Raw genomic sequence first — 230,686 nt, 5'->3', positions numbered from 1 at the left:
AGTCTCGAAGGTATTGCAGGTTCTATCGTTACACAAAAAGCGATTTCCAAGATTACAGAAGGCTTACATGGTGTAACAGGTATTACTCCGTACATTCCTAAGACTACACCTAAGGCCAATCGTTACAGATTGAGAAGCCGTATTAAACCGACTAATTTTGAAAAGGTTGTATACTTTAGTACTTGTGCGAACCGCGCCTTCAAACCTAATCAAGGTTACGACGATGAACGCAGCTTGCAACAAGTAGTGGAAAGCCTTTGCAACAAGGCCCATATCGATATTATCTACCCTCAACATATCGAAAACCTCTGCTGTGGCTTGAGTTTTGAAAACTATGATGACGTTCATGAGCGCGCTGTTAAGGACTTACACGATGCATTGATGCAAGCATCTCAAAACGGTAAATATCCAATCGTGATCGATCATAGTGCATGTTTCAACCATGCTTTCAAACACATGCCAGACTTAGAAATCAACGATATTTCTGAATTCTTGTGTAAATACGTTGTGCCTCATCTCGATATTGAAAAATGTGATGAACGGGTCATCGTACACAAACAATGTAAGATTAAATCCTTGAATAAATCTCAATATATTGAAGATTTGGCTCGTCTATGTACAGACCATGTATTCAACATTAAATCCTTTGCATGCGATGGCTTTGCAGGTCAAAAAGGGTTCTTTACACCAGAACTTAACAAATGTGCTACCAAAGACCTTGCTGCTGAAATCGCTGAATACGGTGCAACACTAGGCGTAAGCTCCAGCTCTACCTGTGAAATCGGTCTTGGTGAAAACGGTGGCATCCCATTCGTTGGCGTTGCATTTTTATTAGATCGTTGTTCTAAGGCTAAGAAATAAGTCTTATATATCTATTGCTATTTACGTTAACGTTGCTAGTAGTTTATGTTAAAGTAACTGGTAGTTTATATTAATGCTGCTTTAATATTGCTCGCAAATTATGTTAAAACTAGTAATAGTTTTTTAGGGGTTTTATGAGATTTATTGCTAATTCTTTATTTTTCTAAGAAATGTGGTATACTAAACGTAGGTAGTAGAGTGTATGAAATTACCTGCAATATAACCAAAAAAAGGACGAGTGGCAGCTCGTCCTTTTTCTTGCTTATTTTTTGTTTTTATTGTTAAGCCAGTAGCTGTAGGTAGTTACAACTAAGGCAACAATAATAGGGGCAAGCAAGGTGCCCCAGAGTGCATAAAACAGCTCCTGCAATATACCACCTCCTTTCGGGAGGTATTTTATATTATATCATCATGCTAAGGAGTCTTGTATATAATTAATGATCGGAGAATTCTTAATGAAGAAATTTGTGCTTTTCTTTCTTTTAATAATAGCTCTTACGGGATGTGGATTGAATCAAAATACGAATAGTAATAAAACAGAATCAAATGCAACTAGTTCTGCTACTGCAACTGGTTCCTCTACATCTGCTGCGGGAAACAGCCAAGCGACTACCAAACAAGATGACCATCTAATTACAGCAAAGCAAGCCTTATCTGCTGGTGAGTATACGAAAGCCATAGAGGAAGCCACTGCATCTATTAAACAAGATGCTAACAACGGAGATGCCTATTCTGTACGCGGCTTTGCAACAGCATTAAATGGTGATGCGGCTAAAGGGTTGACAGATACTAAAAAGGCTTATGATTTAGACCCTAATAATGTGGCTAATTACTATAACATGGCCATGGTCTATAAATTGCAAGGTCAGTTAAACGATTCTAAACAATGGTTTGAAAAGGTATTGGAAAAGGACCCTAGTAACACTTGGTCTGTGTATGGTATTGCTACCATTTATGCAGACCAAGGGGATGATACTAAGGCCCTTGATTGGCTAGAAAAGGCTATAAAAATTGATCCTTCTGTAAAAGCTGTTGCAGCCGAACAAGACCATTTTGAACGCTTTCACAATAATAGGCGATTTAAAACATTGGTAGGATTATAGACATGGATGTGAAACAGATGATTCGCCTTATTATAAAGGTGATAGGATTTATATATTGGCTTATTTTTCTATACCTTGGCGGTCTAATGGTTGTAGACTGGTCAGGGTTTATGACTCGGTACAATATTGAAACACCAATTTTCCTTAGCTATATAGTGGTGGTAGGGTGTATTGTTATGCCTTATTTGGTGTTTTATTGGAAAAAACTGAATCCTAATGTTAAACCGCCCTATTTGGTGCGATGTCTTAGTGCCTATATGGACCGTCTAGAGGACCAACATAGTATATGGTTTGATGTACTATATGTACTCAAGCTACTGCTCTATTTTGTAATAATCTTGTGGATGATCTGTATACTATTACTAACCTTAGCATCTATTGCATGGACAATAGTTCTAATTTTACTGAGCAATTGATGATGTAAATTACATTGTTTTCTCTACTAATGCTTCTTGTAAAAGTTGAGAAAAATTAATTCCTTTAGCCAATGCTCTGTCGTTAAGCCATGCAGGAATCGTTAGGGTTTTCTTTACGGACTTACTATTTTTAGCTAAATCAATATCTGTTTGAACTAATGTAGGATATGTTGTATCGGTACATGGTAAGCTGCGAATAGATGTGGGGGTAGGTAGAGTTTGTCCATCTTCTAAAGCGCCTAATATATAGAGTTCCATAGCCTCTTGTGCATTGGTTATTAATTCTGTTAGTGTTGAGCCGGTGCTACTAGTGTATTCTAGGTCTGGAAATTCAGCCCAGAAACCATCGGCATCATCATGGATTATAGCAGGGTATATAAATTTCATAGGTCCTCCTTATTTTAGTCCCGTACGTTTTAAGATGGCATTTAATAAACCGATAGGTACATCTTTCCCATGTACGGCAATAACTTCAACTTGATTATCCTTTTTTAAACGATGATGACTACCTCGTTGCCGTACATCCTTCCAGCCATTTTGCAGTAATAATTTAAGTAAATCCTTATCCTTCATATTCTCTCCTTTTATAATAACACGTGTATACGTACAAAACAATTATTAGGAGTTATACATTCTTATTTATAGTCTAACAGTATATAAAGGAAAATAGGGGTGACCATTGGTCACCCCTGATTCTATTAGTCACTTGACAAAATTGATACATGACCTTTATATATTAATCCTATTCATAAAAATCATATTAGTATATAATTAATATATATAAATTAGGTTGAGTATTGATGAAAGGAGAGGATTCATCATGAAACCATTTGGTAAAAGGGTAGCAATGGCTGTGTTGTGTGCGGCGACATTGACATCCCCATTTTTTTTGAGCGGTTGTAGTATGTCAGAGCTATGGCAGGGAACTGAACAGAGCCGCAAGGAAATTGCGCAGCGGTCTGAGCAGGATCAGGTGCAGTTATTTAATCAATATGTGAAAGCTGTAAGCCGATACAATCGCATGGCTGTCATGTTTGATTATGCGAATACGCCAACTCTTAATGAGTTAAAAGCGGGGCAGCATTTAACTGTATTTAGTGCACCGAACTTTAAGCAGTTACAAAAAGAATTAGAAGAGGCTAAGCAAGCAGGTATTCCGTATGATGAAATGAAGGAGCCTTTAGATAAGCTGCTTTCAAAATTGAACGAAATTACACCGGTAGCGGAAGAGCTCGATGCATATTATAAATCTAAAGGGTATACCACAGACAACTATGCTAAGGAGCAACAATTAGGCCCTAAATATGTTCAATTATATGAACAATTTGTTCCTATTTATGCTGACTTTGATAATGTTATGCATAAAATTAATACAGACCGCTTGCAACAACGGTTGCAACAATTGCGTGATGCAGGCAAGAAAAATGCCGCTGCAGCACAAGAGGTTCATTTGCGACTTACTGCGGTCCTAGAAAAGATCGATAGTGAAAAACAACTAGATGTAAATGCTATCAATCAAGAGTTGCAATCTATTGGTGATGTATCAAATGGTATTACTAGTCCTAAGTATGATTCTGTTAAGACCTCTGTAAACTCTACGATTGGTGCAATCCGTACCTATATGGGTTCGAAACAAGATAATGACTATAATCGTATGATTGAGGCCTATAACCATTACATTTCTAATCTGAATACGACCAATATGAATGAGTTAGATTAAAATAAGTTAGATTAATACGTCTATATAAAAGAAAGCTGTATCAAATGAGAGTATCATTTGATACAGCTTTTTAGTTGATATATAGGATATACCTTACTTTTTTAGGCTAATGCGTGTTGTAATTTGGCTCGATAAGGAGAATAATACTAAGGCTATCCAGATACAACCGAAGGCGATCATCTGTGGTGTGCCAAAGCTTTCACCAAAGTAGAAGATGGCTAGCAATAAGGCAATGGTAGGGGATACATATTGCAAGAAGCCTAGTAGGTTAAGCGGCAATAGCTGTGCACCATAGGAGAATAGAACCAATGGGACAGATGTAGTTAGACCGCAGGCTATGAGCAACATGGTTGTATACCAGTTTGTGCCGAAATAGGACCACACGGTATTATCGACCATGGTCGTATATAGTAAGGCTAGCGGTGTTAATAGCCAGGCCTCAAAGGCGATGCTCGTAAAGGGAGAGATGAGTAGTTTCTTTTTTACGGCTCCATAGAGGCCGAAGGAAATGGCGAGAATCATCGACACTAATGGCAAGGATCCCACTTGATAGGTGAGTAAGGCGATGCCGATGGTAGCGATGAGGACACTCAGCTTTTTCGGTATGGATAGAACCTCTTTAAATAGGATGACACCTAATACTACATTGAAGAGTGGGTTGATGTAATAGCCAAGGCTCGTATTCATAACTTGATTATTGGCGATGGCCCAAATGTAGGTGAACCAGTTTACACTGATGATGACTGCCGCAATTAACAGTAGGAATAGTTGTGAACGTTGTTCTTTTAGTAATTGAAAGTCCTTTTTGAATTGTTTAAAGTGTAAGCCAAATACAACGATAGCCATGCAAACACCTGACCAGATAATGCGCTGTGCCAGTATATTATACGGTGAAACATGGTTTAATAATGCCCAATATAGAGGGAGTAAGCCCCAAATTATATAACAACTAAGGGCTGTGATTAACCCTTTTTTACTTGTATGGTCCATAATGCCTCCTCGTGATAGTACTTATTATATCACTAATACTCAAGTCATGCGTTTTAGTTATTGCATATGATTTTCAGTTATAACTTTGATTTTGGCACTTATGATTAAATGTTATGTTCATTGACTTTGTGCATATTGTTACACTATATTGGACTTAGAACAACGAATATAGAGAATAGGTGTCGTAAGACTTAATAGAGAAATCGGTATAAGCCGATGCGGTCCCGCCACTGTAAGGATGAGTCTGCTTTCATACATGTCACTGGAGTAATCTGGGAAGGCGAAAGCGAGGTGATGATCCCGAGCCAGGAGAACTGCCTATTTGATAATCACCGTTATGTACCTACGAGCGATAGGAAGGGGATTGGGGTATGCTGGCTACAGTATTTTTTAGTGTACCTTTCAATAAGAAACCTTACGTGTCACTTTAGGTGGCACGTTTTTTATTGCCCTTAGAGTGGATGTTGAGTATATGCGTCAAGTTTTATAGACATTAAACCGATGGACACATTTTGAGGTTGATGTGGTCCAATAAGATAAAGCTCGAGTGATTCATATATCTAACAATTCGCAGGTACGGTGCGCTGTTTCTCGGTATGGTTTCGAGTTGAAAAGGAGGCACATATATGTCTGACAAAAAGACTTCAAAGGATGCTGAACGTGATTTATTAGCACCTGTATCCTTTGATGAGTTTAAGAAACCTACGTATGAACAATGGCAGGCCGAGGTTGAAAAAGCGTTAAAAGGTGGCGACTTCCATAAGAAGATGTTCACTAAAACCTATGAGGGAATTACGTTACAACCAATTTATACGCCTGCATTGCATGGAGAAAAAATTCCAAAGGGTGTATACCCTGGGGCAGGTGAGTTCCTACGTGGCACAAAGGCAAGTGGTTATATTAAAGACTCTTGGGGAGTATCCCAATATGTAGACGAATCCTTTCCTAAGGATGCTAACCATGCAAGTTTATACGAAATTGTAAAAGGTGGCACCATTCACAATATTCGCCTTGATGAAGCAACACGCCATGATCAAGATGTGCAAGTAGGCGCAGCTGTTGGTATCGGCGGTACATCTCTGTCTACTATGGATGATTGTAGCCAATTGATTGAGCGCTTTAATTTAAAGGAAAATCCTTTATATATTGAAACAGGTGCTTCTGCAGCTATCTTGCTCGGTATGTTAGCCGCTACGGTGAAAGGATCTAAAAAACAAACCTCTGACTTGAAAGGTCTCGTTGGTGCAGACCCTATTGGTGTTTGGGCTAAAGATGGTACATTGCATATGTCTTTAGATACAGCCTTTGATGAAATGGCACATACTGTTGTATGGGCTAAAGAGCAAGCTCCAGAGCTTAAAACTGTACTCGTATCTGGTGATGTATACGCTAATGGTGGCGCGAACGATGTGCAAGAGGTTGCGTATGCATTGGCGACAGCGGTTTGCTACGTACGTCAATTGGCACAACGTAACATCGATATTCACACTATTGCTAACAGCATGATGTTTACATTCTCCTTGGGTGCAAACTTCTTCATGGAAATTGCTAAATTACGTGCATTACGTGTGCTTTGGGCGCGCATCATGGAAGCGTTCGGTGCCGAAGAAGCTGACCGTGCTGTTCATGTACACGGCAGAACATCGGCTTTCACAAAAACTGTATACGACCCATATGTAAACTTGTTGCGCAATACAACACAAGCATTCTCTGGCGTTGTAGGCGGTTTGAATAGCCTTGAAGTGTCCCCATTCGACCAACCAATTCGCAAAGCTGACGATTTCTCTCGCCGTATTGCCCGTAATATTCAAGTGATGTTACAAACTGAGTTCGAGTTACGTCAACCAGTGGACCCTGTAGGTGGTTCTTGGTATGTGGAAACATTGGCAGCTGAATTATGCGAAAAAATTTGGGCCGAGTTCCAAACTATTGAGTCTAAAGGTGGTATCATAGCAGCCTTGAAAGAAGGCTATCCACAAGCTCAAGTTAAAGCAGTTCTTGATGAACGCTTCAAAAACCTTGCATTCCGCAAAGATGTGGCTGTAGGTAACAACATGTATGCGAATATGACTGAAGAATTGCTTGATCCAAAACCAGAAAATCAAGAAACATTGCGTCAAAAACGGGTTGCTCAAATCGAAGAGTACTTGGCGAGTGCGGAGCCAGATGCTGTTGTGAAAGCACAGGCTACCCTAGAAGCAGGTACGACAGAGCCAGGCGCTTTGATTGGCCTTATTGAACTCGGTGCATTACAAAAATTAACAATACGTCAAATCCGCAAGGCTTTAGATGCTGGCGATATTGCATCCGAAACGATTGAATCCATTGCAGCCCATCGCTGGACTGAACAGTTTGAAGCACTTCGCATGCGCACTGAGAATTATAAACAACGTACGAAAGATAATGTGAAGGTATTCTTGGCCAATATGGGGCCAATCCCTCAACATAAACCTCGTGCGGACTTCTCCACAGGCTTCTTCGAAGTAGGTGCTTTTGAAGTTATCAAAAATGATGGTCATGAAACAACGGCTGATGCTGCGAAAGCTGCTCGTGAAAGTGGTGCTGATGTAGTTGTTATCTGTTCTACAGATGATACCTATCCAGAATTGGTACCACCACTTGCTAAGGAATTGAAAGAAACTATGCCGCATGTAACGGTTATTTTAGCAGGGGCACCTCCTAAGGACTTAGAACCTGTATACCGTGAAGCTGGCGTGGACGACTTCATTTCTGTTCGTGCAAATTGTTACGAAATCTTGAATACGTTACAAGATAAGAAAGGGATGTGAGCTCATGTTTAAAAATCCAGACTTCTCCTCTCTTGGCTTGGGATCTCAGACAGCAACATCTCGCGATGCATGGCTTGCTGAACTTCAAAAAGAAACAGGAAAAAGCTTTGAAGATTTATATAATACAACAATGGAGCAAATCCAACTAAAGCCTCTCTATACAGAGATGGATTATGAAGGAATGACACACCTTGACTATATGGCTGGTGTACCTCCATTCTTGCGTGGACCTTATTCCACAATGTATGTTACTCGTCCTTGGACAGTACGTCAGTACGCTGGTTTCTCCACAGCGGAAGAATCCAATGCGTTCTATCGTCGTAACTTGGCAGCGGGCCAAAAAGGTTTGTCTATCGCCTTTGACCTTGCTACTCACCGCGGTTATGACTCCGATCATCCTCGTGTAGTAGGTGACGTTGGTAAAGCGGGCGTTGCGGTAGACTCCATCCTCGACATGGAAATTCTATTCTCTGGTATCCCTCTTGATCAAATGTCCGTATCCATGACAATGAACGGCGCCGTATTGCCAGTAATGGCGTTCTACATCTTGGCTGGTGAAGAACAAGGCGTAGATAAAAAGGTTATGGCTGGTACAATCCAAAATGATATCTTGAAAGAGTTCATGGTACGTAATACCTATATTTACCCTCCAGCTACATCTATGCGTATTATCGGTGATATCTTTGCGTATACATCCCAGTACATGCCTAAATTCAACAGTATTTCCATTTCTGGTTACCATATGCAAGAAGCGGGCGCTACTGCAGATATCGAATTAGGTTACACATTGGCCGATGGTCTCGAATATATCCGTACCGGTGTTAATGCAGGCCTTCACGTTGACCAGTTCGCACCACGGTTGTCCTTCTTCTGGGCAATCGGTAAAAACTACTTCATGGAAGTGGCAAAAATGCGTGCGGCTCGTATGTTGTGGGCTAAGATTATCAATAGCTTCGGCTCTGAAAATCCTAAATCCATGGCACTCCGTACACATAGCCAAACATCTGGTTGGTCTCTTACAGAACAAGATCCATTCAACAACGTGGCTCGTACATGTATGGAAGCGATGGGTGCTGCGTTAGGTCATACGCAATCTCTACATACCAATGCGCTTGACGAAGCCATTGCGTTGCCTACGGACTTCTCTGCACGTATTGCGCGTAATACTCAGCTTTACATCCAAGATGAAACTAAGGTATGTAAGGTTATCGATCCATGGGGCGGTTCCTACTATGTAGAAGCGTTGACAGACGAATTGATTCGTCGCGCTTGGGGTCATATCCAAGAAATCGAATCCCTTGGCGGTATGGCGAAAGCTATCGATACAGGGCTTCCTAAGATGCGTATTGAAGAAGCTGCTGCACGTCGCCAAGCTCGTATCGACTCTGGTCGTGAAGCGATTATTGGTATCAATAAATATCGTCTAGATAAAGAAGATCCATTGGATATCCTCGACGTAGATAACACAGCTGTACGGGAAGCGCAAATTCGTCGTCTCGAACAATTGCGTGCTAACCGGGATGAAGAAAAGGTTCAATCCTGTCTTGAAGCGATCACAAAGGCTACAGAATCGGGTGAAGGCAACTTACTTGCTCTTGCACTTGAAGCGGCTCGTGCTCGTGCATCCTTGGGTGAAATTTCCTTTGCTGTTGAAAAGGTATGCGGTCGTCATAAAGCGGTTATTCGCTCTATTTCCGGTGTATACTCCAGCGAATTTGAAGATGACGATGTAATCAAAGAAGTACGCCAAATGGCAGATAACTTTGAAGAACTCGAAGGTCGTCGTCCTCGTATCATGATTGCGAAGATGGGCCAAGACGGTCATGACCGTGGTGCCAAAGTTATCGCTACATCCTTCGCGGATATGGGCTTTGACGTGGATATCGGACCTTTGTTCCAAACTCCAGAAGAAACAGCACAAGATGCGGTGGATAATGACGTTCATATTGTCGGATTTAGTTCTCTTGCGGCGGGGCATAAGACATTATTGCCTCAACTTGTAGAGGAACTCAACAAGCGGGGCCGTGGAGATATTTTAGTTGCCATCGGCGGCGTAATCCCTGCTCAGGACTATGAATTCCTACGCGAACATGGCGCAGTGGCTATCTTTGGCCCTGGTACAGTTTTGCCAGTAGCGGCGAAAAAATTACTAGAAACATTGACTAGTCACGTTCAAGACGAGTCTCATGACTGATAACAAACGGCCTACTCCGGATGAATTGCGCAATACACAGGACGCAACTTTCACCACTGGTGAAGGCAAAGCCCCTGAATTAGGTGTAAAAAACGCAAGCACCGAGGGTAGTACCTATCGTCCCGACTGGGTGCCAGAAGAAGCGAAGAAAGATGACACTTACGCGTGTCACGTAATGAAAGGCGTCAAGGAAATGCATGACGGCCTCTTATCTAGCTCTGCTCATCTGGCTCCAGCGGTACGTCCCGTACAGCGGCGAAAGAAATTAACTGTCGCTGATTATGTACGCGGTATCGAGCAGGGGGACCGCGTTATACTTTCACGGGCTATCACATTAGTAGAAAGTAATAATAAGGACCATTTCAAACTAGCTCAACAGGTGTTGCAAGCCGTATTGCCTCGCACGGGCAAGGCATTGCGCATCGGTATTACTGGTGTGCCTGGGGCCGGTAAAAGTACGTTTATTGAAGCCTTCGGTAACATGCTCATTGAAGCGGGTTACAAGGTTGCCGTACTGGCTGTAGACCCTACGAGCCAAGTCACAAAAGGCAGTATCTTGGGTGATAAAACGCGGATGGAAACGTTGACGAAACACCCAGAGGCTTATATTCGTCCATCGCCAGCTGGTGGTACACTAGGCGGTGTGGCTCGTAAAAGTAGAGAAACTATGCTACTTTGCGAGGCTGCTGGGTACGATATTATTCTCGTTGAAACCGTTGGGGTTGGGCAAAGCGAAGTTACCGTGCGTTCCATGGTAGACTTCTTTATGCTCATCGTTTTAACGGGGGCAGGCGATGAATTGCAAGGCATCAAAAAAGGCGTTATGGAACTTGCTGATGCTATTGTGGTCAACAAGGCCGATGGGGATAACCTCAAACGAGCTCTCATTGCTCGTAGCGATTATGACCGGATGTTGCATTACATCCGTCCGGCTACGGAAAAATGGAAGACTCAAGCCTATACATGTTCAGCTGTCACAAAGGATGGCCTCGATGAATTGTGGGATGTTATCCAAGAATTTACTGAACAAGGCAAAGAAAATGGAGTTTTCTTAAAACGCCGTCAAGAACAATCCCTTCGTTGGGTACGCGATATGATTGACGAACACTTGCACAACCTATTCTTTAATAATGTAGTCATTCAAGGTCGCATGGGCGAAGTCGAAGCCGCTGTCTTAGACGGTGAAATGAGCGAATCTCAAGCCGTTGAAGAACTTATTGGCGTTTTCGATAAGTCCTTACAATAAGTAGATCGGTAAATACATATTGTATTGTTAAATATATATCGTATTGCTAAATATATATTAGATAAGCCGGCATAACTTATCTTAATACGCACTCCGTTAGCAATCGTATGTATTTCGATATAATTAAAGATGTATTTGTAAAAGGCATAGTATCAATGTTCACTGTTGGATTTGGACCAATAGTAGTTGCATACTATGCCTTTTTCTATGTCATAATAACTAGTTCCCATTAATTGTCTAATAAAAGTTGATTAATATATAAGTTCATCTTTTTAAAATGCAAAAATCAGTGTATAATTAAGTTATATTATTTATTAATCGTTTAATGTTACGAGAGGGGCATTCAAATGAACAAAAAATTATTATTACCTGTAGGTGTAGTCGTTCTAATTATTGGTATTGCGATTCTATTATTAAATCCAGATCCAGGGGCGGCTAATTTGGAAATTGCGAGAAATGCTACAAATGCTCAAGCGGCAGCAAAGGCGATTTCTGAGAATAACCAATCTTACACATTGTGGTATTCTATTGGTATGTTCTGTAGCGGTTTAGGCATTGCACTGTCAGTAGGTGGCTTCATTGTAGGCTTTATTAAAAAAGACTAATCTATTTAGGAACGTATCAAAGGCTGTACTAGAATGTATATCATTTCTAGTGCAGCCTTTTTGTATTTTAATTTTAGGGTTATAGGACAAAACGTGTTGGTTTTGCCCTATAACCCTAATTTTATCCTGTGGACTTTAGCTAGCTTATGTCTATCTAGCGAATTAGTCTATATTTATCTTGCAAGTCATCCTATATCTATTTATGTTGTGGTTTTACGCTCTATATCTGTTTTCGGTGGGATAAAACGTGGTATAATTAACCCGGATAGAGCCTAAAAGTATGTGGCTTTTGGAGGTTAGTATGAGTAGTATAGCGCATTTATTTGTAGCTGGTGGATTTGTTATGTATCCGCTGGTGATTTTTTTACTGTTTACCTTGATGATTGGCATTGAACGTATCTTTCTATATCGCAAGTTTACAAAGGATTTGCGCCGTTTTAATAAGGTCTTAGAGAAGAATCAATCTTGGATTATGTTACCAAGTGTTTTGGAACGGGATACAGAGGAACTTGGTTCTTTATTTGCCCGTGCTATCCGCAGTGCAAAGAATTATAATGGTTTGGAAAACCGCCTTCAAGATGTAGTGTCGTACGCTGATGAACGTTTAAAACGCGGCCTTAGTTGGCTCAGCATGATTGTAACAATGGCTCCGTTATTGGGGTTGCTAGGGACGGTCCTCGGTATGATTCGTGCGTTTGCCGTGGTAGGTGGAGATATTGGGGCTCCGACCATTATTACAGGTGGTGTTTCTGAAGCCTTGGTGGCAACGGCTACAGGGTTGACCGTGGCCATTATTGCCCTTGGCTTTCACAGTTACTGTGCGGCGAAGGTCAACGATTCTGTGGCGACATTAGAGCATGAGTGCGGCAACATCCTTGATGCGTACAATGAGGAACATGATATATGAGACGACGCACATTAGGGGTTAAAAAAGAGCCTACCATCATGATTATTCCCATGATTGATATCGTATTCTTTTTATTGGTATTTTTCATGGTAGGCACGCTGTATATGAATACAGAGCAACAAATTCCGCTAAATTTACCATCTGCATCGTCGTCTACGGCGAAATCTATCGAACCTATCACCATTACCTTAACTACAACGCACACGCTATATATCGATAATCAGGAAATTTCTTCGGATCGCTTGGCGCAAGAGGTCAAATCTATCGTTACACAAGCACCTCAACAAGCCTTTGTGATTCGTGCTTCAAAAGATGTATATTATAACGATGTTATCGAGCTTTTGGACATGCTCAAGGTGAACGGTGCTAAATATATTAGCGTCGCTACGGAACGGAAGTGATTCCATGTTTGAATCACATTATCTGAAACCTTTTATTGTATCTTTAGGCATTACCATCATGCTTATCTCTGGCATGGGGCTTTCCTTGCGTGGCATCGTTGGAACCGGTGTGGCTTATGATGCCGCAGAGGTTAGCTTTCATCTGCCTGAGGATAGTGAAAGTGATGCGGAAACTAACGCTATTGAGCCTATACCTAAGGATAAGCCACCGGTTGAACCTCAGACTCCAGAAGGGCCTGCGCCTAAGGCAGATCCTCTTGTAACGGAAAATACAGGTGATGAAAGTGTTCATAATTTAAATGCCAATAAGACTACATCTAATGCTCGTCGCGAATGGGCCGTTCCAAAGGCCATAGAATCGGAAACGACTAATAATGAACAAGCTGTTGTTACGGGTGGAAATGATTCCAAAGATGGAAAATCCTCTAAGCCTGACAATGCTCCTATAGGTAAGGATATAACATCTGATCCGAATGCGAATGGAAACGGCTTTGCCGAAGCTAGTGATTTATCCTTCCTATCTGATCTTGCGTGGGGGATCCTAACACCAGGGCAACAAGCGCTTTTACAAAAGTCGGATATCAACCCCCAAGAATATTTACGAACTGTACAAGAACAGGGAAAGGGGTCAATCGTAACAGGTAAGGTTGTAGTACGCGTTAACTTTGATGTTAATGGACATGTCATCGTAGGAGAACATACACCGCTCATCGCTGAGGATGTACCGCAACCAGTCAAAGAGGAAGCAATGCGCATCGTTAAAAGCAGTGGTTCTATTATCAATCGAAGAGGGGAACCTGTATATCTAGCGGTTCCTGTTGTTTTAGGACAATAAAGAGGCATATCTTACATACATTAGTATGGGATATGCCTCTTTGTTATGGTTGTGAAAAAAGATTGTATTAATTTTGATTGGTAAGCATTGTTTTTGTAGAGTTGAAGACGGCTAGATATACGATGGCGCCACCGATGAATAATGTGACTTGCATAGGTGTGCTGAATTGATCAGCTCGCCACAATGCAAAAGCGTAGAAGAACATGGTAATCAACATGATGAGAAATGCGATGATAACGCGTACATTAGTGTGTACTGCTAAGGATGTAGTAATACGCGATTTATTCATCATTACGTAAATTAAAGATACTACGATGTCTGCCGTAAAGATGGAGAAGATAAAGTTGTAATCAAACTCGCCAAAAAGGACTACCGCCAAGCCGATAAAGCTGAGCATAAAGAATAGACGTAATAGAATACCTATAGTATTAGATTCGTTGCGCTGTGCGCGGCGTTCCTTACGATTTAAAGTTGCCATGAAAGCCTCCCCCATAGTAGAAATGTTTATTACTATTATCATAAAGCTCGTGTATAGATTGAGCAATTATTCGCAGTACATTTAGTCTGTATGTTTATTATATATCACAATGTATAGCTATGATATAGTATTAATTAATTTATTACTATATGACTATATGGGAAATTAGAGAGAGAGTATAGTTCAAGTTATTGTTATCTATGTTATCAATGGTATGATTGTGTTTGTTTTTTCTGTTTTAGACTCTGTAGTTCAATATGTACATCCTTTTTTCTAGGATTGAACAACTACGGTTTGACAACTAAAGCCGAACGATAAGTAAAATTAATATAATTATCATTCGGAAAATTTAGTTCCGTTCGTTGAATGGAGCTTTCACATATGGTACAATAATCCTATAAATCTAGCTTTTATCATGCAAAGGAGATATCATGATACCACGTTATACACGAGAAGAAATGGGCCATATTTGGAGCGAACGCAACGAATTCGACACAATGTTATTGGTGGAGACCCTCGCATCTGAGGCACAAGCTGAGTTGGGCGTTATTCCTAAAGAAGCGGCGAAAACAATTCGGGAAAAGGGCAATTTCGACGTTGAGCGCATTCATGAGATCGAAAAGGAAACGAATCATGATATCATTTCCTTCGTAACAGCAGTGGGCGAATACGTAGGTCCTGAAGCGGCTAAATACATCCATCTTGGTCTTACCTCTACAGATGTGAAAGATACGGCGCTTGGGTATATGATGAAACAAGCCTGTGATATCTTAATTGATGATTTAAAGCGTTTGCACGAAGTATTGCGTCGTCGTGCAGCTGAGTTCAAATACACACCTATGATTGGCCGTACCCACGGTATCCACGGCGAACCAACTACATTCGGCTTGAAATTGGCGTTGTGGATGGCAGAGGTAGAACGTGATATTGAACGCATGGAACATGCGCGTAAAAGCGTTGCCGTTGGTAAATTGTCTGGCGCTGTTGGTACATACTCCAATATCGATCCATTCGTAGAACAATATGTGTGTGAAAAATTAGGTCTTGAACCTGTTAAAATTGCTACACAAGTGGTGCAACGTGACCGTCACGCTGAATTGTTGTCCACTATTGCTGTTGTAGGCGGCACATTGGATAAAATCGCTTTAGAAATCCGTCACTTACAACGTACAGAGGTGCGCGAAGCAGAAGAATATTTTAGCCCTAAACAAAAGGGTTCCTCTGCGATGCCTCATAAACGCAACCCTATCACATGTGAAAGAATTTGCGGTATGGCTCGCTTACTTCGTGGCTATGCACAATCTGCTTACGAAGATCAAGCATTGTGGCATGAACGCGATATTTCTCATAGCTCTGTAGAACGAGTTATCTTGCCGGATGCGACAATCTCGTTAAATTATATGTTGCACCTAACAATCCGAACCATTGATAAATTGTTGGTATACCCTGAAACTATGCTTAAAAATCTTAACCTTACAGGGGGCCTCGTATTTAGCCAAACAATTTTGACACACCTTGTAGACAAAGGTGCGGTACGTGACGAAGCATATCGTTGGGTTCAAAAACATGCTATGGAACGCTGGCTTGAAGGCAAAGATTTCGCAACAGGTTTAAAAGCTGATGAAAACATTAAGAAGTACATGACTGATGAGGAAATCGATGCATGCTTTGATCCGTATAAATTGCTAAGACATGTAGATACAATCATGGCTCGCTTTGGCCTATAATTGTAGGGTACTTCCCACATAACATATGAAAGACTAGGGTAGGTATAGACCAACAAGCCTATGGTACATGCAGTAGGTGTTGGCTATATCTACCTTTTTTGTTTTGAAAGCAATATGCCATTTTAGATAGAAGTATATTATTTTAACAGATAATTATAAATTAGTTTTCTAGCAGGCTTTTATATACTCGTCTTACATTAGGAAACCATCTATTTGTTTTAGGAGGTTATATGAAACGTATTATACGGAAGTACGGACCGCCTATTTTTCACTGTATTAATGACTTTGGTCAAGGTTCGCTGGCGGCCCTCATACCGTTTTTTATCGCTAACTTTGGCCTTAATTATTATCAATCGGCTTCCATCATTTTCTGTAATACCGTGGTGGCTTCCGTGGCACAGCCCGTATTGGGCTATGTGGCAGATCGGTGGCGCGTACCCTGGTTTATTCCCGTTGGGTTTACGGTGACTCTTGTGTCGATTAGCGCTATGGCATTGGCTACGAGTTACGAAATGATTCTTGCTTTGTCGCTCTTGGCCGGGGTAGGGGCCGCGTTATTCCATCCCGAGGCGGCTCTTCTTGTAAATTGTACGCAATCTCATGAAATCGGTAACGCCATGGGCCGCTTTGCAGTCGGCGGCAGTGCGGGCTTTGCGTTGGGACCCTTTATTGCTGGTGGTGTTTACGTCTTTGGGGGACAATTCCTTTGGGTATTTACGCTTATCGCGCTACTTGGTGTATTGTTATATCTCTATGCCTTTATGGGTGAGGGTGAAGCTACCGATGATACTGATATTGCTGATGTTGCTGATGCTGGTAACCGTGAAAGCCGTGCTAAGGTTCTTAGTACCGGTACAAATGATTGGGTGAGTTTCGGTAAGTTATTTTTTGTGATTGCTTCTCGATCTATACTCTTCTCTGTATTGGCTATCTTTATTCCTATTTTGTATATTACTGTTATTAATGGTGAAGCTAGTGCATCTAGTTTGGCCCTTACTGCGTACTTTGCGATGGGTGCCGTCCTTACCTATATGGGAGGGGCCTTATCTGACCGACTTGGATTTCTTAAAACTGTGCGCTTAGGTAATCTGATTTTCTTGCCTTCTGTTTTAGTATTTATTTTTGTGCCTAATATGTGGGGCTTTTTTGGTGCTATGATACCGATGGCCTTTGGCGTATTCTCACAATACGGACCAATTACGGTACTGGGTCAAAAATACCTTGCAAAAAATGCAGGCTTTGCATCAGGTATTACGCTAGGTCTTGGTATTACCTTAGGTGGCCTTGTGGCTCCTTATGTAGGACATCTAGCAGATATCTATGACGTACAAACAGCATTGATGACCTTGATACCGGTAGGTGTTATAGGCTTATTGATGAGTTTTTGGTTAAAAGAACCAAAATAGCCCATGCATTTGGAAAGAAACTAAAGATTGAATTTGTATAAATACTTTCACAGAATCCGAACATTGTTGTATAATGATATTGAATTATTTAGACTTTCATATGGAGGATATAGATATGGCAACTAGTATGGTTATCGGCACTCAATGGGGTGACGAGGGGAAAGGTAAAATTGTTGACTGGATCGCAGAACGTGCGGATGTTGTGGTGCGCAGTCAAGGTGGTAATAACGCGGGTCATACTGTTGTAGTTGATGATAAAGCGTTTGCACTTCGCCTTTTACCAAGTGGTATCTTATACGATAACAAACAAAATATCGTGGGTACTGGTGTTGTTATCGACCCTAAAGTTCTGCTACAAGAAATTGAAGGTCTTGAAAAGCAAGGCAGATCTGCTAAATCCCTTCAAGTTTCTGACCGTGCACATGTCATTATGCCATACCATATCGCTCTAGATACTGCGGAAGAAGCATCTAAAGGGGATGCTAAAATCGGTACTACTAAAAATGGTATTGGTCCTTGCTACGCTGATAAAATCAATCGTATCGGTATCCGTATCTGCGATTTGTATGATATGGAAACATTTAAACAAAAATTAGCGTACAATGTAGAGTTCAAAAATAAAATGCTTACTAAGGTATACGATGCTGAACCTGTTAGCTACGATGAAATCTTAGCGGATTACATCAAATACGCTGAAGCCTTGAAACCTTATGTAACAGATACTAATGCGGCTGTTCTTAAAGCTGTAAAAGAGGATAAAAAGGTATTGTTCGAAGGTGCTCAAGCTACTATGCTCGACCTTGACCATGGTACCTATCCATTCGTAACATCCTCTCATCCAATTGCAGGTGGTGCTTCCACAGGCGCTGGTGTGGGTCCTAACTACTTAAAAAACATCTTTGGTGTTGTAAAAGCATATGCTACACGTGTTGGTGCAGGTCCGTTCCCTACAGAGCTTCTTAACGAAACTGGCGATAATCTCCGTGAACTTGGTCATGAGTTCGGTACTGTAACGGGTCGTCCTCGTCGTTGTGGTTGGTTAGACCTCATGGTTGTAAAATACGCAGCAGGTCTTAATAGCCTTGATTACTTAGCTATTACACGTTTGGATATTCTTGATACTTTTAAAGAATTGAAGATCTGTGTAGGTTACAAATTGAATGGTAAAGACGTAGAAGGGTTCCCAGCTAACTTAAAAGATCTTGAAGCTTGCGAAGCAGTTTACGAAACATTGCCAGGTTGGGAAACTGATATCTCTGGTATCCGTGAATATGATAAATTGCCTGAAAATGCTCGCAAATATGTAGAACGTATTGCAGAAGTAACAGGTGTGCCTTTAGGCATTGTATCTGTTGGTCCTAACCGTAGCCAAACTATCGATTTAGTAAATGTATTCTAAGCTATACTAATTTGATATAATAGAAAATTTGCATTTGGTAGCATTGATAGAGTGTTATATATTTTAACATTTTTCGCTATGCAATCGATTTATAGAATTATACAGATTAGACCCCTCACAGAGGGGTCTTTTGTATTGAATGGATGCAGAATACAAACGTGGATCCTCTATATCTAATCCTTTAGGTTGCTACAGTAGTGCGGTATATCGAAGTATGCTTTATAGTTATTAAAGTGTGAGTATATCGAGAAATATATAACAAATAATAGAGTGTAATTGTTATATATACAGAAAAATGTATATCCAAATAAATCTATCAAATAATAATTTGTTTAAAATATTCATTTTATACAAATAGCTACGTGCTTAAGTTAGTTTATAATGAGGCGAAATTTACTTATCTATAATTTTTTTGTATTCATAATAAATTATTAAGATACAAATATAAAGAAAAAAATAGATTTACATTAAGAAATAGTATATAATAGTACCAAGAAGTAGATTGATATTTTTTGATAAGGATCTGAGGAGTTAAAGATATGGTTGAAGTTTCTTACGAACGTTTAGCGACGATTTTTAAGGCATTAAGCGATGAAACAAGATTACACATCATCGATATGTTGTCTTGCAATGAATTATGTGCAGCCGATATTTTAGCGAGCTTCAATTTGTCTCAATCTACGTTGAGTTACCACATGAAAATCTTAATTGATGCAGGTGTAGTTAACTCTCAACGTAATGGTTTATGGACGCGTTACTCCATTAATGAAGCTACATTTGCTGATATTTTAGATATTCTCCCTCAATTATACAAAACTAAAGATGAGTGCATTTGTGCGCAAATTAAATACTGCCGCATTTCTGAGCACGAAAAAGAAGCGTAACAATGAGACGTTGGATTATGCATGTTGATATGGATGCATTCTTCGCGTCCATAGAACAACTGGATCATCCAGAGTATAAAGGCCACCCCGTAATCGTGGGTGGTCTTTCTTCACGTGGTGTTGTAGCTACCTGTTCCTATGAGGCTCGAAAATTTGGTGTTCACTCTGCGATGCCAATCTCGAGGGCTAAGAAACTCTGTCCTGATGGCATCTATGTATATCCTCGGATGGATCGATATAAAGAAGTGTCGAACCAAATTTTTTCCATCATGAAAGAATTCACCCCTTATATTGAGCCTTTATCTATTGATGAAGCCTTTCTTGAAGTGAGCGGCATGTCTACCATGTATAGTGGTCCTAAAGCACTAGGACAAGCCATTAAAGATCGTGTATTCGAGAAAACAGGACTTATTATCTCTGCAGGCTTAGCACCCAATAAATTTCTTGCTAAATTAGCCTCTGATTTAGATAAGCCAGATGGTCTTGTGGTCATCCCATACGGTCGTGAAAAAGAGGTGCTAGCTCCTTTGCCTATTAAACGTATTTGGGGTGTTGGCCCTCGGACAGAGAAAATTTTGAAAGCTGGTGGCTTTCATCTGATACGTCATATTCAGTCTTTGCCTGATGAAAGTACTTTAATTCCTCTTGTGGGAAATCAGGCAAAGCGCATATGGGAACTGGCGAATGGTATCGACGATAGACCTGTTGAAACAGATCGCAAGATACAATCAATTGGAGCTGAGGAAACTTACGAAGAAGACCTCACCGATGGCCGTGCTATTGAATTAGAATTTAGGTACTTTGCAAACCGTCTATCGAAACGGCTTCGGAGGCGTAACCTTCATGGACATACTGTATCTATTAAGGTTCGGTATGATGATTTTACCACCGTATCACGGCAGAAGCGGCTAGATACACCATCAGACCAGGAACATGTATTTTTCGAAACAGCATTGATCTTGTGGAATAAATTGATGCAGGATAAGACGAGTAAGCGGCCTAAAGAGTCTAAGAAAGATACGGAACCGTTAGGGGCCACTACAAAGGTAAAGTCTACGAATTTTAAATGTAGTAGTTCTAAAGGGATTACCTGTATGGATCCGCCTGGCCCTATACGACTATTAGGTCTTACTGTGAGTGGCCTCGATGAGGAGGTTCCTATGCAGGATAGTCTCTTTGATTCCCCACAGGATGAAACAGAGGACAAGCTTGCTAGTGTGTTAGATTCGTTAGAGTCTAAATTTGGTGAGACTGCTGTTATGAGTGGCGCATTATGGCAGCGCTTTCACGGAGACAATGGAATACGCAGAAAACGGTCAGAGTTGAAAGCGGCCGTAGATGCACAGCTTGGTCAAGAGGATGGGGTATCTACTAAAGTTGATGCAGGCTCGACTAAAGCGGCTAATCGGTCTATAATTGCAGATACACACGCATCTATTGAAGGACCTAAAAAGACCATCAAAAAGGACTTATAAAGATTATATTGAATACTTTCGCTAATATAATTGTTCGTGTTACAATATGGGTGTAGTGTTAATAAATTACCGCAAGAGAGGTATAGATATGAGTTTATTTCGTGTGGCCATTCATTATGGCGTAAACAGCAATGGTTTCTTGTCCTATGATACAGAAACAAAAACAGTGTCCGTAGATTTACCTGAACAAGAGTGGGTTGATAAGGTAATCGCTTACTTGAATAATGAACATGCTATTGAGCATGCTACAGGTCTTGATACGTATGAACGATTGACCGTAAAACCATTAGAATCTTTGGATAATCTTAAGTTAGCTTTAACACGTATGTGGGAAGCGATCGACGTACAAGTTGATTGGAGTCGTCCGGCATAAATTGAATGAAAACACCTTGTGATCTACAAGTTAGTAGAAACAAGGTGTTTTTTGTTTTGCGTATTTTTGTAGGTATATCTTAACAGAATTTAAATATATAACATTGAAATTCTCATTTTAAAATTATAAATGATATCGTGTATACAAAATTTATAAAGGTTTAGGGTTGTTATGTTAAAAAATTTGTGCTATTCTAATCACATATTAATGGATAATAATTATCCATTAATAATTTTATCGTAATTGAGATATATGATTTAAAAATTATGTAAAGTAAATTACTTTAATTTTGATCTCTAAGTAGGAGTTTGTAACATGAATAATGAAAAGAAACTAACAACCGCCTTTGGCGCTCCCGTACCAGATAATCGCAACTCTGCTACAGCAGGTAAACGTGGTCCTGTATTGATGCAAGATGTTTGGCTCATGGAGAAATTAGCGCATTTTGAGCGCGAAGTGATTCCTGAACGCCGCATGCATGCTAAAGGATCCGGTGCATTTGGTACTTTCACAGTCACTAACGATATTACAAAATATACGAAAGCAAAAATTTTCTCTGAAGTAGGCAAGCAAACGCCGTTATTCGTACGTTTCTCCACCGTTGCCGGTGAGCGTGGTGCGGCCGATGCAGAACGCGACATTCGTGGCTTTGCCGTAAAATTTTATACGGAAGAAGGAAACTGGGACCTCGTAGGTAACAATACACCTGTATTCTTTATCCGCGATCCATTGCAATTCCCTGATTTGAACCGCGCTGTAAAACGGAATCCGAAAACAAATCTTCGCGATGCGACAGCAAACTGGGATTTCTGGACTAGCTTGCCAGAGGCGATCCACCAAGTAACAATCGTCATGAGTGACCGTGGTATTCCTAAATCCTACCGCACAATGCATGGTTTTGGCAGTCATACATACAGTCTTATTAACGAAAACGATGAGCGCGTATGGGTTAAATTCCATTGGGTTTGCCAACAACCGATTGAAAATCTTTCTGACGCTGAGGCGGCTAATGTGGTAGCTAGTGACCGTGAAAGTCATCAACGTGACCTCTTTGAGGCTATTGAAAGAGGCGATTTCCCTAAATGGAAATTATGCATCCAAGTGATGACCGAAGAACAAGCTAACAATATGCCATACAATCCATTCGATTTAACAAAAGTATGGTATCATGACGAATTCCCATTAATCGAAGTTGGTGTGATGGAACTTAACCGCAACCCAGAAAATTATTTCCAAGATGTAGAACAAGCTGCATTTGCACCAACAACTATCGTTCCTGGTATCTCTTTCTCTCCTGACAGAATGCTACAAGGTCGTTTGTTCTCCTATGCGGATGCGCAACGCTATCGTCTAGGGGCAAATTATTATCAAATCCCTGTTAATGCCGCTAAATGTCCTGTAAATATCTATCATCGCGATGGTCAAGGACGTATAGATGGAAACCATGGGTCTACAATTGGCTACGCACCAAATAGCTTTGGTGAATGGGCTGAACAACCAGAATTCAAAAATCCTCCTCTCGATGTATCTGGTCCAGCTTACCAATATGACTTCTATGAAGACGACTCTGACTTCTTCACACAACCAGGTAAATTGTTCCGCCTCATGAGCCCTGAACAACAACAAGCCTTGTTTGATAATACCGCAGCGGCTATGAATGGTGTACCTGATTTTATCAAAGAACGTCATGCAAAACATTGCTATCAATGCGATCCTGCTTATGGTGAAGGCGTTGCGAAAGCCTTGGGCATGAACATCGATTTTAGCGATGTAAAATAAGACTAACTATACTATTTAAACAATATTAAAATAGTTTATCTAAACAATACTAACGATTGAAAAGAACTTTCTTAACTAATAACACTTTCACATTTATACAAAATACTAATCTATAAAAATCTAAATTCACACAAAATTTTTATACACTGATACCAATTATCTTATAAACAAAAACAAATAAAATCCTTTAAAGGGCCTTTGCTAAGCACATCTAAATTAAGAGTCATCAATGATGTGTAGCAAGGGTCCTTTTGTTGTGTTAAAAATATACAAATTTTAAAAGGATTTTAGTATAACTATGTAGAAATATATGATGTGTTGAATTTGCACGAAATGTTACATGTGAATAGGAGGCAGTTATGAAATCTAGTAGTTTGGCATGGTATGTGGCGGTAGCTTGCATGGGAGGAAGCCTTTGTGTTGGATCTGTAGTACAGGCGAATTCTCTAGCGATGGTGAAAGCAAATAACTCTGTTCCCGCAGCTATTGTAATGCAAGCCCAAGCAGCTCAGCCTGTTACTGTTACAGCAGATAAGAATGATAAAGTTAGTGCTACAGCAAATCATACAGTAACTAATAATGCAGTAGCTAATAATGTAGTAACTAATGATGTAGCAGCACAGGAAGCCCTCAAACAAAAACAACAGTACCAAGCCGACACAGAAACGATGGGCTTGCTATGGATGCGCACCTCTGCGGAGTACAGAGCATTGGCGTATCAAGGGTACAATGTGGCAATAAATGCCGTTAAGATGGCCGTTACTGATCCATCTCATCAAAGAAAACCTTTAGCTATCGTTCTTGATGCGGACGAAACCGTAGTGGACAATACCAAGTTGATGGGTGAAAGCATTGTAAATGGTAATGGTCGTTTTGATGCTCCTTGGTGGCGTCAAGCCGTGCATCAAGGCAAATCGCAAGCCATGCCTGGCGCTGTTGAATTCCTAAATGAAGTACATAAACAAGGGGTAGAAATTTTCTACGTTTCCAACCGCTACGCACCTGTTAACTACGATGCAACAGTACAAAACTTTAAGGCGTTAGGATTCCCATCTGTCGATAAAGACCATGTGCTACTATTTGAAAAAGACTCGGATAAACAACCTCGCTTTGATATGATTGCTAAAAAATATTATGTCGTTGTATATATGGGCGATAACGCCGGTGATTTTCCTATTGGCACAAAAGGTAAGACCTTAGCTGAACGAAATGCCATCATCGACAATCATAAAGAGGACTTTGGTACTACCTTTGTAGTATTTCCAAACCCTGCTTACGGATCCTGGGTAAGTGCACTAGCGAAAGGCTACCAAAACCTAAGCCCAGAAGAACAAAAACAAGTGAATAACCAATACCTACAACAATAAGGACGCCTTGCGTATACTTTATTAAAAACGATATAATAAAGTATACATGCGTCTATAGCTCAGTAGGATAGAGCAGCAGTTTCCTAAACTGCGTGTCACTGGTTCGATTCCGGTTAGGCGCACCAAAAAAATAATTAATGAGCATATGTTTTTTAGTATTATGCCTTTTTAGGAGCCAAGATTTAATTCTTGGCTCTTTTTAGGTTTTGAAATTTAAAACACCGTTTCTATAGAGCAGAATAGGTTTGAAAACCTGCTTTTATCGGAAATTATTCATATGCTAATTAAACATAAGTTTTATGATAAGTATTCCTTAATAATGATATAATTAAGATATATATATTCAGTTACATATTTAGTTACATATTCAGTTAAACATTATATGTAAACGGCAGTATATAGTGGAGAGCATGTATGAGTATTTACAATTGGATTCAAGAGAAACTCTTCGATAATTACGAAGAGTGGCATATGAAGAGCCCTGATTATAATCGAAATGGTTTTAATATAGTAGGAATAGATAATACCCTAAAGGCTATGCATGATGGATTTTTCATGTATATAGAATTGTATCCACCTTATGCCATCGATGGTTGCACTGCCATGAAAGCGCGTGTAGGAAAAACACCAGATGCAGTAGATATATTCTTAGACATAGATGGTAAGACGTATCGTATGGCTGATGTAAGTTATCCTGATGCAGTGAAGATGATGCGGGCCTTTGTGAAAAAACGCAGAGTACTTGATTGTAGTTTATGTGTAGAAGTAGCGTATCTAGATATCGATCAGATGAAACTGACATTTACAGAGTTAGCAACGTTGTTGCTAGGCGATGCTAAACAAGCTAAATCGTTTATGACCAAGGCTAAGTTGCGTTCCATGGAAGAATTAGAAGATAGCTGGTGGAACCTTTATGAGAAACTAGTCTCTAAAGGATATGCTGTAGAGCTAAGCTGTAAATGTGAATTAGAGGATTTTATTTATAATGTACAGAAATTAATACGTAACAAGTCTTTAGATACCGGCGAAGATCTAACTATTGACCTATCAGCATTAGATGAAGATCAAGTTATTATGGACTGGTGTGCTGATCTTAATTCTAAATGGGAAAACTATACGTTAGCAGGCATGGACATCGGAACCGATAGCTTTGTACTTATGGTGCTTTCAAATGAGGAATTCAAAACAGCCAAAGAACTAGGAAAAGAACTATTACATAGAATCGATGTAGCAGAACGTCTGTGATAGGTAACAGAACATGTTAATGTTACAGAAGCAATTATGCTATGGCATCATCTATAAAAGGATGTATTTCTGAACTGTAGAACCGTAAAATGTGATGAATAGGAGAGAGTCATATGAGTATTGTACGTCTACCAGAATATGAAGCAGAGTTTGAGCCGGAAGAGTTTGAAATCTATGCATTACCGCGGAGTGATGCGAATGGGGCTAGTCCTTATTTAGAGAAGTACCATAGACCACTGGTGTCTACTGATGCTATTCTAGATACTCGAACTGGCGTGCTTGACCGTAGCGAAGGCATTTTGACGTGGATTATTGAGGGTCTTGACGATAGATGGGGTTATTCTTTTGAGCCCCATGGGGTCTATAAATTGTTAGTTAAGAAAGCAAAACCATTAGAGGACCTCGGCTATATGCGCCCGTCTTGGAATAATCGCTATTATGTGCTTGAGGTATTAGAGGAGCATGCTAAACATAGTGAGTTAGAGGCGTTGTCGACGTATTTGAAAACCCCTAAATACCTTCATACCGACAGGGGTGACTTCCTTTTAAATCGAGAGTATCAATATTACACAGCCAGAATTGATGATTATGCATTCACCCTTGATGTAGATGAGGGTTCTGATGAAAGCTGTACCGTAGCATTGGCGGCTTTCAATACAATCGAGAATTTCAAAGCATTTGAACAACGAATTAGTGCATATATTAGTGAGACCTTGTTAGAACTCGCTAATTATTGGCTCGACAATGACGCTCAAGATCCGATTACATCAGACGTATTTGCTAAGCGTATTACGATGGGCGAATTGGCGTTTCGTAACGATGGCTCCATAGAGGTCTATTATGACGATGACGATATCTTCTGGGGGCACTGTATCATAGCTCATATTGATGCGGATGGGAACCCTGTTGATGCAGATATTGCAGGATAATCAATTAATGGAGAGTCCTAATGAGAAAATCGGAATTAATGACATTATGGAATGTTGAAAGCTGGTTTGAAGAACCTTATGGTGTTTACTTTGTATCTTGCCGATTGGGCACTAATCGTTTAGAGACTGTAGGACAAGCCTTTAAAAAACTTAATATTAGTTGTACCGGTTATACTGAAGATGATGTACTTTCACTATCAATATGGGAGCAATTATATGTTCAATTAGATGAATTAGACCAACTGGCGAAGGGGCTCATACAAAAGGGAATACCGCAAGAAGAGTCTGTTGTACTAACGCTAACGGATATAATGCTGGATAAATCAGGTTGTTACGATGCATTTGTACTAGGCTATGATGTGGGAGAATCCCCAGCAGGACATCTATATGTTTTGGTTCCTTTTGATGAAAACTTTACGGCTCAACAAGATGTGATATACGAAACCTTATAGAGTTGTTTTAAAGTGGTGATACTGGTGTTGTATTCTACCTAAAAATATAAGTGATATGCAGGAGAGAGACTATGGAAGATATGTATAAATTAGTCAAAGATTTCTTTAGTCATGATATGGATTTAGATGATTTATTTGATTCCGAAGCTATCATCTGGATTGACTGGCGCGAGGATGACGAAGATGTGGTGAACTATTTTAATGACATGATGGATGAGCCTATCGACATTCAAACCGTTAGCAATGGAAAGCAGTATGGTGACGATATTGTACTACAAAAGGGCAATAAAAAATTGCTAATTCCCTACGGTGATGAGAAAGACCGGGATGTGACTATCAAATATTTCAACGACTTCGTTAAACCTGATTATGAGGTGCGCTGGTTTGCTGAAAGCCTTGGCGATGATACGCTCGGATTTACTGTGCTTTCAGGGACAGAATGGCTAAAGCTAGAAGATGAGTTTGGTGCAGATATAGTTTGTTATTATTTTGTACCTATTGATTTAGAAAGCAACATGTTTAATCTCAGTATGAGCGAGGTTTCTGCGTTGTTAGAATTACGAGAAAATAAGAGATGAAATAGAGAGAATAGGCGAATCTATAAGAGGTAACAATATGGATTATTTAAAAATATTACATGAAGATTCTAACTTGGCAGCAGATTTTGATGCTCTATTTGATTTCTTTTTGCTCGATGAACCTACGGAACGTGATGAGATTGAGGGAAAATGTACCTTTTCTATGGATGGAAAGGCTTTCGCTCGTGATGGTGCCGGTGGTGAATATCATCAACTAGAGGATGGCTCTATCGGTTATATGAGTAGCGAAGGAGAATGTGGTCGCATAGTTGAAAGTATAGATGATTTAATTTATTTATTGGTGTATAGCATTTGTTGGCATGATTATTGTGACTCCAGTCAATATACGGATATATCTACACTCGAAGGCTATGCCAATGAGCGACATAATCAAATTACATTCTATACAGATATGGATAAATGGGAATATGTTGTTAAGGTGCTAGGAATGCCTTCCGAAACAAACTTGGCTGCTGTACTGCAAAAGTTTTACGATGTAGCACACCGAGAACCTGTATACCAAGGCTTTTACCATGAAGAAGATGGTAGTGTTACACCTTATGAAGGTCTATTCTTTTAATATGTAAAATGGGAAAATAATCAGCAATAAAAGAGTGTTTCAAGAGGTTTTGTGTTGTAATAGGAGAATCGTATGGCAATTGATGGAGTAAAGATCATAGACAGCGATGACGGTCATGATATTTATAATGCTATTGTTGAGCGGTACAAGGATGGTATCAGTGTCGATACTATAATTTCTGAAATCTTAGGTGAGGAACAAAATTTTTGTACTGATGAGTTTTACACAGAAATTTATTGGACTGCTGTGGCCTATTCGCTGTGGAAGATAGGGCATCTGCCAGATGACGTTAAAGAGAAGGCATTAAACGTAATTGCTAAGGGCCCTCATGAGTTTTGGCTAGACATCGATAGTAAGGCCCTTAAACAGCGTCAAAAGGTATTAGATAAGTTAGCCCTGCAGCTACAGAGCGAAAATCCAAAGCCGCTTAAGGTTCGTAAATCTAAAACAAAGAGAGAACCTTATTTTAAGGTAGGCGACGTATTAGCTGTTAAATTTGAAAACGAGTATGGTACTATTTTTGTTTCTGAGGTGGATCAATCACCGCGGAAAATTGAGTACCATTTAGCTTGTACGCGGCTTTTACAAAAAGAAAAACCTACAATGGAACAGTTTCTAAACAGCAAAATTGCCTGCCGGAAAGATAATACAAATTTCGGTATCGATACAGATTGTTGGTTTAATCATAAAGACCTAGGCCTATTGCTAGACGATTTAGAAATCATAGGGAACGTCGAACTATATCCGTGTAAATTGTGGAAACTAGCACCAGCAGGCACGTTGGAAGATATTTATGAGGAGATTACAGATAATCCTAGGATAGGAAAACTGCGTCTCATAGACACCTATGAACTGGTGAAAAAGGTTATTCAGAAATAATTATGGGGTAAACGCATTAATAGGTGGGCGTATATATAATGCTAAAGGTATAACTATAATGGATACTGTGACGAAACAATATATAGAAACTGTGAAAGTCAGTGATATACCGTGGCATCGGTTAACCACAACTTACGGTCGTGCCACAGATTTTCCTACAGAGCTTGATGTGTTGTGGAGCATGAAAAGTATTGATGCTGTTGATGCGGCTGGTGAGGCGTTAGCAATGAATATTGAGCACCAATCGACATTGTGGCATGCTACACCATTTGCTATGATTTTCTTGCTTCGTATTTTTAAGAAAGCCCTAGAAGAGAGAACTCAGAATGAAGTAGCTCATTATTTAGCAGAACAATTGGTAGACCTATTTACTGTGATTGCTGAGTGCATCCGAGATGGTCTCGTGCTAGAGCATGCAGATCCATTACCTCATTTTGTGGATATGCTTAACGAAGAATACCTTTGGTCTGAAGAATACGATGAAGACGAAGATGTTCTTAGATATGAGGAAGAAGACGTATTTCCTGATGATTTATTCTTTAGCTTCTATTACTACTCCCTGGAAGTGCTTTTATTAGCTATTCCGTTATTAGATAAATCTCATGAAGGAGAAGCTAATTTACTAGACTTACTGACAGAGATAGAGTACTAAATGAGAGATAGAGTACTAAATATCTAAAGGGATAGCAGATTATTACATATCTACTGAGATTACAGGATTAGGAGGTTATGGGCTATGGGATTAATTGCAAATTATAACTGTTTAAGCGATGCGAATTTAAAAGAACTTAAGGCGATGGGCTCAGAAGAAGAGGGAATCCTTGATAGCGTTGAAGAGTGGGGAGAAAATGATGAGTTATTGCTTGATATCGACAAGATGTGGGATGTACTCCATTTCGTGCTTACCGGAGTAGGAACTGACCATAAGGACGATAATAACCCTCTTAGCCAAGCGGTATTAGGCGTAACGGCTGTGGAGGATGTATCAGACTATGTAGCATATACAGAACACAATCATTTAGCCAATATCGTGGTGGCCTTAGAGAAGTTTGATATTGAAAATGCTCTGGAATCTTTTGATATGAAAGCCTGCAAAGAGGCAGAATTATATCCAAATATCTGGGACTACGATGAGGAAGAGGAAGAAATCAGAGACGAACTTCTTCATGATTTCGAGCAAATGAAACGCTTTTATAAACAAGTGCTTGAAGCTAATAGGCATGTGCTTGTATCGATTTGTTAAGTTCATAAAAGGAAATTATTATCATGGATAAAGCACGTAAAAAAGAGTTGCTGAAAGCTTATGCAGACGAGCAAAAGCAATCGTTTAAAGATAGTTTACCTATGGATGAAGAGTTGTTTTGGAATCTCTTTGATTATGTAGACGAGAAATTAGAGGAAAATGACGGTTGCGATCATAGTTTGACTTTCACTAGGGAATTCTTGGAAAAACAAAAGGTAGATGTAGAAATCGTATTAGACTGGATCGTCAACGAAGGTGGCGGTTGTGACTGCGAGGTTCTCTACAATGTAGAAGAGAGATTTGAAGAGTAATATCTATGTAATTGGGAAGGTTTTCGTATACAGCTTGTTTTTGACTTAGAGCAAACTGTAAGCAGTCTAATGTAAATTTATTTGTGATTTTGGTAACCAAGTAATCTTTGGTAAAAAATCATAGTATACTAGAAATGTTAAATACTGCCGGCGATATTAGCGATTTTGTCTAAGAAGCGCCGGCGTTTTTCGTCTGAGCTATTTTCTGTGCCAGCCAGCTGGGTATGTGTAACCGGTTTAATGCCACAGGATTTCAGAACTTGATTTTTTAACACCTTGCCATAGTCCTGAATAAACGGCGTCAAAAAGGCGGGAGTATTGTGGGTGGTGATGATCCAGGCGGATTTTCCCTGTAAATGACCTATAAGCCCTCTTTTTCCATATGAATAGGCAAAGCCCGCTGTAAATACGCGATCAATAAAGCCTTTGAGCATTGCCGGCATACCACTCCACCAAATTGGGTAGATAAAGATGATTTGGTCTGCCCAAGTAATTAAGTTGCGATACTTTTCCATGTCCGGCACAGTGCTTAAATCTCGACGTTTGTGCGTATCATCAAATCGCAATATGGGATCGAACTGCTCCTCATATAAATCCAAGGTGTTCACATTGTGGTCTTTTGAAAGATTCTGTTGCACTACTTTCAGAATAGCGTCATTAAAACTTTGATGATTAGGATAGGTGTAAATGATTAAAATATTCATGGCTAGTTCCTTTCTATTTAATCATCGTCAGGTTGAAAGAATCTGTATAGTAAAATGGTATCTATATTAAGTTAAAGTCTAGTGAAGAGCACCTATTCTAAACGTAAATAACGATAAATGTTGGGAAGAGTGTATTGTTAATTCCTTTTGTTTGCGGGTGTTGTTATAAAGGTATATAGTATAGATATGTGGTGTATTTTATCGCATATCTATTTTTCTTTATAAGGAGGACGCTATGCAACACGTTCAAACCCGCAGTACTACGTCCGCGTTAGTACTCACAGCCGTATTGATTGCCCTCGCAACATTGTTTACCATGTACACGAAAATTCCAGTACCTGGCATTCGCGGCTATTTCAATGTAGGAGATGTCGTTATTATGACGTCAGCTCTATTATTAGGTCGAAAATATGGCGCCTATATTGGTGCTATCGGCCCGGCGCTAGCCGATTTATTTCTCGGCTATGTAGTCTTTGTACCCATCACCTTTGTGGTGAAAGGACTTGAAGGCTATCTTGTCGGTACTGTCTATAAGAATAAGACAACTACCTCTGCCTTGGTAGCAACTATCCTAGGTGGTATTGTTATCGTAGCTGGCTACTTTATCGCCGAATATTTTGTATTCGACCCAGGCGTAGCCATTGCCAGTATTTTAACTAATACTATTCAAGCTGTTATGAGCGTTATTATTAGCATGATTTTATATGCTATATTACGGAGACGACTTGCGTAATAGTATACTTATTGGTATACGATGTAGAAAAAGATGTTAGTATAGTTAATGATGACACTCAAGAAAGTACAGCGCTAGTAGCGCTGTGCTTTCTTTGTTTTTATTATAATTATCCATGAACTTTTAATTGTCATTATTTTCCTTAAAGTATTGATGCTTAGATAAATGGACATATTTGTTTTGTTAATATAAAACTCAATAATAATTTTATGTTGTGTGTTATGATTGGTGAAATTTTATGGTTAGAGTTTTATATTTATTTTTATTGCTAGTTGTTTTGAGTCCTATTAATGCTTTTGCTGATTATCAGAGGGACACGCTTGATATACAACGCTCTCTTAATGAGCAGATACAGTCTCAGTTAAAGATTCCGGCAAAAGTCCTTAAAACGAAGCTTAATAGAGATTATAGTTTTGCCTTACAGATAAAAACGGATACTCAAGGTCGTATTACTTCTGTTGAGTTAGATCCAAATGAGAGTACCTCTAATGATGAGATATATTTAGAGTTAGTACAGTCCGCAAAGGATACCGTTTGGAATATAGGGTATATTGATGTTAAAGCAGAACTTGTTTTTCATGTTCCCATTAATTTTATAATATCCTCTAATGACGATGTAAATTGACAGTCTTTAGAATTCAGACTATACTATAAGTACAAAAGAGCCAATTAACGTGTTCTAGGCGTTAGGCTCATCAAAGAATTGTGAATTTGATAAACCTAACGTGTCTAAGTATTGCCGTACTTAGTCTTAAACGTTAGGTTTATCTTATTTTATAATCAATATATTGATTATTTCTTAAGAATTAACACTACGAGGGTAGCGAATAAAATCATTAATGATAATGCTTCGTATACAGTCATAATGTCACCTCCCTCAAAAGACGGAGATGAACCCAACTCACGTTAATGGCTCTTTCGTTATTAGTATATAGCAGAAAATATTGATTGAAAAATATGGATTAATTTCGTACAACTTGTACACAAATAAAAGGGAGACTCTATCAAGAGTCTCCCTTTTATTAGTTATAAATAGACTAATATTTATTAATAGATTTTTATTGCATAGAACATAAGTTCGGTTTATAATAAACGTAAGATAGTCGAACGAGGTTGGGACACCCTTTTTCTTTGAAGGGGGTGAAAGCCTATGAATGCTTATGAAGTCATTATGATTGTCCTCGGGATTTTAACTGTCGTTATTTCCTTTGGCGCATTGATAGTGCTGATTTGTCGTAATAACGATAAATAGCCCTTCGTTACCAACTGGTAGCTGAAAACGAAAGGCCATTTCTGCATGTTTTATAATGTTTTGGGATGAGCCTGACGGAACCACTCGTCGACTATCTCTTTATTACATTATAATGAAATTGGCGTATATCGTCAATCTGGATGCGTCGTGTAATGTACATAATATAATAATGCTGTTGAGAGGGTCCGTAGGGATCCTCTATTTTTGTTGCCGTCGCTCCTTAATTATAGTACGTTTCGCTCTTCAAAGACTGCTTTCACCGTAAACAGTGCATTCAGCACGCGTGGAAATCCCGCATAGGGGATGCAGTGGGTGCAGACCTCTACGATTTGCTCGGGCGCGATACCGACGTTGAGTGCCGCGTTGGTATGTACTTTCAGCTGAGCCTCGCAACCGCCCAGCGTTAACAGGGACGCGAGCGTAATCAGTTCCCGTTCCTTGAAATTCAGGTTGGGGCGCATGTAGATATCACCGAACAGTTCGACCAATAAATCAGCGATGGCCGGTGAAATCTCTTGAATTGTGTTATACACCTCCTCCCCGTGCAGCCCGTCAATTTGTTTCAATGTGTTCATACCGATGTTAAAACGTGTTTCTTTCATAATTATTACCTCCGTCTAGACGTATGATATATGCTCGAGTATACTTGAGGTCAAGGTGGTGAAAGTATGAAAATCGGTGAATTTTCAAAATTGGTAGGGCTGTCTATTTCTACATTGCGATATTATGAGGATCAAGGGTTCCTTCACATCGAGCGACAGAACGGCATTCGCAATTACCATGCGGAGGATGTAGGCTTTGTGCAGTTTATTAAACGTCTGAAAGACATGGGAATGCCGCTTGCTAATATCAAGCGATATGCGGACTTGAGGTATGCCGGATCTCATACGGCCCGTGAAAGAATGGCACTGTTGCAGGAACACTATCGGTTTATTGAGGCCGAAATCAAACGATTGGAAGACTATATGAATAATCTTGAAGATAAGTTGGATTTGTATGAAACTTTAGTAAAGAAAAATGAGATTGAGTAGGTTTTTATTGTGGACATTATATAGCCATCGTATCAATATGGAGCTAATGGTCATCATATCAATATAGAGCTCGGTTTCTAAGGTATGGTATAATACTTTCATTATGTAGTGAAAAAAGGAGATCTAAATGGCAAATTTACCTAACTGCCCTAAGTGTGGCGATGAGTACACATATGAAGACGGTCATATGTTTATCTGCCCTATGTGTGGCAACGAATGGACAGCGGCCGATGCGCAAGCTGCAGCTGAAGCGGGTATCATTCGCGATGCTAACGGCAATGAGCTCGCTGATGGCGATACAGTGGTTGTTGTAAAAGACCTCAAAGTAAAAGGAGCGGGCGTATTGAAACAAGGTACGCGTGTAAAAAATATTCGCCTTATCACCGATGCAAGCGATGGTCACGATATCGATTGTAAAATTGATGGCTTCGGTGCGATGGCATTGAAATCTGAAATGGTTAAGAAAATCTAATCTAAGGAATCCCTACCGATAAAAATTCGGTAGGGATTTTTTCGTGGTATAATCAACTTATAATGCATATAGTAAGAGAGTTTTTAGATGAGAGGAAACTATGTTTAACCGTGTTATTTTATTGGCCTTATTAGTATCTATGATGAGTCCTATTAGTTCTCTAGCTGCAGATGTAAAGCCTGCGGACAAGCGTAATTATGAATTGCAACAACAGATTTCTTATAACGTAATCATTCCACCAGAGGCTTTTGAAACGAGTGCAGACGGAACATTAATTGTTCCTATAGAGATAAAGACGGACGATAAGGGCAATATTGTAGCTGTTGAAGCGGGTCCTAATAATTGGAAGCTAGATCGTGAAGCGTATCCAATTTTTGAGGAGGCTGCTAAAGAGGCGGCTTGGAATACTAAGCATGTTGATACTGATGAAGCGCTCGTTGTAACGATTCCCGTTAGTATTGTCATGTTATCTGATAACAATCTAAAGAAATGATAAAGGAGGACTTATGGAGGCTACAAAAGATTTAGAGAGATATACTTACGAGCTTCTCGCTGAACGGGGTGTCACAATAGAGGACATTGCAGAGCTTGTTTTTTATGTACAAAAACCATATATGCCGAATTTAAAACTTGAAGAGTGTAGAGATAGCGTGGCGTCTGTACTATCTAAACGGGAGGTACATAATGCAATTATTACGGGCATAGAGCTTGATAAGTTGACAGAGCAAAATAAATTATCTCAGCCATTGCAACGTATTGTTGCTAATGATGAAAGCCTATATGGTATTGATGAAATTTTAGCTTTTTCCATCGTTAATTTGTATGGATCTATTGGCTTTACAAATTATGGCTATTTAGATAAGGTGAAGCCAGGTATTATCAAAAAACTAGATAGCGAAGAAGGGGGACGCTGTAATACATTCCTCGATGATTTGGTAGGTGCTGTAGCGGCAGCAGCGGCAGGGAAACTGGCACATAATGAACCAAATCGCGTGCAACATGCTATAGTAGAAGAATAGAAGTCCGTCATATATCTACTTGTTGATAAAGTATGAGGTGGGCTTCGATGACTCATTGATAACACTTTCACAACAATTTGATGACACTTTCACAACAACTTGATAATAATTTATAGAGTTGGTAGATACTATTGATGTTATAAAGAATAAAGAGTATAAATAATATTGATTGGAAATAAGTACTTTGTTTTGTAGCTATATACAGGAGGAGCTATGCAAAAGGTTCTGGTAGTAATCGATATGCAAAATGATTTTGTAGATGGTGCACTTGGTTCATCGCAAGCACAGTTAATCGTAGATAATGTGCGTAAGAAAATTGAAAGCTTTGATGGTCCTATTATCTTTACTCGTGATACGCATGATAGAGATTACTTGGAACACCAAGAAGGAAAGCTTTTACCAGTGCCTCACTGCGTTAAAAATACCGAGGGCTGGCATATTGTGGATGGCTTGATTGAGGCTGCAGAAGGTCGATCAATTATGAGTCCTGTATCCTTTGTAGATAAACCAAACTTTGCCTCTTTTGAGTTGCTTACACGGTTAGAGGGCATGGATAGGGTAAATCCTATTGAGTCTATTACGCTCATCGGCTTATGTACAGATATTTGCGTTGTGTCCAATGCGATTATGCTGAAAGCAGGCTTGCCAGAGATTCCTATTCATATTGATTCGAGTTGCTGTGCTGGTGTAACAGAGGAGTCCCATCAAGCGGCATTAACAACGATGAAAATGTGTCAGTGTATCATTGACTAACTTGTGAATCAAATTTATATAAAACTATATGTGATTGCTGATCAAAAGTCATATAACAATTAACTAATTAAAGGCTGTAGGAGTTCCTATGGCCTTTTATGTTAGTCTTTTATATTGACGTTTTTCTATATAATGTGTACAATTAGATAAAGAATGATAATTCATATCAATTTGTTAGCTAAAATATTATATCCTAACTTCTGGTTACGTTAGGATAATCAGTCTCTTCTTGAAGTATATATGCTATGCTAGTAGATTGATTCTATATTACCGATGCAGGTGCATCGAATCGCTTTCACAAGAACGATGATACGAAATAGTTAGCATTGTTCTATGCCCTAAATTTAAGGAGGACTACTATGAAACCTTTCGAACTCGCACCATTACCGTATGCGTATGATTACCTTGAACCTGTTATCGATACTGAAACAATGAAATTGCATCATGACAAGCATCATCAAGCCTATGTTAATAATTTAAACGCTGCTATCGCAAAATACCCTGATCTTCCGTATGGCTGTGTAGACTGTATTCTCGGCGATATTGCTAATGTGCCTGAAGATATCCGTCAAGCAGTTATCAACAATGGTGGCGGTCACAAGAACCACACCATGTTCTGGGACATCATGACAAAACCAGATACTTCTAAATTGCAAGGTCCTTTGAAAGAGGCTATCGATGCTGAACTTGGTGGCTACGATGCTTTTGTTGAAAGCTTCTCTACTGCGGCAGCTACACGTTTTGGCTCTGGTTGGGCTTGGCTTGTAGTTAACAAAGATGGCAAGCTAGAAGTGACATCCTCTGCGAACCAAGATAATCCTTTATTGGAAGGTAAAAAAGCAATTCTATGCTTAGATGTTTGGGAACATGCATACTATTTGCACTACCAAAACCGTCGCCCAGACTATATCAAGGAATTCTTCCGCGTTATTAACTGGGACAAAGTTTCTGAAAACTACGAAAAAGCATTGAAACCACATCATGATTAAGTGGTACACTTGTTAGAAACAGAAACAGAAACAGAAACAGAAACAGAAACAGAAACAGAAACAGAAACAGTAATAGTAATAGACAAGTAATTTAAATATATAACGGATAGTTGATGTGTCTCCCTTCATGTATGAGCTGGGATGGATAATCATCTATCCGTTATTTTTATCTTTTTTTACTGTTTTCGAGCGTATAAGCGTATAATTTATTTTATTGGTAAAGAGTTACTATTGGTAAAGCGTTACATGATATTTTGAAAATTTTTGAATTACTTTCAAAAGTATTGCCACGGATACAGATTTTCTAATCGATATCGTTTATCATAGATTCATAGGTCATTATATATAGACCTTTCACAGTAAATAGATAGCCTTATATGCGAGATTTTTACGTATAGGGGCTCATTAATATTAGTAAGTATTTTATAAAGATTTTGACATGAGGGGCTCAAAATGGAAAAGAAATTAGATCTATCCAAATCTGTATATGATTTGGTAAAAGAATATCCTGAAGTAGCAGATATTATGAAAGAATTAGGGTTCAGCGAAATCACAAACAAGGTGATGTTGAACTCTGTTGGTAAAATCATGACCATCCCGAAAGGGGCTAAGATGAAAGGCGTATCCATGATCGATATCGTGGGCGCTTTCATGAAAGCTGGCTTTACCTTAGAAGGTGAAATGCCAAATCTATCTGGTGATGATGCGGAAACTGCGGGTCATCCTGGCGTAGCGCCTACTGCAACGGCTACAAAGTCTAATGTTACGGATACATCTGCTAACGTAGCATCTAGTACAGTTGTAGCAAATGCAGTAGAAAACAGTGAACCAGTATCTACTACAGCGACAGCTAATACTGATGAAGATTCCGAAACTAAGGCTGAAGATACAGTTCAAGATAGCGAACGAGTAGAGCAGCTCAAAGGCTTCTTGAAACGTTTAGGCACAGGTGAAGACCTTGGTGCGGTTCGTGAAGACTTTGCTAGTCAATTCGCCCATGTTGAGGCTAGTGAAATCATGAAAGCTGAACAAGGCCTTATGCGTGAAGGCACACCACTAGCAGAGGTTCAACAATTATGTGACCTTCACTCTGCCTTGTTCCACGGCTCCACTATCCATGAACAAATGGAGTCAGAACATGCTAAGGTTGAGGCTGTGTTAGAGGCTCAAGAGAAGAGCAAAAGTGTGGTGTCCTTGATTGAAACTGTAGGACATCCACTCCATCAATTAACAGAAGAAAACAAGGCTCTTGATGCGTTAATTGAATCCATTCGACCTAAGGTGGCGGATAAAACGGCAACTGTTGATGATGTAAATGCAGTGCGTCAAGTATCTGTTCACTATGCTAAGAAGGGTGACCTTTTGTATCCGCATTTGAAAGTAGCCTATGATATTTCTGGTCCATCTATGGTCATGTGGACTGTTGATGGTGATATTCGGGACCAACTAGGTGATTTAGCTAAGTCTAGCCAAAGCGTAGATGATTGGTATAGACGTTTTGATGAGCTTCTTACACGTGCACAAGAAATGATCTATAAAGAACAAAATATTTTGTTCCCAATCTGTGCAGAAAACTTCAGCACTGAAGAGTGGTACCAAATCTACAAAGATACAGCACAGTATGAAGAAATTTTTGGGGTAAAACGCACTGCTTGGCCAGAGGCTGAAACCGCATTAGCAACACAAACAACAAAAGCAAGTGGCGATGATAATACCATTGCTCTAATCGGTGGTAGCTTGACTGTGGATCAATTGAATGCCATGCTTAATACAATGCCAATGGAAGTCACCTTCGTTGATCACGAAGACATTAACCGTTACTTCAACGATGGTGAAAAGGTCTTTAAACGCCCTACGACAGCTATCGGTCGCGATGTGTATTCCTGCCATCCGCCAAAGGTAGAACCAATCGTACGTGGTATCATTGATTCCTTCCGTAAAGGTGATCGCGATAATGTAGCAGTATGGCTTGAAAAACAAGGTCGTCCGTTCTATGTCAATTACATGGCTGTTCGTGATCAAAACAATAACTATATTGGTACATTGGAACTCGTACAAGACATGCAATTTGCAAAAGATCATTTCGCTAGAACTAAATAAGACCCTATATATGTGGTAACCTGAATAGGTAACATATATGAGACATATATAGAAAAGTAAGACATGTATAGAAAAGAGGCTGCTCTACACGATTTGATGGTAGAGCAGCCTTTTTGCATACCTTATAGTTTACCGCACATACATCCCTGTATGTACTAAGGTTGTGTAGGGGATAGTATGATTAAATACAATTATTATGCTTAATATGGCTGATATATTAAATATTTCTAATAATGCTGTGGGTAGCGCTTTTTATATTTTCTAGGCTTGTAGCTAAGTTAAGACGTACAAAGGTTGCGTAGCTTTCACCTCCGAACCATTCGCCAAAGCTTGGTGCGAGGCGGCATTTGTTTTCGAATAGGTCGTGCATATCTTCGGGCTTTACATAGGCACTAAAGTCAATCCACGCTAAATAGGTGCCATCCATAGGGCTGATGCGGATTTTTGGTAATGCCGTACAAAGCTCTCGGCATAGATATTCATAGTTTTCACGAACCATGGCCAGTACATCTGTTAACCATGCTTCGGCCTCTGGGTGAGTGTAGGCTGCTGTGATGGCAGTTTCGGCAATAACGTCTGAGTCCGTATGGTATACATGAGCTTTATAGGCGTTGAATTGGCTTCGTAGCTTTTCGTTAGGAATGATAACCTCTGCGTGGTGCAAGCTAGCCATATTGAATGACTTGGACAAGGAGGACATGGCAATCATGTTATCTGCATAGGCTCCGTTCTTTACGGTTAAGGCTGATGTAAAGGCTGTTGGTCCTGTGATGAGATCTTGATGGATTTCATCACTTATGATGAGCACATTATGCTGTTGGCAGATACTAAATAATCGGTCCATCTCCTCTTCCGTCCACACATGCCCCACAGGATTGTGTGGGTTGCAGTGAATGAACAGCTTCACATCATGTTCGGTGATAGCCTTTTCAAATGCATCGTAATCCACGGTGTAGCGATTATCTTTGTTACGCATCATGGGAACAGCGATGATTTGACGTTGTGCATCGTTAGCGCTCGTATCAAAGGCGCCGTATACAGGACTTAGAACGGCGATGGAATCGTTTGGTTTTGTGAAAGCCCCAATACACCACATAATACCAGTAATTACATTGGGGGCGCTTGTAAGCCATTCTTCTTGAAGCTTACAATGGTGACGGCGTTTATACCAGCTTATAACAGCCTCTATATAATTTGGATTTGTCATAGTATAACCTAACGGATTGGCTTTCACATAGTTACAGATGGCATTTTGGATGCACTGAGGTGGCATAAAGTCCATATCTGCCACCCATAATGGTAATAGGTCGGTGCGACTGAATTTTAAATGCTCACCGTCCCATTTTCGGGAATGAGAACCGCGGCGGTCTATATAGTATTTGCTAGTGAATTCTGCTGTGTTCATAAGAAACCTCATATAAGGATATACCTTGGCTTTTATATCTTTAATTCTTATATGTATGTATATATTCAATTACGAAATAGATATTTCTATTCTGTAAGGTGTATCTCTAATTCTTATTACTGTATCTATTATCAGTATACATGCATCCTATTATATGTAAATGGACTTGTATAAAATCTATGCAATCCTTGCATGAATAGGGGCTATATTCGTATACAAAAGGTGCTATATTTGCTTGACTGTTGGGACTTTCACAATTTAGAATATACTATAGAATAGTGTGAGTCTGACCAGTGACCACACGTCTATCGAATGGTTACAAAAGATAAATGTTAGCAGCATGTGGCGGCGTCCCTATGTGAGAGGGCTCATCGGAATGCTTAGGTGCATGCAACGCTGTAAGTATAGTATACTGGATCCTTGTTAGGAGGCATGTGCCATGAGTAACGAATTAAAACCACTACATTTTGATGCGGATTATACGATGGAGGAAGCGCTCGCGGAGGCGAAACGTTGTCTAAATTGTCCAAAACCTTTATGCCGTATGGGTTGTCCTATTGAAAACGAAATACCTCGTTTCATCCAAGCTATCGCACGTGGTAATTTTGGTGAAGCTAATGATATCTTAGCGGAACGAACAAATTTACCGTCTATTTGCGGTCGCGTATGTCCACGTGAAAATCAATGCGAAGGCAACTGTATCATGAATAAGGCAAAAAAACCGCCTATTAACATCGGTAAATTAGAACGCTTTGCTGCTGACTTTGAAAGCATCAATGAACTTCGCAAACCTAAGAAGATTAAACAAGATCTTGGTAAGGTAGCGGTAGTAGGGTCTGGTCCTGCAGGTTTGTCCGTAGCAGGTGATGTGGCTAAACTCGGTTATGAAGTAACCGTATTTGAAGGTCAATCTGAACCAGGGGGCGTACTCTTATTTGGCATTCCGGAATTCCGCTTGTCTAAAGCCGTTGTACGTCGTGAGATCGCTCGCCTTGAAGGGTTAGGCGTTAAGTTCGTATGCAATACATTTATCGGCCAAGATAAAACTTTGGACGATCTCTTTGCTGAAGGATATGATTCTATCTTCATCGGTACTGGTACGCATATTCCTCAAGACGTGCGCATGGAAAACGATGAAGTACCTGGTGTATTCCAAGCAATGTACTTGTTGACGAATGTACAATTGGTAGAAAATGGGGAACTTGATGAAAATCAAATTCCTGTTAAAAAAGGTGACCGTGTTATCATCATCGGCGGTGGTAACGTAGCGATGGATGCAGCTCGTACATGCGTACGTTTAGGCTGCGAAGCGGTAACAGTAGCATATCGTCGTAGCCAAGAACAAATGCCAGCCTTGTTGTCTGAATACGAAGAAGCGCGCGCTGAAGGCGTTCAATTCCAATGGTTCGCTTCTCCAGTAGGCGTAGAAGGTACAGATAAGGTTGAAGGCTTCAAATATGAAGTGATGGCGCTTAACGAAGATGGTGCAGGTATCCACGGCACTGGTAATTTCCAAGTAATGCCTGTTGATAAAATCATTATCGCCGCAGGTCATAAACCAAATGCTCGTCTTGTAGGTGAAGGTAATAACCTAAAAGTAGATGAAAAAGGTTATATTATTACATCTGAAGATCCATATGGTATGACTAGTCGTGAAGGTGTATTTGCAGGTGGTGACGTTGTTCATAAACCTGCTACTGTAGTATTGGCTATGCGTGAAGCTAAAAAAGCTGTTGATGGTATGGTTAAATACATGGAAATCAAAAAAGCACAAGAAAGCGCAAATCAATAATTTTATATAAATACATAGAAAGGACTATACAGTTCAGCTGTATAGTCCTTTTGTATTGTTAATAGACTTATTATTCCTAAATGTATTTTAACAATATTGCGTATTTACAATATATCGCATTTACTATATATCGTATAGTTTTCTTGTATTATGGATAGAACTAGGTAATTTTATAAATCAAGTGTATGCATAATGTATGAATACTGTATAAAATTTGCAATATATAGATAATACCTGTATTTTTGATTTGTTATCTGTATTTTTAATGATAATAACTTTTATATATACTAAAATTCCACGAAATGATGAAATCCTACGCAATGAAATCTGCATAGTACAAAAGCCTTAACTAAAATGATTTACACATTAGTTTTTGTTAAGGCTTTTGTGTTATCGTTTTTCAACCACTACTAGGAAATGATTGAGCCCAGATTTATAGTAAAGGCATAAATATGTGTTGAGGGAGAAAGTAGATAGAGGTTAGCATGAATCCTATCGTATGTTGTCAAGATCTACAAGTTCGACAAGAAGTTCACAAGCTTGGTGTATTGATTTTACTTTGGCGCAGACAATTGGGAATGACTCAATATCAATTGGCAGATAAATCTGGTTTAGCCCAATCTTATATTAGTGATCTTGAAAGTGGTGCCGTAGATCCTCGGTGGTCCACAATTTATAGAGTAGTGTATGGACTTGGAGAAATGAATATACAAGATTTTTTGAATGGGCCGCAAACAATTAGAAGCCTAAAGATTCATTAATGATGATGACTTCCATAGTTTGCATATTGCGCATCTTTTTATAGTAAATGGTTAATGCATTACATATGCGGTCGGGAGAACCACAGTCATAGCATTTCTCTTCTAATGTGGCACATGGATTGAGAGAGCTCTTTTTGTTCTTTTTGCTGTTGAGCGGAGCGGCCACATTGCGTGCACGATAGATGGCGGAAGCTAAATCCGGCGTAATTTTGTTGATGCCTAGCACAAAAAATACTTCTTGAGAGCCAAAGAGTGAGGCGGCAACACGATTACCCGTACCATCAATATTGACCATTTCCCCCGTTTGAGCAAGAGCATTTACAGAGGTGAGAAATACATCACGTCCCATGGTGCGCAATGCGGTGTCGCGGAAGCTTTCACCAGGAAGGGGACGTTGGATATCCGTTACATCTTCGTTGACTTCGGATAGGGCTTCATAAGCATTGAGTTTTAGTAATGTGCGAGAGTCTCCGATGGCTACATGTTTGTTTTGAATACGATCTTTTAAATAGGAAATAGCTTCAGTACCTGTTTCGAAATAATGGACTACAAAATTATTGCGTTCCAAGGCTTTAATTGTTTTCTCTATGTCTATAGGTGTGTCATTGTATTTTGGATGTATAACAGCATTGATCGTTGTCTCTGTATTCGCCATAAGACCTCCTAAAGGGGTGTATAAGGAATATAAATTGGCATTTGGCTATCCGTATTTTGTTTCTATTATTGTAGCGTATTATGTGTAAAGAGTTCAATTATTGGTATGTAGTTCATAGATAAACATTAATTGAAGTGCTGTATGTTTAAATTTAAAGTAAAACTTTAGGAATCTAATCCAATTTTATGCTTAAAATAATAAAAATTTGGAATGAAATCCAACTTTATGATAAAATTAATATAAAGTTGGAATGGAATCCAAATTTATTAGGTAAGTGATATGATATCTGATAGTACTAATACATGGGTTCCATCTATGAGAAGGTACATAGATGAGGAGGCCCTTATGAAGTTAATTCAGCGCCAAGGATATCTAGATTTTTTACGGCGTAATCGAGAGCGGCCTATTATTAAGGTCGTTTCAGGCATACGCCGTTGTGGTAAATCTACATTGTTTAGGCTGTTTAAAGATGAGTTATTGGCAGATAATGTGAAGCCTGAACAGATTATTTCCATTAATTTTGAAGAATTGGAATACGAGCATTTGCGAGATTACCATGCGTTGTATCAATATATTTTAGAACGTATGCAGCCTAATGAAACGAATTACATTTTTCTTGATGAAATTCAGCATGTAGATCAATTTCATCGTGTCGTAGATAGCTTGTTTGTAAAAGAGAACACAGATTTATATATTACGGGCTCCAATGCATACTTTATGTCTTCTGATATCGCCACATTATTGACTGGACGATATGTGGAAATTCAGATGTTGCCATTGTCCTTCAGTGAGTTTTACCATAGCAAGTATGAGGGTAATCAGTATTCTTTGATTCCTGCCTATGAGGCCTATCTTCGTGAAAGTTCCTTCCCTTATACTCAGCAATTAGGGGGCGAAGACTTTGATATTCAAGAATATTTACGTGGATTATATAATACTTTGTTATTGCATGATGTTGTGGCTCGATTGAAAATTAATGATGTCACAATTTTACAAGATATAGTGCGGTATATTATGGCGAATGTTGGTAGTTTACTTTCACCAAATAAAATAGCCAACTCTCTCGTTAGTGCAGGTCGAAAAATCGATAATAAAACTGTAGAACGGTATTTACAAGGATTACAGGATAGCTTGTTGTTATATAAGGTAAATCGCTATGACGTACGAGGTAAAGAATTACTACGTATCAATGCAAAGTATTATAGTGTTGATGTAACATTACGAAATTTGCTAGTGGGGAATGCGAGTCGTGATACAGGTCATATACTAGAAAATATCGTTTTTCTAGAGCTCATTAGACGAGGATACACCGTATATGTAGGGCAACTGGCTAAGGGTGAAATAGATTTTGTAGCACAAAAAGGGGGGATTACCGAATATTATCAAGTTAGTGAGACCGTACTTGACTCTAATACTTTGAGCCGAGAACTAGCACCGCTTGAGGCGGTACAAGACCAATACTCTAAGTTTTTGCTCACCTTAGATGAACTAAATAAAAATGCCAACTACGACGGAATTCAACAACGAAATGTTTTAGAATGGTTGTTAGAGAGTCGTTAACTTGCTATAATAATAGTATTGATATGGCGTAAAGCCAATGTTAAGGAGGCAAAAATCGTGGATTTAATTCAAAAATTAAAAGACCAAGTAAAACCATTAGGTAAAAAAATCGTGTTGCCAGAATACAAAGATGAACGCGTATTGAAAGCAACTGAAATTATTTTGAAAGAAGGTTTTGTAACACCTGTACTCGTTGGTAATCCTGCTGAAATCGCTGAGGCTGTTAAAGCTGTTGGTGTATCCATCGAAGGTGCTGAAATCATCGATCCTGCTAACTACGATCGTTACCAAGAAATGGTTGATACATTCGTAGAATTGCGCGCTAAAAAAGGTATGACTCCTGAAAAAGCTGACGCAACTATGAAAGGCGATTGCTTGTTCTTCGGCGCTATGCTTGTTCGCCTTGGCGCAGTAGATGGCATGGTTGCTGGTTCCGCTTGCCCAACAGCAAACGTATTGCGCGCTGCATTGCAAGTTGTAGGTACTAAACCAGGTCTTAAAACTGTATCTTCTTCCATGTTCATGTTCACAAGCAAAAAAGAATATGGCGACGACGGTATGCTAGTATTCTCTGACTGCGGCGTATTGCCTAATCCAACTAGCGAACAATTGGCTGATATTGCAGAATCCACTGTAGAAAAAGCTCGCAAAGTTGTTGGTATGGCTGACCCTCGCGTATCCATGTTGTCCTTCTCCACAAAAGGTTCCGCTTCCACTCCAGAAGTAGATAAAGTGGTTGAAGCTGTTAACATCTTGAAAGAACGCAACGTTGATTTCAAATTTGACGGCGAATTACAATTGGACGCTTCCATCGTTCCTTCCGTAGCAGAAAAGAAAGCTCCTGGCTCCAACGTAGCTGGTAAAGCTAACATCTTGATCTTCCCTGATCTTCAAGCTGCTAACATTGGTTACAAATTGGTACAACGCTTCTCCGGCGCTGATGCTCTTGGCCCATTGATTCAAGGCTTGGCTAAACCAGTTCATGACCTTTCTCGTGGCTGCTCTGCTCAAGACGTTGTAGACGTTGCTGCTATCGCTGCTGTTGAAAGCATTTAATAGCTGCCTAAACAATTATATATACACATATGTTATATATGTTTTGATATGCTGAAAGCTGGCTCTATAAGGCCAGCTTTTTGTATGTTCAACATATATCCATATATTTTTATATTCATCACGCTATGTTATTTCTTACAGCGTTACCATTATTGTCATGTTACTTTCAAATTCGTAGCCACTGCGACAGACAGAATCCATGGTTGGCCGTATAGTATAACTACAAGAAAATAGATCGGCGTAAACCATTGGAGGTGTATCTTATGAGTTTTGGGACTATTAATAAATCCATGACCGTAGCTGATGCGGTTAAAGTAAATCCAGAGTTAATGGATGTATTAGCAAAAGATGGAATTGATTTTTGCTGTGGTGGTGGACATCCTTTAGCGGAGGCTATTGCAGAAAAAGGTAAAGATGTGGATGCATACATTGCTATGCTAAATGATGTACAAGTTGCTCAGAAATCTTCTCGTGCAGAGGTGCTTAGCTATTCTAAAGACCAATTGATTGATTACATTGTTCATACCTATCATAGAGAACAATTAAATATGATTGATGAAATTGACCAAGGGTTGGCAAAACTGCTAAATGTACATTATGACCATCATGGTGAGGAATTGACAAAGATTTATCAAACCTTTTTGCAACTCAAATCCGCTCTTGTACCTCATTTCCGGCATGAAGAGCATGTAGACTTCCCTGAGTTTAAAGCGGGTAAACCCGTAGACTTTGAAGAACTTCGGGCTGAACACGAAGCTGCAGGTGTACTTTTGGAATCCTTAAGTGCATTGACCAACCAGTACACAGCACCAGCAGATGGCTGTGCTACTTATGTGTATGTATTTAAGACCATGAAAGCTTTAGAAGAAGGCCTGCATGAACATATTTTCTTAGAAAACTCTGTTTTGTTTGACATGAAATAGATTATAATATCATCTGTATAATGACAAGGAGCTATTGCAAAATGGCTCCTTGTATGTAGTAAAGACACCAATCGAATGGTTGGTGTCTTTTGTTATCTTAAAAATTATGAGTTTGTAACTATATATGGTGAAAATATCTCATTTGCGTAAATACATATAGAAGGTGTATGATTAAATTAGTTATATTTGATTAATATATTTAATCAATATATTGAGTAAATGCACTTGATATATACAGGTGTAGTTATGTTTGAAGTCGTGAAAAGGAGAGGGCTATGATTTCTGTATTCGACACAAATCCTGTTGTTTTTGAAAGTACGGATCGTATATTGACGGTTAGTTACAATGGTGTACTCTGCAAAGATACAAATGGTCAGGTGATAACTGACATTGATTTTGATGACGTAAATGAGCTTCATCTTACAAGATATTTAAATTCAAATAGTAACTATTCGATTATATTTAGAGACCACAATTGGAAAAATATAGAAGGTCAAGATTTAGATACGGACCGTACAGAATCTAATGCTGGTCACAATATTCGTGAAACAAAAGCAATCATTGCTGCTTTTGTCCGAAATAAATTGACTGCGGACTTCCCTGCAAATTTAGATACTCTTCAATTGCCACTAGATTACTCCTACATGGGTAAACGAGAAATTACCATTAAAAATGGTGTTATCTCAAATGGTAAGGTAGATATTCCTATTAATGAAATTCGTCGCGTAGTGTGTGCATCTAATGGTACAATTAGTAAACTATTAGTATATAAAGAAGAAAAACCTAGTTCTTTCTTTAAAAAGATTTTCGACAAATGTGATATGAAAATTACGTTGAATGCCATTACGTTGCCTTTGTTGGAAGCTATCGTAACACGTAATACAGGCCATGGTATCGACTTCTCCCGCGGTAATGGATTTGATCAAAAGGATTCCAACTATATTATTATTCGCTACCTTGATTCTGGATTCTTCCTTGATAAAGATGGTACAGCACCTACAGAATGGCAGAAAACGGCGGCTGATAGAACAGCTGCCTTTGATTATGATGTGCGTTATAAGTATAATAAAGATTTTTAATTTAAATTAGGAGATTCCATGTCTGTATATCAATTTTCCCTGCCTACTAAGTCTGGGGAATTACAATCTTTACAAACTTATGAAGGTAAAGTTCTTATCATTGTTAATACGGCGAGTAAATGTGGATTTACTCACCAATATGAGGGACTAGAGGCTCTTTATAAGCAGTACAAAGAGCAAGGTTTAGAAATTATTGCGGTTCCTTCTAATCAATTTGGAGAGGAAGAACCTGGTTCTAATAACGAGATTCAATCTTTCTGCAAATTGAATTACGGTGTTACTTTTACCGTTATGGGGAAAGCAGATGTACGCGATGAAAGTGCATTAGACCTTTTCAAATACATGATACGAGAACAACCATTCCAAGGCTTCCCACCTAGTGATAAAACTGAAATGCTTACAGATTATCTCAATGGCATCGATCCTAATTATTTAAAGGACGATGAGGTAAAGTGGAACTTCACTAAGTTTGTTATAGATCGTAAAGGTAATGTGGTAGGGCGCTTCGAACCTGTTGTAAAACCGATGGAAATGGAAGCTTTCATTAAAAAACTCATTTAGTAGAGTCATTAGTATGGTAAAGAAAAGAACCGCTAGTTTTTGTAACTAGCGGTTCTTTTGCGTATATAAATATATATATATATTTATTTTTTTATTTTGGTTTATACATAGTAATGTAAGGTTTTATGTGAATAGGAAATAAAAATTTCCTAGGAGATTTTTGTATCTTTATGAGCTTAAAGTATGCTTTGAGGCTCATCCTCAAAGATAAATCCCGTCATTGATAGGGAGCCCAAACTATAGGTTTGATTAAATACAGTCGGTTTTGCACCTTCACTAGCGCCCATAATATAAATTAGTGGTAAGTAGTGATCTGGTGTAGGTGCTGCATAGCTAGCCTGAGGATGTCGAGTGTAATTAACAATAGCATCTATATCGTTTTCTAAGACGGCCTTAGAAATGTATTGGTCAAACTCAATTGTGGCAGAGGTGCCGGATGGACTGTCCCATTCTATGCGTCTTAGATTATGAACGATATTACCGCTGCCCATAATAAGATAGCCTTCATCGCGTAATGACTGAAGTTTTACGCCTAATTGATAGGCTTCTTTTGGGCTTAGGTATTTATTGATAGATAGTTGGACAACTGGAATTGATGCATCAGGGAACATGTGAACTAACACAGTCCACATGCCGTGATCGATACCCCAAGTGTCATTTATAGAAACGGAGTTACCCAGTAATTTTTGTACTTCTTTCGTTAAATTGCTGTCACCCTTTGCAGGATATACAACTTCGTAGAGTTCTTGCGGAAATCCATACATATCGTAAATTTGTTTTGGATTCTCTGTGCTTTGAACATAGGTGCCATCTGCATACCAATGAGCAGAGATGGCGAGTATGGCTTTTGGTTTGCCATAGTTGTTGATTATATTTTGTCCTATACGTTTGAAAGTATTTGTTGTTTCTGTATGTTCTAAAGCCATCATAGGGCTGCCGTGACCGACGAATAGTGTAGGCATGCGTTTCATAATATCACCTAATCCTTCAATTGATAATGTGTAATCTGTTTAATGCTGTAAAATTGATACAATTGTTTAGCTATAAATGTTGATGATTAAATCTAATAGTTATTGATTCACCAACCGATAATTGTATTTAGTTAGTGAGTTTATTATATATTGGTGCAAATATTTTGAATAGTAGAATTATTTGAGATAGGTACTATCAAATATGATAGAATTGTGATATTTACTGATTAAAATATTTTCAAAAATTATTGTACCCTAAAAAATGATACTATAAAATACTTGCAATTCTAAAAAATTGTGATATGATTTGAACTACATTAAGTGGAAATATTTCTAATACCGAAATAGAAATTGTAGTGTAGCTATAAAGAGTAGCTTAGTTATAGATGTTAATTTTGTTATAACAAGCTACTTAAGCTAGATATATAAGGAGAATGACAATGGCAGAGCAACTTGTAAATGTTCATGATTTAGTGGGGCGGTGTCCTTTTGCAACGAGCCAAAAGTTATTGGCTGGTAAATGGTCTTTGTTGATTATGCATGAATTATCTGAAGGTCCTGTGCGCTTCCGTGAACTAGAGCGGAGATTACATCCAATTACACAAGCTACACTTACAAGAGCGTTGCGCCAAATGGAAGATGACGGCCTTGTACATCGTGAAGTATATGGAACCATTCCACCAAAGGTTGAATATAGCCTTACCGAAGTGGGAGCTGGTTTTAAAACTGTATTAGCTTCCCTTGAAAACTGGGGTAACCAATATATCGACTATATGAAAGCCGCTGGCCGCATCTAAGAAATGCCAGCGGCATTTCTGCCCTTATTATGATACATATGGGGCACTATATATTTGATAAGACTTTAAAAAAGTCCTTTATATGTGTCATGAATAGCCATTTGTTTATGCCATGCATTTAGAAAAATATGGTATAATAAAAAATACGAATGATATAAATTCTCAATAAATTAGAGGTATTGATAATAATGTTACATGTTACTTTTTTAGCGCATAGCGGATTCCTTGTAGAGGATGGTAAGCGTTGCTATGTGTTTGATTATTATAAGGATCCTAATAATATTGTTTGGCAGTTGGCTAAACGAGGGCGTGAACTTTGGTTCTTCGTAAGTCACACTCATGGAGATCACTTTAACCCATCCATTACGGAATTTGATGGGCCTCAAACGCGCTATATTTGCCATCAAGATGTGCCATTAGAAAGCAAGGTAAAAAAATGTATTACCATGCGCCCTGGCCAAGATGCACTATTAGATGATGTAGGCATCCATATGTATGGCAGCACCGATGAAGGTGGTTCTTTTTACGTAAAGACAAATACGGCGAATATCGACTCTGACTCTATCTTCCATGCAGGAGACCTTAATTGGTGGCATTGGCTTGGTGATACGCCAGAAAACAATGCGGATGCAAAGCGCATGGCTTGGCGTGAGTTCAAGGAATTAGATGGTTTGTCCGTAGATGTAGCGATGTTCCCTGTAGATAATCGTTTGGAAGACGCTATGGAATGGGGTAGTATTGAATTTTTGCGCCGTGTACAGGTGAATAAAGCCTTTATTCCAATGCATTTGAATGGTCCATTATGGACACCGTCTGTGTACTTTAAAGCTCTCTTTGGGGAGGTGCCGATTTGGGAACCTCAAAAAGATGGCGATGAGGCTACATTTTAGATTGTAGATATAATTGTGAAAGTCCGTAGACCTCGAGGTCACTACGTTATATAGGAACAGTCTATAAGCGTAATTGAGTAAGTTAGGATCAAGTGATGATGAAAACCAAACCAGTGGCAACCACCCTGTTGGTTGTCATGGCTATTATATTTTTAATTTCATATCCGCAGCAACATGATACATTTTGGGCCTTTATCATGCATATCTCTGGGGCAGCTATGATAGGTGGCCTCGCGGACTGGTATGCAGTAACGGCTCTCTTTACGAAGCCTTTAGGCATTCCTTTCAAAACGGCAATCTTGCCGCGCAGTAAGGAACGATTAATTCAGATAGGTCGCACTATGCTCAGCGAAGAGCTATTGCGCGTGCCACAGATGTATTATGCTATCAAAAAAGAACGCGTTATGGTCCGTATCGTTGAATACGGCATGAGCGATATGGGACAAGTTCAAATTCGAAATCTCTTGTACGGTGTGGGGAATCAAGTTTTATCTCATATGGATATTGAACCGATGCGCCAAGAGATTAATAAGGCCATTTATAAGGGGGTTACAAACTGGAAAGCAACACCCCTCGTTATTCTCTTTGGCCGTTGTATGCTAGAACGTCACACAGCAAGCGTGTTTTGGCTTTATTTTAACCGCACATGTCAGCGTGTTATCGCATCAAATCAGGTATATCCGTATTTGTATCGCGTCATGCTAGACATTATGAAAACTTATACAAAGGATTCTTTCTTTCGTGAATTGGCCATCGCCTTTGGCGGAGATGGACTTTCACCAGAACGATTGGTAGAAACGGTACAGAAAAAAGCCGTTCAATTCTTGAAGGAAAATGAATCTATTGACTCTGCATTGGGGCGCTATGTATGGGGCCAAGCCATTCGCTTTTTTAATAATTTGGAAACTAATACAGAGTGGCAAGCTTTCATCGAAGAACATAAAAATCAGTGGATTAGAATGGTTCTTGAAGAATGGGAAGGCAAACTTATCGATGGGGATACATTGGATTGGAAACGCCTCATGGACATCGTTATGGAGCGCTTTAATGTGCTCGGTACCGAAATTTTGTTGAATCCAGACAAGCAGGCGCCTTTTGAGCGGTTCTTCTTGTTGCGTAGTATTCCGTGGTTGCAGAAATTGAACCCCCTCATCGACAGTGTGGTAGGTCAAGAATTATCCCGCTATTCGCCTGATGAAATCACTCAAATTGTTCGCGGCAAAATGTACTATGACCTTCAAATGGTGCGTATTAATGGTTCCCTTATAGGGGCTGTCCTTGGCGGCATCTTATACGGTTTGACCATCATTGTAGAGGGGGTGCTCAAATGATTAGTTATTTGAAATCCCTTACCTTGAAACAGCGTGCTAATGGCATTTTAGGCTTGACTGCCGTATTGTATTGTTTTGCTTTTGTAGGACAATTTTTCTTTGGCTATGAAAGTTGGTATCAACCGTTGTACTGGGCTGTTCAATCTGCCCTCATCGGCAGTGTGGCCGACTGGTTTGCTGTAACAGCATTATTCCGTAAGCCACTAGGTTTCCCATATCATACAGCGCTAATTCCTCGAAATAAAGATCGCCTCATTAATGGCGTTATTAAACTTGTAGAGACGAAGATGCTTACCAAGGAGCGTTGTAAAGTATTATTAAAAAATGTGCAATTTGTGCCATTGTTTGAGAAGTTCTTGTTGTCTCCTGAGGGGCAACGAGCAGCACGCCTTGTGATTCATCAAGGACTACACCTTTTATGGAAATCTCAAACTAATGAAGAATGGGCACAATGGGGGGCAAAACGCATTCGTGGATTGCTTCAACAACATTCTCTCGTGCCCGTTTTGAAACACGTATTACTCGATTTATGTGAGCATAATCGCTATGAAAGTATGGTTGTGCAAGTTCTAAACGTGATTCAAGAACGGATTAATCATCCGGCTATGGTTACCTGGCTTACCGCTGTCGTAGCAGAAGAGGCACATAAGAAAAAGCGAAAAGGCTTCTGGTCTGATTTCCTTATTTCTATGTCCGAAGCTACCGATGTAGTAAACTATCAAGAAATGGCAGAGGCTATTGTACAAGAGGCCTATGCGATGCTGGAAAGCTGGAAGCGGCCCAATAGCCCCGAACGAACTGCTTGGTTGCGACAATGGGTAGAACCAATTCGTAATATTGAAGAGAATCATGAAGTCTGCGATGCTCTTAATGAAGCGTGGGAACGTTGGATTCGCGAACAAGACTGGGAATCTGTTATCGAAAATCATTTATGCCCTTATATAGAAGAACTATTGCTCGTAGGGGATGAAAACGGAGAAACTCCGGCTCAGGTTTTAGTTAATATTGCTCTTGAATTATGGAATGTATACGGCCAATCAGAAGATCTTAGAAATCGTATTGAAAAAACCTTACACGATATTGGCGACTATGTACTTGAACAAGGGTATGACCTCATTGAAACTATCATACGTCAAGTATTAGGTGGCCTCAGTACAGATAAATTTATTTACTTTATTGAATCTAAGGTGGAGGACGATCTCAGCTGGATCCGCATTAATGGTGCTATCGTTGGTGCTGTAGCGGGTCTGCTTGTATGGACTTTCTTAGAATATGTATATATGCCGTTTTGGCAACAATTTGTAGGCTAAAGTTAATTATCTATAATAAGTTGCTTTAAAATTAAATACACAAAAACTAGCATATAGAAGGAGCTTCTATATGCTAGTTTTTTATGGTTTAATTAATTCTACATTATGGGCTTTTGGATTAAAATTGATATAGAAAAGGGACTGACCATTGGTCAGTCCCTTTTATGTTATTCTTCCCTTGTATTGTACGGTAATCGCACGGTAAATGTAGTTTTTACTTGGGGTTCACTCGTGGCCGTTACTGTACCATGGTGTAAGTTAATAACTTTATTTACAAAGTAGAGGCCTAAACCTATACCGTGATTAGATTTTTTATTTCGCGATTGTTCCGTTTGATACATACGATCCCAAATATGATCCAGAGCTTCAGGTTCGATGCCAATACCATTATCTGTTACGGTAATGACTAAGTCTCTGCCTACGAGTTTAGCCGAAATATCAATAGTAGAGTTTGTAAACTTAATGGCATTGTCCACTAGGTTTGTGATAGCTCGACGTAATGATACTTCGTGAGCATTCATATGTAAATTAGGCTCAATATGAGATGTAATCGTAATCTGTTTATCTGTATTTTCTGTACAGAGTCTTGTATAGTCGTGGACCATATTGGATAACATCAATGATACATTGACAGGTGCAAAGCTTAGACCTTGTGCATTTTCAAGGCGGGCTACATCAAGCAGTTGGCTTACGAGGTTAGTCATGAATTTAGCTTGCTCTAAGATATGTGTTAAACCTTCCCGTAGATCTGCTTCCGTACGACCGTATTTTAAAGCAAATTCACTTTCTGCTTTAATAACGGCAATTGGTGTACGTAGCTCGTGAGATACGTCAGAACTAAATTGTCTTTCACGATTGGAAGAATCCTCAAGACCTGAAATCATACGGTTAAATGTTGTAGTTAGTTCGTAGATTTCATCTCTCGCTGTGCGAGCAGGAATGTCGATACGACGGCTCAAGTCGTTGTTCTTACCGATGACTTTAGCTGTTTTCGTCAAGGTTCGGACCGGTTTAAGTCCTTTTTTGATGAAAAGATAACCGCCTAGGGAGGAAATTAGTAAGAAAATGATATTCCCTAACAGTAAGCTGTATAAAAGGTTTTCCGTCTTTTTAGAGGCTGTTTTTACTTTTGTAACAGCACGCAAAATACCACGATAGTTCGGTTCGTTGACCGGTGTATCGTAGTAGTAGAAGGTATCATCACCAGCAGCAATTTCACCAACTTGGCCTAAGGAAAGGATTGTTTGGTTTGGAAACCCATCTGGCAAGGCGCCTTTAATAATATAGCCGTCTTGAGTTGATACAAAGAAGAATGTATTATCTTGGTACGGTTTAAACTTGCGAATATCCGTAGCCATAATCATCGCTTGTTGTTGTAAGCGTTCGCGCACTTCTTTGTTATCGGATTCATGTGTATATGCGTAAATCCATGCGGATGCAACCATCAAAATGATAAGCAAAAAGATGGTATACCAAGACATAATTTTAAAGGTTAGGGGCAGCCGATTAAATAAATCGGCTGCCCCAGACATGGTATCTAGATCTCGGTGAGGATCATTAGTTTTCTGTTTTGAGGACATACCCTACTCCACGAACCGTTTGAATGAGTTTTACATTCTCATCAGTATCAATTTTCTTGCGCAAATCTTTAATGTATACGTCGATAAGGTTAGAGTAGCTTTCATAATCGTATTCCCAAACATGGTCAAGGATTTGTTGACGAGATAATACGATATTTTCGTTACTTGCTAAATAGAATAATAGGTCGAATTCTTTTGCAGTCAATGTAATTGTTTCGCCGTCGCGTTTAACAGTACGTTGAGGAACATTGATGGTAAGTGGACCTACATGGATATCGTTTTGTGCATGACGCGCATTACGACGAGCTAATGCATAAATACGAGCGGTTAACTCTTCAAGCTCGAAAGGCTTTACAAGATAATCATCTGCACCAGTGTTAAGGCCTGTAACTTTATCTTGTAAGGAATCCTTTGCTGTTAAAAGCAATACAGGTGTTGTATTACCGTCGTTACGCATTTGTGCAAGAGCACTGATACCATCGAGGATTGGCATCATAATATCCATTACGATAACGTCATAGCTAGATGTGTTAACGTAATCGATCGCTTGTTGCCCGTTAAAGCATGTATCAACTGTCATATTTTCTGCGCGTAAATATTTAGCCGTGATACCATTCAGCATTTCTTCGTCTTCTACAAGTAAAATTTTCATTCTCTGTTCTCCTTATGTATGATTTAAAAATATAGCTCTCCAACTACATTAATTATAGTCATTATATATATAAACTTTCTTTTTTTTGAAAGCCACAACACCATATAAGGTGACTATATATATAATATTATATAACTTATTTATCTATTATCATACCTTATACAATAGTAATGAGCAAAAGATGAATGTACATGCGAGTTTACAAGACGTTTCTTCATTTTTGAAAGCCTTAAAAATGGTGAAAGACTGAAACTTAATGAATTCTGCTAATGAATAAAATCTAACTATATCGAAGATTGCCGTATGCGCATAGATGAGGGTGATTTTATCGATTTTAGATGATGTGCGATAAATCACTAAAAAAACTTATGATAATTATTATCACAGAAATAAATGCTTGTTATGAACGGAGAAATACGATAATTTTCGATGATTAAATTCGAGGTAAATTTAGTAGGAATTTAATGGATATTAATTATTAGGAATGGTTAGCAATAATTAAAAAGCTAGTGTTTATGCGAATTCTATAGATACCAAAGGAAATAAAAACATAGAAAAATTTCGGAACCGAACTACTTTCGTAAAATCCTTAACTTCTTGTAAAAATTATTCATATAGGTAATTTTTTGACTCCTCTTTTTACCTTAAAAATGCTAAGTGAAATAAATTATCAATTAGATTAATCAAAATTAATTATGCATAATAGGGTTTAGACATGACCTGAAATGCTCTCTATAATTATAGGTAAAGAAATAAGAAAAATCGCATAAGTATGGGGTTTTTCTTGAAAGAAAAATGATTAGGTTATCAAAAATTTTTATAAGTTTTTGAAATGAGATAGTCTAACAGGTTTCTTATTAATAGGTAGTTATGAGGAGGTCATTATGGAACAGTTTGATGTTCTAGTAGTAGGTAGCGGTGGCGCCGGCATGCGTGCGGCTCTTGAAGTAGGTCGTCGCAAAGGCTTAAAAGTAGCTCTTATTACTAAAATTTTCCCAACTCGCTCTGCAACAGCAATGGCGCAAGGCGGTGTAAATGCATGTTTGAACAACGTTGCAGCTGAAGATACAGTTGAAACTCATACTTTCGATACTGTAAAAGGTTCTGACTATCTTGGCGACCAAGATGCAATCGAATTCTTCTGCTCTCGTTGTCCAGAAGGCGTACTTGAAATGGACCACATGGGTGCTCCATTCTCCCGTACTGAAGAGAATAAAATTGCGCAACGTAACTTCGGTGGTCAATCCTATCCACGTACTTGCTACTCTGCGGATAAAACTGGTCACGTTATTTTGCACACAACTTACGAACAATGCTTGAAAGAAGGCGTACACTTCTTACAAGAATGGTATCTTTTAGATCTTGTTAAATCTACAGAAGGTCACGTTGGTGGCGCTGTTGTGTGGAACATGAAAGAAGGTCGCGTAGAACAAATTAAAGCGAAAGCTATTATCTTGTCTACTGGTGGTGCAGGCCGTATCTTCTGGACTCGTACTACAAACCCATTCCTTTCCACAGGCGATGGTATGGCAGCAGCATTCCGCGCTGGTAACGGCTTGAAAGATATGGAAATGATCCAATTCCATCCAACTGGTCTTGGTCGTACTGGTATCTTGATGTCCGAAGCGGTTCGTGGTGAAGGTGGTTACCTTCTTAACGCTGAAGGCGAACGTTTCATGAAAAAATATGCGCCTAACAAAATGGAATTGGCATCTCGTGACGTTGTAGCGAAAGCGATCGAAGATGAAATCGCTGCAGGTCGTGGTTTCGGTTCTGGCCTTAACGCATATGTAGTAGCTGACCTTCGTCACTTGGGCCCTGAAGTTATTATCGAAAAACTTCATGGTATCCGCGACTTAGCTATGTGCTTCGAACATTGCGATCCATTGACTCAACCGGTACCTATTCGTCCTACATGTCACTATACAATGGGCGGTATCGACGTAGTGGATTACAAAACTTGTGCATGTGAATTGCCTGGTTTGTTCGCTTCTGGCGAAGCATCTTGTATCTCCATCCACGGTGCGAACCGCTTGGGTGGTAACTCCTTGGCAGACGGCGTAGTATTCGGTAAAGTATCCGGTGCTGGCGCAGCTGATTATGCTGAAACACATGAACAACCTAACGTAGATGCGGAACTTGCTGCAGCTGCAAAAGCTTGGGAAGCTCGTTTCACAGAAGTAACATCCCGTGAAGGCGGTCGTCCGGTTGTAGAAATTCGCGATGCATTGGCTGATGCAATGTGGAATAAAGTAGGTATCTTCCGTAATGAAGAAGGTATTACTGAAGCCTTAAAAGAAATCGAACAATTGATTGAAGATTATAAAACTTGCTATGTAGGTGACCCTGAACGTACTTACAACATGGCATTCGTAAACTATTGTGAAATTGGCTCCATGTTAACAGTAGCAAAAGCTATTGCTATGGGCGCTTTACACCGCCGTGAATCTCGTGGTGCTCATATTCGTGAAGACCATCCTAAACGTAATGATGAAAGATACTTAAAACATTCCTTGATCAAATTAGGTGCTGACGGTCAATACGAATTAACAGAACGCGACGTAGTGTTCACTAAATACGAACCACAAGAAAGGAAGTACTAAGATGAGACAAATCACCTACCATATTCACCGTTACCAACAAGGTCGCGCGTTTGTACAGACTTTCAAATTCGATTACGAACCTGACCGTACAATCCTCTGGGGCCTTCAAAAAATTAAAGATACTCAAGATCCAACTTTGACATTCTTGGCAGCTTGCCGTTCCGCAGTTTGCGGCGCTTGCTCCATTCGTGTAAATGGCGAAGCGATGCTCGGCTGTGAATCTAAAATCGATGAATTAACAGAACGTTATGGCACAGACGAATTGACAATCGCTCCAATCGGCAACTTCCGTGTTATCCGTGATTTAGTTGTTGATTGGGAATCCAAAGTTGATCGTTTGAAAACAGTTGCTCCTTGGATTTTCCTTAAAGCTGAATTCAACGAAGGGGACAAAATCGTTCGCCAAACTCCAGCTGACTTCAAAAAATTTGTTGCTGGTACAGAATGTATTCTTTGCGGTTGCTGCGCGTCTGAATGTAACAAATTGACTGCACGTCAAGATGACTTCTTAGAACCATATGTATTCACAAAAGCTAACCGTTTCGTATTGGATAGCCGTGATGATGCACCTATGGCTCACATTCAACCTGCATTCGACAATGGCCTTTGGAAATGCGTTCACTGCATGAACTGTATCTCCCGTTGCCCTAAACACTTAAAACCTGCTCAAGATATTTCCAACTTGCGTAAAGAAGCTACAAAAGCTGGTCTTACTAACAGCAAAGGCGTTCGCCATGCAGTTGCTTTCAAAGAGGACCTTTACAAAACTGGTCGTTTGAAAGAAGTTTCTATGAGCTTGAAATCTGATGGTGTTGTAGATTCCGCTAAACAAGCATTCTATGCATTGCGTTTGTGGAAACACAGCAAAATCAATCCATTCGAACTTGTAGTACCTCAAAAACCTGTAAACGGTATTGATGGTGTTCGCAGACTTATGAAAGCAGCTGAGGAGGTAAGCAAATAATGAAATACGCATTTTTCCCAGGTTGCGTTCTTGAAAGCGCTGCCAAAGAAGACTACTTAGCAACAGTTGCTGTAGCTAAAAAATTAGGCATCGAGTTGGAAGAACTTGACGGCTGGACTTGCTGTGGTGCGTCCCACGTTCAAGATATCGCTCCAGAAGTTACACTTGCTACAAATGCACGTAATATTGCATTGGCAGAAGAAAAAGGTTTGAACCTTTTAACTGTATGTAATACTTGTACTTTGATGCTTCGTGAAGCTAAAAATGAACTTGATGCAAACGAAAAAGAAAAGAACGAAGTTAATAAAAAATTAGCTCAAATCGGTAAACAATACCGCGGTACAACTGATATTACTCATTTCTTATGGGTATTGATCCGCGATTACGGTTTGGATAAATTGAAAGCTAAAGTTGTTAAACCGTTAACTGGTTTACGTGTAGCTGAATACTATGGCTGCCATATTCTTCGCCCTCAAACTGAATTGGGCTTCGAAGATTATCAAATGCCTACATCCTTAGCAGATTTGATTTCTGCTATCGGTGCTACACCAATCGACTTCTCCCGCAAACTTGATTGCTGCGGTTTCCATGCAGTATACCCTGCACATGATTCCGTAATGCAAATGACTGGCTCCATCAATAAAGATGCGGCTACAGAAGGCGCAGATTGCGTAGTTACTCCTTGCCCACTTTGCCAAATGCAACTTGATATGTTCCAAAAAGAAGCTAAAGAAGTTGTAGGCGGCGGCAAAGATATGCCAATCTTGCACATGTCCCAATTAGTAGGTCTTGCTCTTGGCATTTCCCCTGCTGAAATGGGTATGCCTAAACGTCACTTAACTGATACTGCAGCAGTGACAAAATTTGTAGGTTAATTCGTTTGATTTGGACATGATCAGAGTTGGTCTATATAGTAGTCTGAATCTAAACCTATTATCATAATTACCAGAAGAACCCCCTAGCTTAGGCTAGGGGGTTCTTCTTTTCTATAAATAGATTTTTAGTAATGTTAATGGTAATAGGTTTGGATTTAATTGTACTGAATTATAAATCGTGAAATATATATAAATCGATAAATGTAAAATAAATACAGTAAAATACTAACTTTATAAATAAATTTGATTTTGATATCGATTGATAATTGTAGTATAATAAGTACACAAATTGTATACACTTATATGAGTAATAGCTAATATGTTGTAATTCATAAATTATTATAATGTTATATATACTAGATTATACAATATAAATTTGGGAGATATTATATTGGAAATACTAGTTATTATGCTTTGAGAGGGTGATTAGCATTATAGAGTGTATATACGGGGGGAAAATAATGAATGATATGCTATTAGAATATATCGATCGAATGATTGATCAAGAGACAGAACATCGTGTTTTTTCTGTGGATTTTAACAACAAACAGTACTTTGTAAAACAGGATATAAGTAACCATCGCTCTAGTTGGATTAAGCCCGCACCTAGAGCTTCTTTTGATTATGAGTTTTACAAGATTTCTTTTGTGAATACGCAATTACCAGTAGCTCCTGTTATTGCTGGTTTTAGAGAACATTATTTTGTTACAGAAGATTGTGGCAAAACGTTAACATATTATAGCCAATTGCCTGCTCAACATCCAGAGGATGATAGTTTGCAAGATATGTTAAGTCATATTTTTTATATGTTTGGCAAGACATTGGGTCGCTTGCATGATTATGGTTTGAGTCATGGTCGTCCTGCTATGCGCGACATTACATATGAGCCTGAACTAGATAAGATCACATTACTCGATTGGGAGAATACTCGCCGTTGGCCTGAGTTAACACCACAAGGATGGGATTTACTCATCTTTGTTCACAGCTTCTTTCGAGAGGATAATTTACCTATTTCTTATCTATATGCTATGATGAATGGCTATAGCTCAGCCTGTACAGCCCGTGAGACAGTGCTACATATAAAAGACATTCTGGGTAGACATGAATATCTTTTTAAATTCTGTCGTATGTTAAATCCTCTACATTTTGTGGACACTGAAGCGGCTGTTAAAGCATATGACTTTATGTTGGCTTTGAAAACTGAATAATATGTATATGGATAGTACTCGTAGTAAGAGCACTTTATAGACCTTTACCGGTGTTATCTAGATTGATAAGCTTCTAGATAACATTAGGTAGAGGTCTTTTTCTATTTCAATTCATAGTATTACAGTCAGAGTTCAGCTACTTTCACTATAAGTACCTTAAATAACGGCAAAGGGGTTGTCGAATGAGGACTTCAGGAATATAAGAGGGTGAAAGGAGGTGATACGATGGCTAACATTAAACGCACTAAATTGGTGTTGCGTTTTAACATCGGTACCGAAGATGCGCCGAAATACAAAGACGTAACCTATACTCGTGTTGCAGAAGAAGCATCTGACGATAATGTGAAAACCGTTGGTAATGCGCTAGCAGCCTTGTATGACCACAGCTTGTCCGATGTGGTCCGCGTCAATGAAGTATCCTTAGGACATTAAGAGTAGGGCTTCTACCATTTTGTTTTAGGTGATCCAAACACATTTTTATTGCTGGTTTCGTACATTCTCACATAGTCGTAAAGAGGTGTAGAAATAGCAAGTCCACACATTCCCATCCTTATTGATATGAATCGAAGATAGGCATATTTGTAATCTAACATGTTTATAGCCTATCTAGATTCGATGAACTTGTTTATGAAACGTGAAAGGAGGCGCCCACATGGCGGAAAAACGCGTTGTATATCTTACATTTTCTACGGTCGGTGGTAAAAGCACATCAGTCACAATTAGTGCTCCTCGTGCTGGAATTACTTTACAAGATGCTAAAACAGCGGCTAATGCGTTAGTGGCTAACAAAGTCATTCTTGGTGCTGGTGATGCAGAATTAGCAACATTTACTACAGCTCGTGAAGTAAAGACACAAACTACTGAATTGCAATAGTACTGATTATGTACGATGTGATTTTGTTAGTGGAAATATAATTTAATAAAAAGAGACCTTGATCAAAGCAAGGTCTCTTTTTGCGTTGCAATTGAGACGTAAGTTCAAATTTATTTCAGGTTTATAATTTATAATATCCTTTATAATGACTGGTATTTATATGATGTTGGAAAATATAGTATGATATGGTAGACTTATTAAGTGATTTTGATTATCGTTTCGACGCAACTTGATTTATTTAAAACTAGTTTAGTAGGGGAGAAAATAAGTTTATAGAATTAAGCTGTTAATAAAGGAGGTTTACGATGAAAGAGGCGTGGGAATTATTCTTACATGGTGGATTTGTTATGTGGCCGCTACTAGTGGCACTTATCATAACCGTAGCTATAGCGATAGAACGTATAGCTTATTATCGACAATTGAAGCGGGAAATGTTTGCTTTGAATGATGCATTAGAAGAGAGCGAAATAAATTGGCAATCCTTATTAACTAGCTTAGAATCTAAATATACAGCTAATATTTCGTATAATCTGACTCGCGTGCTTGGACAGTGTCATGATCGCAATGTATTGCAATCCAAAATGGAGGATATGGTGGCCCATGTTTATACGCACGCTTCCCGTGGTCTTGATTGGCTCTCTACCATTGTTACGATAGCACCATTATTAGGATTGCTTGGTACTGTAACGGGGATGATCGGTGCCTTTCAGGTGTTCGGTGCTGACGGTGCGATACCTACTGCTATTACCGGTGGTGTGGGGGAAGCCCTTGTCGCAACTGCTTCTGGTCTTTGCGTGGCTATTGTGGCATTGTGTTTTCATGCCGGGTTTACTCATCATGTACGTATGACAATATCTCGTTTAGAAGATTCATTTTCTCGTGTCTTAGATTCTTATGATCGGGGGCATGCTGCATGAAACGAATGAGCCGTATGGAGGGAGAAAAGCCTACTTTGATGATTATCCCTATGATTGATATCATCTTTTTCTTGCTCGTATTTTTTATGATTAGCACCATATATACGATTCCACAACAATCCTTGTCTATTATGCTACCAAAAACGAAAACACAGCAGTCCGCTGAGTTGCGCCCGGTTTTAATTGATTTTGAAAAATCTGGGCAGTTGATGATTGATGATGGATATGTGACGAAAGAACAGCTAATTAGCTCTGTGAAAGCCAAAATTGGAGAGAATAAAAATCAAAACTTCCTTATTCGTGCTGACAAGGATTTGAGTTATGGCAAGGTTGTGGAATTAATGGATGATATGAAATTAGCCGGCGCTGCAAGTATTAGTATTGCCACTGTTAATAAATAGGTGATGTTATGGCGAAACAATATGTAGATGTGTGGAAATATCCACATATGACCTATAAAAAAGCCTTTGTTATTGCTACCATTATAAGTATTATTACGGTGGGTGTTGCTTTTATTTCTTTTTCTGATTATATCGAATCTCAGATGGCTGGATCGTTACAAATTAATTTTCTAACGGAACAGGAAGCGGAGAAACAAGTAGAAGAAATTAAAGAGCAGATTAAAGAAGAGAAGGTTCATGAGCTTCAATACCAAAAAGAATTGGAAAATAATAAAGTTCAACCTGATAACGGTGGAGCCGGTCACGGAGGACAAAATGGGAACTCTGCTGTTCCTACAAAAAGTGATGTAAGTCCGTCTAGTCAACAAGCGCGTGCTGGTGAAACAGGTACTATTAAACAATCTTCTGTCGGTAGTAATACGAGGAGTGGACTTGTCGGGCCTGAAGGTCCTGGAATTGGGTATGCATCAACAGGAAGTGGAGAAGGGCTTAGCAATCGTGAGGGTACAGGAGGCACCGAAGTAGATGTCGGTGGTGGCGGCACATTTAGTTATGATGGATATTGGAGTAATTTACAAAGTGCAATTAATAGTAATTACCCTACAGATGCATACGCTATGGGAATTCAAGGTGATGTAACACTAAGAATTTATTTTGCCCCAGGTGGCAGTGTTGCCAGTGTGGAAGTTCTTAATTCTGATGATCCTATATTATCAGAACATGCTAGGGAATATGCTCATAGTGTGGGTGGCGCTGAAAATTCTACAGGTACACAACAATATGCAGATATCACAATTCACTATAATTTATAAGTATAATGAAAAACTAGTATCTTTATGGATACTAGTTTTTTTATATGTATATATATTACTTTGATAACATAAAATAATATTGATAGTTATTCCTGATGAATATATAATTGAGATTAGATATCGTTTTATACTATTAGAGCCCTAATATATTTTCTGGAGGTGTGTGATGAAAAAGTCATGGGCAGCACTATTGTGTGTTGTATATCTAACGTCTGTTGCAGGTGTGGTAGGTGCAGAAAATAATAGTTCTACAAGTGTAGTTAGTATGAATGAATCTCAAAATAATACGAGTGATGAGCAGTCGAGACGTATGAAAGATATTACGGTTACCGCTACTCGTACGGAGGCATTAGTTCGCGATGTGCCAATTGCGACAACGATTATTTCACAAGAAGAAATTAAAGATCGCCAATATCGTAATTTAGAGCAAGCCTTACAAAGTGTGCCAGGCGTTGCTTTCAGCACCGATGCCCACGGTGGACAAAATATTACGATGCGTGGTGCCGAATCTCGTCATACATTAATTCTTATTGATGGACGACGTGTTACGGGAGAGTTGACGAAAACGAGAGCTAATGCCATGGGCTGGCTTCGTCAAGGCATGGATAATGTGGAACGCATCGAAATAACGCGTGGTCCGTCGAGTGCACTTTATGGTTCTGAGGCGAACGGTGGGGTTATTAATATTATTACAAAGCAATCCAGAAAGCCAAGTGTAGAGGTTAATACTGAAATCTCTCGCCGTGATGCATCGAGTGCGACGGGATATAACTTCAATGTATTGGCTCGTAGTGGGCAAAAAGGAAAGTGGAATGGATCGGTCGGTGCAGGTATTCGCAGGAATATAGCGGGTAATAATGATTCTGGCTCGGATAATAATTATCATGGTGATCGGATACCGCTTCATTTTGACGTATCTTATCAAGCGGGAAAAAGAGATAAATTTTCCTTCTTTATAGATCGAGAAACTGAAGACTTGGATATGAATACGAAAAAGGGTAGCTCATTAACTCAATCGGTTGATAAAAATACGACTACTACAAGCACAGGCCTTCGTTGGAATGGTCGTCGCGGTCGGTCATCGCTTATGGTGCAGTCTTACTACAATCATTATAAAGACACCTATGATCAATATAAGCGCACGGGTGGCATAAAAAAACTATCCATTTGGGATGAATATTATAATAAAGAATGGATTACAGACGCACAGGTTAACACATCAATCGATAAGAAGAATCTCTTGACTTATGGCGTTCAATTCCGTCGTCAAGAAGCGATTAGTACACGTATTAATAACGGCTCCATTGCATGGTCAAGAACTCGAGAAGGCATTACAGATACCGCGGGTAAGGCAACCATTAATTACGGTAGTTACTTTGTGCAACATCAATGGAAACCTAGTCGTAAATGGGTAATTATTCCTGCTGTTCGCTATGATACGTCAAATGCATTTGATAGCCATTGGTCGCCTAAGATTGGTGTTACCTATAAAGCAAATGATAGTCTTCGCTTTAAAATGAACTACGGTGCAGGCTACTCCACCCCTGGTATGACGGAAATGTATCATCATTGGCTTATGGCATCTAATGTGCCAAGAGGGCGATTAGGGGTTTTCGATATATATTTGCAAGGTAATCCTAATTTGAAACCTGAAAGCTCTTATAACTTTGATTTCTCCGTAGAAAAAGATTGGAAACGGACAAATGTTAAGGCGTCCTATTTCCACAATGTTATTAAAAATTATATTGAAAGCGGTGCCAATCGTATTGATATGGCAAATCGCCGTATTTATGTTTCGTATTCCAATTTACCTCGTGCTGTATTGCAAGGTGTGGAATTATCTGTAAATCATAGACTCAATGATAAATGGGATGTATTCGGTAACTATACTTATTTGGATGCGAAGAATGACGTTACCCATAATCGTCTGTTAAACCGTGGTCGTCATGTATTCAGTGGTGGTGTTAATTATCATCAAGGTCGCTGGACTGGCGCGTTCTGGGGTAATTATTACATTAATTACCTCGATGGCATTGATGCTATCGTTGTTAACCCACGTCTCAGCATTCCGAAGAAGAAAAACATTCAAACTTGGAATGTTATGGTGACTCGTCAGTTGAATGATAATGCATCCATGTATGTAGGGGTTGAAAATATATTTGGCGAAAAACAAGACTTACGGGATATTCATGGCGCTACTTATCGTATGGGCCTTAACTTGCGTATGTAATAGTGAGATATTAATGTACGCATGAAATGCTGAGGCCTTAATGTATGAATGAAATACATGCATATGTATTGGTGTATGTAATATAGTGGCATTAATTTGAAACTATAATGTATGAGGTTTAGCTTGCATAAGTAATCTGCGAGGTGATCATTATCAATAAGCCATTATTATGTTTATTGGGGCTTGTTGCCGTTGTGGGAACTTTCACTACGGTTATGAGCTTTGAAGGCAAGCGAGAGGTATTCAGCGAGGCAGGTGCTATTCAGATTGAAGATGATACGAAGCAAATTGTGTCGTTGCCAAACATAGCAAGTCGTGTAGTATCTATTTCTTCGGCGGATAGTGAATTGCTTATCACTTTAGGTGTTAGCCCCGTAGGCGTAGTAAATTCAAGGGAGTTACCGGCAGATGTGCAGGCTAAAATTGCACAGTATCCGAATATGAATAGTGCTGTATCTCCAAGTATTGAACGAATTATTATGTCCGACCCGAATCTCGTTATCGGCATTGCCATGCCGTTTCAAACGGCGTTGCGCAAAGCTTTTAATGCGAATCATATTCCTAGCTTTTACCACTTATCCTCCAATTATGATGACATCATGGACCATATTCGACATGTGGGCACTATGACTGGTCATGATAGGGAGGCGGCTGCGTTGGTCCAGAAATATAATGATATCCTAACGGAAATCATACAGCGTCATAAAGATGAGTCTGCACCGCGTGTCCTCATCGTTTTTGGGACACCTACGAGTTACCAACTAGCCTCCAGTAAAACATATGTGGGAGATATTCTCCAAAGATTAGGGGCAAAAAATGTGGCTGATGTATATTTGCCGCAGGATGTATCGGAGAATGCTTTGGATGGATATATTCCGCTTAATCTGGAGACGATGGCCGTTCTTGATTGTGACAAGGTTATCTTGATTAATCATGGCAGTAGCGGTGAGAAAGATATAGCAGCTTTTAAAAAGGCTTTTAAAACGCCGGCATGGCAGAATGTACCTGCTATTGCTAATGGGAATATAGAGGTCTTGCCGGGTCCGTTGTTTGCGTCGGTGCCGACCGCTCGAATGGATCAAGTGTTATTATATGCGGAAAAGGTGTTATATGGACAATCTCATTAATGTGCAGGAACGTCGTGGCTTATGCGTTTTTGTGGCTGCGCTGATTCTGTTAATAGCAGGGGTGTTGCTGAGTATGAAACTGGGCGCCGTTCCATTAACTTGGGGCGAATTATACCAAATCATAACGGGTGGCGACACATCGAAAATTGGTCAAATTATCATGACTATACGCTTACCACGTGTTGTAGTGGGCTTTTTAGCTGGCATGAATCTTGCCTTAGCCGGTGTGATTTTACAAGGTATCTTGCGAAATCCTTTGGCGGATCCCGGAATTATCGGCATTACCTCTGGCGGTGCTTTGGCGGCTATGATCATCATGATTCTCATGCCTACTTACGTTATGCTTGTTCCTATTGGTGCTTTTGTTGGTGCATTAGTGGCATCGTTTTTGGTTTACGGGATTTCTTGGCAAGGTGGGCTCAATCCGTTGCGCCTTATCTTGGCCGGTGTGGCGGTAGCTGCTTTCTTCGGCGGATTTAATACGATTCTATCCGTGTTTTATCCGGATCGTGTTCAAGGAACGGTGAGCTGGATGGCAGGTGGTTTTGTAGGGCGCAGCTGGGACGATGTAATGATGATCTGGCCTTATACGGCTATAGGAATTATTGGATCTATGATATCTATCAGATGGCTTACATTGCTTAGTTTAGGCGATGATACGGCGCGCACTTTAGGTGTGCATGTTGAAAGATGTCGATTGTCCTTACTCGTATTAGCTTCTTTATTAGCCGCATCAGCGGTGAGCGTGTCGGGAATGTTGGGCTTTGTAGGCCTTATCGTGCCTCATGTGGCGCGTCTCATCGTAGGTGTGGACTATCGCTATTTGATTCCTACGTCCATGGTCTTTGGCGGCATATTAATTGTTTATGCCGATACCTTGGCGCGCATGATGATTGCGCCTGGTGAAATCCCTGTAGGCGTACTGATGAGCTTTTTGGGTGCTCCATTCTTCTTGTATCTATTGAAAGGGGTGGGGCGAAGATGAGCGTGTTAACAATCGATAATATAACGGTAGGCTATGGAAAACGATTGATACTGGAAAATCAATCCATCGTCTTTGATAAATCGGAAATAATATCTATCATCGGTCCAAATGGTTCAGGAAAATCAACGTTTTTGAAAGCTTTGGCTCGACTTATTAAGCTAAAACAAGGCACCATATCGCTGGATGAAAAATCTTTACATTCGTGGAATACAAAGGAATTAGCGCGCCATATAGCTTTGTTACCGCAAATTACGACAGCCCCTGAAGGAATGTTAGTTGAGCAGTTGGTTCGATCCGGACGAAATCCGTATGTATCGATTTTTAAGGAACTATCTGATGCGGATTTAGCTGCTGTGGAGCAGGCGATGAAATGCACAGATGTATGGAAATATCGGTATCGGCACATAGGGGAACTATCCGGCGGTGAACGGCAACGCGTATGGCTTTCATTAAGTTTGGCTCAAGAACCAAATATTTTACTCCTCGATGAACCGACTACCTATCTCGACAGTCGTCATCAAATTGAATTGATGGAACTGGTTAAACGCACACAGCGGGAACGAAATATTATGGTCGTTATGGTACTCCATGATTTGAATCTAGCTTTGCGCTATAGCGACCGCATTATTGCCCTTAAAGAGGGTGCTATCGTAGGTGATGGAGCTCCGCATATGATGATGACCCCAGAGAATTTAGCAGAGTGGTTCGGTATTAAAGCGGATATTTTACAAAGCCCTCGTAGTGAAGAAACATGTCCTATATGTGTACCATATGGTCTTGCTTAAACAGAGGAGACTAGGTACCGTATAGCCAGTTAATTGTTAGCTATTTTTACTGAGATGTACACAATAGCAAAAAGGCTATTGTGAAAATTGCATACTGTTTATACCTTAAAGAGGCCCCACTTGTGGTGAGGGTCTCTTTATTATGGTAAAATATATGGTATACCAAATGGTTGGGTGAAACTTTTACGAAACGATGTACAAGAATAAGTACATTATAGAACCCGGATGGGGATTTTTAGTGAGGTAAAATAGTGGAATATATTATTTCGTTTATGGAAACATATGGCTATACGGCCATGTTTATTGCAATGGTTCTAGAAAATGCTAACGTGCCTATTCCGAGTGAAATCGTACTTGGGTTTGCGGGGTATTTGATAGCTCAAGGCATATTTGATATGCATACGACAATGGTAGTAGGTATCTTAGCAGGGATTGTTGGTTCTATAGTATCCTACTGGATGGGTGAGCATGGTGGGCGCCCTTTATTATTGAAATATGGTAAATATATATTTTTTAATGAACATAAATTTGAACTGGCAGAAAAGATGTTTAATAAATATGGCGGTGTAGCTGTATTTTTTGGTCGACTTTTACCCGGTGTTCGTACCTTTATCTCCTTTCCGGCAGGAATGGCACGCTATCCCATGTGGCATTTCATCATCTGGACGGTACTCGGTACGATTCCTTGGACGATTTTGCTCGTTTACTTAGGCAAGGTACTTGGTGAAAATTGGCAAGACCTTATCGAGTACAATCATGAGTTCTTGATTGGTATGATCGTTGTATTTGTCATTATAGCTGCAGTACTGGGCTTTAGATACTATCGTAATCGTCGATAAGGAGACCCCTTATGAAACTCTCTCGATTAACACCAGTCGTATTTATTGTGTGGCTAGTGTTTTATATGTTTGGCAATAATATGTTGCCTGTTACAGATCCCGTTGAATCTAATTATGCGTTAACGGCAAAGGAAATGGTTCTTTCTGGTGATTGGCTATCTCCGCAGATTTATGGTACTTATTGGTACGATAAACCAATCATGATTTATTGGCTCATTGCTCTTGGCTTTAAAGTCTTTGGAATTGCTGATTGGGTGGTGCGCCTACCGAGTGCTATTTTCGGTGCTTTGTCGGTGGCGACCATGTATCAATCTACGCGTACCATGAGCGGTAAGTGGGCGCTTGGTCTCATTGGGGCATCCGTTCTAGGCACATCTCTCATGTTCTGGACCGTAGCTCATGGCGTTATTACAGATATGGTGCTCCTTTATACGACATTGATGGTCATGATTTACTCCTACAAGGGTCTTGTGGAACAAAAACCATATGCCATGATTGTAGCTTATGTATTCGCTGCGTTAGGTGTGCTCACTAAAGGTCCGGTAGCCATTGTGTTGCCTGGTATGATTTTACTTGTTTTTGCAGGCATTAATCGTTCTTGGTCTATGGTGAAAGCTATCTTTGATTGGCGTGGCATTTTAGCTTTTTGTGTAGTTTGTTTGCCGTGGTATGTGTACATGTACAGTGTTCATGGTCAAGACTTTATCAATGGCTTCTTAGGGCTTCACAATGTGACTCGTGCTACTCAATCGGAACATCCGGAAGATAACGTATGGTGGTATTACCTCGCTATCTTCCTTGGCGCCTCTATGCCGTGGACAGGTGCTGTTATTTACGGCATAATCGATGGTTTCAAACAACGTCATACAGGGTTTATTTATAATATGACCTGGGGTGTTGGAATTGTGCTATTTTACACCTTGATGGCAACAAAATATCCTCTATATACCTTTGTTAGCTTGGTCCCTTTTAGTGCTATTGGTGCTTTGGGTGTTATGAAGCTTATTCGCAAAGGCAAATCTAGAGCCTTAAAATGGATTATTATGGGGCCCACATTGCTTTTGTGGATTGCTTATGTAACAGGTTCTTTCTTTGCACCATGGGGTTTTTATTGCTTGCTCTATGTCGTGGTTGCTATGGCAATATTGGCTATGTTCTATACATGGTATACGAAACGAGGATATCGTTTAGTTACAATTATTGTACTTGGTACGATGGTTATATCTTCTATAGTTGTTATGGAAGGCTTAGAGCCATTTGTTAAGCAGCGTAGTAATATTGATGTTGTTCCAGTAGTGGATTCCTATGAAGGGGATGTCTATTACTATAATGGCTATAGTACGGCTGTTGTGTATTATACGGGTCATAAGGTTATCAAAATTAATGGTGATGAAAGTCGCTGGGATGATCGAGATAAATTAAAAAAACGTAGTGCTGAATGGCAGAAGAAATATCTCATGGAACAAGTAAGTGAAGCGGAATTTAATAAGACTATTGAATCTGGTAAGCCGATTATGTTAATTGTTCCAAAAGGTGAAATTAAGCACTTCCGTCAATCCTCTATTTATCCACATGTATCTGAATTTAGTGAAGCAGGTACATCTGAAGTTTACGTATTAAATAAAAAGACTTTATTTAAATAATTGTGAAAAGTTAATACATATTAAAACAGGTAGTATCCAATGGATGCTACCTGTTTTTGTTAATTAGCGTCTTACTGGTTTTTATTAGTTGTTTGCTGTTTGTTATTAATTAGAATCTTGCGGCTTTATGTTATCTGAACGGTTTACTGGCGTTGATCCTTTACAGACTATTAGTTTGGTATTCTTATTTACATTCTTATTCAATTAAATATTATCCTATCTATATTGATACTTTTCGTAGCTAAGCAATAATACCTACAATATTGATGTGATTTATTGACATAATTAATACATATTGTTATAGTAGGTTATATTAAGTTTAAAAGACGAGGTGTTCTAAAGCCTTATTTCATCTAAGGTTTAGAAAAATGCGAAAAGTGACATGAGTCAGAAACGCCCCTTGTTGTGAGGTAGAAAGAGGGGACATTATGAAGAAAACTTGGTATCTAATCATTGCTATCGTGCTGTTGATAGTAAGTGGGTTGGCGTATGGTTATCATGAATACAGTAAACCAAAGACCGCCCAAGAATTAAAAACTGTACGCGTAGCGTATTTGCCGATTACTCATGCGCTACCCGTATTTGCTACGAAGGAACTGGAGACAGCAGATGGTCCAGTCCATGTAGAGCTTGTTAAATATGGTTCCTGGCCGGAACTTATGGATGCGCTCAATACCGGTAAAGTAGACGCTGCAGCCGTTCTCGTTGAACTCGGAGTAAAGGCTCGTGAACAGGGAATTGATGTGCGCGCAGCGGCATTAGGCCATACGGAAGGCAACATTATCGTTGTAAATAACGACATTAATTCTGTACAGGATTTGAAAGGCAAATCCTTTGCTATCCCTCATAAGCAATCTACACAAAAGATTCTCGTAGACCTTATGCTTGAACGGGCAGGCCTTAGTGAGAAGGATGTACAGATAGTGGAGATGAGTCCTCCTGAAATGCCGTCCGCATTGTCGGTCGGTCAAATCGCTGGGTATAGTGTGGCTGAGCCTTTCGGTTCTCTTGCCATAGAAATGGGCGCCGGGAAGGTCTTTGAAGACCCTGATCACTTATGGCATGACAATATCTGCTGCGCCCTCGTGTTCAACGGTCAATTTGTCGATGAACACCACGACTTGGCGAAGGCTTTCACAAAAGCCTATCTCGATGCAGGTACATATTTAGATGAGCATCCGAAGGCGCAAAAGGAGATTGCCTTGAAATATATGAAATTTAAGGATCCTGTTATCGAGCGTTCCTTGCAAGTAATTGGTTTTGGAGATTTGGCCCTCACCGAGGATCGTTATAATGCGCTCGTGCATCACATGACTCATGTCGATTTGATTAAAAAGGTGCCGAGTTATTCGGAGTTTGTAGATACATCGCTATTGCCATAGGGGGTAGACCATGAAAAAATACACATATGTGCCGGGCGCGTTCATCGCGGTCTGGCTGATTTGGGAGCTGGTTGTCCGCATCGGCGGATTTAACGAAGCCTTGTTGCCGACGCCGTACAAGGTGCTGCTCGGCTTCGGGGAACTCATCGGGGACGGCGTATTGTTCAAGGATATTGCGGACAGTTTGGTGCGCTTTTTCATCGGCTATATCATTTCCGTCGTAGCCGGTGTGTTTTTAGGCCTTATTTTAGGTTGGTATAAGGGCATTTGGAATTATATTAATCCTATCGTTCAGGTGATTCGTCCTATTTCACCGGTAGCATGGTTGCCGTTTATCGTTCTGTTTTTCGGTATCGGTCAAGCGCCTGCTATCGTTATCATCTTTATCGCGGCGTTTTTCCCGGTTCTATTGTCCACGGTGTCCGCGATTCAGAATATCGATCCCGTATACATCAAGGTGGCTCGAAATTTTGGTATCAAGCAGCCGGAGTTGTTATTTAAAATTGTATTGCCCGCGGTGTTTCCTGGTATTGCATCAGGACTTCACATCGCGCTTGGTACGGCGTGGATATTCCTGGTGACGGGGGAAATGGTAGGTTCCCAGACGGGGCTCGGATTCCTCATCATCGATATGCGGAACAATTTGCGCAACGACCTTTTGATGGTGGCGATTCTGACGATTGGCTTTGTGGGACTTTTACTCGATTGGGGCGTATCCCTCATCGAAAAATGGATTTATAGACGTTGGGGCATTGAGGAATAGGAGGTGGACGCATGGGTTACATTTCGGTGCGCAATGCACACAAGGAATTTATGAAAGATGGAGAACCGCTCACCATCCTTGAGAATATTAATTTGGACATTGAACGAGGTGAATTTATTTGTCTCTTAGGTCCATCTGGATCCGGTAAAAGTACGCTTTTAAATGCTATGGCAGGCTTTGAGCTCGTTACCTCGGGTTCTATTACCATTGATGGCGCAGAGGTGAAAGCACCTCAATTGCGGTATGTAACGGTTTTTCAGAATTACGGACTGTTACCGTGGCGAACGGTGGAAAGCAATATTGAACTGGGTCTTGAAAGCAAGAATGTACCAAAGGAAGAGCGACCTGCTATCATCGATAAATACGTGAAAATGGTGGGGCTTGACCATGCTCGGAACCGCTATCCGGCGGAGTTGTCCGGCGGGATGCAGCAACGTGTTTCCATTGCGCGGGCGCTGGCGGTCGATCCGGATATTATCTTCATGGACGAGCCGCTAGGGGCCCTCGACGCGTTGACACGCATTAATTTACAGGACGAAATCTCCCGCATCTGCCGTGAAGAGGGTAAAACGGTCGTATTTGTTACGCATGATATCGAAGAGGCGGTGGTCCTTGCAGACCGCGTCGTAGTGCTCGCCGCTAATCCGGGACGGGTGCAAACGATCATCCCCGTCAATCTCATCGATAGGACGGACAGGACCTCGGCGTCCTTCGTCAATATTCGAAATCATATATTTGAACAATTCCAGCTCGCCAAAGAAGACAAAATCGAGTTTTATATATAAATGTGATATTGTATATATTGATAGCAATAGAAGTCCAACAAAAACTGTAGTTTCAAAGTTAGTAGAATCGTCCGTTACCATCAAGGCTGTTATATGAGGCCTGTTGTTTTGATGGTAGAGAATCTTAAGTCGCTTTGAAATTACAGTTTTTTATATTCCGTTGTATGTGGATATTTTGAATATTAATTTTGCATCAAACTTTCAGAAATAGGTGCTATTATAAATATAGTAACAGCAACATTTTATGTAGTGCGTGATTATCAGATATAGTATCACATATTATGATTGGCTATCGTAATATATGGATTGTATTATGGGCTTTAGTGTATAAATACAGTATATAAAGGATTGATAATCATGATATATAGCATTATTTATTATATGGTTCGGTAGTATAAATTGGAGGAGAGCCTATGTCCTTATTTGCATCAGAGAAAGAAAAAAAGATGTCTTTTGATGAATATATGGCCTCGTTTGATATGAATCAGATTGCAAAAGTACAGCAGTTTGTAGACTGGCTCGGTCAATATAGAGGAGAGCTTGTTCACAATCCATGGGGTGAGGTGAATCCTGATCTTGAAATTGTTCGACCTGACTTTGATGCGGCTCAGGTGCGTCGTAACAATTTGATGGCGTATTTGCTGCCGCGGTTGGGACGCTCCAAAATTTTTGTGGTGGCGGAGGCTGTCGGATATCAAGGTGGGCGCTTTTCGGGCATTGCCATTACCTGTGAGCGCATGTTGCTGGATAAGCATAAAACGATTCGGGCGCATCAGATAACGCCTGTTACATTACAAAGAACCAGCTCTCCTGTGAGCCCTATGCTGAAACGGACCCAACAGGAACAGGGGTTCAACGAGCCTACGGATACGGTAGTATGGAGTGCTATCATCGAACAGGAAATTGATCCGTACGATGCGTTGCTGTGGAATATATTCCCCTTTCACCCTCACAAGGCGGGAGAACCGCTCACTAATCGGACGCCGACCGAGTCGGAGCAGCAGCTGGGTTGGGAATATACAAAAAGACTGTTGGCATTGCACACCGAATTAGGTGGATCGAAGCCTCTCGTGCTCGCTGTCGGTCAAAAATCGGCGGACACGATGGGGCGATTCGGCCTTTCAGCCATCGGTCTTAGACATCCGGCTAACGGTGGGGCTAATTTATACCGTGAAGGTTTTGCTGAAGCCGTAGAGAGAGTTTTGAAATAGAAGGTATTACATATGAAACGATATTGTGAATCCTGCCGTCAGTATTGTGACGAGGCTGCCATGTTCTGTCCGCATTGCGGGCAGTATACGACTGCGGTGGAGGTTGAGAGAATCGCACCGGAAGGGGATATTATCTATCCGCTGGCGCATTATCAGTTGAGTTACAAGGATACATTTCTCTATGTGGTGGGCCGCAAATTTACGAATTCAGATGGACGTGCGTCCAGAGGGGAATTTTTGCGGTTCTTTTTGATGTGGATTTTAGTTATCGCTGGAATTCTGGCCCTTTCTTATGGGCTTACGGTGGTGCTTCATACAGGTATTTATTTAATCCTGTTGGCATGGATGTTACTGACAATCATCGGTCTTGTCTCGCTGATTCCGTTGGGCTCTCTATGTATCCGTCGCCTTCATGATGCCGGTAAAAGCAGTGACCATCTGTTTTTAATCTTAATTCCTTTCATCGGACCGATTATTCTATTTGTTCTACTGTGTAAGAAAGGCGAACCGAAGGCTAATCAATATGGTGAGGCGTTGAGGAACATCATTATCGATAAACGGTTGGCATCTATTATGAAAGTATCGCCTACGAGCAGCGCTTTCACTACTCGAATTCTCGTTACATTGCTGGTGAGTGCTATCTGGGTATGCAGCGTTTCGTCTCGTTATATGGGACCGGAAAATGAACTGGATCCGGGCGGATGGTTTACGAATATCATCGTCGGTCAAGGCAGTGATGAAGCTGCACGGGATGCGATACACGATTATTTTGATGCCGTCAATGAAAAGAACTATGATAAGGCCTTCACCTATGTTATCAATCAGGCTAAGACGAATCCCGTAGAAAAGCAGAAATGGACGGAGTCTATGAAGTCGGCGCTGAAGGTGGTTGTGGGGTCCTTAGGCACGAGTCGTATCAGTCGTATAAACGGCATGAAACGCATCATTTACGAAGCGGATCTGCAAATCACTAAACCCGGAGATGGTGCGGTTGAGGCTGCGCACATGACACGCTACATATCTCTCGTCGAAGAAAATAGAGAATGGCATATTGAAGGGTTTTATAAAAGTATGCCAGATGATAAATAATGAAATGCTTTGGGGCGGTTCAATTTGAGCCGCCCTTTTAAGTAGTAGTAAAATTTTATGTTACTTTTAATGAATCAAGCGTAGAACTCTTTTGTTTATGTTGTTTTTATGTTATAATGAGCACAACGTATGAAAGTGAGGCTTTCATCAAAACAGATCGGACTATATTGCACTGCGTATCGGATTGAGATAAAAACAGAGGTCTCTTGCGGTTGAAGCATCTGATAGTGCACTATACTCATTTGCTACGGCAAATGGCACACAAACTAGGAGCGGCAAAATTTGATAGCGCATTTTTGCGCCCATTTGACGAGACGCTAGTATAATAGCGCCTTTTTCTTTGTGTGACATTTCCTCGTGGCATAGATCAATTCAAGTGATAGGTGAGAAAAACTATGTTAAATAAATTAATGAACAAAATTTTAGGAGGAACTGTGAATACAACAGATAATCAGGTTACTGCGCAAGTGAAAGCAGAACCGACAGTAGCAAAAGACGCTACTCTTACAGCTGCGACTGAAGGCGAGCAAAAACAAACGCGTCGCCGTACAAATACACGCCGCCCTGCTGGCGAAGGTCGTACGCGCCAACAAACAGCTGGTGAAGGTGCAACACGCCAACGCCGTTCTACAAATACTCGTACAAGTGCGAATAGTGGCCGTACTAATACGACTCGCCGTACAAATACACGCCGCAATGCGGAACAAGGTGAAGGTCAAGAACGCAAAACTCGCCAAACTCGAGCACCGCGTGGTGAAAATACACGTAATACGCGTACTAATAATGGTCGCAATGGTCAAAATGGTCAGAACCGCAATAATAACCGCCCAAATAACCGTTCTACAGGTTGGAATAATCAAGAGGAACAAGTGGAATTAGTTGGTCGTACGCCAAATGGCGCCAACAAGGGCAAATTCCAAATCATCCCACTAGGTGGTCTTGGTGAAATTGGTAAAAATATGACTATCTTCCAATATGAGGACGAAATCATCGTTCTTGATTCAGGGCTTGCATTCCCTAGTGAAGATATGCTTGGCGTAGATATCGTTATTCCTGATATGAGCTATATCATCGAGAATAAGGATCGCGTGAAAGCTGTCGTAATTACTCATGGTCACGAGGACCATATCGGCTCCTTGGCGTACCTAATGAAAGAAATCAGCTGCCCAGTATATGCAACAAATCTCGTTTGTGGCTTAATTGAAGGCAAGTTTAAAGAACATAAGGTATCTCCAAAATGTCTTCGTACGATTGCTGCCGGCGATGAAGTTCAAATTGGTCAAGTGACTGTTGGTTTTATCCAAACAAATCACTCCATTCCTGACTCCTGCGCTGTATACTTTAATACACCAATCGGAACAATTCTTCATACAGGGGACTTTAAAATTGACCAAACCCCTGTTGATGGCCGTTTGATGGATATGCACAAATTTGCTGAGCTAGGTAACAAAGGCGTATTAGCGCTCTTGTCGGATTCTACAAATGTAGAAAAACCAGGTACTACCGGCTCTGAAAGTTCCGTAGGCCCTGCGATTAAACAAGCTGTTGGAGAAGCAAAAGGCCGCGTTGTTTTGGCAACATTTGCATCCAACGTATCCCGTATCCAACAAGCTATTGATGCGGCGGTTATGTTCAACCGTAAGGTTGTAGTTATGGGCCGTAGCATGGTCAATGTTACAGAAATTGCCCAAGAGCGCGGATACTTGAATATTCCACCAAATACAATCATCGACGTTGATGTAATGCACAACTACACAGATGACCAAATCATGATCTTAACGACTGGTTCTCAAGGTGAACCGATGGCAGGCTTGTCCCGTATGGCAACAAGCAACCATCGCACTGTAGAATTGGCACCGAATGATACTGTTATCATTTCTGCTACACCAATTCCAGGCAACGAAGGTGCTGTAGGTAGAACTATCGATAACTTGCTTCGTTTAGGTTGTAATGTGGTATACGGTAAAGACCGTGGTATTCACGTATCTGGTCATGCGAGCCAAGAAGAGCTTAAAACAATGCTTAACCTTGTTCGTCCGGAATACTTTATCCCAGTTCATGGTGAGTATCGCATGTTGCGCCGTCATGGTGAACTTGGTGTGGCCATGGGCGTAGATCCTAAGAAAGTCCTTATCGGTGATAATGGTCAAATCTTTGAATTCGATAAAGATGGTGGTCGCAAAGGTGGCCGCGTACAAGCTGGCGCTATCTTCGTTGATGGCCTTGGTGTTGGTGACGTAGGTAATATCGTTATCCGTGACCGTCAACAATTGGCACAAGAAGGTATGGTTATCGTCGTTATGGCGATGGATAAAGCTTCCGGTACTATCGTAGCTGGTCCAGACCTCGTATCTCGTGGTTTCGTATATGTTCGTGACGCAGAAGAACTCATGCTTGCTGCGGAGCGCCGTGTAGAACAAGTTCTTGAAGATTGCGAAATGCAACGCATCAAAGACTGGACAACCATTAAGCAAAACGTACGTGACGCATTGGGTAAATTCTTCTATGATAAAACTCGTCGTCGCCCTATGATCTTGCCAATTATTCAAGACGTATAGATATAATTAAGACAAGCAGTTGTTAAAATATTTATTTAACAACTGCTTGTTTTTCATTGGTATATGATTGTAAAATTAATGTAATCAAAGTAGGAATTTTATAATAAGTAGCGAATATTATTTAGTAGAAGAGTAATAAAGGGGAAAGGGAGGTGAGGGTATGTCCGGACGGTTTCCGGTGAGTGGAGCTATTTTAAACTGGTTACCTAAATATAGTGGTAAAGGTTATGAAGCTTTTTATAAGCGGTTTCCAAAGTATGGAGAGTGGATTGCCGGCAGTGTGCATCCGACAATTTGCCAAATACAGGCATTAGCTACTTTTTCCAATGTACCGTTAGGGTATATTTATTTAAAGAATCCTCCACAGTTATCGGATAAAGAGATTACTGATTTTAGAAGACTAAATGGTGAAATCCCTGATAGGCCATATAGTCCTGAGTTAAGAGATACTATTTATGATATGCAGATTCGCCAAGATTGGTTGAGTCAATATCGAAAGCTTAATTTAGGAATAGATGCGTTATCTTATGTAGGGGGTTTTTCTAAACACATGGATAGCAGAAGTCTTGTGCATCAAGCTTATTCGTTATTAAATATAGAGGCTGGTTGGCAAATAGGTATAGCAGATCCGTTTACATATATACGTGAACGCATCGAGGCTATCGGTGTTACTGTATTTGTTAACGGTATTGTGGGCTCTAACACTAGACGTAAATTATCTGTCGATGAGTTTAGAGGGTTTACATTAATTGATTCTTATGCACCTGTTATTTTTATCAATGGAGCTGATTCGAATCATGGGAGGCTGTTTACGATTATTCATGAGTTTTGTCATATATTATTAGGTGAGGAAGGCGTTACTGATAGCTCTTCTGAGCCGTATTGTAACAGCTTTGCAGGTGAATTTCTTGTGCCGGAATCTCGATTTATTCCAGTGTGGAATGAACATTTGGAGGATTATGAGACCGTAGCTAAGCGTTTTAAGGTGAGTGAATATGTTATCTATCGTATAGCATTAGAGCATGGATATATTACTCGAATTCAATATCATAGACTAGTGGAACGTTTTAATCAGCGATTACAAAGCTTACCTGAACGAGAGACAAGAGGTGGTGGGGATTTTTATGTCACTGCTCACGCTCGGTTGGGTGAAAGTTTTAGTCGTACTGTTGTCAAAGCTGCTCGAGCAGGTGAATTGGCGTATCGAGATGCGTATGAGTTGTTAGGCTTACGTGGTAGTACTTTTACAAAATATGTGAATGAGTATAGTTTTTAGGAGAAAAAACTATGTATGTTCTTGATAGTAATACCTTTATAGATGCAAAGAACCGCTATTATGGGTTTGATATTGTTCCATCGTTCTGGAATGAGTTGATATCTCGCAGTAGAGGTAATATTTTAACTATTGATCACATTAAAAATGAAATTATGAGCGGTAATGATGAGTTATCTACTTGGTTTAACACTCATTATTTGACATTTACTGAAGCGACAAATGATGATGAGATACAAAATTCATATGTAGATATCGCTGAATATGTGATGTCAAATCAACAATATAAGGATGCAGAAAAACATCGCTTTTTGGCTAAAGCGGATCCTTGGCTTATAGCTTATGCGAGTGTCCGCAGAGGTGTGGTTGTAACCCACGAAACCTTAGCGGGACCAAGCACTACGAAAGTCAAAATACCGGATATATGTGAGCATTTTGATGTTTCATATGTGAATGTATTTGAAATGATGCGTCAATTACATATGGTAATATGAGATGAGGAGCTACTTTAGGTGGCTCCCTATTTTTCGTTATTTATATGTATTGCCAGTACTATAAATAGCACCACTATCGCAATTGTCTACTATATGGGGTATTTGAAGTTACCCTTTTAAACTGTTATAATTAAAAGATACCAATTAATATATCTTCTTATGTAAGAATGGTGATTTATGAATAAAACAAATACAAGAGCGATGGTAGAAACTGCGTTTGTTAGTGCTATAGGTGTTATGCTAGGTGCTATCAGTGTATATGTGCCTGGTTTCGCTTTTTTAGCATTTTTGGTTACGCCTGCAGCGATTGGAATAATTGGAACAAAATGGGGCCGCAAGTATAGTATATCGGCAGCCGTTATTACTACATTTTTGTCAGTAGTGTTATTCGGACCATGGAATGGATTGGCCGTAGGGTTATTTTCTGTTGTAGGCGTAGGGGTTGGAGAAGGCAATCGTCTTTCGTTGGGAACGATTAAACGGTTACTACTTCCTAGTATTGCCATGTTTATTGCTGTATTAGTTAGCCTAATTTCACAAGTATATATATCTGGTATTGACTTATCAATGATAGATACTCAAATAACTGAACAAGCTCGTACATTAGCAGAACAGGCGTTACAAACAAATCCTAATATGACACAAGAGCAAGCGGATTTATTCTTAGAAAGAATGAATAAGCTTACTGCTTCTTTGAAGGATATGTTTTTTGTAGCTGTGGCAATAGCCGCAGTAGCATATAGTTATGTAACAATTCAGATATCTATATGGTTAGGCAAGCGATTACATATTTCCATACCTCGATTTTTACCGATTGAAGAATGGAAGATGCCTATTTGGAGTGCTGGTTTATATGCACTTGGTATCATTGGGATTTATGGCGCTCCACATATTAATATGGAGTCTTCATGGATTACAACTATTAGTAATAATTTAGTTCTTCTTGGTAGTTCTATGTGTTCTGTTCATGGCTTTGCTGCTTTAGCAGATTTAATGAGTAGTTATCGCATGAGTAATAAATTGAAGTGGATATTACTTGGTGTATATGCCTTCTTCTTTGGACAAGCACTAGCGATATTTGGTGTTATAGATATGTTTTTAGATTTACGGACACGTTACAAAGCGCGTCAATAGTAATAGAAAGGAGGCCGTTATGAAATCCTTTCAACGGAGATGGAAAGGTTTAGAAATTACCATTGTTGCCGTTCTCGTATTATTGCTATTATTGTTGGCCTATTTAAATTGGGCTATTGCAATTTTAGCATTAATCATTGTAGTAGCGGCGTATTTGGTTAATTATAATACCCTTCATAACCGGCGTCGTTTAGCAAGAGAACAGTTTAGTGCGATGATGAAAAACGTCACACAAGCTTCTAATTTTGCTTTACAAAATTTGCCAATGGGGATTGTTCTTGTTAATAAGCAAGGCACATTGGTGTGGAATAATAGTGTTTTCGCTGACTGGGTTAAGGTGGATTGGAATAAGCTCCAAAAAATGTCTGCTTTGTTGCCTGGTTTCCGTATCGATAAAATCTGGGGTAAGTCCGGATATATGACGGAAAAATATGAAAATCGATACTTCCAAATTATTTATAAATTTATCGATCCTCGGGATACGCGATCAGATATTGATAGTGAAGATGAACTTGCGGAACATGCAGTGATGGCATTGTACTTTAAGGACATTACTGACCTAGAAAAGGCCCGTATTAAAGCGGAAGAGGGACAGCCTGTATGGGGCATGATTCAGATTGATAATCTCGAAGAATTGACAAAAGGTCTTAGTGATCGTGAGTATACTAGTATTTGGACAGATATAAATAATATCATCATGGATGAAATTGACCGCTACGAAGGTTTTATTCGTAACTTCCAAGATGATATGTATACCTTTGCCATTTCTCGTGGTGCGCTTCATGAGATGGAGGAAGACGGGTTTAAAGTGCTCGAACGAATCCGTAAAGTACCTTCTCCGCGTCAAGTACCAGCTACGATTTCTATTGGTATTAGTGAAAATGTAGGTTCTGTGAAAGATGTATCTGGCCGTGCTCGTGCAGCCTTAGATATTGCATTAGGTCGCGGTGGTGACCAAGTGTGTATTATGGATGGTGAAAGTACGCGCTTCTTTGGCGGTAATACGGCAGGCGTTGAGAAGAATACGCGCGTTCGTGCTCGTGTTGTATCTCAAGCGATACATGAGCTTATGATTGATTCTGATAAGATCCTTATCATGGGGCATCAGCGCGAAGACTATGATGCCTTAGGTGGCATTATCGGTGTAGCAGCCATTGCTCGAGCACTTGGTAAAGACGTGCGCATTGCGCTTTCAAAAGAAACTAGCGCCATCGATAAAATGGTGAATGTTCTTAACGAGTCAGAGTTCTGGAAAGAGAATATTATTACTGCAGAAGCTGCAAGAGTATGGGTAGATGCGAATACGCTCACTGTCGTGTGTGATACGCATCGTCAGGAAATGGTGGCGGCTCAAGAGGCGCTTGAAATTTCTGAACGACGCATCGTTATCGACCATCACCGTCGTGCAGCGGACTTTGTAGAAAATCCATTACTTACCTATTTGGAACCATCTGCATCGTCTACATCTGAGCTCGTAACAGAGCTTGTACAATATGCAGGTGTTCCTGTGAAACTTTCAAAAGCGGAAGCTACAGGCATTTATGCAGGTATCGTATTAGATACGAAGAACTTTGTTCAACAAACTGGTGCGCGTACCTTTGAGGCTGCAGCATTTTTGCGCCGTGCAGGAGCGGATATCGACAGAGTTAAACAATTGTTTATTGAAACTTTCGATTCTATCCAATTGCGTGCTAAAATGGTATTTGAAGCAAGTCGTACTGAAGGGATTGCTATTTCCGTAGCGCCTGAAGGTTTGAAGGATATGATGGCGTTGGCTGCACAAAGTGCGGACATGCTCATTAGTAATGAAGATATTGAAGCAGCTTTTGTACTATATTCCCTAAATGATGGCGGTATCGGCGTCAGCGCTCGATCCAAAGGCAAGGTGAACGTACAAGTTGTAATGGAAGCCTTGGGTGGTGGCGGTCATAGAACTGTGGCTGGTGCTCAATTACAAGGTATGACCATAGAGGAAGCGAAGCAGGCCATTTTGGAGCATGCTCTTGATGCGCTTCATTCCGTAGAACAAGAGGAGGAACAACAATGAAAGTAGTATTGTTAGAAGACGTTAAAAAAGTTGGTAAAAAGGGCGAAATCGTTGAAGTTAGCGACGCATATGGTCGTAATGTATTGATCAAAAAAGGCCTCGGCCTTGAAGGTACAGCAACTAACGTAAATAATGCGAAACAAAAACAAGAATCCATTGCTCATAATAAAGCCGTTGCAAATGACGAAGCTAAGATCTTGGCAACTCAATTGACTAAGGTTGAAGTAACTGTAAAAGTTCGTATGGGCGAAGAAGGCCGTGTATTCGGATCCGTTACTGCTAAAGATATTTCCGATGCTGCTAAAGCTCAATACAAAGTAGATATCGATAAAAAGAAAATCGAAATTAAAGAACCATTGAAAACATTGGGCGTACATGACGTATTAGTTCGTGTTCATCCTGAAATTACAAGTACTATCAAGGTTAATGTAGTAGCCGAATAATAGTATTCACCATGCTCTTTGAGTATGGTGAATTCTTTTATCCATAGTGGTTGTGTGAAGGGGATTATCATGGATGTACGCATTCCACCGCATAATCTAGATGCGGAAAAGGCCGTTTTGGGGGCTTTATTAACTAATGGATCCAATATGGGTGCCGTTGTAGATACGGTGACGAGTATTCTTAAATCTGAAGATTTTTACCGAGATGCACATCGTATTATTTACGATGCTATTCTAGAAATCGTGCATGCCAATAAGACGGCTGACTTTATCACAGTTGGTGAAGAACTAGACCGTCGTAAGCGCCTTGATGCAGTAGGTGGTCTTGCTTATATTACATCTCTTGCGAATGAATCGGTTTCCTACAATGTAGAGGAACATGCGAAAATCATCAGCGAGAAAGCTCAGTTGCGCCGCCTCATCGATGCAGGGAATAAAATCGTAGGCATGACGTATGCTGGCGAAGATGAGCCGACGGCAATCCTCAATAAGGCAGAGCAAATGGTGCTAGACGTAAGCGGTCAAACTCAGTCTGAATCCTCCTTTGCAGCTATTGGTGAAGTGGTTTTATCTAATCTAGATAAACTTAATGCACTGCAACAGCATGATGGTGCTATTACAGGTGTGCCAACAGGCTTTAAAGATGTGGACCATATTTTCAACGGCTTACAAAAATCTGACCTCATCCTCGTAGCGGCTCGTCCTGCGATGGGGAAAACAGCTTTCACCTTGAACATCGCTCAAAACGTAACGATGTTGTACGACAAGACGGTGGCGTTCTTTTCCCTGGAAATGGGCAAGGAACAGCTCGTTGGTCGTATTTTGTCCTCCGTGGCAGGTGTGAGCTCTGAAAAATTGCGCCGTGCGAACATGGATCCTGCTGACTGGGAAAAGGTTATTGCCGCAGCGGATCGCATGAGTAAATCCAAGCTCTTTATCGATGATACGCCGGGTCTTACCGTACAAGATATGCGCTCTAAATTGCGCCGTCTCAAGGTGGAACATGGCCTCGATCTCGTTATCGTCGATTATATTCAGTTGATGCAAGGTCGAAATGCTGGTAAGGGCAGTGAAAATCGTCAACAAGAGGTGTCCGAAATCTCTCGTAATCTTAAACTGATTGCTCGTGAATTTAACGTACCGGTTATCGCTTTGTCTCAGTTATCTCGTAGTGTTGAAAGCAGACCAGATAAACGGCCTGTACTTTCGGACCTTCGTGAATCTGGTTCCCTCGAGCAAGATGCGGATATCGTTATCTTCTTGTACCGCGATAAATATTACGATGAAAACTCCGAAAAAGGGGACAATGCAGAAGTCCTTATTCGTAAACATCGTAATGGCTCCATCGGTACCGTAGAACTCCAATTCGTTGGAGAATTAACACAATTTAGAGACGTAGAATTCCGAGACTTAGGGCCGGAACAATAATGAAAACTATCGTGGGGGTGCCCTATATTGATGGGGCCCCATAACACAGCTACATTTTAATTAAAAAGAAAGGACTATACTTCTTTGCTCCTCGTGACCTGATGTCGCTGCATAAGTATAGTCCTTTCTTTTTATCACTGTAGATATGAAGGTGTCCCATCAATATAGTGGCACTCGATAGTTTTCGTTGTATTGTTGGGAGAGGAGCGTATGATGGTTAGAGGTACTGAGTTTTTTGTGTTTTACTTCTTTTGTGTGGCTCTTGGGTTAATAATTAGTGGGTTGTATTTAATTATCAAACGATTTTTATTACGTCACAATGGAACTCCAGTAACGATTGTGTCTATACTTCCACGAGTTACAAAGGAAATACCATTTAGAGTGATTGGTGCGGATAGATATATTTATGGTTATGATATTAAGTATATTTTGAATGGTGAAACTCATACTGCTGAGAGTGTAGAGTTTTATATTCCTTTTGCACCAACCAGTGGACCTATGGTTCAATTTAGTCCGACAGGTGTGCTTGCAAAAAATGGAGAAGTAAGTATAGATAATGTGACGATAACTATTGAGTATGGCGCTGTTTCAATTGTATTAGGGGGATTAGTGTTATTAAGTTTGTTTTGATAGAAATAAATTAGCTATCTTTAATAGTCTGTTAAACATATGGCATCTAACATTAGATTATATATCTAGAGTTAGGTGCTTTTATTTTCTATAAATTTACTAGCATAAAAACAAACATATGTTTGAAAATACTTTGTTTTTTTGTTATACTAGTCATACAAATTCTTGTGTTCTTAATTTTTGTAAAAGCTACTTGTTTAGCGGTTTAGGGAGGTGTTTGTATGGGTTCAGCTGATACGGATCGGCTGTATATGTGTATTGATTTGAAGTGTTTTTACGCGTCTGTAGAATGCGCCGATTTAGGACTGGATCCGTTTATGACGCCTCTGGTGGTGGCCGATGGTTCTCGTGGCAAGGGGGCTATTACGTTGGCTATTTCTCCTGCCTTAAAAAAGTTAGGTGTTAAAAATCGCAGCCGATTATTTCAGATTCCACCGCATATTGAGTATTTGACGGTGAAGCCACATATGAAGCGGTATATGCAGGTATCTGCTGAGATTTATGGAACCTTGCTCAAGTATGTGGCGCCCGAAGATGTACATGTGTACTCTATCGACGAGTATTTCATCGATATCACGCCTTATTTGCCATTATATAAAAAGACGCCTCGTCAGTTGGCGCAGATGTTGCTTGATGCGGTGCTAGCGGCAACGAAGATTTATGCCACCGTTGGGATTGGAACGAATTTGTTTCTCGCCAAGATTGCCCTCGATATTTTGGCGAAACATGCACCTGATTTTATAGGTTATCTTGATGAAAGCCTTTTTAAAGAGAAAATTTGGTATCATCAGCCCTTGACCGATATATGGCAGATTGGTAAGGGCATAGCTAATCGTTTGCATAAGTATGGTGCTTATGATTTACATGGTATTACCATGATTCCAGAAGCGAAGTTGTACAAGGAGTTTGGCATTAATGCAGAGCTCATCATTGACCATGCTTGGGGCCGTGAGCCTTGTACGATTGCGGATATCCATGCGTATCGCCCCATTAAGCACTCTATCTCGCACAGTCAGATTTTGTTGCGCAATTATACCTATGAAGAGGCATGCGTGCCTATGCGTGAAATGGTAGAGTCCTTGGTGTTAGAGCTTTTACAAATTAAAGGGGTTACAAATCATATCTATGTTCATATCGGCTATGCTAATGAAATGATGCGCTCTACAGGAGGTTCTAAAAAGCTTAAGCAGTATACAGATTCTCTACAGACCTTGACGACGGCGGTTATTAAATTATACGAGCAGCATTGCCATAAGAATGAGCTCATACGGCGTATAGGGGTCAGCTTTGAGGATTTAGTCAATCGATCCGCCATACCTCAAGAGGTGGACCTATTTAGCACTCTTACTACAAATGAAGAGGAAAAAGAGCGACAGGTACAAGAGGCTATGCTATCCATTAAGGAACAGTTTGGTAAGAATTCTATATTGCGTGCCTCTAGCTTGCAGGAGGAAGGAACTATGCGATTTAGAAATACCTTGGTAGGCGGGCATAACGGGGAATAAATAGTGTAATGGATATATTGGGAATAGATTAGTCGCATAAGGGGAGGTATACATTAATGAAACATCGTATGTCTCGTTTACAACGGGCAAAACAATTTATGCCCTTTGCGGCATTGAGGGGCTTTGAAGCATTATTAACTGCTGTAGCAAGGCCAAAAGAAGATCGGGCAGAGTTGTCAGAGGATCAAATAGATGAGTTAAATACAGTTTTACAATCTGTACGTTGTGGGGAATGGGTACGAATTGTTTATTACAACAAACAAAAATATACGGAGCTTATAGGCGTTGTTGATATGATTAGTGAGCAATTACAAATTCTCTCTGTACAAGGGACTGTTATTCCTTTCAGATATATTAAAGAGCTGAACTTGTATGATATATAAATATAAATGATGGCTTTTACTGTGTATGGTAAATAGACTAGAGTTAAGAAATAATTAGGTATACAATAGTATCATGGGTAAATATAGCTTGATAAAGATTTCTTGCATTTTATTGACTCTAATATGCCTATATAATTTTTCGTGTTTCTTGACTTAGAAAGGCGGTGTATGTAATGCATGATGTCATATCATTACTTATAAATCGCTATGATTTTTTCCTCCAGCTATTATGGGAGCATATAGAAATTTCAGTATTAGCTTCTGTTGTTGCGATCATTATCGGCGGATTGTTGGGTGTTCTTATATACGAATATAAAAGGCTAGCTGCGCCAGTTATGGTAATGGTCAATTTCCTATATACGATTCCTTCTATATCGATGTTAGGTCTCTTATTGTATGTATCCGGTGTTGGTAATACGACCGCTATTATTGCATTGGTTATATATGCTTTATTACCGATGGTACGAAATACATTTACTGGTCTTAACCAGATTGATAAAGCCATGTGTGAAGCGGGAATTGCGTTGGGACTCACGCGGATTCAACGCTTGTGGAATATAGAGATTCCTTTGGCTATGCCGACCATTATGGCTGGTATACGGACCATGCTCGTTATGACCATTGCCTTAACGGGTATTGCATCCTTTATTGGTGCTGGTGGTTTAGGTGTGGCGATTTATAGGGGGATTACAACAAATCAAAGTGCTTTGACTATTGCAGGTAGTCTACTGATTGCCCTATTAGCCATTACGGTTGATGCGCTATTTTCTCTAGGTGAAAGAGTAACGCGTATTAGCCCTCATATGAAGCGTTATACGATTATATTTGTTTCGATTATGACGCTAATTGCAATGGGTATAGGTGGCTGGGCTATGTATTGCCGTCATGTGAAGACCGATGTTATTCATATTGCAACGAAACCTATGACGGAACAGCTTATTTTGGGGAATATTTTAAAAGAATTAATCGAGAAGCAGACTGATTTAACTGTAGAGGTTACAGAAGGTGTAGGTGGTGGTACATCAAATATTCAACCAGCTATGCTTTCTGGCCAATTTGATATATATCCTGAATATACTGGTACGGCTTGGTCTGCTGTGCTGAAACGTACAGATGCGTATGATGAAAGCCTATTTAATGAGCTTTCACAGGCCTACAAAGAGAAATATAATTTTGAGTGGGTCGGCATGTACGGCTTTAATAATACCTATGGCATAGGGGTGCGTAATGAAATCGCTCAGAGTTATGGCGTAAAAACATATTCCGATCTTGCTCGTATAGCACCATCCCTAACATTAGGAGGGGAATATGATTTCTTTGGCCGTGAGGATGGCTATGCTGGATTACAACGTGTGTATGGCATGAGCTTTAAAGCTACTAAAGATATGGATATAGGACTAAAATATACGGCTATTAGTCGTGGTGAGGTGGATGCAATGCCGATATTTACAACTGATGGACAATTAAGTATGGCGCCAATTACGGTGTTACAAGATGATAAACATTTATATCCATCCTATATGGCTGGTAATGTGGTGCGTAGTGAAGTGTTAATCGCTCATCCCGAACTGCGGCCTGTATTAGAAAGTTTAAATCATACGATTACAGATCAAGAGATGGCAAAGATGAATTATGCCGTTGAAACGGAACATCAATTACCAGCTGATGTAGCACATCAATTCTTGGTAAAACGAAACTTGATATAAACTGAATATAGTTAGATCTAAAGTAAATAAAATTTGATATATAGTGAATATAATTTTGTATTGACATTTAATCTCCTTTAATGTAATATAAACATATGAACAGATATTCATATAAATAAAAATATCTGATGAATAATGTTTAGGAACATATATAACAAGATATGAAACAAGATATGTCTAATAAGTATTAGAAATAGACAATAAATTAACTTATAATACAGGATAGAAACTTTCACTATTATCAAAGGAGATATCATGGAAGAAACATTATTGTTGAAGGATTTGAACTGTCCGAACTGCGCAGCAAAAATTGAAGATCGTATCCGTAAAATGGATGTTGTAGAGACTGCCAATTTTACACTTGCTACACATCAATTAAAATTAACCGGCTCTTGGGAAGACCGCGAAGCTCTTAAACGTGACATTCAAGACATTTGTGATGCCATCGAAGAGGGCGTTACAGTAGCTGATTATGAACGTAAATCTAAAGCGACTATGGATGACCATGGTCATGATCACGACCACGGTAGTGATGCTGTAACAATTGCAGTCATCGTAGCAGGCTTGTTATTCATGCTTTATGAAGTTTTGTCATCCTTTGTCCCATCCATCAGCTTGCCAGAGAGTATTGAGACTCCAATTTACTATATTGCCTATATCTTACTTGCGTTCCCAGTATTGCGTATCGCAGGTCGTAATATCTTAAAAGGTCAAGTATTTGATGAGAACTTCTTGATGTCTATCGCTACATTGGGCGCCATTGCAATCGACGCATTGCCTGAAGCAGTAGGCGTTATCTTGTTTTACCGTATTGGTGAGTTCTTCGAAGAAAAAGCAACTGATCGTAGTCGTACAGAAATCATGAACGCTGTCGATATGCGTCCTCAAGAGGTGCGCGTTGTAGATACAGACTGCGGTGGTGAAATCGTAGTTATGGCTCCTGAAAAGGTTGAAGTAGGCTGGACTATCGAAGTTCGTCCTGGCGATTTAATTCCTCTAGACGGCACAGTGCTTGAAGGTGAAACACGCGTTAATACAGCACCTGTAACAGGTGAACCTGTACCTGTTCGCGCCGTACCTGGCACTCAACTTATGTCTGGTTGTATCAACGAATCTGGTCGCATTACAATGCGTGTAGATAAGGTTCTTGAAGAATCCATGGTTACTAAAATTCTTGATGCCGTGGAAAATGCAGCATCCTCTAAACCTAAAATCGACCGTTTCATTACTCGTTTTGCTCGCGTATACACACCAATCGTTGTAGCTTTTGCATTGGCTGTAGCTATCATCCCATCCCTTATTACTGGTGAATGGCATAAATGGATCTACACAGCCTTAACATTCCTCGTTATTTCTTGCCCATGTGCATTGGTGCTTAGCGTGCCACTTGCATTCTTCTCCGGTATCGGCAATGCGTCTAAACACGGTATCTTATTAAAAGGTGGTCGAGTTATCGAGGCGTTGGCTAATGTGAAAGCAGTAGCTCTTGATAAAACTGGTACTATCACATCTGGTGAGTTCAAAGTTCACAGCGTAGAAACTGTAGGCTCTCATGTAAGTTCCAGTCAATTGTTATCCATGGCGGCAGCTATCGAAGCCGTTTCTACACATCCAATCGCAACAAGCATCGTGTCTGAAGCAAAAGATCAAGGCCTTACAGTGGAACCTTCTGATTTCGTTCAAGAGTTAGCTGGTGAAGGTATGGTAGGTATGGCAGATGGTCAACAAGTACTTATTGGTAACCGTCGTCTTATGGAACGCTATAATGTGCAAGGCTATCCAACAGAAGCTGCTGAATATGGCACAGAAGTTCTTGTCGCAGAAGGGAATACATACTTAGGTCGTATCATCATCGCCGATGAAGCTCGCCCAGACTCTGCTGAAGCGATTGCTAATCTTAATGGTCAAGATATTAAAACTGTTATGCTTACAGGTGATGCTGAAGCAAGTGCAAATTACATTGCTAAAGAAACTGGCGTAAGTGCTGTACGTGCTCAGTTGTTGCCTCAAGATAAATTGTCTGTTGTACAAGATATTCGCTCTGAATATGGTCCAACTATGTTCGTAGGGGATGGCATCAACGATGCTCCAGTACTTGCAGGTGCTGATGTAGGTGGCGCGATGGGTAGTGGTGCTGATGCGGCTATCGAGGCGGCAGATGTTGTGTTCATGCGTCCATCTTTGACTGCCATTGCACATATCCTAGACTTGTCCAAAGCAACATTGCGTGTTGCTTGGCAAAATGTAGTATTCGCTATTGCCGTTAAAATTCTTATCATGGCGCTAGGCCTTATGGGCTATGCATCCATGTGGTGGGCGGTATTCGGTGATACTGGCGTATCCATTCTTTGTATTTTGAACTCTATTCGTATCTTGCGCCGTTAATTTGGTGAAAGTAATCTTATAGATTAATGCAGAAATATAACAAATGACATGATTCTGATTTGACAGAGTAGGATAAAACAAATAACCTCTATATTAGCGATAAGCTAGTATAGAGGTTATTTTTATAAGATTTAACCTAATGATATATTGCTGATTATTTGTTTGCATACTTACTCACTGTAAGTTTTAGTGGTTTAATCTTTTGGTGGATTTTTTAGTTTAGCAGCTTTATTAATCTATGTGCTCGCTAGATTTTTTGGTAGATTTGATAAAAGGATGTTTTGAGATGCTTTTAACATATACAATTGTGCATTGTTAATAGACATAAAGTGGTTTATGTATATACTACATAAACAAAACTTTCACAATTGAATTGAATAATAGCTATAAAATAGTATATAATTTATTAGATGATTACTATATGTTCGTTGGAAGGAGGGATAGCATGATCACGGTGTACAAACACATAGAAGAAGAGTTAGTTTCAGACTGCACTGTATCAGATGCCACAAAAGGTTCTTGGGTAAATTTGGTGAACCCAGACCCCGATGAGTTGTCCCTCATCAATATTTTGACGGAAATTCCAACGGACGTTTTAAAGACCGCCCTCGATATGGAAGAACGTTCTCACGTGGAATTAGAGGATAATTATATTTTCGTGGTTATCAACATTCCTGCGATTCGCGGCAATGATATGTACGATACGGTGCCGCTCGGTATCTTTTTGACGCCTGACTTCTTTATTACTGTATGTCTTGAAGAGTCCGAAGTGTTATATCCGTTCATTTCAAATCAACTGTCTACATTCTATACATATAAAAAGACGCGGTTCTTGTTCCAAATCTTGTACCGTACAGCTACATTGTTTTTACGTTACTTGCAACAAATTAACCGCCGTACCGACGATATTGAAGTTCAGTTGCGTCATACGACGAAGAATAAAGACTTCTTCCAACTATTGGAATTGCAGAAATCCATGACATACTTTACCTCTGCGTTGCGTACGAATGGAACTGTTATGGAACGCCTATTGCGCTTGCGTGGTCACAGCACTTATAGACATTTGCTCAAGATGTACGAAGAGGATGAGGACCTACTAGAGGACGTTATCATCGAGAATAAACAGGCCATCGAGATGGTTGAAATGTATTCCAATATCTTGATGAACATGATGAACGCCTTCACATCTATCATCTCTAACAACCTCAATATGGTTATGAAAATGTTGGCAACCCTAACTATTACAATGGCGGTGCCAACCATCATATTTAGCTTGTGGGGGACAAACGTGCACTTGCCGTTCCAAGATGATCCAGACGGTTTTGTGAAAGTTGTTGTTATTTCTGTTATTTGCTCTGCCGGTGCTATCTTTGGTATGTGGAAAAAAGACTTGTTCTAATGGTGATGAACAGTTGAAATTTCAAATTCATATCAACTGTACAGGGTAACACTACATATATGGCGACCATAAGTCTATATGGAAGCACTAAATACACATGAAAAAAGCTGGCCATGAGTCAGCTTTTTTTGATTGCTTATATTCTATTATTGCTTATTATTCGGCCAATCTGATATAATAATACCGTTATGGAGAGGTGTCCGAGTGGTTTAAGGAGCTGGTCTTGAAAACCAGTGACTCCGCAAGGGGCCGTGGGTTCGAATCCCACCCTCTCCGCCACATAATAAAGCCCTCTAGGTTTATGCCTAGAGGGCTTTTCAATCTTTATTCACTATGGTATGCTATCGATATATTTATTAGGTAATCTTTAGAAAGGAGCTCGTATGAATCGACTTAGTTTCTCGCGAACTCAGATTTTAATTCTCCTTAGTGTGTGGCTCACGTTCTTGTTGAGCTTTGTTATGCGCTTGTCTTGGGCATCTGTTATGCCTATCCTCAATGAGGCGTTGCATTTCACAGCTAAGATGGGGGCTCAACACATTTCGGCCTTTTACTTTGGTTATGCGTTAACGGTACTGCCAGGTGGTATTTTAGCGGATAAAATAGGTTACAGACGTACCATATTGTTTAGTTTAATCGGTATGGCCGCTGTAACGGCTTTGATGAGTACCATTACAGACTATACCATGGCTTGGGGTTTGCGCTTCTTATTAGGGGTTATGTCTGGTCCTGTACAAGCTTCTTGCTTGAGTGCTATCGGAGATCACTTCGGTCCGAATCAACGGGGTGCGGCCGTAGGTATCTTTATGAGCTGTACGTCCTTTGGTATTACTACGGTAAACCTTTACGCACCATATGTGGCGACACATTACGGCTGGCAAACGGCATTCCTTGCTACAGCAATCTTGCCATTGTTAGTACTTGTATTATGTTACTTCACGGTGCGTAAGCCGAGTGCAGAAATTCTCGCACAACGAGAAGCTGAGGCTTCTGAAGCGGCTGCTAAGCTTGGCGTAGGTCAAACGTCTTTAGTAGAAAACTTGAAGCACATCATTTCTAATCGTAACATTCGTTGCTTGGCTATTGCAGGCTTCTTCGCCACAGGTACGACTTGGGGCGTAACGCAATGGGCGAACTTATACATGGTTAAACAATTAGGTGTAACTGCTATCTATGCAGGCCAAGTCATGAGCGTATTCGGTACGGCTGCGCTCATTGCGAAACCAACGATCGGTATTTTATCTGATATTTTGCCAATTAAGAAGAACCATTTAGCGGCGCTCGTTATGTTCTTATTTGCGCCCGCTTTAATCTTGTTTGCAAGTACGGCAAATCCAAACATGCTCTTTGTAACAGGTCCAATCCTCGGTATTGGTGCCTTTATGCATAGTGCGTTGACTAATGCTCTTGTAGTTCAATCGGCAGCACCTCATTTACGCGGCACTACAGCGGGCTTTGTAAACTTGTTTAATCAAATTGGGGCTCTCTTGGCACCACTGCTCTTGGGCAATGTCCTCGTAATGACGGGCAGTTACCAAATGTCCTTGATGTCTATCGCTATAGCACCTATTATCGGTGCATGCGCATTGTTCTTTATTCGTCTTAAATAATATAAAAGGATCCGTAATAAAAATTGTATCTAATTGGAGGGCAGTTCAAAATGGGTCCTTTTTGTAATTAATATGTATATTGTGTATGGTGTTCTTTTATTATATGATTGAGTCATATTACAGGAGGAATGTAAATGGAAATCATCTGTTTTGGCGATAGCATTACGCGTGGCTATGATGTACCCTATGGACGCGGTTGGGTCGAAATCTGCGATGCTTCCATAGAGAACGTTAATTTTACAAATTATGGTGAAGATGGCTGCTCCGTACAGGGGATGATATATAATATTGAAAATTGGGCGGTTACTGCTGTATCCGATCCAACACGTCATATTTTCTTGATGTGTGGCACTAACGATATTTTACAAGGTCGAGATAGTACCTATGTGTACAAGACTTTGGTGAAAGCTATTGAGCTGGCTAGTACAAAAGGGACGGTAATTATCGGTTTAGAAACTCAAATTGATAGCGATATGGACGGATTGAATCTTGTTGTACGAGAGGTTAATGAACAGCTAAAAGCCTATGCAGAGGCGCGTAATATTAAGGTCATAGATTTTTATACCACCTTGTTTGAAGCGGATCAAATTGGACAAATTGTCTTTGCCGGAGAGGTACACCCCAACGAGCGCGGTTATCGATTAATGGCGTATAAGGCATTAGAGGTCTTTACGCGATTATAACGGCACTATAATACGACTGTAACGGGACTATAATGCAACTGTAATATAAAGAACATAAAAACTCCCCTAATGAGTTGCCTCATTGGGGGAGTTAGTGATTTATAGCCTTTTGTGCTAGCGAAAGTTGGGGGCTTTCACCAGATACAATTAAATTCGTAACGAATTATTTTTTAGATTTAGTAGATACTTTATTGTTGGACACCTTAGCAGATTGTGCGATTGCATATGCAGTGCCTTTTACTAAATCAGAAGCTTCAGCAGTGTTGCCAGATACGGTTACAGCTGCTACAGTGTCTTCGGTTACTGCGAATAATGCAGTTGCATAAGGGTGTTGCGCACCATTTGGTACAGTTACAGCACCGGATTTAACAACGATGTAACGACCGTTGTTGTTAAAAATATCATAATGAGCTGCTTGTTTTACACCATCATAGCTTTCATTGTAAGCGAACAATGCAGCTACTTCACCACTTGCTACTTGACCAGATTGTTGCATGGAACGCAATTTAGCAGCTGCTACAGCTGTTGGTTGAGTCATGTTTACAGTGATGCGCAAAGAGTTGTTGTTTACAACTGCTTCAGTGATTACGTTTGTAGAGAATACATTCGCAACACCGTTGCCAGCACGGTTGTAAGAGCTAGCAGTTTTCACTTGGTAGCCGTTAGTGTATGCAGGCAAGTCATATGTGTAAGTTTTACCATTTAACAACAAGTCGAAAGCGTTCAATTGGTTAGCTTTGTAGCGAGAAACGTAGGAGCTGCCGTTGCCATTAGCTGTTACGGAGTTTACAGTTTCTTGGTATACAGGTTGGGCTTCAGTAGGGATAGGATCCATGATTTGAAGACCTACAGCTGTTGTTTGTGGTGCCACAAAGATTGGATCACCTAATTCTTTAGATACAGGCATTTGTTGAGCCATATCACCTGCTGTATAAGGCACTGCTGGCAATGGTTTGTAGCCAGGGCGTGGTGCACTTGTAGCATAACTAGTTTGGTAAGCTGGCGTAGCCGCTTGTGGTGCAGGATAAGAATATTGTTCTGCTGAAGCACGTTCGTAAGCGCGTGCATTAGCATCAATAGTTGCAGCAAAAGCAGAGAAAGACATCGTTGTCGCTGCAAACACTGCAAAAGCAGTTGCTAAATGTTTTTTGTTCATAATAATTTACTCCTAAATACATGATTTTACAAATAACACAGATACTAACTTGTATTATATAGGAATTCATGCTAATTGTAAATAAAATATAAAATATTATCTTAATTATAAATAAATATAATCAAATGAGTCAAATATTGTACAATTAGCCATAGAATGTCATATTACTATATAATAATAATCAGTATAGTAATTTATTATATCGAAAAATTTCGTTTAATGCTATATCTAATTCGTATAGTGCTACAATTAATTTGTGTAGTGCTATATCTAATGCGTTAACTGATATGAGCAATATAAATTTGTGGATTATATCAATTGAGATGGTGAAAGTTTCACTAGGGAGGTCTCATGAGTATTAGCGTCTATTATGGACGGGCTGGATCAGGCAAGACACGTGCCGTATATGAGCGCATACGTCAGGTCATGACAGACTGTCCAGGGGAACCAATAATTTTGCTTGTTCCTGAACCTGCTACCTATCGGGTGGAACGGGAGCTAGCTGAATTTATGCCTGAAAAAGGCTTTACTACGGTTCGCGTTGTAGGCTTTGGTCGTTTGGGTTATCAGGTATATCAATCTATAGGCTCAAAAGGGGTCGGTCAATCAAGTTTATCAAGCTTTGGCCGGTCTATGTTGTTGCGCCTTGTAATGAAACGAAAGCAAAAGGAACTGGGGTTGTTAGAACAGGCCACAAAGCGACCTGAGTTTTCCTCTGTATTGCAACAACTCTTTTCTGAATTTCGCGCCTTCCGTGTAGGCCCTGCTGACTTAGAACGAGGGGCAGAATCTGTTAAAAATAAAGTATTACAAAAGAAATTGCGCGAGCTAGCTATTTGTATGGCTGCCTATGAAGAGGAACTCAGTCGCCATGGGGAGCGCGACATCGATCCTATCATGGAAATCGTAGAGGCTTTGCCACAATCTCCTCTCATGGAGAATAGCCACGTCTTTATCGATGGTTTCCATTGGTTTACACCGACTCACTATGAGTTGATTTATACCTTGTTTGACTTGGCGAAGGAGGCCGTTATTACTATCGATTTACCGATGGATCCAAAGACGTTAAATCTAGCTCGTCGAGGGGAGCATCTCTTCAGCCGCCCTTTAGAGATTTACGACACCTTAGTCGCTCGTTATGGCTCTAGTATCAACTGGGTTGGCTTTGAGGGAAAACGAGGCCCTCAAATCGTTCAAGCTCTAGAGTCTAATTACTTTGCTAGTCCTAGTAAGAAAAACTCTACAGATGAAACGATTCCGCTTATTCGCGGCTATAACCGGGAACGCGAAGCAGATGCTGTGGCTCGTCACATTTTAGCCTATGTAGAATCATCTGAAGAGGCTCGTTACCGAGATGTATGTATCATGCTCCGCGAGTCTGAAACCTATGGTGACACTTTAGAAAAAGTCTTTACTCGCTACGGTATTCCGCACTTTATCGACCGTCAACGTCCTATGAAAAACCATCCATTAGGCGAGCTATTGACGGCCCTATTTGATATCGTGCGTCATAACTATAGTCGAGATAGCATGTTCCTCTTGCTCAAGACGGACTTGATGCCGCTTACTCGTGAGGCTGTAGATGAGTTAGAGAACTACGTTCTTGAGTTTGGTATCGACCATTATAAATGGGAACGTGAAAGCTGGCCGTACCTACGAGGCTTTTATGAGGGGCAAGATGAAGAAAGCCACGTAGATGCACCACGCAGAGCACGTGTTAACAAAGCAAGACAAACCATCATGGATGTTCTATCTCCGTGGTTTGATTTTGCAGCTCATAGTGATGGACATACGGGCGCAGAATGGGGAGCCCAATTATATGGGTTGTTAGAAATATTGCAAGTGCCAGAGCGCCTCTATGAATGGGCGAAGGACGCAGAAACTGTAGGTGATCAAGAATCCAAAGCTAGTCATGAACAGATGTATAATGCGGTCCTTTCCTTTATAGATGAAATTTCTATGGTTATGAAGGACGAAATATTGACCTTGGATGAAATGATGTTACTTCTCGAAGAAGGTTTGAGTGATGTCAATTATTCTATGATTCCGCCGTCTTTAGATCATGTGGTAATCACCACTATCGAACGTGGTTACAGCCAGTGGTGGCCTAAGGTATTTGTAATGGGCCTCAACCAAGGTGTGTTCCCTCAAAGTATGGGCGATGAAGGACTCATCAAGGATAAGGAGCGTCAAGAATTGGCCGATGCAGGCATTACCTTAGCAGAAGGTGCCTTGCCGAAGGCTTTCAACGAGAATTTTCTATTATACCTCGCCATGACGCGGGCATCTGACTCGTTAACTCTGTCCTATGCTGGTTCTGGTGAGGATGGTACAGGCCTTGAACCATCTCTTATTGTGAAGCGATTAGAATCTCTTGGTTATGTAGGGGAAACTGTAGATATACCACTAACCATCGCGCCTGATACAGAGGCGGATTACGTGTGGCGCCCACTTCAAAGTCTATCCTTATTATCCGAGCGCTGGGGTGCTCTCTTTAGCGGACTTGAGGTCAATCCTCTTTGGTGGGGCCTCTATAACTGGGCTCGTGAAAGCGAAGCCTATCGTCCTCGTTTAGCGGAGGTGTCACGTGGCATTCGAGATAACAACGATGTGCCTGTCATTACGCAGGATTTAGTAAATGGGTTGTTCTTGTCTAAAGGCTATATGTCTGGTTCTGTGACGCGCCTTGAACGATACCAACAATGTCCGTTTAAGTTCTATGCTCAATATGGTTTGAAACTAGAGCCACGTCCAGTGCGCTCCTTTGGAGCTCCTGAAATTGGTACGTTCCTACATGCTAATTTAGAGCGCTTAGGAAATTATCTATTAGAAAACAACAAGCAATGGCGTGACCTTGACGAAGAGGAACAAGAAAATCTATGTCGCGCCGTGGCAGACGAAATCTTACAAGAGAATCAACTAGGTGAAGAAACGAGCGATGCCTACCAAAAGGCCATCGAGCAACGTGTACAGAGAACATTGCATGTGACGGTAGACCGCCTCGTAGAATGGTCTAAGCGCAGTGATTTTGATACGAAGTATTTAGAGCAAGACTTTGGTCGTCAAGGTGGTTGGGATTCTATTCGAGTCCCTCTTGGTGAAGACCGCTACTTGCGCCTCATCGGTCAAATTGACCGCATCGACGAATATACGCGGGATGGTCAAATCTATGGCATGGTTATCGACTACAAATCGGGTGGCGCTCATGTGACGGCCCAAGATGTGTACTACGGCCTTAAACTGCAACTCATGACCTATCTATTGGCCTTAGAATCCGCTTACGATAAAACGCATGGCACCTCTATGTCGCCGGCAGCCGTGGTTTATTCCTACGTGAAGAACCCTAAAATCCCTGCTGATACGCCTATATCTTATGAAGATGCCGTTTCGTTGGCTAATGAAAGTGATGCTTGGCAAAACAGTGGGTATTTCTCCGATGATATTGAGTTATTGACGCATATTGACAATAAGTTTTTATCCTATGGTTCTAAACGAGGCCCTTATGTGCCAATTGCTACGAAGAAAGATCAAACCATTTCCAGCAGAGATTTGCGTAAGGTTAAGAGTACTGGTGAGTTTGATGTAATGTGCCGTTATACAAATCACGTGATGGCTGAGACGGGCCGTCATATTGGGGAAGGACAGTTTCCGATTAAGCCATATCAATTAAATGGCTTTAGACCTTGTACATACTGCGATTATAGAACGGTATGTCGCTTTGACTCTAGCCGTAATCGATATAATTATTTGTCTAGATTGTCTGAAGATGATGCATTAGAACGGATGAAAGAAATCTTAAGCGACGGAAACAACGGAAACAACTGTAACGACAGAAATAACAGCAACGAAAAAAATAACAATAATGACGGAAATAATAGTAGCGAAGGAGGTGAAAACCATGGGTGTTAAATGGACGCCAGAGCAGGAGTCTGCCATCATAGCACCTAAGGACTCCTCCTTAGATAATCAGACCTTACTTGTTGCGGCTGCGGCCGGCTCTGGTAAAACAGCAGTTCTCGTAGAGCGTATTATTACGCGTCTTAAAGATATGGATAATCCCTTATCGGTTCAAGAACTCATGGTTGTAACTTTCACAAAGGCTGCAGCTCAAGAGATGAGTGCTCGTATTGGGCTTGCCTTGGCTAAAGCCATGGAATCCACTGAGGATGCAGCAATGCAAGAACGCCTTGAACGACAGCTCAATCTATTGCCGTCTGCTCATATTTCTACATTGCACTCCTTTTGCCAATGGGTAATCCGGTCCTATTTCTACAAGCTCGATATTAATCCAACGGCTCGTATCGGCAATGAAGCAGAAATGGCGTTGTTACAACAAGAGGTATTAGCCGATTTATTAACTAAGTCTTATGAAGAGGGCCTTTATAATATCTATGAGCTAGCGGACTTCTTCAGCGACGATAAATCCGATGCGGGCTTAACGGCAAAGATTATGTCCTTATATAACTACGCCATGTCCCTTGCTAATCCTGATGGATGGCTACGCAAAGCCTTAGAGCCTTATAAAGAGGCGATGACCATAAACCCTAGTGATACGATGTGGGGCGAATATATGTGGTCGAATCATTTAGCTGTTATCGACCGTATTCGGGAGCGCTTAGAGCGGATGGAGCAAATTTTACTTGATCCCGTAGGTCCTCATAAGTGGCAAAATATATACGATAATCAACTGGCTGCGCTAAGTATGCTTTCAGCAGCTCAATCTTGGAATGATATGGGCGATGCTTGTAAGCATATGGATACCTTTATTAAGAATCAATTCCGTATGGGTTCAAAAGAGGCACAAGCTTATGACCCTATGTTGGTAGCAGAGTTTAAATCTTTAGGTGGTCAAAATAAAGATGACCTCAAAGCCATGCAAACCGCTATATTCACCGTTCCGGAAGCTATCTTGCAAGAGCAGTTTAAGGCTCAATATCCAATCATAGAAGGCCTTGTAGAGCTGACGATTGCTTTTCATAAAGCCTATAGAGACATGAAGCAAGAGCAAGGCATCATGGATTTCAGCGATCTTGAGCATCTATGCTTGGCGCTTCTCGTTGAACCTGGCACAGAGGATGACCCTCAGCCATCTGAAGTGGCAAAGGAACTGCAAGACACTTTCAAAGAAATCATGGTCGACGAATACCAAGATACGAATGGCGTACAAGAGACGATTATCAACTTGATTTCTCGCGTCGATAATAGGTTCTACGTGGGGGACGTGAAGCAGGCTATTTATAGCTTTCGTATGGCCGACAGTTCTTTATTTATGGAGAAGTACAATACTTACGGTGGTACTGATGCGGTAGAACGACGTATCGACTTGGCGAAAAACTTCCGATCTGATGCAAATATTTTGGCTGCTACGAACTTTTTGTTCTATCAAATCATGACGGAAGACGCGGCAGAGCTTAATTATACAGAGGCTGAATCGCTCATTCCTGGCCGCATCGTAGAGGATGCACCAGAGGATTGGGTTGGAGGCGACGTGGAATTGCAGCTCTTAGATGTGAGTAAGGATACCCTTGGTGCTAGTGAAAGTGACGAAGATGAAGGGGATGACCCTGAAAACAACGAGCGTGAGTTAGATTTCATCATTCAAAAAATCAAGGAAATCCATGCTGCTAAGAAACAGGTGCAAAATCCAGATGGCACATTCCGTCAAATCGAGTGGCGAGACTTTGCTATTTTGCGCAGATCCTTGGCGGGTTGGGGGACGCGTGCCGTAGAAGCCATGCGTCAAGCGGGGATTCCTGCGGTTGTAAATGAGCGAGACGGTTACTTTGAAGCACAAGAGATTCAACTTTTATTGGCATTGTTATCCATCATAGATAATCCGGAACAAGATTTGCCGATGGCTGCCGTATTGCACTCTGGTCTGGTAGGCCTTGATGCGAACGAACTAGGCGCATTGCGCCTGTCTGGTGAGGGCTCTCTATGGTCTCTCATGCCTGCCTATGCAGAAGAGGCTCAAGATGAGCGTTTATTAGCCTTTATTGGGCATATGGAAAGATGGCGCACCTTGTCGCGTCGTCATGGCGTGACTGATTTGTTGTGGGATATTTACGAATCTCAAGACTATGTAAACTATGTAGGGGCTATGCCGAATGGCCTCGTGCGCCGTGCCAATGTGCTTGCCTTATATGATAGAGCTAAGGGCTATGAAGCCTCTGGCTTCCGCGGGCTCTTTAGGTTTTTGCGCTTTGTGGAAAGCTTGCGCGACAGCAACCAAGATATGCCACTTGCCAATGTGGTGAGCGAGGCGGATAATGTGGTGCGCCTCATGACCATCCATAAGAGTAAGGGCCTTGAATTCCCTGTAGTATTTTTATCTGGTGTACAGAAAAGATTCAATATGATGGACTTACGCTCAGAGCTTCTTATTGATAAAAATGCAGGCCTTGGTTTGAAAGGGTATTTTCCAGATATTCGCGTGTCCTTCCCGACCATGCCTTGGTTCTATGTGAAAGACATAAAAGAGGCGGCCCTCAAGGCGGAGGAGCAGCGCATTCTCTATGTTGCCTTGACACGGGCACGAGATAAGCTGTTCATGACAGGATTTATTAAAGGCTTTAAAAATTCTAAAGGTGTATTAAGCACCATGGGTGAGCTCATTAAAAATGCGGCTTCCGTAGAAACTCAACAGTTACCGACAGATATTATCACGCAAGCTAATAGTTATCTAGACTGGATGATTATGGGCTTTGCTCGTCACTTAGATGGTGGCAATCCGTTGCGTGTAGCTATTGAATACGAAGGGCCTACCTATTTTGATTTGTCTGATAAAAAGTGCCGTATTAAGGTTGAAGTTCATGATGGTTCTCTCTATGGCGACCTCGATTATAAAGCAGATGTCGATGAGACTACAATCAATAAAGTTCGGGAGTTGAAAGCGGTTAATTCTGTAGAGTTGCCACAGGAAATCGTGAATCGCTTTAACTATAACTATCCGTACAGCGATGCTACTCGTCGGACAGCGAAAATTTCCGTTAGTGAATTGAAACGACGCTTCCAAGAGCGAGAATTTGAAGTAGGAACTATTGATACTCTAAATGAACCGATTGCAACGGTAGATTTGAGTGCTAAACGAGCCGTGTCGGATGCGGTTCAGGCTATCAAGCTAGATACAACGAACCCGAATCTTAATGCCGATGACACTAGTAATATTAGTGTTCAGCCTGTTATAGTTTCGGAGGATGAATTAGCAAATTCCGTATTCGGTAGAAAGCCACAAGCACTACAGTCCGAAGAAGATATATTGACAGGTGCCCAATGGGGTACCTTGATGCATGAGGCTATGCAATGGTTGCCTCTTGTTGAGTATACGCAAGCTTCTTTGACAAAAGAACTAGATGCACTGGTGGCGAAAGGGACTTTCACAGAGGAAGAGAGAAATTTATTAAGCGATATAAGTTTGTATAAATTTTTCAGCTCTGATCTTGGTAAGCGCCTTATTAGGGCAAAACGTATCGAGCGAGAGTTGCCATTTAGCATGCTCTTTGAAGGAAAACGCGTATATGATACTTTAGAGGACGGGGAAAATCTATTCCTTCAAGGTATTATTGATACGGCCTTTGAAGAGGACGGTGAATGGGTTCTCGTAGATTACAAAACGGATCGCGTTATATCCGGAGAAGACCTCATCAAGCGCTATAAAATTCAAATGGACCTCTATAAAGAGGCCTTACAGCGATTGACGGGGATGCCCGTGAAAGCTTGCTATATTTATAGCTTCCGCTTGCACGATGCAATTATTGTGGACTAAAGTGTATAGATTCTTATAAATTAATAAACACAAAAGCTCTCTATTCGTTGATAGAGAGCTTTTGTGTTACCAATTACTTGTTATATATGTGGTAGTTTAGGCAGATTTAAGGCTTTTTTCTTTTTATGCTTTGCAGGTGCAAATACTTTGAGTACGCGCGGCAATACTTCAATGTCTACTGGCATAGCAGGACCTGCATCACCATCCATATTGGTCGATAAATCATCGACGTCAGATAGAAGTTCGATATGAGCTTTTTTCACAGTTAATGTCGTTGTATAACGAGAGTTATAGATGGCACCACTGATAATGAGTGGTAATACGCTGAGAATATCGAGGATAAAATATTCTTTGAAGATGATGATACGCATATAACCATCATCTACAGAGGCTTCTGGCATAAAACGCTCAAAGCTAGATACTACATTGGTAAGTAGGGCTAAAACGAGAGGAGATTTGCAAATGAAATCATCGTCCTCTGTTTTGATGCGGTACGTGTAGTCCTTTGTAGTGAACAACGCTTGGCCTGCTCTCAAGAAATACGCGAGAGGGCCGAGTATGCTCTTTTCCTTTGGTGTAACTTCATCTACAACCTTAGGAATAACGCCAGCTGCAATATTATTGCAGAAATACCGATCATTACAACGGCCGATATCAATGGTTCGAGTTTCATTGATATCGATACGTCTGATAGCTTGCGTTGGATTTTGGTGAATGCCGAGCGCACGAGACATATCATTTACTGTACCAACGGGGATAAACCCAAAGGTACAGGAGAATCCACCTTGGGCAATACCATTAACGGTTTCGTTAACAGTGCCGTCACCACCCATGCAGAATACGGCATCAAACCCGCGTTCACAAGCGTCCTTAGCAAAACGTGTAGCATCGCCTTCGCCTCTGGTGAATTTGACCTCAATCGTTTCGAACAAGGTACTCAATTTCCATTGTAAATCGAGGGCATAACGGCGCGCTGCACCTCCTCCTGAGACAGGGTTGATGATAATCAAACAACGGCTCATAGTATACTTCCTTACTTTCAAAAATGAGATATAGCTATTATCTATAGTTAAATTGACAGTCTTAATGATGAGTTCTATAATTGTAATGTATGCACTTAATTTCGCACAACATACTTTCTAAGATATGTTGTATACTATATTATACTCATTTTAACCGTTCTTTGAAAGTGTGAAAGCACGAATGGTTAGTAAGGTTTAGGGGATAGTAATGGGAAGACAAAGTTCAAAAGATAAATACAAATTGTCCGCAGTGGATTCTATCGAAAGATTACCTCTCAGTGAACAAGTATATTTAACATTAAAAACAGCTATCTTAACAGGCAAATTGATGCCTCAAGAGAAGCTTAACGAAGTAAAAATTGCAGAACAATTGCAAGTGAGTGCTACACCTGTGCGTGAAGCATTCCGTAAATTGGCTAAAGATAATCTCGTAGTTATCGTTCCTTGGAAAGGTGTTACTGTAAAAGCTGACACTCCAGAGGAAATCGTAGCACTTTACCAAGTGCGCGAAGTAATGGAAGGACTTGGTGCTAGATTGTGTGCTCGCCATGCTACGTCTGAGCAAGTGCAAGAGTTAAGAGCGCTTTGTAAAGAGATGCACGAAATCGAAGATGCTACAGAGCGTGTTGATGTGAATAGCCGATTCCACACAATGATTGCTCATTACTCTGGCAATGAACGTATTGTAGATTATTTAGCAGGTTTCCGTGAACGCGTTAATCGTGACATGTACATCAGTTCTTTCAATGCTGTACGTACACATGACTGTGATGATGAACATGACCAAATCGTAGACGCTATTGAACGCCACGACGAAGTAGCAGCAGAAACGGCTATGCGTCAGCATATCAACAATGCATTTATCTTCAAAAAAGCAAATGCGGAAGTACAGCATAAAAAACTTAATGAAGTATAATGTTTGCTGATGCTGATGCTGATGCAATGGGCATAATGACATATGAGAGGCTCCGCCAATGGTGGAGCTTTTTTGATTATTATTTTGAATATCTAATCCAAATTTAATATAGATTATCTTAATATAAGGTAGTTATCATTTGTTGTACTTAATTAACAGCTATATTAGATCATTAGATTAGTTTGCTTTTGTTTGGTTTCGAGACGTTCTCTTGGTGTGGTTCAGAAACTCTAGCCGTTTATAGTGTGATGTTAGGTGCGCATTACAGTTTTTATAATCTATAACACGCAGTCTTACGAGCTGACTTACGTTGATTTGAAAGGCTTGAGCGATTTTAAAAAGAATTTCTAAAGACATGCCCGAGATGCCTGTACCACATTCTAATTTACTTAAATAACTACGACTGATACCAATGTGACGAGCTAACTCTTGTTGAGACATATTTAGGGACACACGAATAATGGCGATTTTATGACCTAAACAAACATATTGATGTTGTAAAAACGGGTCTTCGTACGTGTTGATCCGCAGTTCGGTGAGCGGTGTAGACGAGGGGTTCATAGGGACTCCTTCCTTTTCCCTACTCTCTAAATATAGTATACTGAGATTATTAGCATCTGACTAATATAGAAAACTAGATAATTATCGGCTATTACAGATAATTACACGAATTGTGAAAGTAGTATTACATGTATGCTATAGTAATGTGATCATACCATCTAGTATGTTATCGTGAGTAAAGGAGGCAATATGGAAAAATACATAGCCGTTGCCCTCGGTGGCGCTACTGGGGCCTTATGCCGTATGGCTCTCGGTGAATGGGTTATGACAAAGGTCAGCTCTTTTCCGTATGGTACGGTAGTAGTAAACCTCGTTGGTTGCCTCATTATCGGTTTAGTCTTAGGCCTTTATATGCAAAAGCCAGATCTACCTCAGTGGGCGAGATTCTTCCTCGTTGTAGGTGGGCTCGGCGCATTTACCACCTTTTCAACCTTTGCCTTTGAAATGCTACAGCTTATGATGGCTGAATCCTATGTACAAGCATTATGGTACGGTGTGGTACAAGTAGTGGGTGGTTTAACCCTCTGTTGGATTGGTATGCTAGTAGTGCGTCTACTCTGTACTATTTAAACATATTAGCATTGAATAATAGTATTAAATACATTTTGATGTTATACAATAGCGTATTTTGTTATTAATGACTTGGGAGATATTATGAAATCCATTAGAACACAAGATGCCGTAGGGCAAATATTATTACACGATCTCGTAAGAATCGTCATCGGTGAGGTGAAAGACACGCCCTTCCGCCGTGGACATGTAATTACAGAAGAGGACATTCCTAAACTCTTGGATCTTGGCAAGGAACATGTATTTGTAATGGAGCCAGAAGATGAGGGGTTCTTGCACGAAGAGGATGTAGCTCGTGCTTTGTACCATATGGCAGGCGGCGAAAATATGCACGATGGCCCTATGGCACAAGGTAAAATTGAAGCCATTGCAGATGTAGATGGTCTTTTCAAGGTCGATGTGGAACGCTTACATGCTATCAATAGCATTGGTGAGCTGACTATTGTAACGAGATTTAATAATACACCTGTGAAAGCTGGTGATAAATTAGCAGGTATGCGTTGTATTCCATTATTGTTAGAAGAACAACAAGTAGAAGATGCAAAGAAAATTGCTGATGGTAAGCCTTTGTTACATGTAAAGCCGTTCGTGCGCAAAACAATGGGGATTGTTACGACTGGTTCTGAAGTATTTGAAGGTCGTATTAAAGATGCTTTCACACCAATCATTGAAGAACGTTGTGCTGAATTTGGTGTTACAAAGGTAGCTCACGAAATTGTAACGGATAATACAGACGATATCGTGGCGGCTATCGATGAGGTGAAAGCCGCAGGCGCGGATATAATTTTCTGTACCGGCGGTATGAGCGTTGACCCAGATGATCTCACCCCAGGAGCCATTAAACGCTATGCAGATCGCGTAGTTACCTATGGATTACCAGTGTTACCAGGGTCCATGGTTTGCATTGCTTACTGTGCAGATGGCACACCAATCCTTGGTGTACCAGGGGGCGTATTATTCAGTAAACCGACTGCCTTTGATGAAATTGTGCCACGTCTTGTTGCAGATGATGAAATCACCAAAGAAGATTGTATAGCTATGGGCCATGGAGGATTCTTGGGCTAATAGGCTAGTATAACAAGATTAGCTAAAATAACCAATATAGCTATTTTAAGTAATATAGCTAAAGCAAACAATATAACTAGAATAATTAGTATAGCTAATATAATGAATATAGTTAATATAGCCAATATAAGGAGATAAGATAAATCTTATCTCCTTATATTGTTATTATGCTATTAATTTATAGTATGATGAATTTGGTAGAATTTTTATTTATCGATAAAATTGATATTTTTATCGATTTTATTAAAAATTTCGTTTACTTCATTTAATATTTAAAGTACAATAATAGTTAAGGATAATGATAATACATTATTTAATAACGGACGTATTTTATGCTGAGTTTTGTTGAATATATATTATAAATGATAATATATTATCCGTTGTATTTATAATTTTAGATGTAGGGAGGAATAGTAAACGATGAAAAGCAAACAAGTTGCATTATCATTGGCAATACTACTTGCGTTAGGCACGGGAACTGTATTACATGTAGAAGCACAAGGAAATCCGACAGAGTATTCACGTCACTTTGGTGATGAAAACACGGTTACCAGTGACCATAGTTTGGCAGTAGGCTTCAGAAATACGGTATCCGGTTCGTATTCAACTGCTGTAGGTCAGTCATCTACCGCATCTGGTGGAACCTCACTGGCTATCGGACGAAGTGCGCAGGCAACCGCTAATAATAGTAATGCTATCGGTCGGAGTGCACGGGCGGAAGGCGAGAATGCCACTGCAATAGGCCATGGATCTGTTTCTTCTGGACGTAATTCAAATGCCTTTGGTTCATCCGCGAAAGCATCTGCTGAAGGTTCTACTGCAGTTGGTAATAGTACAAAGGCTAATGGTATTTCAAGTACCTCTACTGGCTTTAATGCTGAGGCATCTGGTAATTTCTCTTCAGCATATGGTAATGATGCTAGAGCAAAGGGAAATCGTTCAGTAGCTGTTGGATATAATGCAAAAGCTGAAGAGAGTGCAACTGCTGTAGGTAATAATGCTAATGCTGGTGCTGCAAATGCTGTTGCACTAGGTTCAGGTAATACGATTACTGCACGTGGTGGAGTTGGAATTGGTAGCAGTAATTCTGTCTCTGGCATTGATTCTGGCGCTTTTGGGGTTAGAAATAACGTAGCGCAAGCAAATACATATGTACTGGGCAGTAATGTGACGTCAACACAAGGAAATAGTGTTCTCTTAGGCAATGCATCTACCGATAGAGCTACCACAACAGAAACACAAGCTAATATAAATGGTATTAACTATTCCGGCTTTGCTGGGGTAGGGTCAGCTCGTAACGGCGTTACGAGTGTTGGTGCATCTGGTAAAGAACGTCAGGTGATTAATGTAGCATCTGGGAAAGTATCTTCTGATAGCACGGATGCTATAAATGGTAGTCAATTATATGCAGTAGCAAATACAGTGGGCGGAATTCTTAATAATCACAATACATTAATTCAAAATAATATTAATGAAATCGATAAAAATAAAGAAAAAATTGCCGACAATGAACGAAAATTAAAAGATCATACAGATGTCTTACAAAAACATGAAGATATTTTAAATGGACATAGTCAAGAATTAGAAAAACATAATAAATTAATTGTAAATCATGATAATCAAATTACTCGTTTAACTAAAGAAAATCTTCGTCAAGATGCTGATTTACTTCGTCATGAAGATCAAATTCAAAATCATGACATTCAATTAAAAAATCAAACTGAACGTATGAATAATCAAGAAAAACGTATTGACAATCAAGATAAGCGTTTAGATTATTTAGATAATCGTGTTGATAATCATGATGCTCGAATTGAAAATCATAGTGAGCGTATCGAAAGTCATGAACGTCGTATTGAATATAATAAGACTTTAGCCACAGAAGCATTAAAAGAAGCTAAAAAACATACTAGCATTTCTGCAGGTAATAATGTAACTGTAACTACAAGCACAAATGCTGCTGGTGGTACTGATTACAAAGTATCTGTAGATAAAGTTAAATTTGGTAATGTTTCTTTGGACAATAAAGGTCTAAATAATGGTGGCAATAAAATCACTAATGTAGCCGATGGTGAAGTATCCGCTACATCTAAAGATGCCGTTAACGGTAGCCAATTGTATCAAGCTACTAGCGGTATTAGTAATGGTGTGAACCTATTAAATAGCAAAATAGGAAAAGTTGGTGCTGGTGCGGCTGCATTAGCGGCTATTCATCCATTGGATTTTGATCCTGATGATAAATGGAATTTTGCGGCTGGTTACGGTAACTATGCCGGTGAAAATGCGATGGCATTAGGTGCTTTCTACAGACCAAATGAAGACACTATGTTCAGCGTAGCTGGATCCATGGGTAACGGTGAAAACATGGTCAATGCCGGCGTTTCATTGAAATTAGGTCAAAAAAATGGTGTATCTACTTCTAGAGTAGCTTTGGCTAAAGAGGTTCAAGACTTAAAGGCCATTGTAAAAGCCCAAAATGTAGAGATTCAACAAATGAAGGTATCCATGGGAATGGCACCTCAGTATGACAAGAAAGATGTGAACTTCCCTGATATACCAGCTAATCATTGGGCTTATGAATATGTAAAAGACTTGGCTGATAAAGGTCTTGTTGAAGGCTATCCTGATGGCGAATTTAAAGGCAATCGTGCGATGACTCGTTATGAGTATGCTGCGATCATTTACCGTGCTTTACAATTGGGTGCCCCAATTGATGGCAAAATGGGGCGTGCGATTAACGAATTTAATCCTGAATTGGCTCGTCTTCGTGACTTGGATCGTACTCGTGTGGATCGAATCTCTGGTAAAGACAATGATCGTCATAAGGTAGAACGACTTCGTGTAAACAATAAAGACAATAAGCAAACTAATGATTACAGAGATGTTTACGGTAGTCATATCGAGCGTAATGCGAAGTAATTACTTGTCTTGAAATAACCTTTTAAACTAAAAGGAAGACAACAAAATAGTTCTTTTATAAACTAAAGAAAAAACAAAAGAGGCCGTGATAAACAGCCTCTTTTCATCTAGCGGATAGTTGAGTTAATAACAATCTGCACTTTCAGAAATCAGAAATTATGATCCTTTTCTGGAGTGCAGATTATAGTCAACTATCCGCTATTTTATTATTTTGTTCAATTAATTACATTATTGATGGCGTTATTAAAATGATTTTTTACCTAGTGTAGGGTGGCTACAACGTTTTAGTGTTAGGGTATCAATCATATGGACTGCTTCGTCCAATGTAATATCTTCGCGCTTCGTTGGTGTTTCTAGGACTGCTAACGGATGCTCCGTGCCTACCTCACCAGAAGGCAAGTAAATATATTCTTGGTTAACATTGTCACCAAAGATATAGCCAGCTTGTAAATGTTCTTTATGAATACGACTCATGGTCTCTCCTTAGATAATTTGCTTTAGCTTAAAATCTAGATAGTCTGCAGATACCAACTCTAGTTTTGTCGTACCAAATTCCTTTGGAATCCGGTTAAAAGAAATTTGATCGTGTAAGTGGCCAAAGATACAGATATCTACCATATATTGCTCCATGAGATCCGTAAAGCCCGAAGGTGCGTTGGACTCGTTAAATGGAGGGTAATGTAGCAACAATAACTTTGTTACAGGAATATTCTCTATATCTCTAATTGAATCAGGTGTTGGTGAATAGGACTTTTTAGAACCGGATGATTCTGTTATACAGACCTTTGTTTCCGTCCTGAGTTCCTCAAGTACTTTATGTATTGCCTTATCCATTTCCTGTAGTGCTGCTTCGGTACGCATCAGTTCTCTATCGTAAATGGATTGGTCCGTTTCTGGGGAGAAGTGGGAGTCTCCAGGACAGAGGTAGGCGCGCGTTCCACCGAATGCAATAAGGCGCGGCCCTTCTTCGGTTTGGATAACTTCTGCGGTGCCGTGACCTTGTATAAAGGTAATAGCGTCACCCATGAGATTATGCATCTTGTTTGCTGATGCCCACCAATAATCATGGTTGCCACGAATCATATATTTTTTACCAGGTAAAGATGCAATTTCTTGTAAATCGCAGGCAGCTTCATTGAGACGGAGCGCCCAGCTCATGTCACCTACGAGAAAGACGATGTCTTCATCGCTTACATTGGCATTCCAATGCTCTTTGATGCGGGACCAGTGATCATTCCAGTGAGGACCAAAAATATCCATCGGCTTCGTCGGAGGATGGCCAGATAGATGGAGGTCGCCGATGGCAAATACTTTCATAAAAATCCTTTCAATTATGTATGGTTAAAACCATATAAAATAATATATCAAATTATATACGGTATATGGTTAGAGCTATTTAGTAGCTTGAAAATAAGGCGTAATATCGTGCTTGATTTTAGCAGCTCGTCCCTCATCACAAGTTTGAGGAATTTTGTAGCCTACATAGAGGGGCGTCGTTACATAACGCGCCACTACCTTGATGTAATCATAGCCGTCCTCAAGATTATATACGAAGTAATTATAGGACTGGCTAAAGTTTGCTACACTATGCAATACATAGCGCAAAATTTGCTGTAGTCGAAGGGCTACAGTACGAACCGGTGCATCTGGTTTGAAGCGAATGTTGTACTCAAAGAACCCGATAATCGGATGGGTAGACAAGGTGATGCGTACATCTTGATCCTCGTGCAAGAGCCAACCCTCCATATTTTGGGCCGTAATATCTTTATGGTAATCGTAATTCTCAAGCCCTATGATTTGGCTGTGAGGATGGCGAATAGAGCCACCGGACATATAGCCATAATTTTTGAAGAAGAGTACGGATTTAAACTCTTTACGTTGACGAGTTTCGCGCCATTTATCGAGACCAAATTGGAGAATGTGGGCGGCTTCGTCTGTAGGTAAGGTAGAAAATTCGCCTTCGTCAGTTTCCGTTTCGATAATGACGGTAGGCCAAGTTTTTTCTAATACAGGATACTTGTTCATGAGCCATATAATATGACCTGATGTATCGAGAATATCCGTTAATTTGGAACGATCACAGAAGGGACAACGCACTTGTTCATTGCGAATATTGACGGGCTTTGTTCGTCCTAATTCGATATTAAATCTAAGTGGTTTGTTCATCATGTGCCTCCTTCCTTGTAAGAAATTCTATACTCTTAATCATACCACAACTAGCACATTCGTACATGAAATAATGGTATAATAATAGTGTGTTATTTTTGTGACTAAGGAGGCCCTATGAAACCAACGACGCTCGTATTTCCCATTGATGAACAAAATCGTATATTGTTAGGGCGTAAGAAGCGTGGTTTTGGGGCTAATAAATATAATGGTTTCGGTGGTAAACTTGATGATGGTGAAAGCTTCCGAGAGTGTGCCATTCGTGAACTCTATGAGGAATCTGGCCTTCAAGGACGTGTCGAAGACTTAGAATGTGTAGCGGCTTTTGATTTTCAATTTCCTTTTGATGAGAGCTTAACGCACGTAAGCTATGTGTATTTCTTGCGTACTTTCACAGGTACTGTAGAGGAAACAGACGAAATGGAGCCTCATTGGCTAGAACCGAATCAAATTCCTTATGAACATATGTGGGATGGTGACCGCAGATGGTTGCCGATGTTGTTAGAAGGTAAGAAATTAAAAGGACCTATTGTGTTTGGACGAGATAATAATATGGTGGATAAGATGGATTTGACCACTGTTGATACCGTTCTTGAAAGCGAACACTTGGCGCGCATTGATTTGTATATTAATGGCTGATACGTATAGATTATTTGCGTTATATTGTCGAATATAGGTATTCTTTATACTATGCCGACGAATTTTAGTGTATACCTATTTAATTATTAACATAAATTTACTAACATCAAGATGATGGTTTGGTGGATTTTAAAATGTAAAAAGGGGCTATATGACCATGAGAGTGGTAATATGCTCCATAATTTATACTATTTTGAGGTAATATGACTGATAAAAAGAACCCAAAGTGGGTACCACAGCTATTGGCGTGGTATGATGTGCATAAACGGGAGTTGCCGTGGCGCGATTGTGGGGACCCTTATAAGATTTGGGTTTCCGAGGTGATGAGCCAGCAGACGCGCATTGAGGCGATGAAGCCTTATTACGACAACTGGATGCGTCTATTCCCAACTTTGGAAGACTTGGCAAAGGCTTCCGAAGATGAGGTGGTTCATGCTTGGCAAGGGCTTGGTTATTATAGCCGTGCTCGTAACTTGCGCCTCGGTGTAAAGGACGTAGTTGAAAATTACGGCGGTATCGTGCCTCACGATCGTAAAACCATGGAGTCCCTAAAGGGCGTAGGTTCTTATACGGCTGGGGCTGTACTATCTATGGCGTACAACGAACCAGAAGCGGCTGTAGATGGCAATGTATTGCGCATCTATGCTCGTCTATATCGCATCTTTGACGATATTTTAAGCACTAAGGGTAAAAAGACTATTACAGCCATCGTGGAGGAGACTTTGCCTCACGATCGACCTGGTGATTTTAACCAAGCCTTGATGGACTTTGGCTCTGCTGTGTGCATTCCAAAAACGCCGCGTTGTGGGGAATGTCCTATTGTAAATATGTGCGCTGCCTATCAACATGAAGATACAGATAAACTGCCTGTGCGCATCAAGAAAACAAAGGTAGTAGAGGTGCCTTTATTCGTGGGCATCTTGAATTATAAAGGCTATTATTTGTTGCATAAACGGCCGAATCGTGGACTTTTACGGTCCATGTGGGAATTTCCATCTGTGGAAATGGTATCTGCCTTTGAGGACGGAGAACGAGGCCTTGAGGAATTAGTTCAGCCCCTTGGCTTTGAGTTATCTTTGCAACCAGTACTTGTGAAAGAAATAACACATATTTTCTCTCACCGAAAATGGTTTATGAAAGCATTCCGCGGTGATTTAACGTACACAGGGAATGCGAATAATATATCGATTGCAGATATCCAACAGCAATTGCCAAAGGACTGGATGCTCATCAAGCGTGATGAGTTCTCCGACTATGCTTGGGCGGGTCCTCATGGTAAATTGACGGAAATCGCAAAATAATTTGTAGGAGTAATGAATGAGAATTCTATTTAATATTACTTTTTCTGCCATCCTCCTAATAGGGTTGGTAGGATTTTGGGCTCTATTCCTCAACTTGTGGAAACCCAAAAAGAAATGGCCTGCCTGGGTGGGCTATATAATCATTATCGGTGCGTGGTTTGCTGCTATCCGATACTATATACTCAATCAAGTGGATTTATATGGTACGATGTACTATCCTTTGATGAATATGTTCCGTACCGAAAGCTACGGATTCCTTTTTGGCGTATTTCTAGCGATTCCTGTATTTATCATACTTAGTCTATTATATTGGACAATCAATAAGATTTGGAGCAAAACACCAGAGGAAAATAGAACAGGCCGTCGCGCCTTCTTTAGAACTGCTGCAACTATAGTGCCGTTGGCTACTATTGGTGGCTCTAGCTATGCTGCCTTTGCGGGTCAACAAGAGGTAGTGGTAACTCATGAAAGCTTTGGCTACACGAACCTACCACCTGGTTTGAAAAACTATAAAATTGTTCAACTTAGTGATATTCATATAGGACCGAGTATCGATTTAGATGACTTTGATGAAATCCTGAAACTAGCGCTTTTACAAAAACCTAATCGCGTTGTTATCACTGGCGACCTCATTGATAAGCTTGCATGGTTACCGCAAGTCTGTGAAAGACTGACAACCTTTGCAAAACAAATCCCAGATGGGGTTGACTTTATTTTGGGAAATCACGAGTATCATCACGATGTAAATAAGGTACTTGACGCACTTAAACGAAATACACCTATGAATATTCTCGTGAATAGTAATATTCAAATCATGGGCGGCAAACAACCTGTATATATTGCGGGCGTTGCGTACGATAACGATCGTAAAAAGGACAACCGGGAAGCCATGATTAACAAAGCTTTATCTGGAATTCCAGACTATGCCTTTGTTATTCTATTGGCTCATCACCCTGAATTCTTCGAAGAATCTATTGAACGAAAGATTCCGTTGACTCTATCTGGACATACCCATGGAGGTCAAATCGTATTCATGGGTATGCCGTTAGTACCAACGGGCACACCATATACAAAAGGTCGCTATGTAGAAGAACAAAGCGTGTGCTACGTTAATAATGGTACAGGACACTGGTTTCCAATCCGTATCAACTGTCCACGAGAAATTACGGTTATTACATTCTTTGATGGAGTAGCTTAGTTTGAAAGACAAACTCACTATAGGTATACATTAATGTATAGTAAATCCTTTATTTATAAAATCCTTATATGTATTATTGTGCTTATGCTATTTGATATCTCTCTAATCTACGATATGACAGCGGATATATATAAGAGATATCTCAAAATAGCAATACTAGTGGCAATTGGATGCCATTTAGACTTATATTTGGAACTCAGTAAACAAGAAATACTGCTAATACAGGCGTTTAAGGATGATACATTTAACGAGACCTATGAACTGTTAAATACAAAACAGGCTATTTTCATTATATTCTTGGTTGTGTTAATGACTATAAATATTATGAAATATTAGAAGACCATAGGGGATAAACTAGAAGAGGTACTGTATTTTAGATACAATACCTCTTTTTATTATATGAATTTATATAATAATTGTGATATATTAGAGTTAAAATTTTTAGTTGTGTTGTGAAAATATAGTTTTTATGTTGGGAGTAATTATATATTTCTAAAAATATATAATTATTTTGTGCGAGGCTTAGTACTTTTTTTACTTATATGTATTCCATATAGTCTTGTCACAAATCCAGAGTTGATTGAAGATGAATTAGACTTTTATTTCTTTGTTATTGCATATGTCATAACACTTTTGTTTTATGTGGTATGGAACTATATTTATAACTATTTAAGACGTAAAAGAGGGTAGCATTTGTGCACATTCATTTACCATTAGTTCTGAAATCTATCTTTTTTCGGTGATTGTTTTATATTGGCTTATATAAAATACTGTTAAAAAACTTTCACCATTATTGGTATCTATATGATAATTAAAAGTATGAAACAGTTTTTAGTTGATGAATTTTGTAAGTTTAAGATTGAAGTAATAGCGTTAATTCAATATGTAAGGAAGCTTAAAACACTTACGATGAATGTACAAACTTATCTTTCAATAAATATTTTAGTTTTCTTGGGCATAGAAGCAAATATTTTCATGCTTTCTCTTCCTTTTGATAGAATATATAATCAAGAATACTATAATATGTTATTTTATGTAGGGCATACTCTTTATATTCTTTTTGTTTTTATTACAAATTACATGCGGTTGAATTATTATAAAAAGGCTTCTTTTAATTGGCTTAATGTCATTATAATGATTTCTTTAGTAATGGTTTTACTTTTGGGTAAAAGTATTACTATTTCTAGTTCTAATTTTAGCTTTAGAGGCACTACTGATTATATATTGGGGAATGAGGTACTATGGAGCGTAGATACACCTGAGATGTTCTTTCCTTTTCTGATGGGGTTGATACTATTTTGGGCATTTGGAATCGATAAATTATGGTCTGCTCATAATACTATTGAAACTAATGGGATTATTTTTGATAATAAAGTTATTGATGTGTGGTGGGGCAATAGAAATGATTTAACCGATGGGCAAATTAAGACCTTAAAGTTATATTATAGTCGACAGGAGTCCTACCCTTTTTGGATTGATATCTATAAAAGTATTTTAATAGATAGTTTATGGTTTTATGGACGCAGTACTGTTCGTCAGTGGCATATGTTTAATGTGTTTTTAGCTTTTATTATGTATAATTTTGTTGTAACTTATACTATTGAGCCATCCATTCTAAGATATACTTTATACATTTATCTTACATATACTGTAATTACTATGATATGTAGACGCTTGATGGATACCAATAGTAGTATTTTTTGGCTTATTTGCTTATTTGTACCTTTAGTTAATATATATGTGCTGTATTTACTATATAATAAAACATCTGCATTATATGATCAGGAAAGTAACTCTATTTTTTATTATCCTTTATAACTAATTAACCTCTGCTATGATAGTATCCTAGCAGGGGTTATTGTATTTATTTATAAAATCCAGAGTTTAAATTAGAAATATCATTATTTCTAATGTTAAAATAAAAATGAAATATATGTTGCTCTTATCTTTGAGAAGAGTAAAGTACATTGTTTATTAAAGTATGATTATTATTGTATGTGCTGTAGATTTTTAGTAAAAATCAAAATTAGTGGGAGAAAATGAATAAACTAGAAGAGATAAGAGGTTATCTAGACATGAATGAAGAGATTGAATTTAGGTATAACGGTTTAGAGTGCTTTGTGACTCCAAATAATGTTGTTTGGGAATTTTGGATTAATGATGAATGTGTTATTAAAGAGCCAGATTTAGACACTTTTTTAATGATACCTTGCTTAGAAGGTCACACAATTAGCGATATTTTTGCCAATGAGTTATATGATGAGAAATCTCTGTACATTTTTTAAACCTTTAGAGAAAGTATTATATGTGTAATTGGTTTATATTCGATTAAGCAAATGACTTGAAAATGCCAAGCGTACTAATTAGTCTGTTGCGTTTAATATCAGTATTTATAAGGTGATCGGTAGATCCTTAAGGATAAGTATGTTTGACTAGAAAAATTAGGAAGGAGTAAACATCAATGAGTGGTTCAGATGTTTCTTTATATGACGAAGTTATTGAAGGCTTGAGATGTAACAGGGAGTTAGAACTATATTATAATGATTCTACATATGGGATTGTTACTTATGGTGCATTATGGCAACTATGGAAAAATAAGGATCTTTTAGATGAATGTAATGATTTTTTACCGTTATTAGAAAATCCAATAATAAATGGTAGGAGTTTAAAAGATATTATAAAGACGAAAGATTGTGGACTACTTTTAATGTAAAAATGATTGAATTATAATCTAATAAAACTATAGAAGGAATATAGATGATAGACTTAGAACCTATTAAACAGATAAAAAGTCCAAGTTTAGAAAATGTTATAATTTTTGCTTTGCGATGTGTAAATTATATGATTATAAATGATAAACTTAATGGTTTCATTGTTATGGACCTGGCGTGGAAAGAAGTTAATACCTATTCTTAATAATATTAAGGAATTCTATTTTTATCAATTATACGAATTTAGTGATGACATAATTTTAATGTGTACCAATAAAGGGATAGTATCTTTGTCATTGATTGATTATTCTGTTCGTATTATAGATGAAATAGCCAAATATGATAAAAAATTTGCATACTTTGTTTATGAAAGTGAAATAAAAGAATCCTTTCCTCGTAATGAAAAATTAGTTTGTTTGGATACAAATAATATTACGATATTAGATGATCTTAAAAAGATTCAGATTCAAAACCCTATTTCTGTTCCGTATTTTGACGTATCTATGACCGAAAGATATGGTTTAGCTGTTGCAGAGAATCAATTGCAGATTTTTAATCTCAATGGAGATACAAAAAGCAAGATATTATCCTATAAAAGACCATGGTATGGTGAATGAGCTGATCTATTTGAAAAAGATGATGGACTTCATCTATATGTTATAAGTCGTAATGATTTGGACGAATTAACAAGTCTTTCAGAATATGTAATTCCATTTGACAAGACGCCTAGTTATGTAATTTTATTATAAGCTTTATACGACTTATTAAAGGTGAGATTTGATTTAGATATTTTGTAACTCTACGTTTAGAATAATTGCCTAACTAAAAGAAGGACTGTAAACGAATGCTTTAAAGTAGTATTTCGTTTACAGTCCCTTTTATATTTCGTTCATTTGAGGTATGAGAGGATGTTACAGATATGTCATAGATATGAGAGAGATTTTATTTCATGCGAACTGCTTCGGCAAATTCGTCTTCGGTCATGAGTTTTTCTTCCAAGATGATTTCTTTAATAGAGCAACCGCGTTTGTACGCTTCTTTTACCACCTTGGCGCTCTTGTCGTAGCCAATATATGGTGTTAAGGATGTAGCAATCATGAGAGATTGTTCTACGAAGAAGTTGAGCTTTTCAGGTACAAATTCTACGCCGTCGATGCAGTGTGTTGTGAAAGAGTTCATAGCGTCTGCGAGGAGGCGACAGCTTTCAACAAAGTCATAGATCATGATAGGCATGTATACGTTCAATTGGAACGCACCGCTACCTGCACAGAGCGTCATAGTTGTATTGTGGCCGAATACTTGGGCGCATACCATGGTCAAAGCTTCACATTGAGTAGGATTTACCTTGCCTGGCATGATGGAGGAGCCCGGTTCGTTTTCAGGAAGATGCCATTCGCCGTAGCCACAGCGAGGGCCAGAGCCTAAGAAGCGCACATCGTTAGCGATTTTGAATAGGGTAGTCGCTAATGTGTTAAGTGCACCGTGAGCCATCATAAATGCATCTTTGAGAGCAAGTCCTTGGAATTTGTTATTCTTAACACGGAATGGAGCACCTGTTACCTCTGGCAATACAGTTTCCATAACGTCTAGATAGCCCTTAGGTGTGTTCACACCTGTACCGACCGCAGTACCACCGAGTGCTACGTCGAGGAGGTGGTCAGCATTTTGAAGGAGCATAGTTTTGGCAGTTTTTAGGCCGTCCACAAAGGCGCTAATTTCTTGGTCTACCATGATAAAAGTAGCATCTTGTAGGTGGGTACGACCAACTTTTTGCAATCCTTTTCCTTTTTTTTGCAATTTTTCAAAGGATCCGATAAGGCCGTCCAATGCAGGAATTACGCGTTTTGTAATTTCAAAGTATGCACAGATATGCATTGCCGTAGGGAATGTATCGTTTGTACTTTGACCGCGGTTTACATCGTCGTTAGGATGAAGCGGATTGGATTCATCTAACTGTTTAGCTCGGTGAGCGATTACCTCGTTCACATTCATGTTAGTTTGTGTGCCGGAACCTGTTTGGAATACGGTTAACGGAAATTCATCATCCCATTTTCCGTCCACGATCTCATCTACTACTTGAGCGATGAGTTTCGCTTTTTCCTCAGTTACTGCGCCACACTTTGCATTGGTTAAAGCACATGCTTTTTTTACAAGCGCAAGCGCCTTGATTTGTTCAATAGGGATGCGGTGGTCACCGATTTTAAAATTATTGAACGAGCGTTGCGTTTGAGGTCCGTAAATTCGTCTAGTGTCGACTTCGACTGGTCCCATTGAATCATATTCAATTCTTGTTTCCATAATGTTTACAACCTCCTTAAAAGACATGCCGACCCTACTGTCGGTACTTTAATTATATAAAATCCTGTATATTTGTACAGAATAAAAGAGAATGATTTCTATTTTCATATAATTGATAGGTGTATATGCATAATGCGCATATAAGAAAGGGGACGCATATTGCGCACTCCTTTTCCCCATACCTTTATGATTTCAATCTATATGTAAGATTGATAATGTGTTATATGTAGAAAGATTATAAGTTAAATATTTTATTTGGTGAATAATGAAAGGTCTATTCTTATAGTAAGACGATTAGGTATATATTAGCGTGGTGGTCCTACAAAAACGACTTAGCGGCCCCACGAAGCGGGGTAGGTGGCTTTGGAGGCTTTTGGAGGGCTACCACGCCTAATAAAGTGTTTAGGGTACAGAATAGACCTTTTAAGATATCTGTTGGAGAAAGCTAAATTTATAATCTTTTATATGTATACATTATAAATATCGCATATATATTGAAATCATCGCTTTAACACGATAAAATGAAAGTAGCTTAGTATATTGTTTTAAGTTTATGATTTCACAGAGGAGGTAAGTACTTATGAAACATGACTTTACGAGCCATGACCTTCATCTGCCGGAACTGACGTTGCGTGGGATGCTACTTGGTGCATTGATTACTGTTATTTTTACAGCATCTAACGTATATCTCGGTTTGAAGGTTGGTTTGACATTCTCGTCATCCATTCCGGCAGCAATTATTTCAATGGCGATTTTACGGTTCTTCAAGGATTCTAACGTTCTTGAAAACAACATGGTACAAACGCAGGCTTCTGCCGCTGGTACATTGTCCGCCATTATCTTTATTTTGCCAGGTTTACTCATGCTTGGGTATTGGAATGGCTTTCCGTTCTGGCAAACATTTTTGCTCTGCGCATGCGGTGGTTGTCTAGGTGTATTATTCACCATTCCATTGCGTCGTGCTATGGTAGTGAATAGTGATCTACCATATCCAGAAGGCCGTGCAGCAGCAGAAATTTTGAAAGTTGGCTCTCACAATGGTGAACAAGGCCCTCAATCTAGCTCCGGTATGACCGATATCGTGTCCGGTGGCTTTGTAGCTGGCCTTATTAGCCTTTGTGCAAATGGTTTCAAAGTGCTTGGCGATAGCATGAGCTTCTGGATTCCTGTAGGTAGCAATGGGATTACTCAAATTCCTTTGGGCTTCTCTACAGCGTTGTTAGGTGCTGGTTATCTTATTGGTATCGCCTCTGGTATCGCTATCCTCGTTGGTGTACTCATCGCGTGGGCTGGCTTCGTACCTTACTTCACTAATATGTTTGCTCCAGATGGCGGTGCTACTGCCAAGTTTGCAATGGCTGTTTGGAAATCTAAAGTTCGTTTTATCGGTGCTGGTGCTATCGGTATTGCTGCGATTTGGACTTTGATTACCTTAATCAAACCTATCATCGAAGGCATGAAGATTTCTGTAAAATCTATGAATAGCAGTTCCGCTGAACGTGAATTGCATCGTATGGATACAGATATGAGTACAAAATCCGTTTTAGGTGTATTCATACTTATTCTTATTGGATTAGTATTTACATTCTGGGATTTCGTATCTGTCGTACCTATTAGTGCAGGTTTAATGTGGACACTCGTTGTAGTAGGTATCGTAGTAGCTTTATTGATTGGCTTCTTCGTAGCTGCAGCATGTGGCTATATGGCAGGCCTTATCGGTACATCTGCTTCTCCAATTTCTGGTATCGGTATTTTAGCGACTATTATTTCTTCCTTGGTTGTATACTTTATCGCAGCGGAAAATAATTTATTTGCTACACAGGAAGGTGTTCAGTTCGCTACCGCTATGGCTATCTTTATGACATCCGTAGTTATTGCGATTGCATCTATTTCTAATGATAATTTACAAGATTTGAAAACTGGCCAACTCGTTGGTGCTACACCTTGGCGTCAACAAATTGCCTTGTTACTTGGTTCTGTAGCCGGTGCCATTGCAATTGCTCCAGTTCTTAACTTGCTTTACCAAGCATATGGTTTCACAGGTGCGTTACCACGTGCTGAAATGGATCCAAACGCTGCATTATCTGCGCCTCAAGCGACTTTGATGACTACCATTGCGCAAGGTATCTTCAACTCTAGCATGGATTGGGATTATATCTTAATCGGCGTTGGCGTTGGCGTTGTGGCGATTATCGTCAACTTGATTCTCAAGAGCACAACTGCTACCTTAACATTGCCTCCGTTGGCTGTTGGTATGGGTATTTATTTACCACCTACTTTAGAAGTACCGCTTATTATTGGTTCTTTCATCAGCTACTTCGTAGGTCGTTATCTTGTAGCTCGTGCTAAAATGCGTGCCGGTGAGCTTGCTGACTACGATGTAGAGCAATCCAATCGCCGCGGTGTTCTCTTTGCTTCTGGTCTGATCGTTGGTGAAAGCTTGATTGGTGTAATCATAGCTGTTATTATTGTATTGTCTGTTACAACTGGTGGTGGGGAAGCTCCACTTGAATTAGTAGGTCCTGAATTTGAAAGCACAGCACAATGGTTAGGATTGCTTGCATTCATATTCGCTGGTCTCTATCTTGTTCGACGTGTTGTTACACACAAGTTCAATAAAGAAGAAGCTCTTGCTATGAAAGCTGAGCAAGAACAATAAGAGGTTAAACAATGAAATTAAAACAGTCTGTACTCATCATTATGGCTGCTGCATTGCCAGTAGTCTCCTTCGCAGCAAGCGAAGTAATACCTGTAACGCAAGATACTGTAAATGTACAAGCAAATCAAACAAATGCGAAACGTGTAAATCGTAATGATTTAACATATCGTATTTCTAGCACTGCTACACCTGAGCAGAACCGTGCGTTGCGCTCTAAAGCGTCTAAAGTAGATCGTAATGCAGTTGAAGTGGTAGCTCCAAATGCGGACCGTTATATGGATCGCAAAGAGGTTGCTGTATCACCTGTGGAGTCTACTACAGATCATTTGGATTTAGTATTCCCAGAGGTTAAATCTGTTAGCCCTACGGTAGAAAAAGCAATCAATACGACCATCAAAAAGTATGTTTCTAAAATACAAAATGATGTAGAAAAGTTAAATGCTAAAGAATCTGATAAAACAAATGTAGTTATGTACTATGATGTTAAAACAGATAAAAACGGTATTTTCAGCGTATTGATTCACACATATACTATGCGTGATCATGATGCCAATGGTGTAAACTATGTAAAAGGCTTCACATTTAACACCACAACAGGTCGACAATTGTCCTTGTACGATCTTGGTGGTCTTAATAAAAAAGAATTGGTGAATGCGATTAATAATAATCAAGATGTGAAAGATAAATTAGGTGGCGATGTAAATATCGATAAAATGCCTACTGAATTCTACACAACAGATGATTATTCCGTTGTAATGATCTTGCAACAAGACGTAGATGCAATCCATAGTGCAGGTACGGTATATGTACCAGTTGGTATCTTGCGTGACCGCGAAAATGATGTAACAAAAAAATAATCGAACTGTGTAAATTCGATTATGTGTGTATAGTAACAGCTGTTTAATTGTGAAAAGAACCGCTCCTAAGGGGGCGGTTCTTTTTTTCTATGTTATTGTTTGTCGTTATAATAGTTTACGCGTGGCGGTAATGGGAATTGAATATTTCCGTCTGACTTTGTAAGCGGTTCCGGTGGTAATTGTAAGAATACATTATCATGGAATTTCTTTTTAAATGCTTTCAATGTCGATTTTTGAATAGAATCAACGGTAATGAGAAGGGCACTCGTATCAGTATTTGGGGAGATGGAAAGAATCTTTCCTTGAGGTTCTTTTTGTTGGTAAAGGGCAATGGCATCGGATTGATACTCCTCTAGTTGGGCCTGATTTAATTTACCTTTTGATACGACTACAGTTCTATCTAGCTGTGGGTCATGAGCCTCTGTAATTGCTTTGGAGACGAGGTCAGTTTTCTTTTGATCCGTTAAAGATGCATGTAATTGGCCTGCCTCCCAGAAGAGGGCCCCGTCTTGACGGAATTTGGTGAAATCATTGCCATAACCTAATGCTTTGTCGATGATATTAGCTGTTTTATTTTCTACTTGTTGCTTGAGCAATGTGTTGTGGAAGGCAAGTGCTTGTTCTGTTTGTGTCATGCGGTACGCAATTTCCGCTGCTTCTGCACGAGTTACATATTTTTCAGGGTTAAATAATGTACCTGGAGCGTAGTTTGTAAACCCAAGATAGGCAAGCTCGCGAACGGCATCTTGTGCCCAAGGAGCCACGAATTTTTGGTCTCCATAGGATATATTATCAAGAACTGTTGGGTCTTCAGTAGTATATCCTAAATAATGGATATAGTTATCCGCTACTACAGCAAACTCTTGACGGGACATATATTTTTCTGGTTTATATGTGTCATCACCATATCCGCTGATGATATTCTTGCGCGCTACAGATTCAATAGCAAGAGCAGACCAACGGTCAGATGTAATATCTTTAAATTTACTTGATAAAAAGGCGGCCGTACCATCATCTGTGATATTGTTGAAGAGCGCTGCTACTTCTTCACGTGTCATAGGTTGGTTAGGTCGGAATGTACCATCGGAATACCCCTTCATTAGGTTTGCTTTTGTTACAGTGCTAATCGAGTTAGCTGCCCAAAAATCACTAGGCACATCTGTAAAGATGTGGGCGCGAATTTTTTGAATATCTTGAGACGTACCAATAGAGGTGTTTACAATTGCAGGTGAGGCAGTATTAGTAGATTTGACGTTAGCCGCTTCTGTTTTAGTAGTCTCCATCTTCGTAGCATCTGTTTTAGCCATTGGTGCTTTAGTTGTTTCCATTTTAGTGGCTTCAACAGTAGTTGCAGGAGCATGAGTTGTAGTGGTTGTGTTTGCAGAAGCAAAACCAAGGACTGTTGTAGTCAATAATGTGCCGAGTACGAGGGCACGTAATGCGTGAGGGGTATTCTTGTACATAAAAATCCTTCCTAATCATGGTAAAGGCTAGCGCTTGATAGCCGTAGAATATAAACTTTCACCAGCATAAAAAGCTATATCCGTCGCATCATAGTCAATTAGTTGGCATGCATAGTGATATACAACAAAGCAGCGTAGTACTATCGAGTATACGCTGCCTTGGCTGGTTAAGTGTAACGCCGATTAGCGTTTTACTGTCATTTTTACTTTGGAACCGAATAATTTAGAGATCCCTTGTTGTGTTTCTTTAGATGCTGTAGATACAACTGCGTAAAGTTGGTTATTTTCTACATCAGGGAATGTAGCTAGAATTGTACCTGCTTTTTCATTTTTGTTGTAGTAGTTGCGGAAGTTTGTATCGATTGCATCGTATTCAGCTTGGCTGTATTGGGAGGATTCAACTACAACATAGTTATTTACAGTAGAATCACCACGGTTTGCAAGGTTAGCTTTTACTGTGGAAATATCGCTGTCTGTTTTCAAAGCTACGTGTAATTGATTGTCACGCCAGTACATTACGCCATAATTTTGGAATGCATCTTCTGTTTTATAAGTTTTATTTAATTCAGAAAATACTTTGTCTTCTAATGCAGCTTGTTGTTTTTGATCAAGTGCTTTTAGTGTGCTGCGACGAACAGGGCGAACTGTGTGAGTAGGCTCAGCTTTTTCCGCTACTGCAGCATTTTTGTTGCCCTTTAAGTCTTTGTCAGCTTTTTTTGCCTCAGCTTTGGCTACTTTATCTGCCTTTTCTGCCTCTTTTTTCATGTCTTTATCAGTTTTGGACATATCTTTTTTTGCATCTTTATTTACTTTGGAGGCCTCTTTTTCGATTGCTGTATCAGCTTTCTTTATATCTTCTTTTACAGTTGTTTCAGCTTTAGCTTCAGATGTACTGTGTTTCGGTGTTGCAAGGCCAGCACCATTAAGCATGCGGTTCAAGATTGTTGCCGCTTGTGCTCTTGTTACAGGTTGTTTAGGGTTAAAGTTTTCTGTTGCCCCAGATGCTACGATGCCACGTTGAGCCATGTATTGGATATCTGCCAAGTAAGCAGAGGAGATACTAGCTTCGTCTTTAAATGTTACTTTTTCTGCTTTTACAGGTGTAGAAAGATTTAATTTTTTAGCTAGGCTAGCGGCGGATGCAACGAATTGTTCGCGGTCCATAGTTTTGCTAGGTGTGAAAGCTGTTTTAGATGTGCCTTCCATTACGCCTGCAGCACTAACTAATTTGATAGCAGAGCTAGACCAACGATCTGCTTCCACGTCAGAGTAGGAGGTAGAGGATTCTTTTGTTGCAATCTCCGCTAATTCTTGTTCGTTTAAGTTGTGTTGTAGCACTTTGCCATAAATAGCAGCTGCTTGCTCACGAGTAATTTGTGCACTAGGTTTGAATGTATTATCAGCATAACCAGAAAGGTAACCGGCTTGTGTCATTGCTTGGATAGCATCGCGAGCCCAGTTATCTTTTGTGTCGGGGTATATACCAGCAGGTAAGTTTTCTTTAGCTTTTACAGCTTTTTTACCTTCTACCTTTACAGCATCTTCTTTTACATCATTTTTTACAGAAGTATCAATGCGTTTAACGTCATTTTTTACAGAAGTGTTAACGCGTTTAGCATCGTTTTTTACGGATGTATCAGTGCGTTTAGCAGCGTTTTTAGCAGATGCATCAGCATGTTTTGCATCACGTTTTACAACTGTGCTACCATGTTTAGCATCATTTTTTACGGATGTATCAATACGTTTAGTATCGTTTTTAACAGATGTATCAACACGGTGTTCATCCGCTTTAGCAGAAACTTCAGCTCTAGTAGCCACATTAGATACTTCGGATTTTATATGAGTCGCAGTTGTTTCAGCGTGAGCCATGCTGAATGTAGAGCCAAGGGCCAATGTAATTGCTAAAGACAAAGATAATTTATTTAGTTTCATGAAAAGGGCTCCTTTCAAACTATACTTATATAAAATAAATTATAACACTTTTTAAATTTATACACTACTATAAGAAAATGTAATATATAAGGATAAAACTTACATGAATTTGAAAAATTAAGTTTGATTATATAAATATAGAATGAAATATAGATAAAAGTTGATTTTCTAGTAGTTAAAAATGCAAAATGATAAACATTCGCAAAATCTAGATTTCATGGGGCTTTTACAAGAAAAAATGATAAATGAAATAATAGATGTGATAAAATTCAATGTTTACTATTACAAAAAGTCATAACGATATAAGAAATAAAAGGGTACATACGAATATAGCAATTCTTTGGACAATATCTACATGATTAATTTATAATTATAGCGATGAGCTTTTGAATATTTATTTGAAAGCATAAGTAATGTTCAGGGCAGAAATTTAGTCGAAAAATTCACTACTAAAAATTGCCATAACACATACATATCAAAATTTTTTATTAGGTTAAGTACTAGAAAAGACGAGGAAGATAATATGAAAATTCATCTTTTCCAACAGTGTTTGATTGACATGTTCTACCCTCATGTAGGTATGGCTGGTGTAGAAGTACTTGAAAGATTAGGTTGTGAGCTTGTAGTACCTAAGAAACAAGTATGCTGTGGACAAATGTTTACTAACTCCGGTTACAATGACGCAGCTATGGATGCAATTAAGAATACAATCGAATGCTTTGAGAACGCTGAATATGTAGTCAGCATGTCCGGTTCTTGCGCTTTTGCAATCCGCGATGAATATCATCATTTCTTAAAAGATCAACCAGAGTGGTTGGCGCGCGCAGAAAAATTGAGTGGTAAAATTTACGAATTCACTCAATTTATTACTGACGTATTAGGTGTTGAAGATGTAGGGGCTCGTTTCAACGAATCCGTAACATACCATACATCTTGCCACGTAACTCGTTTGATGGGCATTAAAGAGCCTCCTTTCAAACTCCTTAAAAACGTTAAAGATATCAACTTGATTGAATTACCACGTGCAGATCGTTGCTGTGGTTTCGGCGGTACTTTCTCAGTTAAAAACCCTGAAATCAGTGAAGTTATGACACGCGAAAAAGCATTGGAAATTGCTGGCACAGGTGCCAACGTTATCTCCGGTTCTGACCAAGCGTGCTTGATGAACATCGCTGGTATGCTTGATCGTCTTCATAAAGAAGGCGAAATTGATCGCCGTATCAAAGTTATGCATATTGCTGAAATCTTAAACTGCCGTTAAGGAGGAGACGACATGGCACTTATATATGACAATCGCCCCTATAAAACACGTATAAAAGAATGTTTGGCTGACGATTTCAAAGTTGCAGCTATTAAAAAAGCACAAGACGTGTTTTATGATAAACGTAATACAGTAGTTGCGGATGTTCCTGAATGGTTAGATTTCCGCGCTGAAGCGGCTAAAATTCGCGATCACGTACTTAACAACTTGGATTACTATGTAAGTCAATTTGCTGACAACGCTGAAAAAGCTGGTTCTAAAGTTCACTTTGCGTTCGATGACAAAGAAGCAACTCAAATTGCATTAGATATCCTTCGCCAACGCGAAGCAAAAATGATCGTTAAATCCAAAACTATCTTAACTGAAGAAATTGGTTTGAACGAAGTGTTAGAAGAAGCTGGTATTGAAGTTAACGAAACTGACTTGGCTGAATTTATTTTGCAAACTGCAGTAAGTCCTCCATCTCACATCGTAGTACCAGGTCTTCACTTTGAACGTAACAAAATTCGCGAAATTTTCGCTGAAAAATTAGGTTATACAGGAACTGAAAACCCTACGGAAATGACTCACTTTGTACGCGGTTATGTACGTGAGCGCTTCTTAAAAGCTGATGTAGGTGTTAACGGCTGTAACTTTGCAGTTGCTGAATCTGGTACATGTACAATCGTTTCCAACGAAGGTAACGGTCGTATGGCTAGCTCTATTCCTAAGACTCAATTGATCTTCTTAGGTACAGAACGTATTGTTCCTGATTTTAAAGCTCTTGATGTTATGATGGAAATGTTGAACCGTTCTGCAGTAGGTTCTAAAATTTCTAACTACTTCTCCATGATGACTGGCCCTGCGCGTTCTGGTGAAGCTGATGGTCCCGAAGAAACTCATATCATTATTATCGATAACGGACGCTCTGGCATCTTGGGTGGGACATTCCAAGAAATGCTACGTTGTATCCGTTGTGGCGCATGCATGAATATTTGTCCTGTATACCGTCACGTTTCCGGTCATGGATATGGTTCTGTATATCCAGGTCCAATGGGTGCTGTATTGACTCCATTATTCAAAGGTTACGATGTAGCCGGCGATCTTCCATATGCTTCTACATTATGCGGTGCATGTACAGAAAACTGTCCAGTAGCTATTCCATTGCATGAATTGTTGATGGAGCACCGTCATATCATGGCTGATATTGAAAAGACTCGTCCAAAAGCAGAAGAAGCTATCTTCACAGCAGCTGCTAAGATGTTTGGTAATGCAACATTATTTGATCTTGGCACAAAAGCTGGTGCTATCGGTATGAACTTAATTAGTAATAAAGAGGGTAACATGCCTGAATGGACTCAAGCTATTCCAGTTATGAACGGTTGGACTAAATCTAAAGAATTGGGTTCCTTGAAATTCAAGAAATTCCGTGATTTGTATGCTGAACATGAAAAGAACAAGAAGAAGGAGAAAAAATAATGGATGTAGCTAAACGTAATCAATTTATTGCACGTTTATCTCGTGCATTAGGCCGTGATCAAGAAATGTGCCCTGCTTTTGTAGAAGGCTTTGATTATAGCCATGGTCCTCAAGAAACTATGTTCCAAGATTTGAATCGCGATCAAATTTTGACAATGTTTAAGGAACAATGTCAACGTGTTGGTACAAAATTCGTTGAAACTACACCTGACAAACTAGGTGAAACAATTTTGGCAGCTATCGACGACTGGGGAAACGGTAAAATTGTATTCCCAAGCTCTCCTGAAGTAGAAGAATATAAATTAAAAGAATTGTTCGAACAAGATGCAACTAATAATGGCGGCACTCGTACATACTTCCAATGGGATCCAGCTAAAGGTCGTGAAGAATGTATTTCTAATACTGCTAATGCTGATATTGGTATTACATTCCCATACTGCGGTATTGCGGAAACTGCTACTGTAGTACAAGCTTCTGGTGAGGATTCTGGCCGTGTGATTAGTTTGTTGCCTACAACACATATTGCTGTGTTGTATACTGACACAATTAATCCACGTATGACACAAACAATGGAACATTTGGCTGAACGGTATCATAACGATCCAGCTAAGTTCCCTACAAATATCTGCTTGATTTCTGGTCCGTCCCGTACAGCGGATATCGAATTGGTAACTGTAGATGGTGCTCATGGTCCTATCCAAGTAACCTATATCTTAGTTAATAGATAATATAATAGCTAGATTTACTAAAGGCGATTTTCTTTTAGAAAATCGCCTTTTGGTGCATATATTACAGAATACATTAAATGTTATCAAAAATTAAATATTGTACTTGTATTTTTTTCGATATATGCTATACTAAGTTCATAACCTATTGTTGTGATATGAATTAAAGAGGTGTATTATGAATATTCCATTCTTTACAGATTACCTCATGTTAAGCAATCCATTAAGTATTGGTATTATCGCGGTGTTCGTGCTCGTGTTAATAGGTATTTATGTATTGCAACGCAAGGGCACATCCTTCGGTAATCTCGTTATTATTGGTACTATTGCTGGTGCCGTACTTGGTATAGCGGTCCAAATTATTGCAGGCTTCCCTGATGATCCATCCAAAGTGGTTTATATCAAGGAAAGTACAAAGTGGTTCTCTCTCGTAGGGGGCGGTTTCATTGACTTAATCCGCATGCTTGTTATTCCTATCGTTTTTATCTCTATTGTTCACGTTATTTTGCACATGGAGGCAGGTGCTAACCTCAAAAAGTTAGTAGTTGCTATGATTTCTACGAATCTCGGCATGGTAGCCGTTGCGGCTATAGTCGGTCTAATTTTGGGGAATGCCTTCGGTTTAGGTCAAGGTTTTGATATTGTTGAATCTGGTAAGAAGATTCGTGAAATCAAACCTATGGTTGATACATTCCGAGCACTAATTCCAAGCAATCCAATTCAAGCGGCTGCTGAAACAAATGTTATCGGCATTGTTGTATTTGCAATTATCTTGGGTAGCGTAGCTCGTCTATTAAAACAAACAGGGACAAACTCTATGGAGGTATTCACAAAACTATTTAATGAACTTCACCAGTTGATTTCCTGGGTAGCTGATTTCATTATTGGTCTTATGCCATATGGTGTAGTTGCCTTATTAGCTTCTACATTGGCAACACGCGGTGTACAAGCTATTCTCGATATGGGCTTGTTCGTAGTATTGCTTTACGTTGGTCTTTTGATTATGTTTGTTGTACAAGCGATCTTGATTACTAGCTTTGGTTACAATCCGATTACATACTTCAAGAAAGCGAAAGCACCACTCTTATTGGCGTTTACTTCTCGTTCTTCGATGGGGGTATTGCCATTAACTGTAGAGACCTTGACAAAACGTCTTGGCGTAAATGCTACAACGGCTAATACGGTAGCTTCCTTCGGTACTACTGCGGGCATGCAAGGTTGTGCCGGCGTATTCCCTGCACTTGTTGTTGTTTACATTTCTAATGTAGCGAATATTCCATTCGATATGACTATGTACATCATGAGTGTTATCGTTATCGCTATCGGTTCCGTTGGTATCGCAGGTGTGCCAGGTACGGCTACAATGGCTGCATCCGTATCCCTTAGTGGGACAGGCCTTGGTGCATACTTCACCTCCATTAGTCCAATCTTAGCTATCGATCCATTGATCGACATGGGCCGTACATGCTTGAACGTATCTGGTTCCTTAACAAATGCTCTCGTAGTAGATAAAATCATGGGAACTATCGATAAAGACGCATACAATAATCCTAACGAAGGTCGCGTATAAAAACTAGCAACACTTAATCATATAATTATTATAAAAAGGGGCTGTAGCTGAATGTGGTAAAACCACATTTGGTTACAGCTTCTTTTGCCTTTTTAAAAGTGATAATTATTACAGATTGTAAACTATATTATTAATAATCGATATTGAAATTGTGAGCTTAGCTACTAACATACTTATGCATATATGGTATACTAAGCGTTATAAAGTTACGAATTATGCTTAATAAATATAAGCCAAGAGGGTAATAGTATGATTACACAAGAATTGAAAGATCGATTAATTGCAGATTATCCAAAGTTTGAGGATATGACACATAAGTTCTATAAGAAAGAACTATCCATTGCAGACTATAAAGGACAATCTGGTGCTTATGGTAGTTACGCTGAGCGCGGTGCAAATACTGGCATGAGCCGTTGGCGCTTCAACGGTGGTCGCATGACGCGCGAGCACATGCAGTTTTTAGCGGACTCCATTCGTAAATATAACCTGCAACACGTACATTTCACTACCGGCCAATGCTTACAAATGCATGGCCTTGATGGTGATACTATATTGAGTCTCTATAAGGAATGTTATGACCACGGTATCTATAACCGTGGCGCTGGCGGTGACAATCCCAATGTGGTGGCTAGTATTTTACGTGGCATTGATCCTCGTGAAACTTTAGATATTACGCCATATGCAACAGCTATTAGCGTATTTCTTATGGAGCAAATGTTCTATATCAAGATCCCTCGCAAATTTAAAATGGGTATAGATAATGGTTTTGATAGTACCCCACATTCTACGTTCAAGGACCTAGGTTTTAACTTAACAAAACACAATACTTTTGATGTGTATGCTTGTGGTGGTATTGGTCCTAATCCTCGCATTGGTATTCCGGTGGCACATGATGTAGCGCCTGAGGATGTTTTGTACCATGTGAAAGCTATGCTTATGGTTTTTGCTAACCATGGTAACTTCAAAAACCGCGGTAAGGCTCGTACCCGTTATATGCCTGCTGAAATGGGTGGGGCGGAAACTTTCATCAAGATCTATGAAGAAACTCTAGCTATGGTAAAAGAAGTAGAACACCTAACTATTAATCCAGCTGATTATGCTTATGAAATTACAAAAACTGGTAAGCGTGATGATTCTGTGGAAAATTATCGTATTCACCGTCAAAAACAAGAAGGTTTATATTACGTAGAATACCATCCAGCAGGTGGTGATGCGAACGTAGAACACTTGTTGGCTGCCCTTGACTATGCAGTGACACTTGACCAAGTAGAAGCACGTATTGCGCCAGACCAAGCATTGTTCTTCATTAATCTTACAGCTGATGAAGCACGCAAAATTGCGGAAATAACTGATGATAGTGCCGAAAATGATTTCCGCCGTTCCGTATCTTGTGTTGGTTCTACTATATGTCAGATTGGTATGCAAGACTCTAACGGTCTGTTAAAAGATATCTTCGCACACCTTGAAAAAAAGGGTGTAGACACAAGAAAACTACCTCGTTTACATATATCCGGCTGTCCACATTCTTGTGGTACACACCAAATCGGTGAAATTGGATTCCATGGTGCTGTAAAATTAGTAGATAAAAAACCTATGGTAGCATTCATCCTTGTAGATGGTGGATCAGAACACATGGGTTCTGAAAACTTCGGTAAAATGGCTGGCAATATTGTAGCTACAAAAATTCCAGAATTTTTGGAATCTTTGGCAAATATTCTAAACGAATCTCCAGAACCAGACTTTGGGACATGGAGAATGACACACAAAGCGCAATACATGGAACTTATAAAAGCATTTGAGTAAATGTGGTTTCCGCTTGTCATGGGGCCCTAGCATATAAGTAGTTTCTACGTCGATTGCTATGTGGACCCGTTTCATTGCGACAACTTAATTAAAAATAAAACTGGGTACCTCTTTGCTCCGTCCTTCGTAAAGTCGCTGCAGGGGTATCCAGTTTCATTTTTATAACACCTGATGTAAATTAGTCCCATAGCAAAGCGACTTACCCTACTAATATACAGAGCGGCCCCATGACAAGCTACATTCGATATTTACTCAATATGCTTTTATAATTAGAGGAGCGGAGAGGCGAGAGCGGTTAAGTAGTTTTGACTGAATTTGCATCAAGACAAGCCAGTAGATTAGCCTCTGGCTAGTCCTTCCCATACGGTGGGCATGGCGCCACTACTATAAAGTTTATTATAATGTGTAAAATGATAGTGTTTTCTATGATTTATTTCAAGGTGTAATTGTAATGACTCTATATAAGTATTAGCTAGATTATTTACGCTTTTGGATGGGGCATCTTTATAAATACAGTGATAAAAAAGTAAGAATACGCTTGTGCAACGACTTTGCGAAGAACGGAGCAAGCAAGCGTATTCTTACTTTTTTTACCAAGTTGTATTAATGAAACGGGGCCCCATCCAAAAGGCAAATATAGGAACAGGGATTAGCTCCATTACAATTAGAATAATTGTTTAAAACTAGATATGACTTGATTTTGTATGTTATAATAGGCTTTATAGTAGTATTTGGAGGATATTCAGATGTTATTTACCGTCAATACAGAAGTCTGTACACGATGCGGCCTTTGCGTTGCTGACTGTCCGACCGGATTGCTGGTGATGTCCGATGCTGGACCTGTAACTGGCAGGGGAGGTTGTATCTCCTGTGGGCATTGTATTTCCGTATGCCCAACGCTTGCTCTTGATAGCGATATGACACCGCGTAAGGAGCAAATCGATATTACAAAGGAACCTAAGTTAACGCCTGAGCAAGCTGAGCTATTCATGCGTAGTCGTCGCTCTATTCGTAACTATCAAAATAGACCAGTCCCTGTAGAGCTCATTCGCAAAGTGCTAAACGTTGCAAGAATGGCGCCAACAGCGACTAACACACAAGGTATTTCGTATATAGTAATCCGAGATAAACAAACGTTGCGCCGTATTGCTGATCTTGTTCTAGAGTGGATGCATCTGGCTGCAAAAACAGTACCGATTATGCGTCTCTATGCTCGTGCTGCTCAAGCAGAGGTAGATAAAGGCAAGGAGTATATCTTGCGCGATGCGCCGGCTCTCGTAGTGGCAATTGGCTCTAAAAAAGATATTCATCGTACCCATGATAGTGGTCACTCTTGCTTGTCTTATGCTGAGCTATATGCGCCGACTTTAGGCCTTGGTACTTGTTGGGCTGGTTTCTTTGAACATGCTGGAGAAGCTGAATACCAACCATTATTAGATGAATTAGGTGTACCTGATGATAAAATTGTAGCTGGTGGCATTCTTATGGGATATCCTAAAGTACGATATCGCAATATTGTAGAGCGTCAACCATTAGATGTTACATTTGATACAGAAGAGTAAAAAAGAGATGCCCCAATGATTGTAATCATTGGGGCATCTCTTTTTAGTTATATAGTGACGATATAAACTTTATTAGTTGGCAGTTGTAATAGTGCCTTTGAATGTTTCGTCGATGTATTGTTTAATAGCATCAGATTTGTAAATATCTGCAATTTTTTTGTATGTTTCGTTGTCTTTGTCTTCACTACGAACTGCAAGTACGATAACTGTTAGTGGTTCATCTTTAGATTCGAAGAAGAAACCTTGTTTTTCTACACTAAGACCAGCACTTTGCACATAGTTCATTGGAATAACTGCAATTGTTACATCATCTAGACTACGAGGTAATTGAGCTGCTTCTAGTTCTTGAATCTTTATATTCTTCGGGTTAGATGTGATATCTGCAACTGTTGCTTTGAAGCCGACACCATCTTTTAACGTAATTAATCCAGCTTTAGCTAATAATGCTAATGCACGACCACCATTAGTAGGGTCATTTGGGATAGAAACAGTAGCGCCTTCAGGTACATCTTGTACGCTGTGTACGCTATTACTATATAAGCCCATACGCACCAAAATTGTTTTACCGATTGCTACTAAGTTGGAACCATTTTGTTTGTTAAAGTTTTCCATAAATGGTACATGTTGATAAGCATTCAGTTGAATATCGCCATCTGCAAGGGCTTTATCAGGTGTTACATAGTCTGAGAATTCAACTACTTTAAGATCGATTCCTTGTTTTTTAGCTTCTTTTGCTACAGCTTCAGCTACTTGTGCATGAGGACCAGATGTAGCACCTATTTTGATTTCTTTTTGTGTTTGTGTTGATTGATTTGATGTACTACCACAACCAGCGATAGCAAATGCAAGAGCACCGATAAGTAATGGTGCTAACAATGTTTTTAATTTCATATAATCATCCCTTTCAAGTCTTATAATGGTTATATCCTATCATGGATGAAGGGGATTTGTATATGATAAAAGCATATCAGTTAGCTATAGATTAAAACTATGGTGAAATTCTAGCTCATTTATAATACAATTCAATATAATATATTGATTAATGTGTTATATTGAATGTGTGATCGCTAGGTAGTAAATTTATATTTTAAATATTTTTGTATAATTCTAATATGGATTCATATATCTATATGTCGGATTAATGGAGGATGTATGTATAATTTTGATTTTTATAACCCTACACATATCGTATTTGGTAAAGACCGTTTAGATGAATTAGATACATTGGTACCAAAGGATGCAAAGGTGCTCATTACTTATGGTGGTGGCTCCGCTGTGCACAGTGGTCTTATTGATCGCATTGTGAAAGCTCTTGGTAACCGCAAGGTTGAGCAGTTTGGTGGTATTGAGCCAAACCCATCTCTTGAAACTTGTGAACGTGCGGTAGCTTTCATTAAAGAACATGGCGTAGATTTCGTTCTCGCTGTAGGCGGCGGTTCTGTAGTAGATGCTACAAAACTTATCGTTATGGGTGCTACCTATGATGGTCCCGTTATTGAGGTAATGAAAGTTGGTGTGCCAGAGGTTCCGGTAGACATGGTACCAAATCCATTACCATTTGGCACAGTTATGACACTACCTGCAACTGGTTCCGAAATGAACAATGGTGCTGTTATTACGTATGGAAATGGTAAATTTCCTGTATTTAGCAGCTTAGTATTCCCTAAGTTCTCCATGCTTGATCCAACATTGACTTTCACCTTGCCTGAAAGACAAGTTAAGAATGGCGTTATCGATACCTTTGTGCATACCACAGAGCAGTATTTAACATACCCTGTAGAAGGTCGTATTCAAGATCGTTTCAGCGAAGGTATTTTAAAAACTATGATTGAAATCGGCAAAGAAACAGTAGAAAATCCAGAAAACTACGATATTCGTGCTAACCACGTGTGGGCCTCTACATTGGCATTAAATGGTTTAATTGGTGCCGGCGTGCCACAAGACTGGGCAACTCATCTGATTGGCCATGAGTTAACTGCTGCGTACCATCTTGATCACGGTATAACATTAGCTATCGTATTGCCTGCATTATTGGAAGTGAAAAAGGCTGATAAGCTTGAAAAATTGGCACAATACGCTACACGTGTATGGCATATCACAGAAGGTACAAAAGAAGAAAAAGCGGATAAGGCTATCGCAAAAACTCGTGAATTCTTCGAATCCCTTGGCGTAGCTACTCATTTGAAAGACTATGGTATTGGTGTAGAAGCTGTGGATACAGTTGTGAAGCAATTAAAAGACCATGGCATGACACAACTTGGTGAAAAAGGTGACATAACACCAGAAGTGGCTCGCGAAATTTTAACACGTGCTTTATAATCGACATGATTGATGATTGATGATTGATGATTGATGATTGATGATTGATGATTGATGATTGATGATTGACGACTGATTATACGATATTGAAAGGAGATAGTCCCTTGAATGAGATAAAGCGTCAAAGTGCTTTTTCTTTTGCTTTTCCTATTATGGCTCCTATGGGCATAAGCTTATTTGTTATTGGTTTAGGCTTTGGTTTATATGCTACGAGCCAAGGGCTGCCTTGGTGGACGGCGCCTGTTTTGGCGTCTACTATTTTTGCGGGATCCATGGAGTTTGTGACGATTGGCATGTTGGTGGCTGGATTTGATCCTATTAATGCGTTTGTACTGACCATGTTTGTTAATGGTCGTCACTTCTTCTACGGTTTGTCTGCGCTCCAACGTTATATTCATATGGGGTGGAAATGGTTCCCCACTATTGCTTGGATGTGTGATGAAAGTTTTGCCATCAACATGGGAACGAAGCTGCCAGATGATGTAGATGAAAAGTGGTTTTACTTCCACGTGTCTTGGCTTAACTATATATTTTGGGTATTTAGCACCTTTGTAGGTGGTCTATTTGGTGATTTATTGGCTGACGTAGATTTACGGGGCATCGATTTCGTATTGCCAGGGCTATTTATTGCGGTATTCCTTGAAATGCTACTCAATGCGAAGAATAATAAGATTAGAGCCTTTGGCGTAGCTGGGGTACTAATGGCATTAATCATGCTTGTATTGGTTGGTAAATCACTCTTTATGCTGCTGTCTATGACATGTATGCTTTTCGTCTGTTATGTAGCGTACAAGTGGGGAGGTGTACATCTTGACTAGTACAGAAATGGTCATTACTGTTGCCATTGTTGTAGCCGGTACATTACTTACCCGATTTGGAGCCTTCCTCGTATTTCCTCCAGGAAAAAAAGCACCAGATTTTGTACTATTTTTAGGTAAGGCATTACCAGCCGCTGTTATGGGCATGCTCGTTGTATATACCTTTAAAGAGACTGTCGTGTTAGCATATCCGTACGGTATTCCGGAGCTCATAGCCTTGGTTGTTACGGTAGGTTTACATTTATGGAAACGTAACATGCTCATATCGATTGCTGCTGGTACAGTAATTTATATGATTCTTGTACAAGCTATATTTAATGTGACAAAATAAAATAAACCACGTATATCTATTCCTATGAAAGGTTAGATATACGTGGTTTTATTTTTACAAATACTATTTTGCTTATCGTGATGGCATGATTGTTATATTTATTGTAATTGTTATCAACAATTCATGTTACTTAGTATTTAATTAGTATATTATGTTTTATTTGAGTTGTAATAGCCTTTCAAGACCAGGCGCAGTATGATGATTTTCCAAGAAGGATCGTTGGTCTAGTAGTTCCATAACATCCATGTCGATGTTGGTGAGTTTGAAATCGAATACATCGAAGTTTGCTTCCATATGGCTCACGTTATTGGCCTTTGGCAATGGAATGATGCCTCGTTGGATGTGCCAACGCAAGATGATTTGATGTTTTGAAACACCGTATTTTTCTGCCAAGCTTTTGATGATTGGATGGTCAAAAATCGGTTGGCGGTCACGGGTAAATGGAGACCATGCCATACCTACAACTTGATGCTTTCTCATCAATTGTAAGAGGGAGTGACGTTGGTTGAACGGGTGGCATTCGATTTGGTTGACCACCGGTTTTACATTGCAGTGGTACAGCAAGTCAATGAGACGGTCTTCGTAAAAATTAGATAGACCTAACCCACGGAGTACATTTTGATCGTATAATTCTTCCATGGCGCGCCAAGAACCGTAGTAATCACCTAGTGGTTGATGTACTAGCATGATATCAATATAGTTGGTATCTAATTTCTTTAAGGAACTTTCAACAGCACGCATCGTATTATCGTAGCCTGCATCAGTGTGCCAGATTTTAGTAGTGATGATTATATCTGTTCGTTTAATACTAGATGCTTTGATCCCTTTAGCCACGGCTTCTTCATTGCCATAATAGGCGGCCGTATCGAGTAAACGATAGCCTACGCCAAGTGCATTGGCAACGGCTTGTTCAGTCTCTCCTTCGGTACCTGTTTTATAGGTACCATAACCGATGGAGGGAATGAAGCTACCATTGTTTAAAATTCTAAAGTCCATCCGTTCTTCCATGAGAACCTCCGTTATATCCATAAATTAAAGGAATTAGCTTTCATACAATTCTAACTGATTTTATGATATACTAAGGTATTGATAAAAATCAATATGATAGGAAGTGACAGAATGCAAATAAATCGTTTCTGCTCTGTAATTGCTATCCTTGGTGTTATGATTATGACACTCGCTATTGCGGGATGTGGTACGAAAACCGTATCCGTCGCAGAGGTAACGTACAAGGATATGCCGTTGCAGATTCATAATGATGCCAATGTAACGGCCCTTAATAAGGCGACGATAACGCCGACCTTGACGGGGCAGGTCGTGTATGCCGTGAAAGTAGGCGATCAAGTACAGCAAGGTCAAACTGTGGCAACTGTAGATACATCGGCTTTACAACAACAGCTAGCATCCTTGCAAGGACAATTAGCGCAAGCCCAATCACAATCATATGCCTCAGCTGTGACGACTACGACTGCAGCATCTATAGACAGTACTCAACTGGAACAGGCTCAACGCATGCGTGAAGCGGGCATAATCACACAAAAAGAATATGATCGTATTTTGGAACGATCTCAACCACAAACTACAACAGTTACAACCGGTGGTGGGGGAGGTGTCAATACGGCGGCCATTGAGGCACAAATCGCACAAGTATCGGCTCAGATGGCGGCATCTACAATCGTGGCTCCTATAGCAGGTACTGTAACATCTATCTATAACGAAGACCGTCAAATGGCGATTGCAGACCGTCCATTTATGATGATTCAGCAATCTACGCCGATGGTTGCATCCCTCAGCATTCCTCGTGATGCGGCTATGAAATTAGGTACACCTGAAGCGAAGAATGGCATGAAGGTACTTCTCAAGGTAGGTGACCAAGAATTACCAGGTGAATTGACTTACGTAGATATTACTCAACCTGAAAATGTGCCAAGTGTTCTTGTGAAAGCCACTTTCAATAATGAGAAAGGCCTAATCAAGGCTGGTGAATTCTATACACTCGTTATTGAATCTAATGTGAAAGCCAAGATGCTGACCGTTCCAACTAAGGCGGTTCGGGAAAATCAAGATGGGAAATATGTATATGTATTGACTGAGAATAATACAGTTGATGTACGTGTTGTTGAGGTAGGCATCACAGAGGGCGATGATGTAGCTATTATTTCTGGCTTAAACGAAGGTGATAAGGTTATTACGACGGATGGCACCTTTGTGTTAGGTGAATTTGTAAAATTGTAATTATGAGACCTAAGATTTTAGTACTAGATTGTTAGCATTATGTTTAAATGTGATGGAATCAAAACTTTTACAGATTGTGAAAGTAACCTCAAAAGAGGAATCTGATAGGAGGGATTATTATTTTAGAATTTAAACGTTTTGAATTGAGAGATAAACCATTAATCGACAAATATTTTGAACAACATCATTATGAAGCATCCGATAATTGCTTTACTACATTGTTTATGTGGCAAGACCCGTACGGTATTCGCTGGGCTGAAGAGAATGGCGTATTGTACATCCAAGGTGGTGGCAAGCGTGAGCCATTCCTATTGCCTCCATTTGCTGGTAAAGATGCAAAGTTCCTTGATGGTTTGTTGCGTGCTAAAGAATGGTTCGTAGAAAATAAATTGCCGTTCCGTTTTAAAGGCGTTAGCAAAGATGTAAAAGAACGCATGGAAGACCTATGTCCTGGTCGCTATGCATTTACACCTGACCGCGACAACTACGAATACATTTACAAGTCCGAAGATCTTATCAACTTGTCTGGTAAGAAATTCCGTCAAAAGAAAAACCATTTAAATCAATTCCGCATGCAATATTCTAACTATGAATATGTGCCAATTACAGATGATATCATCCCATTATGTCGTGAAACGGCAGCATCTTGGGTAGAAACGCATCATGAAGAAGGTATCGAAGATGAATTGGTAGCCATCAATTTGTTGTTTGATAACTGGGATGTGTTGGGACTTAAGGGCGGTGCTATTAAACTATTCGGCCGTGTCGAAGCCTTTAGTATCGGTGAGCTTCTCAATGACAGAATTGCTTTGATTCACATTGAAAAAGCAAATCCAGATATTCGTGGTTTGTATCAAGCTATCAATAATGAATTCATTCGTCATGAATTTAGCGAAGTAGAATTTATCAACCGCGAAGAAGATATGGGTTTGCCTGGCCTTCGTCAAGCAAAAGAATCTTATAACCCAGATCATTTTGCTGAAAAATATGACGCAGTATATGCTAACGAAGCTGATAATGCGACAGGCGGTAAATAAAAATTTGAGCTATGAAGCCGATGTGCTCCATAGCTCATTTTGTTATAATAGAATTGTTAGCCTATCTATTTGAATGTAACTATCGTATCATCATAGCGATATAGCGATATAGCGACAGGTTAGATATTATACGCTGTGACGCGATAGATAGTGGCTCTTATGATATAACGAGGACATAATTATGGAATTTAGAATTGCGACGGCTCAAGATACGCCTCATGTGGAAAATCTATGGGCGTACTGCTTTGAACCAAAGGAAGATCCATTCTTCCAATATTATTTTACAAATTGTTATGAACCAGAGAATACAATGGTCGGCCTAGAACAGGACCAATTGTTGAGTACCGTTCATTTGCGTCAATACAATCTTAATGTACGTGGTGCCGTATTGCCTACGAGCTATATGGTAGGCGTTGCAACGCATCCAGCAGCCCGCCGTGGTGGTGTAGGCGGTGCACTGTTAACTGCTGCACTAGAGGAGCTTCGTAAACGCGGTCAAGCTATGACGATTTTGATGCCATCCAAGGCAGCGTTCTATCAACAATATGGTTGGGAGCTTTATGCTCATCAATGGGTGAATACCATATCGCTAGAAGACTTGCGCCCTATGACAGATAAAACGTTGAGCTTTGGCTTACTAAATAGCGTAGATCAATGGACTTTGTTAGATCCAGTATATAAAACATATACGGCTCGTCTTTCTGGCTACGCAGAACGTGGTGAAAAGGAATGGAAACGTTTGTTAGGCAGCTTTTTTGCAGAAGGCGTAAATGTTGCTGTAGTGCGCAACGATGACCATGTCATTGAAGGCTACGCAGTGTATCGTTTAGGTCAGCCTGAAATTCCTGTTACTGAGTTGGTTTACACGACACGCCGTGCACAACGTGCATTATTAAATTATTTCTATAATCACCGTTCTCAAGGTACGTCTATCCGTTGGAATGAAGGCCTTCACGATACATATTATCGCTTCTATCCTGATGGTAGAACTGGCCACGCTACCATGCCATATATGATGAGTCGTATTGTAGATGTAAAAGCTGCTTTTGAAGCAATTCCTGTCAATCAAGAGGCATTGATGATGCCTATAACAATGACCTTTGCTGTAAAAGATGGGCTTTGCAGTTGGAACAAAGGTCGCTATGAAGTACAATATGGCAGTGCATTAACTCCATCCGTTAAAAAGATTTCTGATACGATAGAGGGTGAAACAGATATTACCATTGAGGTCGGTGCGTTGAGCCAGTTATTAATGGGCACACTTACGGCTCGAGACCTTGCGTTTGAAGGGAAACTTTCAGTAAGCGAAGAATGGTTAGACTATTTCGATATTCTCTATCCTGAACAAAAAACGTATATTAACGAATGGTGGTAATATGAGCTGGAAAACATATACGGTGAAAGAACCAACTGAGTTGACGGTTTCTAAATATGTAAAGGAACGATTTTCCCTATCCTCTCGGGATATACAAATGATGTTTCGCAAGAAACGGGTGAAAGTTAATAGCCGTGTGGCTCATTCGCAGCGAGTACTTAAAAAGGGTGATGTATTAACTTTGGAGTTACCACAAGATAAGGATTATGGGGTAGACGTAGAACAGGGGCCGATTACCGTTCTCTACGAAGATGCTCATACTCTAGTTGTGAATAAAGCTCCTTTTATGCTCGTTCATCCTGCAGGGCAAACGAAGTCTTGTACATTGAGTAACTATGTGGCAGGGTATTATGCGAAGAAAAACGTAGTCCATAAGGTTCGACCTGTGCACCGCCTCGACCGAGATACATCGGGTTGTATTCTATTTGGTAAAACAAAGGAAGCACAACAATACTATACTGATGAGCTACAAGCAGGTCGTATCGACCGCATTTATACAGGTCTTGTAGAAGGTCGCATTGATGCGGATGGCATGGTAGATGCGCCTATTGGCGTAGATCCAGTATTCGATAATCGCCGTGTTATCGATGAGTTTGGTCAGCCTGCTCAAACGGAATATACCGTTCTCGGTTATGAAGGAGACAATACGCTGTTACGTTTTAAATTGTTGACTGGCAGAACTCATCAAATTCGGGTTCACATGGAACATATTGGTCATCCTATCGTAGGTGATGCTATGTATGGTACGCGCAAGAAGTCCTATACACGCCAATGTTTGCACGCATCAGAGCTAACTTTCGTGCCGTATGGTAAAGACGAAGCTATTACGATTACCTGTGAAGTAGGGTATAATTTTGATCGAGAAAAATAACTGTTGATTTTTCCACTCTAAATAATAAGACTATCGTATTTATTGGATGAGAAGCTTATTATCCCTGTGTCCTTGTATACAAAAAACAATAGTGATAAAAACTCATAGTCTATGCATGAAAAGCATAGACTATGTTTTTTTTATATTTTCAATTCACAGTGGACAGGAGTATACTGTGTATAGACATAAAATTCTATAGAATGTTAAATTGATAATTTTATAGAGAAATAGTTTGTTAGTTATACTTTTACCAAGACCGAACGGAACGATGCCGCAGTGCTTGGAATGATCAAGTGATATGAAGGAGTGCACGTTATGGATATGAAGCAAAGCACAATAGAGCAACAACGTCTAGATCAAGCTAGACTTGAAGCCAATGGTATGTACAGCAGCCAATTTGAAAAGGATGCGTGTGGCATGGGCTTCGTTGTTAATATTAAGGGAAAAAAATCTCATGATATTATCGACGATGGTTTACGCATTTTGGAGCGCTTGGAACATCGTGGTGGTGCCGGTGCCGACAAGGATACTGGGGATGGTGCCGGTATTTTAGTACAAATCCCGCATGAATTCTTCAAGCGCGAGTGCGAAGTGCTTGGTATTAACCTACCTGCAGTTGGCGAATATGGCGTAGGTATGGTCTTTGCACATAAATATGAAAGTCTCCGTAACGAGCAAAAACGAATTCTCGAAGAGGTCGTACGCGAAGAGGGGCAAGTTGTCCTCGGCTGGCGTGAAGTACCGGTTGATGGTACAAAGGTCGGTAAAGAGGCAGCTGCGATTCGACCTTGGATGATTCAAATCCTTATCGGCAAAGGTCCCGATGTAACTAACAATAAGGAATTTGAACGTAAATTATATATCATCCGTAAACTGGCGGAAAAACGCATCATTCCATTAAGCAAGGAATTATCTAGCGATTTTTATATCGCATCTTTGTCTTCTAAAACAATCGTATATAAAGGTATGTTAACACCTGGTCAATTGCGAGACTTCTACCTTGATTTGAGCGACCTTGACTTTACATCTGCGTTGGCAATGGTGCACTCTCGTTTCAGTACGAATACATTTCCAAGCTGGGCTAGGGCACATCCTAACCGTTTCTTAGTTCATAATGGTGAAATCAACACCATTCGCGGTAATGTAAACTGGATCAACGCTCGTGAAGGTAAAGCGGAATCTCCATTGTTCCCAGATATCAAAAAGGTATTCCCCGTAGTAGATGATAGCGGTTCTGACTCGGCTATGTTTGATAACACATTGGAATTCTTGCACATGACAGGCCGTTCCTTGCCTCATGCGATTATGATGATGATTCCTGAGCCTTGGGAACGCAATAACCTCATGAGCCGAGAAAAACATGATTTCTATGAGTTCAATAGTTTTATGATGGAACCATGGGATGGTCCTGCGGCTATGGGATTTACGGATGGTACAGTTATCGGCGGTGTCCTTGACCGCAACGGTTTACGTCCTGCTCGTTACTATGTGACAACAGATGACCGCGTTATTATGGCTTCCGAGGTTGGCGTTGTAAACGAAAATGCTGAAAATATCCGCGCTAAAGGCCGTTTGGAACCAGGTAAAATGCTTCTCATCGATACAGATGAACAACGCATCATTTCCGATGAAGAAATCAAACATCGCGTTGCTACTGAATTACCGTACAATGAATGGGTAAAAGAACACGTCATTCACTTATCTGAAATTACTCAGGCCGATGAAAGTACCATTCCAAAGGTAGAGGATTTGTTCAAGGAGCAACAAGCCTTTGGGTATACTCAAGAAGACCTTGTGCGCATGATTGTGCCTATGGCAAAAGATGGTAAAGACCCTGTAGGTGCTATGGGTGCCGATGCACCTTTAGCTATCTTGTCCGATAAACCACAATTGCTATATAGCTACTTCAAGCAAATGTTTGCGCAAGTAACAAATCCTCCTATCGACTCTATCCGTGAGGAGATGGTTACATCTACACGGGTTATGCTTGGTAACTCTGGTAATCTAACAGAGCCTAACAAAGCAGGAACCTATGCGCTGTCTATGCGCACACCAATCCTTACGAACCAAGAGTTGGCGTCCATCAAAGCTCTTGATTGTCGTCGCATGAAATCCGTAACCTTGCCAATTCTCTTCGATCCTACTAAGGGTGCTGAAGGCTTGCGCGATGCGCTAAATGATTTATGCGAAAAGGCAGAAGAAGCAGCTCGTACAGATCAAAATGTGTTGATCTTATCCGACCGCGGTGTCGATGAAAATCATACACCAATTCCAGCGTTGTTGGCTGTAGCTGCTGTTCACAATCACTTGATTAACAAAGTGTTGCGTACAGAAATTGGCCTCATCCTTGAATCTGGTGAACCACGCGAAGTTCATCACTTCTGTACATTAATCGGTTATGGTGTAACAGCTATCAACCCATACTTGGCGCTTGAAACAGTTCGCGATTTGCAAGCTCGTAAACGCCTTGGAGATATTACACCAGAAGAAGCAGAAAAGAACTATATTAAAGCCGCTGTAGGTGGCATCATGAAAGTTATGTCCAAAATGGGTATTTCCACAGTTCGTTCCTACCACGGTGCACAGATCTTTGAAGCTTTGGGCTTGAATACTAACTTCATTAATAAGTTCTTTGTAAATACGCCAACACGTATCGGCGGCATTGGTCTTGGCGGTGTAGCACATGAGGCATTAGCTCGTTATGAACGGGCTTTCAAATCCGACGAAACTGTACTCGAACCAGGCGGTTGGTATGGTCCAGTAAAAGATGGGGAAGAGCATCTATTCAATCCTAAGACAATCGAGCTTTTACAAGAATCTCTTATCAACGGCGACTACGCAAAATATAAAGAATATTCCAAAGCGATTCGCAACGATTACCACGTAACATTGCGTTCCTTGATGGAATTGAATTATCCTGTAGGTGGTGGTATTCCTATCGAAGAGGTTGAATCGGAAGAATCCATTGTAAAACGCTTTAAAGCTGGTGCTATGAGTTACGGTGCCATCAGTAAAGAGGCGCATGAAGCCATTGCCATTGCAATGAACCGTTTAGGCTCTACATCTAACTCTGGTGAAGGCGGCGAAGACGTAGCTCGCTTCAAACCGTTGCCAAATGGCGACAGCATGAACTCCGAAGTAAAACAGATTGCATCTGGTCGTTTTGGCGTAACCGCAAACTACCTCATTCATGCAAAAGAATTGCAAATTAAATGTGCGCAAGGTGCTAAGCCAGGTGAAGGTGGTCAATTACCAGGCAAAAAAGTATATCCTGAAATTGCCAAGGCTCGTCACTCCACTCCAGGTGTTGAGCTCGTATCTCCACCACCGCATCATGATATTTACTCCATTGAAGACTTGGCAGAGTTGATTTACGACTTGAAATGTGTCAACAAAGATGCGCGTATTTCCGTTAAATTGACTTCTGAAGCAGGTGTTGGCACAATCGCTGCTGGTGTTGCGAAAGCAAAAGCAGATAACATCTTGATTTCCGGATACGATGGTGGTACAGGTGCAGCAGGTCGCACGTCTGTAAAACATGCAGGTGTACCTTGGGAACTTGGTCTCTCTGAATCTCATCAAACCTTGATGCTCAACAGATTGCGTGACCGTGTTCAATTAGAGGTAGACTCCAAGTTGATGACGGGATTCGATGTGGCTGTGGCAGCTATGCTCGGTGCTGAGTTATTTGGCTTTGGCACATTGCCTCTCGTAGCAGTAGGCTGTAAAATGGCTCGTGTATGTAATCTTAATACATGCCCTTATGGTGTAGCTACACAAGACGAAAAATTGCGTGCTCGTTTCACAGGTAAGCCTGAATATGTTGAAAACTTGATGATTTTCATCGCACGTGAATTGCGTGAAATCATGGCTCGTCTAGGTATTCGCTCCGTAGCTGAACTCGTTGGGCGTATCGATCTTATACGTCAAAAATCGCAAGACGATAACTTCAAGTTGTCTCGCGTTGACCTTAAACGTATATTGTTCCGTCCGTACATCGACGCCTCTGTAGGGCATATGCACATGGTTGACCAAGATCACGAGTTAGAACGCACCTTGGATATGTCCAAGCTCTTGCGTATGTGCCGTCCTGCTATTGAGGACCAAAAACCGATTCGCGCTAAATTGGCTATCACTAACATCAATCGTGTTGTAGGTACCTTGGTTGGTTCTGAGGTGACTCGTCGTTATGGTGAAAGCGGTTTGCCAGATAACACAATCAAGTTGAACTTTGAAGGCTCTGCGGGTCAATCCTTTGGTGCTTTCATCCCTAAAGGCATGACCTTAGAACTCGAAGGGGATGCAAATGATTACCTCGGTAAAGGCTTGTCCGGCGGTACTATAACGGTGTACCCACCTAAGAAATCTATCTTTGAAGCGGACGAAAACATCCTAATTGGTAATGTCGCCTTCTATGGTGCAACCTCTGGTACATCCTACATCAACGGTGTAGCTGGTGAACGTTTTGCCGTTCGTAACAGTGGTATCACGGCTGTTGTGGAAGGTGTCGGCGACCATGGTTGTGAATATATGACCGGTGGCGAAGTGCTCGTACTCGGTAACATCGGCCGTAACTTCGGAGCAGGTATGTCCGGTGGCTATGCGTACATCCTCGATTGCGATGAACGCTATGTAAATCCAGGTCTCGTAGAACTACGTCCTGCCAATAATGATGACCTTAAACGCATTAAAGAACTAGTAGAACAACATGTATTGCATACTAACTCCGCTAAAGGCCGTCACCTTTTAGAAAACTGGAATAACTTTGTAAACAGATTTACAAAGGTTGTACCTGTAGCATACGAGGAAATGCAAGCTGCTATTGAACGCTTTAAAGAACAAGGCTTGTCCTTAGAGGAAGCTCAATTAGCTGCATTTAAAGAAAAATATGCATAATATATTTCTTCTTAGTTAATTTTTGTTATATAAGAATACAGTGAAAAGCCTCTATAGCTTTGACTATAGAGGCTTTTTCATGTATAATATTTGTATTGCAATATTGGATCATGGCAGTTCTCGGGCCTGTGCAATGGGGGCCTGTGAATCGTGTCAGGACTGAGAGGTAGCAGCACTAAGCGGTAACCTTCATGTGCCACGGGGAACCCGGGGGCTGTCGTGATCGAATATTGCAAGGCGGCCTGTGAGGCCGCTTTTTTTATGTCTAATATAGGAATGTATGATACTTTATTTTGGACTATACGATGTTTTATTGTGAACCATATGATGGAATTTTGACTAGTAAATATCTACAAAGTTTATAAATAAACATATCACTTTGAAAATGTGGAGAGAACTATATTAAAGAAGTCAGATTTTCTTGAATATGGTATAATAAAGTATTGTAAGTTTCGGAAAAAGGGGGTGTTCCAATGGCATATATTGCGCTATATCGTAAGTATCGTCCGCAGACATTTACCGATGTAGTCGGCCAGCATCAGGTGTCTGATACTTTGATGCGTGCTATCCGCGAAGACAAGGTAGCTCATGCCTATTTATTTGCCGGTCCTCGGGGGACTGGTAAGACGAGCATGGCGAAGATTTTTGCGCGCGCTATCAATTGCGAGCAGGGGCCAACGGATCACCCTTGTAACGAGTGTAGTGCTTGTAAATCGATTTTGAGCGGCCAGTCCATGGACGTTCTTGAAATCGACGCCGCATCAAATCGCGGTATCGATGAGGTTCGTGCTCTTCGTGAAAGCGTCAAATTTATGCCTGTTGAGGGGCGTAAAAAGGTTTTCATCATCGACGAAGCCCATATGCTCACTACAGAGGCGTGGAACGCGCTTTTAAAAACTATCGAAGAGCCGCCAGCTCACGTCATGTTTATCTTTGCTACTACAGAAATTGAAAAATTGCCTGTTACTATCGTGTCTCGTTGTCAGCGCTATACTTTTAGACGTATTACTTCTGATGACATCGCACAGCGTCTATCTTATGTAGCAGAAAAAGAAGGCTTTGACCTTGATTCTGCGGCGGCTCAGCTCATCGCTGTTCATGCAGACGGTGGTTTGCGTGATGCTTTGAGTATTCTAGACCAATGTGCAGGTATGGCAACGGGCTCTATTACACCGCAAGTGGTGGAAGAGTTAATCGGTCTTGTAAGTAAGGAATGGATCATTCATTTCTTAGATGCTTTGCGCAACGGAGATGGCCCGAAAGTATTATCCTACGTTCACGATGCATTGGCAGAAGGTCGCGATGCGACGCAAATTATGGAAGCCCTCATTCAACATGTGCGTGCTTTGCTCGTTGGTAAGGTGGCTCCTGATGCGGATGAACTCAAGGTATACGATGCCTTTAAGGATGAGTTCCTAGCTCAGGCCAATACTGTTGATTTCAATGAACTTAACCAATATGTGCGCAGTGCTCAATCCATCATGAATGATGCGAAACAAGTGGATAACCCACGAACCATAATTGAAATGGGCCTACTCGTGCTTTGTGCTAAATTAGGTTCTGTTGATGAAAGCATTGAAGATCGCGTGTATGCTCTTGAAAGCGCCGAGCGATCTGAACGAAATGATTTATTGAACCGCATGGCTCAATTGGAACAACGAGGCCCCGTAGCAGCTCCAACAATGTATGGTGCTAATGCATTTGTACCACCACAAGGTGGCTATGCGAATAGTTTTGTATCTGTTGATACTACTGTAACTACACAGGATGCTCCAATGAGCAGCACTCAAAATACTACTATTGATGCAGTGCCACCATCAAGTGGTGTGGGGATGACACCGCCTCCTATGAATGGGGTAGGTATGACGCCTCCACCGATGGGAGCACCAGGTAGTACACCTCCTCCGATGAATGGAGTGGGCATGGCTCCGCCACCAATGGGTGGCGTTGGCATGATGCCACCGCCAAACAATGGGGATACGGATTCCCGAAAACCTACAAGAAACCAAGCTAAGGGTCGTGCTAAAAAAGGTGTTAGTACACAGGCCATCATTAGTGAACAAATCTTGTCTGCTCAAGAGTATCGCAATGTACAATCCAATGTGATTAAATACTTGAAGGATAGCAATCGCAATATGACCTCTACCGTTATCGGTCAAGGTCAACTTGTATATGTAGACCAAAGCAAGGCGGTCATAGCCTTTAAAAATACATTGCATCTCAATGTGATGACCAATGAAGTGAATTTGGCGGAAGCGGCTGATGCTTTCACCTATACACTGGGCTATGCAGTACACGTAGAAATTGTGGATGCCCTCACGCAAGTTTATAAAGACTATAAAAAGGCTGCTGGTAGTACCACACAACGCCAAGTAAAAGCATCCCAACGACCACAAGAACCGATGGTTGACGTAAAGACGACCTCTGGTGGGCAACCGACACAAATGGATTTAACCAATGATCCTCAAGATAGTAAGCCTGATTCTGCGGCTGTGGACGCGGCTAAGGCTGCGGCGATGGCATTCTTAGCTAAGAAAACCGGCGGTGCTGTTGCAAATACAGTAGTTAGTGATAGTGTGAATACAGCTACAACAGATACTTCATTAAAAACTGCACTAGGTGCTGAAGCAGAAACAGTGTTAGTATCTGGTGGGGATGTACAAATCACATCCTTTGATGATACTCCATCTACTCAAGTTCCTGATGGTGAAATTCCTATTGAGTCTCTAGCTGGCTCTATTGAAGGGGATGATATTCCAGTTCACTCCTTTGATGATGTGCCTGTAGATGATATGGAGGGTTCTTATGTATCATCCTTAGATGATATGCCACCACATCCATTAGATAGTGTGACTGTTATCAGCGAGGATGGAGAAGTGTTAGAGCGTCCTATGGATAGCGGTGCGCATATCGAGGTGGAAGCTGTCCCAAAGTCTGATGGGGTTGAACCTCGTGAGGTAACCCCGCATCAAAGTGATGGAAATGGTATGCTTTCACAAAAACCTATTGAAGTAGAGGCTATCGATAGCGTTACGGTAGCTCGTGAATACGCATGGGATCCAGCGCATATGACCGAAGAGGAACGAAACAATCCTTTATTGGCAGAAACATTAGAAAAACTATCTGAAGACCATGACATCATAGTCGAGGTCATCGAAGAATAGATAAAAAAGTAATTGTTATATAATAACCGTTGGCTTTCGGGCTATTAGGTGACACATATGTTATAAATCTATGTCATATAGTATTAATGATATGGACTTAGAATATTAGTATAGGACGATGTCCTAAAAGGAGGAAATACAATGTTTGGTAAAGGTATGGGCAATATGACTGGCATGATGAAAAAAGTTCAAAAAATGCAAGCAGATATGAAGAAAATGCAAGAAGAGTTAAAAACTCGTACTGTAGAAGCTTCCGTAGGTGGCGGTGCCGTAACAGTTGTGATGAACGGCGAAAAAATCATCGAATCTTTGAAATTGAATCCTACAGCTGTTGATCCTGAAGATGTAGAAATGTTAGAGGATCTAGTAATGGCTGCGGTAAACGAAGCTAGCAAAAAAGTGGACGACCTCTTGGCTCAAGAAATGGGCAAAGTGACTGGTGGTCTTAACTTGCCAACAGGTTTATTCTAAATGACAAACGCTTTAGAACGGCTTGTAGAGCAGCTGCGCCGCTTGCCTGGCATCGGCTCCAAGTCAGCTAGACGCTTGGCTTACCATTTGGTAGAAATGCCAAAGGAAGAGGTAGACCGCCTCGTGGAAACCATCGTAGAAGCGAAAGGGGCTACGCGTCACTGTTCTATTTGCTTTAACTTATCAGCTCAAGATCCTTGCGAATTCTGTAGCAATCCAAATCGCGATCAAACGACAATCATGGTTGTTGAAACATCTCGCGATGTCATTGCTATCGAGCGTAGTGGTGATTATAAGGGCTTGTATCATGTATTGGAAGGTGCGTTGTCCCCTATGGAGGGCATCGGTGCCGATGATATTCGCGTAAAAGAATTGATTGCTCGTCTTCGCGATGGCATTGTACAAGAGGTTATCCTCGCTACAGACCCAGACGTAGAAGGGGAAGCAACTGCGCTTTATTTGGCGCGTTTATTAAGTCCAAGTGGCATTAAGGTAACGCGCATTGCCCGCGGTGTTCCTGTGGGCGGCGATATTGAATATGCCGATGAATTAACGCTAGGCGGTGCCGTAGTGAACCGTCAAGAAATGAAAGGATAGTAGTATGGGAGCTTTATTAGCATCACCGATTATATCGGCGGTTATTTCCATTGCTGTAGCCTACATTGCTTTCAAGGTAGCATTTTTCACCATTAAACGGGTGGCTATGAATGTTGTGATTGGTGGCTTAACCTACTGGGTATGTGTTCATGTACTTGAGATTCCAATGGATATTGGAGTTGGTATTTGGGCATTAACAGCAATTTTAGGTCCTATTCCTATGGTCTTAGCTGCTATATATTACGGCATTAAATAACAGGAGGTTTTTATGCTTATCAATCGTGAACAACAACGCGTTATTGATGAAGTGGAACAGAATATCCTCTTGTTAGCGTCCGCTGGGACGGGAAAAACGAATACACTTGCTTATCGAGTGGCTCATCTCATCGAGGGTGGCTATGCGAAGGCGGAGAATATCTTGTGCATGACCTTTACGAACAAGGCCGCAAATGAGATGAAAGGCCGCATTCAATCGCTCGTAGGCAGTCCTGCAAAGGCTGTGGAGGTTAGTACATTCCACAGCTTTTGCTTTTTCATTCTCCAACAAGAGGGAAAGCGCAACGAAACCTTGTACACAGATGTGACCATCTTTGACGAAGAAGACTGCAAGGAACTCTCTGAACCGTACCGTCCTGGTAAATTGCGAGAAATGTCCTTTGCTAATGTTATCGCTATGGTGAAAGAATATCGCTCTTTATATGGATTTTATTCTGATGACCTTCTAGGCGATTACAAGCGGACCATCGAACGCTTACAGAAGGAACAGCGCGAAGCCATTGAGCAGCAATTCTCCAGCTTTGGCAATGTCCTCTATAGTGAACTCAATGATTTCTTGAACCATGGTCACGAATGGATTGCTGCGTATGATGAAAGCTTAGCTTCCGTGCACGGTCTAGATTTTACAGACCTCATCTGCGGTGTTCATCGCCTATTCCAAGACCCTGTAGTTCGTGAACGCTGGCGCAGTCGTTACAGCTATATCTCTGTAGATGAAATGCAAGATACAGGCGTACTAGAGTACAAGGTTCTAGAAATGCTGTGGGAAGGTAATTACGTGCTACTATGTGGCGACTATTTCCAAACGATTTACGAATGGCGTGGCTCCGATCCATTCCGTTTGCTCAAGCAGTTTGATGCGGATTTCAAGCCCTTGAAAATCATCTTTTATGAAAACTATCGCTCTAACTGGACGCTTTTTACGATGGCTTTCAAGACCTTGCAAAATATGTTTCCTGACCTAGTTGGGGCTATTTACACTGAATTGCCTCGTGCCAATAGTGAAAGCAAGGGTAAGCCTGTTCTCGTTAAAGGGTGTAAAAATAGCTACCTTGAGGGCCGATATATCTACGAAGCTATCTGCGCCTTACCAAAGGATGCTAATATCGGCGTTCTCGTGCGAGATAATAAAAAGGCACAGCGATTGAGTGACTCCTTTGAACGCCTTAACGGTGAGCGTCCTGAAGAGGAACGACGTCACTTTATGATTATTGACGAGTATAAATTCTTTAGACGTCAAGAAATTAAAGATGTTATGGCCTACTTCAAGTTGTTGATGAATCCTAATGATTCTGTCAGTGCGAAACGAATTATTAAGCGCTATGTTGCTGGTATTGGTGACGCTCGTATTGCTGCGATTGAAAGCCCTGAGACGCGCCAAGTAGGTTTAAAATTGACGGACTTTATGGATATGCCTATCTTTGAGGCGGAGCCATATGCAAAGCTCGTAAGTGGTCTCGAACAGCATGAAGTAGTTGTTTATGACGTGGAGAGCACCGGCACAGATACGGCTCAAGACCGCATCATTCAAATTGCGGCCATCCGCATCGATGAAAATGGACAGGTTTTAGAGACCTTTGAACGCTTTATCAATCCTGGTGTACCTGTTGGTCAATCCGAAGAGGTACACGGCTTCTCCGATGCGTATTTACAAGAGCACGGCGAAGAGCCAGCTATAGTGTTACAAGCCTTTAAGGAATTCTCGAAGAATGCTATTATTGTAGGTCACAATGTAAACTATGATGTAAGCATTTTTACGAACGAATTGGCGCGTCATAACTTAGGTAATCCCGAGTTCAAGGCTATCTACGATACCCTCGATATCTACCGTCGTTTCTATCCTAATTTACCAAATCATAAATTGGGCTTCCTTGCATCTGAGTTTCCTATCCACCATGAGCCAACGCACAATGCGATGGACGATATATTAGCCACTGCACAGCTTTTAATCTATGCGGTGAAAGAAAATATCGTGCCTACTACAACGGGACGTATGGTAGCTATTAACAAATATAAGGCAGCTTTCACCAATATCGCATCTCAAATGGCGACGTTGCGTAGAAAAGCCTATACGGAGATGCCAACGAAATTATTGGCGTACATCATGAATCAAATGGGAGTTCTAGAATACTACAAATCTCATGGAGAAGCGGCTAAAGTAGAGCATATACGCGATTTATATCGTATCATGGAAAAATTAGATGAGGCTTATGAAGGGCCAGCAGGATTAGCGCGGTTAAATCAAATCTTGCAGCTCGCAGCTCTTACGGCGGGCGAGCCCGCACAACAGGTGCGAAACGAAGACCGCATTCCTATCATTACCATTCACCAAGCAAAGGGCAGTGAGTTCGATTATGTATTTTTAGCAGGACTCAACGAAGGTACGTTCCCAAGTCCTTTTGCCCTTGCAGAAGGTCGTGATGATGAAGAAAAGCGCTTGTTCTATGTGGCCATCACTCGACCTAAACAAGAATTGACCATTACCTTTGAACAGACGAATATAAGAGGTCGAGCTGTTCAACCAAGCTCGCTACTCAACTATATGCCACGAGATCCTGAACTCGTAGAAAGGAGATACTGATGGCGCGAAAAACACATCGTCCTGATGATATTCTGTGGACCGTGACCGCTGTAGATATAAACGCTGTGCTTAGTCAGAAATATGCAAAACAAAAGCTGTCTAATAACGGTCGAGACGTATTTAGTAGCAGTCGAGGTATATCGAGTAGCAATCAAGACATGTCAAGTGGTGATCTAGAACATACTGGCGAAGCATGTGATATTTCACTCGGTGAAGTGTTAGATACTAAATATCCTCGAAAGTCCTTAGTTAAACTCTTTGAAGAGAAATTAATCCACATTAATGGGCATAAGGCTACACCAAAGGATGCAATCTCCGTAGACGATGAGATCTGGATTGCTATGGCTAAAGAGAAGATTGACCACGATCCAATCGAAATGGACTTATCCGTTTTATACGAAGACGAGGATCTTTTTATTGTGGATAAGCCAAGTGGTGTGACGGTGAACTCTAAAGATCAACTATCTCTTGCCAATGGTGTGGCGCATTATTTTAAAGATCATGGTATCAAGCGAAAAGTACGTTTCTTGAATCGTCTAGATCGAGATACGACGGGATGCATTGTCATTGCAAAAAGTGGGTTAGCTCAAAGCCTTTATCAACAGCAAATGGATGATAATACCTTTGAAAAGTGGTATATGGCTACTGTAGAAGGTATTGTAGAAGCTGATGAGGATTCTTTAGTATTCCCTATGGAACGCAGTGCTGATGGGATTCATTACGAAGTAAATGCAAAGGGAAAAGAGACTCGTACAGATTTTTCCGTCCTATGTAGACATGCTTCCCAATCTGTGGATAACTCTGTGAATAAGTTTAAAAATTCTGTGGATATAGGACTAAAAAATGTGGATATAGAATTAGTAGATGTGGATAAAAATAATCCAAATGTGGACAAAACTGTGTATAAGTCCAATAAATGTGGATATTCTGAGGTTTTAGTTCGTTTGTACACAGGGAAAACACATCAAATTCGAGTAGCTTTCAGCTATATAGGTCACCCTCTTGTAGGGGATACCTTATACGGTGCACAACCTACGGGACAGCCGTTCCAATTGCGCGCTCAAAAGGTAGTATTTACACACATGCGCACAGGAGAGCGTATTACGGTTACGGCATAATCTGCCTTAAATCATTATGGGAGCCTAAATACTGGTTTGATAATAGGTTTGTACTATATATTGTGAAGTCACAATACATCAAAATTTCTAATTGAGAAATGAGAATTATTGATAATTCAGCAAAATCAATAAGTTTAAAAATATTTTTCAAGAAAAATAATGACAAATGATAATCAATAAGCTATAATAGGATTATAAGTAAATCGATATAGTTCTATTTATAAACTATAAATCAGAATGTAAGAGGTGTAGTATGATTTTACAAGATAATGGTGCAGCACGTAATCGGGGGATTACGCTTGCTAGTATAAAAGGCATTATAGGTAATGTCGTTCTCGTTATTTTTAAAATGATTGTGGGCCTTGCGTCTAATTCCATCGCCATCATCCTTGATGCAGTAAATAACTTAACAGATGTATTGTCCTCTGTATTAACTATTGTGGGTACGAAATTAGCCGCCAAAGGGGCTGATAAGGAGCATCCATTTGGTCATGGTCGTATAGAATATATGACTACTATGGCCATAGCTTTCATCATTCTCGGTGCTGGCATTGGATCCCTTAAGGAATCTGTGGAAAAAATTATTCACCCTGAGGTATCTACCTTTGATATTCCAGGCCTTGTTATCATCGCTGTTGCCATCGTGGTGAAAATCGTGATGGGCCGTTATATAAAGGCACAAGGTGAAAAATATAAATCCGATGCGCTCGTAGCATCTGGTATAGATGCCCTTTTTGATGCGGTAATTACCTTTGCCACATTGGTATCTGCAGGCTTAGTATTTTTCTTTAACTTTGATATTCAAGGTTATGTGGGCGCTGTTATTTCTGTTTTAATTTTAAAAGCGGCGTATGATATTTTACGTGAAATGTACAACCATTTGCTTGGTATTCGAGCAGATGATAATTTAATCCGTAATATTAAAGAAACTATCGCACAGCATCCGAATGTGGGTGGTGTATATGACTTGGTATTAAATAGCTATGGTCCGGGAGAAACAATTGGTTCTGTTCATATTTCTGTACCAGATACGATGACAATGGCAGAAGTTCATCCCCTAACAAAGGGCATTGCGGTTCATCTTTATAAAAAGTTTGGCATCAATATGACCGTTGGTGTATATGCTGAAAACCAACCAAGTGTAGAAGTACTTGAAATTAGAAAAGCTCTTGATCAAGTTATTAGTTTATATACACATGTAGTACAAGTACATGCCTTCTACGTACAAGAAGAAAAGAAGGTTATTTACTACGATATTATCTTTGACTTTGACGAAGAAGATCCGCATGGCACATTGGAAAAAATTAAGGCAGAAATGCAAAAACGTTACCCTGACTATACACAATTCGCTATTGTGGATACGGATTTTAGTAACTAATTTTATAAATTGTAATTTGTTTTGATAAATTCTCTAAGGAGAGATGGAATGAAAAAAATTGCTCTTACCGCATTAGCTGTAATGGCGGTTGTTGGTGTGTTCGCGGTTCAGCCTGCAGATGCAAAAAAGGTAGAACAAGATCCAGTAGTGGCATCTATTGATATGCCTATGAATGATGAGATTCAACAGGTTAATGGTGTTTCTAAATCAACAAATAAAGAAACACGACGTTTGTCTAATACTTTAGCAGAAGCTACAAAAGTGATGATTAAAAAGAATTGGAAGATCATTTATATTAAAGCAGTTCCTACGGGAGATAAGGATGCTGTACGCTTTTATTACAAAGATAATAGAGGTCAAGTATACAATGGTCAAGTCATTAGAAATACAGGCCTATCCAAGGGTAAATATATGGCTGGTTCTTTACGTCAAATAGAGGCCTTGCAAGAATTAGTTAATCACTTGCAACAGAATGGTCAAGAAGTACCATCCTCTATTGATATCATGATCACTCAAGAAGGCTATCGCATCAAGACTATTTTTAATTACAATGAAGATACAAGTAATTTACCAGCATATCTAGAACAATATGAACAACAGAATTTCCCTACTATGAAGTAAAAGAAAAGCTCGTGCTATGCACGAGCTTTTTTGTTAGATTACGTAATCATCGGAATCGTCTTTCTTAGGTTTTTTGTAAATTTCTTTTACACCAGCCATTTCGATGAGTTCTTCCCCAAGGGCATCTTCATCGTCTGTGTTAAGCATGGAGTAGAACGCCCAAAGAATAATAAACCAAATTGGTGTGAACAAGAGGGCAATTCGCGTATCTTCATTTAAGGCTAGGATGGCTAGAACAAAAACGAAGAAAGCGAGGATGATGTAATTCATTATAGGGTATAGAGGCATTTTAAATTTAGACTGTGACGCTACTTCAGGATTTTTCTTGCGATATTTGAGATGGCAAATAACCATCATGCCCCAAATAAAGATAAAGCAGAACGTGGAGATTGATGTAATCATAACGAATACTGCTTCAGGCATTACGTAGTTGAGTACAACCGTAATCAATAATACGGCTGCCGAAAAAATCGTTGCTTGGTATGGCACACTGCTGTGAGTCAAGCGGCGCATCGAACTCGGGGCGTGGCCGCGTTTTGCCAAGGCATAAATCATACGACCGGTACTGAAGATGCCGGAGTTTGTAGCGGATGCTGCAGAAGTAAGAACCACGAAGTTTACGATACCTGCAGCGGCTGTAATACCAACGGCGGTAAATACCGCTACAAATGGGCTTGCAGCAGGGTTAACGGCAGTCCAAGGGTAAATACTCATAATGATGGCTAAAGAGCCTACATAGAATAAAATAATACGCAATGGGATATTATTTATGGCCATCGGAATAACCTTTTCAGGATCTTCCGTTTCGCCAGCCGTTAAACCTACAAGTTCTATGCCTGTGAAAGCAAATACAACCATTTGGAATGATAGAATAAAGCCCATCGTTCCGTTAGGGAACCATCCTCCGTAATTCCACATATTGCTAAAGGCGGCGACGCCAGCATCTGTGGTGAAACCTGTAACAATCATGATGATACCGATAATGATAAGAGAGATGATAGCGATTACCTTAATCAAGGCAAACCAGAATTCCATTTCGCCAAAATATTTTACCGCTGTTAAGTTCATTAACAGCAAGGCGACTAGAACAAGTAAGGCTGGTATCCATTGAGGAAGCCACGGTATCCAGTATTGCATGTAGAGGCCTACGGCTGTCAAATCTGCCATGGCTAGTGAAAGCCAGCAGAACCAGTATGTCCATCCCGTGATAAAGGCTGCTCGATCCCCTAAGTAATCTTCTACAAAGTCGATAAAAGAGTGGTGATTTAGGTTAGATAACAATAACTCGCCTAGTGCTCTCATAATAAAGAAGCACATAACACCTGTTATTAGGTAGGCGAATATGATGGATGGACCAGCCAAGTGAATAGCGCGACCGGAGCCTAAGAATAGGCCTGTACCAATAGCACCGCCGATGGCGAGCAGTTGTACATGCCGGTTCTTAAGACCCCGTTTTAACTGATGCGTATCAGACATAATAAAGACCTCTTTTCTACAAACTATCTATAAATATAAAGGCTATGGATTACCATAGCTTTAACAATCTATAGAATCTTTAAAACTATTTTTTTATAATACAGTATCTATTCTAAAAAGTCAAATGTATTTTTACAGTAGACAAAAGGCCTGATGATTTTCTGATGAGAGTATACCCTTATATTGACAAAAACATAGAATATCCTTTTCTTGAAGTTAATTGACGAATAATATAAAATATTTTATAATAAGTACACTTATAATAAAAGGAGGATATAAAATGGAATTTACTTTTAATTTGAAAATAAAAGCAACAAAAGAAGCTGTGTGGGCGTACTATGCGAATATCGAAAACTGGTATGACTGGGAAGAGGATCTAAAAAATATTACATTAAACGGTAAATTTGAGACCGGTTCATGTGGTACAATGGAGCTTGAAGGCATGCCACCTATGGAATATCAGCTCACTCTTGTAAAATCTTTTGAAGAGTTTTGGGATAAGACTGAAACTCCATTTGGAGCTATACTTTTCGGACATCAAATAATTGATAATCATGATGGAAGTGTAAATGTAAAGCATACTGTAAGTTTAGAAAGTGAAGATAAGCAACATTTGGAATTTTTAAGTCAAGTTTTTTCGGATGTTCCTCAATCTATATTTATTCTAAAAAATTGTTTAGAAAGATAAGGTGATTGCTGTTTGTTTACATCAAAATATAAAGACAATTCAGAAAAATCAACAGGATTATTGTTCATGAGGGTGTACAATAAATGGCATTTTACTATAAAACAAGCGTTAAAAGAGTTGAACTTAACACATCCTCAATTTGTTGTTTTAGCGTCTCTTGCTTATCTGTCACAACATGATAACGAAGTTACACAAGTTATGATTTCAAAACTTTCAGGGATAGATGTTATGACGGTATCTCAAATATTGAGCTTATTGGAAAAACGTGGTTTTGTAGAGCGAAAAGAGCACTCTAGAGATACACGTGCGAAAGCTGTTCTTTTAAATGAAGAGGGCGGTGCAATATTACAAAAAGCAGTTCCATTAGTTGAAGAAATTGATGAAGTCTTTTTCGGAAAGCTAAAGAGTGATGAAGCTCAATTTAAACATCTTCTTGGCAGATTACATGAAGAGTAAGGTGTATTAATTTTCCGATTCTTGTGGAGGCTATTATGAGACGTCAAGATCGTATGGTTACAAATATAGATGAAATTAAAGGTATTTTAAATAGCACTCGCATCATTCACTTGGGTATGATGGATGGTAATTACCCTTACGTGGTACCTTTGCATTTCGGCTATGAATTTATAGATGATGTACTTCATATCTTTGTGCATGGACATCATGAGGGGAAGAAGTTTAGTTTGATTCAAGCGAATCCTCATGTATTTATCGAAATTGATGGTGATGATGAGGCTCTTGTTTCAGGTGGAGATATTCCTTGTAAATATAGTTCAGTCTATTCCAGTGTAATGGGACGAGGAGAGGCTACTTATTTAGAGAATATTGATGAAAAAGTTCATGGTTTACAAGTGTTGATGAAGCATCAGACCGGTCGAGAATTTACTTTTACCGATGCCATGGTAAACTCTGTGGGCGTAGTTCAAATTAAAGTTGTAGACTATACTGCAAAGAGACGAAGACAGCTTGAACAAGATATTATTATGCCTTCATTAACTAAATAATGACAAAACATCCTATTGAACTCTATTGTAATATAGCGTTTAGTAGGATGTTTTATTATGTATAACTAATAAGCATTAAAGCAGCTAATGGCTCATAACTATACTTTCACAATAGGGAAGATAAAAGTTTTATGAAGTAGCTAGGGCAACAGAATCGGCAGCATGTTTTTGATATAAATAAGAAAATATATCATTATATGTGTAAAGTATATATCAAGTTTTTATAAAAGGAGAGAACATGAAGAAGCTTCTATTTAAGTCCGTTTTATCTGCTATGGCTGTAGGTTTATTGTGTGTAGGATATGTTTCAGCTGATGTTGTTAATGATTCAATATCTACCGATAATGTTGGTGTTTCCGCTACTGTTACAAATGATATGCCTAGAGTTCATCCTGATTCAGCAATCAAAGCATTACCAAGAAAGACTTTATTAGAGTGGCCTATGAAAACACAAGAAGGGGCTCGTAATTGGAAGGGAATAGTAGAGGCTGCACAGCAACTGCCATATGAGGTCAAGGCACCTAGTTATATACCTTATGGTTATCAGCTCTATACAGCGCGTCAAGATCGAAATGATGTATTAGAGGTTGTATATTATAAAAAAGGTGTGACTATTTATCGGGATGGAAAAAAATATATAGATAGTATTATGGCTTATAGAATGGGATATTCCTTGGATACTGTAAGAAATACACCATATGTTCCATCTGAGTATGGCGATCTTGAATGGTCTAAATCAGGTGATTCTGGTGAGGTTTATTATACAGGGAATCCTGAAACCCATATGGTTCGCAGTATCACGTGGGCGAAGGATGGTATGGCTTATTTCCTATTCTTCTTAGAACAGGTGAAAGAGGCTGATGCGGAATTCTATAAGGACCATGTGGTATCACTGAAGAGTATTGATAGCTCTCGTTATGAACTAGTTGGTAACTATCCGGTAACACCGATTAAACCTAAAACTATTGAAGAAATGAAACAGGAACATGTAGTGCCTATGAAAGCAAAGACTGGCGTGTTTTATTAAGATTACGTAGTACTATTGAAAGTCAGTGATCTGAGTTAAAAATGTAATAGATAAGTGATTACTTCGGTTATATATACTTATAAAATATCTAAATTTAGAGAGAGATGAAATTATGAGATTGAAAACAACAAAATCATTATTAGCCATGGGAATACTAGCTGCTGTGGTAAGTAGCTTTGGAGTACAACCAATTAGTGCGTTATCCCCTTTAGTGGATGAAAATGGAAATACTGTTACCATCGATACAGTGGAAAAGAATAAAGAGCTAATGAATCGTTATCGGTGGTATGATCAAGTTGATAATGGTGATATAGTACAGCTTAATGTTGACGCAATTACAAATTATTTTGGATATGATTTACAAATTCCATCTTATATGCCTGAAGACTATGCAGTACGCGATGTAAAGTCAAGGGATCATGACGTATTAGAAATTGTATATACGGAAACGGGCCATAATGGAGAATATGGTCCGAAATTAACTTTCTCTAATACAGATATTGTATATCGTATGGGTTGGGCTATCGATACCGTGGTAAAGCCTATATTGGAAAAGACAAAATACAATGCTGATGATGCCGTTAACTTTACTACTCCTAATGGAATCCCTGTACATACTTTAGGCTCTAGCAACGATTCTGTTCAAATTGCTTATTGGGAAAAAGATAATAAAGTTCATATGCTCTACTTTGCTTCTTCAAGAAACCAAAACTATGTAAGCAAAATTGTAGATTCAGTAGGGCCGTTAAGTAACGTGGTTTCTGATGACACTAGATTACGTGGTGACCGAAATGATAAGCAAAATGTTAAACGAAATAATGTGCAAAGTGTTAAACAAAATGGTGAACAAGATAGACCTCATTTTGAAACTATTGGGTTGCCATTGCGTACACATACGAATTCTGAGTGGCCTATACTTACGAGTAAACCCATCGGCTTACCTAGCGGTGTAATCGATGCATCTCGTAAGATGTCCTATGACGTATCTGTACCAAGTTACTTGCCTCTTGGCTATACATACTATGCTACACATTTTTATGATAATGATGTATTAGAAACTGTATATTGGAAGGAAGGGCAAGAATATCAAGAACGCAGCGGACGTTGGGTAAATCATACGATGGTCTTTCGCATGAGCTACTCTACGGATACGGTATGGCCTAAAGAATATGTTCCAACGGAATACCATGACGTACAGTGGACTGACTCTACACCAACAGGTAATGTGCAGTATACAGGTGATGTAGATAAGGGCTTAGTACGCAGTGTTGCGTGGAGCAAAGATAATATGGCATATTTCTTGTTCTTCCAAGTGCCTGTGAAAGCATCTGAAGCAGAGTTTCATAAAGATCATGTAGTACCATTAAAAGATATTGATCCAAGTCGTACAGACTTAATCGGTGTAAAAACAATTGGTTAATACTAAACTCTAATAAGACTCTATAGCGTGATTTGGTGTTGCCATACGACGTTAGCGTTTAGTAAAAGAGTACATAATAAAAAGCACCTATCTCCTAGATATTAGAGTAATATCTTTGGAGATAGGTGCTTTTAGTGTATGTAATTTACATATATTTTGTTCTTAGGTATTAGTGATTTTATAGCTATCGAATATAAAGTAGCTTTCACTAATAGCATAATTATGGGCATACGTTAATTAGAAGAATACGTAGCGGATGATAACAAGTGCGGCCAATACGTACATGATCCAGTTAACTTCTTTTGCTCGACCCGCAATGATTTTGAGTAGAGGGTATGCAATAAGACCTGCAGAGATACCGTTAGCGATGCTATATGTGAATGGCATTAATACGATAACGAGGAATGCAGGGAAGCCTTCAGTCCAATCATCGAAGTCAATATTGCGAATAGCACCTAACATGAGGGCCCCAACGATTATGAGAATTGGGGAGGTTGCAGCATTTGGTACGAGCGTTACCAATGGAGCAACGAATAGGCAGATTAAGAATAATACGCCTGTTGTAACAGCTGTTAAACCAGTACGTCCACCAGCACCTACACCTGCCGCACTTTCAACGAAAGCAGTAATCGTAGAAGTACCGAGCAAGGCGCCAGCACTTACACCAAGAGCATCTACGGTCATGGCTTTCCCAAGACCAGGGAATTTACCAGATTTAGGATCTGCGATTTTCGCCTCTGTAGCAGTACCAATCAAAGTGCCCATAGAGTCGAATAATTCTACAAATGTGAAGGAGAAAATAATCGTAATTAAGCCCATGTGAAGAGCACCAGGAATATCTAATTGCAAGAATGCTGCTTTGGAGAAATCAGGAACGGCCAATACGGTGAAGTTCTCAGGCATTGTGGAAAGGCCTGTCGCATAGGAGATGATTGTTGTTACTAAAACGCCGATCAAGAGCGAACCTTGAATTTTGTGAGCCATCAATAAAGCTGTAAAGATGAGGCTAAATAGTGCCAACAATGTTTCACCACTGTGCAAATTACCGAGCGTCAAAAGTGCCTCAGATGCTGGAGGAACTAGATTACCATGTGTCTGTACGACTTGACCCAAGGAGTTTGGAGACAAACTTATGGAGATAGCCATCAAGCCGGATAACTTTAAACCGATGATAGAAATGAAAAGACCAATACCAACGGTAATGGCAATTTTCATGGAGGCTGGGATACCTTCAACGATCATTTGTCGTATTGATGTCAATGTTAATACGAGGAAAACGAGACCAGAAATGAATACCGCACCTAATGCTGTTTGCCAAGATACGCCCATACCGAGAACTACAGTAAAGGAGTAAAATGCCAAGAGGCCAACTCCTGGAGCGAGAGCAATTGGGTAGTTTACGAATAAACCCATAGCAATCGTCACAAGACCCCCACCTAAGGCTGTGGCAATGAGGACCGCATCCTTATCCATACCTGCAAGACTAAGAATGTTTGGCGCCAAGAATAGGATGTACGCCATCGTGATAAACGTAGTGATACCTGCTAAAATTTCTGTTTTAACGGTTGTACCACGTTCACTGAGTTGAAATAATTTATCTAACATTAGATAAAATCCTCCCTATATGAAATTAAAATCATACCTAAATAAAGATATTTCGATATATGTATAGTGTATCATATTTCCCACCATTTTTTGTATGAATTTGTGATATACTATTAATATATTATGAATGATATAGAGGTTAACTTATGAAAATATCTACAAAAGGGCGTTATGCCTTACGGATATTGGCGGATATTGCAGAACATGGGGTAGAAAAAAATGTACCAATTCGTGAGATTGCAGAACGCCAAGGATTTTCCGATAAATATTTAGAGGGGATTGTATCTCGATTATCCTCCGCGGGCCTCGTTAAAAGTGGACGTGGCAAATACGGTGGATATCGTTTGGTGAAAGATCCATCTGAATACAATGTATATGAAATTTTATATGCCGCAGAGGACTCCATTGCTCTCGTGTCTTGTTTAGAAGATGATGTAGAACCGTGTCCTATGTTTAATGACTGCTTGACAGCTCCATTGTGGCAGTATTTACAAGATGAGTTCCGACATGTTATGGAACATGTTTCCTTGCAAGATGTAATGGATCATAAATTTCCTACGGAATAATTGATAGCTCGGAAACTTTAGTTTGAATGATCTTTGAGGATTACTACATTGTATACCTATATTTTAGGTATTTTTTATGGAAAGAGTCGCGTTTCGTATGCGGCTCTTCTTTATATATGAAATTAAAATGTAATAACATTTTATGAATAGTAACATAGATTGAAATCTAAGTAGAATCGTAATTTAAATGGAACTGTAATTAAAAGTGATTTATGTGTATATTAGTTTATCTAAACGATTTTATGCGGAAGGGAGGGTACCATGAGTACAAGTGTATATGATGCTCGAGGTGGCATGCGCAACGTGTGGATTATCACAACTAGTATGACGGTGCTAGCCATATGTTATACAATGATAATTCCTTTTTTGCCAATATATTTATTGGAACTCGGTGTTCCAAAGGATGATGTGGCACTTTGGTCTGGTCTCGTCTTTGGTATTACATTCCTAATCGCTGGCATTATGGCGCCAATTTGGGGCAAAATTGCAGATAATAAAGGGAAAAAGCGGATGGCTTTGCGCGCTGGTTTTGCCATTGCTGTCAGTTATGTTCTCATCGGCATGGTAACGGATCAGTATCAATTGTTAATGGGCCGTGCTTTAGTTGGGTTCGCTAATGGTTTCTATCCTGCAGCGATGACCATGGTCTCCCTCAGTGTGGATGAAAAACAGGTAGGCCGTGCCCTCGGCATATTCCAAACAGGTCTAATTTTAGGTAATGTCGTCGGTCCATTTTTGGGCGGTGCCGTTGAAAGTGTTGTAGGTATGCGCCCTGTATTTTATATATCTGGTATAGCCGTATTCATTGCTACTTTAGCGGTATTGTTTCTTGTAAAAGAACCAAAACTAGAAGTTGAAAATACAACTTCTAAGGAGCAGTCCAAACAGCCGGTAAAAGCTACATCCTTGCGAGAAGATTTTAAGTCGGTTCAAGAACAACCTGTATTAGTAAGACTTTTATGGATTTACTTCTTTATGCAATGTGTCATCATGATGCTACAGCCTATTTTGGCGCTTTATGTAGGTGATATGCAAGGCACTATGGAAGGGGCAGCCATCATTTCAGGTACAATCCTCAGTATCGGTGGTTTAGCCGGTTCCTTAACGACCAATATATGGGTGCGCCTCGGTGAGCGTCGTGGGTACTTTAGAACCATTTCCTACTGTATGCTTGGTAGTGGTGTTGTTCTCTTACTTCAAAGCTTACCAGTAGGTATTTGGTGGTTTGGTGTACTACAAGTGCTAATTGGTTCTTGTATTGTGGGCATCAACCCATCTTTGAGTGCAGCCGTAACTCTTAATACAGAACCAGGCTTTAGAGGTCGCATGTTTGGTATGACGACGACGGCCCAACAATTCGGTTCTATGGTAGGGCCTGTGTTCGCAAGTATTGTATCTACCTACATTGGGATATCCTATGTATTTAGTATTACAGGTTTGTTATTACTCTATATGGGATTCCAATCACGGAAACTATCCGTACAACATGATAAATATAGTGTGTGAATTAGAGTCTAACAAGCTCCTTACTAATATATATTGGTAAGGAGCTTTTACTTTTTTAGGCTATTTTTATAATACGAGGCTTTCAGATACAGACCGTTTATTGGTAAGAGGTCTTAATCTAGGGTATAAGAAAAAGTGATGTTAATCGTTAATCTAAGAATACTGTTTTAGTGCATAATAGCAGGCTTTCATACGTTTTTAGTGAATAGCAATCCAATATGGGCTGATTGATTGCTTTTACAAAAATATTGGTATATAGTTAGTTTAAGGTAAGTCACTAGTCTCACCGCGTGGGACAGAAAGGAGTTATTATGGTCCGTATCGGACATACTGTACTCGGAGAAAAGGGTACAAAAATATGCGTGCCTATTGTGGGCACAACAATGAAAGAGATTCTAGATGCCACCGCGGTAGCATGTAATACACCGTGTCATGTAGTGGAGCTACGCATTGACTATTTCGAGCGGGCCCACTCCATTGACGCTATTATTGAATTATTAATGCTCATCAAGCCACAACTGAAAGGTCGTGGGTTGCTCTTTACATGGCGCACAAAAGGTGAAGGTGGGGAAAGAACGATTTCTACACAAGATTATTTTACAATGCTGGAGCGCTTGATTCCTACAGGATTGGTGGATGCTATCGATATTGAGCTGTTTTTTGATCAAGATAGAATGCTTAAAACGATAGAGTTTGCTAAGGTTCATGGAATCACTATTATCATGAGCAACCATGATTTCCATTGTACGCCGAGCCGTGAAGTCATTGTAAATCGACTTATTCAAATGAAAGAGTTCTTGGCCGATGTGCCAAAGATTGCCGTTATGCCTCACACAACTGGTGATGTATTGACGCTACTTGAAGCAACTGCTGAAGTGAAAGCTTTGTATCCTTCGGATCCAATTATTACGATGGCAATGGGAGAACTAGGTGCTGTTACACGCACTGTAGGTGCTCTATTTGGAAATGCCATGACCTTTGCCTCTGCTGGTAAAGCATCGGCACCAGGGCAAATCGATGTACATGCTTTAAAACGAATTCTAGATACCATCGATGTAGATGGTGTATTTGACGAACAACAACATAAACGCGTAAAAGTGCATTAAAAAAGTCGGCGAGAGCCGACTTTTTTATATGTTTTGTATTTCTTGTAGTATATTCATTTTTGAAGGGCGGATATAAAAAATATATATGTTATTATTAATGACTTTATATAGAATAAGATATTTTTTGTATGATAATTTTCTGTAATTGGTATTACTATTTACAATAGGATAACGTTCAGGAAAGATAGCTAATGAAGAAATTTTTTGATAAATCAACTTTAATTCTTTTCTAATAAAGGAAGAATCTATAATCTGTTGTTCTAGTGAACTTTTGAGATTTACTATATCAGACTTAGCTGTAGGCGTCATAATTACTGTATACTTCATTTCAGCTCTCCAAATTTATAAATCTTCAAGGAGTTCATTAAAAATTTTTTCCGCAGGTTCACCAATTTCTTTTTCTGCTTGATTTAGCCCTAATTGTATTCTTGTAGTTAAATCTTCTTCAGTCCAGAAATCATTATTAATAGCATCAATCCATTCTGGACGGAGGATAGTAGGTGGAATATCCTTATTAAATTGTATTTGTTTAGATACAAGTGTAACTGTTTGTGACATGGTTAATCCCATTTCTTTTAGAATAGCTGTTGTTAGTGTCTTAACTTTAGGATTGATACGGATATTAAGAACTCCTGTCTTATCGATTGTATCGAAGGATATTTCTTGATTTTCTTCTCTTGGTGTACCATATGCACCTATATAATCTGAGGCTTTTAATGTAGTTTGTGGTTGTTCATAGGTGCCGTTGTTGAGTGTGCTTGGTGTAGGTGTTTCATCGATAGGTGCCGTTGGTAACGCAATGGCAAACGGAATGCGACGCTCTTTGATGATTTGGCGGAATAGTGCATCTAGCATAGAGGTGTATGATAGACCTTGTGCTTTTAATATGCTAGATACCTCTTGTTTTAAGTCCTCATTGATGCGAACTTGTAGATTTACAGTTTTCATAATGCCTCCTATTTATGGTCGTCACGTTAAGACTATTGCTTATAGAAATTAGTTCATTGTATTTTGATAGTTCCACGGTAAAAGCTATTTTAAATTCTTTGTGTAATTACATTGTAATTGCAAAAGTGATTTTCTACCAATATATATAATACATAGAAGACATAAAAAAAGCAGTAGTTCCCCTAAGGATAGCTACTGCTTTTCAGTTTATATCATTGATGTCATGATATGAGTTTTAGTTTTATCTAAGAATACAGATGTAAATGCTCTTACTTCTATAGATGTAGAAGCCCTTACTTATATAGAGGAAACAATCTTATAAATACAGTTATATAAACTCTTACAATAAGTTTGCTTCAAAGTCTTCGAGAATAGCTGCCACTGTTTCTGGTGTATTGCGATTATGTTCCACGATGCATTGTGCAAAGCTTTCATACATTGGAGTGCGAGTTTCTTCGAGTTCACGTAAACGTTCTATGCCGCCACTAGATAGAACACGACCTGAAGTAGATAGTTTTTCTACAGGTTGTGTTAATTGGTAAATACGCCCATTTTGGCGCAGGTGTGCATAGTTTTTAGGTACTGTTACACAACCGCCACCAGTGGAGATAACAAGGCCAGTTTGAGTGCCTAATTTTGTAATCATTTCTGCCTCTTTTTCACGGAATGCAGCCTCCCCTTGTTCTGTAATATAGGTAGAAACATTGCCAATTTCTTTTTCTAGCTCGTGATCCACATCAAACCAAGTACGGCCCATCTCTTTACCGATTGCTCTGCCCACTGTTGTTTTCCCAACACCAGGCATACCGATGAGGATGATATTTTCCTTTTCACGGCGCATATCTCGCAAGATTTGTTCTATCTCTTTGGTACCAAAGCTTTCACCTTGAAAATGATTAGCCGCCTCAACACCTTGTGCCACGAGGAAAGGTAGACCATCACAGTACGGAATATTCATCATTTCTGCTTGTAAAAGCAAAACTGTACGGCGCGGATTGTAGATGAGATCCACAACGCCTTCTAATTTAGAAAATTGCATAATATCTATGAGGTTAGCTGGATTATGCGGATACATACCAATAGGTGTGCAGTTAATAATAATTTGCGCTGTTTCATAGTAATTAGGTGCATCAGTATAGAGCGGAGCTGTTTTACGAGATAGATGCGTGATGCTCTTAGCACCTAGATCTTCAAGAGCCACGTGAACCGTAGCAGAGGAGGCACCATCGCCAAGGATGATACATTCTTTACCGGATACATCGATGCCAGCGTGTTTTAGAGTAAATACAAATCCATCGTAGTCTGTATTGTAACCGTGCCATTTGCCGTCTTTACGGACCATCGTGTTTACACAGCCAATGCGTTCTGCGCGAGGGTCTACTACATCGCAAGCTTCAAGGGCGTTAACCTTGTAAGGGAAGGTAATATTAATACCTTGTAATTCTTGGTCTGCAAAGAACTCTTGCAGTTGGCTCGGTTCTCGTTCAAATAATTCATAATTAGTATTTCCCAAAGCATTGTGGATGCGTGGGGAAAAGCTATGGCCCAACGTACGGCCAAGTAAACCAAATTTCATAGGACCTCCTAGGTCAATATACACAAAATGGCTAATAGGCTGTCACCTATTAGCCATTGGAGTTTTAAAACTATATCCATTGTACTATATATGCCATTAATAAGCACTACCATAAAGGAAAATATCAATTTTCAGGATAATTGCCGAGCAAGCGGAATTTATCTTGCGATGCGTGGAGCTCTGCCAATACGGAAAGTACTTTTGGATCTGCCAAGGATGCTTCTAAATCGAGGTAGAACAAGAATTCAAAGTTATGTCCTACGATCGGACGGGACTCGAGTTTTGTAAGGTTCACACCGATATTAGCAAACTTGGTGAGCAATGTACCAAGCCCGCCTGGAGCATGGCTTGCAGTCGTTACTACTGAGATTTTATTGGCCCCTGGGTATACGTGGAAATCCTTACTAATGCAGATAAAGCGCGTATAGTTGTTATCACTGTTTTGGATATTTCTCAATAATGGAGACAAATTATATAGGTCTGCACATTGAGGTGCTGCGATAGCCGCTACTCCAGGGTCATCACTAGCTGCTACGAGCTGTGCAGCTCGAGCTGTATTGTCATAGGAGCGTAATTCTACGCCTTCTAACTTATCTAGGAAGTGACTACATTGGCCCAACGCTTGAGGATGGGAAATTATGGTATGAATATCTTCTAGTTTTGTGCCTTTTTTCACGAGCAAGTCGTGAGATATCCAAAGGCGCGTGCCGCGAACGATATAGCATTTGCGCTCTTCTAATAGGTCATATACTTCTTTTACGGACCCATTGGAGCTGTTTTCGATAGGCAATACACCAAATTGACATTCACCGGATTCTACGGCATCGAATACGGAACGGAAACCTGTTACATAATGGATTTGGCTAAGAGGTAATAATTTATCACACGCCATTTGAGCATTACTGCCAAATACGCCGGCGCAAGCTACACTGCCTCGTTGAGGTGGCAAGGTAGGGGATTGCTCAATGGCTTTTTTCATTTTCAAAGTAAATTCATTGTCTTGAAATAGCTGCTCAGATTGGTATGTGCGACTTAAGCTAAATAATGCTTCAAAAAAACGGCGTGCATATAGATCGAGGTCTGGACCTGCATCTTTTGTTACCTTGTCGAGGATGTCGCGCTCTCGTTTGGCATCGTAAATGGCCTTATTCATTTCCTTTTTTGCTGCTGCTACGTCCTTAGAGAGTTCCATGCGCTCTTTGAAGAGGGCGAGCATTTGGTCGTTTATATCGTTAATTTTAACGCGTACTTCATCTAAGTTCATGGTCAATATCTCCTAAGAAATCAAGAATGACGAGAGCTGTAACGGCTTCGATAACAGGTACTGCACGGAGTGCTACACATGGGTCGTGACGACCTTTGATGGTGAGTAATGTGTCCTCTTTTTGTGAAAGCGACACAGAATGTTGTTCCTTATAAATGGATGGAGTAGGCTTAATGCCCACTTGCATAACGAGGGGCAAGCCGTTGGTGATACCGCCTTGAATGCCACCGCTATTATTGGTAGTTGTTGTGATTGTATCGCCGTCCATGGTGAAAGCATCGTTCACTTCTGATCCAAGGCGAGAACACATGTCGAAGCCACCCCCAAAGGACACGCCTTTGATGGCAGGTACGCCAAAGATCACGCGAGCTAATCGGTTTTCAATGCCGTCAAAGTTTGGATTGCCAAGTCCGATTGGTAGACCTGTAGCCACAACCTCAACGATACCGCCTGTAGAGTCGCCGTCTTTTTTTAGTTTCATGACCAAGTTTTCTACTTCAGAACGCTTGTCTGCATCGAGCATAGCAATTGGTTCTGTAGCAATTTCACGGAGTGCTTTCATATCTGGATGAACCATATCGATAGGAGTATCTTGGATTGTACCAACTTGTTTTAAATGGCCGTGAATTTCGATGCCTTTTTCACGCAATAACTGTAGTGCAATGCCACCAGCTACGCAGAGAGGTGCTGTAAGACGTGCCGAGAAGTGGCCGCCACCGCGCATATCTACTTTGTCACCATAGCGCATGCGAGCCGTAAAGTCCGCATGAGATGGGCGAGGAATGTCGCGCAAGTTATTGTAATCACCGGAGTGCTGCGATGTATTGCGAATCATAAATGCTAATGGAGATCCACTGAGCATGCCATCTACCATACCTGATAAGAATTCAGGTATATCGGCTTCTTTACGTTGCGTTTGTAATTGGTTTTGACCTGGCGCACGGCGCTTTAAGAAGGCTTGTAGCTCGTCGATGTCGATGGAATGTCCACAAGGGAGGCCTTCCACGATACCACCGATGGCGTACCCATGAGACGCGCCAAAGGTAGCTACTTGTATAGTTTTACCGAAATTAGATGCCATTATATTAACTCCTACTTATAGTATGTATGACTAGTATTCTTATCTATTGAAACGCATTAGCTGTGACTAGGACGCTATACTTGCTGTGCATTGCCACCTAACATGTTCCAGTCCTCAAAGAAGTTTGGATAGGATTTTGTGATAGCTTCGCTATCTTGTAAGGTGACAGGATTTTCACTGATGAGTGCCATCAATGTACCTGCCATAACAAGGCGATGGTCGTTAACACAATCACCTTGTCCTCCTTTTAGTATACCACTACCGATGATATATAGGTCATCACCATCTTCACGAACCGTACCGCCTAAATCTCTGACCAGATTAGCAACGGCTTCGAGGCGATCGGATTCTTTCAAGCGTAGGCGTGCACCCTTAACAAAGGAGCTTTCACCATGGATAGAGCAAGCGAGGGCTGCCATAACTGGCAACATATCGGGCATTTGTTCGAGGTCGGCATGGATTGGTTTTACTGCACGACCCATAACGGTTACGTTCATGCCATCCCATACTACATCACAACCGGTATCAATCATAATCTGCATGATGCGACGATCCGCTTGCACAGAATTTTTGTTCATACCCGTAATGGTAATTGGTTTACCTGTCATGCCCGCTGCTACCATCCAAATAGCCGTATTGGACCAATCGCCTTCGATTTGGTAATTACTTTGACCTTTAAAAGTAGTATTAGCCGCTACTGCAAAGGACTCTTGGACTGTGTCAGAGGCGGGAGTATGGTCGACTGTTACGCCGAAGTTTGCCATTGTTGTAGTCGTCAATGTTACATAGTCGCTAGATTGAAGTGGTGTAGTAGATGTGATTGTAGCACCTCCACATTGTGGCGCTGCTAATAATAATCCAGAGAAGAACTGGCTACTCACATCTCCAACCATACCGAACTCACCGCCTTGTAGACGACCTGTCATAGTGAATGGTGGTTTATCTTGGGAGAATGTTACGCCGTGAGCTTTCATTTCACCGAGCATGGGCTCTAAAGGACGATCTGGTAAACGCCCTTTCGCATCCACGTCTACCTCATTACAAATGGACGCTGCCACTGGTAATAAGAGGCGCAATGTGGTACCGGATTCATGGGGAACTACATTGCCCTTTGTTGGCACAGGACCTGGTGTAACAGTGACAACTTTGTTTTCATACACAACGTGTGCGCCTAAGCCTCGCAAGGAGTCCATAGTTGCATCGATGTCTTTAGAGGTGCGGCTCAGTAGTATGGTAGATGGCGAGTTTGCGAGAGCTGCGCAAATCAGTGCACGGTGCGCATGAGCTTTTGCAGGAATGGACGCGATAGTCCCTGTAGGGATGGCGTTCGTTACGGAATGCATATAAATCTCCTTTATATCTCAGTCTAAATAGGTTGCAAGTTCATCGTGCGTTACTACTTTGAGCTCGCTGTGACCATAGCTAGTAGGTACTATGATTTTAATGGTTGCTCCTTCGCTTTTTTTGTCGTGCTTAGCGGCAGCTAGAATTTCTTCTTTGCTTATCGTTGTTGTGGTTGGCAAATCGTGTGCTTTGATGAGGGCCTTTAATTTGTCTAACGACTCTACATCTAATTCTCCATGTTTGACAGCACCTTGTGCCATGAGCACCATACCAATAGCAACGGCATAACCGTGATGTACCTCGAAATGACTTGCTTTTTCGATGCCGTGACCAAAGGTATGACCGAGGTTTAAGAGGGCACGAACGCCAGACTCGCGTTCGTCTTGTTCCACGATATCCGCTTTTGCTTGAACGCAACGAGCGATGACAGTACTAACACTATCGTGATGTTTAATTAATGGTTTATGTTCTAGTTGGGTTAATAAACCAGGTACGTCGAGGAAGCCGTATTTGATAATTTCGCCGCACCCATTAATCCATTCCATATCAGGCAATGTATTGAGTGTAGCTGGATCGCAGAGGACGAGGATAGGTTGTTTGAAAGCACCCCAGAGGTTTTTCCCAGCTTCGAGATTGACCGCTGTTTTACCACCTACAGAGGAGTCTACTGCGGCTAATAGAGATGTAGGAACCTGAACATAGTCGATACCACGTAAATAGGTTGCTGCTGCAAAGCCCGCCATATCGCCTACAACACCGCCCCCAAGGGCGATGAGCAAGTCTTTGCGAGTCAATGATTGGCCCGCCATGTATTCTACTAAATCGATGAGTTGATGAGCATTTTTGGAGCTTTCACCAGCAGGAAACACATAATCACAAACAACATAACCTGCATGTTCCATATTAGCTTTCACAGAGTCCAAATAGTGGGGCGCTACATTGCTATCGCTGACGATGATAACACGACAATTTGGTTTTAATGGTTTAATATAATCGGTGATGCGTTGTAAAGCGCCTTCCTCGATGACAACGTCATACGGTGTGGATGCGTTAATATGGATGCGAGTCATGATGGTTCCTTTCATAAAAGAATAAGCTAGTATCTATTATAACGGATACTAGCTTATTTGTGTGATATTTGAGATTATTTAGTGCATTCCACCAATGCTTGGCGCAATGCGATAATTTCTTTCATAAGGCTAGTGAATTGGTCTGGACGCAATGCTTGAGGGCCATCGCACAATGCTTTGGAAGGATCATTGTGAACTTCGATCATAAGTCCGTCTGCACCGCCGCCTACGGATGCAAGTGAAAGTGGGCGAACCATGCGGCTCATACCTGCTGCGTGGCTAGGATCCATGATAATTGGCAAGTGAGATAATTCATGCATCATAGGAATTGCTGTTACATCTAAGGTATTGCGAGTCTTAGTTTCGAATGTGCGGATACCGCGTTCGCATAATACAACTTGTTCATTGCCTTCGGACATGATGTACTCAGCAGCCATCAACCATTCTTCGTATGTGGCAGATAAACCCCGTTTTAATAGAACTGGTTTATTCAATTTGCCGACTTCTTTTAAAAGCGTGAAGTTTTGCATGTTACGAGCGCCGATTTGAAGCATATCTACATTATCGAAGTATTGTAATTGGGAGATATCCATAACTTCGGAAACGATAGGAAGACCTGTTTCTTTTTTAGCAAGCTCTAACAATTCCAAGCCTTCTGGCCCCATGCCTTGGAAGGAGTATGGGGATGTACGAGGTTTGAAAGCGCCGCCCCGAAGGATTGTGGCACCAGCTTCTTTACATGCTTTTGCAGTGGCTAATACTTGTTCAGGTGTTTCCACAGAGCAAGGACCGGCCATTACTGCGAAGTGACCACCACCGATAAGTGCACCACCTACGTTGATTACAGAATCATCGGGATGGAACTTGCGGTTTGCTTTTTTGTATGGCTCTTGAATGCGAGTTACTTTATCTACGAAATCTAGGGACTCGATTTGACGCGCATCAAGAGATGCAGTATCACCAATCAGACCTAGAATATTGTATCGCGTTCCTTCTACTGGGTGGATAACAAATCCTTGAGCCTCTAATTCACTGCGTAAACGAGATACTTCTTCTGCTGCTGCATTTTGTTTCAATGTAATAATCATGATAATTCCTCCTTGTAACTACAGTGAATAGTTGGGCTGACCATACGGATAGCAAACAAAAAGGGCTACCCGTAATCTAATACGGGTAGCCCTTTTACTATTCTAAGCAACTAATGTTGAATAATCCTTTATTAGCGCATCACAAATAGTTCCTTACCCGTACGTTGGATAAAGAACCAATAAAAGTATTGCTTTGCTGTGAGGCTAATTTGGTTAGTCATCTTTGGTTGCTCCTTTCTAAAATGTTGGGTATAGTATAAACCCAAATGATAAAATTATGCAATACCTAAAAATGAATTTCATGGAAGTTTTAAAATATTTTTGATATGGGAATTAACAGGAACTGAGACGTTTTGTGGCATTAAGCGTATTTTTGATATAATAAAAATAAGAAGCTTTTATTGCTTATAGGATATTTCGTAATACGCCTAAATCGATTCTTATAAATATGCTTATAATCAGAAAGGGCACCTATGATTATTCAAATCTTAGATCATATAACAGAGAAAATAAAACAAATTCGTGTCGATGTATTTATGAAAGAACAGGGGTTTGAAGACGAGTTTGATGAAATCGATGAGACTGCAAAGTTTGTGCTCTTATCCATTGATGGTAAAGCGGCTGGTACGTGTCGATATTTTCCAAGTGACATAGCTGGAGATGCACATATTGGGCGCATGGCGGTACGCAAGTTGTATCGTGGACAACATTTAGGTACTAAGATCATGATGGCCGCCGAAAATGCTATTCGTCGTGACGGCTTTAAAACGTGCTCTTTGTCAGCGCAAGTACAGGCCAAACCATTCTATGAATCCCTTGGATATCGTGCTGAAGGGGACGAATACCTTGATGAAGGCTGTCCGCATGTGATGATGCGGAAAGTATTATAAGCCGTTCAATAGTGTTGTATAATAAGAATTGATGGATATATTATTATTGTACATAGTATTTTATAAGTAAATTGATATATCTTTTTGAGAGGTGAGAGTTTATGAAACTAGCAGAAGCATTACAAGAACGATCTGATTTAAATTATAAAATAAGCGATTTAGAGCTTCGCTTAACTCAAAACAGTTTAGTGCAAGAAGGGGAAGTACCGAATGAGAACCCTGAAGAACTTTTGAAAACATTAGAACAATGTGTAAATAGACTTCAAAAATTAATTGCAGATATTAATTTAACAAATTGCAAAACTATTATAGAAGGTCGATCTATTACTGAAATCATTGCCGAAAAAGATTGCGCTGCTTTGCGTCTAACTGCTTATCGAACATTGGCATCTAGCGCAGGTAGTATTAATTTCCGTGCGAGAGGGTCTGAGATTAAGCTAATGCCGACCGTGAATGTGGCAGACGTCCAAAAAGAAGCTGATCATATCGCAAAACAAGTCCGCTTATTAGACAATCTATTGCAGTCTGCTAACTGGACAACTGAATTGATTGAAAGCTAATCATAGTTGGTAGTTTGAAACAGGGTGGACACAAAAACTTTTGCTTTTACCAAGCTTATTATGAATACATTCATGGGGCGAATGAAAATCTACGGTGTAGGCCTATTTGCGCACAAATGTATTGATACAATTTACAATGTATAACCATGTGTCAACTGTAAAAACGAGGGTGGCGTTTGGGGACTATATTTCTATCAACATATACACTGATATGATAGTATTTTTTTAGAGATAAATAGGAGAGAGCTGTTTAAATTTGCAGTAATTCCTCATAACTAAGGTTTAAATAATCATGAAAAAAAGAGCTGATAGCGTTATAGCTATTAGCTCTTTTCTATTGGCCCGTACGTCCTTAGATATTGTATTTTATAACGTCTATTATTCTAAATCGTCAAAATCAAATGCCGCTGCTTTTGTATAGTTTGTAACTTTAGCTTCGAAAAAGTCAGTTTTTGTGCTATTCAAGTTGGAGAAGCTTTCAATCCATTCCATTGGATTTTCCTTGATATCAGGATAGAGATGAGGCAAGCCGATTGCTTCTAAGCGGATATTGGCAAGGTATTTGATGTAGCGTTCGATAAGAACGTTGTTAAGACCGAGGATTTTATCGTCAGTGATGTATTGGCCCCAAGCGATTTCATTCTCTGCACCTTGGCGAATCATGTCCGTGATTTTTGCTTCTAGTTCAGGTGTGAACAAGTCAGGACGTTCACGACGTAACTCGCGGATGATGTTTTGGAATAATACGAGGTGAGTTACTTCATCGCGGTTGATATATTTGAAGATTGTGGATGTAGCTGTCATTTTACCTTGGCGAGCCAATGTGTAGAAGAAGCTAAAGCCAGAGTAGAAGTAGATGCCTTCTAAGATATAGTTAGCGATGATTGTATGAATAAGGGTTGCTTCGCTAGGATCATCGCTGAAACGTTGGTATGCATCGGCGATGAAGCGGTTACGTTCAAGCAATGTTTTGTCTGTACGCCATTCGTCATAGATTTTGTCACGTGTAATCGGATTTGTTACAGTGTCCAAAATGTAGGAATAACTTTGAGCGTGAATTTCTTCTTGGAATGCTTGGATATTCAATAAGGATGCCACTTCAGATGCTGTAATATAACGGCTCAAATTAGGCAAGTTTTCAGATTGAATGGAATCAAGGAAGTTCAAGAATGCAATGATTTTATCGAAGGCACGACGCTCGTAATCTGTTAAGTATGGGAATTGTTTAACATCTTCGTTCAAGGAAATCTCTTCTGGAATCCAGAAGTTGTTGAGCATTGTACGGTACATTTGATTTGCCCAGTCGTACTTGATACGGTTCCATTCGCGAAGGTTTGTTGTGTTGCCGCCAATCATGGATTGAGTGCCACGTTCGCCATGTTCGTTAAAGATCAGTTTTTTATCCATAGTAGGACTCCTTTATACAACGATGCGACCTATACGGCTATAGGTCGTCATCAGATTTATAGTACTGGTGAAAGTATCCTTCTCGAAGTCGGTACTCTCTATTTATTGTGAATAGGTTTTGCAAAATATAGCAATTATATTTCCAATATTAGGAGGAGCAGCTAGTGCACTCATCCATTTCGAGGGATTGATTACGGATGTAGTAGATTGTTTTAATCCCTTGTTTGTAGGCTTCTACGTAAAGGTCAAGAATTTCTTTTGCTTTCATTTGAGGCGTAATGTACAAGTTGAAAGATTGTGCTTGGTCAATATGACGTTGACGTACGCCACAAGCTTTGATGGACCATTGTTGGTCGATAGTATGTGCCTCTTTGTAGAGCCAGAATGTTTTGTCGTTTAAATCTGGTGCCGTTTTTGGTGTGAAAGAACCTTTCTTTTCTTCGATGAAGAATTTTTTGAAGATAGGGTCGATACCAGCTGTTGTATTAGCGATGTTGGATGTAGAACCTGTAGGAGCTACGGCCATCAAGTAACCGTTGCGGATACCGTATTTTGCAACATCTGCAGCGAGTTGTTTCCAACGATCAGATATGTAGCCACGACGTGTGAAATATTCACCAGTTTCCCACTCGGAACCTTTGAAAGCAGGGTACGCACCTTTTTCTTTAGCAAGCTCCATGGAAGCTTTAATCGCATAGAATGCGATGTTTTCAAATAATTTGTCCGCTACTTCGATATGTTCATCGGATTCCCATTGGATATCATGATTTACGAGGTAGTGGTGATAACCAGATGTACCAAGACCGATAGCACGGTATTTATCAGAAGTCATGCGAGATTCTGGTACTGGTGCTTGGTTGATGGAAATAACATTATCTAACATGCGAATTTGAAGGGCAATGTTCTCTTCCAATTCTTCGTCTGCAATGCGACCAAGGCTGATGGAGTTTAAGTTACATGTAACCATGTCGCCTGTATTTGTTTTAGTAGTAATTGTACCATCTTCGTTGATGATTTCTTCAGCTAAGTTAGTGAAGCCAACGTTTTGTGCGATTTCGTGGCACAAGTTAGACGCGTAAATCATACCTGCATGTTTGTTAGGATTTGCAGCATTTACAGTGTCGCGGAAGAAGATGAATGGTGTACCAGTTTCAACAGCAGAACGCATGATTTTTTTCATCATATCTAATGCTGGTACTTCGATGCCGTGTAAGTTAGGATCTTGTTCACATTCGAGGTAACGTTTCGTGAATTCCTTATTGTCATCAGTATCGTAATAGTCCTCTAAGGAATAGCCCTTTACAGCCAAAATTTCATGAGGGTCGAAGAGGGTGAAGTTTTCACGAGCTAACATACGTTCCATAAAGATATTTGGAACGGAGATAGCAGGGAAGATATCGTGCGCTTTGCGACGATCATCACCATTATTTGTACGAAGTTCTACGAATTCGTAGAAGTCTTTATGCCAAATATCAAGCGTTACTGTAGCGCCGCCTTTACGTTTACCCAATTGGTCTACCGCAACTGCAGTATCATTGTACAAGCGGATCCAAGGAATAACGCCACCAGAGGAGTTTTTAAAGCCGCGGATATCGGAGTTCAATGCACGAACTTTACCAAGGTAGATACCAAGAGCACCACCGTGTTTAGATACGCGAGAGAACTTGCTATTTACGTCGTAAATGGACCATAAGTTGTCGTCTACACCAGAGATAAAGCAAGAGGACAATTGGTGGAATGGTGTACCAGCATTTGCCAAAGTAGGTGTAGCTGTCGTCATTTTTAATTGGCTCATCAAATCGTAGAATTTCTTAGCGTATTCTACTTTATTTTCCCCTTCTACAAGAGCCAAATGCATTGCGATAGCCATGAAACGTTCTTGAGGTAATTCAAAGATTTCTTTGTTAAAACCTTTTACCAAGTAACGGTCAGCCAATAATTTGAGACCTTCATAGTTGAAGAGATAGTCTCGCTTAGGTTTGATGTAATCGCCTAATTCTTGCAATTCGTCAGCTGTGTACTCTGTAACGAAGAAGTCTGCGTATTTTTTCTCTTTTACAAGCATGTTGACTAGATTTGGGAAGTTTCCGTAGCCAAATGCTTTGTAACGACGAGTAATAGCGGCTTCTTTATAGAGATCGAACAAGAATAGGCGGGCTGCTACGAACTGCCAATCTTGGTTCATTTTATTAACTTGGTTGCCGAAGCCGTCGTCTTTTTTAGATATAACTTTTTCGATAGCTGTTTGGACTAAAGTCTTTTGAATTTCTTTAGTAGTCATGCCATCAACGAATTGCAACTTCGCATCCATTTCCAATTCTAGTGGATCACAAGAATCTAACCCCAAACATGCGAAGGCTATCATTCGTTTCGTTTTTTCAACGGACAACGGCTCGAAATGGCCATCCCGTTTCTTGATCATAATCTCCATTACTGTTCCCCTTGAGAGCAAAAAGTCATAAAACTGTTAATATAGTCGTATAAGCATATATAAGATTAGAATGAATTATATAAAATATCTTTAAGTTGAGTCTAATCAGAAAAATAAGAAAACTACTATATATGGTAGTTTTCTTATTTGGCTTATACATTATGTTACGATTATAGCGAAAAAAATCTATATATTCAATATTGACATTTGGAAATTTTTTAATATAGTTTTACAAAAAATGTCGATATGGCTGAAGATGCCTTAAATTACTAGCTTTCATAATTAATTATATAATACGCTAAAAATAATTCTTCGTGCGCTGTCTTGATATGCGTAGTAGGAGTGGATTAAGAGTTTGTATCCCGTGCCTTCTATAATGACTGAATCTGAAGCCGTTTTAGGAACAGTGAGAAATTTTTCATATATATGATGAACCTCGGTCACGCCATTTGGTAGAGATACCTCTAAATCAAGGCCTTCATTGATGAATCTAAAGTTGATAGATTCATAGGATGCTGTTGGTATGTCAGCTGTACTATCAGTAGGCTCACGTACTTCTAATTCGATGTTAGAAATGAATTTGTTATATCCTACAAGCGAAATAACATGAGGTTCTTCAACGGCCGTAAAGCTGATAAACTGAATATTTCGTTCCTTATATATTTCCGTTGCTCCTAGTTTTGAAGAATCCCCCTGTATAATCGTCCTGCCATAGTCTGTAAAATCAGGGTTAAATGTTTCTGTAATAGGCAAGTATACGTGCCATTGACCGTCAATTTTCGTATAGTTTGTAAACTCTCGATGGGATGTGTAACCGATAAAAGGCATTAAAAGGACTGCACCTAGGGCGAGCGCCATAATCGTTGTATGGATCGATGGAGTCAAACGCTTTACAAAGGAGTATACATTATGTGCTAAGAAGATTAGATTGAATGCGGCCACATAAATCGTATTGAGCCAGAGTACGGGCTCATTTATTACACGCTTGCCAATCAGGATTAAGCATAATATTGTAATCGTAATAAATAAGAAACATAGGATCTTTTGTGTCTTGCTGCTTTCGCTAGACCTGAAACTAGCCAAGTAAAATAGATAGAAAATGGCTACATACGGATAATATGTGTAAAGGAACCGTGCATCTTCACGGAGGCCTAAGAGGATCAATACCAAGTAGATATTAGCTAGAATACCTGTAATGATGGAAGCTTTTGGTAGTATGATTCCAAAAACAACATTATAGAATGTATTTGGTTCTGGCGGTCCATCAAGCTCCTCTTTATAAGTGCACAGCATGGACATACAGATAAAAATATTAATAGCGGCTAGTGCTTTAAAGATTAGATCTTCAAAGGTGAATGGTTTATCCAAAATGATGAAGAAGAACCATAAGGTCATGACTATGACTATATTGTACAGTGTTGATGTAACAATGGTGATACCAATCCGTTTTATGCGGTTGATGATTTCACCGATGTAGTGTTCACCAGGTGACGTAAAGTACAGCGCAATCATAGAGTATAGCCATAGGTATGATATGTTTTCTGTGGCCAACTCGATGCCTCGTATGTGATGGTACGTTTCGTGAATCGTATATAGACCAACGCTGATGCCTATACTTAATAAAGTATATATGATGGAGAACTTTCGATCTCGCATTATATATGTTTCCAGTATGACGATGAAGAAATACAACGTGTACAATCCAAGGTCTATATCAGAAAACCAATCTTGCTCAATATATAATGGTGTACATGAAAATACGGCGATTAATACTAGCAATATAGGTGACTGCGTTGCTAGGTCTCGCAGCGAAGACCATAAATGTTTAATTGCAGATTTCATAGATTCTCTCCCTCTATAAAAATAAATGACCCCTCTTATATGTAGTATACATGTTTTCTGGTGAAAGTCCTATGAGGTTTTACAGGCGTCTGAATATACATTACAATAACATTAAGAACTAGTATTTATAGAAAAGAGGTCGTTCACATGGAGTTCTCTTATTTTTTACCAGTACATATCCAATTTGGGTGGGATAAAGTCGACCGTGTTGCTGATTTTGTCAAGCCTTATGGCAAAAAGGCGCTCATCGTAACAGGGCGTACGAGTGCTAAAAAATCTGGACTATATGACCGTGTGACGGCAAAACTTGATGCGGCACATATCGAACATGTGCTGTTTGATCAAGTGGATGCGAACCCCTTAACGACGATTGCATTGGACGGTGCTGCTTTAGCTAAATCTGAAAGCTGTGATATGGTCATTGCCATTGGTGGGGGCTCCATCATGGACTGTGCAAAAGGCATTGCATTTATGGCCGTTAACGATGGTGACATTAACGACTATATCTTTAACCGTAAAACCAGTGATAAGGCGTTGCCTCTAATTGTAATTCCCACAACCTGTGGTACAGGTTCTGAAGGCAATGGTTTCGGGGTGCTTACGAACCCTGAAACGGGAGACAAGAAATCCTTGCGATGTAATGCCATCGTACCAAAGGTATCCATCGTAGATCCGGCAGTGATGGGCACAATGCCGCCACATGTACTGGCATCTGTGGGCTTTGATGCACTCTGTCATAATATTGAAGCATACACATCAAGAACGGCACAACCTTTTACAGATGCACTATCCCACTATGCAGTAACATTATTGGCTCAATATCTCGTGCCTTTATATAAACATGTGAAAGCAAAGGCTGAAAGCAAATCAGCTGTTTTCAACGAAACTCAACTTACAAAAGCTTGGGAGTCCGTTACATTGGCTAGCACAATTGGAGGCATGGTTATTAATACCGCCGGTGTAACACTTGCTCATGGCATGGAACATCCTGCTAGTGGGCTTAAGGATATTACTCACGGTGTAGGTCTTGCCGTTATCGAACCGATTGTAGTGGAATATACATGGAGTGCTAATCCCGATAAGTTTGCTACCTTGGCACGTATCTTTAACCATGGAGATGGATCCGAACTAGGTGAAGCACTGCGTTTAATTGTACATGAGTTAGACCTTACCACAAACCTTACAGAACTAGGCTTTACAAAAAAAGACATTCCTTGGCTTGTCGATAACGTATACGTTGTAGCTACCGGGAATATTGCTAATACAATGGCCGATGTGAGTCGGGAAGATATAGAAATGTTGTATAAGAAAATGTTCTAAGTGATATCTGAATATATTAGAATGTATTCAGATATTATAATTGACAATTTTAAATCATATCTCTATAATGTGAATTAAAGAGAGACTCGGATATTCACTGTCCCAGCCCTAGGGCTGGGATTTCTTTTTTTAGTCTCTAGTAGTTTAGTTTGTAGAGAGGTGTTATTATGGCAGATCAAAACGACAAGAATGTGGATGCCTTAGCGCAAGAGATTACCTTAAAAAGTCGTGGTCAAGGTAAATTGCGTCAGTTCATTTTATGGATGGGGGCACTCATCATTGGTGCTATCTTAGGATGGCAACATATTCCGGCTTTAAATGAGCTCTTTAATTTTATTGCAGCGGTCTTTACACGTTTGTTCCAATTTATCGCAATTCCAACCGTATCCTTAGCGGTAATTACAACATTATCCATGCTAGGTGCTAAAAAGGATACAGGTCGTATCTTTGGACACGCTGTAGTGTATACCTTGCTAACTACAATCTGTGCGGCAGCTGTAGGACTTGGCTTATTCCTATGGATTGCACCAGGTAACTTACCGCTTGATGTAATCGGTGCCGGTGCAGCTCAAGTGCCTGAAAAACTTGGCAATGTTACGTATTATGATCATTTCTTATCTGTTATTCCAAACAATATCTTGCAACCATACTTACAAGCCAATGTATTGTCTGTAATGTTTATTTCTGCTTCCGTTGGTTTAGCCTTTGCGTTCATGCCACGCACTGAAAATCGCGAAGCGGTGTTGAAAGTCTTATTTGGTTTACAAGAATTACTATTTACATTGATTAAAGCATTACTTTATGTATTGCCAATCGGTATCCTCGCCTTTGCAGGTCAATTATCTGCGCAAATCGAAGCGGGCGTAATTGTTGGTGCTTTAGGTAAATATACGGCTGTTGTTATCGGTGGTAACTTGATCCAATTCTTTATCGTAATTCCATTGTTCTTGTTATTCCGCGGTTTGAACCCTGTAGACGTATTTCGTAAAATGTCTCCAGCCGTAGCCGTCGCGTTGTTTACTAAATCTTCTGCTGCAACATTGCCTGTTACATTGGCATCTGCTGAGGATAATTTGAAAGCTCATCCTGCAGTAGCTCGTTTCGTATTGCCAATTTGTACAACTATTAATATGAATGGTTGCGCAGCTTTCATTCTTGTTACATCCTTATTCGTAATGCAAAATGCAGGAATGGAATTAACTATGGGCACAATGGTGGCTTGGTTATTTATTGCTGTTCTCGCTGCGATTGGTAATGCGGGCGTTCCGATGGGTTGTTATTTCTTAACCTTATCCTTGATGAGTTCCATCGGTGCACCAATTGGTTTGCTTGGTATCATCTTGCCAATCTATACGATTATCGATATGATTGAAACCGCTGAAAACGTATGGTCTGATGCATCTGTATGTGCCATGGTTGACCATGACCTTCAAGGTAAATTGGACGACTCTAGTGGCGACGATATGCCTCAATTCCAAGGTGCTTAATTCTAGAGGGAAAAGAAGCGTAAGAAATACATCATTATATAGATAAAAAAGGTTATCCTGTAAGGGGATAACCTTTTTTATCTACTAGAGTAGTTGTAATTGTGTAATGATAATTTCGATTAGAAATATAGTTGTTAGAATACTAAATTTTAAAACTGAATTATACTTTTAAAAACTAATAATAGTCACATTACTAGATATGCATTTTATGTTATACTTTCAGATAGAATAATATCGAATTAATAGAAGGCTAGTTGGTACATTAGGTGCGGATTAGAGAATAAAATGAAAGATAAGTCAGTATTACCGATAGAGAAACAATTAAATAAATTTCTCCAACCAAAATGCCTCATCCCAGGTGGTCTTGGTTTATGGGAAATATATTTTCGTAAGATTTGCGCGGCTTGGGGTGAGATTAATGGCGAAATTCGACCACAGCATATCATATTTTCTGCCGATAATGGTTGTAATATGGAAGGCTATGTTGGGTATAACTACGAGGTGACGCAAAAGCAATCCCGTAATATGCTCTTAGGTCGCTCGTCAGCCACACAATTTTGTAACTTTAATAATATTCCTTATGAGGTCGTGGATGTAGGCATTGCCTCAGATGATGGTATCGGCGTTAATCGCAAAGTAGCGAAGGGAACAAAGAATATTTTGCACCATGCTGCCATGACTGACGATGAATTTAATAGAGCCTTTCAAGCTGGCTATGAACGGGTTCAGTATTATGTAGAACAAGGAATCAATCTGTTCTCCTTTGGTGAAATGGGTTTAGGGAATACGACAACCTCTGCGTGTGTGTTGTCTGCATTGACGGGGGCTGATCCGACGGAAACCGTGGGCCCTGGTTCCTGGCCTGACAAACCAGATTTGATGAAGCGTAAAATTGACTTTGTCCGTTCTGTATTAGATATACATAAGGAGCGTATTATTGCTGAAAGTGAGACTCACCGAGTTCGTAAAATTGTAGCCCATGTAGGGGGCTTTGATATTGCCGCTATTCTTGGAGCCATGCTAGCTTGTGCAGATTTTGAAAAGCCCTTTGTTATTGACGGTTTTATTACAGCTGTAGCAGCTGCTTGTGCAGCACATATAAACGCTCGTGTTGTGGACTATGCGTTACCATCGCATCAGTCTAAAGAAAAAGGCACGGAACTGGCTTTGGCTGAGGTGGGGATTACACAAGATATGGTTCCTATACAAGCACAAATGTCGATGGGAGAAGGTACAGGTGCCATCTTGATGGTTCAAATGTTAAAAACCACACAATACATGTTTGTAAATGTGGGGACCTTTGCAGATTTGATGAAATTATGAGGTAGAAGAATGGAACTAAATAAATACTTTGATATACATTTTGAACGAGCCGATGATGCAACTATTGCTAAAAGGTTGATAGGTGGGGCTAAGGTTAAGGGTCCTGCTTTGGTTATCCTGATCCTCTCCATGTTTATTGCCTCTATTGGGTTGAATATGAATAGTACAGCCGTTATTATTGGTGCTATGCTTATATCGCCGTTGATGGGACCGATTCTAGCAACTGGCTTTGGCTTCGCTACGCTTAATTTTACAGTTGTGAAAAGTGCTATTTTAAGATTGTCCTTACAGATTACGATTGCTGTTTTGGCATCTGCTTTATATTTTTATATTTCCCCCGTTCAGACAGTTACATCTGAACTATTAGCGCGTACAGAACCGAATATTTTTGATGTATTCATTGCTATATTTGGTGGGTTAGCTGGGATTATTGGTCAAACGCGTAAGACCTTAGATAATGTCATACCAGGGGTAGCGATTGCGACTGCACTTATGCCACCACTGTGTACGGCAGGATATGGACTGGCTAATGGAAATTGGCATTATTTCTTTGGGGCTGGGTATCTATTCTTTATAAATGCATTTTTCATCTTCTTTGCATCTTTTATTGTTTTAAAAGGTGTATATAGTTTGCCATCCCATAAGCAAGCAGAAGAGATTAATCGTCGTAATCAGCTAATATTTCTTGTGATTGGTCTTATTATGGCTATACCAAGCATTTATGCAGGCTATGATATGACCATCAAGTATTCTGAGTCAAATCATATAGAGCAGTTTATTAAGACCAATATTAATCAAGATGGGCGTCGACTAGTGATTGATTATTCATTGGACCGAGTGAATAAGCTAGTAGATATAGTAGTTGTAGGAGCTCCTGTGACTTCAGAGGAACGATCCCAGTTGGATGATAAATTACAGAAAGACGAGTATTTGCAGTCTTATGCAGTGCGATTTGTTAATAGTGTAGATGAGAAAAAATCTGCTGTGGATAAGACGAGCTTGAATAAAGCCTCGGAGGATCATGAAAAATATACAAACTTGAGTAATCTGTACCAGCCGACTTATCAACTAGTAAGTGAAACTATAAACACTATGAAAACGACAGAAGCTGAAGCAAAGGCGTTATTCCCGTTTGTAAGCAGAGTGGAAGGCATGCCTTTGATAGATAATTTAGAACAGCCTAAAGCGAATCGCTATATGGTGATTATCCATACCGCGTCCACTGTATCTGATGCAGATTCGGAACGAATAAAAGCTTGGTTAGAGGCTAAATTATCAGCACCTGTAACTATTTCTGTGGAGCAAACAACGTCAACTTTATAATTGAATCTTTTGATTTTGATTAGATTGTTTATTATATAGAGCGATATTTATAACGGTACTAAGTTTGATTGTACCTATTAGGTATATTACCTAGTAGTACGGGGAATCATCTTAGTACCGTTTTTATGTACTTGGCATAGCTAAATGTAATTACTCTTATCTTGCTATAGATTAAGGTTATATTAATTGATATATAAAATCTATTATACGAATAGGAATTAAATTTGCTATACTTACTACATCGAAATTATTAAATAATTAAATGTAGATACAGTGTAAGAATATATAGATTTATTAACATATCTACGTGTGTTGTATACGCATGAGTCCTCGTCAATAGATGTAGGTGTTCATCGTAGATAGGAGGATTACATGAAAAAATGGTTAGCATTAGCAGCGACGGCCGTACTAGGCGCGTCCTTATTGATTAGTGGTTGTGGTTCTTCCACAAATGACGCAAGTTCCAGCAGTGCTGGTAGTTCTAAAGCAGAGGTGTTAAAAGTGGCAGCAAACCCTGTACCTCATGCTGAGATCTTAAATCAAATTAAACCTTTATTGGCTAAGGAAGGTGTAGATCTTCAAATCATTGAATTTACAGACTACATTCAACCAAACATGGCATTATCTAGCCATGAAGTAGATGCAAACTTCTTTGCTAACGTGCCATACCAAAATAACTTTAACAGAGATCATGGCACAAACTTCGTAAGCTTTGCACCAGTTCACATCGAACCATTGGCTATTTACTCTCAAAAAATTAAAGATTTAAAAGATTTGCCAAATGGCGCAAAAGTAGCGATTCCATCTGATCCAACAAACAGTGCTCGTGCACTTCTCTTGTTGCAAAGTGCAGGTCTTGTCACATTGAAAGACCCAACTGGTTTGACTAACACACCATTTGATGTGACTAGCAACCCTAAAAACATCCAAATTACAGAGTTGGAAGCAGCTCAAATTCCTCGTTCCATTCAAGACTTAGACGCAGCTGTAATTAATGCTAACTATGCATTGCCAGCAGGTCTTAATCCTACAAAAGATGGTTTATTCGTAGAAAAAGCGGATTCTCCATATGCAAATCTTCTTTCCGTAAACCCTGGTGATGAAAATAAACCAGCTATTCAAAAATTAGCTAAAGCATTACAATCTCCAGAAGTTAAGAAGTTCATTGAAGAACATTACAAAGGGGCTATTATCCCAGCGTTCTAATTGATTGATCGTTAATAATATATATGTATCTGAAAAATTCCTTCTCATGACAAACTCTATAGATACGAAAAAGGCGTAACACCATTGGTGTTACGCCTTTTTTTAGTTTAAATTAATATGAAAAACCTTTGTTTTTAATTATTCGTTCTATAATTGATGCCGATTTTAATAATTCCTTTTTAATTTTTAGTACTTTTTCAGATGATGTTGTGAATGTTAAAAAGCTAACGCTAAGGGCTGCGACTATTTTTCCATCTTCTCGGATTGGTAGTGCTATACAGCATGCATGATTAGTAATTTCTTCGTTTTCATAAGTAAAACTATTATTATTATGAATATTATTATATAGTTCTATGGGTGTTTTAAGAGTTTGTGCTGTAAATGCTTGAAATGGATTAGAAAATAGTTCTTCTAATTCATTTAAACTTTTATCGAATAATAAAGCTTTACCCAGTGCCGTAGCGTAAGCTGGTAACCTTTTACCGACAGAAGAGATTAACTGGATCGGATTGGTAGTAGAGATTTTTAGTAAATACATAATTTCATTACCAGTTAGAATGCCTAAGTGACAAGTTTCATTACATTCTGTAGATAACCGTTTCATTTGTTCTTGTATTAAATCTAAACTAGTATTATTTGATTCATACATACTACTAATAAATAAAATCTCTTTTCCCATAGTATAAAGTAATGTTTCTTCAGAAAATAAGAGATAATTTTTTTCACATAATGTTTTTAAAATTGGCATTAATGTGCTTTTTGGACAGTTTATTTTGCTTGATATTTGAGATAAACTAAGACCAGACTGATTTTCGGCAACAGTTTCAATTACTTCTATAACTCGTAGCGTTGGATTATGTAATTTCATATTCATATTATCGGGTATTCCTTTTGATAAATAATCTGCTTCTTAATATTTATAATATCTTTTTTTACTTAAAATTTGAATAGATAACATCATCTGAATACAGAATAAAATTAAATAGTAGGGGTTCCATTAGACTAGATAGCATTTCAAATAGAGTTAGTTTTGAAATGTTATTTTTTATTTATAATTATCTGTTCGCATATACAAATAATATTGATATTTACGAACGATGGAGATACTATAAGATTAATAAAGATGATAAATTATGTAAGTTTAATTATTTTAAGGAGACGTTAATATGAATGCAATTCATGTAAATAACTCTGATAATGTAGGAACAGCACTAACTACACTGAATAAAGGAGATAAAGCTTTAGGTGTAGTTATAAAAGAAAATGTTTCTAAAGGACATAAATTTGCAACCGAAGATATTTTAAAAGGGCAGCCAATTATAAAATATGGTGCGCATATAGGCGTTGCGAATCGAAATATTAAATCTGGAGAATGGGTACATATTCATAATATAGATGGAGAAAGAGGTAGAGGTGATTTAGACTCAAAAACAAAAGAAATTAGCCAAAATGGGATTAGAGATCATGTAATACTAAATAATAAAAAAAATTATACTTTATCGGGATTTAGACGACCTGATGGTAGTTTTGGTTTAAGAAATCATGTTTTGATTATTCCAAGCGTACATTGTGCCAATAAAGTGGTTGAACGTATTGCAAATGAGATTAAATATGGTTCTGTTGTAATGAAACCTGATTCAAAAGTAGTTTTTTTTAATCATCAACATGGTTGTAGTGAATTAAGTTATGATGCGAGCCAAACTCAAGATGTATTAGTTGGTTCAGGTACAAATCCGAATGTTTATAGTGTATTAGTAGTTGGATTAGGTTGTGAAGTTGTTCAAGCTAAATCTATAGCAGAACAAATAAAAAAACATACTCCTTATAAAAAGGTTGAGTATTTTAATATACAAGAATGTGGTGGTGTTAATGAGAGTATAAAAAAAGGTGTAACAATTGTAAAAAATATGTTGAATGAAGCTTTACTCATGGAAAGAAGTGAAGGCTGTCTTGCTGATATTGTATTAGGCACAGAGTGTGGGGGTAGTGATAGTTTTTCCGGATTGAGTGCGAATCCAAGTTTAGGTGCTGCCTCCGATATCGTTGTTGGTCATGGTGGAAAGGTTGTCTTGGCAGAAACTACTGAATTAATTGGAGCTGAACATATATTAGCAGAAAGGGCTATTAATTCTGAAGTAAAAGAACAAATTTTAGATACTATAAAAGGATTCGAACAAACTGTTATTGATTCACATGCGGATATTAGGGGCGCTAATCCTAGTCCAGGAAATATAGAAGGTGGGTTAAGTAGTATAGAAGAAAAATCTCTAGGTTGTATTTATAAGGCTGGGAATACATCTGTAAATTCAGTAATTGACTATGCAAAACCAATTACTGCTACTGGCTTGACTTTCATGAATACACCGGGAAATGATATAGAACAATTAAGTGGTATGGCAGCTGGTGGTTGTAATATAGTCGTTTTCACTACAGGTAGAGGAACACCAACAGGAAGTCCAATAGTTCCGACAATAAAAGTATCTTCTAATACAGATACTTATGTAAATATGAATGATTCAATTGACTTGGATGCCGGAGTTGTTGTTAGTGGACAAAAAACAATACAAGAAATGGGCGAAGAAATAATAGATTTTATTGTAGAGGTAGGAAATGGAAGAGAAACAAAAGCAGAAATAAATGAACAAAATGATTTTTCTATTTGGCGATTAGCAACAACAGTATAAATTTATTATATTAATTATCTTTAGGAGGTAAGTATCATGGATTTGCAATTAAAAGGTAAAGTTGTTTTAATTACTGGTGGCGGCAGTGGTATTGGTAGTGGTATTTCTCTTAGACTAGCAGCGGAGGGAGCAATACCAGTTATTTTGGGGCGGTCTCCTTTGACAAAAGAATTTACGTCTGAGATGGAGGCTATTACAAATAACTACGAATTTATTCAAATCGATTTAAATGAGGCTGATAAAATTAAATCTATTGTTGATTCTGTAGCTAAAAAATATGGTGGAATTTATGCCGTAGTGAATAATGCAGGTGCAAATGATAATAAAGCAATTGAAGAAACTACATGGCAAGAATTTGAAAAAAGCTTACATGGGAATTTAACACATTATTATGAGTTAGTTAGATCGGCATTACCTTATTTAAAAAAATCTAAAGGGTGTGTATTAAATATTGGATCTAAGACAGCATTAACTGGACAAGGGAAAACTAGCGCATATGCGGCGGCAAAAGGTGCTATTTTAGGTTTGACACGTGAATGGGCAGCAGCCTTTTTACCTTATGGTGTTCGGAGTAATGCGATTGTCGTAAGTGAATGTTGGACACCATTATATGCAAATTGGATTAAGACTTTTGATAATCCAGAAGAAAGAAAAAAAGTTATTACTGATAAAATTCCATTTGAAAGACGTTTTACTACAATTGAAGAGATTGCAAATACTGCAGTTTTTGTAATTTCCTCCCTATCTTCACATACTACAGGTCAATGGATTTATGTTGATGGTGGTTATGTGCATTTGGATCGAGCATTGAGTTAAATGACTTGGCTACAGGAGGTGCATTATGGATACCGATAAAACTAAAAAAGTAAGTGCTAGTAATATTAAATTAGCATTTTGGTTAGTTACTATTTTATTCTTCATGTGGGGTGTTAGTTATGGCTTAATTGATGTAATGAATAAAAACTTTCAAAATCAATTAGGTATTACAAAAGCAACATCTGGATTATTACAAGCTGCATATTTTGGTGGGTATTTTGTAATAGCCACACCAGCTGCTTTAGTGGCAAGAAAATTTGGATTTAAGGGTGGTATTATCATGGGACTGGCGCTCTATGCTATTGGGGCACTATTAATAATTCCAGCTAGTAATGCATACAGTTTCAATATGTTCCTTGGTGCATTTTTCATTCTTGCTTGCGGATTAGGTAGTTTAGAAACAAATGCCAACCCTTATATCACAAAATTAGGTAGTGACAAAGATGCTGCATTCCGTATTAATATTGCACAGATTTTTAATGGTGTGGGCCAATTTTTAGGACCGATTATTGGTGGTGCATTATTTTTATCAGTCACTCATGGTGGTGATGTAGCTGATAATATGCGTAGTGTACAAATGGTATATGTTGGAATTGCTGCAATTATTATTATTATGTTATTACTTTTTGTTTTTAACAAATTACCAGAAGGTTCTGAGGTTTCTGGTTCCACAGATTCACCAGCAGATAATGAAGTAAGTTATGCGAAACTCTTTAGTTACCGTCATTTTAGATTGGGTGCATTATCTCAATTTTTATACATTGCAGCACAAGTTGGTGCAGGTGCCTTCTTCATTAATTACAGTGTAGATCATTGGTCAGAAGTAACTGATTCTCAAGCGGCATTCTTCTTTAGTATTGCTTTAGTTGCATTTATGATTGGTCGTGTTGTTACAACTCCTTTATTAAAGAAGTTTAGACCAGGTTGTATCTTAGGTGTTTATTCTCTTATTAATGTATGCATTATGATATTACTAAACATCTTAACTGGTAGCGTTTCTGTATTCACTCTAATTGCATCTTTCTTCTTTATGTCAATTAGTTTTCCAACTATTTTTGCGCTTTCTATTACAGATATACCAGATGCATTGGTTAAGACAGCCTCTAGTGTACTAATTATGACTATTGTTGGTGGTGCAATCATGCCATATTTTATGGGCCTAGTTGCAGATCATCATAATATTGAAACATCGTTTTTATTATTAATACCATGTTTCTTATTTGTTGCTTGGTATGGATTTTTTGGGAGTTGCCCAAAAGTAATGAAATGAGACTAAATTACTTTACTGGATAATTAAATGTTTATCCTATTCGACGGATAGTCACGTTAAAGGAGACACATGATGCTTGAAATTGTAGATAGTCATTTTCACATTTGGGATTTAAATATATTAAATCTTCCTTGGCTAAATTCTTGCGCAGGGATTATAAAACGAAGCTTTTCAATGGATGATATTGCAAAGGCTTATGGGCAGTATGATTTCAATTTTAAAGGTGGTGTGTATGTAGAGGTAGATTGTGATAACGCAATTCAAGAAGATGATTATATTTTTAAATTGAAAAGCCCATATATTCTAGCTCGTGTAATGAGAGCTAGACATTTATGTGAGCATATGCGATTGCCAATCGGTATTGTTGGTGTAAGAGAACCACTTCATATAGATAGCTCTCCTCGAGGGAGATGTTTAGAACGAAGTTTTATTCAAGGTTTGGAAGTACTAGCTAAACAAGATTTATTATTTGAAAGTTGTAATCGAGTAGATGAATTAGAAGACTTATATAACTCGATTAAGCAAGTCCCAGAGGCTAAAGTAGTAATTAATCATTGTGGTAATGTGAGCACATTAGATGAAAGTTATAAAAAGGCAATAACAAAATTAGCATCACTGCCTAATGTATACTGTAAGATTTCAGGCTTCTCTACTGATAATAAGTTATTTGTAAAAAATCTTTTAGACTTTATTTCTGGAACCTTTGATCACTCAAAACTAATGTATGCATCTAACTTTCCTGTAGTTAACTTATATTCATCTTTTGAGAATCATTTAAATTGTGTGCGTGAGTATTTTAATGATGATCTAGATATCTTTAGTAAAAATGCTAAAAAATTATATAAAATTAATCGTCCACAACTTTTTGCATCCGTTATTAAACTACGTCCAGAAAAAGCAGAATATTATAAAAAGTTACATGCGAATCCATTCTCGAGTGTTAATAAAATGATTAGAGAATGTGGTATTACTAATTATAAGATTTGGAATCGTGATGACTTACTATTTTCTGTAATGGAATATTGTGGTGATGATTTTGAGTACGATATGGCAAAAATGGCACAGGATCCTGAAACAAATCGTTGGTGGAAAGAAACAGACCCATGCCAAAAACGTATTGATGGTGCATTAAAAAGTGAATGGTGGGCAGATATGGATTTAGTTTATGATTTAAATAAATAGAGGGGAGTATTATATATGAATAGCAAATATTTTTGTCCAATATTAACATCTTTTAATGATGATAGCACTATTAATTATGATGATATGCATTCATTGTATGATCATGTACTTGAAAATGGTATTGATGGAATTTTAGTAGGCGGAAGTGCGGGTGAATTTTATGCCTTAGATTATAATGAAGCTGAGCAATTAATATCAGATGCAGTTCAATATATTAATCATCGTAGTATTGTAATAGCTGGTACAGGCCGTATGAATAGATTAGAAACTATAAATCTATCTAATTTTGCTCTAAAAAAGGGCGCTGATGCAGTTATTATTGTTGGACCATATTATAGTGCATGCAGCCAAGAGGATGTATTCAATTATTTTGATGATATCTTAGGCCATATTTCTGGTAATGTTTATCTCTATAATTATCAAGATCGCACAGGATATGATATATCTGTTAATACTGTATTGCGGTTATTAGAAAAACATAAAAATTTAATTGGTATTAAAGATACACATCCAGTTTCTCGTCATAGTCAGAAATATATTAATGAAATTTTACCTCTATATCCAAACTTTGCAGTATATACTGGTTATGATACTAACTGTGTTCCTGTAGTTATCTCCGGTGGTGCCGGATGTATTGGTGCATTATCTAATGTATATCCTAAATTGTGTCATGATTTAGTTGTTGCTTTGAATGAAGGTAATTTTAATAAAATTGTAGAAATTCAGCGAAAGATTGACACATATGCTTTATTCTATGAAGCGTATACTCCGTTTAACCCACTTATGAAATGGGCTTTGCGTGAGATGGGATACTCAATCAAAGAAAATTGTAGAGTTCCTATTTCAAAATTAACAGATTCCGTAAAATCTGATTTAGATATGGTTGCCAAAAGACTTTGGAGAAAATGATTCCTAGGAGATGATAATATGAGTAAACGTATAATTCTCAATGAAACTTCATATTTTGGTAAAGGTGCTATTAAAGAGATTATAAATGAACTTCAATCACGACATTTTCAAAAGATTTTAGTTACGACTGGTGAAGATCTTCTTGAATTTGGTGTTGCTACGAAGGTTACAGATTTGCTTCGTGATGCGGGCATTAATTTCGAAGTATATACAGATATTAAGCCAAACCCAACCATTGAAAATATTAAAAATGGTGTTGATGTATGTAAAAGATTTGATGCTCAAGCTATTGTAGCTATTGGCGGAGGTAGTATTATTGATGCTAGTAAAGCTATTGGTATTATAATGACAAACCCAGAATTCTCTGATGTTAGAAGTCTAGAGGGGTTAGCTGAAACTAAAAATAAGTCACTACCTATTATTGCAGTTAGCACTACAGCGGGTACAGCTGCTGAAGTTACTATTAACTACGTTATTACTGATGTTGAGAAAAAGCGTAAATTTGTTTGTGTTGACCCACATGATATTCCTGTAGTTGCGATTGTTGATCCAGATATGTCTGCTTCTATGCCAAAAGGTCTTTGTGCATCAACAGGTATGGATGCTTTAGTTCATGCAATAGAAGGGTATATTACTAAAGGCGCATGGGAATTAACCGATATGCTACATATCAAAGCTATAGAATTAATTGCAAAGTCTTTACGTAAATCTGTAGATGGCGATTATGACGCTAGAGAAGGAATGTCTTTGGCACAGTATATTGCAGGTATGGGGTTCTCTAATGTTGGATTAGGGATTGTGCATTCAATGGCTCATCCACTTAGTGCACTTTATGATGTTCCACATGGCAAGGCGTGTGCAATGATGTTGACTGCTGTATTAAAGTATAATGCTAGTGCTACCGGTAATAAGTATAAAGAAATTGCTAGAGCTTTTGGTGTTCAAAATTTAGAACAAATGAGTAAAGCGGAAGCTGATAGTGCAGCTATTGCGGCAATTCAACAACTAGCTGATGATGTTAATATTCCTAAACATCTTAAGGCTGTTGGCGTTAAGGAAGAGGATTTAGAATTTTTAGCTAAGTCAGCAATGGAGGATGCTTGTACACCAGGTAATCCAAAAGATCCAACACTAAAAGATATAATTAGTATTTATAAGTCTATTATGTAGCATTGGTATTTTTATAGTTGTCTGCACTCCTCCTCTAAAGTTTAGTATTTCTAAATAAAAATAGAGTGGTGAAATCCTATATTTAGGATTTCACCACTCTATTTTTTATTACATAATTAAACTACTAATATTTAGTATATTATGCATTAATTGGCTTAGCATATTTCTTCCGATACGAATGTGGTGTTTCGGTGGTAGCTAGCTTGAATATTTTACAGAAGTAGCTTGTTCTATTATAGCCCAATGTTTTACTAATCTGATTAACCGTTAGTTGCGAATATACCAATAGCTTTTTGGCTTCTTGTATGCGCAATAGTGTTATATATTGCATTACTGATAGTCCTGTATCATCTTTAAAAATCTTAGAGAAGTAGGACTCGCTTAAATGAATATGTTCCGAAATCCTCCTGAGCGACACGCGTTTGCTCAGGTTTTTTTCTATGTATAGCATAGCCTTTCGGATTTCAGGCCGATTGATAGGGCGTTCTGATTCTACAAAGTCTGGCAGTTGTTCATATGGCATTTCTTCTGCTATTGCATCGTTAAATGGGAAGTAATGTTCTACTAAGATCCGCAAGACCTTTGTAGCACTGTAAATTTGTTCTGCAGTCAGAACTGGCAAGGTCCGATATAAGGCGCGAAGTTTAGTATCATCATGCCAATCGGTTTGAGTAGGTAAAATTGGCTTAATAGTCGTATCCTCTGTTTTTGCTTGACCTGCCATGATGAAGCCTAAGATAGCACCATCCTTCATGATGGGCACGGAGAAATCTATGAGCCCCATGTGACAGCGATACGGACAGGATGATAGTTCTTTTGTAGCATCTAGTCCACCATATAAGTCGCATTGATTGCAACGCTTGGCGTAGGTTGGATTGCGCCTTACGACCTTACAGAATGGGGAAAAGTTATATTCTTGAGATAACACTTTTCCACGATTATTAACAAAAATAGCTGCGATTTTTGTTATGTTTGTGAAATCACGCATGATTTCATTTATAAGCTTCGTATCTTCGTTCGTACAAATCATAGTGAAACCTCCAATCACAAATGTGTTAAGAGGTCTAGTAAGCACACCGCTAAAATAGCTCTACTTGCTCTCTAGCTAAAGGGTCGGCTCTAAACCTGAGAAAAGAGAAAAGTGACATACCACCTAAAATTCATATACATATAAAATTACGTTATTTCTGGCTTTTATATGTATAAGTATAACAGGATTGTCGTATTTTAGTAATAGAAAAATCGCATTTTACGAATATACATAAAAAAGTTGTATTTAATAATTTTTATAATAAAGATAGATAAAAGTCTTATATTACTTATGTTTAGAAAGGATTGAGTCCAATGGGTTGTGACTGAATAGCAAGGCATGCTCTATAGCAATATATGGTGTACAGGATGTAGTGTTGCATACATATGAATGGTTAAAGAAATGATAAAAAATATAAAATGGTATAACGCAGCATAATTCCTGTACATAGATACTTTCATTGTACGTATGGAGGGTATTATGGCGACAACATGTGGATTAACTGAATTTGTAGGAACTAGCAAAACTGGTGATACTATAGGTCTCGTAATTGCTAACGTAGATCAACAAGTATTAGATGCGATGAAATTAAAGAAAAAATATCGTTCTATCGGTATTTTAGGCGCTCGTACTGGTGCAGGACCACACATTATGGCAGCTGACGAAGCAGTAAAAGCAACAAATACAGAAATCGTTAGCATTGAATTACCTCGTGATACTAAAGGTGGCGCAGGCCATGGCTCATTAATTATCTTTGGTGGCGATGATGTATCCGATGTAAAACGAGCTATTGAAGTAGCATTAGCTGAAGTGGAACGCACCTTTGGCGATGTATACGCAAACGATGCTGGACATATTGAACTTCAATATACAGCACGCGCTAGTCATGCGGTAAATGCAGCATTTGGTGCTCCTGAAGGTAAAGCCTTTGGCCTTATTGTAGGTGCTCCAGCAGCGATTGGCGTAGTTATGGCCGATGTAGCTGTTAAATCTGCGAACGTTGATGTAATTGGTTATGCATCTCCTTCTGCAGGTACAAGTAATTCTAACGAAGTTATTTTACAGATTTCTGGCGATTCTGGGGCTGTACGACAAGCAGTTATCTCTGCTCGTGAAGTAGGTAAACAATTGCTTGGTACGATGGGTGACGAACCAGTGAACGGAGCCCCTTCCTATATCTAATCTGAAAGGATGGTATGCCCTATGAAATCAAAACGTTTCGAAGTCTTAAGTCAACGTCCTGTTAATCAGGATGGTTATGTAAAGGAATGGGTAGAGGAAGGTTTTATAGCCATGGAATCCCCTCAAGATCCAAAACCTAGCCTCAAAATCGAAGGTGGCCGTATCGTTGAACTCGATGGTAAACGCCGTGAAGATTTTGACCTTATCGATACATTTATTGCAAATTACGGTATCGTTCTCGATGGTGCTCAACAAGCAATGGCAAAAGACTCAAAAGAGATTGCTAATATGATGCTTACCCCTTCAGTACCTCGTGAAGAAATCGTTAAGATTTGTAAATCGATTACTCCCGCAAAAATGTTGGAAGTTGTTTCTTGCATGAACGTTGTTGAAATGATGCAATGTATGCAAAAAATGCGCGCTCGTCGCACAATGGCTAACCAAGCCCATGTAACGAACGTAAACGATAACCCAGTACAAATCGCAGCAGATGCTGCGGAAGGTGCACTTCGTGGGTTTGCAGAAGAAGAAACAACAGTAGCGGTTGCTCGTTATGCACCACTTAATGCGATCAGCTTACTCGTAGGCTCTCAATGTGGTCGTCCAGGCGTATTGACTCAATGCTCCTTGGAAGAAGCAACAGAGTTAGAACTTGGTATGCGTGGTTTCACAGCTTATGCAGAAACTATTTCCGTATATGGTACAGAAGACGTATTTACCGATGGTGATGACACACCTTGGTCTAAAGGATTCCTCGCATCAGCTTATGCATCTCGTGGTCTTAAAATGCGCTTTACTTCTGGTACCGGTTCTGAAGTACAAATGGGCCAAGCAGAAGGTAAATCTATGTTGTACCTTGAAATCCGTTGCCTATACATTACAAAAGGCGCTGGCGTACAAGGTATCCAAAATGGTTCTGTAAGCTGTATCGGTATTCCTGCAGCTGTGCCTTCTGGTATCCGTGCTGTATTAGCAGAAAACCTCGTAGCTGCTATGCTTGACCTTGAATGTGCATCTAGTAATGACCAAACATTCAGTCACTCTGACTTGCGTAGAACAGCCCGTACATTAATGCAATTTGCACCTGGTACTGACTTTATTTGCTCCGGTTATAGTTCTACACCAAACTATGACAACATGTTCGCTGGTTCCAACTGGGATGCAGAGGACTATGATGACTGGACAGTTATCCAACGTGACCTCAAGGTAAATGGCGGTCTTATTCCTGCTCGCGAAGAAGAAGTTGTAGCGGTTCGTAATAAAGCGGCTCGTGCATTACAAGCTTTGTTCAAAGCCTTAGGTTTGCCTCCAATTACAGATCAAGAGGTAGAGGCTGCTACATATGCGAATGGATCTAAAGATATGCCTCCTCGCGATAAGGTGGCAGATATTAAAGCCGCACAAGACTTGTTAAACCGTGGTGTTACAGGCGTTGACTTCGTAAAAGGCTTAGCTAAAGAAGGTCATCAAGATGTAGCACAAAGTATTTTGAACCTATTAAAACAAAAAATCTCCGGCGATTACTTACAAACATCGGCCATCTTTGACCGTGATTTCAACGTTATCTCCGCGATTAACAATAGAAATGACTATCAAGGTGTTGGCACAGGGTATCGTGTGGAAGGTGAAGATTGGGAACGTATTAAAGATATTCCAAACGCCATTGATCCACGGGATATATAAGGAGGTGTCATGATGGCTGAAATTAACAGAGATGTATTACGCTCTATTATCCTAGATGTTTTACAAGAAATGGGTGGTGTTCATGAGGCACCACAATTCAAGGCTAGTGTTGGTGAAAGTACAACACCAAGTGCGGCTCCTCGACATGAAGACCCAACTGGTGATGATAGCTGGCTCCAAACTGGTGGACCTGCACAACCTGGCACAAGCGCGGATGAAGTAGTCATCGCTGTAGGCCCTGCCTTTGGTCGTAGTCAACGACAAACTATCGTTGGTGTACCGCATCAGGAGGTGATTCGTCAATTAGTAGCTGGTATCGAAGAAGAAGGCTTAAAAGCTCGTGTGATCCGCGTATACCGTTCCTCTGACGTAGCAGCTGTAGCCGTTGAAGGTGATTCTATTTCTGGATCCGGTGTATGTATCGGTATTCAATCTAAAGGGACAACCTTGATTCACCAACGGGACTTACAACCACTTTCAAACTTGGAATTATTCCCTCAAGCACCGCTATTAACAGCTGAAACATACCGCGCCATAGGTAAAAATGCTGCTAAATACGCTAAGGGCGAATCCCCAACACCAGTACCAACATTGAACGATCAAATGGCTCGTCCAAAATACCAAGCATTGTCTGCGTTGCTTCACATCAAGGAAACTAAGCATGTAGTAAAAGGTAAGCCAGCTGATGAAGTTCGTGTCACTGTATAAGGAGGTTTACTATGACTAACGAATTAGAAGCCTTAATTCGGCAGATTGTATCTGAAATAGAAGGGGCAAAGAGGAATACTACACATTACTCTACGCCTCATACATCATCTACACTTAATAGAACAGCCGTTGTAGATAGAGTGGCTACAATCGAAGATTATCCGATTGCTAAAAAACATCCTGAATGGATTGATTTAGGTCAAGGTCGTGATTTGAGCCATATTACGATGGATAACGTAATGGCAGGTCACATCACAATGGATGATTTAAAAATTTCTCCATCTATTTTGAAAGCTCAAGGTCAAATCGCTAAGGCTGGGGGCCGTGATCAAATTGAACTCAACTTCTCCCGCGCTGCAGAAATGACGAAAGTTAGCGATAAACGCTTGCTTGAAATGTATAATGCACTTCGTCCATATCGTTCTTCTAAACAAGAATTATTAGATATTGCTAGTGAGCTTGATGGTTTAGGAGCTCCGATTTGTGCAAACTTTGTACGTGAAGCAGCAGAGAACTATGAACGTCGTAAAAAACTGAAAGGTGATAATTAACCTATAGGAGATGTCATTATGAAACGAATTGTTGGCATCGATATCGGAAACTCTACAACAGAAGCGGCCTTAGCCGAAATTCATAGCAATGGAGAGGTAAAGTTCTTATCTTCTGCTATTGCCAGCACCACTGGTATTAAAGGAACGCGCGAAAATATCGTGGGGCTCATGGATGCCCTCAAGTCGCTAATCAAGTCTGCTAATCTTACACTACGAGACATTGACTTAGTTCGCATTAATGAGGCTACACCAGTTATTGGCGATGTGGCTATGGAAACGATTACTGAAACCATAATTACAGAATCGACCATGATAGGTCACAATCCTAAAACACCAGGTGGTTTAGGCCTTGGCGTAGGCTATACGGTTCCTATTGAACAACTTATCGACAAGCCGCAAGATAAACCATACATCGTGGTAGCTCCTAAAATTATCGATTTTGAATTGGTAGCACAGCTTATCAATGCCTACTGTCAACGCGGTTATGATATTCGCGCTGCTATCCTTCAAGCCGATGATGGGGTACTCGTCAATAATCGACTAGATCATAAAATTCCTATCGTAGACGAGGTTGCGTATATCGATAAAATCCCAATGGAAATGCTTTCCGCGGTAGAGGTTGTAGAACCGGGGCAAGTGGTATCACAATTATCTAATCCTTATGGTATTGCCACTGTATTTGAGCTTTCACCAGAGGAAACAAAGAATATTGTACCAATTGCTAGGGCCCTCATCGGGAATCGCTCTGCAGTAGTTATTAAAACACCTGAAGGGGACGTTAAAGAACGGGTAATACCGGCAGGATCCATCATTGTTATGGGAAATGACCGAACTGTATCCGTCGATGTATCTGCAGGGGCAGAGAAAATAATGGAAACCCTTGAATCCGTTCATTCTATTGAGGATATCAGCGGGGAAGCAGGTACGAATGTAGGTGGCATGCTTGAAAAGGTTCGCCTCACAATGGCGCAATTGACGAATAAATCACCTCAAGATGTATATATTCAAGATTTACTAGCTGTAGATGTGGCTGTTCCTATTAATGTGAAAGGCGGTCTTGCAGGTGAGTTCTCTATGGAACAGGCTGTAGGCATTGCCTCTATGGTTAAGTCAGATCATCTACAAATGGAAATCATTGCAAAGCAGGTAGAAAAAGAACTAGGCGTTCCTGTTGAAATCGGCGGTGAAGAGGCTGAATCAGCTATCTTAGGCGCTTTGACTACACCAGGGATAGCAAAACCAATGGCCATACTCGATTTAGGAGCAGGCTCTACCGATGCATCTATCATCAATCAAGAAGGAAAAATTAAGGCCATTCATCTTGCGGGAGCAGGAAATATGGTAACAATGCTAATTAACTCCGAACTTGGTTTAGAGGATATGCATATTGCAGAAGCTATTAAACGAGATCCATTGGCTCAAGTACTCAGTGTATATCACATTCGTCACGAAGACGGAACGGTGCAGTTCTTTAATGAACCACTTTCTGCAGCATTGTTTGGTCGCGTTGTTATCGTTACGCCTGATGGGCTCGTTCCTGTAGAACGAGATATCCCTCTAGAAACAATTAAGCGTGTCCGTCAAACGGCAAAGAAACGGGTATTTGTAACAAATTCTCTCCGTGCTTTGGCATCTGTTAGTCCTACTCATAATGTGCGAGATATACCATTCGTAGTTATCGTAGGTGGCTCTGCATTAGACTTTGAAATTCCTCAACTCGTAACCGATGCACTTTCACAATATGCATTAGTAGCAGGTCGAGGCAATATTCGAGGCGTTGAAGGGGCACGAAATGCGGTAGCAACAGGCTTGGTATTATCCTATGCACAGAAGGGAGGCCTATGATGGACCAAAGTATCATCAGCAAGCCAACTATTTTGCTGTATGCTACACAGCATATCAGTGAGGATGTACTAAAACCCGTTCTACATGGTATTGAAGAGGAAGGTCTACCAGTTGTCATTGAGTCCCATAGTGGTACGCATATGGCATTGGCCGATCTGGCATCTCGTAATTCCGCTTTATCTGTAGGTATAGGCGTTGATGAACAGGCTATTGTATTGACCTATAAAAATATACCAGCCCATCAATTTATCTACCGACTTAGTGGTTACAGTCAATATCCAGATAGCTTACGCACCTTAGGTGTCAATGCAGCTCGCCTTGTAAAAGGAAATCCTTTCGTTTCTGATGAACGATTGGAAGAGGCCTTTTAAATACAACTAACTTGAGAGGTGGTGCATATGGCTATTTATACGAAAACCGGTGATGCAGGTACAACGGCCCTTTTTGATGGCACACGGGTACCTAAAAATTCACTTCGTGTGAACACATATGGAACCTTTGATGAATTAAATGCACAGGTTAGTGTATGTGAGAAATTAGTCGTCTCACCAGACAATAAACATGTGCTTCACACATTACAACATCAGCTCTTCCGCTTATGTGCGGAGGTAGCAACGCCTCATGTAGAAAATCTTAGTGAAAGTAGCAATTTGATTTCACAACAAGATATAAGCGATTTGGAACGTTTGATCGATGACTATACAAAGCGATTGCCGCAGCAACATAGCTTTATATTAAGCGGAAATTATCTATCTGCTGCAGAGCTACATGTGGCTCGCACAGTCTGTCGTCGCGGTGAACGATTACTCATTAGTTTAGGTGAGGTAGAACCAATTCGCGATGAGGTTCGTAAATTTATTAATCGACTATCTGATGCTCTATATATCATGGCTCGCATGGAAGACTATGTACAATTTGTAGAAACAATTGTAGAACGCGTTGTAGAACGTGTGGCAACTAGTCCTGCGAAAATACGAACAGACAAGAATCAAGGCATAGGCAATATAGAGCATACTGCTGAAACTGGAGTTTATGATATGACAACTGGAACAGAGTTAGAACATATTATGACGAAGCTTTCTCAAGCGGCAATGGACTATGCTCAGTCCATAGGCGTACCTATCGTTGTATCTATAGTAGATGCAAACGGTGTATTAATGTATTTCCAACGTATGTCAGATGCATTGCTCATCAGTAACGACATCGCACAGGCAAAGGCGTATACCGCAGTGGCGCTTAAATCAGCAACTCATCAAATACATCCAAGCGCACAGCCTGATGGCGATCTATTCAACATAGAATCCATGGTAAACCGTAAAATTTGCACCTTTGGTGGAGGATATCCAATCATCATCAATGGCAAGATTGTGGGAGGACTTGGCATTAGCGGTGGTACCGTGGCACAGGATATGGACATTGCATCTCACGCATTACAATCTATGTAGATTTATGAGGTGAAAACAATGGACGTAACGCAAATGTATATTAGTGAGTTTGTTGGTACTGCCGTTCTAATTGCATTTGGTAATAGTACAAATGCATCAATTCTATTAAAGAAAACCATCGTTAGTATTTTTGGAACTAACTGGTTACACATTATCTTTGGATGGGCCTTTGCCGTAGCCTTTGGTGTATACGTAGGTATTACACTTGGTGGCCCTGGCCATTTGAATCCAGCAGTTACCTTTGCCCTTGCTGTAGCTGGTATATTCCCTTGGGATCAAGTCATTCCAATGTCTATAGCGCAAATTGCAGGTGGTTTTACAGGTGCTGCCATTGCTGCACTATTCTATTATCCACACTTTAAAGTAACAGGTCCTGACGAAGGGAACTGCGTAGGAATTTTTGCAACAGGTCCAGCAATCGATAATAAACCTTTCAATTTGATATCCGAAATTATAGCTACCTTTATGTTTATGCTAGCTATTCTCTGCTTAGGTAAGATGGCTGATGGATTGGCACCTATGGTCATCGGTATCTTAGTAGCATCTATTGGTATGTCCTTTGGTGCAACTACTGGGTATGCGTTAAATCCAGCACGTGACTTTGGTCCACGCTTAGCGTACTTTATTTTACCGATTCCTAATAAGGGAACAGCTAATTGGCAATATGCATGGGTACCATTTATTGGACCATTGATTGGTGCCGGATTAGCCGTATTATTCTTCAAACTAGTGGCACCTTAAATCGTGGACCATGAAGGATAAAGTTAATAATACGGAATCTAGTTGTAAATGTTGAATTAACAGTTTTGAATTAGGAGGAGATTATATGGCCTTTCAAGAGGTAATTGATGCGAAACAGCGCATCATACAAGAATTTGTACCCGGAAAGCAGGTTACGATAGCCCATGTTATTGCCAATCCTAAGCCAGATTTATTTAGAAAAATGGGGCTTGAGGAAAAAGGTCGCAATGCTATTGGGATTCTTACCATAACACCTGGCGAAGGGACCATTATTGCAGCCGATATTGCAAGTAAATCCGGTGATATCGAAATCGGGTTCATCGATAGATTTTCGGGGGCACTTCTCATAACTGGTGATGTATCTGCTGTTGAATCTGCATTGCGCAGTGTTATTGAAGGTCTGCACCGCATTTTAGGATTCTTCCCAACGGATTTAACAAGATCCTAATGAAAGGGTAAGTATGAGCACTGAAAAGAAAGAAAAGCATATCCTTCTAGTAGGGCGGAGCGGATGTGGTAAGACTACATTAGCAGATACGATTACCCATGGTTCGGCTACGTATCATAAGACACAAGCTATAACGCGCGTGGGAAACTTCATCGATACCCCAGGAGAATACATGGAAAATCCTAATTACTATCGAGGCATTATCTTGCACGCCTATGATGCGGATTTAGTGATTTTCATGATCCCAGCCGGTGATGAAACAACCATATTCCCACCAAGCTTTGGTAACTCCTTAAACCGCGAGGTTATAGGTGTTGTATCAAAGGTGGATACGGGTAAAGATATAGAGGCGCCTCGACGCAATCTTAAACTAGCAGGAGCCACTAAGATTTTTGAAATATCAGTTCACGATGAAGAGTCGTTAAAACAATTATGTAACTACATATACGGTTAGTTGAAAGAAGGTTTTTCCATGGACAAAGGTTTTGAAGAACAACTTAATCAATTTATTTTAAATAAGGCGATCATTCCAAAAAGCTTGGGTTTATGGGAACGATATTTCAAAAAAATGTGTCTTGCTTGGCAGGATATGAAACCTGAGATTCATACTCAGCATATTATTTTTTCTGCAGATAATGGCATTTCCGTAGATGGTTTAATCGGTTATAACTATGAGATTACTCGTAAACAGTCTCAGAATATGATTGATGGTAAAAGTGCAGTTGCTAATTATTGTATCTTTAACCATATTCCTTATGAAGTGGTAGATGTAGGTATTGCTTGCCCACAAGGTATTGGGGTCGATCGAAAGGTTGCTCAAGGCACAAAGAATATATTAGACGGTGCTGCTATGAGCGCTGGAGAATTTGATTTAGCGTACCAAGCGGGATATAACCGCGTTGTCTACTATGCAGAATCGGGAATTAATCTATTTTCCTTCGGAGAAATGGGTGTTGGTAACACGACTACGTCAGCAGCGGTCTTGAGTGGTCTTACAAAGCTAGACCCACGTATAACCGTAGGTCCTGGATCCGGTCCTGAAGACGAAGCGTACATGAATCAAAAACGTGAGTTTGTACGGACTGCGCTATCTCATCATAAGGGGCACTTAAATAGTCCAAAAGAAGTAATTAGCCGCGTAGGTGGCTTTGATATAGCCGCTATTACAGGCGCTATGGTAGCTTGTACAGACCTACATATTCCATTTGTAATCGATGGATATATTACAGCAGTTGCCATGGCTTGTGCTACTCAAATGAATGGAGAAGCTCCATTATACGGTATTCCATCTCATTATTCTCGCGAGGTAGGAATGGCCGCAGCATTGGCTTATGCAAATATTCGTCTTGATGAAGTTCCAATCCATGGACAAATGGCATTAGGTGAAGGTACAGGAGCTGTACTTATGGTACAGTTGCTTAAAACCGCTCACTTTGCCTTTATGAATATAGGGACTATGGTGGAACTATTAGAAAAATAAATTTGTAATCATTATTCTATATTTTGTAAAAGGAGAGAAAACAGATGACACAAGAAGCATTAGGTATGGTGGAAACTAAGGGTCTAGTAGGCGCTATTGAAGCAGCTGATGCAATGCTTAAAGCAGCTAATGTGGAACTCGTGGGCAATGAAAAAATTGGCTCTGGTCTCGTTACTGTTATGGTTCGTGGTGATGTAGGTGCTGTAAAAGCTGCTGTAGATGCAGGTGCAGCTGCTGCTGAACGCGTAGGCATTGTTATCTCTACTCATGTAATTCCAAGACCACATAAAGATGTAGAAGGTATTTTACCAACAAAGGGTGAATAATTATGGCCGATACTAAAAGTATGGTAGATGAGATTTTAAAACGCGTGTTGATGCGTATCGATGGTACTGACTTAAGTAAAGCAATAGGCGCAACAGGTAATGCATCATGTGCTTCGTCACCTGTAAGTTCACCTACTGTAAGTCAATTACAAACTTCTATGATTACTGAACATGTAGGTAGCACTACAACAGGCGATACAATTGGTCTCGTTATTGCCAATGTAGACAGTCAAGTATTGGAAGCTATGCAGCTCACTAAGTCATATCAATCCATCGGTATTTTAGGTTCACGTACAGGTGCAGGGCCACAAATCATGGCCGCTGACGAAGCTGTAAAAGCAACGAATACTGAGATTGTTAGCATTGAACTTGCCCGTGATATGAAAGGTGGCGCCGGTTCTGGTTCCCTTATCATATTTGGCGGCGATGATGTATCTGATGTAAGACGTTCTGTAGAAGTAGCATTGCGTGAATTAGAACGTACCTTCGGCGAGGTATATATGAACGAAGCTGGTCATGTGGAGGTTCAATATACAGCTCGCGCAGGAGAAGCATTAGTGACTGCCTTTGGAACACCAGAAGGTAAAGCCTTTGGCTTGATCGTTGGGGCCCCAGCAGCTATTGGTGTAGTTATGGCGGATACAGCAGTTAAATCAGCAAATGTAGATGTGGTAGATTATCAGTCTCCATCGAGCTCAGATATGTCAAATGAAGTTGTTTTACTAATGTCTGGTGATTCTGGCGCTGTTAAACAAGCTGTTAAAGCAGCACGTGATGTAGGTTTAGCATTATTAGAAACCATGGGAGAAAGACCTAAGAATAAAGGTAATGCTTACATTATTTAATGAAAGTTAGTTCAAAGAGCCATATATTCATTACATATCATTATCACGTCGCAATAGATGATACTTTCACAATGTGAATAGGAGGATTCATAATGGCAGAACTAAATGAACAAATGTTACGGGCTATCATTATGGATATAATAGATGAAGTAGGTATGCTCAAGGATGAGCCTGTTCAGGCGACCCCGAAAGAAGAACCTAAAATAGAATCTCAAGAACCAGAGTTAAAAGATTTGATTCGTCAAATGTTAGTAGATATGCAACGTAGCTAACGTTATAGGAATGCATGAATCCTGTGTGCGAATCATCAACAGAAATAGACGTCGGGAGGTGGCATAGTGAAAGATTCACTAGGGTTACTAGAAGTAGCTGGTTTACTGGGGGCTATCACCGCATCAGATGCAATGGTTAAAGCTGCAAATGTACGGTTGATAGGAATAGAAAAGGCGAGAGGCCTTGGCTGGATGACAGTAAAGGTTGCCGGTGATGTAGTAGCTGTGGAAGCGGCTGTTCAGACTGGTGTGGCTCTTACAAAAGGAATGAACCTGTATGTAGCTCATAAGGTAATTCCAAGACCTGCAGAAGGTTTAGTAGAATCCTTTAATGATGATTTTACAGATAAGCCTGCTAAGGTTTCTGATGAGACACAGTTAACTAAGGCGAGTGCTGGTGTTCAAGAAACTAAAAAAGTTATAGAAACTGAACCAGTCAAAGCTGAAGTTACAACTTCTAAAACAGAGAAACCCCAATTAGATGAAAAGGTTGTTGAAGTGTTAGATGAAATTGTATCTACTATCATAGAACCGAAAAGTTCTAAGTCCACAGGTACAAAGAAAACAACACCAAAGAAAAACTCTAAAAAGAAATAAAGTAGTAAAAATTAGTAAATAATAAAGGAGATTATCATGAATAACGCATTAGGCATGGTAGAAACAAAAGGTTTAGTAGGCGCAATTGAAGCGGCTGACGCAATGGTAAAAGCAGCTAACGTTACATTAGAAGGTACTGAAAAAATCGGTTCCGGTCTTGTAACTGTAATGGTTCGCGGTGATGTAGGCGCTGTAAAAGCAGCGGTTGATGCAGGCTGTGCAGCAGCACAAAAAGTGGGCGAAGTAGTATCTACTCATGTAATTCCACGCCCTCATAGCGACGTAGAATTAATCTTACCTAAGAAAGGATAATAGCTTATGGATTGGGAACAGATTCGTGCTATCGTACGAGAAGTGATCGAAGCCATATTCGAATCGTCCATTCCCGTAGGTGTGAGCAATAGACATGTCCATCTATGTCAGGCGGACTGGGATGTATTATTCCCGAATCAGGCTATTACTAAGAAAAGTGACTTAAAACAAACTGGAGAGTTTGCTTCAGAACAAACCGTTACTTTGGTGGGGCCTAAAGGGGTCATTCAAAATGTCCGCGTACTAGGTCCTCTTAGAAAACAGTCACAAGTGGAGGTATCGTTGACCGATGCTCGTACATTAGGCATAAAGCCTCCTATTGTGCTATCTGGTCATTTAGAATCAGCCGTAGAGATTACTCTATGTACTGAAAACGGGGAAATAACAAAACCTATTTGTATTGTTGCAAAGAGACATATTCACATGTCGCCGGATGATGCAAAACGGTTCCATGTAAACGACGGTGATAGCGTTAATGTTGAACTTCAAACGCCAGAACGCACCACTGTATTTGGTGATGTCATAGTTCGAGCCGTACCTGGTTTTGTCCTAGAACTCCATATTGATACAGATGAGGCAAATGCTGCCAATGTACAAGGTACAGTGATGGCGAGAATTGTACAGTAAAGTAGGTGATACGATGAAGGGTTTGAAAAAGGCAAATAATACATTGCAAGAGTTCTCTGATCTCGTAGAGTCCAAACAAGTGAGCTCTCATAATCAAAAGAATTTGCGTGTAGGTATTGACCTTGGTACATCATCTATTGTCTTATCCGTAGTTAACGACAAAGGTAAACCTATATATGGCGCCTTTGAATACAATGAATCTATTCGAGACGGCCTTGTAGTTGACTATGTGGGAGCTGTTACAATTACGCGAGCGTTAAAGGCTAAGGCAGAGGCAGCCTTAGGCACAGAACTTGTATATGCCGCAGCAGCTGTTCCACCTGGAACGATAGGCAAGAATAAAGATGTAGTAGGTCACGTTCTAGAAAGCGCCGGTTTTGAAGTAACTTGTATTTTAGACGAACCTACCGCTGCTGCTAATGTGCTAGGCATCACCGATGGCGCTGTTATCGACGTCGGTGGTGGTACTACAGGCATAAGCATTTTAAAGGATGGCCGAGTTGTATATACCGTAGATGAGCCTACAGGGGGTACCCATATGAACCTTGTTATTAGCGGGGCCTATGGAATCTCTATCCCTGAAGCGGAGGCTTATAAGCGGAATGAAGCAAATAAACGCGATGTATATGCAACCATACGGCCTGTTGTTGAAAAAATGGCAGCTATTTCTAAGCGTGCGTTACAAGAGGGTGGTTATGAAAAAGGGACTCCTATTGTTGTTGTAGGTGGTGCTTCTAATTTTGAGGAGTTTACAAAAACTTTCAGTCAATATATAGGATTACCCGTAGATAAGCCGCTATATCCAGAATTTGTAACGCCCTTAGGAATTGCCATGGGAAGTGAGCATTAATATGGATGCATTAGTTAAACTGGTGCTAGAACGCCTAGAAAAGCGGATGACATCCACTGCTACGTTTATGGTCACAGAATGCAATAGCTATGATGAACATATATTGTTGCAGAATCAACTCATTTCTTTTGCTGGTATAGATTATGCTCATATACGAGAGTTAATGAGCGATACATTGGTGCCTTGGGTAGCCTGTTTGCACCGTGCATTAGCTTATGACTGTGAGGTGACAATACGCCTCGCAGTCCCTGTAACCTCATTGATGAATCCATCAGTTATTCTAGATTGGCCTATCAAATTTCTAGATAAATTTGGTCGTCCTATATATGCCAGCCATCAAGGCTGGATAACGGTCTCTTTTGTAAGATCTTGTGAAAGTCAGTCTATTATCGTCATATATAGGGGGCAACGGTTTACCATGGCTGCTCGAGATGAAATTGAGCGCTTACGTATCACAATAATTGAAGGGAACGAGAAGTATGCAAGTCGGTAAAGTAGTGGGTAGTATCGTATCTACTCAAAAGCATGAATCTCTAAAGGGAATGAAACTGATGATGGTAGATATTCTCGATGGAGAACAAGAGTTGACGGGGCGCATAGAAATCGCCGTCGATACAGTATGTGCTGGTGAAGGTGAATATGTGCTTCTAACTCGAGGCTCATCGGCACGGCATATTTTCGAAGATGATAAAGGCACCGCAGTAGATTGTGCTATTGTGGGTATTATTGATAGTTTTGAAAAATAATTGTATAGGAAATAGCTGGTGCCAGAGTTAAACCTAGTTATTGTGTCACATCATGAATATATCCTTGATTGTGTACACTGTTAGTTGACATGGTCATTGCATCAGCAATGCAACCTATATGGAGGTTCATGGTGGAAAACAATACACAGTTGAAAGAAATGATCCGCTCCATGGTTATAGATCTATTACAGGGGCAAAAGCAAGAAGCAGCCTCATCACAACCTGTTAAACAAGCGCCTAGGGGACAAGTTGAACCAGGTGTATTTGATACAGTTGATGATGCAATTCAAGCAGCAAAAGCAGCGCAAGCGCGTTTTGAAGATTGCACCTTGGCAACTCGTGAAAAGGTAATAGCAGACATCCGTGCTACTATGCGTCCACGAGTACAAGAATTGGCTCAAAAAACTGTTGAAGAAACAGGGATGGGGCGTGTTGCAGATAAAGTATTAAAATTAAACCTTACACTCGATAAAACACCGGGTGTAGAAGATCTCGTTACCGAGTGTGAAACTGGTGATAATGGCATGACATTGTATGAACTGTCTGCTTATGGTGTCATCGGGGCTATTACACCAAGTACAAATCCAGCAGAAACGTTAATATGTAATACTATCGGCATGCTAGCAGCAGGGAATGCAGTATTCTTTAGTGTACATCCTGGTGCTAAGCATCTCAGTCGATTGCTAGTTAGTGAACTTAACCAAATCATTGCTAAATCGATTGGCATTGAAAACCTTATCGTTACACTTCGTGAACCATCTATTGAGTCTGCTCAAGAGATGATGCTACACCCAGATGTGAGCTTATTAGTTGTTACTGGTGGTCCTGGCGTAGTAAAACAAGCGCTTCAAAGCGGTAAAAAGGTTATCGGTGCAGGTGCTGGTAATCCACCCGCCTTTGTAGATGAAACGGCAGATATTAAAAAGGCCGCCCAAGATATCGTGCTCGGTGCTAGCCTAGATAATAATATCCTTTGTATCGCTGAAAAGAGCGTCGTTGCTATGCGCCAAATCGAGCCACAGCTAGTTCAAGAAATGGTAAAAGCAGGATGTGTCCTCATTGACAATCAACAAGATATTCAACGCCTCGTAGATTTAACAGTCTTACCAAATGGGACACCAAATAAAAAGTTCGTCGGTAAGAATGCAAGTGTCATTCTTGATGCGGCACATATTCCGTACAATGGTGATCCACGGTTGATTATCATGCGCACACCAAAAGACCATCCATTTGCAGTCATTGAAATGTTAATGCCTATTCTACCTGTTGTAACGGTAGATAGCTTTGATGAAGGACTCGATGTATGCTTGATGTTAGAAGCAGGCTTACATCATACGGCAACAATGCATTCCTTAAATATGGAACGCCTCAATCGGATGGCCCGTAAAATGAAAACTTCCATTTTTGTTAAGAATGGCCCATCCTATGCCGGTCTTGGCTTTAGCGGTGAAGGTACGACAACCTTTACAATCGCTACACCTACTGGGGAATCCACTACATCGGCTCGCTGCTTTGCACGCCGTCGTAGATGTTGTTTAACAACAGGATTTAATATTCGATAGGTGGTGAGTATATGAATAAATGGACTTTTCCAACCCAAATTTATTCGGGTACAGATTCGTTGAATCGTCTTACAGAATTTAATAATGAATCTATCCTTATCATATGTGATCCATTTTTAAAAGACTCACCAAGCCTTACGTATGTGATGGGGTTAATGGATAGTAAAAATAAGGTGACTACATATACAGATGTAGTACCCGACCCACCCATAACTCATGTAGTAAAAGGCATTGAATTTATGGAAGCTATTAAACCGACTGTTATCATCGCTATTGGTGGTGGATCCTGCATCGATATGAGCAAAGGGATAGCTTATTTCGGTCGTAAGTTAAAGCATATGGATATTAAATTATTCATCGCCATTCCTACTACAAGTGGAACAGGCTCTGAAGTAACTTCCTTTGCTGTTCTTACAGATAGTGAAACACAAATTAAGTATCCTCTTGTAGATGATGCGGTATTACCTGATGAAGCTTTATTAACGCCATTATTTGTAAAAACATCTCCACCTAGTGTTACTGCATTTAGTGGTATGGATGTACTCGTTCATGCTCTAGAAGCCTATGTGGCGACTGCTGCAAATAACTTCACCGATGCATTGGCACAACAGGCGATCGAGCTTGTCTTTACATTCTTACCAAAATGTCATAAGCCAACAGCTACAGAGCAAGACCGCATGTCTATGCACGAAGCATCATGTCTTGCAGGGCTTTCCTTTAATAAGGCTGGCTTAGGTATCGTTCATGCCATGGCTCATCAGTTGGGAGGACAATTCCATGTGCCTCATGGGCTAGCTAATAGCATGCTCTTGCCGTATGTAATTGCATTTAACTGCTCTCATAATCAAGAGGTAGCAAAGAAATATGCAGCATTATCTGCGAAATTAGGCTTTGCATCACATAAAGCATCTGAAAGTGACAAATTAGGAGCCCTGTTAGAAGCGATTATAAAGTTACAACGTACTTTGGAATGTCCTATGACACTAACAGAGTTTGGAGTAGACAAAGCTACATCCGGTGAAAAACTTACGCTCATGGCTAGCAGAGCATTAGAAGATATGTGCTATCGCTTTAATCCATACCCAGCAAATCAGGATGATCTTATTAGTTTGTATGAAAATGTTATGTAATTTATATAGAGTAAATAAATAAATTACAAAAAATATAATCAGTAATGTAGAAAAAAGAGACTTTAATGGTTTCATTGAAGTCTCTTTTTTATTAGGCATGATTACTTATTTATTTGTATATGATCGCTTGATAGAAAGGAAAACATTGTATCTGTTGGATTTAACGATGTATGTATCTATCTCTTTATATATTACTGTAGTGATGTGCTATTAGATATACTTTTTTTCATTTTAGAATGATATAATATTTTTTACATCCTATAACAATCTAGAGTCGTTATTCAAATTTAGTCATATTCTATATAACTCATTGGAATATAGAATAACATAGATTTTATCTACATTTGTTGTATAATAAAGATAGGATATTTAAAAATTTAGATATTTTGGTGAAAGTATTATATCCTTATCTATTTTAATTTTTTATTTTAGATGCTTAGTACAGTATATATGTTGTACATATTACATGTGAGACTTTCACAAAAATAAGTATGGTCACTTAGGTGGTCATACAGTCGTTAAAAAGAGAGGTATTTATGCAGCACATGCTACGCATGGGGATTGACGTGGGGTCTACAACGGTTAAAGTTGTATTATTGGACGAACACGATAATTATTTGTATAAAAAGTACATACGCCATTATGCAAACATATTGGACACAGTATATACCTTGTTACAAGAGGCTCAAGTTGGTCATGAAGACGCTCTTGTTCATGTATGTATTACTGGTTCTGGTGGGATGGCTATGGCCGAAAAGGTGCGCATCCCATTCGTACAAGAGGTTATTGCTGAAACGCGAGCTGTGAAAGCCCTCTATCCAGAGACAGACGTTATCATCGAACTTGGTGGTGAAGATGCGAAGGTTACGTATTTAGGTCAAACTGCAGAACATCGTATGAATGGCTCCTGTGCTGGTGGTACGGGCGCTTTTATCGACCAAATGGCGACTTTATTGCAGACAGATGCATCTGGCCTTAACCAATTAGCCATGAATGCTGATACGATTTATCCAATTGCGGCACGCTGTGGCGTATTTGCTAAAACAGACGTACAAGCTTTGTTAAACCAAGGTGCATCTCATGAAAATATTGCAAAATCTGTATTCCAAGCAATTGTAAATCAAACGATTGCTGGCCTTGCATGCGGTCATAAAATCGAAGGTAATGTAGCGTTCCTTGGCGGTCCGTTGACATTCTTGTCTGAATTACGCCAATGCTTCTGTGATACCTTAGAGCTAGATGAAGCGCATCGCATTATCCCTGAAAATGGTGAATTATTCATCGCTTTAGGGGCGGCATTGATGAAAGATGAGTGCCGTGAGATTACGGTTGGTCAATTGACAAAGGAAATCGGTGCACTTATTGGTATTCCTATGGAAGCTACAGACCGTGTGGATCCGCTGTTTAAAAATGAACAAGAATTAGAAGAGTTCCGAGCTCGTCACGCTAAGGCGGTAACGCCAAAGGCGAATATCGAGGATGCTCAAGGTCCTTGTTACCTTGGTATTGATGCTGGCTCTACTACTCTTAAGGTAGTTCTTATCAATAGCAACAAGGAAATTATCTTCTCTCACTATGGTCCTAACCATGGTAAACCGTTAGAAAAATCTCGTGAAATCATCGAGAAAATATATGAATTATTGCCAAAAGGCGCCTATATTGCACACTCTGGCGTAACTGGCTACGGTGAGGCCTTTCTTAAACGCGCCCTCGGCATCGATATTGGTGAAGTAGAAACGATGGCTCACTATCGTGCGGCCCGATTCTTCTGCCCTGATGTATCCTTTATTTTGGATATTGGCGGTCAAGATATGAAATGCTGTAAGGTTCGTGATGGGTACATCGAAGATATCGTGTTGAACGAAGCTTGCTCCTCTGGTTGCGGCTCTTTTATTGATACATTTGCATCTGGTCTACGCATTCCTATCGATCAATTCGCAAAAGAAGGATTATTGGCACCTATGCCAATCGACTTAGGATCTCGTTGTACTGTATTTATGAACTCTAAGGTTAAGCAGGCTCAAAAAGAAGGTGCTACGGTACAAGATATCGCAGCAGGTCTTGCTTATTCTGTAATTAAAAATGCCCTTTATAAGGTTCTTAAGGTGAAAGACCCTAAAGAATTAGGCGATCATATCGTTGTTCAAGGTGGTACGTTCTATAATGAATCTGTTTTGCGTGCCTTTGAGAAATTGATGGGCGTAGAGGTGATTCGCCCTGATGTATCTGGCTTGATGGGTGCATACGGTATGGCTCTTCTTGCAGCGGAAACGGCGGAAGAGTTACAAAAGGGTGAAAGTACATTGCTAGATAGTGAAGGCCTTAATTCTTTACAAGTATCTACGACAATGCGCAATTGTGGCCTTTGCCCAAATAACTGCATGCTTACTATCAATGCTTTCTCCGATGGTCGTACGTACGTAACGGGCAACCGTTGTGATCGCGGTGCTGGCGATATGATCCAAGAGAAACGTAAGCCAGTTCCTAACTTGGTAGATGTAAAATTACGTCGTTACTTTGATTACTACTTGAAGAAAAACATTCCAGAGTTTGAAGGTAAAATGCGTGTAGGTATTCCTCGCGTTCTCAACATGTATGAGGACTTCCCATTCTGGTTTACATTCTTCAATAGCTTGGGTTATGAAGTAATCCTTTCAGATTATACGACTAAGGATCAATACAATAAGGCTATCGATACGATTCCATCCGATACGGCTTGCTATCCAGCAAAAGCTGTTCATGGTCACATTCGCGACTTAGCGAATGCACAGGTAGACTTTATTTGGTACCCTTGTATTCAACATGGCCCTAAGGAATTTAGCCGCGACAATAATTACCATTGTCCAATGGTTATTTCCTATCCAGAACTTATCAAAAATAATATGCAAGAGGTATTGGGCGATACTCCATTCCACGCACCATTCTTGCCGTTAGCTGATAAAAAATCCCTTGTTCCGGCCCTTGTGAAAGCATTGGATTTTTTAAACTTAAAGAAGAAGGATATTGCTAAGGCTGTAGACCTCGCTTGGGAAGAGCAGGAAAACTGTAAAGCGTCTTACCGTGAAACGACAAAGAAAACTGTGTCTCGCCTCGTGGCAGAACAAATTCCGACAATCGTATTGGCTGGCCGTCCATATCATTTGGACTCCGGTATTAACCACGGTATTCCTGAACTTATCACATCTCTTGGTATGGCTGTTCTTACAGAAGATGGCGTTGCACCATTAGGCAATGAAATCAAGCATTTACGTGTTGTAGACCAATGGTCCTACCATAGTCGCCTATATCGTGCCGCTGAATTTGTAAGTAGAACTGAAGGATTCCAAATTGTAGAGCTTAACTCCTTTGGTTGTGGACTGGATTCTATCGTAGCAGATCAGGTAAAAGATATACTTTCAGCAAACCACAAAATCCATACCTTGCTCAAAATCGATGAAGGTACAAACCTTGGAGCCGTGACAATCCGTTTGCGATCCTTGCAATCTGTAATGGAACGTAGTTTGCGTCGTCATCATAATCCTGAGGCGCCGGAAGAGGTAGTGGTAGAGAAATTACCAACTTACGATTACAATCGCGTTGTCTTTACAGAAGAAATGCGTAAGACTTATAAAATCTTGGTACCACAAATGTCACCATTGCATTTTAGCCTCTTAGAGCCAGTTCTCAAAAATGAAGGATATGACTTTGAAATGTTGCCAGCGCCTACGCGTGACGATATCGAAGTGGGTTTAAAATACATTAATAATGATGCATGTTACCCAGCGATTATCGTTGTAGGGCAGCTCATGTCCGCACTATTATCCGGTAAATATGATGTAGATAAGACGGCTGTTATCATCTCTCAAACTGGTGGTGGTTGTCGTGCTACAAACTACATCGGTTACTTACGTAAAGCATTGATTGATGCTGGTATGAAACAAGTACCTATTCTATCTCTTAATGCGAGTGATATGGAACGCCAACCAGGCTTTAAGTTGACAAAAGGTTTCTTACATCGCATGATTCAAGCTGTTGTATACGGTGATGCGCTCATGCAATGTGTTCTTGCCACACGGCCATACGAGACAAATCCTGGTTCTACCGATGCATTATGTGATTATTGGATTAAAAAATTACGTGATAATATTACATCTGCCAGTCTTCGACAATATAATAAGTACATCAAAGAAATCATTCATGACTTTGATAACTTGCCAGTCAACAAGGATGTACAGAAACCTCGTGTTGGCGTTGTAGGGGAAATTTACGTTAAATTCCATCCAAGTGCTAACAATCATATTAATGAGCTCATTGAAAAGGAAGGCGGCGAAGTCGTTACATCTGGCTTGCTAGATTTCTTCTTGTATTGTGCAATGGATAGCACATACCGTGCTAAGCACCTTGATGGTACATGGCTATCTGGCTTCTTCGGTACATTGGCTCGTGAAGCCCTTGAACTCTACCGCTTGCCATATGCAAAAGCCGTAGCAGCGTCAAAACACTTTGACCCGTTACAACGTATGACAGAAGTAGCGAAAGAAGCAGCTCAATTCATCGGACTTGGTAACCAATGTGGTGAAGGCTGGTTCCTCACAGGCGATATGATTGACCTCATCGAAAAAGGGGCTAAACAAATCGTATGCTTACAACCATTTGGATGTTTACCAAACCACGTAACAGGTAAAGGCATGGTAAAAACACTATCCGCTGCCTACCCAGACGTGCGAATCGCAGCTATCGACTACGATCCAGGATCCAGTGTGGTTAACCAAGCAAACCGATTGAAACTACTACTATCGACAATGTTTGAATAAGGGTGCTCTGTTATATTTTCAATGGGGCTCCGTGACAACTACATAACACTAGTATAGAAAAAACACAGCCCTCTCTTGGCTCAGTACGGCGCTACACTTCGTAAAATCGCTGCAGAGAGGGCTGTGTTCTTTTCTATATACACCTGTTATGAAGCGGTCCCATTGAAAATATAACTAGTGCAGTGGGGAGAAGTTGGGATGGAATTTAGTGAATAAGCGATAAGGTCCCTTACATTTTATAATGGGGCCCGAATACAACTGCATATTACTAGTATAGAAAAAATACAGCCCTCTCTTGGCTCAGTACGTCACTACGTTCCGTAAAATCGCTGCAGAGAGGGCTGTATTCTTTTCTATATACGCTAATTATGAAGATGTCCCATTGAAAATATAACTGGATAGAGGAGGGGGAAGAAATGTGGAGATGTGCCTATGGCACATCTCCTTTCTCCTACAATCAGTTGTGTAGGTGGTTTTCGTTATTATGCCTAGGTGTTTGTAGAGTTAAAGAATTAATCTATTTTGAAATATGCTTGTAAAGCCCAACAATGGGACGCCTCTATAGATAATGTTAATATAAATACGATACCCCTTTCCGAAGCGATTTTACGAAGTACTGAGCAAGGAAAGGGGTATCGTATTTATATACTAATATTATTTTGTTGTAGTCGGGCCCCATTGTGGGGCTTATACAAATGTGTAAAAGAGATTAATCTTTTTCTACCAAACCATATAGGCACAATAAGGAAAGCACTGCACATACTAGCATTGTAATCCCCATGGGAATCCCCGTATATTCCCCACCAATACCAACTAATGGAGATACGATTCCTGCAGAGAACATGCTAGCAAAGCCAAGTACTGCAGAGGCACTTCCAGCCATTTTACCGTATTTAGCCATTGCCATAGAGAAAGAGGCAGAGCCAAATAGGGATACTGTACATACGGTAAAGAATAGAATGGCCGTTACAGGAATAAGTGGCCATTCGAAAAGCATAGCTATTAAGAATAGCAAGGAGCCGATTGTTAGTTGCCAGAGGGCAAATGTTAGTAATTGTCGAACTGTGATTACATTACTTAATCTAGCGCTTATGGCACTAGCTAAGATAATACCACAGCTATTGATACCAAAGAGATAGCTAAATTCTTGTGCAGATAGTTGGAAGATGTTTTGGTATACAAAGGATGAACCTGAGATATACGCAAAGAATCCACCAAAAGCAAAGAATTGGATTAGTGTTTGCCCAAGGAATCGCTTATCTTTAATAAGCGTAATGTAGTTCTTTGTAGCAGTTGCAACGCCACCTGTAACGCGTTTTTCTTTAGGTAAGCTTTCACGGAAGAGAAGAGATCCCGCTAATAGAATAGCAGAAAATATTGCTAAAATAACGAAGATAACGCGCCATGTAGTGAATAGTAATAATTGACCTCCGATGAGCGGAGCGATTACTGGCGCCAAACCGTTAACCATCATGAGCAATGCAAAGAGTTTAGTCAATTCTTGACCAAATGCAAAATCTCGAGCGATGGCCTTAGCAATTACAACGCCCACAGATCCTGTTAAACCTTGTAGAAAGCGTCCTAGTAAAAGTATTTCAATGCTTGGTGCATAAGCACAGATTATGCTAGAGATAACGCAAAGTAAGTTGCCTGTTATAAGAGGCAACTTGCGGCCCATAGTATCACTAATAGGACCTCCAAATAATTGACCTAATGCAACACCAAAAGTCATCACACCAATGGTCATTTGAATATTTGATGCAGATGTATTTAGTTCACTAGGCATAATTGGTAATGCTGGTAAATATAAATCTGTTGCAAGTGGTGTGATGGCTGTCAACAGACCAAGGAATACTACTAAGATGAAAGAGACCTTAGCAGAATTTTCTTGAGTCATAAAACCCTCCTATACTAAAGTGAGAAAAATAAAAGTCTGCGAATCGCACTTCGCAGACTGCATTTAATTTTTTCTATTTGATACGATGTATTTTACCATGATTGAGAAAAAATATCTATATGAAATATTGACTTTGCTATATCTCTATTTATAGATTACAATTAGTATATTAATTATATCTAAAAATATCAATGTGTTTATTGGCGATGGGAGAATTATATGAAATATTAACTAAAAGGTTTTGTGTTAGCTGCAATAGTAGTAATCGGGACAGCTACGATTTCATCTGTAGAAGCAATTAGTTCTGATGAGGCTGTTCAAAGCGCCTTAGCACGTGTGCCGGGTGCAACAGTTGCAAATGTAACTGAATTCAATCGTGATTATGAGAATGGCCGTTTAGAGTATGAAGGTGAAATACATTATAACGGTTATGAATATGATTTTGAAATTGATACAGATACTGGGACCTTTACTAAATGGGAAGTAGAGCAAGCGGCTTATTAATAGATTGTTACAATTATTTATAGCAAATTAGTGAACTCTAAACTGTATTATCATTAAGCCATGTTATATGTAGTATTCTCATATGTGGCAACAAAAAAAGAACAGCTCGTGAAAAGCTGTTCTTTTTTGTATTGTTACC

204 protein-coding genes, 2 tRNA genes, 1 other RNA gene and 1 riboswitch (1 of these 208 running past the window's edge) are annotated in these 230,686 nt (G+C 39.8%); of the genes, 167 read left to right on the top strand and 40 right to left on the bottom strand.

The window, feature by feature from the left end; all coding sequences use genetic code 11:
- Positions 1-861, top strand: partial view of an FAD-binding and (Fe-S)-binding domain-containing protein gene (locus ACGHIY_RS09390; RefSeq protein ID WP_390525500.1) — the 3' end only. It extends 1,962 nt beyond the left edge of the window; only the last 861 of its 2,823 coding nucleotides appear in the window; the start codon falls outside the window, past its left edge; it ends in the stop codon at positions 859-861.
- A 262-nt stretch (positions 862-1,123) separates the two neighbouring features.
- On the opposite strand, the gene ACGHIY_RS09385 is transcribed toward ACGHIY_RS09390, so the two are convergent.
- A complete protein-coding gene (locus tag ACGHIY_RS09385; RefSeq protein ID WP_229039624.1) occupies positions 1,124-1,198 on the bottom strand; it encodes a type I toxin-antitoxin system Fst family toxin in 75 nt (24 codons plus the stop codon).
- 118 nt (positions 1,199-1,316) lie between these two features.
- Here ACGHIY_RS09385 and ACGHIY_RS09380 point away from each other — a divergent pair, with 118 nt between their 5' ends.
- Positions 1,317-1,964 carry a tetratricopeptide repeat protein gene (locus ACGHIY_RS09380; protein ID WP_042986563.1) on the top strand — a complete coding sequence of 216 codons (648 nt, stop codon included), beginning with the start codon at positions 1,317-1,319 and terminating at the stop codon, positions 1,962-1,964.
- Positions 1,965-2,389: 425 nt separating this feature from the next.
- Here ACGHIY_RS09380 and ACGHIY_RS09375 read toward each other — a convergent pair whose 3' ends face one another.
- A complete protein-coding gene (locus ACGHIY_RS09375) occupies positions 2,390-2,767 on the bottom strand; it encodes a type II toxin-antitoxin system HicB family antitoxin (protein ID WP_008714666.1) in 378 nt (125 codons plus the stop codon).
- A gap of 9 nt (positions 2,768-2,776) precedes the next feature.
- Positions 2,777-2,953 (bottom strand): type II toxin-antitoxin system HicA family toxin, encoded by a 177-nt coding sequence (locus ACGHIY_RS09370; protein WP_021148751.1) that lies wholly within the window; start codon positions 2,951-2,953, stop codon positions 2,777-2,779.
- 247 nt (positions 2,954-3,200) lie between these two features.
- Between ACGHIY_RS09370 and ACGHIY_RS09365 the strand changes: the two genes are divergently transcribed.
- Positions 3,201-4,100 carry a DUF3829 domain-containing protein gene (locus ACGHIY_RS09365; protein WP_021148750.1) on the top strand — a complete coding sequence of 300 codons (900 nt, stop codon included), beginning with the start codon at positions 3,201-3,203 and terminating at the stop codon, positions 4,098-4,100.
- Between the two features lie 93 nt (positions 4,101-4,193).
- Here ACGHIY_RS09365 and rarD read toward each other — a convergent pair whose 3' ends face one another.
- Positions 4,194-5,090, bottom strand: a complete 897-nt coding sequence (rarD, locus tag ACGHIY_RS09360; protein WP_077707810.1) for an EamA family transporter RarD — start codon at positions 5,088-5,090, stop codon at positions 4,194-4,196.
- Positions 5,091-5,250: 160 nt separating this feature from the next.
- Positions 5,251-5,427: riboswitch (cobalamin riboswitch) on the top strand.
- A 289-nt stretch (positions 5,428-5,716) separates the two neighbouring features.
- Between rarD and ACGHIY_RS09355 the strand changes: the two genes are divergently transcribed.
- From ACGHIY_RS09355 to ACGHIY_RS09325, 7 genes are all read left to right on the top strand, one after another.
- Positions 5,717-7,879 (top strand): methylmalonyl-CoA mutase family protein, encoded by a 2,163-nt coding sequence (locus ACGHIY_RS09355; protein ID WP_008714670.1) that lies wholly within the window; start codon positions 5,717-5,719, stop codon positions 7,877-7,879.
- 4 nt (positions 7,880-7,883) lie between these two features.
- Positions 7,884-10,073 carry a methylmalonyl-CoA mutase gene (gene scpA, locus ACGHIY_RS09350; RefSeq protein ID WP_004694550.1) on the top strand — a complete coding sequence of 730 codons (2,190 nt, stop codon included), beginning with the start codon at positions 7,884-7,886 and terminating at the stop codon, positions 10,071-10,073.
- Complete coding sequence (gene meaB, locus ACGHIY_RS09345; RefSeq protein ID WP_004694551.1) at positions 10,066-11,319, top strand: methylmalonyl Co-A mutase-associated GTPase MeaB; 1,254 nt, start codon at positions 10,066-10,068, stop codon at positions 11,317-11,319. The genes scpA and meaB overlap by 8 nt, the downstream gene beginning before the upstream one ends.
- A gap of 347 nt (positions 11,320-11,666) precedes the next feature.
- Positions 11,667-11,924 carry a hypothetical protein gene (locus ACGHIY_RS09340; RefSeq protein ID WP_004698152.1) on the top strand — a complete coding sequence of 86 codons (258 nt, stop codon included), beginning with the start codon at positions 11,667-11,669 and terminating at the stop codon, positions 11,922-11,924.
- A gap of 301 nt (positions 11,925-12,225) precedes the next feature.
- Positions 12,226-12,831 carry a MotA/TolQ/ExbB proton channel family protein gene (locus tag ACGHIY_RS09335; protein ID WP_004694555.1) on the top strand — a complete coding sequence of 202 codons (606 nt, stop codon included), beginning with the start codon at positions 12,226-12,228 and terminating at the stop codon, positions 12,829-12,831.
- A complete protein-coding gene (locus tag ACGHIY_RS09330; RefSeq protein WP_008602049.1) occupies positions 12,828-13,232 on the top strand; it encodes a biopolymer transporter ExbD in 405 nt (134 codons plus the stop codon). Before ACGHIY_RS09335 ends, ACGHIY_RS09330 begins: the two co-directional genes overlap by 4 nt.
- 4 nt (positions 13,233-13,236) lie before the next feature.
- Positions 13,237-14,067, top strand: a complete 831-nt coding sequence (locus tag ACGHIY_RS09325; protein WP_390525499.1) for a hypothetical protein — start codon at positions 13,237-13,239, stop codon at positions 14,065-14,067.
- A 67-nt stretch (positions 14,068-14,134) separates the two neighbouring features.
- On the opposite strand, the gene ACGHIY_RS09320 is transcribed toward ACGHIY_RS09325, so the two are convergent.
- Complete coding sequence (locus ACGHIY_RS09320; RefSeq protein WP_021148744.1) at positions 14,135-14,545, bottom strand: hypothetical protein; 411 nt, start codon at positions 14,543-14,545, stop codon at positions 14,135-14,137.
- Positions 14,546-14,976: 431 nt separating this feature from the next.
- Between ACGHIY_RS09320 and purB the strand changes: the two genes are divergently transcribed.
- The 18 genes from purB (at position 14,977) to ACGHIY_RS09230 (ending at position 31,172) form a co-directional block, all read left to right on the top strand.
- On the top strand, positions 14,977-16,272 hold the full coding sequence (gene purB, locus ACGHIY_RS09315; RefSeq protein WP_008714679.1) for an adenylosuccinate lyase: 1,296 nt from the start codon (positions 14,977-14,979) through the stop codon (positions 16,270-16,272).
- A gap of 230 nt (positions 16,273-16,502) precedes the next feature.
- Entirely contained in the window at positions 16,503-17,678 is a 1,176-nt protein-coding gene (locus ACGHIY_RS09310; RefSeq protein ID WP_021148743.1) for an MFS transporter, read from the top strand.
- A gap of 115 nt (positions 17,679-17,793) precedes the next feature.
- On the top strand, positions 17,794-19,077 hold the full coding sequence (locus ACGHIY_RS09305; RefSeq protein WP_004694568.1) for an adenylosuccinate synthase: 1,284 nt from the start codon (positions 17,794-17,796) through the stop codon (positions 19,075-19,077).
- Between the two features lie 539 nt (positions 19,078-19,616).
- On the top strand, positions 19,617-19,961 hold the full coding sequence (locus tag ACGHIY_RS09300) for a helix-turn-helix transcriptional regulator (RefSeq protein ID WP_004694570.1): 345 nt from the start codon (positions 19,617-19,619) through the stop codon (positions 19,959-19,961).
- Positions 19,962-19,963: 2 nt separating this feature from the next.
- The gene (gene dinB / locus ACGHIY_RS09295; RefSeq protein ID WP_287551412.1) at positions 19,964-21,436 is read left to right on the top strand and encodes a DNA polymerase IV; all 1,473 of its coding nucleotides are present in this window, start codon (positions 19,964-19,966) and stop codon (positions 21,434-21,436) included.
- Positions 21,437-21,524: 88 nt separating this feature from the next.
- Positions 21,525-21,809, top strand: coding sequence for a hypothetical protein (locus tag ACGHIY_RS09290; protein ID WP_004694573.1), 285 nt, complete (start codon positions 21,525-21,527; stop codon positions 21,807-21,809).
- A gap of 315 nt (positions 21,810-22,124) precedes the next feature.
- Positions 22,125-23,588: a catalase gene (locus ACGHIY_RS09285; RefSeq protein WP_287551410.1), complete on the top strand. Its 1,464-nt coding sequence runs from the start codon at positions 22,125-22,127 to the stop codon at positions 23,586-23,588.
- 359 nt (positions 23,589-23,947) lie between these two features.
- Complete coding sequence (locus ACGHIY_RS09280; RefSeq protein ID WP_128114321.1) at positions 23,948-24,955, top strand: 5'-nucleotidase, lipoprotein e(P4) family; 1,008 nt, start codon at positions 23,948-23,950, stop codon at positions 24,953-24,955.
- Between the two features lie 48 nt (positions 24,956-25,003).
- Positions 25,004-25,080, top strand: a tRNA-Arg gene (locus ACGHIY_RS09275).
- Positions 25,081-25,369: 289 nt separating this feature from the next.
- Complete coding sequence (locus tag ACGHIY_RS09270) at positions 25,370-26,200, top strand: DUF6630 family protein (RefSeq protein ID WP_128114320.1); 831 nt, start codon at positions 25,370-25,372, stop codon at positions 26,198-26,200.
- 113 nt (positions 26,201-26,313) lie between these two features.
- Positions 26,314-27,129: a DUF2262 domain-containing protein gene (locus tag ACGHIY_RS09265; protein WP_287509793.1), complete on the top strand. Its 816-nt coding sequence runs from the start codon at positions 26,314-26,316 to the stop codon at positions 27,127-27,129.
- A gap of 20 nt (positions 27,130-27,149) precedes the next feature.
- Positions 27,150-27,581, top strand: a complete 432-nt coding sequence (locus ACGHIY_RS09260) for a hypothetical protein (protein WP_287551407.1) — start codon at positions 27,150-27,152, stop codon at positions 27,579-27,581.
- Positions 27,582-27,652: 71 nt separating this feature from the next.
- Positions 27,653-28,159 carry a hypothetical protein gene (locus ACGHIY_RS09255; RefSeq protein WP_004698288.1) on the top strand — a complete coding sequence of 169 codons (507 nt, stop codon included), beginning with the start codon at positions 27,653-27,655 and terminating at the stop codon, positions 28,157-28,159.
- A gap of 37 nt (positions 28,160-28,196) precedes the next feature.
- On the top strand, positions 28,197-28,739 hold the full coding sequence (locus tag ACGHIY_RS09250; protein WP_287551405.1) for a hypothetical protein: 543 nt from the start codon (positions 28,197-28,199) through the stop codon (positions 28,737-28,739).
- A 72-nt stretch (positions 28,740-28,811) separates the two neighbouring features.
- Positions 28,812-29,618 (top strand): hypothetical protein, encoded by an 807-nt coding sequence (locus ACGHIY_RS09245; protein ID WP_390525498.1) that lies wholly within the window; start codon positions 28,812-28,814, stop codon positions 29,616-29,618.
- 58 nt (positions 29,619-29,676) lie between these two features.
- Positions 29,677-30,270, top strand: a complete 594-nt coding sequence (locus tag ACGHIY_RS09240; RefSeq protein WP_038125659.1) for a hypothetical protein — start codon at positions 29,677-29,679, stop codon at positions 30,268-30,270.
- Between the two features lie 84 nt (positions 30,271-30,354).
- On the top strand, positions 30,355-30,861 hold the full coding sequence (locus ACGHIY_RS09235; protein WP_105087238.1) for a YfbM family protein: 507 nt from the start codon (positions 30,355-30,357) through the stop codon (positions 30,859-30,861).
- A gap of 23 nt (positions 30,862-30,884) precedes the next feature.
- On the top strand, positions 30,885-31,172 hold the full coding sequence (locus ACGHIY_RS09230) for a DUF2695 domain-containing protein (protein ID WP_105087237.1): 288 nt from the start codon (positions 30,885-30,887) through the stop codon (positions 31,170-31,172).
- A gap of 137 nt (positions 31,173-31,309) precedes the next feature.
- Here the strand turns inward: ACGHIY_RS09230 and ACGHIY_RS09225 are convergent, their stop codons facing one another.
- The gene (locus tag ACGHIY_RS09225; protein ID WP_105087236.1) at positions 31,310-31,876 is read right to left on the bottom strand and encodes an NAD(P)H-dependent oxidoreductase; all 567 of its coding nucleotides are present in this window, start codon (positions 31,874-31,876) and stop codon (positions 31,310-31,312) included.
- Between the two features lie 235 nt (positions 31,877-32,111).
- Here ACGHIY_RS09225 and ACGHIY_RS09220 point away from each other — a divergent pair, with 235 nt between their 5' ends.
- Both ACGHIY_RS09220 and ACGHIY_RS09215 read left to right on the top strand, forming a co-directional pair.
- On the top strand, positions 32,112-32,609 hold the full coding sequence (locus ACGHIY_RS09220) for an ECF transporter S component (RefSeq protein WP_118091223.1): 498 nt from the start codon (positions 32,112-32,114) through the stop codon (positions 32,607-32,609).
- A gap of 238 nt (positions 32,610-32,847) precedes the next feature.
- On the top strand, positions 32,848-33,234 hold the full coding sequence (locus ACGHIY_RS09215; protein WP_008714711.1) for a hypothetical protein: 387 nt from the start codon (positions 32,848-32,850) through the stop codon (positions 33,232-33,234).
- Positions 33,235-33,401: 167 nt separating this feature from the next.
- Here ACGHIY_RS09215 and ACGHIY_RS09210 read toward each other — a convergent pair whose 3' ends face one another.
- Both ACGHIY_RS09210 and ACGHIY_RS09205 read right to left on the bottom strand, forming a co-directional pair.
- Complete coding sequence (locus tag ACGHIY_RS09210) at positions 33,402-33,473, bottom strand: putative holin-like toxin (protein WP_219565824.1); 72 nt, start codon at positions 33,471-33,473, stop codon at positions 33,402-33,404.
- Between the two features lie 612 nt (positions 33,474-34,085).
- Entirely contained in the window at positions 34,086-34,463 is a 378-nt protein-coding gene (locus ACGHIY_RS09205; protein ID WP_123138184.1) for a carboxymuconolactone decarboxylase family protein, read from the bottom strand.
- A 66-nt stretch (positions 34,464-34,529) separates the two neighbouring features.
- On the opposite strand from ACGHIY_RS09205, the gene ACGHIY_RS09200 reads away from it, so the two are divergent.
- From ACGHIY_RS09200 to ACGHIY_RS09170, 7 genes are all read left to right on the top strand, one after another.
- Positions 34,530-34,892 carry a MerR family transcriptional regulator gene (locus ACGHIY_RS09200; protein WP_004698270.1) on the top strand — a complete coding sequence of 121 codons (363 nt, stop codon included), beginning with the start codon at positions 34,530-34,532 and terminating at the stop codon, positions 34,890-34,892.
- Between the two features lie 127 nt (positions 34,893-35,019).
- A complete protein-coding gene (locus ACGHIY_RS09195) occupies positions 35,020-35,364 on the top strand; it encodes a zinc ribbon domain-containing protein YjdM (RefSeq protein WP_004698208.1) in 345 nt (114 codons plus the stop codon).
- A 100-nt stretch (positions 35,365-35,464) separates the two neighbouring features.
- Positions 35,465-35,857 (top strand): hypothetical protein, encoded by a 393-nt coding sequence (locus tag ACGHIY_RS09190; protein ID WP_004698148.1) that lies wholly within the window; start codon positions 35,465-35,467, stop codon positions 35,855-35,857.
- A gap of 13 nt (positions 35,858-35,870) precedes the next feature.
- The gene (locus tag ACGHIY_RS09185; RefSeq protein ID WP_004698229.1) at positions 35,871-36,383 is read left to right on the top strand and encodes a phosphatidylglycerophosphatase A; all 513 of its coding nucleotides are present in this window, start codon (positions 35,871-35,873) and stop codon (positions 36,381-36,383) included.
- Between the two features lie 213 nt (positions 36,384-36,596).
- Positions 36,597-37,136 carry a cysteine hydrolase family protein gene (locus tag ACGHIY_RS09180; protein WP_004698113.1) on the top strand — a complete coding sequence of 180 codons (540 nt, stop codon included), beginning with the start codon at positions 36,597-36,599 and terminating at the stop codon, positions 37,134-37,136.
- Positions 37,137-37,495: 359 nt separating this feature from the next.
- Positions 37,496-38,125 carry a superoxide dismutase gene (locus tag ACGHIY_RS09175; RefSeq protein ID WP_004698210.1) on the top strand — a complete coding sequence of 210 codons (630 nt, stop codon included), beginning with the start codon at positions 37,496-37,498 and terminating at the stop codon, positions 38,123-38,125.
- Between the two features lie 453 nt (positions 38,126-38,578).
- Positions 38,579-40,225 (top strand): DUF438 domain-containing protein, encoded by a 1,647-nt coding sequence (locus ACGHIY_RS09170; RefSeq protein WP_004698264.1) that lies wholly within the window; start codon positions 38,579-38,581, stop codon positions 40,223-40,225.
- A 217-nt stretch (positions 40,226-40,442) separates the two neighbouring features.
- Here ACGHIY_RS09170 and ACGHIY_RS09165 read toward each other — a convergent pair whose 3' ends face one another.
- Positions 40,443-41,630 carry a MalY/PatB family protein gene (locus ACGHIY_RS09165; protein WP_390525497.1) on the bottom strand — a complete coding sequence of 396 codons (1,188 nt, stop codon included), beginning with the start codon at positions 41,628-41,630 and terminating at the stop codon, positions 40,443-40,445.
- 439 nt (positions 41,631-42,069) lie between these two features.
- On the opposite strand from ACGHIY_RS09165, the gene ACGHIY_RS09160 reads away from it, so the two are divergent.
- Both ACGHIY_RS09160 and ACGHIY_RS09155 read left to right on the top strand, forming a co-directional pair.
- Complete coding sequence (locus ACGHIY_RS09160; RefSeq protein ID WP_004694624.1) at positions 42,070-43,422, top strand: NAD(P)-dependent oxidoreductase; 1,353 nt, start codon at positions 42,070-42,072, stop codon at positions 43,420-43,422.
- A gap of 485 nt (positions 43,423-43,907) precedes the next feature.
- On the top strand, positions 43,908-44,183 hold the full coding sequence (locus ACGHIY_RS09155; protein ID WP_004694625.1) for a helix-turn-helix domain-containing protein: 276 nt from the start codon (positions 43,908-43,910) through the stop codon (positions 44,181-44,183).
- Here the strand turns inward: ACGHIY_RS09155 and ACGHIY_RS09150 are convergent.
- The gene (locus tag ACGHIY_RS09150; RefSeq protein WP_024061512.1) at positions 44,161-44,838 is read right to left on the bottom strand and encodes a lactate utilization protein; all 678 of its coding nucleotides are present in this window, start codon (positions 44,836-44,838) and stop codon (positions 44,161-44,163) included. The two genes, ACGHIY_RS09155 and ACGHIY_RS09150, sit on opposite strands and share 23 nt — an antisense overlap.
- A gap of 345 nt (positions 44,839-45,183) precedes the next feature.
- On the opposite strand from ACGHIY_RS09150, the gene ACGHIY_RS09145 reads away from it, so the two are divergent.
- The 5 genes from ACGHIY_RS09145 to ACGHIY_RS09125 all read left to right on the top strand — a co-directional run bounded on the left by ACGHIY_RS09145 (position 45,184) and on the right by ACGHIY_RS09125 (position 50,017).
- The gene (locus tag ACGHIY_RS09145; RefSeq protein WP_205112637.1) at positions 45,184-46,398 is read left to right on the top strand and encodes an ATP-binding protein; all 1,215 of its coding nucleotides are present in this window, start codon (positions 45,184-45,186) and stop codon (positions 46,396-46,398) included.
- Positions 46,399-46,455: 57 nt separating this feature from the next.
- Complete coding sequence (gene pta, locus ACGHIY_RS09140; protein WP_120055021.1) at positions 46,456-47,454, top strand: phosphate acetyltransferase; 999 nt, start codon at positions 46,456-46,458, stop codon at positions 47,452-47,454.
- Between the two features lie 263 nt (positions 47,455-47,717).
- Positions 47,718-48,377, top strand: a complete 660-nt coding sequence (locus tag ACGHIY_RS09135) for a DUF542 domain-containing protein (protein ID WP_004694630.1) — start codon at positions 47,718-47,720, stop codon at positions 48,375-48,377.
- 275 nt (positions 48,378-48,652) lie between these two features.
- The gene (locus ACGHIY_RS09130) at positions 48,653-49,456 is read left to right on the top strand and encodes a hypothetical protein (RefSeq protein ID WP_021148723.1); all 804 of its coding nucleotides are present in this window, start codon (positions 48,653-48,655) and stop codon (positions 49,454-49,456) included.
- A gap of 18 nt (positions 49,457-49,474) precedes the next feature.
- A complete protein-coding gene (locus ACGHIY_RS09125) occupies positions 49,475-50,017 on the top strand; it encodes a glutathione peroxidase (RefSeq protein WP_004694635.1) in 543 nt (180 codons plus the stop codon).
- A 176-nt stretch (positions 50,018-50,193) separates the two neighbouring features.
- Here ACGHIY_RS09125 and ygiD read toward each other — a convergent pair whose 3' ends face one another.
- A complete protein-coding gene (gene ygiD / locus ACGHIY_RS09120; RefSeq protein ID WP_278451908.1) occupies positions 50,194-50,988 on the bottom strand; it encodes a 4,5-DOPA dioxygenase extradiol in 795 nt (264 codons plus the stop codon).
- Between the two features lie 440 nt (positions 50,989-51,428).
- Here ygiD and ACGHIY_RS09115 point away from each other — a divergent pair, with 440 nt between their 5' ends.
- From ACGHIY_RS09115 to ACGHIY_RS09100, 4 genes are all read left to right on the top strand, one after another.
- Entirely contained in the window at positions 51,429-51,785 is a 357-nt protein-coding gene (locus tag ACGHIY_RS09115; RefSeq protein WP_004694640.1) for a helix-turn-helix domain-containing protein, read from the top strand.
- Positions 51,786-51,973: 188 nt separating this feature from the next.
- On the top strand, positions 51,974-52,675 hold the full coding sequence (locus tag ACGHIY_RS09110) for an MBL fold metallo-hydrolase (protein ID WP_021148719.1): 702 nt from the start codon (positions 51,974-51,976) through the stop codon (positions 52,673-52,675).
- 95 nt (positions 52,676-52,770) lie between these two features.
- Positions 52,771-54,006 (top strand): DUF445 family protein, encoded by a 1,236-nt coding sequence (locus ACGHIY_RS09105; protein ID WP_195394710.1) that lies wholly within the window; start codon positions 52,771-52,773, stop codon positions 54,004-54,006.
- Positions 54,003-55,316 (top strand): DUF445 domain-containing protein, encoded by a 1,314-nt coding sequence (locus tag ACGHIY_RS09100; RefSeq protein WP_058948265.1) that lies wholly within the window; start codon positions 54,003-54,005, stop codon positions 55,314-55,316. Before ACGHIY_RS09105 ends, ACGHIY_RS09100 begins: the two co-directional genes overlap by 4 nt.
- A 167-nt stretch (positions 55,317-55,483) precedes the next feature.
- Here the strand turns inward: ACGHIY_RS09100 and ACGHIY_RS09095 are convergent, their stop codons facing one another.
- Positions 55,484-56,896 carry an ATP-binding protein gene (locus ACGHIY_RS09095; RefSeq protein WP_370774380.1) on the bottom strand — a complete coding sequence of 471 codons (1,413 nt, stop codon included), beginning with the start codon at positions 56,894-56,896 and terminating at the stop codon, positions 55,484-55,486.
- Positions 56,874-57,548 (bottom strand): response regulator transcription factor, encoded by a 675-nt coding sequence (locus ACGHIY_RS09090; RefSeq protein WP_390525496.1) that lies wholly within the window; start codon positions 57,546-57,548, stop codon positions 56,874-56,876. The genes ACGHIY_RS09095 and ACGHIY_RS09090 overlap by 23 nt, the downstream gene beginning before the upstream one ends.
- Before the next feature lie 884 nt (positions 57,549-58,432).
- On the opposite strand from ACGHIY_RS09090, the gene ACGHIY_RS09085 reads away from it, so the two are divergent.
- From ACGHIY_RS09085 to ACGHIY_RS08910, 36 genes are all read left to right on the top strand, one after another.
- Positions 58,433-60,151, top strand: a complete 1,719-nt coding sequence (locus ACGHIY_RS09085) for an FAD-binding protein (protein WP_221741181.1) — start codon at positions 58,433-58,435, stop codon at positions 60,149-60,151.
- 1 nt (position 60,152) lies between these two features.
- The gene (locus ACGHIY_RS09080) at positions 60,153-61,115 is read left to right on the top strand and encodes a succinate dehydrogenase/fumarate reductase iron-sulfur subunit (RefSeq protein WP_004698188.1); all 963 of its coding nucleotides are present in this window, start codon (positions 60,153-60,155) and stop codon (positions 61,113-61,115) included.
- Positions 61,115-61,990: a CoB--CoM heterodisulfide reductase iron-sulfur subunit B family protein gene (locus tag ACGHIY_RS09075; RefSeq protein ID WP_004698224.1), complete on the top strand. Its 876-nt coding sequence runs from the start codon at positions 61,115-61,117 to the stop codon at positions 61,988-61,990. The genes ACGHIY_RS09080 and ACGHIY_RS09075 overlap by 1 nt, the downstream gene beginning before the upstream one ends.
- A gap of 461 nt (positions 61,991-62,451) precedes the next feature.
- A complete protein-coding gene (locus tag ACGHIY_RS09070) occupies positions 62,452-63,198 on the top strand; it encodes a hypothetical protein (RefSeq protein ID WP_221741182.1) in 747 nt (248 codons plus the stop codon).
- Positions 63,199-63,423: 225 nt separating this feature from the next.
- On the top strand, positions 63,424-63,630 hold the full coding sequence (locus tag ACGHIY_RS09065; protein ID WP_009352393.1) for a DUF1659 domain-containing protein: 207 nt from the start codon (positions 63,424-63,426) through the stop codon (positions 63,628-63,630).
- Positions 63,631-63,850: 220 nt separating this feature from the next.
- Complete coding sequence (locus tag ACGHIY_RS09060; RefSeq protein WP_221741183.1) at positions 63,851-64,072, top strand: DUF2922 domain-containing protein; 222 nt, start codon at positions 63,851-63,853, stop codon at positions 64,070-64,072.
- A 305-nt stretch (positions 64,073-64,377) separates the two neighbouring features.
- Positions 64,378-64,989 carry a MotA/TolQ/ExbB proton channel family protein gene (locus ACGHIY_RS09055; RefSeq protein WP_156697323.1) on the top strand — a complete coding sequence of 204 codons (612 nt, stop codon included), beginning with the start codon at positions 64,378-64,380 and terminating at the stop codon, positions 64,987-64,989.
- Complete coding sequence (locus ACGHIY_RS09050) at positions 64,986-65,390, top strand: biopolymer transporter ExbD (RefSeq protein ID WP_021148712.1); 405 nt, start codon at positions 64,986-64,988, stop codon at positions 65,388-65,390. Before ACGHIY_RS09055 ends, ACGHIY_RS09050 begins: the two co-directional genes overlap by 4 nt.
- Before the next feature lie 8 nt (positions 65,391-65,398).
- On the top strand, positions 65,399-66,202 hold the full coding sequence (locus tag ACGHIY_RS09045) for a cell envelope integrity protein TolA (protein WP_221741184.1): 804 nt from the start codon (positions 65,399-65,401) through the stop codon (positions 66,200-66,202).
- A gap of 166 nt (positions 66,203-66,368) precedes the next feature.
- The gene (locus ACGHIY_RS09040) at positions 66,369-68,432 is read left to right on the top strand and encodes a TonB-dependent receptor (protein WP_287541423.1); all 2,064 of its coding nucleotides are present in this window, start codon (positions 66,369-66,371) and stop codon (positions 68,430-68,432) included.
- 143 nt (positions 68,433-68,575) lie between these two features.
- Positions 68,576-69,559 carry an ABC transporter substrate-binding protein gene (locus ACGHIY_RS09035; protein ID WP_390525495.1) on the top strand — a complete coding sequence of 328 codons (984 nt, stop codon included), beginning with the start codon at positions 68,576-68,578 and terminating at the stop codon, positions 69,557-69,559.
- On the top strand, positions 69,543-70,544 hold the full coding sequence (locus ACGHIY_RS09030) for a FecCD family ABC transporter permease (protein WP_390525494.1): 1,002 nt from the start codon (positions 69,543-69,545) through the stop codon (positions 70,542-70,544). Before ACGHIY_RS09035 ends, ACGHIY_RS09030 begins: the two co-directional genes overlap by 17 nt.
- Positions 70,541-71,329, top strand: coding sequence for an ABC transporter ATP-binding protein (locus ACGHIY_RS09025; protein ID WP_390525493.1), 789 nt, complete (start codon positions 70,541-70,543; stop codon positions 71,327-71,329). The genes ACGHIY_RS09030 and ACGHIY_RS09025 overlap by 4 nt, the downstream gene beginning before the upstream one ends.
- Before the next feature lie 251 nt (positions 71,330-71,580).
- On the top strand, positions 71,581-72,168 hold the full coding sequence (locus tag ACGHIY_RS09020) for a DedA family protein (RefSeq protein ID WP_004694680.1): 588 nt from the start codon (positions 71,581-71,583) through the stop codon (positions 72,166-72,168).
- 11 nt (positions 72,169-72,179) lie between these two features.
- The gene (locus ACGHIY_RS09015) at positions 72,180-73,811 is read left to right on the top strand and encodes an ArnT family glycosyltransferase (RefSeq protein WP_390525492.1); all 1,632 of its coding nucleotides are present in this window, start codon (positions 72,180-72,182) and stop codon (positions 73,809-73,811) included.
- Between the two features lie 428 nt (positions 73,812-74,239).
- A complete protein-coding gene (locus ACGHIY_RS09010; RefSeq protein ID WP_287501218.1) occupies positions 74,240-75,193 on the top strand; it encodes an ABC transporter substrate-binding protein in 954 nt (317 codons plus the stop codon).
- Positions 75,194-75,203: 10 nt separating this feature from the next.
- A complete protein-coding gene (locus tag ACGHIY_RS09005) occupies positions 75,204-75,956 on the top strand; it encodes an ABC transporter permease (protein WP_287501219.1) in 753 nt (250 codons plus the stop codon).
- Positions 75,957-75,967: 11 nt separating this feature from the next.
- Positions 75,968-76,741 (top strand): ABC transporter ATP-binding protein, encoded by a 774-nt coding sequence (locus ACGHIY_RS09000; protein WP_004698211.1) that lies wholly within the window; start codon positions 75,968-75,970, stop codon positions 76,739-76,741.
- 413 nt (positions 76,742-77,154) lie between these two features.
- Complete coding sequence (locus ACGHIY_RS08995) at positions 77,155-77,952, top strand: uracil-DNA glycosylase (protein ID WP_287501220.1); 798 nt, start codon at positions 77,155-77,157, stop codon at positions 77,950-77,952.
- 12 nt (positions 77,953-77,964) lie between these two features.
- Entirely contained in the window at positions 77,965-79,041 is a 1,077-nt protein-coding gene (locus ACGHIY_RS08990; protein WP_287501221.1) for a DUF805 domain-containing protein, read from the top strand.
- Between the two features lie 395 nt (positions 79,042-79,436).
- Positions 79,437-81,599 carry a ribonuclease J gene (locus ACGHIY_RS08985; RefSeq protein ID WP_390525491.1) on the top strand — a complete coding sequence of 721 codons (2,163 nt, stop codon included), beginning with the start codon at positions 79,437-79,439 and terminating at the stop codon, positions 81,597-81,599.
- 160 nt (positions 81,600-81,759) lie between these two features.
- Positions 81,760-82,875, top strand: a complete 1,116-nt coding sequence (locus tag ACGHIY_RS08980; protein WP_156697312.1) for an ImmA/IrrE family metallo-endopeptidase — start codon at positions 81,760-81,762, stop codon at positions 82,873-82,875.
- Positions 82,876-82,886: 11 nt separating this feature from the next.
- Positions 82,887-83,366, top strand: coding sequence for a DUF4411 family protein (locus ACGHIY_RS08975; protein ID WP_101928550.1), 480 nt, complete (start codon positions 82,887-82,889; stop codon positions 83,364-83,366).
- Between the two features lie 177 nt (positions 83,367-83,543).
- A complete protein-coding gene (locus ACGHIY_RS08970) occupies positions 83,544-84,500 on the top strand; it encodes a DUF2232 domain-containing protein (protein ID WP_021148697.1) in 957 nt (318 codons plus the stop codon).
- A gap of 19 nt (positions 84,501-84,519) precedes the next feature.
- Positions 84,520-86,547 carry a DHH family phosphoesterase gene (locus tag ACGHIY_RS08965; RefSeq protein WP_004698232.1) on the top strand — a complete coding sequence of 676 codons (2,028 nt, stop codon included), beginning with the start codon at positions 84,520-84,522 and terminating at the stop codon, positions 86,545-86,547.
- Complete coding sequence (rplI, locus tag ACGHIY_RS08960; protein ID WP_390525490.1) at positions 86,544-86,990, top strand: 50S ribosomal protein L9; 447 nt, start codon at positions 86,544-86,546, stop codon at positions 86,988-86,990. Before ACGHIY_RS08965 ends, rplI begins: the two co-directional genes overlap by 4 nt.
- A gap of 69 nt (positions 86,991-87,059) precedes the next feature.
- Entirely contained in the window at positions 87,060-88,418 is a 1,359-nt protein-coding gene (gene dnaB, locus ACGHIY_RS08955; protein ID WP_008714774.1) for a replicative DNA helicase, read from the top strand.
- A 210-nt stretch (positions 88,419-88,628) separates the two neighbouring features.
- A complete protein-coding gene (locus tag ACGHIY_RS08950; RefSeq protein WP_227037275.1) occupies positions 88,629-89,048 on the top strand; it encodes a hypothetical protein in 420 nt (139 codons plus the stop codon).
- A gap of 221 nt (positions 89,049-89,269) precedes the next feature.
- A complete protein-coding gene (locus ACGHIY_RS08945; RefSeq protein WP_390525489.1) occupies positions 89,270-90,553 on the top strand; it encodes a DNA repair protein in 1,284 nt (427 codons plus the stop codon).
- Positions 90,554-90,609: 56 nt separating this feature from the next.
- A complete protein-coding gene (locus ACGHIY_RS08940; protein ID WP_012864895.1) occupies positions 90,610-90,936 on the top strand; it encodes a YolD-like family protein in 327 nt (108 codons plus the stop codon).
- Positions 90,937-91,109: 173 nt separating this feature from the next.
- Positions 91,110-92,642, top strand: a complete 1,533-nt coding sequence (locus ACGHIY_RS08935; protein WP_316073932.1) for a glycine betaine ABC transporter substrate-binding protein — start codon at positions 91,110-91,112, stop codon at positions 92,640-92,642.
- A gap of 255 nt (positions 92,643-92,897) precedes the next feature.
- Positions 92,898-95,027 (top strand): heavy metal translocating P-type ATPase, encoded by a 2,130-nt coding sequence (locus ACGHIY_RS08930; protein WP_008714779.1) that lies wholly within the window; start codon positions 92,898-92,900, stop codon positions 95,025-95,027.
- Positions 95,028-95,472: 445 nt separating this feature from the next.
- Positions 95,473-96,426, top strand: a complete 954-nt coding sequence (locus ACGHIY_RS08925; protein ID WP_390525488.1) for a magnesium transporter CorA family protein — start codon at positions 95,473-95,475, stop codon at positions 96,424-96,426.
- Positions 96,427-96,616: 190 nt separating this feature from the next.
- Positions 96,617-96,705: transfer RNA gene (locus ACGHIY_RS08920), tRNA-Ser, on the top strand.
- A gap of 104 nt (positions 96,706-96,809) precedes the next feature.
- Positions 96,810-98,036, top strand: a complete 1,227-nt coding sequence (locus ACGHIY_RS08915; protein ID WP_004698192.1) for an MFS transporter — start codon at positions 96,810-96,812, stop codon at positions 98,034-98,036.
- 134 nt (positions 98,037-98,170) lie between these two features.
- On the top strand, positions 98,171-98,719 hold the full coding sequence (locus ACGHIY_RS08910; RefSeq protein WP_316708898.1) for a GDSL-type esterase/lipase family protein: 549 nt from the start codon (positions 98,171-98,173) through the stop codon (positions 98,717-98,719).
- A gap of 163 nt (positions 98,720-98,882) precedes the next feature.
- Here ACGHIY_RS08910 and ACGHIY_RS08905 read toward each other — a convergent pair whose 3' ends face one another.
- Positions 98,883-99,875 (bottom strand): hypothetical protein, encoded by a 993-nt coding sequence (locus ACGHIY_RS08905; RefSeq protein ID WP_004694840.1) that lies wholly within the window; start codon positions 99,873-99,875, stop codon positions 98,883-98,885.
- 351 nt (positions 99,876-100,226) lie between these two features.
- On the opposite strand from ACGHIY_RS08905, the gene ACGHIY_RS08900 reads away from it, so the two are divergent.
- Positions 100,227-103,784 carry a PD-(D/E)XK nuclease family protein gene (locus tag ACGHIY_RS08900; RefSeq protein ID WP_287540903.1) on the top strand — a complete coding sequence of 1,186 codons (3,558 nt, stop codon included), beginning with the start codon at positions 100,227-100,229 and terminating at the stop codon, positions 103,782-103,784.
- Positions 103,774-107,640 (top strand): helicase-exonuclease AddAB subunit AddA, encoded by a 3,867-nt coding sequence (gene addA / locus ACGHIY_RS08895; RefSeq protein ID WP_390525487.1) that lies wholly within the window; start codon positions 103,774-103,776, stop codon positions 107,638-107,640. Before ACGHIY_RS08900 ends, addA begins: the two co-directional genes overlap by 11 nt.
- 80 nt (positions 107,641-107,720) lie before the next feature.
- On the opposite strand, the gene ACGHIY_RS08890 is transcribed toward addA, so the two are convergent.
- Positions 107,721-108,662 carry a diacylglycerol kinase family protein gene (locus tag ACGHIY_RS08890; RefSeq protein WP_101928544.1) on the bottom strand — a complete coding sequence of 314 codons (942 nt, stop codon included), beginning with the start codon at positions 108,660-108,662 and terminating at the stop codon, positions 107,721-107,723.
- A 208-nt stretch (positions 108,663-108,870) separates the two neighbouring features.
- Between ACGHIY_RS08890 and ACGHIY_RS08885 the strand changes: the two genes are divergently transcribed.
- The gene (locus ACGHIY_RS08885; RefSeq protein ID WP_308521259.1) at positions 108,871-109,578 is read left to right on the top strand and encodes a GntR family transcriptional regulator; all 708 of its coding nucleotides are present in this window, start codon (positions 108,871-108,873) and stop codon (positions 109,576-109,578) included.
- Between the two features lie 177 nt (positions 109,579-109,755).
- Here the strand turns inward: ACGHIY_RS08885 and ACGHIY_RS08880 are convergent, their stop codons facing one another.
- A complete protein-coding gene (locus ACGHIY_RS08880) occupies positions 109,756-110,139 on the bottom strand; it encodes a helix-turn-helix domain-containing protein (RefSeq protein WP_390525486.1) in 384 nt (127 codons plus the stop codon).
- A 189-nt stretch (positions 110,140-110,328) separates the two neighbouring features.
- Between ACGHIY_RS08880 and crcB the strand changes: the two genes are divergently transcribed.
- The 3 genes from crcB to ACGHIY_RS08865 all read left to right on the top strand — a co-directional run bounded on the left by crcB (position 110,329) and on the right by ACGHIY_RS08865 (position 114,693).
- The gene (crcB, locus tag ACGHIY_RS08875) at positions 110,329-110,709 is read left to right on the top strand and encodes a fluoride efflux transporter CrcB (protein WP_316603809.1); all 381 of its coding nucleotides are present in this window, start codon (positions 110,329-110,331) and stop codon (positions 110,707-110,709) included.
- A gap of 84 nt (positions 110,710-110,793) precedes the next feature.
- Positions 110,794-111,774, top strand: a complete 981-nt coding sequence (locus ACGHIY_RS08870) for a molybdopterin-binding protein (RefSeq protein ID WP_316060976.1) — start codon at positions 110,794-110,796, stop codon at positions 111,772-111,774.
- Positions 111,775-112,194: 420 nt separating this feature from the next.
- Positions 112,195-114,693 carry an S-layer homology domain-containing protein gene (locus ACGHIY_RS08865; RefSeq protein ID WP_316603810.1) on the top strand — a complete coding sequence of 833 codons (2,499 nt, stop codon included), beginning with the start codon at positions 112,195-112,197 and terminating at the stop codon, positions 114,691-114,693.
- 243 nt (positions 114,694-114,936) lie between these two features.
- Here ACGHIY_RS08865 and ACGHIY_RS08860 read toward each other — a convergent pair whose 3' ends face one another.
- From ACGHIY_RS08860 to ACGHIY_RS08850, 3 genes are all read right to left on the bottom strand, one after another.
- Positions 114,937-115,167 carry a hypothetical protein gene (locus ACGHIY_RS08860; protein WP_004698256.1) on the bottom strand — a complete coding sequence of 77 codons (231 nt, stop codon included), beginning with the start codon at positions 115,165-115,167 and terminating at the stop codon, positions 114,937-114,939.
- A gap of 9 nt (positions 115,168-115,176) precedes the next feature.
- A complete protein-coding gene (locus ACGHIY_RS08855) occupies positions 115,177-116,010 on the bottom strand; it encodes a metallophosphoesterase (RefSeq protein WP_390525485.1) in 834 nt (277 codons plus the stop codon).
- A gap of 75 nt (positions 116,011-116,085) precedes the next feature.
- Entirely contained in the window at positions 116,086-116,859 is a 774-nt protein-coding gene (locus ACGHIY_RS08850) for a DUF4931 domain-containing protein (RefSeq protein ID WP_004698244.1), read from the bottom strand.
- Between the two features lie 117 nt (positions 116,860-116,976).
- On the opposite strand from ACGHIY_RS08850, the gene ACGHIY_RS08845 reads away from it, so the two are divergent.
- The 7 genes from ACGHIY_RS08845 (at position 116,977) to ACGHIY_RS08815 (ending at position 123,325) form a co-directional block, all read left to right on the top strand.
- Complete coding sequence (locus ACGHIY_RS08845) at positions 116,977-117,498, top strand: 8-oxo-dGTP diphosphatase (protein ID WP_227037291.1); 522 nt, start codon at positions 116,977-116,979, stop codon at positions 117,496-117,498.
- 203 nt (positions 117,499-117,701) lie between these two features.
- Positions 117,702-118,799, top strand: coding sequence for an A/G-specific adenine glycosylase (gene mutY / locus ACGHIY_RS08840; RefSeq protein ID WP_316097878.1), 1,098 nt, complete (start codon positions 117,702-117,704; stop codon positions 118,797-118,799).
- Between the two features lie 16 nt (positions 118,800-118,815).
- Positions 118,816-119,997, top strand: coding sequence for a metallophosphoesterase (locus ACGHIY_RS08835; RefSeq protein ID WP_316689719.1), 1,182 nt, complete (start codon positions 118,816-118,818; stop codon positions 119,995-119,997).
- Between the two features lie 819 nt (positions 119,998-120,816).
- On the top strand, positions 120,817-121,815 hold the full coding sequence (locus tag ACGHIY_RS08830) for a DUF805 domain-containing protein (protein WP_316689720.1): 999 nt from the start codon (positions 120,817-120,819) through the stop codon (positions 121,813-121,815).
- 221 nt (positions 121,816-122,036) lie between these two features.
- Complete coding sequence (locus tag ACGHIY_RS08825; RefSeq protein ID WP_232054987.1) at positions 122,037-122,282, top strand: hypothetical protein; 246 nt, start codon at positions 122,037-122,039, stop codon at positions 122,280-122,282.
- A gap of 176 nt (positions 122,283-122,458) precedes the next feature.
- Complete coding sequence (locus ACGHIY_RS08820; RefSeq protein ID WP_105087186.1) at positions 122,459-122,710, top strand: hypothetical protein; 252 nt, start codon at positions 122,459-122,461, stop codon at positions 122,708-122,710.
- Between the two features lie 150 nt (positions 122,711-122,860).
- Positions 122,861-123,325 carry a hypothetical protein gene (locus tag ACGHIY_RS08815; protein WP_232054986.1) on the top strand — a complete coding sequence of 155 codons (465 nt, stop codon included), beginning with the start codon at positions 122,861-122,863 and terminating at the stop codon, positions 123,323-123,325.
- A gap of 325 nt (positions 123,326-123,650) precedes the next feature.
- Here ACGHIY_RS08815 and ACGHIY_RS08810 read toward each other — a convergent pair whose 3' ends face one another.
- The gene (locus ACGHIY_RS08810) at positions 123,651-125,006 is read right to left on the bottom strand and encodes a class II fumarate hydratase (RefSeq protein WP_316689721.1); all 1,356 of its coding nucleotides are present in this window, start codon (positions 125,004-125,006) and stop codon (positions 123,651-123,653) included.
- A gap of 580 nt (positions 125,007-125,586) precedes the next feature.
- Between ACGHIY_RS08810 and ACGHIY_RS08805 the strand changes: the two genes are divergently transcribed.
- Together ACGHIY_RS08805 and ACGHIY_RS08800 are read left to right on the top strand one after the other, a co-directional pair.
- Positions 125,587-127,665 (top strand): OPT family oligopeptide transporter, encoded by a 2,079-nt coding sequence (locus ACGHIY_RS08805; protein ID WP_390525484.1) that lies wholly within the window; start codon positions 125,587-125,589, stop codon positions 127,663-127,665.
- 11 nt (positions 127,666-127,676) lie between these two features.
- Positions 127,677-128,522 (top strand): hypothetical protein, encoded by an 846-nt coding sequence (locus tag ACGHIY_RS08800; RefSeq protein ID WP_058948154.1) that lies wholly within the window; start codon positions 127,677-127,679, stop codon positions 128,520-128,522.
- A gap of 92 nt (positions 128,523-128,614) precedes the next feature.
- Here the strand turns inward: ACGHIY_RS08800 and ACGHIY_RS08795 are convergent, their stop codons facing one another.
- Both ACGHIY_RS08795 and ACGHIY_RS08790 read right to left on the bottom strand, forming a co-directional pair.
- A complete protein-coding gene (locus ACGHIY_RS08795) occupies positions 128,615-129,985 on the bottom strand; it encodes an S-layer homology domain-containing protein (RefSeq protein WP_058948153.1) in 1,371 nt (456 codons plus the stop codon).
- 183 nt (positions 129,986-130,168) lie between these two features.
- Positions 130,169-131,917 carry an S-layer homology domain-containing protein gene (locus ACGHIY_RS08790; protein WP_287551943.1) on the bottom strand — a complete coding sequence of 583 codons (1,749 nt, stop codon included), beginning with the start codon at positions 131,915-131,917 and terminating at the stop codon, positions 130,169-130,171.
- 523 nt (positions 131,918-132,440) lie between these two features.
- Here ACGHIY_RS08790 and ACGHIY_RS08785 point away from each other — a divergent pair.
- The 6 genes from ACGHIY_RS08785 to ACGHIY_RS08760 all read left to right on the top strand — a co-directional run bounded on the left by ACGHIY_RS08785 (position 132,441) and on the right by ACGHIY_RS08760 (position 140,296).
- Complete coding sequence (locus ACGHIY_RS08785) at positions 132,441-133,178, top strand: (Fe-S)-binding protein (RefSeq protein ID WP_004694880.1); 738 nt, start codon at positions 132,441-132,443, stop codon at positions 133,176-133,178.
- Between the two features lie 12 nt (positions 133,179-133,190).
- Complete coding sequence (locus tag ACGHIY_RS08780; RefSeq protein WP_012864877.1) at positions 133,191-134,636, top strand: LutB/LldF family L-lactate oxidation iron-sulfur protein; 1,446 nt, start codon at positions 133,191-133,193, stop codon at positions 134,634-134,636.
- A complete protein-coding gene (locus ACGHIY_RS08775; protein ID WP_058948152.1) occupies positions 134,636-135,364 on the top strand; it encodes a lactate utilization protein C in 729 nt (242 codons plus the stop codon). Before ACGHIY_RS08780 ends, ACGHIY_RS08775 begins: the two co-directional genes overlap by 1 nt.
- Positions 135,365-135,539: 175 nt before the next feature.
- On the top strand, positions 135,540-136,931 hold the full coding sequence (locus ACGHIY_RS08770; RefSeq protein WP_004694886.1) for a cation:dicarboxylate symporter family transporter: 1,392 nt from the start codon (positions 135,540-135,542) through the stop codon (positions 136,929-136,931).
- Between the two features lie 249 nt (positions 136,932-137,180).
- The gene (locus ACGHIY_RS08765; protein WP_278467539.1) at positions 137,181-138,734 is read left to right on the top strand and encodes a nitrite/sulfite reductase; all 1,554 of its coding nucleotides are present in this window, start codon (positions 137,181-137,183) and stop codon (positions 138,732-138,734) included.
- Between the two features lie 746 nt (positions 138,735-139,480).
- A complete protein-coding gene (locus tag ACGHIY_RS08760) occupies positions 139,481-140,296 on the top strand; it encodes a nitroreductase family protein (protein ID WP_004694890.1) in 816 nt (271 codons plus the stop codon).
- A gap of 72 nt (positions 140,297-140,368) precedes the next feature.
- Here the strand turns inward: ACGHIY_RS08760 and ACGHIY_RS08755 are convergent, their stop codons facing one another.
- The gene (locus ACGHIY_RS08755; protein ID WP_004694891.1) at positions 140,369-141,187 is read right to left on the bottom strand and encodes a MetQ/NlpA family ABC transporter substrate-binding protein; all 819 of its coding nucleotides are present in this window, start codon (positions 141,185-141,187) and stop codon (positions 140,369-140,371) included.
- Between the two features lie 261 nt (positions 141,188-141,448).
- On the opposite strand from ACGHIY_RS08755, the gene ACGHIY_RS08750 reads away from it, so the two are divergent.
- The 3 genes from ACGHIY_RS08750 (at position 141,449) to ACGHIY_RS08740 (ending at position 143,764) form a co-directional block, all read left to right on the top strand.
- Positions 141,449-142,615: an iron-containing alcohol dehydrogenase gene (locus tag ACGHIY_RS08750; RefSeq protein ID WP_287551940.1), complete on the top strand. Its 1,167-nt coding sequence runs from the start codon at positions 141,449-141,451 to the stop codon at positions 142,613-142,615.
- A gap of 152 nt (positions 142,616-142,767) precedes the next feature.
- Positions 142,768-143,433, top strand: a complete 666-nt coding sequence (locus ACGHIY_RS08745; RefSeq protein ID WP_008602239.1) for an AzlC family ABC transporter permease — start codon at positions 142,768-142,770, stop codon at positions 143,431-143,433.
- Complete coding sequence (locus ACGHIY_RS08740) at positions 143,426-143,764, top strand: branched-chain amino acid transporter permease (protein WP_021148604.1); 339 nt, start codon at positions 143,426-143,428, stop codon at positions 143,762-143,764. Before ACGHIY_RS08745 ends, ACGHIY_RS08740 begins: the two co-directional genes overlap by 8 nt.
- A gap of 156 nt (positions 143,765-143,920) precedes the next feature.
- Here ACGHIY_RS08740 and ACGHIY_RS08735 read toward each other — a convergent pair whose 3' ends face one another.
- The gene (locus ACGHIY_RS08735) at positions 143,921-144,772 is read right to left on the bottom strand and encodes an aldo/keto reductase (RefSeq protein ID WP_287551527.1); all 852 of its coding nucleotides are present in this window, start codon (positions 144,770-144,772) and stop codon (positions 143,921-143,923) included.
- Positions 144,773-144,883: 111 nt separating this feature from the next.
- Here ACGHIY_RS08735 and ACGHIY_RS08730 point away from each other — a divergent pair, with 111 nt between their 5' ends.
- The 14 genes from ACGHIY_RS08730 (at position 144,884) to ACGHIY_RS08665 (ending at position 164,384) form a co-directional block, all read left to right on the top strand.
- On the top strand, positions 144,884-145,999 hold the full coding sequence (locus tag ACGHIY_RS08730) for an efflux RND transporter periplasmic adaptor subunit (protein ID WP_105087179.1): 1,116 nt from the start codon (positions 144,884-144,886) through the stop codon (positions 145,997-145,999).
- A 101-nt stretch (positions 146,000-146,100) separates the two neighbouring features.
- The gene (locus ACGHIY_RS08725; RefSeq protein ID WP_316062400.1) at positions 146,101-147,036 is read left to right on the top strand and encodes a phosphatidylglycerol lysyltransferase domain-containing protein; all 936 of its coding nucleotides are present in this window, start codon (positions 146,101-146,103) and stop codon (positions 147,034-147,036) included.
- Between the two features lie 181 nt (positions 147,037-147,217).
- Positions 147,218-148,411 (top strand): enhanced intracellular survival protein Eis, encoded by a 1,194-nt coding sequence (gene eis, locus ACGHIY_RS08720; protein ID WP_004694904.1) that lies wholly within the window; start codon positions 147,218-147,220, stop codon positions 148,409-148,411.
- A gap of 1 nt (position 148,412) precedes the next feature.
- Entirely contained in the window at positions 148,413-149,282 is an 870-nt protein-coding gene (locus tag ACGHIY_RS08715) for an RluA family pseudouridine synthase (protein WP_316584193.1), read from the top strand.
- 315 nt (positions 149,283-149,597) lie between these two features.
- Positions 149,598-154,178, top strand: a complete 4,581-nt coding sequence (gltB, locus tag ACGHIY_RS08710; protein WP_390525483.1) for a glutamate synthase large subunit — start codon at positions 149,598-149,600, stop codon at positions 154,176-154,178.
- Between the two features lie 117 nt (positions 154,179-154,295).
- Positions 154,296-154,395: signal recognition particle sRNA small type (ffs, locus tag ACGHIY_RS08705), an RNA gene on the top strand.
- Between the two features lie 256 nt (positions 154,396-154,651).
- Positions 154,652-157,342: a DNA polymerase III subunit gamma/tau gene (gene dnaX, locus ACGHIY_RS08700; RefSeq protein WP_390525482.1), complete on the top strand. Its 2,691-nt coding sequence runs from the start codon at positions 154,652-154,654 to the stop codon at positions 157,340-157,342.
- A 141-nt stretch (positions 157,343-157,483) separates the two neighbouring features.
- Positions 157,484-157,813: a YbaB/EbfC family nucleoid-associated protein gene (locus tag ACGHIY_RS08695; protein WP_008714816.1), complete on the top strand. Its 330-nt coding sequence runs from the start codon at positions 157,484-157,486 to the stop codon at positions 157,811-157,813.
- Complete coding sequence (gene recR, locus ACGHIY_RS08690) at positions 157,814-158,410, top strand: recombination mediator RecR (RefSeq protein WP_009352441.1); 597 nt, start codon at positions 157,814-157,816, stop codon at positions 158,408-158,410.
- Between the two features lie 4 nt (positions 158,411-158,414).
- Entirely contained in the window at positions 158,415-158,666 is a 252-nt protein-coding gene (locus ACGHIY_RS08685) for a hypothetical protein (protein WP_008714821.1), read from the top strand.
- Positions 158,667-158,678: 12 nt separating this feature from the next.
- Positions 158,679-161,267, top strand: a complete 2,589-nt coding sequence (locus ACGHIY_RS08680; RefSeq protein WP_390525481.1) for a 3'-5' exonuclease — start codon at positions 158,679-158,681, stop codon at positions 161,265-161,267.
- Entirely contained in the window at positions 161,267-162,385 is a 1,119-nt protein-coding gene (locus tag ACGHIY_RS08675) for an RluA family pseudouridine synthase (RefSeq protein ID WP_278451773.1), read from the top strand. Before ACGHIY_RS08680 ends, ACGHIY_RS08675 begins: the two co-directional genes overlap by 1 nt.
- Positions 162,386-162,638: 253 nt before the next feature.
- The gene (locus ACGHIY_RS08670; protein WP_221741213.1) at positions 162,639-163,763 is read left to right on the top strand and encodes a cation diffusion facilitator family transporter; all 1,125 of its coding nucleotides are present in this window, start codon (positions 162,639-162,641) and stop codon (positions 163,761-163,763) included.
- 48 nt (positions 163,764-163,811) lie between these two features.
- On the top strand, positions 163,812-164,384 hold the full coding sequence (locus ACGHIY_RS08665) for an immunity protein YezG family protein (protein WP_155085892.1): 573 nt from the start codon (positions 163,812-163,814) through the stop codon (positions 164,382-164,384).
- A 33-nt stretch (positions 164,385-164,417) separates the two neighbouring features.
- Here ACGHIY_RS08665 and ACGHIY_RS08660 read toward each other — a convergent pair whose 3' ends face one another.
- Positions 164,418-165,860, bottom strand: a complete 1,443-nt coding sequence (locus ACGHIY_RS08660) for an amino acid permease (RefSeq protein WP_278451775.1) — start codon at positions 165,858-165,860, stop codon at positions 164,418-164,420.
- Between the two features lie 280 nt (positions 165,861-166,140).
- Here ACGHIY_RS08660 and ACGHIY_RS08655 point away from each other — a divergent pair, with 280 nt between their 5' ends.
- From ACGHIY_RS08655 to ACGHIY_RS08635, 5 genes are all read left to right on the top strand, one after another.
- On the top strand, positions 166,141-166,548 hold the full coding sequence (locus tag ACGHIY_RS08655) for a polyketide cyclase (protein ID WP_119562587.1): 408 nt from the start codon (positions 166,141-166,143) through the stop codon (positions 166,546-166,548).
- Between the two features lie 66 nt (positions 166,549-166,614).
- Positions 166,615-167,004, top strand: a complete 390-nt coding sequence (locus ACGHIY_RS08650; protein ID WP_237301779.1) for a MarR family winged helix-turn-helix transcriptional regulator — start codon at positions 166,615-166,617, stop codon at positions 167,002-167,004.
- Positions 167,005-167,039: 35 nt separating this feature from the next.
- Positions 167,040-167,552 carry a pyridoxamine 5'-phosphate oxidase family protein gene (locus tag ACGHIY_RS08645; RefSeq protein WP_119562586.1) on the top strand — a complete coding sequence of 171 codons (513 nt, stop codon included), beginning with the start codon at positions 167,040-167,042 and terminating at the stop codon, positions 167,550-167,552.
- A gap of 238 nt (positions 167,553-167,790) precedes the next feature.
- The gene (locus tag ACGHIY_RS08640; protein WP_316596935.1) at positions 167,791-168,579 is read left to right on the top strand and encodes a hypothetical protein; all 789 of its coding nucleotides are present in this window, start codon (positions 167,791-167,793) and stop codon (positions 168,577-168,579) included.
- Positions 168,580-168,691: 112 nt separating this feature from the next.
- The gene (locus ACGHIY_RS08635; RefSeq protein ID WP_390525480.1) at positions 168,692-169,999 is read left to right on the top strand and encodes a hypothetical protein; all 1,308 of its coding nucleotides are present in this window, start codon (positions 168,692-168,694) and stop codon (positions 169,997-169,999) included.
- 237 nt (positions 170,000-170,236) lie between these two features.
- Here ACGHIY_RS08635 and ACGHIY_RS08630 read toward each other — a convergent pair whose 3' ends face one another.
- Positions 170,237-171,604 carry an NCS2 family permease gene (locus ACGHIY_RS08630; protein ID WP_390525479.1) on the bottom strand — a complete coding sequence of 456 codons (1,368 nt, stop codon included), beginning with the start codon at positions 171,602-171,604 and terminating at the stop codon, positions 170,237-170,239.
- A gap of 146 nt (positions 171,605-171,750) precedes the next feature.
- On the opposite strand from ACGHIY_RS08630, the gene ACGHIY_RS08625 reads away from it, so the two are divergent.
- The 3 genes from ACGHIY_RS08625 to aroD all read left to right on the top strand — a co-directional run bounded on the left by ACGHIY_RS08625 (position 171,751) and on the right by aroD (position 174,782).
- Complete coding sequence (locus tag ACGHIY_RS08625) at positions 171,751-172,170, top strand: Rrf2 family transcriptional regulator (RefSeq protein WP_008602288.1); 420 nt, start codon at positions 171,751-171,753, stop codon at positions 172,168-172,170.
- Positions 172,171-172,431: 261 nt separating this feature from the next.
- Entirely contained in the window at positions 172,432-173,676 is a 1,245-nt protein-coding gene (locus tag ACGHIY_RS08620) for an MFS transporter (protein ID WP_038125678.1), read from the top strand.
- A 311-nt stretch (positions 173,677-173,987) separates the two neighbouring features.
- Positions 173,988-174,782, top strand: a complete 795-nt coding sequence (gene aroD / locus ACGHIY_RS08615; RefSeq protein WP_101928509.1) for a type I 3-dehydroquinate dehydratase — start codon at positions 173,988-173,990, stop codon at positions 174,780-174,782.
- Between the two features lie 24 nt (positions 174,783-174,806).
- Here aroD and ACGHIY_RS08610 read toward each other — a convergent pair whose 3' ends face one another.
- The 8 genes from ACGHIY_RS08610 to aroF all read right to left on the bottom strand — a co-directional run bounded on the left by ACGHIY_RS08610 (position 174,807) and on the right by aroF (position 183,153).
- Positions 174,807-175,109 carry a type II toxin-antitoxin system RelE/ParE family toxin gene (locus ACGHIY_RS08610; protein WP_008602295.1) on the bottom strand — a complete coding sequence of 101 codons (303 nt, stop codon included), beginning with the start codon at positions 175,107-175,109 and terminating at the stop codon, positions 174,807-174,809.
- 15 nt (positions 175,110-175,124) lie between these two features.
- Positions 175,125-175,730, bottom strand: coding sequence for a type II toxin-antitoxin system RelB/DinJ family antitoxin (locus tag ACGHIY_RS08605; protein ID WP_038125679.1), 606 nt, complete (start codon positions 175,728-175,730; stop codon positions 175,125-175,127).
- Between the two features lie 340 nt (positions 175,731-176,070).
- On the bottom strand, positions 176,071-177,306 hold the full coding sequence (locus ACGHIY_RS08600; protein ID WP_390525478.1) for a shikimate kinase: 1,236 nt from the start codon (positions 177,304-177,306) through the stop codon (positions 176,071-176,073).
- Positions 177,307-177,430: 124 nt separating this feature from the next.
- Positions 177,431-178,570: a bifunctional chorismate mutase/prephenate dehydratase gene (locus ACGHIY_RS08595; RefSeq protein WP_004698197.1), complete on the bottom strand. Its 1,140-nt coding sequence runs from the start codon at positions 178,568-178,570 to the stop codon at positions 177,431-177,433.
- Complete coding sequence (gene aroC / locus ACGHIY_RS08590) at positions 178,557-179,651, bottom strand: chorismate synthase (RefSeq protein ID WP_287501285.1); 1,095 nt, start codon at positions 179,649-179,651, stop codon at positions 178,557-178,559. Before aroC ends, ACGHIY_RS08595 begins: the two co-directional genes overlap by 14 nt.
- A gap of 74 nt (positions 179,652-179,725) precedes the next feature.
- The gene (gene aroA / locus ACGHIY_RS08585; protein ID WP_390525477.1) at positions 179,726-180,994 is read right to left on the bottom strand and encodes a 3-phosphoshikimate 1-carboxyvinyltransferase; all 1,269 of its coding nucleotides are present in this window, start codon (positions 180,992-180,994) and stop codon (positions 179,726-179,728) included.
- An 18-nt stretch (positions 180,995-181,012) separates the two neighbouring features.
- The gene (gene aroB, locus ACGHIY_RS08580; protein ID WP_105087161.1) at positions 181,013-182,065 is read right to left on the bottom strand and encodes a 3-dehydroquinate synthase; all 1,053 of its coding nucleotides are present in this window, start codon (positions 182,063-182,065) and stop codon (positions 181,013-181,015) included.
- Between the two features lie 74 nt (positions 182,066-182,139).
- Positions 182,140-183,153, bottom strand: a complete 1,014-nt coding sequence (gene aroF, locus ACGHIY_RS08575; protein WP_004694956.1) for a 3-deoxy-7-phosphoheptulonate synthase — start codon at positions 183,151-183,153, stop codon at positions 182,140-182,142.
- A 473-nt stretch (positions 183,154-183,626) separates the two neighbouring features.
- Between aroF and ACGHIY_RS08570 the strand changes: the two genes are divergently transcribed.
- Both ACGHIY_RS08570 and ACGHIY_RS08565 read left to right on the top strand, forming a co-directional pair.
- Positions 183,627-184,043 carry a GNAT family N-acetyltransferase gene (locus tag ACGHIY_RS08570; RefSeq protein ID WP_278467595.1) on the top strand — a complete coding sequence of 139 codons (417 nt, stop codon included), beginning with the start codon at positions 183,627-183,629 and terminating at the stop codon, positions 184,041-184,043.
- A gap of 101 nt (positions 184,044-184,144) precedes the next feature.
- Positions 184,145-184,603, top strand: a complete 459-nt coding sequence (locus tag ACGHIY_RS08565) for a DIP1984 family protein (RefSeq protein WP_004694959.1) — start codon at positions 184,145-184,147, stop codon at positions 184,601-184,603.
- 378 nt (positions 184,604-184,981) lie between these two features.
- On the opposite strand, the gene ACGHIY_RS08560 is transcribed toward ACGHIY_RS08565, so the two are convergent.
- The 3 genes from ACGHIY_RS08560 to ACGHIY_RS08550 form a co-directional block, all read right to left on the bottom strand.
- A complete protein-coding gene (locus ACGHIY_RS08560) occupies positions 184,982-186,010 on the bottom strand; it encodes a ribonucleotide-diphosphate reductase subunit beta (protein ID WP_105087159.1) in 1,029 nt (342 codons plus the stop codon).
- A gap of 148 nt (positions 186,011-186,158) precedes the next feature.
- Complete coding sequence (locus tag ACGHIY_RS08555) at positions 186,159-188,441, bottom strand: ribonucleoside-diphosphate reductase subunit alpha (RefSeq protein ID WP_105087158.1); 2,283 nt, start codon at positions 188,439-188,441, stop codon at positions 186,159-186,161.
- A 282-nt stretch (positions 188,442-188,723) separates the two neighbouring features.
- Entirely contained in the window at positions 188,724-190,283 is a 1,560-nt protein-coding gene (locus tag ACGHIY_RS08550; RefSeq protein ID WP_008714866.1) for a hypothetical protein, read from the bottom strand.
- Positions 190,284-190,430: 147 nt separating this feature from the next.
- On the opposite strand from ACGHIY_RS08550, the gene ACGHIY_RS08545 reads away from it, so the two are divergent.
- The 5 genes from ACGHIY_RS08545 (at position 190,431) to ACGHIY_RS08525 (ending at position 196,942) form a co-directional block, all read left to right on the top strand.
- Positions 190,431-191,603 carry an iron-containing alcohol dehydrogenase gene (locus ACGHIY_RS08545; protein ID WP_390525476.1) on the top strand — a complete coding sequence of 391 codons (1,173 nt, stop codon included), beginning with the start codon at positions 190,431-190,433 and terminating at the stop codon, positions 191,601-191,603.
- Positions 191,604-191,770: 167 nt separating this feature from the next.
- Positions 191,771-193,090: a dicarboxylate/amino acid:cation symporter gene (locus ACGHIY_RS08540; protein ID WP_390525475.1), complete on the top strand. Its 1,320-nt coding sequence runs from the start codon at positions 191,771-191,773 to the stop codon at positions 193,088-193,090.
- Between the two features lie 285 nt (positions 193,091-193,375).
- Positions 193,376-194,413, top strand: coding sequence for a nicotinate-nucleotide--dimethylbenzimidazole phosphoribosyltransferase (locus tag ACGHIY_RS08535; protein ID WP_008602313.1), 1,038 nt, complete (start codon positions 193,376-193,378; stop codon positions 194,411-194,413).
- A 9-nt stretch (positions 194,414-194,422) separates the two neighbouring features.
- Positions 194,423-195,736: a DUF389 domain-containing protein gene (locus tag ACGHIY_RS08530; protein ID WP_008602314.1), complete on the top strand. Its 1,314-nt coding sequence runs from the start codon at positions 194,423-194,425 to the stop codon at positions 195,734-195,736.
- 372 nt (positions 195,737-196,108) lie between these two features.
- Positions 196,109-196,942 carry a MetQ/NlpA family ABC transporter substrate-binding protein gene (locus ACGHIY_RS08525; protein WP_008602315.1) on the top strand — a complete coding sequence of 278 codons (834 nt, stop codon included), beginning with the start codon at positions 196,109-196,111 and terminating at the stop codon, positions 196,940-196,942.
- Positions 196,943-197,054: 112 nt separating this feature from the next.
- Here the strand turns inward: ACGHIY_RS08525 and ACGHIY_RS08520 are convergent, their stop codons facing one another.
- Positions 197,055-197,816, bottom strand: a complete 762-nt coding sequence (locus ACGHIY_RS08520; RefSeq protein ID WP_008602316.1) for an IclR family transcriptional regulator — start codon at positions 197,814-197,816, stop codon at positions 197,055-197,057.
- Between the two features lie 292 nt (positions 197,817-198,108).
- On the opposite strand from ACGHIY_RS08520, the gene ACGHIY_RS08515 reads away from it, so the two are divergent.
- The 6 genes from ACGHIY_RS08515 (at position 198,109) to fucO (ending at position 204,973) form a co-directional block, all read left to right on the top strand.
- The gene (locus ACGHIY_RS08515; RefSeq protein WP_008602317.1) at positions 198,109-199,626 is read left to right on the top strand and encodes a UxaA family hydrolase; all 1,518 of its coding nucleotides are present in this window, start codon (positions 198,109-198,111) and stop codon (positions 199,624-199,626) included.
- Positions 199,627-199,662: 36 nt separating this feature from the next.
- Positions 199,663-200,442, top strand: coding sequence for an SDR family oxidoreductase (locus ACGHIY_RS08510; protein ID WP_278457261.1), 780 nt, complete (start codon positions 199,663-199,665; stop codon positions 200,440-200,442).
- Positions 200,443-200,467: 25 nt separating this feature from the next.
- Positions 200,468-201,712, top strand: a complete 1,245-nt coding sequence (gene fucP / locus ACGHIY_RS08505; RefSeq protein ID WP_278457259.1) for an L-fucose:H+ symporter permease — start codon at positions 200,468-200,470, stop codon at positions 201,710-201,712.
- Positions 201,713-201,781: 69 nt separating this feature from the next.
- Entirely contained in the window at positions 201,782-202,894 is a 1,113-nt protein-coding gene (locus tag ACGHIY_RS08500; protein WP_278457257.1) for an L-rhamnose mutarotase, read from the top strand.
- A gap of 15 nt (positions 202,895-202,909) precedes the next feature.
- Entirely contained in the window at positions 202,910-203,803 is an 894-nt protein-coding gene (locus ACGHIY_RS08495; RefSeq protein WP_278457255.1) for a dihydrodipicolinate synthase family protein, read from the top strand.
- An 18-nt stretch (positions 203,804-203,821) separates the two neighbouring features.
- A complete protein-coding gene (gene fucO, locus ACGHIY_RS08490; protein ID WP_008602322.1) occupies positions 203,822-204,973 on the top strand; it encodes a lactaldehyde reductase in 1,152 nt (383 codons plus the stop codon).
- 139 nt (positions 204,974-205,112) lie between these two features.
- On the opposite strand, the gene ACGHIY_RS08485 is transcribed toward fucO, so the two are convergent.
- Positions 205,113-206,003: a PocR ligand-binding domain-containing protein gene (locus tag ACGHIY_RS08485; protein WP_119562575.1), complete on the bottom strand. Its 891-nt coding sequence runs from the start codon at positions 206,001-206,003 to the stop codon at positions 205,113-205,115.
- Positions 206,004-206,483: 480 nt separating this feature from the next.
- On the opposite strand from ACGHIY_RS08485, the gene pduB (ACGHIY_RS08480) reads away from it, so the two are divergent.
- The 23 genes from pduB (ACGHIY_RS08480) (at position 206,484) to ACGHIY_RS08370 (ending at position 228,146) form a co-directional block, all read left to right on the top strand.
- Positions 206,484-207,185, top strand: a complete 702-nt coding sequence (gene pduB / locus ACGHIY_RS08480) for a propanediol utilization microcompartment protein PduB (RefSeq protein WP_038124004.1) — start codon at positions 206,484-206,486, stop codon at positions 207,183-207,185.
- A 21-nt stretch (positions 207,186-207,206) separates the two neighbouring features.
- Positions 207,207-208,868, top strand: coding sequence for a propanediol/glycerol family dehydratase large subunit (locus ACGHIY_RS08475; RefSeq protein WP_119562574.1), 1,662 nt, complete (start codon positions 207,207-207,209; stop codon positions 208,866-208,868).
- Positions 208,869-208,877: 9 nt separating this feature from the next.
- Positions 208,878-209,576 carry a propanediol/glycerol family dehydratase medium subunit gene (locus tag ACGHIY_RS08470; RefSeq protein WP_278457251.1) on the top strand — a complete coding sequence of 233 codons (699 nt, stop codon included), beginning with the start codon at positions 208,878-208,880 and terminating at the stop codon, positions 209,574-209,576.
- Between the two features lie 11 nt (positions 209,577-209,587).
- Positions 209,588-210,127, top strand: coding sequence for a diol dehydratase small subunit (locus ACGHIY_RS08465; RefSeq protein WP_278457249.1), 540 nt, complete (start codon positions 209,588-209,590; stop codon positions 210,125-210,127).
- Between the two features lie 18 nt (positions 210,128-210,145).
- Positions 210,146-211,972 (top strand): diol dehydratase reactivase subunit alpha, encoded by a 1,827-nt coding sequence (locus tag ACGHIY_RS08460; protein WP_119562571.1) that lies wholly within the window; start codon positions 210,146-210,148, stop codon positions 211,970-211,972.
- Positions 211,969-212,343: a glycerol dehydratase reactivase beta/small subunit family protein gene (locus ACGHIY_RS08455; RefSeq protein ID WP_278457247.1), complete on the top strand. Its 375-nt coding sequence runs from the start codon at positions 211,969-211,971 to the stop codon at positions 212,341-212,343. Before ACGHIY_RS08460 ends, ACGHIY_RS08455 begins: the two co-directional genes overlap by 4 nt.
- A gap of 27 nt (positions 212,344-212,370) precedes the next feature.
- Positions 212,371-213,417 (top strand): cob(I)yrinic acid a,c-diamide adenosyltransferase, encoded by a 1,047-nt coding sequence (locus ACGHIY_RS08450; RefSeq protein WP_119562569.1) that lies wholly within the window; start codon positions 212,371-212,373, stop codon positions 213,415-213,417.
- Between the two features lie 18 nt (positions 213,418-213,435).
- Positions 213,436-214,158, top strand: a complete 723-nt coding sequence (locus ACGHIY_RS08445) for an MIP/aquaporin family protein (RefSeq protein WP_278457246.1) — start codon at positions 213,436-213,438, stop codon at positions 214,156-214,158.
- A gap of 85 nt (positions 214,159-214,243) precedes the next feature.
- The gene (locus tag ACGHIY_RS08440; protein WP_316059603.1) at positions 214,244-214,606 is read left to right on the top strand and encodes a BMC domain-containing protein; all 363 of its coding nucleotides are present in this window, start codon (positions 214,244-214,246) and stop codon (positions 214,604-214,606) included.
- A gap of 13 nt (positions 214,607-214,619) precedes the next feature.
- Positions 214,620-215,060 carry a EutP/PduV family microcompartment system protein gene (locus ACGHIY_RS08435; protein WP_278457245.1) on the top strand — a complete coding sequence of 147 codons (441 nt, stop codon included), beginning with the start codon at positions 214,620-214,622 and terminating at the stop codon, positions 215,058-215,060.
- An 18-nt stretch (positions 215,061-215,078) separates the two neighbouring features.
- Complete coding sequence (locus ACGHIY_RS08430; RefSeq protein ID WP_287509360.1) at positions 215,079-216,086, top strand: nicotinate-nucleotide--dimethylbenzimidazole phosphoribosyltransferase; 1,008 nt, start codon at positions 215,079-215,081, stop codon at positions 216,084-216,086.
- A 44-nt stretch (positions 216,087-216,130) separates the two neighbouring features.
- Entirely contained in the window at positions 216,131-216,412 is a 282-nt protein-coding gene (gene pduA, locus ACGHIY_RS08425; RefSeq protein WP_005385289.1) for a propanediol utilization microcompartment protein PduA, read from the top strand.
- Between the two features lie 2 nt (positions 216,413-216,414).
- Positions 216,415-217,257 (top strand): propanediol utilization microcompartment protein PduB, encoded by an 843-nt coding sequence (gene pduB / locus ACGHIY_RS08420; RefSeq protein WP_278457243.1) that lies wholly within the window; start codon positions 216,415-216,417, stop codon positions 217,255-217,257.
- 92 nt (positions 217,258-217,349) lie between these two features.
- A complete protein-coding gene (locus tag ACGHIY_RS08415; protein ID WP_215675849.1) occupies positions 217,350-217,529 on the top strand; it encodes a hypothetical protein in 180 nt (59 codons plus the stop codon).
- A 66-nt stretch (positions 217,530-217,595) separates the two neighbouring features.
- Positions 217,596-218,126 (top strand): BMC domain-containing protein, encoded by a 531-nt coding sequence (locus tag ACGHIY_RS08410; RefSeq protein ID WP_278457242.1) that lies wholly within the window; start codon positions 217,596-217,598, stop codon positions 218,124-218,126.
- Positions 218,127-218,162: 36 nt separating this feature from the next.
- Entirely contained in the window at positions 218,163-218,438 is a 276-nt protein-coding gene (gene pduA / locus ACGHIY_RS08405) for a propanediol utilization microcompartment protein PduA (protein WP_005385294.1), read from the top strand.
- Between the two features lie 6 nt (positions 218,439-218,444).
- Positions 218,445-219,065, top strand: a complete 621-nt coding sequence (pduL, locus tag ACGHIY_RS08400; RefSeq protein WP_278457240.1) for a phosphate propanoyltransferase — start codon at positions 218,445-218,447, stop codon at positions 219,063-219,065.
- Between the two features lie 13 nt (positions 219,066-219,078).
- Positions 219,079-219,915, top strand: a complete 837-nt coding sequence (gene eutJ / locus ACGHIY_RS08395; RefSeq protein ID WP_105089781.1) for an ethanolamine utilization protein EutJ — start codon at positions 219,079-219,081, stop codon at positions 219,913-219,915.
- A gap of 1 nt (position 219,916) precedes the next feature.
- Positions 219,917-220,408, top strand: coding sequence for a PduM family microcompartment protein (gene pduM / locus ACGHIY_RS08390; RefSeq protein ID WP_215675838.1), 492 nt, complete (start codon positions 219,917-219,919; stop codon positions 220,406-220,408).
- On the top strand, positions 220,395-220,661 hold the full coding sequence (locus tag ACGHIY_RS08385; protein WP_024066335.1) for a EutN/CcmL family microcompartment protein: 267 nt from the start codon (positions 220,395-220,397) through the stop codon (positions 220,659-220,661). Before pduM ends, ACGHIY_RS08385 begins: the two co-directional genes overlap by 14 nt.
- Before the next feature lie 128 nt (positions 220,662-220,789).
- Positions 220,790-222,223, top strand: a complete 1,434-nt coding sequence (locus ACGHIY_RS08380) for an aldehyde dehydrogenase family protein (protein ID WP_215675836.1) — start codon at positions 220,790-220,792, stop codon at positions 222,221-222,223.
- Positions 222,224-222,234: 11 nt separating this feature from the next.
- Positions 222,235-223,353, top strand: coding sequence for a 1-propanol dehydrogenase PduQ (locus ACGHIY_RS08375; RefSeq protein ID WP_024062162.1), 1,119 nt, complete (start codon positions 222,235-222,237; stop codon positions 223,351-223,353).
- Between the two features lie 536 nt (positions 223,354-223,889).
- The gene (locus ACGHIY_RS08370; protein WP_390525474.1) at positions 223,890-228,146 is read left to right on the top strand and encodes an acyl-CoA dehydratase activase-related protein; all 4,257 of its coding nucleotides are present in this window, start codon (positions 223,890-223,892) and stop codon (positions 228,144-228,146) included.
- Positions 228,147-228,855: 709 nt separating this feature from the next.
- On the opposite strand, the gene ACGHIY_RS08365 is transcribed toward ACGHIY_RS08370, so the two are convergent.
- Positions 228,856-230,043 carry a multidrug effflux MFS transporter gene (locus ACGHIY_RS08365; RefSeq protein ID WP_215675751.1) on the bottom strand — a complete coding sequence of 396 codons (1,188 nt, stop codon included), beginning with the start codon at positions 230,041-230,043 and terminating at the stop codon, positions 228,856-228,858.
- A gap of 243 nt (positions 230,044-230,286) precedes the next feature.
- On the opposite strand from ACGHIY_RS08365, the gene ACGHIY_RS08360 reads away from it, so the two are divergent.
- The gene (locus tag ACGHIY_RS08360) at positions 230,287-230,547 is read left to right on the top strand and encodes a PepSY domain-containing protein (protein ID WP_316708913.1); all 261 of its coding nucleotides are present in this window, start codon (positions 230,287-230,289) and stop codon (positions 230,545-230,547) included.
- Positions 230,548-230,686 lie beyond the last annotated feature (139 nt).

Source organism: Veillonella parvula (assembly GCF_042850485.1).
Classification (GTDB): domain Bacteria; phylum Bacillota; class Negativicutes; order Veillonellales; family Veillonellaceae; genus Veillonella; species Veillonella parvula_Q.
This window is presented reverse-complemented; position numbering and strand designations above follow the sequence as displayed.

Coding starts and splice junctions, on each gene's coding strand:
- ACGHIY_RS09380 (WP_042986563.1), top strand. CDS start 1,317: ATGAAGAAATTTGTGCTTTTCTTTCTTTTAATAATAGCTCTTACGGGA.
- ACGHIY_RS09375 (WP_008714666.1), bottom strand. CDS start 2,767: ATGAAATTTATATACCCTGCTATAATCCATGATGATGCCGATGGTTTC.
- ACGHIY_RS09370 (WP_021148751.1), bottom strand. CDS start 2,953: ATGAAGGATAAGGATTTACTTAAATTATTACTGCAAAATGGCTGGAAG.
- ACGHIY_RS09365 (WP_021148750.1), top strand. CDS start 3,201: ATGAAACCATTTGGTAAAAGGGTAGCAATGGCTGTGTTGTGTGCGGCG.
- rarD (WP_077707810.1), bottom strand. CDS start 5,090: ATGGACCATACAAGTAAAAAAGGGTTAATCACAGCCCTTAGTTGTTAT.
- ACGHIY_RS09355 (WP_008714670.1), top strand. CDS start 5,717: ATGTCTGACAAAAAGACTTCAAAGGATGCTGAACGTGATTTATTAGCA.
- scpA (WP_004694550.1), top strand. CDS start 7,884: ATGTTTAAAAATCCAGACTTCTCCTCTCTTGGCTTGGGATCTCAGACA.
- meaB (WP_004694551.1), top strand. CDS start 10,066: ATGACTGATAACAAACGGCCTACTCCGGATGAATTGCGCAATACACAG.
- ACGHIY_RS09340 (WP_004698152.1), top strand. CDS start 11,667: ATGAACAAAAAATTATTATTACCTGTAGGTGTAGTCGTTCTAATTATT.
- ACGHIY_RS09335 (WP_004694555.1), top strand. CDS start 12,226: ATGAGTAGTATAGCGCATTTATTTGTAGCTGGTGGATTTGTTATGTAT.
- ACGHIY_RS09330 (WP_008602049.1), top strand. CDS start 12,828: ATGAGACGACGCACATTAGGGGTTAAAAAAGAGCCTACCATCATGATT.
- ACGHIY_RS09325 (WP_390525499.1), top strand. CDS start 13,237: ATGTTTGAATCACATTATCTGAAACCTTTTATTGTATCTTTAGGCATT.
- ACGHIY_RS09320 (WP_021148744.1), bottom strand. CDS start 14,545: ATGGCAACTTTAAATCGTAAGGAACGCCGCGCACAGCGCAACGAATCT.
- purB (WP_008714679.1), top strand. CDS start 14,977: ATGATACCACGTTATACACGAGAAGAAATGGGCCATATTTGGAGCGAA.
- ACGHIY_RS09310 (WP_021148743.1), top strand. CDS start 16,503: ATGAAACGTATTATACGGAAGTACGGACCGCCTATTTTTCACTGTATT.
- ACGHIY_RS09305 (WP_004694568.1), top strand. CDS start 17,794: ATGGCAACTAGTATGGTTATCGGCACTCAATGGGGTGACGAGGGGAAA.
- ACGHIY_RS09300 (WP_004694570.1), top strand. CDS start 19,617: ATGGTTGAAGTTTCTTACGAACGTTTAGCGACGATTTTTAAGGCATTA.
- dinB (WP_287551412.1), top strand. CDS start 19,964: ATGAGACGTTGGATTATGCATGTTGATATGGATGCATTCTTCGCGTCC.
- ACGHIY_RS09290 (WP_004694573.1), top strand. CDS start 21,525: ATGAGTTTATTTCGTGTGGCCATTCATTATGGCGTAAACAGCAATGGT.
- ACGHIY_RS09285 (WP_287551410.1), top strand. CDS start 22,125: ATGAATAATGAAAAGAAACTAACAACCGCCTTTGGCGCTCCCGTACCA.
- ACGHIY_RS09280 (WP_128114321.1), top strand. CDS start 23,948: ATGAAATCTAGTAGTTTGGCATGGTATGTGGCGGTAGCTTGCATGGGA.
- ACGHIY_RS09270 (WP_128114320.1), top strand. CDS start 25,370: ATGAGTATTTACAATTGGATTCAAGAGAAACTCTTCGATAATTACGAA.
- ACGHIY_RS09265 (WP_287509793.1), top strand. CDS start 26,314: ATGAGTATTGTACGTCTACCAGAATATGAAGCAGAGTTTGAGCCGGAA.
- ACGHIY_RS09260 (WP_287551407.1), top strand. CDS start 27,150: ATGAGAAAATCGGAATTAATGACATTATGGAATGTTGAAAGCTGGTTT.
- ACGHIY_RS09255 (WP_004698288.1), top strand. CDS start 27,653: ATGGAAGATATGTATAAATTAGTCAAAGATTTCTTTAGTCATGATATG.
- ACGHIY_RS09250 (WP_287551405.1), top strand. CDS start 28,197: ATGGATTATTTAAAAATATTACATGAAGATTCTAACTTGGCAGCAGAT.
- ACGHIY_RS09245 (WP_390525498.1), top strand. CDS start 28,812: ATGGCAATTGATGGAGTAAAGATCATAGACAGCGATGACGGTCATGAT.
- ACGHIY_RS09240 (WP_038125659.1), top strand. CDS start 29,677: ATGGATACTGTGACGAAACAATATATAGAAACTGTGAAAGTCAGTGAT.
- ACGHIY_RS09235 (WP_105087238.1), top strand. CDS start 30,355: ATGGGATTAATTGCAAATTATAACTGTTTAAGCGATGCGAATTTAAAA.
- ACGHIY_RS09230 (WP_105087237.1), top strand. CDS start 30,885: ATGGATAAAGCACGTAAAAAAGAGTTGCTGAAAGCTTATGCAGACGAG.
- ACGHIY_RS09225 (WP_105087236.1), bottom strand. CDS start 31,876: ATGAATATTTTAATCATTTACACCTATCCTAATCATCAAAGTTTTAAT.
- ACGHIY_RS09220 (WP_118091223.1), top strand. CDS start 32,112: ATGCAACACGTTCAAACCCGCAGTACTACGTCCGCGTTAGTACTCACA.
- ACGHIY_RS09215 (WP_008714711.1), top strand. CDS start 32,848: ATGGTTAGAGTTTTATATTTATTTTTATTGCTAGTTGTTTTGAGTCCT.
- ACGHIY_RS09205 (WP_123138184.1), bottom strand. CDS start 34,463: ATGAAAGAAACACGTTTTAACATCGGTATGAACACATTGAAACAAATT.
- ACGHIY_RS09200 (WP_004698270.1), top strand. CDS start 34,530: ATGAAAATCGGTGAATTTTCAAAATTGGTAGGGCTGTCTATTTCTACA.
- ACGHIY_RS09195 (WP_004698208.1), top strand. CDS start 35,020: ATGGCAAATTTACCTAACTGCCCTAAGTGTGGCGATGAGTACACATAT.
- ACGHIY_RS09190 (WP_004698148.1), top strand. CDS start 35,465: ATGTTTAACCGTGTTATTTTATTGGCCTTATTAGTATCTATGATGAGT.
- ACGHIY_RS09185 (WP_004698229.1), top strand. CDS start 35,871: ATGGAGGCTACAAAAGATTTAGAGAGATATACTTACGAGCTTCTCGCT.
- ACGHIY_RS09180 (WP_004698113.1), top strand. CDS start 36,597: ATGCAAAAGGTTCTGGTAGTAATCGATATGCAAAATGATTTTGTAGAT.
- ACGHIY_RS09175 (WP_004698210.1), top strand. CDS start 37,496: ATGAAACCTTTCGAACTCGCACCATTACCGTATGCGTATGATTACCTT.
- ACGHIY_RS09170 (WP_004698264.1), top strand. CDS start 38,579: ATGGAAAAGAAATTAGATCTATCCAAATCTGTATATGATTTGGTAAAA.
- ACGHIY_RS09165 (WP_390525497.1), bottom strand. CDS start 41,630: ATGAACACAGCAGAATTCACTAGCAAATACTATATAGACCGCCGCGGT.
- ACGHIY_RS09160 (WP_004694624.1), top strand. CDS start 42,070: ATGAGTAACGAATTAAAACCACTACATTTTGATGCGGATTATACGATG.
- ACGHIY_RS09155 (WP_004694625.1), top strand. CDS start 43,908: ATGAATCCTATCGTATGTTGTCAAGATCTACAAGTTCGACAAGAAGTT.
- ACGHIY_RS09150 (WP_024061512.1), bottom strand. CDS start 44,838: ATGGCGAATACAGAGACAACGATCAATGCTGTTATACATCCAAAATAC.
- ACGHIY_RS09145 (WP_205112637.1), top strand. CDS start 45,184: ATGAAGTTAATTCAGCGCCAAGGATATCTAGATTTTTTACGGCGTAAT.
- ACGHIY_RS09135 (WP_004694630.1), top strand. CDS start 47,718: ATGAGTTTTGGGACTATTAATAAATCCATGACCGTAGCTGATGCGGTT.
- ACGHIY_RS09130 (WP_021148723.1), top strand. CDS start 48,653: ATGATTTCTGTATTCGACACAAATCCTGTTGTTTTTGAAAGTACGGAT.
- ACGHIY_RS09125 (WP_004694635.1), top strand. CDS start 49,475: ATGTCTGTATATCAATTTTCCCTGCCTACTAAGTCTGGGGAATTACAA.
- ygiD (WP_278451908.1), bottom strand. CDS start 50,988: ATGAAACGCATGCCTACACTATTCGTCGGTCACGGCAGCCCTATGATG.
- ACGHIY_RS09115 (WP_004694640.1), top strand. CDS start 51,429: ATGGCAGAGCAACTTGTAAATGTTCATGATTTAGTGGGGCGGTGTCCT.
- ACGHIY_RS09110 (WP_021148719.1), top strand. CDS start 51,974: ATGTTACATGTTACTTTTTTAGCGCATAGCGGATTCCTTGTAGAGGAT.
- ACGHIY_RS09105 (WP_195394710.1), top strand. CDS start 52,771: ATGATGAAAACCAAACCAGTGGCAACCACCCTGTTGGTTGTCATGGCT.
- ACGHIY_RS09100 (WP_058948265.1), top strand. CDS start 54,003: ATGATTAGTTATTTGAAATCCCTTACCTTGAAACAGCGTGCTAATGGC.
- ACGHIY_RS09095 (WP_370774380.1), bottom strand. CDS start 56,896: ATGTCCTCAAAACAGAAAACTAATGATCCTCACCGAGATCTAGATACC.
- ACGHIY_RS09090 (WP_390525496.1), bottom strand. CDS start 57,548: ATGAAAATTTTACTTGTAGAAGACGAAGAAATGCTGAATGGTATCACG.
- ACGHIY_RS09085 (WP_221741181.1), top strand. CDS start 58,433: ATGGAACAGTTTGATGTTCTAGTAGTAGGTAGCGGTGGCGCCGGCATG.
- ACGHIY_RS09080 (WP_004698188.1), top strand. CDS start 60,153: ATGAGACAAATCACCTACCATATTCACCGTTACCAACAAGGTCGCGCG.
- ACGHIY_RS09075 (WP_004698224.1), top strand. CDS start 61,115: ATGAAATACGCATTTTTCCCAGGTTGCGTTCTTGAAAGCGCTGCCAAA.
- ACGHIY_RS09070 (WP_221741182.1), top strand. CDS start 62,452: ATGAATGATATGCTATTAGAATATATCGATCGAATGATTGATCAAGAG.
- ACGHIY_RS09065 (WP_009352393.1), top strand. CDS start 63,424: ATGGCTAACATTAAACGCACTAAATTGGTGTTGCGTTTTAACATCGGT.
- ACGHIY_RS09060 (WP_221741183.1), top strand. CDS start 63,851: ATGGCGGAAAAACGCGTTGTATATCTTACATTTTCTACGGTCGGTGGT.
- ACGHIY_RS09055 (WP_156697323.1), top strand. CDS start 64,378: ATGAAAGAGGCGTGGGAATTATTCTTACATGGTGGATTTGTTATGTGG.
- ACGHIY_RS09050 (WP_021148712.1), top strand. CDS start 64,986: ATGAAACGAATGAGCCGTATGGAGGGAGAAAAGCCTACTTTGATGATT.
- ACGHIY_RS09045 (WP_221741184.1), top strand. CDS start 65,399: ATGGCGAAACAATATGTAGATGTGTGGAAATATCCACATATGACCTAT.
- ACGHIY_RS09040 (WP_287541423.1), top strand. CDS start 66,369: ATGAAAAAGTCATGGGCAGCACTATTGTGTGTTGTATATCTAACGTCT.
- ACGHIY_RS09030 (WP_390525494.1), top strand. CDS start 69,543: ATGGACAATCTCATTAATGTGCAGGAACGTCGTGGCTTATGCGTTTTT.
- ACGHIY_RS09025 (WP_390525493.1), top strand. CDS start 70,541: ATGAGCGTGTTAACAATCGATAATATAACGGTAGGCTATGGAAAACGA.
- ACGHIY_RS09015 (WP_390525492.1), top strand. CDS start 72,180: ATGAAACTCTCTCGATTAACACCAGTCGTATTTATTGTGTGGCTAGTG.
- ACGHIY_RS09010 (WP_287501218.1), top strand. CDS start 74,240: ATGAAGAAAACTTGGTATCTAATCATTGCTATCGTGCTGTTGATAGTA.
- ACGHIY_RS09005 (WP_287501219.1), top strand. CDS start 75,204: ATGAAAAAATACACATATGTGCCGGGCGCGTTCATCGCGGTCTGGCTG.
- ACGHIY_RS09000 (WP_004698211.1), top strand. CDS start 75,968: ATGGGTTACATTTCGGTGCGCAATGCACACAAGGAATTTATGAAAGAT.
- ACGHIY_RS08995 (WP_287501220.1), top strand. CDS start 77,155: ATGTCCTTATTTGCATCAGAGAAAGAAAAAAAGATGTCTTTTGATGAA.
- ACGHIY_RS08990 (WP_287501221.1), top strand. CDS start 77,965: ATGAAACGATATTGTGAATCCTGCCGTCAGTATTGTGACGAGGCTGCC.
- ACGHIY_RS08985 (WP_390525491.1), top strand. CDS start 79,437: ATGTTAAATAAATTAATGAACAAAATTTTAGGAGGAACTGTGAATACA.
- ACGHIY_RS08980 (WP_156697312.1), top strand. CDS start 81,760: ATGTCCGGACGGTTTCCGGTGAGTGGAGCTATTTTAAACTGGTTACCT.
- ACGHIY_RS08975 (WP_101928550.1), top strand. CDS start 82,887: ATGTATGTTCTTGATAGTAATACCTTTATAGATGCAAAGAACCGCTAT.
- ACGHIY_RS08970 (WP_021148697.1), top strand. CDS start 83,544: ATGAATAAAACAAATACAAGAGCGATGGTAGAAACTGCGTTTGTTAGT.
- ACGHIY_RS08965 (WP_004698232.1), top strand. CDS start 84,520: ATGAAATCCTTTCAACGGAGATGGAAAGGTTTAGAAATTACCATTGTT.
- rplI (WP_390525490.1), top strand. CDS start 86,544: ATGAAAGTAGTATTGTTAGAAGACGTTAAAAAAGTTGGTAAAAAGGGC.
- dnaB (WP_008714774.1), top strand. CDS start 87,060: ATGGATGTACGCATTCCACCGCATAATCTAGATGCGGAAAAGGCCGTT.
- ACGHIY_RS08950 (WP_227037275.1), top strand. CDS start 88,629: ATGATGGTTAGAGGTACTGAGTTTTTTGTGTTTTACTTCTTTTGTGTG.
- ACGHIY_RS08945 (WP_390525489.1), top strand. CDS start 89,270: ATGGGTTCAGCTGATACGGATCGGCTGTATATGTGTATTGATTTGAAG.
- ACGHIY_RS08940 (WP_012864895.1), top strand. CDS start 90,610: ATGAAACATCGTATGTCTCGTTTACAACGGGCAAAACAATTTATGCCC.
- ACGHIY_RS08935 (WP_316073932.1), top strand. CDS start 91,110: ATGCATGATGTCATATCATTACTTATAAATCGCTATGATTTTTTCCTC.
- ACGHIY_RS08930 (WP_008714779.1), top strand. CDS start 92,898: ATGGAAGAAACATTATTGTTGAAGGATTTGAACTGTCCGAACTGCGCA.
- ACGHIY_RS08925 (WP_390525488.1), top strand. CDS start 95,473: ATGATCACGGTGTACAAACACATAGAAGAAGAGTTAGTTTCAGACTGC.
- ACGHIY_RS08915 (WP_004698192.1), top strand. CDS start 96,810: ATGAATCGACTTAGTTTCTCGCGAACTCAGATTTTAATTCTCCTTAGT.
- ACGHIY_RS08910 (WP_316708898.1), top strand. CDS start 98,171: ATGGAAATCATCTGTTTTGGCGATAGCATTACGCGTGGCTATGATGTA.
- ACGHIY_RS08905 (WP_004694840.1), bottom strand. CDS start 99,875: ATGAACAAAAAACATTTAGCAACTGCTTTTGCAGTGTTTGCAGCGACA.
- ACGHIY_RS08900 (WP_287540903.1), top strand. CDS start 100,227: ATGAGTATTAGCGTCTATTATGGACGGGCTGGATCAGGCAAGACACGT.
- addA (WP_390525487.1), top strand. CDS start 103,774: ATGGGTGTTAAATGGACGCCAGAGCAGGAGTCTGCCATCATAGCACCT.
- ACGHIY_RS08890 (WP_101928544.1), bottom strand. CDS start 108,662: ATGAGCCGTTGTTTGATTATCATCAACCCTGTCTCAGGAGGAGGTGCA.
- ACGHIY_RS08885 (WP_308521259.1), top strand. CDS start 108,871: ATGGGAAGACAAAGTTCAAAAGATAAATACAAATTGTCCGCAGTGGAT.
- ACGHIY_RS08880 (WP_390525486.1), bottom strand. CDS start 110,139: ATGAACCCCTCGTCTACACCGCTCACCGAACTGCGGATCAACACGTAC.
- crcB (WP_316603809.1), top strand. CDS start 110,329: ATGGAAAAATACATAGCCGTTGCCCTCGGTGGCGCTACTGGGGCCTTA.
- ACGHIY_RS08870 (WP_316060976.1), top strand. CDS start 110,794: ATGAAATCCATTAGAACACAAGATGCCGTAGGGCAAATATTATTACAC.
- ACGHIY_RS08865 (WP_316603810.1), top strand. CDS start 112,195: ATGAAAAGCAAACAAGTTGCATTATCATTGGCAATACTACTTGCGTTA.
- ACGHIY_RS08860 (WP_004698256.1), bottom strand. CDS start 115,167: ATGAGTCGTATTCATAAAGAACATTTACAAGCTGGCTATATCTTTGGT.
- ACGHIY_RS08855 (WP_390525485.1), bottom strand. CDS start 116,010: ATGAAAGTATTTGCCATCGGCGACCTCCATCTATCTGGCCATCCTCCG.
- ACGHIY_RS08850 (WP_004698244.1), bottom strand. CDS start 116,859: ATGAACAAACCACTTAGATTTAATATCGAATTAGGACGAACAAAGCCC.
- ACGHIY_RS08845 (WP_227037291.1), top strand. CDS start 116,977: ATGAAACCAACGACGCTCGTATTTCCCATTGATGAACAAAATCGTATA.
- mutY (WP_316097878.1), top strand. CDS start 117,702: ATGACTGATAAAAAGAACCCAAAGTGGGTACCACAGCTATTGGCGTGG.
- ACGHIY_RS08835 (WP_316689719.1), top strand. CDS start 118,816: ATGAGAATTCTATTTAATATTACTTTTTCTGCCATCCTCCTAATAGGG.
- ACGHIY_RS08830 (WP_316689720.1), top strand. CDS start 120,817: ATGAAACAGTTTTTAGTTGATGAATTTTGTAAGTTTAAGATTGAAGTA.
- ACGHIY_RS08825 (WP_232054987.1), top strand. CDS start 122,037: ATGAATAAACTAGAAGAGATAAGAGGTTATCTAGACATGAATGAAGAG.
- ACGHIY_RS08820 (WP_105087186.1), top strand. CDS start 122,459: ATGAGTGGTTCAGATGTTTCTTTATATGACGAAGTTATTGAAGGCTTG.
- ACGHIY_RS08815 (WP_232054986.1), top strand. CDS start 122,861: ATGGTTTCATTGTTATGGACCTGGCGTGGAAAGAAGTTAATACCTATT.
- ACGHIY_RS08810 (WP_316689721.1), bottom strand. CDS start 125,006: ATGGAAACAAGAATTGAATATGATTCAATGGGACCAGTCGAAGTCGAC.
- ACGHIY_RS08805 (WP_390525484.1), top strand. CDS start 125,587: ATGAAACATGACTTTACGAGCCATGACCTTCATCTGCCGGAACTGACG.
- ACGHIY_RS08800 (WP_058948154.1), top strand. CDS start 127,677: ATGAAATTAAAACAGTCTGTACTCATCATTATGGCTGCTGCATTGCCA.
- ACGHIY_RS08795 (WP_058948153.1), bottom strand. CDS start 129,985: ATGTACAAGAATACCCCTCACGCATTACGTGCCCTCGTACTCGGCACA.
- ACGHIY_RS08790 (WP_287551943.1), bottom strand. CDS start 131,917: ATGAAACTAAATAAATTATCTTTGTCTTTAGCAATTACATTGGCCCTT.
- ACGHIY_RS08785 (WP_004694880.1), top strand. CDS start 132,441: ATGAAAATTCATCTTTTCCAACAGTGTTTGATTGACATGTTCTACCCT.
- ACGHIY_RS08780 (WP_012864877.1), top strand. CDS start 133,191: ATGGCACTTATATATGACAATCGCCCCTATAAAACACGTATAAAAGAA.
- ACGHIY_RS08775 (WP_058948152.1), top strand. CDS start 134,636: ATGGATGTAGCTAAACGTAATCAATTTATTGCACGTTTATCTCGTGCA.
- ACGHIY_RS08770 (WP_004694886.1), top strand. CDS start 135,540: ATGAATATTCCATTCTTTACAGATTACCTCATGTTAAGCAATCCATTA.
- ACGHIY_RS08765 (WP_278467539.1), top strand. CDS start 137,181: ATGATTACACAAGAATTGAAAGATCGATTAATTGCAGATTATCCAAAG.
- ACGHIY_RS08760 (WP_004694890.1), top strand. CDS start 139,481: ATGTTATTTACCGTCAATACAGAAGTCTGTACACGATGCGGCCTTTGC.
- ACGHIY_RS08755 (WP_004694891.1), bottom strand. CDS start 141,187: ATGAAATTAAAAACATTGTTAGCACCATTACTTATCGGTGCTCTTGCA.
- ACGHIY_RS08750 (WP_287551940.1), top strand. CDS start 141,449: ATGTATAATTTTGATTTTTATAACCCTACACATATCGTATTTGGTAAA.
- ACGHIY_RS08745 (WP_008602239.1), top strand. CDS start 142,768: ATGGCTCCTATGGGCATAAGCTTATTTGTTATTGGTTTAGGCTTTGGT.
- ACGHIY_RS08735 (WP_287551527.1), bottom strand. CDS start 144,772: ATGGAAGAACGGATGGACTTTAGAATTTTAAACAATGGTAGCTTCATT.
- ACGHIY_RS08730 (WP_105087179.1), top strand. CDS start 144,884: ATGCAAATAAATCGTTTCTGCTCTGTAATTGCTATCCTTGGTGTTATG.
- eis (WP_004694904.1), top strand. CDS start 147,218: ATGGAATTTAGAATTGCGACGGCTCAAGATACGCCTCATGTGGAAAAT.
- ACGHIY_RS08715 (WP_316584193.1), top strand. CDS start 148,413: ATGAGCTGGAAAACATATACGGTGAAAGAACCAACTGAGTTGACGGTT.
- gltB (WP_390525483.1), top strand. CDS start 149,598: ATGGATATGAAGCAAAGCACAATAGAGCAACAACGTCTAGATCAAGCT.
- dnaX (WP_390525482.1), top strand. CDS start 154,652: ATGGCATATATTGCGCTATATCGTAAGTATCGTCCGCAGACATTTACC.
- ACGHIY_RS08695 (WP_008714816.1), top strand. CDS start 157,484: ATGTTTGGTAAAGGTATGGGCAATATGACTGGCATGATGAAAAAAGTT.
- recR (WP_009352441.1), top strand. CDS start 157,814: ATGACAAACGCTTTAGAACGGCTTGTAGAGCAGCTGCGCCGCTTGCCT.
- ACGHIY_RS08685 (WP_008714821.1), top strand. CDS start 158,415: ATGGGAGCTTTATTAGCATCACCGATTATATCGGCGGTTATTTCCATT.
- ACGHIY_RS08680 (WP_390525481.1), top strand. CDS start 158,679: ATGCTTATCAATCGTGAACAACAACGCGTTATTGATGAAGTGGAACAG.
- ACGHIY_RS08675 (WP_278451773.1), top strand. CDS start 161,267: ATGGCGCGAAAAACACATCGTCCTGATGATATTCTGTGGACCGTGACC.
- ACGHIY_RS08670 (WP_221741213.1), top strand. CDS start 162,639: ATGATTTTACAAGATAATGGTGCAGCACGTAATCGGGGGATTACGCTT.
- ACGHIY_RS08665 (WP_155085892.1), top strand. CDS start 163,812: ATGAAAAAAATTGCTCTTACCGCATTAGCTGTAATGGCGGTTGTTGGT.
- ACGHIY_RS08660 (WP_278451775.1), bottom strand. CDS start 165,860: ATGTCTGATACGCATCAGTTAAAACGGGGTCTTAAGAACCGGCATGTA.
- ACGHIY_RS08655 (WP_119562587.1), top strand. CDS start 166,141: ATGGAATTTACTTTTAATTTGAAAATAAAAGCAACAAAAGAAGCTGTG.
- ACGHIY_RS08650 (WP_237301779.1), top strand. CDS start 166,615: ATGAGGGTGTACAATAAATGGCATTTTACTATAAAACAAGCGTTAAAA.
- ACGHIY_RS08645 (WP_119562586.1), top strand. CDS start 167,040: ATGAGACGTCAAGATCGTATGGTTACAAATATAGATGAAATTAAAGGT.
- ACGHIY_RS08640 (WP_316596935.1), top strand. CDS start 167,791: ATGAAGAAGCTTCTATTTAAGTCCGTTTTATCTGCTATGGCTGTAGGT.
- ACGHIY_RS08635 (WP_390525480.1), top strand. CDS start 168,692: ATGAGATTGAAAACAACAAAATCATTATTAGCCATGGGAATACTAGCT.
- ACGHIY_RS08630 (WP_390525479.1), bottom strand. CDS start 171,604: ATGTTAGATAAATTATTTCAACTCAGTGAACGTGGTACAACCGTTAAA.
- ACGHIY_RS08625 (WP_008602288.1), top strand. CDS start 171,751: ATGAAAATATCTACAAAAGGGCGTTATGCCTTACGGATATTGGCGGAT.
- ACGHIY_RS08620 (WP_038125678.1), top strand. CDS start 172,432: ATGAGTACAAGTGTATATGATGCTCGAGGTGGCATGCGCAACGTGTGG.
- aroD (WP_101928509.1), top strand. CDS start 173,988: ATGGTCCGTATCGGACATACTGTACTCGGAGAAAAGGGTACAAAAATA.
- ACGHIY_RS08610 (WP_008602295.1), bottom strand. CDS start 175,109: ATGAAGTATACAGTAATTATGACGCCTACAGCTAAGTCTGATATAGTA.
- ACGHIY_RS08605 (WP_038125679.1), bottom strand. CDS start 175,730: ATGAAAACTGTAAATCTACAAGTTCGCATCAATGAGGACTTAAAACAA.
- ACGHIY_RS08600 (WP_390525478.1), bottom strand. CDS start 177,306: ATGAAATTTGGTTTACTTGGCCGTACGTTGGGCCATAGCTTTTCCCCA.
- ACGHIY_RS08595 (WP_004698197.1), bottom strand. CDS start 178,570: ATGAACTTAGATGAAGTACGCGTTAAAATTAACGATATAAACGACCAA.
- aroC (WP_287501285.1), bottom strand. CDS start 179,651: ATGGCATCTAATTTCGGTAAAACTATACAAGTAGCTACCTTTGGCGCG.
- aroA (WP_390525477.1), bottom strand. CDS start 180,994: ATGCATTCCGTAACGAACGCCATCCCTACAGGGACTATCGCGTCCATT.
- aroB (WP_105087161.1), bottom strand. CDS start 182,065: ATGACTCGCATCCATATTAACGCATCCACACCGTATGACGTTGTCATC.
- aroF (WP_004694956.1), bottom strand. CDS start 183,153: ATGATTATTACATTGAAACAAAATGCAGCAGCAGAAGAAGTATCTCGT.
- ACGHIY_RS08570 (WP_278467595.1), top strand. CDS start 183,627: ATGATTATTCAAATCTTAGATCATATAACAGAGAAAATAAAACAAATT.
- ACGHIY_RS08565 (WP_004694959.1), top strand. CDS start 184,145: ATGAAACTAGCAGAAGCATTACAAGAACGATCTGATTTAAATTATAAA.
- ACGHIY_RS08560 (WP_105087159.1), bottom strand. CDS start 186,010: ATGGATAAAAAACTGATCTTTAACGAACATGGCGAACGTGGCACTCAA.
- ACGHIY_RS08555 (WP_105087158.1), bottom strand. CDS start 188,441: ATGGAGATTATGATCAAGAAACGGGATGGCCATTTCGAGCCGTTGTCC.
- ACGHIY_RS08550 (WP_008714866.1), bottom strand. CDS start 190,283: ATGAAATCTGCAATTAAACATTTATGGTCTTCGCTGCGAGACCTAGCA.
- ACGHIY_RS08545 (WP_390525476.1), top strand. CDS start 190,431: ATGGAGTTCTCTTATTTTTTACCAGTACATATCCAATTTGGGTGGGAT.
- ACGHIY_RS08540 (WP_390525475.1), top strand. CDS start 191,771: ATGGCAGATCAAAACGACAAGAATGTGGATGCCTTAGCGCAAGAGATT.
- ACGHIY_RS08535 (WP_008602313.1), top strand. CDS start 193,376: ATGAAAGATAAGTCAGTATTACCGATAGAGAAACAATTAAATAAATTT.
- ACGHIY_RS08530 (WP_008602314.1), top strand. CDS start 194,423: ATGGAACTAAATAAATACTTTGATATACATTTTGAACGAGCCGATGAT.
- ACGHIY_RS08525 (WP_008602315.1), top strand. CDS start 196,109: ATGAAAAAATGGTTAGCATTAGCAGCGACGGCCGTACTAGGCGCGTCC.
- ACGHIY_RS08520 (WP_008602316.1), bottom strand. CDS start 197,816: ATGAATATGAAATTACATAATCCAACGCTACGAGTTATAGAAGTAATT.
- ACGHIY_RS08515 (WP_008602317.1), top strand. CDS start 198,109: ATGAATGCAATTCATGTAAATAACTCTGATAATGTAGGAACAGCACTA.
- ACGHIY_RS08510 (WP_278457261.1), top strand. CDS start 199,663: ATGGATTTGCAATTAAAAGGTAAAGTTGTTTTAATTACTGGTGGCGGC.
- fucP (WP_278457259.1), top strand. CDS start 200,468: ATGGATACCGATAAAACTAAAAAAGTAAGTGCTAGTAATATTAAATTA.
- ACGHIY_RS08500 (WP_278457257.1), top strand. CDS start 201,782: ATGATGCTTGAAATTGTAGATAGTCATTTTCACATTTGGGATTTAAAT.
- ACGHIY_RS08495 (WP_278457255.1), top strand. CDS start 202,910: ATGAATAGCAAATATTTTTGTCCAATATTAACATCTTTTAATGATGAT.
- fucO (WP_008602322.1), top strand. CDS start 203,822: ATGAGTAAACGTATAATTCTCAATGAAACTTCATATTTTGGTAAAGGT.
- ACGHIY_RS08485 (WP_119562575.1), bottom strand. CDS start 206,003: ATGATTTGTACGAACGAAGATACGAAGCTTATAAATGAAATCATGCGT.
- pduB (WP_038124004.1), top strand. CDS start 206,484: ATGGCGACAACATGTGGATTAACTGAATTTGTAGGAACTAGCAAAACT.
- ACGHIY_RS08475 (WP_119562574.1), top strand. CDS start 207,207: ATGAAATCAAAACGTTTCGAAGTCTTAAGTCAACGTCCTGTTAATCAG.
- ACGHIY_RS08470 (WP_278457251.1), top strand. CDS start 208,878: ATGATGGCTGAAATTAACAGAGATGTATTACGCTCTATTATCCTAGAT.
- ACGHIY_RS08465 (WP_278457249.1), top strand. CDS start 209,588: ATGACTAACGAATTAGAAGCCTTAATTCGGCAGATTGTATCTGAAATA.
- ACGHIY_RS08460 (WP_119562571.1), top strand. CDS start 210,146: ATGAAACGAATTGTTGGCATCGATATCGGAAACTCTACAACAGAAGCG.
- ACGHIY_RS08455 (WP_278457247.1), top strand. CDS start 211,969: ATGATGGACCAAAGTATCATCAGCAAGCCAACTATTTTGCTGTATGCT.
- ACGHIY_RS08450 (WP_119562569.1), top strand. CDS start 212,371: ATGGCTATTTATACGAAAACCGGTGATGCAGGTACAACGGCCCTTTTT.
- ACGHIY_RS08445 (WP_278457246.1), top strand. CDS start 213,436: ATGGACGTAACGCAAATGTATATTAGTGAGTTTGTTGGTACTGCCGTT.
- ACGHIY_RS08440 (WP_316059603.1), top strand. CDS start 214,244: ATGGCCTTTCAAGAGGTAATTGATGCGAAACAGCGCATCATACAAGAA.
- ACGHIY_RS08435 (WP_278457245.1), top strand. CDS start 214,620: ATGAGCACTGAAAAGAAAGAAAAGCATATCCTTCTAGTAGGGCGGAGC.
- ACGHIY_RS08430 (WP_287509360.1), top strand. CDS start 215,079: ATGGACAAAGGTTTTGAAGAACAACTTAATCAATTTATTTTAAATAAG.
- pduA (WP_005385289.1), top strand. CDS start 216,131: ATGACACAAGAAGCATTAGGTATGGTGGAAACTAAGGGTCTAGTAGGC.
- pduB (WP_278457243.1), top strand. CDS start 216,415: ATGGCCGATACTAAAAGTATGGTAGATGAGATTTTAAAACGCGTGTTG.
- ACGHIY_RS08415 (WP_215675849.1), top strand. CDS start 217,350: ATGGCAGAACTAAATGAACAAATGTTACGGGCTATCATTATGGATATA.
- pduA (WP_005385294.1), top strand. CDS start 218,163: ATGAATAACGCATTAGGCATGGTAGAAACAAAAGGTTTAGTAGGCGCA.
- pduL (WP_278457240.1), top strand. CDS start 218,445: ATGGATTGGGAACAGATTCGTGCTATCGTACGAGAAGTGATCGAAGCC.
- eutJ (WP_105089781.1), top strand. CDS start 219,079: ATGAAGGGTTTGAAAAAGGCAAATAATACATTGCAAGAGTTCTCTGAT.
- pduM (WP_215675838.1), top strand. CDS start 219,917: ATGGATGCATTAGTTAAACTGGTGCTAGAACGCCTAGAAAAGCGGATG.
- ACGHIY_RS08385 (WP_024066335.1), top strand. CDS start 220,395: ATGCAAGTCGGTAAAGTAGTGGGTAGTATCGTATCTACTCAAAAGCAT.
- ACGHIY_RS08380 (WP_215675836.1), top strand. CDS start 220,790: ATGGTGGAAAACAATACACAGTTGAAAGAAATGATCCGCTCCATGGTT.
- ACGHIY_RS08375 (WP_024062162.1), top strand. CDS start 222,235: ATGAATAAATGGACTTTTCCAACCCAAATTTATTCGGGTACAGATTCG.
- ACGHIY_RS08370 (WP_390525474.1), top strand. CDS start 223,890: ATGCAGCACATGCTACGCATGGGGATTGACGTGGGGTCTACAACGGTT.
- ACGHIY_RS08365 (WP_215675751.1), bottom strand. CDS start 230,043: ATGACTCAAGAAAATTCTGCTAAGGTCTCTTTCATCTTAGTAGTATTC.